Origin of the sequence: Thermosipho japonicus, assembly GCF_014201655.1 — a bacterium.
GTDB classification, from domain to species: Bacteria; Thermotogota; Thermotogae; order Thermotogales; family Fervidobacteriaceae; genus Thermosipho; species Thermosipho japonicus.
Genome location: NZ_JACHEX010000004.1, coordinates 1 through 196,548, shown reverse-complemented (window position 1 = coordinate 196,548; position 196,548 = coordinate 1). Strand labels below are relative to the sequence as shown.

The 196,548-nt window shown below is 28.6% G+C and carries 188 protein-coding genes, 1 tRNA gene, 6 pseudogenes and 1 riboswitch; of the genes and pseudogenes, 88 read left to right on the top strand and 107 right to left on the bottom strand.

Features of this window, described 5'->3' with window-relative positions:
- From HNP65_RS08000 to HNP65_RS07900, 21 genes and pseudogenes are all read right to left on the bottom strand, one after another.
- Positions 1–401: pseudogene (locus HNP65_RS08000) on the bottom strand (methyl-accepting chemotaxis protein); the annotation flags it as partial.
- Positions 398–1,882: a histidine ammonia-lyase gene (hutH, locus tag HNP65_RS07995; protein ID WP_184619735.1), complete on the bottom strand. Its 1,485-nt coding sequence runs from the start codon at positions 1,880–1,882 to the stop codon at positions 398–400. The pseudogene HNP65_RS08000 and the gene hutH, both read right to left, overlap by 4 nt.
- Before the next feature lie 18 nt (positions 1,883–1,900).
- Positions 1,901–2,419, bottom strand: a complete 519-nt coding sequence (locus HNP65_RS07990) for a cob(I)yrinic acid a,c-diamide adenosyltransferase (protein ID WP_184619734.1) — start codon at positions 2,417–2,419, stop codon at positions 1,901–1,903.
- Complete coding sequence (locus HNP65_RS07985; RefSeq protein WP_184619733.1) at positions 2,416–3,174, bottom strand: hypothetical protein; 759 nt, start codon at positions 3,172–3,174, stop codon at positions 2,416–2,418. Before HNP65_RS07985 ends, HNP65_RS07990 begins: the two co-directional genes overlap by 4 nt.
- A 2-nt stretch (positions 3,175–3,176) precedes the next feature.
- Positions 3,177–3,914, bottom strand: coding sequence for a hypothetical protein (locus HNP65_RS07980; RefSeq protein ID WP_184619732.1), 738 nt, complete (start codon positions 3,912–3,914; stop codon positions 3,177–3,179).
- Positions 3,911–4,429, bottom strand: coding sequence for a GNAT family N-acetyltransferase (locus HNP65_RS07975; RefSeq protein WP_184619731.1), 519 nt, complete (start codon positions 4,427–4,429; stop codon positions 3,911–3,913). The genes HNP65_RS07980 and HNP65_RS07975 overlap by 4 nt, the downstream gene beginning before the upstream one ends.
- A complete protein-coding gene (locus tag HNP65_RS07970; protein ID WP_184619730.1) occupies positions 4,416–5,267 on the bottom strand; it encodes a metallophosphoesterase family protein in 852 nt (283 codons plus the stop codon). Before HNP65_RS07970 ends, HNP65_RS07975 begins: the two co-directional genes overlap by 14 nt.
- Positions 5,268–5,513 (bottom strand): DUF4911 domain-containing protein, encoded by a 246-nt coding sequence (locus HNP65_RS07965; protein ID WP_232617999.1) that lies wholly within the window; start codon positions 5,511–5,513, stop codon positions 5,268–5,270.
- Positions 5,506–5,991: a metal-dependent transcriptional regulator gene (locus HNP65_RS07960; protein ID WP_184619729.1), complete on the bottom strand. Its 486-nt coding sequence runs from the start codon at positions 5,989–5,991 to the stop codon at positions 5,506–5,508. Before HNP65_RS07960 ends, HNP65_RS07965 begins: the two co-directional genes overlap by 8 nt.
- A gap of 54 nt (positions 5,992–6,045) precedes the next feature.
- Positions 6,046–7,077 carry a M42 family metallopeptidase gene (locus HNP65_RS07955; protein ID WP_184619728.1) on the bottom strand — a complete coding sequence of 344 codons (1,032 nt, stop codon included), beginning with the start codon at positions 7,075–7,077 and terminating at the stop codon, positions 6,046–6,048.
- Positions 7,078–7,731 carry a Na(+)/H(+) antiporter subunit B gene (locus HNP65_RS07950; protein WP_184619727.1) on the bottom strand — a complete coding sequence of 218 codons (654 nt, stop codon included), beginning with the start codon at positions 7,729–7,731 and terminating at the stop codon, positions 7,078–7,080. It lies immediately after the preceding gene.
- A complete protein-coding gene (locus HNP65_RS07945) occupies positions 7,728–7,985 on the bottom strand; it encodes a monovalent cation/H(+) antiporter subunit G (RefSeq protein WP_126993501.1) in 258 nt (85 codons plus the stop codon). Before HNP65_RS07945 ends, HNP65_RS07950 begins: the two co-directional genes overlap by 4 nt.
- Positions 7,982–8,221 carry a monovalent cation/H+ antiporter complex subunit F gene (locus tag HNP65_RS09970; RefSeq protein ID WP_184619726.1) on the bottom strand — a complete coding sequence of 80 codons (240 nt, stop codon included), beginning with the start codon at positions 8,219–8,221 and terminating at the stop codon, positions 7,982–7,984. The genes HNP65_RS07945 and HNP65_RS09970 overlap by 4 nt, the downstream gene beginning before the upstream one ends.
- Positions 8,222–8,225: 4 nt before the next feature.
- Positions 8,226–8,570 (bottom strand): hypothetical protein, encoded by a 345-nt coding sequence (locus tag HNP65_RS07935; protein WP_184619725.1) that lies wholly within the window; start codon positions 8,568–8,570, stop codon positions 8,226–8,228.
- Positions 8,558–9,526, bottom strand: coding sequence for an NAD(P)H-dependent glycerol-3-phosphate dehydrogenase (locus HNP65_RS07930; RefSeq protein WP_184619724.1), 969 nt, complete (start codon positions 9,524–9,526; stop codon positions 8,558–8,560). Before HNP65_RS07930 ends, HNP65_RS07935 begins: the two co-directional genes overlap by 13 nt.
- The gene (gene trmB, locus HNP65_RS07925; protein WP_184619723.1) at positions 9,523–10,452 is read right to left on the bottom strand and encodes a tRNA (guanosine(46)-N7)-methyltransferase TrmB; all 930 of its coding nucleotides are present in this window, start codon (positions 10,450–10,452) and stop codon (positions 9,523–9,525) included. The genes HNP65_RS07930 and trmB overlap by 4 nt, the downstream gene beginning before the upstream one ends.
- Positions 10,449–11,576 carry a tetratricopeptide repeat protein gene (locus HNP65_RS07920; protein ID WP_184619722.1) on the bottom strand — a complete coding sequence of 376 codons (1,128 nt, stop codon included), beginning with the start codon at positions 11,574–11,576 and terminating at the stop codon, positions 10,449–10,451. The genes trmB and HNP65_RS07920 overlap by 4 nt, the downstream gene beginning before the upstream one ends.
- A complete protein-coding gene (locus tag HNP65_RS07915; RefSeq protein ID WP_184619721.1) occupies positions 11,573–13,081 on the bottom strand; it encodes an NAD(P)H-hydrate dehydratase in 1,509 nt (502 codons plus the stop codon). Before HNP65_RS07915 ends, HNP65_RS07920 begins: the two co-directional genes overlap by 4 nt.
- Positions 13,062–13,550, bottom strand: a complete 489-nt coding sequence (locus HNP65_RS07910) for a lytic transglycosylase domain-containing protein (protein ID WP_343043474.1) — start codon at positions 13,548–13,550, stop codon at positions 13,062–13,064. The genes HNP65_RS07915 and HNP65_RS07910 overlap by 20 nt, the downstream gene beginning before the upstream one ends.
- Before the next feature lies 1 nt (position 13,551).
- On the bottom strand, positions 13,552–14,250 hold the full coding sequence (locus HNP65_RS07905) for a prepilin peptidase (protein ID WP_184619719.1): 699 nt from the start codon (positions 14,248–14,250) through the stop codon (positions 13,552–13,554).
- Complete coding sequence (locus HNP65_RS07900) at positions 14,235–15,299, bottom strand: tetratricopeptide repeat protein (RefSeq protein WP_184619718.1); 1,065 nt, start codon at positions 15,297–15,299, stop codon at positions 14,235–14,237. Before HNP65_RS07900 ends, HNP65_RS07905 begins: the two co-directional genes overlap by 16 nt.
- 166 nt (positions 15,300–15,465) lie before the next feature.
- Between HNP65_RS07900 and HNP65_RS07895 the strand changes: the two genes are divergently transcribed.
- From HNP65_RS07895 to HNP65_RS07885, 3 genes are all read left to right on the top strand, one after another.
- A complete protein-coding gene (locus HNP65_RS07895) occupies positions 15,466–16,827 on the top strand; it encodes a Do family serine endopeptidase (RefSeq protein WP_184619717.1) in 1,362 nt (453 codons plus the stop codon).
- 159 nt (positions 16,828–16,986) lie between these two features.
- Positions 16,987–19,479 (top strand): glycogen/starch/alpha-glucan phosphorylase, encoded by a 2,493-nt coding sequence (locus tag HNP65_RS07890; protein ID WP_184619716.1) that lies wholly within the window; start codon positions 16,987–16,989, stop codon positions 19,477–19,479.
- Between the two features lie 75 nt (positions 19,480–19,554).
- Positions 19,555–20,415, top strand: a complete 861-nt coding sequence (locus tag HNP65_RS07885; RefSeq protein ID WP_184619715.1) for a VIT1/CCC1 transporter family protein — start codon at positions 19,555–19,557, stop codon at positions 20,413–20,415.
- On the opposite strand, the gene HNP65_RS07880 is transcribed toward HNP65_RS07885, so the two are convergent.
- Together HNP65_RS07880 and HNP65_RS07875 are read right to left on the bottom strand one after the other, a co-directional pair.
- Positions 20,412–21,959: an ABC transporter permease gene (locus HNP65_RS07880; protein WP_184619714.1), complete on the bottom strand. Its 1,548-nt coding sequence runs from the start codon at positions 21,957–21,959 to the stop codon at positions 20,412–20,414. The two genes, HNP65_RS07885 and HNP65_RS07880, sit on opposite strands and share 4 nt — an antisense overlap.
- The gene (locus HNP65_RS07875; RefSeq protein WP_184619713.1) at positions 21,932–22,909 is read right to left on the bottom strand and encodes a thiamine ABC transporter substrate-binding protein; all 978 of its coding nucleotides are present in this window, start codon (positions 22,907–22,909) and stop codon (positions 21,932–21,934) included. Before HNP65_RS07875 ends, HNP65_RS07880 begins: the two co-directional genes overlap by 28 nt.
- Positions 22,910–22,950: 41 nt before the next feature.
- A riboswitch (TPP riboswitch) is annotated at positions 22,951–23,061 on the bottom strand.
- Between the two features lie 217 nt (positions 23,062–23,278).
- Here HNP65_RS07875 and ffh point away from each other — a divergent pair.
- The 8 genes from ffh to lepB are packed head-to-tail and all read left to right on the top strand — an operon-like array spanning position 23,279 to position 28,187.
- Entirely contained in the window at positions 23,279–24,586 is a 1,308-nt protein-coding gene (ffh, locus tag HNP65_RS07870) for a signal recognition particle protein (protein WP_184619750.1), read from the top strand.
- 23 nt (positions 24,587–24,609) lie between these two features.
- Positions 24,610–24,894, top strand: a complete 285-nt coding sequence (gene rpsP / locus HNP65_RS07865) for a 30S ribosomal protein S16 (protein ID WP_004103399.1) — start codon at positions 24,610–24,612, stop codon at positions 24,892–24,894.
- Positions 24,891–25,115 (top strand): KH domain-containing protein, encoded by a 225-nt coding sequence (locus HNP65_RS07860; protein WP_184619712.1) that lies wholly within the window; start codon positions 24,891–24,893, stop codon positions 25,113–25,115. The genes rpsP and HNP65_RS07860 overlap by 4 nt, the downstream gene beginning before the upstream one ends.
- Positions 25,112–25,648, top strand: coding sequence for a ribosome maturation factor RimM (gene rimM, locus HNP65_RS07855; protein WP_184619711.1), 537 nt, complete (start codon positions 25,112–25,114; stop codon positions 25,646–25,648). Before HNP65_RS07860 ends, rimM begins: the two co-directional genes overlap by 4 nt.
- Positions 25,645–26,385, top strand: a complete 741-nt coding sequence (gene trmD, locus HNP65_RS07850) for a tRNA (guanosine(37)-N1)-methyltransferase TrmD (protein ID WP_184619710.1) — start codon at positions 25,645–25,647, stop codon at positions 26,383–26,385. The genes rimM and trmD overlap by 4 nt, the downstream gene beginning before the upstream one ends.
- Positions 26,375–26,941 (top strand): RNA methyltransferase, encoded by a 567-nt coding sequence (locus HNP65_RS07845; RefSeq protein WP_184619709.1) that lies wholly within the window; start codon positions 26,375–26,377, stop codon positions 26,939–26,941. The genes trmD and HNP65_RS07845 overlap by 11 nt, the downstream gene beginning before the upstream one ends.
- 19 nt (positions 26,942–26,960) lie before the next feature.
- Positions 26,961–27,308, top strand: a complete 348-nt coding sequence (rplS, locus tag HNP65_RS07840) for a 50S ribosomal protein L19 (protein WP_126993483.1) — start codon at positions 26,961–26,963, stop codon at positions 27,306–27,308.
- Between the two features lie 6 nt (positions 27,309–27,314).
- Positions 27,315–28,187, top strand: coding sequence for a signal peptidase I (gene lepB, locus HNP65_RS07835; RefSeq protein WP_184619708.1), 873 nt, complete (start codon positions 27,315–27,317; stop codon positions 28,185–28,187).
- 93 nt (positions 28,188–28,280) lie between these two features.
- On the opposite strand, the gene HNP65_RS07830 is transcribed toward lepB, so the two are convergent.
- The 3 genes from HNP65_RS07830 to lpdA are packed head-to-tail and all read right to left on the bottom strand — an operon-like array spanning position 28,281 to position 31,047.
- Entirely contained in the window at positions 28,281–29,057 is a 777-nt protein-coding gene (locus HNP65_RS07830) for a Rossmann-like domain-containing protein (protein WP_184619749.1), read from the bottom strand.
- Between the two features lie 11 nt (positions 29,058–29,068).
- The gene (locus HNP65_RS07825) at positions 29,069–29,686 is read right to left on the bottom strand and encodes an N-glycosylase/DNA lyase (protein ID WP_184619707.1); all 618 of its coding nucleotides are present in this window, start codon (positions 29,684–29,686) and stop codon (positions 29,069–29,071) included.
- Positions 29,687–29,703: 17 nt separating this feature from the next.
- Positions 29,704–31,047: a dihydrolipoyl dehydrogenase gene (lpdA, locus tag HNP65_RS07820; RefSeq protein WP_184619706.1), complete on the bottom strand. Its 1,344-nt coding sequence runs from the start codon at positions 31,045–31,047 to the stop codon at positions 29,704–29,706.
- 157 nt (positions 31,048–31,204) lie between these two features.
- On the opposite strand from lpdA, the gene HNP65_RS07815 reads away from it, so the two are divergent.
- A complete protein-coding gene (locus tag HNP65_RS07815) occupies positions 31,205–31,969 on the top strand; it encodes a hypothetical protein (protein WP_184619705.1) in 765 nt (254 codons plus the stop codon).
- Between the two features lie 36 nt (positions 31,970–32,005).
- Here HNP65_RS07815 and HNP65_RS07810 read toward each other — a convergent pair whose 3' ends face one another.
- A complete protein-coding gene (locus HNP65_RS07810; protein WP_425506718.1) occupies positions 32,006–33,886 on the bottom strand; it encodes a transketolase in 1,881 nt (626 codons plus the stop codon).
- 95 nt (positions 33,887–33,981) lie between these two features.
- Between HNP65_RS07810 and HNP65_RS07805 the strand changes: the two genes are divergently transcribed.
- The 12 genes from HNP65_RS07805 to HNP65_RS07750 are packed head-to-tail and all read left to right on the top strand — an operon-like array spanning position 33,982 to position 44,931.
- A complete protein-coding gene (locus tag HNP65_RS07805) occupies positions 33,982–34,437 on the top strand; it encodes a flavin reductase family protein (RefSeq protein WP_184619703.1) in 456 nt (151 codons plus the stop codon).
- Positions 34,438–35,034 carry a class I SAM-dependent methyltransferase gene (locus HNP65_RS07800; RefSeq protein WP_184619702.1) on the top strand — a complete coding sequence of 199 codons (597 nt, stop codon included), beginning with the start codon at positions 34,438–34,440 and terminating at the stop codon, positions 35,032–35,034.
- Entirely contained in the window at positions 35,031–35,711 is a 681-nt protein-coding gene (locus HNP65_RS07795; RefSeq protein WP_184619701.1) for an ATP-binding cassette domain-containing protein, read from the top strand. The genes HNP65_RS07800 and HNP65_RS07795 overlap by 4 nt, the downstream gene beginning before the upstream one ends.
- Positions 35,708–36,904 (top strand): type II secretion system F family protein, encoded by a 1,197-nt coding sequence (locus HNP65_RS07790; RefSeq protein WP_184619700.1) that lies wholly within the window; start codon positions 35,708–35,710, stop codon positions 36,902–36,904. The genes HNP65_RS07795 and HNP65_RS07790 overlap by 4 nt, the downstream gene beginning before the upstream one ends.
- Before the next feature lies 1 nt (position 36,905).
- Positions 36,906–37,262 (top strand): type II secretion system protein, encoded by a 357-nt coding sequence (locus tag HNP65_RS07785; protein ID WP_184619699.1) that lies wholly within the window; start codon positions 36,906–36,908, stop codon positions 37,260–37,262.
- A gap of 14 nt (positions 37,263–37,276) precedes the next feature.
- Positions 37,277–38,218: a hypothetical protein gene (locus HNP65_RS07780; RefSeq protein WP_184619698.1), complete on the top strand. Its 942-nt coding sequence runs from the start codon at positions 37,277–37,279 to the stop codon at positions 38,216–38,218.
- A complete protein-coding gene (locus tag HNP65_RS07775; protein WP_184619697.1) occupies positions 38,190–38,747 on the top strand; it encodes a hypothetical protein in 558 nt (185 codons plus the stop codon). The genes HNP65_RS07780 and HNP65_RS07775 overlap by 29 nt, the downstream gene beginning before the upstream one ends.
- Entirely contained in the window at positions 38,744–39,184 is a 441-nt protein-coding gene (locus HNP65_RS07770; RefSeq protein ID WP_184619696.1) for a hypothetical protein, read from the top strand. Before HNP65_RS07775 ends, HNP65_RS07770 begins: the two co-directional genes overlap by 4 nt.
- Positions 39,171–39,635: a hypothetical protein gene (locus tag HNP65_RS07765; protein ID WP_184619695.1), complete on the top strand. Its 465-nt coding sequence runs from the start codon at positions 39,171–39,173 to the stop codon at positions 39,633–39,635. Before HNP65_RS07770 ends, HNP65_RS07765 begins: the two co-directional genes overlap by 14 nt.
- Entirely contained in the window at positions 39,625–43,581 is a 3,957-nt protein-coding gene (locus HNP65_RS07760; protein ID WP_184619694.1) for a type II and III secretion system protein, read from the top strand. Before HNP65_RS07765 ends, HNP65_RS07760 begins: the two co-directional genes overlap by 11 nt.
- Positions 43,581–44,369 (top strand): AmmeMemoRadiSam system protein B, encoded by a 789-nt coding sequence (gene amrB, locus HNP65_RS07755; protein ID WP_184619693.1) that lies wholly within the window; start codon positions 43,581–43,583, stop codon positions 44,367–44,369. The genes HNP65_RS07760 and amrB overlap by 1 nt, the downstream gene beginning before the upstream one ends.
- A complete protein-coding gene (locus tag HNP65_RS07750; RefSeq protein WP_246348238.1) occupies positions 44,347–44,931 on the top strand; it encodes a ComEA family DNA-binding protein in 585 nt (194 codons plus the stop codon). Before amrB ends, HNP65_RS07750 begins: the two co-directional genes overlap by 23 nt.
- Here HNP65_RS07750 and HNP65_RS07745 read toward each other — a convergent pair.
- Positions 44,920–45,306 carry a hypothetical protein gene (locus tag HNP65_RS07745; protein ID WP_184619692.1) on the bottom strand — a complete coding sequence of 129 codons (387 nt, stop codon included), beginning with the start codon at positions 45,304–45,306 and terminating at the stop codon, positions 44,920–44,922. The genes HNP65_RS07750 and HNP65_RS07745 overlap by 12 nt on opposite strands.
- Positions 45,307–45,417: 111 nt before the next feature.
- On the opposite strand from HNP65_RS07745, the gene HNP65_RS07740 reads away from it, so the two are divergent.
- Both HNP65_RS07740 and feoB read left to right on the top strand, forming a co-directional pair.
- Entirely contained in the window at positions 45,418–45,846 is a 429-nt protein-coding gene (locus HNP65_RS07740; RefSeq protein ID WP_184619691.1) for a FeoA family protein, read from the top strand.
- 1 nt (position 45,847) lies between these two features.
- Complete coding sequence (gene feoB, locus HNP65_RS07735) at positions 45,848–47,794, top strand: ferrous iron transport protein B (protein WP_184619690.1); 1,947 nt, start codon at positions 45,848–45,850, stop codon at positions 47,792–47,794.
- A 20-nt stretch (positions 47,795–47,814) separates the two neighbouring features.
- Here feoB and HNP65_RS07730 read toward each other — a convergent pair whose 3' ends face one another.
- Entirely contained in the window at positions 47,815–48,084 is a 270-nt protein-coding gene (locus HNP65_RS07730) for a thioredoxin domain-containing protein (RefSeq protein WP_184619689.1), read from the bottom strand.
- 199 nt (positions 48,085–48,283) lie between these two features.
- Here HNP65_RS07730 and gcvH point away from each other — a divergent pair, with 199 nt between their 5' ends.
- From gcvH to HNP65_RS07645, 17 genes are all read left to right on the top strand, one after another.
- Entirely contained in the window at positions 48,284–48,652 is a 369-nt protein-coding gene (gene gcvH, locus HNP65_RS07725) for a glycine cleavage system protein GcvH (protein ID WP_184619688.1), read from the top strand.
- On the top strand, positions 48,652–49,092 hold the full coding sequence (locus HNP65_RS07720; protein ID WP_184619687.1) for a hypothetical protein: 441 nt from the start codon (positions 48,652–48,654) through the stop codon (positions 49,090–49,092). Before gcvH ends, HNP65_RS07720 begins: the two co-directional genes overlap by 1 nt.
- Positions 49,093–49,154: 62 nt before the next feature.
- The gene (gene uvrC, locus HNP65_RS07715) at positions 49,155–50,810 is read left to right on the top strand and encodes an excinuclease ABC subunit UvrC (RefSeq protein ID WP_184619686.1); all 1,656 of its coding nucleotides are present in this window, start codon (positions 49,155–49,157) and stop codon (positions 50,808–50,810) included.
- A gap of 119 nt (positions 50,811–50,929) precedes the next feature.
- Positions 50,930–51,967, top strand: coding sequence for an ABC transporter permease (locus HNP65_RS07710; RefSeq protein WP_126993458.1), 1,038 nt, complete (start codon positions 50,930–50,932; stop codon positions 51,965–51,967).
- Between the two features lie 14 nt (positions 51,968–51,981).
- Entirely contained in the window at positions 51,982–52,896 is a 915-nt protein-coding gene (locus HNP65_RS07705) for an ABC transporter permease (RefSeq protein ID WP_126993457.1), read from the top strand.
- Between the two features lie 14 nt (positions 52,897–52,910).
- Complete coding sequence (locus HNP65_RS07700; RefSeq protein WP_184619685.1) at positions 52,911–53,927, top strand: ABC transporter ATP-binding protein; 1,017 nt, start codon at positions 52,911–52,913, stop codon at positions 53,925–53,927.
- A complete protein-coding gene (locus HNP65_RS07695; protein WP_184619684.1) occupies positions 53,924–55,066 on the top strand; it encodes an ABC transporter ATP-binding protein in 1,143 nt (380 codons plus the stop codon). The genes HNP65_RS07700 and HNP65_RS07695 overlap by 4 nt, the downstream gene beginning before the upstream one ends.
- Before the next feature lie 113 nt (positions 55,067–55,179).
- A complete protein-coding gene (locus tag HNP65_RS07690) occupies positions 55,180–56,346 on the top strand; it encodes a flagellin N-terminal helical domain-containing protein (protein WP_184619683.1) in 1,167 nt (388 codons plus the stop codon).
- A 113-nt stretch (positions 56,347–56,459) separates the two neighbouring features.
- Complete coding sequence (gene ade / locus HNP65_RS07685; RefSeq protein ID WP_184619682.1) at positions 56,460–58,184, top strand: adenine deaminase; 1,725 nt, start codon at positions 56,460–56,462, stop codon at positions 58,182–58,184.
- 3 nt (positions 58,185–58,187) lie between these two features.
- A complete protein-coding gene (locus HNP65_RS07680; RefSeq protein WP_184619681.1) occupies positions 58,188–60,470 on the top strand; it encodes a xanthine dehydrogenase family protein molybdopterin-binding subunit in 2,283 nt (760 codons plus the stop codon).
- Complete coding sequence (locus HNP65_RS07675; protein ID WP_184619680.1) at positions 60,467–61,885, top strand: PLP-dependent cysteine synthase family protein; 1,419 nt, start codon at positions 60,467–60,469, stop codon at positions 61,883–61,885. Before HNP65_RS07680 ends, HNP65_RS07675 begins: the two co-directional genes overlap by 4 nt.
- A 10-nt stretch (positions 61,886–61,895) precedes the next feature.
- On the top strand, positions 61,896–63,257 hold the full coding sequence (locus HNP65_RS07670) for an 8-oxoguanine deaminase (protein ID WP_184619679.1): 1,362 nt from the start codon (positions 61,896–61,898) through the stop codon (positions 63,255–63,257).
- Positions 63,258–63,425: 168 nt separating this feature from the next.
- Positions 63,426–64,301: a 16S rRNA (cytosine(1402)-N(4))-methyltransferase RsmH gene (gene rsmH, locus HNP65_RS07665; RefSeq protein ID WP_184619678.1), complete on the top strand. Its 876-nt coding sequence runs from the start codon at positions 63,426–63,428 to the stop codon at positions 64,299–64,301.
- Positions 64,302–64,317: 16 nt separating this feature from the next.
- On the top strand, positions 64,318–64,590 hold the full coding sequence (locus HNP65_RS07660; protein ID WP_184619677.1) for a hypothetical protein: 273 nt from the start codon (positions 64,318–64,320) through the stop codon (positions 64,588–64,590).
- Positions 64,591–64,618: 28 nt separating this feature from the next.
- On the top strand, positions 64,619–66,328 hold the full coding sequence (locus tag HNP65_RS07655) for a penicillin-binding transpeptidase domain-containing protein (protein ID WP_184619676.1): 1,710 nt from the start codon (positions 64,619–64,621) through the stop codon (positions 66,326–66,328).
- A gap of 63 nt (positions 66,329–66,391) precedes the next feature.
- On the top strand, positions 66,392–66,847 hold the full coding sequence (locus HNP65_RS07650; RefSeq protein WP_184619675.1) for a hypothetical protein: 456 nt from the start codon (positions 66,392–66,394) through the stop codon (positions 66,845–66,847).
- Positions 66,848–67,043: 196 nt separating this feature from the next.
- Positions 67,044–67,781, top strand: a complete 738-nt coding sequence (locus HNP65_RS07645) for a sulfite exporter TauE/SafE family protein (protein WP_184619674.1) — start codon at positions 67,044–67,046, stop codon at positions 67,779–67,781.
- On the opposite strand, the gene HNP65_RS07640 is transcribed toward HNP65_RS07645, so the two are convergent.
- Complete coding sequence (locus HNP65_RS07640) at positions 67,782–68,705, bottom strand: alpha/beta hydrolase family protein (RefSeq protein WP_184619673.1); 924 nt, start codon at positions 68,703–68,705, stop codon at positions 67,782–67,784.
- A gap of 157 nt (positions 68,706–68,862) precedes the next feature.
- Between HNP65_RS07640 and HNP65_RS07635 the strand changes: the two genes are divergently transcribed.
- Positions 68,863–69,726: an EamA family transporter gene (locus tag HNP65_RS07635; RefSeq protein WP_184619672.1), complete on the top strand. Its 864-nt coding sequence runs from the start codon at positions 68,863–68,865 to the stop codon at positions 69,724–69,726.
- A 75-nt stretch (positions 69,727–69,801) separates the two neighbouring features.
- On the opposite strand, the gene HNP65_RS07630 is transcribed toward HNP65_RS07635, so the two are convergent.
- Entirely contained in the window at positions 69,802–70,356 is a 555-nt protein-coding gene (locus HNP65_RS07630) for a hypothetical protein (RefSeq protein WP_184619671.1), read from the bottom strand.
- 303 nt (positions 70,357–70,659) lie between these two features.
- Here HNP65_RS07630 and HNP65_RS07625 point away from each other — a divergent pair, with 303 nt between their 5' ends.
- The 16 genes and pseudogenes from HNP65_RS07625 to HNP65_RS07550 all read left to right on the top strand — a co-directional run bounded on the left by HNP65_RS07625 (position 70,660) and on the right by HNP65_RS07550 (position 88,320).
- A complete protein-coding gene (locus HNP65_RS07625; RefSeq protein ID WP_184619670.1) occupies positions 70,660–70,833 on the top strand; it encodes a multidrug transporter in 174 nt (57 codons plus the stop codon).
- A gap of 68 nt (positions 70,834–70,901) precedes the next feature.
- Positions 70,902–72,041, top strand: coding sequence for a lysoplasmalogenase (locus HNP65_RS07620; protein ID WP_184619669.1), 1,140 nt, complete (start codon positions 70,902–70,904; stop codon positions 72,039–72,041).
- Positions 72,042–72,065: 24 nt separating this feature from the next.
- A complete protein-coding gene (locus HNP65_RS07615) occupies positions 72,066–73,196 on the top strand; it encodes a C69 family dipeptidase (RefSeq protein ID WP_184619668.1) in 1,131 nt (376 codons plus the stop codon).
- Positions 73,197–73,207: 11 nt separating this feature from the next.
- Positions 73,208–73,999 carry a peptidoglycan editing factor PgeF gene (gene pgeF, locus HNP65_RS07610; protein ID WP_184619667.1) on the top strand — a complete coding sequence of 264 codons (792 nt, stop codon included), beginning with the start codon at positions 73,208–73,210 and terminating at the stop codon, positions 73,997–73,999.
- A gap of 517 nt (positions 74,000–74,516) precedes the next feature.
- Complete coding sequence (locus HNP65_RS07605; protein WP_184619666.1) at positions 74,517–74,942, top strand: hypothetical protein; 426 nt, start codon at positions 74,517–74,519, stop codon at positions 74,940–74,942.
- Positions 74,943–74,978: 36 nt separating this feature from the next.
- Positions 74,979–75,068: pseudogene (locus HNP65_RS09995) on the top strand (Fic family protein); the annotation flags it as partial.
- A 162-nt stretch (positions 75,069–75,230) separates the two neighbouring features.
- Positions 75,231–75,482, top strand: coding sequence for a helix-turn-helix domain-containing protein (locus HNP65_RS09850; RefSeq protein WP_246348237.1), 252 nt, complete (start codon positions 75,231–75,233; stop codon positions 75,480–75,482).
- Positions 75,483–75,852: 370 nt separating this feature from the next.
- On the top strand, positions 75,853–77,946 hold the full coding sequence (locus HNP65_RS07590; protein ID WP_184619665.1) for a DEAD/DEAH box helicase family protein: 2,094 nt from the start codon (positions 75,853–75,855) through the stop codon (positions 77,944–77,946).
- Positions 77,947–77,963: 17 nt separating this feature from the next.
- Positions 77,964–78,167, top strand: coding sequence for a hypothetical protein (locus tag HNP65_RS07585; protein WP_184619664.1), 204 nt, complete (start codon positions 77,964–77,966; stop codon positions 78,165–78,167).
- A 5-nt stretch (positions 78,168–78,172) separates the two neighbouring features.
- Positions 78,173–80,104, top strand: a complete 1,932-nt coding sequence (locus tag HNP65_RS07580) for an AAA family ATPase (RefSeq protein WP_184619663.1) — start codon at positions 78,173–78,175, stop codon at positions 80,102–80,104.
- A complete protein-coding gene (locus HNP65_RS07575; protein WP_246348236.1) occupies positions 80,101–80,565 on the top strand; it encodes a hypothetical protein in 465 nt (154 codons plus the stop codon). The genes HNP65_RS07580 and HNP65_RS07575 overlap by 4 nt, the downstream gene beginning before the upstream one ends.
- The gene (locus tag HNP65_RS07570; protein ID WP_184619662.1) at positions 80,552–83,092 is read left to right on the top strand and encodes a DNA methyltransferase; all 2,541 of its coding nucleotides are present in this window, start codon (positions 80,552–80,554) and stop codon (positions 83,090–83,092) included. The genes HNP65_RS07575 and HNP65_RS07570 overlap by 14 nt, the downstream gene beginning before the upstream one ends.
- A gap of 5 nt (positions 83,093–83,097) precedes the next feature.
- Positions 83,098–86,031 (top strand): DEAD/DEAH box helicase family protein, encoded by a 2,934-nt coding sequence (locus tag HNP65_RS07565; protein WP_184619661.1) that lies wholly within the window; start codon positions 83,098–83,100, stop codon positions 86,029–86,031.
- Between the two features lie 312 nt (positions 86,032–86,343).
- On the top strand, positions 86,344–86,604 hold the full coding sequence (locus tag HNP65_RS07560) for a hypothetical protein (protein WP_184619660.1): 261 nt from the start codon (positions 86,344–86,346) through the stop codon (positions 86,602–86,604).
- Between the two features lie 8 nt (positions 86,605–86,612).
- Positions 86,613–86,828, top strand: a complete 216-nt coding sequence (locus tag HNP65_RS07555) for a hypothetical protein (protein ID WP_184619659.1) — start codon at positions 86,613–86,615, stop codon at positions 86,826–86,828.
- 211 nt (positions 86,829–87,039) lie between these two features.
- Positions 87,040–88,320: an ATP-binding protein gene (locus tag HNP65_RS07550; protein ID WP_184619658.1), complete on the top strand. Its 1,281-nt coding sequence runs from the start codon at positions 87,040–87,042 to the stop codon at positions 88,318–88,320.
- A gap of 1,188 nt (positions 88,321–89,508) precedes the next feature.
- Here the strand turns inward: HNP65_RS07550 and HNP65_RS07545 are convergent.
- From HNP65_RS07545 to HNP65_RS07535, 3 genes are all read right to left on the bottom strand, one after another.
- On the bottom strand, positions 89,509–90,333 hold the full coding sequence (locus HNP65_RS07545; RefSeq protein ID WP_246348235.1) for a hypothetical protein: 825 nt from the start codon (positions 90,331–90,333) through the stop codon (positions 89,509–89,511).
- Between the two features lie 297 nt (positions 90,334–90,630).
- On the bottom strand, positions 90,631–91,032 hold the full coding sequence (locus tag HNP65_RS07540; protein WP_246348234.1) for a hypothetical protein: 402 nt from the start codon (positions 91,030–91,032) through the stop codon (positions 90,631–90,633).
- Between the two features lie 509 nt (positions 91,033–91,541).
- Positions 91,542–92,477, bottom strand: coding sequence for a 5'-nucleotidase, lipoprotein e(P4) family (locus HNP65_RS07535; RefSeq protein WP_184619657.1), 936 nt, complete (start codon positions 92,475–92,477; stop codon positions 91,542–91,544).
- Between the two features lie 195 nt (positions 92,478–92,672).
- Between HNP65_RS07535 and HNP65_RS07530 the strand changes: the two genes are divergently transcribed.
- The gene (locus HNP65_RS07530; protein ID WP_221236887.1) at positions 92,673–93,887 is read left to right on the top strand and encodes an MFS transporter; all 1,215 of its coding nucleotides are present in this window, start codon (positions 92,673–92,675) and stop codon (positions 93,885–93,887) included.
- Positions 93,888–94,052: 165 nt separating this feature from the next.
- Here HNP65_RS07530 and HNP65_RS07525 read toward each other — a convergent pair whose 3' ends face one another.
- Genes HNP65_RS07525 through HNP65_RS07500 form a run of 6 tightly spaced genes read right to left on the bottom strand, consistent with a single transcriptional unit; the run spans position 94,053 to position 100,769 of the window.
- Positions 94,053–94,892 (bottom strand): MurR/RpiR family transcriptional regulator, encoded by an 840-nt coding sequence (locus HNP65_RS07525; protein WP_184619656.1) that lies wholly within the window; start codon positions 94,890–94,892, stop codon positions 94,053–94,055.
- Positions 94,893–94,921: 29 nt separating this feature from the next.
- Positions 94,922–96,229 carry a mannosylglucosylglycerate synthase gene (gene mggS, locus HNP65_RS07520; protein ID WP_184619655.1) on the bottom strand — a complete coding sequence of 436 codons (1,308 nt, stop codon included), beginning with the start codon at positions 96,227–96,229 and terminating at the stop codon, positions 94,922–94,924.
- Positions 96,229–97,326 (bottom strand): ABC transporter ATP-binding protein, encoded by a 1,098-nt coding sequence (locus HNP65_RS07515; protein WP_184619654.1) that lies wholly within the window; start codon positions 97,324–97,326, stop codon positions 96,229–96,231. The genes mggS and HNP65_RS07515 overlap by 1 nt, the downstream gene beginning before the upstream one ends.
- Positions 97,327–97,354: 28 nt before the next feature.
- A complete protein-coding gene (locus tag HNP65_RS07510) occupies positions 97,355–98,635 on the bottom strand; it encodes a carbohydrate ABC transporter permease (RefSeq protein ID WP_184619653.1) in 1,281 nt (426 codons plus the stop codon).
- A 1-nt stretch (position 98,636) separates the two neighbouring features.
- Positions 98,637–99,506: a carbohydrate ABC transporter permease gene (locus HNP65_RS07505; RefSeq protein ID WP_184619652.1), complete on the bottom strand. Its 870-nt coding sequence runs from the start codon at positions 99,504–99,506 to the stop codon at positions 98,637–98,639.
- A 54-nt stretch (positions 99,507–99,560) separates the two neighbouring features.
- Positions 99,561–100,769 (bottom strand): ABC transporter substrate-binding protein, encoded by a 1,209-nt coding sequence (locus tag HNP65_RS07500; RefSeq protein WP_184619651.1) that lies wholly within the window; start codon positions 100,767–100,769, stop codon positions 99,561–99,563.
- Between the two features lie 276 nt (positions 100,770–101,045).
- Here HNP65_RS07500 and HNP65_RS07495 point away from each other — a divergent pair, with 276 nt between their 5' ends.
- Positions 101,046–101,738 (top strand): hypothetical protein, encoded by a 693-nt coding sequence (locus HNP65_RS07495; RefSeq protein ID WP_184619650.1) that lies wholly within the window; start codon positions 101,046–101,048, stop codon positions 101,736–101,738.
- 294 nt (positions 101,739–102,032) lie between these two features.
- Here HNP65_RS07495 and HNP65_RS07490 read toward each other — a convergent pair whose 3' ends face one another.
- From HNP65_RS07490 to HNP65_RS07440, 11 genes and pseudogenes are all read right to left on the bottom strand, one after another.
- Complete coding sequence (locus HNP65_RS07490) at positions 102,033–102,812, bottom strand: metallophosphoesterase family protein (RefSeq protein ID WP_184619649.1); 780 nt, start codon at positions 102,810–102,812, stop codon at positions 102,033–102,035.
- 4 nt (positions 102,813–102,816) lie between these two features.
- Positions 102,817–103,164, bottom strand: a pseudogene (locus HNP65_RS07485) (arsenic resistance protein); the annotation flags it as partial.
- Between the two features lie 10 nt (positions 103,165–103,174).
- Positions 103,175–103,543 (bottom strand): ArsR/SmtB family transcription factor, encoded by a 369-nt coding sequence (locus tag HNP65_RS07480; protein ID WP_184619647.1) that lies wholly within the window; start codon positions 103,541–103,543, stop codon positions 103,175–103,177.
- A 114-nt stretch (positions 103,544–103,657) separates the two neighbouring features.
- Complete coding sequence (locus tag HNP65_RS07475) at positions 103,658–105,742, bottom strand: glycoside hydrolase family protein (RefSeq protein WP_184619646.1); 2,085 nt, start codon at positions 105,740–105,742, stop codon at positions 103,658–103,660.
- Between the two features lie 4 nt (positions 105,743–105,746).
- Complete coding sequence (gene aglA, locus HNP65_RS07470; protein WP_184619645.1) at positions 105,747–107,171, bottom strand: alpha-glucosidase AglA; 1,425 nt, start codon at positions 107,169–107,171, stop codon at positions 105,747–105,749.
- Between the two features lie 4 nt (positions 107,172–107,175).
- Positions 107,176–108,060 (bottom strand): glycoside hydrolase family 130 protein, encoded by an 885-nt coding sequence (locus HNP65_RS07465; RefSeq protein WP_184619644.1) that lies wholly within the window; start codon positions 108,058–108,060, stop codon positions 107,176–107,178.
- A gap of 22 nt (positions 108,061–108,082) precedes the next feature.
- The gene (locus HNP65_RS07460; protein ID WP_184619643.1) at positions 108,083–108,913 is read right to left on the bottom strand and encodes a carbohydrate ABC transporter permease; all 831 of its coding nucleotides are present in this window, start codon (positions 108,911–108,913) and stop codon (positions 108,083–108,085) included.
- Positions 108,910–109,788: a carbohydrate ABC transporter permease gene (locus tag HNP65_RS07455; RefSeq protein WP_184619642.1), complete on the bottom strand. Its 879-nt coding sequence runs from the start codon at positions 109,786–109,788 to the stop codon at positions 108,910–108,912. The genes HNP65_RS07460 and HNP65_RS07455 overlap by 4 nt, the downstream gene beginning before the upstream one ends.
- Positions 109,789–109,800: 12 nt before the next feature.
- On the bottom strand, positions 109,801–110,775 hold the full coding sequence (locus HNP65_RS07450; protein ID WP_184619641.1) for a LacI family DNA-binding transcriptional regulator: 975 nt from the start codon (positions 110,773–110,775) through the stop codon (positions 109,801–109,803).
- 56 nt (positions 110,776–110,831) lie between these two features.
- Positions 110,832–112,139, bottom strand: a complete 1,308-nt coding sequence (locus HNP65_RS07445) for a hypothetical protein (protein ID WP_184619640.1) — start codon at positions 112,137–112,139, stop codon at positions 110,832–110,834.
- Positions 112,140–112,154: 15 nt separating this feature from the next.
- A complete protein-coding gene (locus tag HNP65_RS07440; protein ID WP_184619639.1) occupies positions 112,155–113,408 on the bottom strand; it encodes an ABC transporter substrate-binding protein in 1,254 nt (417 codons plus the stop codon).
- Between the two features lie 285 nt (positions 113,409–113,693).
- Here HNP65_RS07440 and pcp point away from each other — a divergent pair, with 285 nt between their 5' ends.
- Genes pcp through HNP65_RS07420 form a run of 4 tightly spaced genes read left to right on the top strand, consistent with a single transcriptional unit; the run spans position 113,694 to position 117,403 of the window.
- Positions 113,694–114,308, top strand: a complete 615-nt coding sequence (gene pcp, locus HNP65_RS07435) for a pyroglutamyl-peptidase I (protein WP_184619638.1) — start codon at positions 113,694–113,696, stop codon at positions 114,306–114,308.
- A gap of 28 nt (positions 114,309–114,336) precedes the next feature.
- Complete coding sequence (locus HNP65_RS07430) at positions 114,337–115,017, top strand: Crp/Fnr family transcriptional regulator (RefSeq protein WP_184619637.1); 681 nt, start codon at positions 114,337–114,339, stop codon at positions 115,015–115,017.
- A 17-nt stretch (positions 115,018–115,034) separates the two neighbouring features.
- Positions 115,035–116,354, top strand: a complete 1,320-nt coding sequence (locus tag HNP65_RS07425) for a transglutaminase-like domain-containing protein (RefSeq protein WP_184619636.1) — start codon at positions 115,035–115,037, stop codon at positions 116,352–116,354.
- Between the two features lie 14 nt (positions 116,355–116,368).
- Complete coding sequence (locus tag HNP65_RS07420; RefSeq protein WP_184619635.1) at positions 116,369–117,403, top strand: L-Ala-D/L-Glu epimerase; 1,035 nt, start codon at positions 116,369–116,371, stop codon at positions 117,401–117,403.
- A gap of 566 nt (positions 117,404–117,969) precedes the next feature.
- Here the strand turns inward: HNP65_RS07420 and pepV are convergent.
- The 3 genes from pepV to HNP65_RS07405 form a co-directional block, all read right to left on the bottom strand.
- Positions 117,970–119,364, bottom strand: coding sequence for a dipeptidase PepV (gene pepV / locus HNP65_RS07415; protein ID WP_184619634.1), 1,395 nt, complete (start codon positions 119,362–119,364; stop codon positions 117,970–117,972).
- Positions 119,365–119,400: 36 nt separating this feature from the next.
- The gene (locus tag HNP65_RS07410) at positions 119,401–120,021 is read right to left on the bottom strand and encodes a hypothetical protein (protein ID WP_184619633.1); all 621 of its coding nucleotides are present in this window, start codon (positions 120,019–120,021) and stop codon (positions 119,401–119,403) included.
- Positions 120,022–120,085: 64 nt separating this feature from the next.
- The gene (locus HNP65_RS07405) at positions 120,086–120,850 is read right to left on the bottom strand and encodes a sulfite exporter TauE/SafE family protein (RefSeq protein ID WP_184619632.1); all 765 of its coding nucleotides are present in this window, start codon (positions 120,848–120,850) and stop codon (positions 120,086–120,088) included.
- Positions 120,851–121,069: 219 nt separating this feature from the next.
- Between HNP65_RS07405 and HNP65_RS07400 the strand changes: the two genes are divergently transcribed.
- From HNP65_RS07400 to HNP65_RS09990, 6 genes and pseudogenes are all read left to right on the top strand, one after another.
- Positions 121,070–122,386, top strand: a complete 1,317-nt coding sequence (locus HNP65_RS07400) for a GH1 family beta-glucosidase (RefSeq protein ID WP_184619631.1) — start codon at positions 121,070–121,072, stop codon at positions 122,384–122,386.
- 5 nt (positions 122,387–122,391) lie between these two features.
- Positions 122,392–122,607, top strand: coding sequence for a hypothetical protein (locus tag HNP65_RS07395; protein ID WP_184619630.1), 216 nt, complete (start codon positions 122,392–122,394; stop codon positions 122,605–122,607).
- Positions 122,561–123,295: a transporter substrate-binding domain-containing protein gene (locus HNP65_RS07390; RefSeq protein ID WP_184619629.1), complete on the top strand. Its 735-nt coding sequence runs from the start codon at positions 122,561–122,563 to the stop codon at positions 123,293–123,295. The genes HNP65_RS07395 and HNP65_RS07390 overlap by 47 nt, the downstream gene beginning before the upstream one ends.
- Entirely contained in the window at positions 123,292–123,933 is a 642-nt protein-coding gene (locus HNP65_RS07385; RefSeq protein WP_184619628.1) for a hypothetical protein, read from the top strand. Before HNP65_RS07390 ends, HNP65_RS07385 begins: the two co-directional genes overlap by 4 nt.
- Before the next feature lie 17 nt (positions 123,934–123,950).
- Positions 123,951–124,223, top strand: a complete 273-nt coding sequence (locus tag HNP65_RS09845; protein ID WP_246348233.1) for a hypothetical protein — start codon at positions 123,951–123,953, stop codon at positions 124,221–124,223.
- A gap of 54 nt (positions 124,224–124,277) precedes the next feature.
- A pseudogene (locus HNP65_RS09990) lies at positions 124,278–124,786 on the top strand (GGDEF domain-containing protein).
- Here the strand turns inward: HNP65_RS09990 and nadC are convergent.
- From nadC to hcp, 4 genes are all read right to left on the bottom strand, one after another.
- A complete protein-coding gene (gene nadC, locus HNP65_RS07370) occupies positions 124,776–125,591 on the bottom strand; it encodes a carboxylating nicotinate-nucleotide diphosphorylase (protein ID WP_184619627.1) in 816 nt (271 codons plus the stop codon). The pseudogene HNP65_RS09990 and the gene nadC overlap by 11 nt on opposite strands.
- Positions 125,592–125,594: 3 nt before the next feature.
- Positions 125,595–126,497 (bottom strand): quinolinate synthase NadA, encoded by a 903-nt coding sequence (gene nadA, locus HNP65_RS07365; protein ID WP_425506720.1) that lies wholly within the window; start codon positions 126,495–126,497, stop codon positions 125,595–125,597.
- A 12-nt stretch (positions 126,498–126,509) separates the two neighbouring features.
- Positions 126,510–127,244, bottom strand: coding sequence for an aspartate dehydrogenase (nadX, locus tag HNP65_RS07360; protein ID WP_184619625.1), 735 nt, complete (start codon positions 127,242–127,244; stop codon positions 126,510–126,512).
- Positions 127,245–127,351: 107 nt separating this feature from the next.
- Complete coding sequence (hcp, locus tag HNP65_RS07355) at positions 127,352–129,010, bottom strand: hydroxylamine reductase (protein ID WP_184619624.1); 1,659 nt, start codon at positions 129,008–129,010, stop codon at positions 127,352–127,354.
- 245 nt (positions 129,011–129,255) lie between these two features.
- Here hcp and HNP65_RS07350 point away from each other — a divergent pair, with 245 nt between their 5' ends.
- Both HNP65_RS07350 and HNP65_RS07345 read left to right on the top strand, forming a co-directional pair.
- Positions 129,256–130,533, top strand: coding sequence for an ArsB/NhaD family transporter (locus HNP65_RS07350; RefSeq protein ID WP_184619623.1), 1,278 nt, complete (start codon positions 129,256–129,258; stop codon positions 130,531–130,533).
- The gene (locus HNP65_RS07345) at positions 130,497–131,423 is read left to right on the top strand and encodes a DMT family transporter (protein WP_343043475.1); all 927 of its coding nucleotides are present in this window, start codon (positions 130,497–130,499) and stop codon (positions 131,421–131,423) included. The genes HNP65_RS07350 and HNP65_RS07345 overlap by 37 nt, the downstream gene beginning before the upstream one ends.
- On the opposite strand, the gene HNP65_RS07340 is transcribed toward HNP65_RS07345, so the two are convergent.
- The 14 genes and pseudogenes from HNP65_RS07340 to rsxC form a co-directional block, all read right to left on the bottom strand.
- Positions 131,396–132,100 (bottom strand): class I SAM-dependent DNA methyltransferase, encoded by a 705-nt coding sequence (locus HNP65_RS07340; protein ID WP_184619622.1) that lies wholly within the window; start codon positions 132,098–132,100, stop codon positions 131,396–131,398. The genes HNP65_RS07345 and HNP65_RS07340 overlap by 28 nt on opposite strands.
- A gap of 1 nt (position 132,101) precedes the next feature.
- Complete coding sequence (aglB, locus tag HNP65_RS07335) at positions 132,102–133,535, bottom strand: cyclomaltodextrinase (protein WP_184619621.1); 1,434 nt, start codon at positions 133,533–133,535, stop codon at positions 132,102–132,104.
- A 477-nt stretch (positions 133,536–134,012) separates the two neighbouring features.
- A complete protein-coding gene (locus HNP65_RS09835) occupies positions 134,013–134,246 on the bottom strand; it encodes a hypothetical protein (RefSeq protein WP_246348231.1) in 234 nt (77 codons plus the stop codon).
- Between the two features lie 123 nt (positions 134,247–134,369).
- A pseudogene (locus HNP65_RS07325) lies at positions 134,370–135,956 on the bottom strand (methyl-accepting chemotaxis protein); the annotation flags it as partial.
- A 396-nt stretch (positions 135,957–136,352) separates the two neighbouring features.
- A complete protein-coding gene (gene guaB, locus HNP65_RS07320) occupies positions 136,353–137,804 on the bottom strand; it encodes an IMP dehydrogenase (protein WP_184619619.1) in 1,452 nt (483 codons plus the stop codon).
- 29 nt (positions 137,805–137,833) lie between these two features.
- Positions 137,834–138,718: a hypothetical protein gene (locus tag HNP65_RS07315; protein ID WP_184619618.1), complete on the bottom strand. Its 885-nt coding sequence runs from the start codon at positions 138,716–138,718 to the stop codon at positions 137,834–137,836.
- Between the two features lie 30 nt (positions 138,719–138,748).
- Entirely contained in the window at positions 138,749–139,690 is a 942-nt protein-coding gene (locus HNP65_RS07310; protein ID WP_184619617.1) for a calcium/sodium antiporter, read from the bottom strand.
- Positions 139,691–139,709: 19 nt separating this feature from the next.
- Positions 139,710–140,978 carry an ArsB/NhaD family transporter gene (locus tag HNP65_RS07305; protein ID WP_184619616.1) on the bottom strand — a complete coding sequence of 423 codons (1,269 nt, stop codon included), beginning with the start codon at positions 140,976–140,978 and terminating at the stop codon, positions 139,710–139,712.
- Positions 140,979–141,031: 53 nt separating this feature from the next.
- A tRNA-Gly gene (locus HNP65_RS07300) sits at positions 141,032–141,107 on the bottom strand.
- A gap of 46 nt (positions 141,108–141,153) precedes the next feature.
- A complete protein-coding gene (rsxA, locus tag HNP65_RS07295; protein WP_184619615.1) occupies positions 141,154–141,729 on the bottom strand; it encodes an electron transport complex subunit RsxA in 576 nt (191 codons plus the stop codon).
- On the bottom strand, positions 141,726–142,340 hold the full coding sequence (gene rsxE / locus HNP65_RS07290; RefSeq protein ID WP_184619614.1) for an electron transport complex subunit RsxE: 615 nt from the start codon (positions 142,338–142,340) through the stop codon (positions 141,726–141,728). The genes rsxA and rsxE overlap by 4 nt, the downstream gene beginning before the upstream one ends.
- 3 nt (positions 142,341–142,343) lie before the next feature.
- Positions 142,344–143,012, bottom strand: a complete 669-nt coding sequence (locus HNP65_RS07285) for an RnfABCDGE type electron transport complex subunit G (protein ID WP_184619613.1) — start codon at positions 143,010–143,012, stop codon at positions 142,344–142,346.
- Positions 143,009–143,965: an RnfABCDGE type electron transport complex subunit D gene (locus HNP65_RS07280; protein WP_184619741.1), complete on the bottom strand. Its 957-nt coding sequence runs from the start codon at positions 143,963–143,965 to the stop codon at positions 143,009–143,011. Before HNP65_RS07280 ends, HNP65_RS07285 begins: the two co-directional genes overlap by 4 nt.
- Positions 143,965–145,281, bottom strand: coding sequence for an electron transport complex subunit RsxC (gene rsxC / locus HNP65_RS07275; protein ID WP_184619612.1), 1,317 nt, complete (start codon positions 145,279–145,281; stop codon positions 143,965–143,967). Before rsxC ends, HNP65_RS07280 begins: the two co-directional genes overlap by 1 nt.
- Positions 145,282–145,408: 127 nt before the next feature.
- Here rsxC and HNP65_RS07270 point away from each other — a divergent pair, with 127 nt between their 5' ends.
- From HNP65_RS07270 to nfi, 8 genes are read left to right on the top strand one after another with little or no spacing between them, the layout of a single operon-like run.
- Positions 145,409–145,825: a GGDEF domain-containing protein gene (locus HNP65_RS07270; RefSeq protein WP_184619611.1), complete on the top strand. Its 417-nt coding sequence runs from the start codon at positions 145,409–145,411 to the stop codon at positions 145,823–145,825.
- On the top strand, positions 145,818–148,412 hold the full coding sequence (locus tag HNP65_RS07265; protein WP_184619610.1) for a valine--tRNA ligase: 2,595 nt from the start codon (positions 145,818–145,820) through the stop codon (positions 148,410–148,412). The genes HNP65_RS07270 and HNP65_RS07265 overlap by 8 nt, the downstream gene beginning before the upstream one ends.
- 11 nt (positions 148,413–148,423) lie before the next feature.
- Positions 148,424–149,725 (top strand): bifunctional folylpolyglutamate synthase/dihydrofolate synthase, encoded by a 1,302-nt coding sequence (locus HNP65_RS07260; RefSeq protein ID WP_184619609.1) that lies wholly within the window; start codon positions 148,424–148,426, stop codon positions 149,723–149,725.
- Positions 149,726–149,729: 4 nt separating this feature from the next.
- Positions 149,730–150,065, top strand: coding sequence for a ribosome silencing factor (rsfS, locus tag HNP65_RS07255; RefSeq protein ID WP_184619608.1), 336 nt, complete (start codon positions 149,730–149,732; stop codon positions 150,063–150,065).
- The gene (locus HNP65_RS07250) at positions 150,065–151,306 is read left to right on the top strand and encodes an amidohydrolase (protein WP_184619607.1); all 1,242 of its coding nucleotides are present in this window, start codon (positions 150,065–150,067) and stop codon (positions 151,304–151,306) included. The genes rsfS and HNP65_RS07250 overlap by 1 nt, the downstream gene beginning before the upstream one ends.
- Positions 151,264–152,220 (top strand): tRNA modification radical SAM protein MnmL/YtqA, encoded by a 957-nt coding sequence (gene mnmL / locus HNP65_RS07245; RefSeq protein WP_184619740.1) that lies wholly within the window; start codon positions 151,264–151,266, stop codon positions 152,218–152,220. The genes HNP65_RS07250 and mnmL overlap by 43 nt, the downstream gene beginning before the upstream one ends.
- Positions 152,221–152,224: 4 nt before the next feature.
- Entirely contained in the window at positions 152,225–152,935 is a 711-nt protein-coding gene (locus tag HNP65_RS07240) for a hypothetical protein (RefSeq protein ID WP_184619606.1), read from the top strand.
- Between the two features lie 6 nt (positions 152,936–152,941).
- Entirely contained in the window at positions 152,942–153,607 is a 666-nt protein-coding gene (nfi, locus tag HNP65_RS07235) for an endonuclease V (RefSeq protein ID WP_184619605.1), read from the top strand.
- Here nfi and HNP65_RS07230 read toward each other — a convergent pair.
- The 24 genes from HNP65_RS07230 to ruvB form a co-directional block, all read right to left on the bottom strand.
- Positions 153,591–154,625 (bottom strand): LCP family protein, encoded by a 1,035-nt coding sequence (locus HNP65_RS07230; protein WP_246348230.1) that lies wholly within the window; start codon positions 154,623–154,625, stop codon positions 153,591–153,593. The genes nfi and HNP65_RS07230 overlap by 17 nt on opposite strands.
- Positions 154,626–154,761: 136 nt before the next feature.
- The gene (gene hpt, locus HNP65_RS07225; RefSeq protein ID WP_126993552.1) at positions 154,762–155,274 is read right to left on the bottom strand and encodes a hypoxanthine phosphoribosyltransferase; all 513 of its coding nucleotides are present in this window, start codon (positions 155,272–155,274) and stop codon (positions 154,762–154,764) included.
- A complete protein-coding gene (gene mnmA / locus HNP65_RS07220; RefSeq protein WP_184619739.1) occupies positions 155,271–156,329 on the bottom strand; it encodes a tRNA 2-thiouridine(34) synthase MnmA in 1,059 nt (352 codons plus the stop codon). Before mnmA ends, hpt begins: the two co-directional genes overlap by 4 nt.
- Entirely contained in the window at positions 156,326–156,772 is a 447-nt protein-coding gene (locus HNP65_RS07215) for an Rrf2 family transcriptional regulator (protein WP_184619602.1), read from the bottom strand. The genes mnmA and HNP65_RS07215 overlap by 4 nt, the downstream gene beginning before the upstream one ends.
- 3 nt (positions 156,773–156,775) lie before the next feature.
- Positions 156,776–158,371 (bottom strand): 3D domain-containing protein, encoded by a 1,596-nt coding sequence (locus HNP65_RS07210; protein WP_184619601.1) that lies wholly within the window; start codon positions 158,369–158,371, stop codon positions 156,776–156,778.
- Positions 158,350–159,015: a DUF2225 domain-containing protein gene (locus HNP65_RS07205; protein ID WP_184619600.1), complete on the bottom strand. Its 666-nt coding sequence runs from the start codon at positions 159,013–159,015 to the stop codon at positions 158,350–158,352. The genes HNP65_RS07210 and HNP65_RS07205 overlap by 22 nt, the downstream gene beginning before the upstream one ends.
- Before the next feature lie 5 nt (positions 159,016–159,020).
- Positions 159,021–159,905, bottom strand: a complete 885-nt coding sequence (ftsY, locus tag HNP65_RS07200) for a signal recognition particle-docking protein FtsY (protein WP_184619599.1) — start codon at positions 159,903–159,905, stop codon at positions 159,021–159,023.
- Between the two features lie 4 nt (positions 159,906–159,909).
- The gene (locus HNP65_RS07195) at positions 159,910–160,692 is read right to left on the bottom strand and encodes a class I SAM-dependent methyltransferase (RefSeq protein WP_126993546.1); all 783 of its coding nucleotides are present in this window, start codon (positions 160,690–160,692) and stop codon (positions 159,910–159,912) included.
- Positions 160,689–160,919 (bottom strand): hypothetical protein, encoded by a 231-nt coding sequence (locus HNP65_RS07190; RefSeq protein WP_184619598.1) that lies wholly within the window; start codon positions 160,917–160,919, stop codon positions 160,689–160,691. Before HNP65_RS07190 ends, HNP65_RS07195 begins: the two co-directional genes overlap by 4 nt.
- Before the next feature lie 22 nt (positions 160,920–160,941).
- On the bottom strand, positions 160,942–161,646 hold the full coding sequence (locus HNP65_RS07185) for a hypothetical protein (protein ID WP_246348229.1): 705 nt from the start codon (positions 161,644–161,646) through the stop codon (positions 160,942–160,944).
- On the bottom strand, positions 161,592–161,858 hold the full coding sequence (locus HNP65_RS07180; protein WP_126993544.1) for a trigger factor: 267 nt from the start codon (positions 161,856–161,858) through the stop codon (positions 161,592–161,594). The genes HNP65_RS07185 and HNP65_RS07180 overlap by 55 nt, the downstream gene beginning before the upstream one ends.
- A gap of 5 nt (positions 161,859–161,863) precedes the next feature.
- A complete protein-coding gene (minD, locus tag HNP65_RS07175) occupies positions 161,864–162,667 on the bottom strand; it encodes a septum site-determining protein MinD (protein WP_184619597.1) in 804 nt (267 codons plus the stop codon).
- Between the two features lie 11 nt (positions 162,668–162,678).
- Complete coding sequence (gene prfB / locus HNP65_RS07170; RefSeq protein WP_184619596.1) at positions 162,679–163,788, bottom strand: peptide chain release factor 2; 1,110 nt, start codon at positions 163,786–163,788, stop codon at positions 162,679–162,681.
- Between the two features lie 14 nt (positions 163,789–163,802).
- Positions 163,803–164,726, bottom strand: coding sequence for a PEGA domain-containing protein (locus HNP65_RS07165; RefSeq protein WP_184619595.1), 924 nt, complete (start codon positions 164,724–164,726; stop codon positions 163,803–163,805).
- A 5-nt stretch (positions 164,727–164,731) separates the two neighbouring features.
- Complete coding sequence (locus HNP65_RS07160; protein ID WP_184619594.1) at positions 164,732–165,004, bottom strand: EscU/YscU/HrcU family type III secretion system export apparatus switch protein; 273 nt, start codon at positions 165,002–165,004, stop codon at positions 164,732–164,734.
- Positions 164,973–165,584 carry a hypothetical protein gene (locus HNP65_RS07155; RefSeq protein WP_184619593.1) on the bottom strand — a complete coding sequence of 204 codons (612 nt, stop codon included), beginning with the start codon at positions 165,582–165,584 and terminating at the stop codon, positions 164,973–164,975. The genes HNP65_RS07160 and HNP65_RS07155 overlap by 32 nt, the downstream gene beginning before the upstream one ends.
- 4 nt (positions 165,585–165,588) lie before the next feature.
- Positions 165,589–166,194: an IMP cyclohydrolase gene (locus tag HNP65_RS07150; protein WP_184619592.1), complete on the bottom strand. Its 606-nt coding sequence runs from the start codon at positions 166,192–166,194 to the stop codon at positions 165,589–165,591.
- Positions 166,195–166,222: 28 nt separating this feature from the next.
- A complete protein-coding gene (gene rlmD / locus HNP65_RS07145; RefSeq protein WP_184619591.1) occupies positions 166,223–167,545 on the bottom strand; it encodes a 23S rRNA (uracil(1939)-C(5))-methyltransferase RlmD in 1,323 nt (440 codons plus the stop codon).
- A 14-nt stretch (positions 167,546–167,559) separates the two neighbouring features.
- Positions 167,560–170,892, bottom strand: coding sequence for a YjgP/YjgQ family permease (locus HNP65_RS07140; protein WP_184619590.1), 3,333 nt, complete (start codon positions 170,890–170,892; stop codon positions 167,560–167,562).
- Positions 170,889–171,590, bottom strand: a complete 702-nt coding sequence (locus HNP65_RS07135; protein ID WP_184619589.1) for a phosphate signaling complex PhoU family protein — start codon at positions 171,588–171,590, stop codon at positions 170,889–170,891. Before HNP65_RS07135 ends, HNP65_RS07140 begins: the two co-directional genes overlap by 4 nt.
- A gap of 13 nt (positions 171,591–171,603) precedes the next feature.
- Positions 171,604–172,371, bottom strand: a complete 768-nt coding sequence (locus HNP65_RS07130) for an NAD(+) kinase (RefSeq protein WP_184619588.1) — start codon at positions 172,369–172,371, stop codon at positions 171,604–171,606.
- Positions 172,368–172,667 (bottom strand): YggT family protein, encoded by a 300-nt coding sequence (locus tag HNP65_RS07125; RefSeq protein ID WP_126993533.1) that lies wholly within the window; start codon positions 172,665–172,667, stop codon positions 172,368–172,370. The genes HNP65_RS07130 and HNP65_RS07125 overlap by 4 nt, the downstream gene beginning before the upstream one ends.
- A 20-nt stretch (positions 172,668–172,687) precedes the next feature.
- Entirely contained in the window at positions 172,688–173,371 is a 684-nt protein-coding gene (locus HNP65_RS07120; RefSeq protein WP_184619737.1) for a YggS family pyridoxal phosphate-dependent enzyme, read from the bottom strand.
- Positions 173,364–174,374: a Holliday junction branch migration DNA helicase RuvB gene (gene ruvB, locus HNP65_RS07115; protein ID WP_425506717.1), complete on the bottom strand. Its 1,011-nt coding sequence runs from the start codon at positions 174,372–174,374 to the stop codon at positions 173,364–173,366. The genes HNP65_RS07120 and ruvB overlap by 8 nt, the downstream gene beginning before the upstream one ends.
- Before the next feature lie 133 nt (positions 174,375–174,507).
- On the opposite strand from ruvB, the gene acpP reads away from it, so the two are divergent.
- The gene (gene acpP / locus HNP65_RS07110) at positions 174,508–174,762 is read left to right on the top strand and encodes an acyl carrier protein (RefSeq protein ID WP_126993531.1); all 255 of its coding nucleotides are present in this window, start codon (positions 174,508–174,510) and stop codon (positions 174,760–174,762) included.
- A gap of 6 nt (positions 174,763–174,768) precedes the next feature.
- Positions 174,769–175,650 (top strand): damage-control phosphatase ARMT1 family protein, encoded by an 882-nt coding sequence (locus HNP65_RS07105; RefSeq protein WP_184619587.1) that lies wholly within the window; start codon positions 174,769–174,771, stop codon positions 175,648–175,650.
- Here the strand turns inward: HNP65_RS07105 and HNP65_RS07100 are convergent.
- Genes HNP65_RS07100 through HNP65_RS07055 form a run of 10 tightly spaced genes read right to left on the bottom strand, consistent with a single transcriptional unit; the run spans position 175,619 to position 188,946 of the window.
- Positions 175,619–176,407, bottom strand: a complete 789-nt coding sequence (locus HNP65_RS07100; RefSeq protein ID WP_184619586.1) for a type I phosphomannose isomerase catalytic subunit — start codon at positions 176,405–176,407, stop codon at positions 175,619–175,621. The two genes, HNP65_RS07105 and HNP65_RS07100, sit on opposite strands and share 32 nt — an antisense overlap.
- Positions 176,404–177,774 carry a flagellar assembly protein A gene (locus HNP65_RS07095; RefSeq protein ID WP_184619585.1) on the bottom strand — a complete coding sequence of 457 codons (1,371 nt, stop codon included), beginning with the start codon at positions 177,772–177,774 and terminating at the stop codon, positions 176,404–176,406. Before HNP65_RS07095 ends, HNP65_RS07100 begins: the two co-directional genes overlap by 4 nt.
- Positions 177,775–177,803: 29 nt before the next feature.
- A complete protein-coding gene (locus HNP65_RS07090; protein ID WP_184619584.1) occupies positions 177,804–179,072 on the bottom strand; it encodes an S-layer homology domain-containing protein in 1,269 nt (422 codons plus the stop codon).
- Positions 179,073–180,449, bottom strand: coding sequence for a PEGA domain-containing protein (locus HNP65_RS07085; RefSeq protein ID WP_184619583.1), 1,377 nt, complete (start codon positions 180,447–180,449; stop codon positions 179,073–179,075).
- Positions 180,450–180,454: 5 nt separating this feature from the next.
- A complete protein-coding gene (locus tag HNP65_RS07080; protein ID WP_184619582.1) occupies positions 180,455–180,877 on the bottom strand; it encodes a MarR family transcriptional regulator in 423 nt (140 codons plus the stop codon).
- A gap of 4 nt (positions 180,878–180,881) precedes the next feature.
- Positions 180,882–182,219, bottom strand: a complete 1,338-nt coding sequence (locus HNP65_RS07075) for an aminopeptidase (protein ID WP_184619581.1) — start codon at positions 182,217–182,219, stop codon at positions 180,882–180,884.
- Between the two features lie 12 nt (positions 182,220–182,231).
- On the bottom strand, positions 182,232–183,125 hold the full coding sequence (gene murB, locus HNP65_RS07070; protein WP_184619580.1) for a UDP-N-acetylmuramate dehydrogenase: 894 nt from the start codon (positions 183,123–183,125) through the stop codon (positions 182,232–182,234).
- Positions 183,115–187,131 carry a GGDEF domain-containing protein gene (locus HNP65_RS07065; protein WP_184619579.1) on the bottom strand — a complete coding sequence of 1,339 codons (4,017 nt, stop codon included), beginning with the start codon at positions 187,129–187,131 and terminating at the stop codon, positions 183,115–183,117. The genes murB and HNP65_RS07065 overlap by 11 nt, the downstream gene beginning before the upstream one ends.
- 26 nt (positions 187,132–187,157) lie before the next feature.
- A complete protein-coding gene (locus HNP65_RS07060) occupies positions 187,158–188,144 on the bottom strand; it encodes a DHH family phosphoesterase (RefSeq protein WP_184619578.1) in 987 nt (328 codons plus the stop codon).
- 1 nt (position 188,145) lies between these two features.
- Positions 188,146–188,946, bottom strand: coding sequence for a purine-nucleoside phosphorylase (locus HNP65_RS07055; protein ID WP_184619577.1), 801 nt, complete (start codon positions 188,944–188,946; stop codon positions 188,146–188,148).
- Between the two features lie 58 nt (positions 188,947–189,004).
- Here HNP65_RS07055 and rpe point away from each other — a divergent pair, with 58 nt between their 5' ends.
- The 3 genes from rpe (at position 189,005) to HNP65_RS07040 (ending at position 192,559) form a co-directional block, all read left to right on the top strand.
- Complete coding sequence (gene rpe, locus HNP65_RS07050; RefSeq protein ID WP_184619576.1) at positions 189,005–189,646, top strand: ribulose-phosphate 3-epimerase; 642 nt, start codon at positions 189,005–189,007, stop codon at positions 189,644–189,646.
- 95 nt (positions 189,647–189,741) lie between these two features.
- A complete protein-coding gene (locus HNP65_RS07045) occupies positions 189,742–192,126 on the top strand; it encodes a helix-hairpin-helix domain-containing protein (RefSeq protein WP_246348228.1) in 2,385 nt (794 codons plus the stop codon).
- Entirely contained in the window at positions 192,116–192,559 is a 444-nt protein-coding gene (locus HNP65_RS07040) for a hypothetical protein (RefSeq protein WP_184619574.1), read from the top strand. Before HNP65_RS07045 ends, HNP65_RS07040 begins: the two co-directional genes overlap by 11 nt.
- Positions 192,560–192,667: 108 nt before the next feature.
- On the opposite strand, the pseudogene HNP65_RS09985 reads toward HNP65_RS07040, so the two are convergent.
- Positions 192,668–193,766, bottom strand: a pseudogene (locus HNP65_RS09985) (IS110 family RNA-guided transposase).
- A 280-nt stretch (positions 193,767–194,046) separates the two neighbouring features.
- Between HNP65_RS09985 and HNP65_RS07030 the strand changes: the two are divergent.
- The gene (locus HNP65_RS07030; protein WP_184619573.1) at positions 194,047–196,092 is read left to right on the top strand and encodes an efflux RND transporter permease subunit; all 2,046 of its coding nucleotides are present in this window, start codon (positions 194,047–194,049) and stop codon (positions 196,090–196,092) included.
- Positions 196,093–196,548: the final 456 nt, after the last annotated feature.

Here is a 196,548-nt window from a genome sequence, read left to right as displayed (position 1 = left end):
TTGCTAAATTTATCACTAATATCAGGTGTAATTTCTCCTGTGTCATCAAAGGTTGTGCCATCGCTTAATATTAGGTATGTCCCTAGATAGCCTTCAGATTTAAGTGTAGCATTAGTGTTCATAAGTCCCCATTCAATTTGTTTTTTTCCTAATTCAGATTTTGTATCCATAAGGTATGGTGAAAGTGACCCCCCAGTAGCGTATTTATATAGGGGATCAATGATAGTTTTAAGGCCAGCTTGGATGTCTTTTGAGATAGAAGTTAAAACAAGGTGATTAATTTTTTGTGCACCTTGTGAGACATTTTTAAAAGAAAGGTAAGAAGATATTGTTACGCTAGTAACAGTTGCAAGAATTGAAACAAGAACAAGCGCTAGAATTAATTTTGCCTGTAATTTCATTGCAGCACCTCCTTAATAATAATATTTTTTACATTTACAAAATCATCACCAAAATACCTGTCTCCGTTTATTTTGATAAAGTCAAATTTTTGAAAAAATTCTTCAATACTTTTAGAAGATTTTAATGGTTTTCTAAATTCAAGTGCAACTTTTACAAGCATTGCTTCAATTGTAACTAAGTCAATTATATTGAAGAATATTTTTCTAAGTTTTCTTGCTGCAGTTGCCCCCATACTTACATGATCTTCTTGATAAGCAGATGTTGGTATAGTATCAGCAGAAGCTGGGTGCGATAAGACTTTGTTTTCATTGCATATTGCTGCTGCAGTATATTGCCAAATCATGTATCCAGAATTTAACCCTTCTTTCCCAGAAGCTAAAAATGGTGGTAGGTTTTGGTTTATTAATGGATTTACTAATCTATCAATTCTTCGTTCAATCATGTTTCCAAGATCGGTTAAGGCAATTGAAAGAAAATCTGATACTAATGCAACTGGCTCTCCATGGAAATTTCCACCACTAATAACATCATTGTCAAACACCAAAGGATTATCAGTTGCAGCATTTATTTCGTTTTCTGCAACTTTTTTTGCGTATATTAACGTATCATATACTGCTCCATATACTTGTGGAATTGCTCTTAATGTATAGGCATCTTGAACTTTGTTACAATTTTTGTGAGATTCTCTTATTTGACTGCCGTTTAAGTAATTTCTTAGTAAACTTGCAATGTATATTTGTCCATCATGATTTCTTGCTTTTTGTAATCTTTCATCATAAGCCACTGGAGTGCCAAGTAGAACGTCTACGCATGCTGCAGCTATTAATGTGGCTATATCTAGAAGTTTTAGTGCATCTCTGATTGTTAAGGCAAGAATCGAAGTAATGTATTGAGTTCCGTTTAAAAGACTTAATCCTTCCTTTTCTTTTAACTTTATTGGGTTAATATTTAATTCACTAAGCACCTTTTTCGTTGGTTCTTTCTTTCCGTTATAAATAACATATCCTTCTCCAATAAGTGCCATAGCAATATGAGATAAAGGTGCAAGATCGCCACTAGCACCGACACTACCTTTGTCAGGAACATATGGATAAACTTTTTTATTTAAAAATTCAATTAGTTTTTCTATTACTTCAACTCTTACTCCAGAAAAACCTTTGGCAAGAGAGTTAGCTCTTAGAAGCATCATAGCTCTAACAATATCTTCATCTAAAGGATCACCAATTCCAGCTGAATGCGATAATACTATATTTTTTTGTAGTTCATCTAATTCTTTTTCCGAGATTTTAACATTTACAAGTGCACCGAAACCTGTGTTAATACCGTAAACAGTTTTTCCACTCGATAAAATTTTTTCAATTGTATTTCTTGATTCAGTTATTTTATTTTTAGCAGATATATCTAAATCTACTTTTTCAAAATTGCGAGCAACATTATGGACATCATCTAATCTTAGATTATTACCGTCTATTTTAATCATTTTTTGCTTCCTCCTTTTTCATTTATGGGCAGAATAGGGGGTTATATTATCTTTTTCAATGTATCTTGCCATTATGTAGAGTAAATCAGAAATTCTGTTAATGTAAGCTATCAATTCTTTCCTTACATTTTCCCTTTTTGAAAGTGAAACGATTCTTCTTTCAGCACGTCTTGCAATGGTTCTACATATGTCTAGAATACTACTTTCTTTAGTTGTACCAGGCAATACAAAAGAATTTAGGTTTACCTTTTTTTCATATTCTTCAACTAGCTTTGTTATTTTTTCTTCATCTTCTTTCGAAATTAGGTTTATAAATTTTTCACCTTTGGCAAGTTCGGTTGCAACTCTAAAAAGATCTTTTTGAATATTTTCAATTATTTCTTTTTCTTTTTTGTTTAGAAAATGTTTTGCATAACCTAAATATGAATTAAGTTCATCAACTGTTCCATATGCCTCAACATGTAAATCATCTTTATATACTGTTTCGTTATTTGCGAGTTTTGTTTTTCCATTATCACCTTGCTTTGTAGAAATCATTGTTGCACCTCCTCTGATATAATGCTTTTTAATGTAGTTATTTCATTAAATAATTTGTTTATAAATAGTTCATCTTTTAATACTAGTTCTTTTAAAGTGTCTTGTGGCAAGAACGTGAAAATATTTTTAACGTTTTCACAAGTTTTCTTTGAAATCCTGTTTAAAAAAGTAGGAGTTAGTTTTGAATTCATTTTTACAAAATTATTCCAAAAATCCAAGAAAAGATTGAAATCAGGTTGATAGGTTATTTTATATATCATTGTTGAACCTTTTGATTCTAAGAGATAATTGTATTTTTTTGATAAATCAAGCAATTTAATAAAGATAAATAAGTCAAGTATTTTTTCAGAGTTTTTATAGGAAAAAATTTCAGGATTATCTATTAGAAAATTTGTGTTTAGAGAAATTATTAATTCAATTGAAGAAATTGAATTTTCATATCTTAAAAAATTATTATTTTCGTTAATTTTTAGTTCTAATGCTTTTTTTGCGATAAAGTTCCGTATAAAAAATATTTCAGAATTTTCTTTAGTTAATTTTTGAAAATTATCAAAATCAACCTCAGTGTCTATTTCATACACGTTCATATGTATATTTAATAATTTTTCATTTTTAACAAGATTAAAATTAGGGTTATATAGGGATATATAGTTATAAAAATCTACAAAAAAATTGTTGTTTGATCTTATTATGATTGGCACAACAAACTCAATTAATTCGTTTTTGGAAAACGTTGAATCAATAAATATTTCCAATTTTAATCCTCCTTAAGTATTTTCTTTAATTCTTTTATCTCTTCTTTTAAGGTTTCATTATGTTCACAATTTTTAATTATATTTTTGAGAATTTTTATAGATCTTGAGAATTTTTTGATATTTTTGTTCAAGCTTTTTTCCATTTCTCTGTTGTGAAAAAAGAAAAAGTAAAATATAAGTATTGAAATTGGTATGAATACAAAGTACAATGTTAAATATTTTTTTGGATATAAAACGTAAACAATTGAATAACAGCCATTTGATAATTTAATTTTTTTGAATAACACTTTTTTTCCATTAAAGTAAGTTACATTTTTTACAACTTCTGGGAATACTTCATGCAAATTTTTAAATTCATATCCTTCATTTATAATTTTTTCATTTGTAGAAATATAGAATAGAAAAGTTGAATTTATTCCAGGAACTTTATATAAATTATTTTTAGTTATATAAAAAAGCTCATCTTTATTATTTAAAGTAAGGATGTTAAATCCTTCATTAAGATTTTTGTATTCATACAAAGAACCTCCAAAATAAATTTTATTATCAACAACATATCCATCTGGTTTCTTAACGGAAATATATTCTTTAACCAGCTGATTATAGCTTTTAAATTCATTTTCAGCAATTTTCTTTGAAAAATTGAGTTCTTTAAGAGAGTTGAAATAGTCAATTTTAAATAAAAAATATGGAAACAATAAAAAAAATGTTGTAAGGAGTATTGCTACGAGTTTTTTCATTTAAAATCCCTCAACTTTGCCATTATAATAAGATCAACAAATGAATCATCAAAACGAACAGCCATTTTCTTTCTACCTTCTATTTTATATCCTAGTGAAATATAAAGATTTAAAGCAGCTCTATTATTTTCCATAACTTCTATTTGAATTCTTTTCACATTTTTATCAAAAGCCCATTTTTCAGCTGTTTGTATTAATTTTCTTCCAATACCATTACCGCGATATTCTTTCAAAACTGAAATACCAAATTCTGCAACATGTCTCATTCTTTTTTTATCGTGAATTAAAATTGTAATTTCACCAACTATAGTATTATCTTTTTTTGCTACAAATATATTTCGTAGATCGTTTTCAATGTAAAAATGAATATAATTTTTAAAAGAATTAAAATCCATTAAATCATCTAAGGTAGTTACTAAAAATGGTGTTTCAGACAATATGTTTTTCCTGTATTCATATAGGTTAAAAATATCACTTTTAGAAATTTCTTCAATTAATAATTCAGTATTGGACATTGAATTCCTCCAATAGTTCACCATTGTACTTATATGATTTTACAGTAATAAATTTGTTATTAAATTCAAGAATAATAAAATTGTGAACTTTTGAAAAAAAGGTTAAATTTTCATTGTTAAGTACTTTATTATAGGTGGCAGCTCCACCCCCACCAGTAATTATATAATGAAAATTATTAACAACAAAGTGCTGATAATTATGTTCATGAGCAGAAATTACCAGTTTAACATTTTTGTTTAAAAATATTTCGTGTAGAATTTTTAATTTTTTTACAATGGAGTCTTTATAATGTGGGCCAACCGTAAAGATGGGATAATGAAGGAATACTATAGATTTTTCGTTAGCATAATTTTTAATAAATTCTAAACATTCATTTATTCCAGATTCAGCATCTAAAAATATAAACCTATAACCAAAAAAATCTGAATAATAGTTTTTAACTCCAAAAATTTTATCAAAATAATCACTTGGATTTTCGTGATTGCCTTTTACTACTTGAAAGTATGAACATTTTCTTAAATCATAAGTTATTTCAAAAAATTTTTCCCAGTCATTTATATTATCACCTTTGTTTACCATATCGCCTAAATGGATAACAACGTGTGGATTAAATTTTAAAATTTGAGATACAATTTCGGAGTGAATCTTATCTCCCCATCTTGAATCTCCATATATTGCTACAACGGATGAATCATTCAACGAAAAGTTGAAATTTTCATCATAGTTTTTAACGATTATTTTATTATTAAAATTGAAATATAAAATTTTATTAGTTTCTGGAAAAATTAATATAGAAAAAGTAATTAGGAGAAGAATGACATATTTTTTAAAAGTCATTTATCCTGCACTTCCAGAATTTTCTTTTATTTCAATAATTTCAAACTTGATCTTTTCTTTTAAACTATTTAGAATTTTCATAACTTCATCTAATAGTGAAGAGGTGGTTATTATACGTAATATTTGATTTTCATATTTTCTAATATTTGCTAAATTGTCTTCTGATTCTAAAATATAGCTTAAAAGATGAACATCTTCCTTATCAATTTTTAATAAAACATCTAATTCTTTTTCCAATTTATTCACCTTCCTTATTAAGGAATGGACAATTATCGGTTATTTTTCCTTTGCTTAGATATTCTTTAAAGTGTTTAATAAAAAGTGGTTTTTCTTGTGGACATTCATTTATAAATTTTGCAAATAGTAAAAATTTTGAAGCAGCTTCTTCATCCATATCAAAATAAATTTTCAAGCATGAATTCCATGCTTTTTCTGGAGCTATTCCTAAAATTTCAACTAAGAATTTTTGAACAGCTCTAATGTTTTTATTTTCCATAATTGCAATTTTTTTCCCTTCATCAGTTAAAGTAATTGCTCCTCTTTTTTCATAATAAATCAGCCCTTTTTCAGCTAGGGAATCTAGTGCCTGCTTTGCTGAGGGCATTTTTACACCAGCAAAGTCAGCAATTTTTTTTAATCTTGTCCATCCCATTGAATTTAGAGTCAAAAAAACCATAAGAAGGTATTTTCTTTCTGCTTTTGTTAAATTATATTCTACTGACAAATTATCTACCTCCATAAGTTAACTTTCTACTATTCAATTATACCATATACTAAATTAGTCAATTTCAAGATACTTTTGTAAAAGCTTTAGTGTAGCTTCAATAGCCTCAATATGAGTTCTCTCATAACCATGTGAAGCATAAATTCCGGGACCAACAAGTCCATGTTTTATATCGTGTCCAGCCCTTAAAGCAGCACTAACATCAGAACTATAATAAGGATAAATATCAACTGTATAATTTACTTCAGCAAACTTTGCAGCTTTTATTAATTTTCCAACAATTTCATAATCATATGGGCCACTGGAATCTTTGGCACAAATTGATGCAGAGTAAACATTTGATTCAAGATCACTGCCAACTGCTCCCATGTCTACAGCTATAACCTCAGTAACATCTTCGGGAATATTTGCTGCTCCACCATGGCCAACTTCTTCATAACTTGTGAAAAGCATGTAAACTCTTCTCTTTGGTTCAATTACAAAATCGCGTATTGACTTTGCAAGTGCTATTAATATACCTGCGCTTGCTTTATCATCAAGATGCCTACTCTTAATAAAGCCTGTTTTTGTTACCACAGTTCTGGGATCAAAGGCTACAAAGTCTCCTGGCATAATTCCAAGTTCGATAACATCTTCTTTTGTATAAACTTTCTGATCTAAAACAATTTCCATATTTTCTTCATTTCTTTTTATTGTTCCACTATCCTCATACACATGAACTGATGGATGAATATTATAAATTGTACCGGTAAATTCTTTACCATCTCTTGTGAAAATAGTACAATTTTCATTTTCAATATGACTGAAAGGATAACCACCAATTCTTGTAATTTTAAGTGTCCCTTTATTTGTTATGGATCTTACCATTGCACCTAAAGTATCTACATGAGCAGTAAACATGATTGCATTACTATCACCATGTCCAAGGTCAACTAACAAGTTGTTTTTGTTAGTTAGGTAGTATTTAAAACCAAGATTTTTAAATTCCTCAATTAAGTATTTTATAGCTTTATAGGTGTAACCAGTAGGACTTGGTATATTGCAAAGTTCTACAATCTTGTTAACAGTTTCTTGAACGTATGTCATTCAAATCCCTCCTAATTTGTATTTTTTAAGTTTTTCATTTATATATTGAGAATTATAAAATGAAGAAAATTCTTCAAAGAGTGTTGTATCTTTGTCAGAGAATTTAAAATATAAAGAAGCGTTTTTTATTTTTTTTACTTTTGAATAATCTATGTTTGAAGATTTTGTTATTTCAAAATATGTAAATTCTCTATCTTTGTATTTATAAATAGGTATTTCTAGAATTTTAAAATCACCTTCATAAGAAATTGCAATGTCAACTTCTCCAGAAAAGAGTAATTTGTCGACTTTAGAAATAGATTCTTCACAAATGAATTCAATTTTATGGTTATATTTTTTAGCAAAATCTTTAAGTATTTCTGGGATCAAACCAACAGGTATATTTTGATGATTTTCACAGAGTATTGGTATTTCGACGATTACAACTTTTATTTTTGAATGGATTTTGAATGTTAAAAGGTATACAAAAGTTGATAAAAGAGCACCTAACATTGCTTCGGCTAGTGCTACATCTGGTGCAAGATATAATGTATAAATTGCAACCATTAAAACACTAAGAATTGTTCTATATAAAAAAGAGTTAAAAGTTTTATTTGAGAAAAATATAGAGATTGTTACAAAAATTGCAGTCATTCCAAAAATATACCTTATCATAGCTTTTTTTCCTTTCTTATAATGGAAATGGAAATAAAATAACTTGAAGCAGGGAGACCTACTATTAAAATTAAAATTGTAGATATTATTTTTGGTATTTCATAATTTTTTGTTAATAACCCAATCAATATTAAAATAGCTCCAGAAGTATCGCCGGCACCAATATAGTGGATTTTTTTAAGAATGTTTTTTTGAAAAAAAGCCAAAAAATTTCCAATAAGCATTATTAAAGTACCAAGGTATATAATTATCATAAATCACTCCTGGAAATGAAAGATGATATAACAAAGGTTCCACCGATGGAGAGCAAAAGATAAAAAATACCAATATCTATTAACATTGGCTGTTCTTTAATGTAAGAGTATAATATAATAAGAATTGATACTTTGGTTTGTATTGTAAGTAAAGGTACTAATTTATAATAAATATCTTTTTCTTTTAAAACAGAAATAATTGAAAAAATAATAGAAACAAATATTATATATATCACATTCTCACCTATCTAGTTTATGAATATATAAGAAGTTATTATCATGATCAAAAACAATTGTTTTAGGTGTAAGTGTAATTGTTAAAATTTTAATTAACATTTGAAAATCATCAGTGTACTTTTCCGACTCAATTAATTCCTTTTTTAAGATAGGAAGCATCATTGTTTCATATAAAGCTTTTGGAATGTTAATGCCTAGTTTATAAAAAACTTTTAGAAAATTAAATTTTCCAGGGTTAATAATGATATAAATAAGAATGCTTATAATAATTGAAATATGATAGTTTTCTAGACCAAAGAAAGTTGATAAAAATAAAAAACCAATTAATATATTTATTATATGAGCCATTCTTTTTTTAAAGGCCTCCTCATGAGTTCAACCATAGAATATTTAGGATTTTTGTTATTATATAATATTTCGTAAACTTCATTTGCAATTGGCATTTCAATGTTTTTTTTCTTTGCAATTTCAACAACGGCTTTTACTGTGTAAATTCCTTCGGCAATCATTTTGTTATTTTTTATTAGTTCGTTTAAAGTAGTTCCTTTTGCTATTAGTTCTCCAAACATTCTATTTCTACTGTGGCTACTATTACATGTTACCATTAAGTCACCAACGCCTGGGAGCCCAAAAAACGTTTTTTCATCTGCTCCAAATATTTTTCCAAATTTAATCATTTCATGAAGCGCTCTTGTCATTAAAGCAGCTTTGGAATTATCCCATCCACCTAGCCCGTCTAATATTCCTGCAGCAATAGCCATTACATTTTTAAGTGCACCTGCTATTTCAACTCCAGTTATATCTTCTGACGTATAAACTCTAAAATAATCATTACTAATTAGAGATTGAAAGAGTTTTGCATTACTTCCTGAAACTGTAACTGCCGTTGGTATTTTATTTGCTACTTCTTCAGCATGAGATGGCCCCGAAAGTATTGAATATGGGGTATTCGTGAACTCTTCAATAATTTCTGAAACTCTTTTCAAAGTTTTATTTTCAATCCCTTTTGAAAGATTTAAAATCCCTTTAATATTCCATACTTTAATGTTTTTAATCACGTCTCTAATAAATTGAACAGGAATAGCTATAACTAGAAACTCTGAAAACTCGATGATTTCATTTAAATCATTTGTTGCTTTAAAATTTAGTTTGACATTGGGTAAATAAGAATTCTTAGAGTAATTATTTATTTCATCTACAACTTCTTTTCTTCTAGCCCAAACAAGCACATCATGGCCATTTTCAACTAATAAATTTGCAAATGCACAACCCCAACTTCCAGCACCAAGTATTCCGAATTTCACTGAAGCACCCCCATAATTTTTTTTACAGACCATTTAACTGCAGGAGTTCTATATGGATTTGATTCACTATCTAGTTTTATTACCCAATTTTCATTATCTTTTTGATAGAGCACTAAGAAATAGTGTTGTGAAAAATCACCGTCAGAAGAAATAACTTTAAATATATGAGAGTTAGAATCTAATTCTTTATATATATTTTTTATCACAAAAACTTTATTATTTTCTTTGAATACTCTACCTTTAAGTAGTTTTATTTTTTCTTCGTTTATTTTTCCAGATGCATGTGGCATTTCGTTAACACCTCCGATTAATCTATTAACCTTTACGTCTTTTATTTTTTTAACTACAAGTTTGAATATATCTCTATTGAATTTTATCCATTTTTTTTCATAACGAGTTAAAAATTCACGTTTAGGATTTTTTTCAATGTCAAATACTTCAAAGCATCCTGAATTTTTTGCATTTTCAAAAGCTTCTTTTGCATACCATTCTTGGTCGGTTAAAAGTTCAAATTCTCCATTTTCAATCAGAACATCTGCTAAAGTTTCAAAAAAATCTTGAATTATAATTCGTCTATGTGCCTGTGAGTTTTTATACCATGGAACTGGAAAGTTCATAATAACCTTTTCTATTGAATTGGTATCAAAGAATTCTCTTAATCCAAATCTTGCATCACATAATATTAATTTTGCATTTGTTGCATTGTTTCTTTTTAATTTTCTTTGAGCCTTTACTATAGAAGTAATTGAAAGTTCAAATCCAATATAATTTATATTTTTATGTTTTTGAGTATAATATGCTGCAAATTCTCCATTGCCAAATCCAAGTTCAACATGAAGTGGGTTATTATTACCAAATATTTTTTTCCATTGTAATGGAAATTCTTCATAAAATTGAGGTTTTAACTCGTACTCAGGATAAATCATTTCAACCCTCCTAAGATCTTTATAAAATATTCTGCATGTTTTTTGTAAGTACTATTTGGGAATCTTTCAATAAAATCATTAAATAAAAGATAGGAATTTTCAAAATCTCCCATTTCATAGTAAATTAAAGCTCTATAATAATAAGCATCATCAATAAAATATAAATAATTAAGATTATTTGATAACGCTTTATCAATGATAGTTTCTAGGATATTTTTAGCCATAAGGTAGTTCTTTTGTTTATAGTATTGATATGCTATTAACCACATAAATCTTAAAGTTTCATTTGAATTAGGATCAAATTTTTCAAATAAGGTGATCTGGTTATTTTCATTTTTTAATGGAGAACTAGTCGATATTTTAGTGGACATATAATTTAGTTGTGCTTTTAGTTTTTCAATTTCGTTTTTTAGTTCTTCAAAGTAATTGTTAATGATTGAACTATTGTCTTTTTCTAGCATTTTTTGGTTACTTTCAACTAAAGAAGAAGTGTTCTTGAAAATCTCATTTGCTATATTATTTAGTTTTGAGAGTTCACTTTTAATATTGTAATAGTTTGATGTAATGTTTGATTCTATATTATTTATTGAATTTTTGATAGAAAAAAATACAGGATTAAATAATGAAATAATTGTAAAAATTAATGTTACTACCAAAAGGCTCATAAAAATAATACTAAAATTGGAAGAATTAGATTTTTCTTCTTTAAGAAAATAATTGTTTTTTTCAAATTTTGAAAGCAAATCTTTTAAATATTGCTCATTTGATTTATTTTTTTCTTTAGTGGCTTTTTCAAGTTCAAAAATTATGAGTTGAGATATTTCTGGGATTTCACTTTTTATTTCATCATAGTTAATATTATCATCGATTGATGAGTAAATTTTGTTTAACAATTCTTCTAAATTTAGATTTTCAAGATTTTCAATATTATAAAGTGATTTTAGATCTGAATGAGAAAGATTTTTAAAAATTTCGAGTGCTTCTTCAAAATTTTTAATAAATAGATTGTATTCGAATTTTAAGAAAGGGTATTCAGCTTCAATTATATCAATGATATTTTTAGCAAGTTCAAATTGCCTATCTTTAAGTAGTTTTCTTACAAATTTTATTAAGTTATAATTCATTCTTTCACCTCCGATATGGCCTTTGGGATATTATTTAAAATTTCGCTTATTAGGTTGTAACCTTCGTATTCATAAATCTCAGAAGCAATTCCAAGAATATAAACTGCTGCTAAACTACTTTCCAAAACATTACCGCTTTGCGCCAAAAAACCTCCAATTAGCCCACTAAGTATATCGCCACTTCCGCCTTTTGAAAGTGATGTGTTTCCCGTTACATTGAAAAATATTTTTTCTCCATCAGAAATAATTGTAGTAACATCTTTTAAAACTAGCAAAAGATTATATTTTTCAGCAGTTTCTTTGACAAGCTTATAATTGTATTTTACAGAATCTAAATCAAGTTCTAAAAATTTTGATAATTCACCAGGGTGTGGAGTAATAACTATATTCTTTTTTTCAGAAAGTATATTCTTATGCTTTCTTAATAAATATATTGCATCTGCATCAATAACAACAGGAGAATTTATATTTTTTAATAATTTTACAATAAATTCTTCCGTAGAAGGATTTCTACCTATACCAGGACCTATTACAACCGAAGTTTTTTCATCAATATATGGAAGAATTAAGTTAATATGAGATTTATCAAAATAATCTTTACTAATTGTTATAGGTATAATTCCAAGTTCGTGATTTAAAGCAACAGCAGCTGATTTTTCTGTAGAGAAAAGCATGATTTTTCCAGCACCTGATCTAATAGCTGCTATTGAGCTAAGAACAGGTGCGCCAATATAATCTTTTGAACCTCCGATAATAACAATTTTGCCATATGTTCCTTTATTACTTTCTTTTAATCTTTTTGGGATGTTGAAATGTTCTTTAGTTAGTAAAATTTTATCGCATGGGTTCAAATCTTGAAGTACTTTTGGTATGCCTATTTTAGCAACTTTAAGTTTTCCGGAAAATTCCCTTCCTGGAAATAAAATATGGCCAATTTTTGGAAATTCAAAAGTTACCGTTAGATCACTCCTAATTGCTGTACCTAAAATTTTACCTGTATCAGCTGAAATTCCTGAAGGAATGTCGACAGAGACGGTATAGTTTGAGTATAGGTTTATAAAATTAATAATTTCCGCATATATTCCTTCTACATTTTTCGAAAGTCCTACACCAAAAATGGCGTCTATAATAATGTCAGAACTTTTTATTATATCAACAACTTCTAGTATGTTATCATTCTTTAATTTAGTTACTTCTCCACCAAGGCTTTTAAATATATTTAAATTTGTTGTAGCCTCTGAAGTAAGTTTTTCAGAAATTAATATTACTTTAACTGCTTCTGTATAGTTTAATAATTCTCTTGCTATAACTAGACCATCTCCACCATTATTTCCGGGGCCACAAAATACAGCATAACTATATTTTTCGAGGTTTTTAAATTCATTCCACATTACTTCAATTGTTGAAATACCCGCTCGTTCCATTAAAATTAAACTATTTATTCCGAAGTCTTTTATTGCTCTCTCGTCTAACATTTTAATTTCATTACTTGTTACTAGTCTCATAAATATCACTCCTATATAGGAATTTGTATAAAAAATAAGCTTTCATTACTTTGTTGTAATAATTTGAACCAGCTGTTTTTACAATTTCATTTGAAGCATTAGGTCCGGTATTATAATAACTAATTGTTTTTTGTAAATCTTTAGTAATATTATAAAGATATTCCAAATATGTTATCCCTAATAAGATATTATCTTTTGGAACTTTTAAATTGTAATTTGTATTAAATTTATTGTTGATCCATTCAGCGGTCGAAGGTAGAACTTGCATTAATCCGTAGGCACCGACATTTGAAATAGCATTAGTTTTAAAACTACTTTCTACTTTAATAATACTCAAAATTAATAATTTATCGAAACTACTATTTGGTATTAGTTCAATATACTTTAAAGGGTATAACTCGTATAAATAGAATATACAAGTTATTATAAGAAGAGAAATTAATAAGATGAAAAATCTCAAATTATTCACCTCAGTAATATTTTAACATAAAAAAATATAGAAAATATCCTGAAATTGAAATAAAAGGCCCAAATGGAATGATTTTATTCTTTTTAATAATGGCATAAATTAAAGCTGAAATTGATGAAAATAGCAATAAATAGATACTTAAAGGAGGGATTAAGAGAAATGAAAATGGTGCAATTAGATATATATCTCCTTCCCCTAGGCCTTCTTTGTATATTTTTTTTATTACTAAAAAAATAATCATTATTGTAATTAAAGAAAGAGTTTTAAGATACCATAATTCATATCTTAGTAATAAGTCTATAATACTTACTGTCCATATTAAAATCCATGAAAAATCAGGTATCATCATTATTGAAAAATCAATGAATATGGCTGGAATTATAGCAAATACAATAATATTTAACAATATTGCTTCTGTATAATTAAAAAGAATACTATGAATTAGGAAAAGAACTCCAACAATGCATTCAACAAAAAAATACCTAAAAGGAATTTTTGAACCACAATATCTGCATTTTCCTCTAAGTAAAAGATAACTTAACAATGGAACATTATCATACCATTTTAATTGATGTTTGCAGATAGGGCAAAAAGAACGTGGAGGATCATAAATTTTAATACCCTCCACGCTTCTATAAATAATTACATTTAAAAAACTACCTAAAATTATTCCTAAGAGAAAATTTAAAAAATACCACAAAGTTCTTTCTCCTTTTTTGTTAGATATTTATCAAAGATTTCCTTTTTACCAAACAAATACCAAAAATCATTTTGTTTGAGTTCTTCATAATATTTTCTTGCCTCTTCTATTTTTCCCAATTTTATGTAAGGAACAACTAATAATGCTTTTAGATGAAGTGAATCAACTGTGTTATCAATCATTGGTTCAATTACTTCTACAATTTCATCATATTTATTATACTTCATCTTTATTTTAGCCCATATTTCAATTCCATTTGGATCAATTGGTTTTGCATTAAGTATTTCTTTTTCAACTGTTTCAGCTTCTTTAGTTTTGCCCATTTCTCTGTAAATTTGAGATAATTCATACATCGCAATAATGTTATTATTGTCAATTTCTAAAAGTTTATTTAGAATATTTGCAGCTTTTTCATAATTTTTCATTCTTGTATATGCATCTGCAATCATGAAATAAGTGAATATGTCATTTGGAGAATATTCAATTTCTTTAAGCCAATAGCTGATAGCTTTTTCATAATCTCCTTGGTTATAGTAAACTTCACCTAATGTTGAATATGATTGTACGAGCCAAGGATCTATTTCAACAGCCCTGTTAAGAAATTTTATTCCTTCTTCAATATTTCCTAATTCGATATGTATGCTTCCTAGAAAATCATAAGCCGGGGCAAAATTTTTGTCAACCTTAATAGCAAATTCTAAGATATTTTTAGCATCACCAAGTAGATCCTTATCAGCATATTCTATAGATAATTCATAAAGCCCATCAACAGTTGCATGCTGAAAAAGTTCAGGTGTTATGTTTTTTTCATTGAAGAAAGAAACAAGCTCAGACCAAATTATTGGTGAATAAAATGAATCATTCAAGATGGTTATGTTTTTCTCTATAAATTCTAGGTTTTCGATCTCGTTTAAAAATGCTTTGTCATTAAAATCTTTTTTCATATTATACCAATCTCCACCATAAAACAAATCTCTCAACATAATATACAATGGTGATTCATCGGTTATTGTAACAATTTTATCTTTTACCATCATTTCAACCTTCATAATTATCACCTCCGAATAATTGTTACCTTACATTTACATTATAACATAATATGTAAAAATTGAAAACAATATTTTAGAACTTAAAAGTGATATTTAAAGTCAAATAGTTCAGAAATTGTAAATAATCGTTGAAAAATCGATATTATAGAAAGTGGAGGTGATATTTGTGAAGAAGTTTTCTGTTATGCTTATTTTAGGTTTTTTTTCATTAATGATTTTTTCGTATGTAAATCCTGATTATGTCAGCCCAGTTACAAAGGTAGTTGAAGAAGCTGCACCGGCAGTTGTTAAAGTTGAGGCAACAGTTTATTCAACCTCATATATTGATCCATTTATTGAAGATTTCTTTAAAAGGTGGTTTGGCGATATTCCAAAACAATATCAACAAAAAGGAACAAGTCTAGGCTCGGGTTTTATATTTGATAAAGAAGGGTATATTTTAACGAATTTCCATGTTGTTGACGGTGCTGAGGAAATTAAAGTGAGTTTGTTGGATGGAACAGAATATAAAGCTGAATATATTGGTGGAGATAAAGAATTAGATATAGCTGTTTTAAAAATTGATCCCAAAGATAGGGATTTACCAGTTCTAGAATTTGGGGACTCTGATAAAATAAAAATTGGAGAATGGGCAATTGCTATAGGGAATCCATTAGGGTTTCAACATACAGTAACTTTGGGTGTAGTTTCAGCTGTTGGTAGAAAAATACCAAAGCCGGATAATTCAGGTTATTATACAAATTTAATCCAGACTGATGCTGCAATTAATCCTGGTAATAGTGGAGGTCCATTGTTGAATATACATGGTCAAGTAATAGGTATAAATACTGCAATTATTGCACCTTCTGAAGCGATGAATATAGGTTTTGCAATTCCAATTAATACAGCAAAAAGATTTATTGATAGCATTATAAAAACAGGTAAAGTTGAAAAAGCATATCTTGGTGTGTATATGCAAACAGTGACTGATGAATTAAAGAAGGCTTTAGGATTAAAAGTTAGTAAAGGTGTTTACATAGCACAAGTTGTTAAAAATTCTCCAGCAGAAAAAGCCGGTTTGAAAGAGGGAGATGTTATACTAGAAGTTGAGAATATGTCAGTATCTTCTGCAGGTGAACTTGCATCTATTATTCACAATTATACCCCGGGCTCAAAAATAAAAATAAAAATTGATAGAAGGGGCAAGGAAATTGAGCTTGAAGTCATTTTAGGTAGAGTCGAGGAAAGCTTTGAAGAAGAGGTAGAAGCCCAGGAATTTGCAGGGATTATTGTAAAAGATATTGACAGGGCTGATAGAGAAAAGTATCAGATACCCGAGGAAGTAAATGGTGTAATTGTAGTAAAAAGTAAAAATGGATTCATAAAAGAAGGATATGTAATTTACAAAATGGCTATAAGTGGAAAAACATACAAGATTGAAAATATAAATGACTGGAATAATACAATAAAAAATGTTAAAAAAGGAGATTATGTTGCTTTCTTCTATTATTATAAAGGAGCTACAGGTATCTTTTCATTCGGATACTAATTTTTTCAATAAACCGGCTTTTTAGCCGGTTTTTTTGTTTTATTTGAAAAATGTAATTAAAATCTTCTTTTTTCTTGACATTTTGTGATAATAATTATAAAATTGTAGTAGTTTTTGGTAAAAATATATTGGAAACGATTCCGAATGGAGGTATATAAGATGGACGTTTCAAAAAAATTAAAAGATGAGAAATACAGAACTTCAAAAAAGGTAAAGGATTTAAAAGAAAATTTTATTGATCATCTCAATTTAACTCTAGGGAAAGATTTTAAAAATGCAACGATGTGGGATAAGTTTTTTGCATTATCTTTGGTAGTCAAAGATAGGGTTTTGGAAAGATGGTTAAAAACTCAGAAAAAATATTATGAATCGAATGATGTTAAAAGGGTATATTATTTATCTATTGAATTCCTTATGGGACGTCTTTTATACAATAATATTTTAAATTTAAAAATTGATAAAGAAATAAAAAAAGCAATGGATGAAATTGGACTTAGTCTTGATGAGCTTTCTGAAATTGAGCCTGATGCAGGCCTTGGGAATGGTGGTCTTGGAAGATTAGCTGCTTGCTTTTTAGATTCAATTGCTACTTTATCATATCCAGGATACGGATATGGTATTAGATATGAATATGGTATCTTTAAGCAACTAATAAAGGATGGATTTCAAGTCGAGGTTCCTGATGACTGGCTAAAAAACGGAAATCCATGGGAGATAGAGAGAAAAGATAGAGCAGTTAAAGTAAAATTCTTTGGTAGAACTGAAAGTTATAAGGATAAAGAAGGAAATACTCGATTTAGATGGGTAGATACATATGATGTAATAGCTCTTCCGTATGATACTCCTGTTGTTGGATATGGTAATGACGTTGCAAATACATTAAGATTATGGTCTGCTAAGCCAATTACTGAGTTTGATTTTGATAATTTCCAAAAAGGAAATTACGTAAAAGCTGTTGAGTCTCAAGCAATAGCTGGTGCAATTTCAAAAGTGTTGTATCCTAATGATGCATTTTATGCAGGAAGAGAGTTGAGGTTAAAACAAGAATATTTCTTTGTTTCAGCTTCAATTCAAGATATCATTAGAAGATTTAAGGCTCAATTTGGCAATAATTTTGACATTTTCCCTGAAAAGAATGTAATCCAGCTTAATGATACCCACCCAGCATTGGCAATTCCAGAGTTAATGAGAATACTTGTAGATGAAGAATTCTTACCCTGGGAGAAAGCTTGGGAAATAACAACAAAAACTTTTGCTTATACCAATCATACTGTTATGCCTGAAGCATTGGAAAAATGGGAAGTTCATCTTTTAGAAAGATTGCTACCAAGACATTTGGAAATTATGTATGAAATTAATGCAAGATTTTTAGATAATGTTTCAAAGTATTATCCTGGAAATGTTGAGAAGATTAGAAATGTTTCAATTTTTGAAGAAGGTCATGTTAAACAAGCGAGAATGGCTAATTTGTCTGTAGTTGGATCATTTTCAGTAAATGGTGTTTCAAAACTTCATACTGATATATTAAAAGAACGTGTATTTAAAGATTTTTATGATATATGGCCAGAAAAGTTTAATAATAAAACTAACGGTATTACTCAAAGGCGTTGGCTATTACAAAGTAATCCTGAACTTTCAAGGTTGATTACTGATACGATTGGTGATGAATGGATTGTTAATTTAGATCATCTTAAAAATTTAGAGAAATATGCAGACGATAAAGTTTTTTTGAATGAATTTTATAAAGTTAAACAGAATAATAAAATTAGATTATCAAATTATATTAAGAAGGAATTGAATATTGATGTAGATCCTGACTCTATTTTTGATGTTCAAGTCAAAAGACTCCATGAATATAAAAGGCAATTATTGAATGTAATGCACATAATTTATTTATACCAAACGTTAAAAGAAAATCCTGAGCAAGATATATATCCACGAACGTTTATTTTTGGAGCAAAAGCAGCCCCAGGGTATAGAATGGCAAAATTAATTATAAAATTAATAAATAGTGTAGCAGATGTAATAAATAATGATAAAGAAATTGCAGATAAGATAAAAGTAGTCTTTGTGCCAAATTATAATGTATCTCTTGCAGAAATAATAATTCCAGCCGCAAATGTTAGTGAGCAAATTTCGACTGCTGGTAAAGAAGCTTCTGGAACTGGGAATATGAAGTTTGCATTGAATGGAGCGTTAACAATTGGGACTCTTGATGGAGCAAACATAGAAATAAAAGAGTGTGTTGGTGATGAAAATATATTCATTTTTGGATTGACTGCAGAACAAGTAGCTAAACTCAAGGAAAGTAGGTTGTATAATCCATATGAGATATATTTAAGAAACGAAAATATAAGAAAGATTTTAGATGCTATTAATAACGGTTATTTTAATAAAAAAGATCCGGATCTTTTTAAAGATATTTTCCAATCACTTTTGTTCGGTTTAAATGGAGCTCAAGCAGATGAATATATGCTACTTGCAGATTTTGATAGTTATAAAACGAGACATAAAGAGATTGATTTTATATACAGAGATAAGTATAGATGGAATAAAAAAGCGCTTCTGAATGTTGCAAGAGTTGGTATGTTCTCTAGTGATAGAACTATAAGAGAGTATGCTAAAGATATTTGGAAAGTTAAAAGTATATAAATATAAAATAATATTGTTGCCGAGCTATTTAGCTCGGCGTTTTTTATGCTAAAATAAATATTAGGAGGTGTTTAAATGTATAAAGAAAAGTACTTAATTCAGTTTCAGAAAAATGAGATTACAGAATATTATGTTTATAAAAAACTTGCTAGTTTTTCTAAAAATAAGAGAAATAAAAACGTTTTAATAAAAATAGCAGATGATGAATTAAAGCATTATTATTATTTTAAAAAATACACAAATAAAGAATTAAAACCAAATATTTTTAAAGTATGGTGGTATACATTCTTGTCATTTTTATTTGGCTTAACTTTTGCATTAAATGCAATGGAAAAAGGTGAAGAATCGGCACAAAAGAAGTATAAAGATTTAATTGGAAAAATAAATGAAATAAATGAAATAATTAACGATGAAAATATTCATGAAAAGGAGCTTTTATCACTAATTGATGAAGAAAAGATAAATTATATAAGCTCAATGGTATTAGGATTGAATGATGCACTTGTTGAACTTACTGGAACGCTTGCTGGATTGACTTTTGCTTTTCAAAATTCAAGAATGGTGGCATTATCTGGAATTATTACAGGAATTGCAGCATCACTTTCAATGTCAGCATCTGAATATTTATCTCAAAAAGCAGATAAGAATTCTCAAAATCCATTAAAAGCAGCTATATATACTGGAATTGCTTATATTTTAACGGTTATATTTCTTGTAATACCTTATCTTATTTTTTCAAATCCAATGATTTCTTTATCTTTTTTAATTGTAAATGCAATAGTTGTTATATTATTGTTTTCGTATTTTGTTTCTGTTGTTCAAGAAAAGACATTTAAACAATATTTTTTAGAAATGTTTTTAATTAGTTTTGGCGTAATGATTGTATCATTTATTATAGGTATTATTGCAAAGAAATTATTTAATATTGAAATTTAGTCATTTTTATTTTTGTTTCTCAAAATTTCAATTATTAAAAACAAAATTAACACTATTATAGAATAAATGGAGTTAAGAGCTCTTGCTTGAGGGATTTTCCTTGAACTAAGAAGTCTATATATTGAAATGGAGAAGGTAGAAACCGGTGGAGTAGATAATGTAATGGTTGCAGACATTTCTCCTAAAGAAAGCGTAAATGCATAAACAAAAGCGGTAAGTATATGATATTTCATTTGAGGAATTCTAATTTTGAAATTTAAAATAAATGAATTAGCTCCATCAATTAGTGCTGCTTCTTCTGAAAACTCATCTAATGTTTTCCAACCACTGGAAATAATCCCAAAAACAATAGGAAGACTTATAAGTGAGTAAATTATTGGTATTGCAATAAATTGACTTATTCCTATAGCAATATATGAAAATGCAAGTGTTACAGGTGAAATTGCTGCAGGTATTAACATTATATATTCTAGTTTTAATTTTTTTCTAATGTTATAATAAGAAGCGATGGTTGATATTAATATTGTAAGTAAAGATGCAGATATTGAAAATATTAGGGTAAAAATGATCATCGATTGAAAACTAGTTCCAATATAGCGTTTAAGATCTAAAGAAAATAGTAATTTAAAATTTTCAATCCCAAATCCACCGCCATATTTAATAAAACCAGAAAGCAGAGAGTAAATAAGAGGAATAAATATAAATATAGTTGTTAAAAATAGATAAAAATAACCCCAAATTGGGAATTTTTCTTTCAAAGATTTTCCTGATAAGAATGTGTGCTTTTCGAATGATAAAATATATGAAATGAGCGATATTGATATTATTTGGACTATCGATAAAGTAAGTGCACTTTTAAAATCAAACAAGATTTTTGTATACATATAAATAGCAACTTCGATTGTAGAATATTTTATGCCACCTAATATTAGTACAACTGAAAAGCTCGTAAATGTATATACATACGTCAAAAGAAAGGCCTTTAAAATTGATGAAAGAATTAATGGAAATTCAATTTTAAAAAAGATTAATAAATTATTTGCGCCATCTAATTTTGCAGATTCTATAATACTAGAATCTATTTTTTCCCAAGTTTCTCCAACTATGCGGATAAAAAGTGGAAAATTGTAAAAAACATGGCCGATAATTATAGCAGAAAAAGTATAAAGTAGTCGTTGGTTAAAACCAAATAACTTAAGAAATTTTGTGATTAATCCATTGTTTCCGAATGTCATTAAAAAACCTATGCTCATTGTTACTCCCGGTAAAATAAAAGGAATGGCTGACAGTATTCTAAAAGTGGATTTTAAATAATTATTCATTTTTGTTCTAGCAACGATATATGCTCCAGGAAGGCCTATAACGGTTGCTAATATAGATGAGATAAAAGCTTGATAAATAGTGAATTTGATAATATTAAAGTTATCAGAAATTGATTTGATATTTATACCACCTATCTTTATAAATAAAAAAGTAAATGGGAGGACAACTCCTCCCATTATAAATGTAATTGGAATTAGCCACCAATTACTTCTTTTGACCATTCTTTTAAAATCCTTTCTTGATTCTTATAAATATCATTTTTTATCTCAAGAACTTTTTTTATTTCAGGAACATATTTAAAAGCTTCAGGTAACTTTACATTTGTAACAGGAAGCATCCATTGATTTAAAGGAACTTTTTCTTGAAATTCATCTGAAAGTAGAAATTCTATGAATTTTTTTGCAAGTTCTACGTTTTTAGCATTTTTTACAAGTGAAGCATATTCAACTTGAACAAATGCACCTTCATCTAAAATTACTGGAACGTATTTGACGTTGCCATAGTAATAATAGCTGTATGCACCATCGGTTGCATAGCTAACCATGATATCAGCTTCGCCTGATTCTAACATTTCAAATGCTTCGTCCCATCCTGGTGTTATTGTCAGTAAATTGTCTTTAAATTTGGACCAAAAATCCAAATATTTTTCATTAAATGCCGCAATAGTCCATAGAAGAAAGCTAAGACCAGTGCTTGAAGTTCTAGGATCTTCAACAACGATTTTTCCTCTAAATTCATCTTTTAAAAGATCGTTAAAGCTTTTTGGTGGATTTTTAATTTTTTCCTTGTTATAAACAATAGCAATTGCACCAAAATCATATGGAGTGCCGTATTCATTATACAATTCTGGATATTTTAGCAAAGATAAATTTTCAGGTTTAAATTTTTGAACTAGATCATTTTCGATGGCTCTAATTAATAACGCTTGATCAAGACCAACTATTACATCAGCTTTAGGATTATTTTTTTCAAGCATAAGTCTTGAAAGCACAGTTCCAGCATCACCAAAAGATAAAAGTTCTACTTTACAACCATACTTTTTTTCAAAAATTGGAACAATTTCTTTACCAATACCAGATACAAAACTGTCATATGTATAAACGACAAGTTTTTCTACTGATAATGAAATTACTGAGATAGTTAATATTAAATAAATAAGTGCTTTTTTCATATAACCCCTCCTTTTAAAATAAAAAATTCCCTCCTTTTTGGAGGGATTTTGCATCCCATCCCTCCGCCGGTATTACCCGGTTCAGGTTCTAAGGGTCGAAGGTTTCCACCTTCCTCTCAGCCCCGGATTGTGGAGCTCCCCTTGGGATGCTTCTATTATACTATATCTTATAAAGTACATCAATAAAATATTTTCTATAATTTGTTACTATAAAGTTAACTAAAAACTATCAGTTAAGTTAAGCGACAAGTTTTGCTTAACATGATTGTTACATATAATTTTGGATAATTTTTCAATCGGCTACAAAAATTTAATTGAATTAGTAAAAAAGTATTATATACTAATGAAAGTGAAGGAAGGTGATTGGAGTTGTTTGAAGGTTTACAAGAAAAACTTTCTAAAGCTTTTAAGACGCTTTCGGGAAAAGGAAAAATCACTGAAAAAAATATAAAAGAAGCAATAAAAATGGTAAAGTTGTCATTGTTAGAAGCTGATGTAAATTACAAGGTAGTAAAGGAATTTATTGCAGAGGTAACTGAAAAAGCCACAGGTGAGGAAGTATTAAAGTCGTTAACCCCGGATCAGATGTTTATTAAAATTTTAAGAGATGAATTAATTAGGGTTATGGGAGAAAAATCCCAATTAAGTCTTGTACATTCTCCCTCTTACATTATGATGGTTGGACTTCAGGGAAGTGGTAAGACTACATCGGCGGCAAAACTTGCAAATTTGCTTAAGAAAAAAGGAAAAAAGCCATTTTTGGTTGCTGCTGATACATATAGACCTGCTGCGATAGACCAATTAATAACGTTAGGAAAGAAAATTGATGTGCCAGTTTTTTGTGGCGATCGAAAAAATCCAGTTAAAATAGTTCGTGAGGCTATAAAAGAAGTTAAAGATAGTGGATACAATGTTGTAATTTTTGATACTGCGGGGCGTTTGCATATTGATGATGAAATGATGAATGAATTGGAAGAAATAAAGGATATTCTTAATCCAGATGAAATATTGATGGTTGTGGATGCCATGGCTGGGCAAGATGCTGTAAATTCTGCAAAGATTTTTAATGAACGATTGGATGTTACAGGATATGTAGTTACAAAGATGGATGGAGATGCAAGAGGTGGCGTGATACTTTCGATAAGGTATATTACTAATAAACCAATAAAATTTATTGGAGTTGGAGAAAAGATAGAAGACTTAGAAGAGTTTCATCCTGAAAGGATTGCTAGTAGAATTTTAGGTCTTGGAGATGTTTTAAGTTTAATTGAGAAAGCTGAGCAAGAACTTGATAAAGATAAAATGCAAAGACTAGGTAAAAAGATGCTTAATGCAGAATTTACACTTGAAGATTTTCAAGAGCAATTAAAAGAGATAAAAAAGTTAGGTTCATTATCAAAAATTGTTGAGATGTTGCCAGGTAGTCCGAAAGTGGATATAAATCAGAGTGAAAAAGAATTAAAAGTAATTGAAGCAATAATTAATTCAATGACACCTGAAGAGAGAAGAAATCCAAAAATTTTAAATGCTAGCAGAAAAAAAAGAATAGCAAAAGGTAGCGGTACAAGCGTTCAAGAAGTGAATAAACTTCTTAAAAACTATGAGGAAATGAAAAAAATGATGAAGATATTTAAGAAAGGAAAATTACCATTCAATCTAAAAGGATTTAAAATTTAAAAAATTTGATGGAGGTGTTTAGAGTGGTAAGGATAAGATTAACTCGTATGGGAAAGAAAAAACAACCATTTTACAGAATTGTTGTTGTGGATCAAAGAAAGAGAAGAGACGGTGCATACATTGAAAGTTTAGGTTACTATGATCCGATTAAGGATCCATATATTTTGAATGTTGATGTTGATAAGGCTGTAGAATGGATTATGAAAGGAGCACAGCCAAGTGATACTGTAAGGAATTTATTAAGAAAAGCAGGAGTATTTAAAAAGGTTGATGAGCTTAAGAGAACAAAGAAGGAGGAAAATAAATGAAAGAACTCCTTGAGTATATGCTCAAGGGGATTGTAAAAAATCCCGATGAGGTTGTTGTATTGGAGTTTGAAGAAAATGGAAAAAAAGTGTTTGAAATATCCGTTAATCCTGAGGATGTCGGTCAAGTTATTGGAAAAGATGGGAGAACAATAAAGTCAATAAAAATTTTGTTATCTTCTATAACGGATGAGAATAATTTTATTTTGAAGGTGGTAAGATGATAAAAACTCTCCGGGAGCTTTTGAACGGAAAGGTTGCAGTTGCAATTTTAGGAAAAACACATGGGCTCAAAGGAGAGTTAAAATTGCATCCGTTTACTAATTTTCCAGAAATTATTGAGTCTTTGGAAGATATTTTTCTTTATAATGAAAATACAAAACAGTTTATGGTTGCAACTGTAGAAAATTTAAGATTAGCTGATGGTTACTACATTATTAAACTAAATGGTGTTGAAAATGTTGAAAATGCTAGAAAATTTGTAGGTTCAAAAGTTTATATTAATAAGGATGAATTACCAAATTTATCGGATGATGAATATTATTTCTTTGAAATAGTTGGAAGCCAAGTTATAGATGAGACGGGAAAAGTTTTAGGAATTGTTGATGAAGTTATACAAACAGGTAGTAATGATGTAATAGTAGTTAATAAAAATAAAGAAGATGAAATTTTGATACCTGTGATTTATGATTATATTTTAACTTTAGACAAGAAAAATAAAAAAATTGTTGTTAAAGTACCGGAGTGGTTGGATTGAAAATTAGTGTTTTGACAATTTTTCCAGAAATGGTTGAAGTAATAAAAAAATATGGAGTTATTTCACGAGCTGTTCAAGAGAATAAAATAGAGATTAGCATTTTTAATTTGAGAGATTTTACAAGTGATAAGCACAGAACTGTCGATGATTATCCTTTTGGTGGCGGTCCAGGAATGGTTATGAAGCCAGAGCCGTTCTTTAAGTTTTACGACTTTTATGTTAAAACTTTTGGAAAACCTCATACAATTTTAACTAGTCCACAAGGAAGAACTTTCAACAATGATCTTGTCAAAGAGTTAAGTTTAAAAGAGAATTTGTTAATAATTTGCGGTAGATACGAAGGAATTGATGAGAGAGTAATGGAAATAGTTGATGATGAAATTTCAATTGGAGATTATGTTTTAACTGGTGGAGAACTTCCAGCTATGGTAATGATTGATGCAATTTCGAGGTTTGTTCCTGGAATAATTTCTGAAGAATCTGTAATAGAAGAGTCTTTTAATACTGGATTATTAGATCATCCTCATTATACGCGTCCAAGAGAATTTAATGGTAAAAAAGTTCCAGAAGTATTATTGGAAGGCAACCATGAAAAAATTGAAATTTGGAGAAGGAAGATGTCTTTGAAAAAGACTATTCAAAGAAGGCCAGATTTATTTTTAAAGAAAGAATTTGATGAAGTTGATAAAAAGGCTTTGCTTGAACTTTTCAGGGAGTTGATTAATAATGTTAAGTAAGTTGTATATTGCTTTAATTCATTATCCTATATTAGGCAGAGATGGGAAAATTATATCAACAGCAGTGACGAATTTAGATATACATGATATTGCACGAACAAGCAGGACATATAAAATTAAAAGGTATTATTTAGTTAACAATCTGCCAGCACAGCAGGATATAGTAAAAAAGGTTTTAGAATATTGGAGAGAAGGATTTGGAAAAGAGTATAATCCAAATCGTTCTGAAGCACTTTCATTAGTTGAATTGAAAGCTTATTTTGAAGATGTATTAGAAGATATCGAACGGTTGGAAGGGCAAAAACCTATTATAATGTTTACTTCTGCTAAAATGCGAGAAAATACGATAAGTTTTGAAGAAGGAAGAAAAATGGTACTTGAATCAGAAAAACCTATTTTAATATTGTTTGGAACAGGTTGGGGAATGCCCGATGAGATATTGTCCAAATGCAATTATGCATTAGAACCAGTAAGAGCAAAAAGCGATTTTAACCATTTATCTGTTAGGGCAGCAGTTGCTATTATTCTTGATAGATTAATTGGAGAAAATGTATAGTATAAAGGGAGGGATTAACATGAGTATGGATAACCTTGTTAGAATTATTGAAAAAGATCAGATTAAGGATGTTCCAGAATTTAGACCTGGTGATACAGTAAAAGTTTATGTTAGATTTAAAGAAGGAAACAAAGAAAGAACACAAGCATTTGAAGGAATTGTAATTTCTATGAGAGGTTCTGGTATTAGCAAAACTTTTACAGTTAGAAGAATTGGTGCAAATGGTGTTGGTGTAGAAAGAATTTTCCCATTGTATGCTCCAATAATTGAAAAGATTGAAGTTGTTAGAAGAGGAAAGGTAAGAAGAGCAAAATTATACTATTTAAGAGAAGTACGCGGAAAGGTGAAAATTAAGGAGAGAAGGTAATTAACAATGAAAAAATCTCCTAAAGAAATTGCCAAAGAAGTTGTGATTACACTTTTGTATGCAATTGTTGCAGCAACTATTATTAGATTATTTGTTTTTGAAACTATGTTGGTCCCCACAGGATCTATGATCCCAACGATTAATATTGGGGACCGCCTTTTTATTGAAAAAATTACATATCAAGCACGTGAGCCAGAAATTGGTGAAATTGTGGTATTTTGGACTCCATTTAGAGATGAAAGAGCAGAGCAAATGTTAAGAGCATTTGACAAGTTTATGGATTTATTTGCTCCATCTAAATTTAAGGGACATGTAAAATATGTAAAAAGATTAGTTGCTAAAGAAGGGGACATAATTACTTTAAAGAATGTAGATGGTAATTGGAAATTATTTGTTAACGGCAAAATTCCAGAAAACTTAAAGAATGTTAATTATCAACCTGATGGTATTTTTAAATATCCTAATTTGTGGAAATATTTAGACCAAGCAAGTAGGTTAAGAGATAATAAAACTGAATATAGAAATTTTTTGTATAATATCGCACTTAATAATGGAACTGAACTTGCGAATACTATATTCAGCATAATTGGAGGAATGGATCCTGTCCCATATGGAATACCATATCATGAATATGTAGATGAATATTTAAAACCAAAGAATATAGATTTTGATGATTATGTCTGGACTGAAAATGGAGAGGTTTATATTAAAATTCCAAAAGGTTTTTACTTTTTCATGGGCGACAATTCAAAGGAAAGTTTAGACAGTAGATATTTTGGTTTTGTTCCAAAAGAAGCAGTGATTGGAAGACCTATATTGAGAATTTGGCCTTTCCAAAGTTTTGGACCAGTTCAGCCGTTGCCAAGATTAAGTGATTAAAATAATTTTGAGAAAATTTATGAGTCAACTAAATACCCCATCCAATTTATATTGGATGGGGTTATTTTAGTGATATTTTATGAAAAACAAATATTATTGAACTAACACGACTTTTTCAACTGCTTTTTCAGCAATGATTTTTTTAGTACCAGCTCCATGTGATATTAGTTTGAATAACTTATCTGAGTTTAAAACATTAATTCCTGCAAGTAATTTAACTGGAAAAACATTGGGGGCTAAAGAAGTAGAAGGCCCAACGATTGCAACATTATCAGTTTTTACATAATTTAGTATCCAATCTATAGAGCCATTTACAATCGCAGAACCTGATATAACAACAACTGAACATTTGGGAAGTAGATCAACTATAGCCCAATCAGGTAAAACTTCATCACTACCTTTTCTATTTCTATCGAATATTAATATATCCCAAGCTTTAGGTTTCCATGAGTTTATTAAAGGATCAATTCTACCTATAAATCCTATTGTGTCATCAAGGCCTACATTAATATATTGGCTTAGATCGCCTGGAGAATACATATTTTTAATTTCTGGAGTTGAAAATACGGCATTTAATGTTGCATAAGCAACAGATCTTATTAAAGGATCAGGAGAAAATAGACCAATATTTAGGATATCTTTTACTTTCATTCCTGGATTTATCTTGCTTACTGGGTTTCCAAAATCACCAGTACATTTGAAAAATTCTTCGCATTTTCCGAGAGTATCTTCACGTAATGTATAGCTTACACCACATCTTCCATCACTTAATATAGCTGCAGAGAGGCCAAGACCTATTACGTAATCTTCAAGTGTTTCATTGTTAATAAATTTAAGAGCTTCGTCGTATAATTTTTTAGAAAGTGTCAGAATAATCCCTCCTATTTTTCGACTTTCCCTTTAATATAATACCAAACATATAAATCAAATTTTCCAGGACATTCACCAAATTCATTTGAAATTTCATTAAAAATTTTTTCAATCTGAAGGTATCTTTTTTTACTCCATGATTTTGGAATTTCATCAATATAATTATATTTATACAGCATTCTTAAAATATGTTTATCCAAAATAGAAACTTCACAAAAACCTATATTTCTTAAAAAGTGTGAAGCTTCTTTCCATCCAATACCTTTTATGTTTTTTACAAGATATTCCCTTAAGGTATATACATCATAACTGTTAATAAGATCAATTAACTTTCCTACAATCCACCTGTTTTCATATATATATTTTGCGCGAGCTTTAGGGAAACGATGTCCAACTTTTTTTAAAGCTATTTCAAGATCAGAAAGTGAAAGAGTATAAAAACCTTCTCCAATTTCTTTTTGGGCTTTAATACCACCGGAAGCAGACCAGTTTGCAGTTAAAACACAAAAGGATAACTCGGAAAATAGTAAAAGTTCATCATTACTGTTTTTTAATTTTAAAAATTCATTCCAACGATTTTCAACAAGTTCTTTAGCATCAAAATAAATTTTTTTAATTTCTTCTATCATAGCATCACCGCTTTATTTCAAATATGAATAGCCCAATTACCTTCAAAAGCGCCAAGGAGTGTTTCGGTTAGTGTTGGATGTGGATGTATTGCCTCTGCTATTTTTTCTGTAACCATTTCATATTTTACTCCCAATACTCCCTCCATTATCATATCTGTTGCGTTTGCTGAGACTATCGTTACTCCCAAGACCTTCCCTGTTTCTTTTTCTTCTATCACTTTTGCAAATCCTAATCTTTCTTCCATTGTTCTTGCCCTTCCATTTGCTGATACCGGAAATTTATATATGTTTACTTTTTCTCTATCCACTTCTTTTTCTCTTTTTCCTACACTTGCTACTTCTGGATTTGAAAAGATTATTGATGGTACTGCTCTATAGTCCATTTCTATTTCTTCTCCTGCTATATTGTGCGCTGCTACTATCCCTTCATACATTGCAACATGTGCTAGCATTATCTGCCCTCTTATATCTCCTATTGCATATATGTTATCTATATTTGTTCTCATACGTTTGTCTGTTTTTACTCCTCTTTCTATTTCTATGCCAAGTCCTTTTATATCTTCACTTATATTCGGTCTTCTTCCTACTGCAAGTAATACTTTTTCAACTTCTATTTCTTTTCCTGCAACCTTTGCAATGTATTTTTCGCCTTTCTTTTCCACTCCTTCTACCTTTTCTCCTTCTATTATTTTTACTTTGTTCTTCTTTAATGCCTTTTTTATTTCTTCTGCTACATCACTATCTTCGTTTGGTAAGATATGCTCTGCAAGTTCTACTATCGTTACATCTATTCCAAAGCTTGAAAAGAATGTTGCAAACTCTACCCCTATTACCCCTCCGCCTATTATCAATATCGACTCTGGCATCTTTTCCATCTTAAATACATCATCACTCGTCCATATACCTTCTATCTGATCAAATGGTGGAAATACAACTGGTACAGAACCATGTGCTAAAATTATGTTTTCTCCTTCTATTTCTTGTCCACTCTTTTCAAGTAAAATAGTATTTTTGTCTTTCAATATTGCTTTGTCTTTAAATACTTCAATCTTATTCTTTTTCATCAAAAACTCTATACCTTTTCTAGACATAGTAACAGACTTTTGCATGTGTTTCATGATTAGTGATAGATCATATGAAACATTATCAACTAAAATACCAAATTTTTTAGCCTTTTCATTTATCTCAGTAAAAAGGTGTGAGGCTGTAAGCATAGCTTTAGTAGGAATACAACCTTTATTGGTACAAGTGCCACCAAATTCTTCTTTTTCAACAATTGCAACTTTCTTACCAAGCTGTGAAAGCCTTATCGCTGCAACATATCCTCCAGGCCCTCCACCTATTACTATCGCTTCATACATCGTTACTACCTCCTTTACTTGTTCTTATAACTTATGATATAATATAATCTTATTTTTGGCAACAGGATTAATTTTTGGAGAGAATGGAAAAAATTGGTAAATATGTTAAAATTTTTATATAAAATATGATAAAATATAAAATGTTGGGGGGGATTTAATGGAAATTAGACTGTTTGGAAAGGAATATGGTGTTTATTTTCAGTCAGAAAAAATTGTTTTAAAAAGTAAAAAGGCAGAGCATATTTTATATTATTTAATTTTGAATTATAAAAGAAAAGTATTTGTTAGTGAAATTCTTAACGTTTTTTTTGAAGGATATGATGAAAGTTATTCTCGGAAGAATCTTAATACACTTTTGTATATGTTGAGAAAAGGATTAAATTTAACAAAAGATTCTCTAAAAATTGATAGAAATGTTGTATATTTGGATGTTTCGAAGTTGAAGATTGATTATATTTTGTTTCAAAAGCTTATGGATAAAAATCCTTCAAAAAAAACAAGAGATGAAATTGCAAAGATTTATAAAGGTGAGCTTTTGGAAGGTTTAGATGAAGAGTGGGTCATTCCTTATCGCGAGTTGTGTGAAATGCAGATTTTAATGATCACTCAACAATTGAAGAAGAATGATTTGAATTTGTTGGAAAAACTTACTGAGTTACCTACTAAAAATGAAATACCAATGGATCTTGCTTTAAAACTAATAGTTTTGGATAAAAAAAGAAGAAATCCAATGTTTATTCCCTTACTTATAAAGTCACAGAGTGATATTAGTTCAAAAATTAGAAAAAGTGACTTTTACGTGAAAGTTTCCAAAAATACATATTTGATATTATTTGAATCTGGAAAATCTGACAGTGAAACTTTGGAAAATGTATTAAAGTTTAGATTTAATGATGATATTAAAATAATTGAAAAGCTTTAACTATTCAAAAAAGCCTGGCTGATGCCAGGCTTTTTATTAGTCTTCTAATATTTCTTTAACTTTATTTTTAATACTATCACTATCAAAACCATAAATTTTGAATAAGTAATTGCTATTACCAGATACTGGGAACCTGTCAATACCAATCTTAACAAATTTGTCAGGAATTATTTTTAGATTGAAGAGTTTGTTTTCTATTAATGTTCCAAGACCATTGTAAATATTATGATCTTCAATTACAATCACTTTGTTTCGTGCGTATCTTGTAAGAACTTCCTCGTCTAAATCAAGTGGACAAGATACATTAAGTAAACCTACTTTGATTCCTTCATTCCTTAATTCATCTACTGCTTTTAATGCTGAAGGAATTACTGAACCCATCGTAATAATTACAATATCTTCTCCATCTCTTAATATATCAATTTTTCCATATTTAAATTCGTAATTTTCATCAAAGAATATGCTTCCATCTTCTTTTTTTATAGGTTCTAATTTACTTCTACCCATAGCTATTACAAAATTTCCATATTCTGAAGCAACATATCTTACTGCTCTATCAGTTTGATTAGGATCTGCAGGAACAATGACTTTGAATCCAAACCATGATAGAGGTGCAGAAACATAATTTAACGCATGATGTGTTTTTCCATCTTCACCAACATCTGTTCCACAGTGTGTTACTACAACCTTAAGGTTTGTATTATTAATTGCGTTTAATCTATGTTGATTAAATGTTTCATCTATCCCAAATACTCCAAAATCTGCGAAAAATGTAATAAATCCTTCAACACTTAGTGCACCTGCTAATGCAGCAGCATTATGTTCTTGAACACCAATTTCAATTAGTCTATCCTTTCTTTCTTTGTCAAGAAAATCTAATTTTACAGAAGATTTGAGATCGCAATCAACAGCTACAACGTCATCATTTATTAATGCAAGATCAGCAATAGCTCTTCCCAACGCTGATCTATTATCAATTTTTTCTGTGTAAGTTCTAAATTTTCCAGTATTGATATTTACATCGTATTTTAAAAACAATTTTTTATGTTCTGAAATTGGCAGCTTTTTTCTATTTTCAATGTATTTATCTATATCAATATTTAATCCAAGTTCTTGAATAGCATTTTTAAATTCTTCAATTGATAATGGTTTACCGTGGTATTTTGGTGTATCTTCCATGAAGCTTACGCCTTTTCCTATAATAGTATGTGCAATTATTGCTGTTGGTTTTCCATCATTTTTAGCAATTTTTAGTGCCGAGAGTATTTGTTCGAAATCGTGTCCGTTTATTTCCAAAGTATTCCATCCTGCTGCTTCATATTCTTTTTTTAGATTCACATACATTATTTCACTTGCTCTTCCGCTGATTTGAATGTCGTTGTAGTCAATAATAACAGTTAAGTTATCAAGATTATATTTATTTGCAGTTCTTCTTGCTTCTGCTACTTGGCCTTTTGCACTTTCGCCGTCACTCATGACAACGTATACATGATAGCCTTTGTTTTTTAATTTTCCAGCTAAAGCCATCCCAACGCCTGCAGAAAGTCCTTGACCAAGATTTCCAGTTGTCCATTCGACACCAGGAATTCCTCTTGTGATATGTCCTTCAAAAATGCTTGATGGATGTCTAAAACCAGTTAAAACTTCTTCTCTATTAATAAATCCATACGCTGCAAGTGTACTATATACTGCAGGTGAAATGTGACCATGGCTAACTATGATTCTATCTCTATCTTCGTTCCAAGGATCATTTGGAAAAACTCGTGCAAAATAGTATAAACTAACTAAAATGTCAATTGATGACATAGAACCACCTGGATGTCCGGATTGAGCTACGGTGGTCATGGTCAAAATATCTCCTCTACATTTTTTTGAAATTTCTTCAAGATTTAAATTCAAAATATACACCTCCTTCATTTTACCTCAATATATTATACCAAATGAAAAACAAATTTTCAGTAAAAATATTGTTATAAAAATTACTATGTTATAATATATTCTGAGGTGATTTTATGGATGCTTCGTCCAAAATATATAACTCTGTAGCAGTTGTAACAATGAATTATAATGGTAATTTAAATGGAATTACTGTAGCTTGGATAATGAGGTCTTCAATAAATCCAAAAATTTTGGCAATTTCGATAGGTAAACAGCGATATAGCTATGAACTTTTGAAAAAAGTCAATTTTTTTGGTATAAATTTGCTTAGTGTCAATCAGATAAATATTGCAAAACATTTTGGAACTATTTCTGAAAGAAATTTTAACAAATTTGAAGGAATTAACTTTAAAATGAGTAAAAATAAAATTCCAATATTAAATGGTGTAGTAGCGTATTTAGAATGTGAAAAAATTGGAGATTTTGAAGCAGGAGATCATAATATATTTTTAGGCAAAGTTAATTTTGAAGAGATTATTAATAATGAAAAAGTTTTATTGTATGGAGAACATAAATTTTGGAGGGATTAAATGTTTGAGCATTACTATACTGAAAAACCAACAAGTATTTTAAAGGTAAAGATTGTTGAATTAAAATTAAAAAATGGACACGTATACAGATTTAAAAGTCCGAGTGGAGTCTATTCTTTTGGAAAGATTGATAGAGCAACAAAAATTTTGATTGAAAATAGTAGAATTAATTATGGAGATGTATTAGATATTGGTTGTGGATATGGAGTGATTGGAATAACTTTGAAGAAAGAAAATCCTGACATTAATCTTTATATGAGTGATATAAACCAACGTGCAGTTGAGTTTTCAAAAATTAATAGTAAAGATAACAATATTGAAGCTGATATCAGACATGGATATTTATATGAACCGTGGGATAATGTAAATTTTGATCATATTATATCTAATCCTCCAATAGTTGCTGGAAAACAAGTTTGGATGAAATTAATTGAGGGTGCATTTGAAAAGCTTAGAGATGGCGGTACATTAGAACTTGTTGCATATCATAATAAAGGTGGAAAAAGAATAAAAGAATATATGAGAACAATTTTTGGAAATGTTGAAGAATTGTGTAAAGAAGGAGGAATAAGGGTATATAGTTCTAAAAAATTATGACGCTTGAATTAAAAAATGTAAATTATATTTATAATTATAAAACAGTATTTCAAAAGCACGTTTTAAAAGACATAAACTTTAGAATAAATGATAATGAAATTATTTTCATAATTGGCAAATCGGGAAGTGGTAAAACTACTTTGTTATACTTATTGGATTTTCTTTTGAAACCTACTTTTGGAGAAATAGTTGTTGATGGCGAGGATCCTTATACTAACCCTCATAAATTTAGAAAAAAAATAGGTTTTGCCTTTCAGTTTCCAGAAAAGCAGTTTTTTTCTGAGACTGTAGAGGATGAAATTATGTTTTCAATTAAAAATTTTGAACTAGAAAATCCCAAAGAAAGATTGGATGAAATTAAGGAATTAATGAAATTAGAAGATGATTTATTGAAGAAATCTCCATTTCAGCTTTCTGGTGGTCAACAAAGAAAAGTCGCATTAGCTAGTGCAATTGCACATGATCCAGAACTCCTGATATTAGACGAGCCTACTGTAAGTTTGGATTATAAATCTGAAAAGTCATTGATTGAATTTTTGAAACTTTGGGTCAGTAAAAACGATAAATCTTTGATAATAGTAACACATGATCTTGAAAAATTTTCTGACTTTAAAGGTAAAATTTTTGAAATTGTAGATGGAAGGTTATTTCCTGTAAACAGGGGGGAATTATTTTGAAATTTGCTTATAAAGCCTACGATAAAGAAATGAAAAAGGTAAGAGGGGAAATTGAAGCATACAACCTTCAGGAAGCTTTATCAAAGTTAAAATCTAGTGGTTACATTGTTATAGATGTAAAAGAAGCAAGTAAAGTAAAGAAATTTAATATTAATATATTTAGTATAAGATTAAAAGATATAGTTTTTTTTACAAGGCAATTAGAAACTATGGTAAAAGCCGGATTAAGGTTAAGAGAGGCAATTTATATCTTGTCAAATCAAGAGATATTTTCAAAAAGGTTTAGAAGAATTTTAGTTAATATAGTTAGTGAATTAGATGTTGGAACGTCTCTTTCAGAAGCGTTTAAAAAGCAAAAAGTTTTCGATGACGTATTTATCAATATGATTAAAGCTGGGGAAGAAGGTGGGGTTTTAGAGGAAACTCTCGAAAAATTAGCTAGTTATTATGAGAATTTAAATAGAACAAATCAACAGGTAAAATCTGCTATGGTTTATCCTACATTTATTTTAGGATTTGCTGTTATAGTTGTTGTAGTAATCAGTGTTTTTATTCTTCCTAAGCTTTTCAATGTCTTTGGAACTATACCGACGGGGGGTATAATTTCTTTTTTAATTAGTGTCAATAAAATTGTGACAGGCAATCCATTTATGGTAGTTTTTGTTATAATTTCTTTATTAGTTGGAATGTTTTTATTTTTAAGGACTGAATCAGGCAAAAAAACAAAAGAATTTTTCGGAAGATTATTTCCACCAATTAGGAAATTACAGGAGAAAATTACATATGAAAGATTTTGTAGAACATTTGGAGTTTTAATTGCAAGTGGTGTTTCAATAATTGATTCGTTGGAAATGGCAGCAAAAGCTTCAAATAATTTAAAGTTTATTATGAAAATAAAAAATGTTTCTGAAAAAGTAAAAAGTGGAAGTACTTTAAAACAAGCTTTGAAAAGTGAAAAAGTTTTTCCTCAGATTATATATGAAATGATTGGTACTGGAGAGGAAACAGGTAAGTTAGACACGATTATGGAAAAAGTGGCGGACTTTTTTGACGAGCAGATTCAACAGGATACAAAAAAGCTTTTATCAATGCTTGAACCTTTAATGATTGCTTTTGTAGGTTTGTTTATTGCATTTTTAGCTTATGCAATGTATTCTACTATTTTTCAAATGCAATCTACTTTTGGTGGTTAATATGACATATGTTGAGGTTTTAATTGTTATTGTTATTTCGTTAATAGTTTTTTCTGTTTCAATTTTTTCTTTATTTTCGATTCTTGATAAAGTTGTGCTAGAAGAAGAATTATTTAAAACGATTGTATATTGTGGATTGTGGAAATCTAATGCTGATATGATTGAGTATAATGCTGACACTGTCAAGATTTATTACTCGTTATTTACAAAGAAAGAAATACTAATAAGGAAGAAGATATATTTTGGAGATTATTTTGAGGATAATAACTTGAGAATAATTCCAAGAAAAAGCGTTACTTCTGGGACTTTTGGAAATTTTAAGATTGAACCTATTTCATTTGATGTATCTGTAAAATAAAGGGGGGAAGTTTTTTGTCGAATCTTTTAAGTAGAAGATTGGTTGGATTTGATATAATTGGTAGTAATGTATATCAAGCGGTTGGAGAGTATTTTTTTGGAAAAATCAAAATTAACGAATTAAGAGAATATAATGGAGATTTTGAATTTGAAGTAGATGATTTGATTATAGTGAATATACCTTGGGATTTGATTTTAAATTTGAATCTTCAAATGCCAATGATAAAAAAAAGGAAAGATATTGAAAATTATATAGTTTTAGAAGTTTCACAAAATTTTAATTTAGAAAGAACTGAATTTAGCTTTGATTTTTTAAAAACTTCAAATGGCTTAGAAGTATTTATTGTAAGAAAAGCTGAGTTAAATGAGTATTTTCACAAATTAGAATCTATGAAGATACCGGAACCAGATGTTGTTTATCCAGATTTTTTTAAAGAATCGCTATTGCTTTCAAAATTTCCAGGTTATAATATTGAATTTTTCATAAATTCAGAATATTCAGGGCTTATAATTTTTAATGGAGATAATTTAGAATCAGTGAGGTATTCAGAATTAAGTTTAAAATACTTAAATGATTTGTGTAATGATGAATTTGGTTATAGTTTGTATGAAGTCGAAGATTTGGATGAAGAGGCCTTAAAAGAGGATGTTAGTAGATTTTTATATAATTTTCTAGGAGACATGTTTTCATTGATTGAACGTGAGATTTTTGTTAGTTTAAATTCTTCTCAAAAACAATTAACTATTGAAGATATACAATCTGGATTTGTATATACTGATTCAGAATTAGTGAATAAGTTAATTTTTGAACATTATACAGATTCTGAAATTTTTAAGAAAATTTTCACAGCTCGTAATTTTAAATATCCTGTTATGAAACCTAGGTATTTAGGAACTTTAGGGTTAATCACAAGGGGGGGATTTGAGTTTGGAAAATTTAAATTTATACAAAAATAAAGAAAAGAGAATTTCACTAAAGAGATTTTTAATATACTTAGTTATATCGTTTCTACCTTTCTTTTCATTGTATTATTTTTCTCAATATTTTTTATTTTCAAATATAGCTAATATAATTAGAAGTCATCCATTGGTGTTTAATGAAATTTCTTTTAATGAGTTAACAGAAATTCCTGACATTGTTGATTTAAAGATTTCAGAATATGATTCTAAAATAAATACTTTGATTAATAAAATTAGACATTTAAAAACTTCATTGAATAAATCTTTCTTTTCAAAGTATTTTCTTCAAGTTTTAGTAGATGAAATATCTAATATTAATGAATATTTTTTTATAAAAAATATTGAATTTGATGGTAAGAGTTTTTTGATAACTTTCTATGAATATTCGGAAAATCCTATTGTACCTAAAGCAATAAAAGAAAAATTAAGTAAATATTATAAAAATGTTGATCTTAAAGTTACTGATATTAAAAATGTATATGAGAATTTTAAGATGTATGAGTTTCAATTGGAGGGAGAGTTGTGAGTTTAAAATTAAAAATTGCTAATTTGATTTTAATTATAACCTTTTTGGTTGGTATTTTATTTGCATTGTATGATTTTTTATTTATTAAAATTGGGTTTTTAAAAAAGTTTAATCAAAAAACTATAATTTTAGATAGGAAAATTAGTGATTTTAAAATTTTATTAAATCAGTATAATAATGCAAAGTTGTTTTTAAAAAACGATAGTCATTTTAGTAGTGAGATAGCTAAGTATTTAGATGAAAACAAATGTTTATCTGATACACTTGAAAGGGAAGAATTTGAAAAGTTTTTCTATAATTTGCTTAACTCAAAATCTATAATTATTAATAAATTAAATGTTGATGTAAATGTTGATTTTCCAATAATATTTAATTCCAAAAGTAAAGCAAATATTTCGTTTGATTTAGAGGTTGGTGATATAATTGACGTTAAATAAGAAATATTTATTTATTTTTTTAGTGTTAATTTTAATTGTAGTAATTTTTTTCATTTCTATTTTAAATTTGAGGAAAAGTTTAGAAGTTGAAGTTTTAAGTTCTGTTAATGTTGTTAAAATAAAAGATTATTATTTCAACTTTATTAATGTAAAAAACGTAAGTTTTTTTGAGCCATATTACTTGAAAATTGATGGAAATTACTCGAAACTGGGTAATTTTTCGATTGTAGAAGATTTAGAATATTTAGGTTATTACGATGAGTCAGGTACTTCTGTTGTATATTTAAGAAATGAAAAGCAATTATTGAAATTTGATCCCAAACAGCTTCTATTAAATAGGTACTATATATTAAATATTTCGGGAAATAATCTTGTTGTATTAGACATTAAAGATGGAAGCATTAAATTAATAGTTTCAAAAAAGTTAGGGGGGATTAGTGATGAAAATTAAGTTTACAATTATTGTATTTTTAGCTATGTCTTTAAATTTGATTGCTAATTTAGTTAACGTTGATTATTACATAAATGGTAATAAGATGCAGTTGATAATAGAGAATGATAGGAATCTTCAACCCTCTGAAGTTGATTTTGGTTGGAATGATTCACTAAATGTTTATTATTTAACCTTGAAAAATATAATTTCTAAAAATTCTTTTTTACCGGTATCCAAAGGGCCTTTAGAGGGATTACAAATAGTAACTATTAATAATGATACCAATGTATTTTTGTTTTATCTTGTACCAGTTAAGGTTGATTGGATTGTTATGGGTAATAAAATAGTTCTTACAATGCCTGTAAGTGTTTCTGATAAGAAATATAGTTTTTCATTTTTGAATGCTCCATTAGATGTTGTTATTAGAGATTTTTCTGATGCAATTGGTGTTAATATTTCGTTATACGATGGAGTTAGAAATAAAAATGTTAATCTTGAAGTCAAAGATGTTTCTATTGAAGATGCTTTAAGGTTGCTGCTATTAAATAATCCTGATGTTTGTTATGCGTATGGACCGGATGGGACGCTTTATTTGGGATTAGAAAATGAAATTAAAAAGAATTTTGCATATTATTGGCAAATTTATGATGAAGAAGTTGATTCTGAAAAAATAAGATTGTTGCTTGGTGCTGGAACGTTTGCTAATTATATAAAGGATAAGAGCAAATTATTTGTATATGGAGGCATTAGGGAACACAGGTTAATAGCTGATGCTATATCTCAACAACCAAGTAAGTCATGGTATTACTTTAAATTTAATGTTAGTAAAGAGGTTTTAGAAGATTTTTTAACTAATATTTCGAATATATATGATTTTAAATATTCTATTTTGTATGGCTTAAGACAAGTTGCGATATATTCAGATAATGAATCTGCTAATACTATTGGTTACTTAATCTCAATTTTGAAAGATAGTTTTGACGATCCATTTTTTGATTATGTAACTGTTGAAGTCGGATATCCAGAAAGAATAAAAACTATTCTAAAAAGCTTAAATATTCCATTTAAATCTTTAGGTCAAAATATTAAAGTTCCAGAGAAGTTTAAAGATGTTGTAATTAGATTAAATAATGATAGAACAATAGGTAATCCTTACAGGATGGTTTTTGAAGATATAAATATTGATACAGTTAAAAGGGCTTTAGAGTATTTAAATATTTCTGAAGAAAACGGTAAGGTTTTAGAAGTTAATGGAAAAGTTTTCGTAACTCTTTTTGCAACTAAACAAGTTTATTCTAGATTTATGCAATTTTTAGAACTTGCAAGTAAAAAAACATTGAGGGTAAAAATTAATAAAGAAAATTTAAAACCGTACGATGTGGAAATTTTAAAAGAATTTTCAGATGGTAGTTTATTAATTAGGGGAAAAGAAAAAGTTATTGATGAAATAATTGCTGATAACACTTTAAATTCAAAATATGTTTTAGAAATAACTCCATTTGATCCACCAAAATCAGTATTTAAAGCACTTTTGGATGCTTTACCAGTCTACGAAACAGATAATTTGCTGGTTTTTAATAATGTAAATAATGATATGGAAAACAAGGTAAAGGAAATTAGAGAAAGTTACGGAGAAAAGATACAGTTTATTGAAAATATTTATCTTAACGAATCTCAATCAAAGATATTAAAAGATTTATATAACATTGATGTTATTAATACTGACAAAGGTGTTATTCTAAAGGGAAGGCAAATTTCCAAGGCTTTTGAGTTTATAAATAATTATTTTGGCAGTAGTGAAAATAAATATTATTTAGAGAAAATAAACCTTCAAAATTACGAAGAACTTCAAGAAGTAATATCACAGTTATTTAAAGTGAATATGGAATATTATCCAAAAAGTCAAATATTAATACTTAATGGAAGTAGTGAAAGCTTAGAAAAAGCAAAAGATTTTGTAAGAAAATATTCGCAAGGTAAGAGTATCAAGATTTTGAATAATGTTTATTTTGATGGAATTGATGAATTATTAAAAGAAGTGGGAGAATTAAAGGTATTTAAAATAAACAATAATCTATTGCTTTTTGGTAGTCAGTCCGAGATCGACGAAGCAGAAACTTTGCTTGAAAGTTTGACTAATGATTCGACAATAGTTTCCTTGGAAAGTGATTTAGATGAAGGAAAGATTGATGAGATATTAAATCTTTACTTTGGAAATAGCATAATTGCTAAAAAAATAGACGATAAGTTTTATTTGAAGGGTAATGAAAAATTAGTTTATAAAGCATTAGAATTATTAAAAGAATTTTCGAAAAGTGAAATAAGTTTCGAAAATGGTAAATTATATATAGATGTCAAAGATTATGATTTAAACAAACTAATTAAAAAAGTATTTTTATTAGCTTCTAAAAAGACGGTAATATTCGATGAAGTAGTGAATAGGAAAGTAGATATAAAATTGTCAAACGCATCTGTAGAAGATTTTGAGAAATTATTAAACGAATACGGTATTTTTGTTAGAGAAGAAAACGGATTTTTACATGTTGGAAGAAAATTAAAATCACAATTTGTAGAGGTTGTTGATAATAAAATTACTATTAATGCTACTAATATTTCAATAGAACAACTTGCTAGAGAAATTTATCCAAAATTTGGTTATTCGGTTTTGATTGATTCTGTAACCGATAATTTGAATATTGTTTTAGAAGATTCGAGTCTGGACGAATTTGAAAATATTATAAGTTCGAAAGTTGATATAACAAAAGAAGGAAGTATGGTATATATAAAACCAAAAGGGCAAGAAAATGTTCCAAATGTTAGTGGAAAAAATGTGAATATAAGTGAAGATGGTTTAATTACAATAAACGCAGAAAATGTCCCACTTAAAAATATAATTGAACAGGTTGTAAAGGGTTATAAATACTCTGCAGTTATTTCAAGAGAAATTAATTCAATCGCTAATATATATGTTCAAGATATTACTTTTGATGATTTTGAAACAATTTTAAGTAATTATAATGTAGCAATAAAAAAAGAAAACGGTATTTACATCTTTGATATGATAACAGGCAGTTCAACAAAGACAACAACAACATTTGTATTTTCAGTTTCTCAAAATGTAGATAAAGTAAAAGAATTAATAGAGTTTTATGGTGGTCAATCGTTTGTTGATACTTCGGCAGGAGTTGTTATTGCAACAGGAATTGATGCAAAAGTTGCTGAAGAGGTCAGAAGTTATATTAAGCAAAATTTAAATGCAAAGCTTGCATTGATAGAAGTTAAAGTAGTAGATGAAGAGTTATCAGATAATTTTGAGTATAATTTGGGGAAAATAACGTCAGATTTGGGAACTTTATCAAATGATGATTTTAACGTTAAATTATCATTGAGTGATTTGAGCATTGAAGGAATTATAAATAAGTTATTGTCTATTGGAAGTGATGGTAATAGTAATTTAAATATTGAGATAGGTAATGGAAATAATGTAACTAATAAAAATACAAATGTTTTAGCAAGTCCAAACGTAGTAGCAAAGAGTGGAGAAAAAGCAAGTATTTTAATAGGTGATAAGATTCCTATAGTTTTAACAACTACTGAAAATACTCAAGAAATTAAATACATTGAATCGGGAGTAACACTTGAAATTACTCCATATATTAATGCGGATAATACTATTGATTTGGAACTTAATATTAAAGTAAGTAGTTTTGATTGGGATTTAAAGAGCCAATATTCGCTCTCATTACCAGTTGAAAGAACAAGGGAATTTTCATCAAAGATATTATTGAAAGAAAATCAGACTTTAGTAATTGGAGGACTTTCTAGAGAGGAAAATAGCAAAACGATTTCAAAGATTCCAATTTTAGGTGATTTACCAATTATTGGAAGATTCTTTGTTTCTGAAAAATCTGATAAAGTTAAACGTAATATAGTTATATTTATTTCAGCGAAGGTTGTGAAATAATGGAAAGAGAAATGTACTATGCTGATAAATTTTATTCTAGAAATTCTGAATTATTAATAAAATTTTTTAACCAATTTTGCAAAGCAAAAGAAATTAAAAATACAAATACTAATTTTGGTTTAATTTTGCCTCATGCAGGATACGTTTATAGTGGTAAAACGGCTTTGTATGCAATATGTAAAGCTTTGGATTTTGGAAAGACTGAAAGAATAATTATCATTGGAACAAATCATACTGGAATTGCTGGAAATATTTGTTCATTATGGCCAAGAGGAAGATGGAATACTCCCTTTGGATATGTTGAGATTGACGAAGAATTAAATAATTATTTGTTAAAAAATGAAATTTTTGAAGAGAACTATAAAGCTCATATATTAGAGCATTCAATTGAAGTTTTATTGCCGATTTTAAAATATTATTTTGGTAGCTTTAAATTTGTACCGATTATTTATAATTATCAATCTTATGAAAACACAATAAAGATAGTTGAATTATTAAAAAAGATAGATTTAAAAAATACTCTTTTGGTTGCTTCATCTGATTTTAATCATTACGAGTCTCATGAAATCACTCTTAGAAAAGATGAAAAATTAATTGAAAAGATATTAGAAAGAGATATAGAAGGAATTTATTCACTGAGAGAATCAATTAGTGCTTGCGGAATAGGGCCAATGTCAGTTGTAACAATGTATTTTGATAATGTAAAGCTTGTATATCACACAACTAGTGCAGAATATTCAAAGGATTATTCCTTTACTGTAGGGTATGCAAGCTTTGTTTTATGGTGAGATTTTGAATAGCAAGATAAAATATTTTAAAGAATTTATAATTATATTCACACTTTTTATTATAATAAGTTCAGTTTTATTTCATGAAAAACAATATAATAATGTAACTAGTAAGGAAATTAAGAGGAACTATGAATCACAAAGAATAGATCTTAACAAGGCAGGTTTTGAGCAGTTAATGAGCCTTCCTGGGATTGGAGCAGTAAAAGCAAAAGAAATTATTTCCTACAGACAAGTGCATGGAAATTTTAATTCAATTGATGATTTAATAAATGTTACTGGAATTGGTCCATCAACACTTGAAAAAATAAGAGATTATCTGATTGTTTCTAAAACAAATGAGGTGCAAGTTAATGAGAATAATGAATTTAAAAAGATAAATATTAATGAAGCTAATGGAAAACAGCTTGAGAAATTACCAGGAATTGGCCCTACAAAAGCAAAAAGAATAATTGAGTATAGAGAAAAAAATGGTAAGTTTAAGTCTTTAGATGAACTTCTAAATGTTAATGGAATAGGTCCGAAAACACTCAAAAAGATTAAAAATTATTTAGCGTTTTGAAAATATAAAATATAGCAAAAATAAAGAAAAAAGGAATGCTATTAGTTGAAAAATATTGTAAAAAGATAATAATGAAACAAATAAAAAAAACATACCAAGAACAAGTGAAATTTCGTCGGTAATTTTATTATTAAATTTGCTAAATAATGTGGATAAAGTAAGAATTGCCAATGTATTGAATAAAAAGCTGAGAAAGAGTTTAGTATACAACTTTTCCATTCCAGGTATAAATTGTCCTCCAGAAATTCTTCCAGGAACTTTTAAAATCCAAGAATATTGAATTATTCCTTTTGAAAAAAGCGTAACCGTGATCATACTAACTATAGTAAAAGTCAGTGAAATTGCTATGACTAGCCATTTTAATTTGTCATTCATAAAATCTCCCCCTTTTTAGTCCTATATAAATTATATCACTACTTGACTTTAACTAAAACTTTTGATAAAATCTTGTTGAGAATTATTTTCAATAAGAAAGGGGGAGTAGATTTGACTTTAGATAAAATACCGGAATGTGTAAAAGTGAAAATTGTATCAATCAAAGATTCTAAAATTAAAAACAGACTTTTGGGTTTGGGATTAATTCCTGAAAGTATAATAGAAGTTGTTAGGGCCTCTCCTATGGGAGATCCAAGAATGTACAGAGTTTTTAATAAATTAATATCTATGAGAAATTCAGAGGCTTCTACTATTGAAGTTGAATTGTTAGATGATTTAATTCCATTATCTTTAGCAAATGATGGTGAATATGAAGTTGTTAAATTTTGTGGAGGAAGAAGATTTTTATATAAGGTTAGTAGATTGGGGATTTTGCAAGGAAAAATTATTCAAGTGAAAAATGGTGAAATTTTTTTGGATAATAGTAAAATTCATTTAGGTGAGGGGATGAAAAACAAAATAATATTAAGGAGGATCTGATATGGTTGTGACCGTAGCTTTAGTTGGAAATCCAAATGTTGGTAAAACAAGTATTTTTAATAGGCTTGTCGGTGCAAGGCAATATGTTGCAAATTGGCCCGGAGTTACTGTAAGTAAAATTGAGGGTGCAACCGAATGGAAAGGAAATACGTTACATTTTATAGATCTCCCTGGAACGTATTCATTGTCATCAAAATCGATTGATGAAAAGGTTACTCGAGATTTTTTATTTTTTTCACCTCCAAATGTGACTTTATTAATAGCTGATTCTTTAAATCCTGAACAAAGTTTTTATCTCTTAATAGAAACCTTGGAGATTACAAAAAGCGTAATCTTAGTTATGAATTCTTATGATGAAATTAAAAGGCAAAAGATAAAAATTGATAAGTATGAACTTCAAAAACATTTTGGAGTCCCTGTGGTTTTTACTTCCGCAAAAACTGGAGAAGGAATTAGTGAGTTAAAAGATATGATAGTTGATATAGCAAAAGGTAAAAAAATTAAAAATGTTATTTTTGATTATAAAGAATATGAAAAGATAATTGTAGATATTGAAGATCAAATTCCAGATGATTTATTTAAAAATAAAAGATATGCAGCTCTTAAATATTTAGAAGGAGATGAATATTTTGTTAGTAAACTTGAAAATATAGTAAAAATTGATAATACTATTAAAGAGAAGGCAATGAGCCAAATTCCAAAAATAAGATATGAATATGTAAAATATGTAATAAAGGAAGCCTATTCAGGAAACAAAATTGAGTATATAAAGACCTTAAATGATAAGATAGACCATATTTTAACACACAAAATATTTGGTATTCCAATTTTAGTAGCTATTATGTATATAATATTTAAATTTACTTTTGATGTTGTACAGCCATTGTCTGATATATTGGATTATTCTTTTAGTCAACTTGCAGATTATGTAAAATCTTTTGGTGATGGTTTATTCACTTCGTTAATTGCGGATGGTTTAATTGGTGGTGTTGGTGGCATTTTAGTATTTGTTCCTAATATTTTTGCATTGTTTTTTGCGTTAGGTATTTTAGAAGAGACAGGATATTTGCCCAGAGCAGCATTTGTATTGGATAGAATAATGTATAAAATGAAACTTTCTGGAAGATCATTTATGTCTTTACTGTTAGGTTTTGGGTGTAATGTTCCATCTATCATGACTGCAAGAGGATTACCAGATGAGAAAGAAAGATTGGGAACTATACTTTCTGCGCCATTTATTTCATGTAGTGCGAGATTACCAGTTTATATGATGATAATCAGTATATTTTTTCCAAGATATAAAGCTGAGGTTTTGTTTAGTATTTATGCTATAAGTATTTTGGTTACAGCTTTTACGGCTTTTTTTGTCAATAAAGTATTTTTCAAGGGTGAAAGTGTGCCATTAGTAATGGAATTGCCAAGGTATAGAATACCTACAATTAGAAATATAGCAATTTATATGTGGAATAAAGGAAGTCATTTTTTAAAGAAGGCAGGAACAATAATTCTAATTGCAAGCATTTTAGTTTGGGGACTTACATATTTTCCAAATAAAGGAGATGTTGAAACAAGTTATGCATCATATATTGGAAAAGCTCTAGAATATATTTTAAGACCTTTAGGCTTTGATTGGAAAATTGGAACAGCATTATTTTTTGGAGGTGTAGCTAAAGAAGTAATAGTTTCCACTATGTCTATGTTATATGGATTTGCAGAGGGAGATATGGTTAGTGCAAAAATTGCTCTTGGTGCGTCTTTAAATAGTGTAAATGCTTATGCGTTTTTAGTTTTTGTAATGTTATATATTCCTTGTTTTGCAACAATTGCGGCCATAAAAAGTGAAACTGGAAGTTGGAAGTGGGTTGCTTTTTCTGTAATATATAGTTTTTTGATAGCATATATATTGTCCTTTATCTTCTTAAATGTAGGAAAATTAATTATAGGCTAATAGGGATTTCCCTATTAGCCTTATTTTTTACTTATTTCTAGGTATCTTTCAATTGTATTTATTACCTCACTAATACTAAAATTTCTTGCAAATCGTTTAATTTCAAATTCTTCATCCAATATTATTACTGTTGGTACTGTAAATACTAGTTTTTGAGCTGGATAAGAAGGATTTTCTATAATGTCAATTACCTCAATATCAATATCAAAGTTTTTTGCTATAGTTTGGATTTTGGGAAGCATAGCTTTACATACATTGCATTTGTCGTTCTTAAAGTATTCTATCTTCATTAAATCACCTCCATGATTTAATTCTTCCAAACATTGTCCATTTTATCATTTGATTTATGACATTTCAATAATTTTATTAATACAGGAAAATTACAAATTTTCTATTGGAATTAAACTTATATACTTTCTTTAGATAGTTGAAATAGTTAGTTTATATGTTAGAATATTATTGAACAAATAAAATCAAGGAGGGGTTTTCATGAAAAAATTTACAAAAACTCATGAATGGGTAGATGAAAACGGGTATGTTGGAATAAGTTCGCATGCACAAGAAGAGCTTGGAGATATTGTTTATGTTGATTTGCCAGAAGTTGGTAAAGAAGTTAAAAAAGGTGATGTTTTGTTATCAATAGAAAGTGTTAAAGCAGCAAGTGATGTTTATGCACCAGTTAGCGGAAAAATTGTAGAAATAAATAGTGAGCTTGATGCAAGGCCAGAACTTGTTAATGAAGATGCTGAAGGTCAAGGATGGTTGGTAAAAATTGAAATTTCAAATCCTTCAGAGCTTGATGAATTGATGACAGAGGAAGAATATAAGGAATTTCTTAGCAGTGAAGGTGATAATTAATGCTAGGTGTTACCGCATATGCAGTTTTGGTTTTTATAATGAATATAGTGATTGGAATTGTATTATTGCTTGGTGTGATTCAACAAGCTAAATCGTCATTTGGCATTTCAAGTGTAGTTTCATGGGTATTTTTTGTTGTTTCTCTAGCATTTTTTGTATCTGGTGGTTTTGTAAATTTTTACTCGAAACTTGGATTGTCAATATCGCCAGTCGCATATTTGGTGATTGCTATTTACTCAATGCTAGCCGCAAGTGATATTTCAAAGTTGAATATTCGCAAGGCAATGAGAAAAGCTATACTATTTTCAATAATAATGATTGTCTTCTTGATAATTGATTTAATTTGGGTTAAAGATGCTGCATTTGTTGCTTTATTTTCTATCGGTTGGGCATATGTTATAACTTTGATTTTTGGTATTAAAAATCGAAATATAGAATAAGCAAAGTTTTGCTTATGAAAAATGTGGGGGGAATCCCCACATTTTTTGTATGGAGGGATCAAATGTTAGACAAAAGTGTTTTATATAACGTTAGTGAAAAACCTGGAGTGTATATCTTTAAGAATGGAAGTGAATATATTTATATTGGAAAAGCAAAAAATTTAAAAAGAAGGCTTAGTTCACATTTTTCATTTAAAGAAGAAAAGAGTAGGCTAATTATTGAGGAATCAAATAGTCTAGAAGTTATTGTTGTAAAAAATGAAAAAGAGGCATTATTATTAGAAGCTACCTTAATATTTAAACATAAACCAAAGTATAACATAATGCTAAAAGAAGGTGAACGATATCCATATATTAGGATATCAGATGATGAATATCCGTATGTTGAAGTTACAAGAAGTAGGAAAAGTTCAGGAATATTTTTTGGCCCTTTTACTAATATAACTTTTACAAGATTATTGTTAGAGATTTTACAAAAAATTTTTGGTTTTAGAACTTGCAAAAAAGATTTATCTAAAATTAAGAAACCTTGTATTGAATACCATTTAAAAACATGTTTAGCACCATGTAGATTTGAAAATAAAAATATTTATATGTCAGCAATAAATAATTTGAAAAAGGTTTTATCAGGAGATTTTGAATTTGTAAAAGACTACATTGAACAAAAGATGAATTATCATTCTAAAATGCTTGATTTTGAAAATGCTGCTAAATATAGAGATTTGTTATTATCATTTGAAAAACTGTTAAACACACAAGGTGTGATTTTAAAAGATAAAAGATGTGTTGACTATATTGCATATTCAAAAGGAGTTTTTTTAGTTTTAAAGGTTCGTGGTGGAGTTTTATTATCAAAGCTTTTTTATGAAGCAAATTTATCATTTGAAGAATTTTTATATCAATTTTACTATGGAATGAAAAGTGATTTACCAACAAAAATAGTTACATTCGAAAGTAATAATTTAAATAAAATAGAGTTTGATATACCTATAAATGTTTCTTTAGATGATAGTGATAGATATTTACTTGAAATAGCATATGAAAATTTAAAGGAACATTTCAAAGCAAAAAGGCTGAGAAAAGATACTTTAAAAAAGATTAAAGAAATATTAGGGTTGAAAAAGATTCCATATAGAATTGAAGGGACAGATATTTCTCACAGAAATGGAAAATTTACAGTTGCATCTTTGGTAGTATTTGAAAATGGAGTACCAAAGCCAGAAGAATATAGAAGGTATAAACTTGGTGATATTTTGGATGATTTTGAAAGTATCAGGATGTTTGTAAGGAAAAGATATACAAAACATGAAGTACCTGATCTTATTTTTGTAGATGGAGGAAGAGGACAGGTCAATGCTGCAATTGAAGCATTTAATGAATTGGGACTAAATGTTGATGTAATTGGTATTGCTAAAAAGGAAGAAATAATTGTTACAAAAAATAAAGAATTTAAATTGAAAGAAAATGATGAAGTTTTGCGTACTTTAATAGCAATACGTGATGAAACACATAGAGTGGCAAATAGTTTTAGTGGTAGCTTAAAGTTAAAAAATTATACATTAAGCAAGCTAGACGATATTCCAGGAATTGGACCAAAAAGGAAAAAATTACTGCTTAAAAAGTATAAAAGTATAGAAAATATAAAAATGGCACCTCTTGATGAACTTTCGAAGATAGTTGGTAAAAAGATAGCGTTACGTTTAAAGGAATATTTGTAAGTATTTATTAAAAATTACAAGATTTAAATTAAAATTAAGTTTAATTCAGACTTGAAACATTTTTTACTGCTGTTATAATAATATTGATGTAAACTTAAAAAATTCAGGAGGTGTTAAACTTGACGGCGTATATTATTCGGAGACTTTTGCTACTTCCACTGATTTTGTTTGGTGTTACTTTGATAATATTTAGTTTTACAGAGATCTTAGGCCCTGAAAAAATGATTTCAGCATACGTTAATCCAAATCTTTTTGATAAGCTATCAAATGAGGAAATTGATAAATTAATTGAAAAATATGGATTAAAAGATCCAATGTGGACAAGATATTTTAAATGGCTTGGTGGAGTTTTAAAAGGAGATCTAGGTTGGTCTGTTACGGCAAAACAACCAGTTGCTGATGCTATTAAAGAAAGAATTCCTTATACGATTGAGCTTGCACTATATGCATTTATACCGGTTATTGCTGTTGGTATTTGGTTAGGTGTTACTGCTGCGGTTAATAGAGACAAGTTTATAGATCATTTTATAAGGATTTTTGCAATAGTTGGATGGTCACTTCCAGATTTCGTATTCGGATTGATAATATTGATGATTTTCTATTCAGTTCTTGGATGGTTTCCACCAGGAACTTTGAGTGATTGGGCAGATTCAATTGTAAAATCAGATAGTTTTCATAAGATAACACATCTATTAACAATTGACTCATTATTAAATGGTAGGCTTGATATTTTCTGGGATGCATTGAGACACTTAATTGGACCTATTCTAACAATTTCTTGGCTTTGGTGGGCGTATTTGTTAAGAATTACAAGATCGAGTATGCTTGAAGTTCTTGGTAAAGAATATGTTAGAACGGCTAGGGCAAAAGGAGTTCCTGAAAAAGAAGTTATACACAAACATGCCAAAAAGAATGCGATGATTCCTGTTGTAACTGTAGCAGGAGCGATGGTTATTGGCTTGCTTGCAGGAACTGTTATTGTTGAAGTTATATTTAATAGAATCGGTATGGGAAGATTTACAGCTCAGGCAGCAACTCAGCTTGATTATGCAGCAATTTTAGGTAGTACTTTATTTTATTCAACATTGCTTGTGGTTGGAAATTTAATAATCGATATACTATACGCAATATTAGACCCAAGAATCAGACTAGGTTAAGGAGGTGGATGTTGATGAATACAGAGTTTAAAAGAACAATGAGAAAATTGTTTAGAAATCCTTCTGCAGTTCTAGGATTTTCATTGTTAATATTTTTTGCTTTGATTGCTGCATTTGCGCCATTGCTTGCACCGCCTGTTAATCCAATGTTTCCAGATGAAAATGGAAATCCAATGAAACTTGAAGATCCATACATAATGCCAATTCTTTCTTGGAATTCAGATCCAGTACCACCAAGTAAAGATCATCCCTTTGGTATGATTGCAGGTAGAGACATTTATTACGGAGTAATTTGGGGTACAAGAACTGCTTTTAAAATTGGTTTAACAGTTGTTACTTTATCAACAATAATTGGTTTAATAATAGGATCAATTGCTGGTTATTTTGGTGGTTGGATAGATGAAATTCTAATGAGGGTTACAGATATTTTCTTATCAATTCCATTTTTATTAGCTGCAATGGTATTAACAACAATATTAGGAAGTGGTTTAGATAAAGTTATGATTGCAATGACAGTTTTTGGTTGGATGGCTGTCGCAAGATTAATTAGGGCAAATATATTGCAAGTTAAAGAAGAACAATTCGTTCTAGCTGCAAAAGCTCTTGGAATAAAAAACTTTATTATAATTGTAAGACATGTGCTTCCAAACACAATCTTTCCAGTTTTAGTTCAAGCTACAATGAGATTAGGTTCTTTGGTTATTACAGCTGCTGCACTTTCATTTTTAGGACTTGGTGCTCCAATTGGTTATGCTGATTGGGGTTCAATGCTTAACTATACAAGAAACTATATATTAGGTGCTAGTGGTCAAGCACTAGCTTACTGGTATACGGTTTTTTATCCTGGCATGGCAATGGTTTTGTTTGTATTAGCATGGAATTTAGTAGGTGATGCTTTAAGAGATGTCTTTGATCCGAAATTGAAATAAAAGGAGTGATTGAGTTGGAAAAAAAACCATTATTAGAAGTAAAGAATTTAAAGACCTATTTTCATACAGAAGATGGAATTGTTAAAGCAGTTGACGGTGTGGATTTTGAAGTTTATCCCGGCGAGACACTTGGAATTGTTGGCGAATCCGGTAGTGGAAAAAGTGTTACCTCATTATCAATTTTAAGATTGTTGGATCCAAATGGTGAAATTTTAGAAGGAAGTCAAATAATTTTTGAAGGAAAGAATCTTTTAGAGCTATCAGAAGATGAGATGAGAAAAATTAGAGGTAATGATATTGCAATGATTTTTCAGGAACCAATGGTAGCTTTAAACCCAGTTTTTACAATTGGTGAGCAGATTATGGAAGCAATTTTGTTGCACCAAGATGTTGATAAAAAAGAAGCTAGAAGAATGGCAATTGACATGCTAAGAAAAGTTGGAATACCTGAACCAGAAAAACGTGTTGATGAATATCCACATGAATTATCTGGTGGTATGAGGCAAAGAGCAATGATTGCAATGGCACTTTCATGTAAGCCAAAATTATTAATTGCTGATGAACCAACAACCGCACTTGATGTTACTATTCAAGCGCAAATCCTTGATTTAATGAAGGAATTACAAAGAGAGTATGGAATGGCTATAATTTTAATTACGCATGATGTTGGTGTTATTGCAGAAAATGCCGATAGAGTTGTTGTAATGTATGGTGGAATGGTTATGGAAACAGCTGATGTAAAAGAATTATTTAAAGAAATGAGGCATCCATATACTTGGGGACTTTTGAATTCAATTCCAAGGTTAGATATTGAGCAGGATAAACTTTATAATATTCCTGGAATTGTTCCTGATCCATTGCATTTTCCACCAGGATGTAGATTTAATACTAGATGTGAGTTTGCAGATGAAAGATGTAAAAAGGAAATTCCACCGTTATATGAAGTTGGAAAAAATCATTATTCAAGATGTTTTTATTATAAAAAAATTGAAGAGGCTCAGAAACTCAAAAAGGCTGGTGAAAGTGCATGAGTGAAAAAAAAGTATTAGTTAAAGTTGATAATCTTGTAAAGTATTTTCCAATTCGTGCAGGAGTATTTAAAAGAGTTGTAGCATGGGTTAGAGCAGTAGATGACATCAGCTTTGAAATTTATGAGGGGGAGACTGTTGGGCTTGTTGGTGAATCAGGCTGTGGAAAAACTACTGCCGGAATGACGCTTTTAAGACTTTATGAACCTACATCTGGAAGAATTATAGTAGACGGAAAGGATACAACATATTATTTTATGCCACGTTATAAGGCAAAGAAATATTTAAAGAAAATGTATATAGAGAAATTTAAAAAAGAAGATCCATCAAAATTTACAGGAATTGATAAAGAATACTATGAAATATATGACGAACTAGGCGAAAGTGGTTTTTATAGCAAACTTTTAGATAATATTACTGAAAAGAGAAGAGATTTTAGAAGAACGATGCAAATAGTTTTTCAGGATCCATATAGTTCTCTTAATCCAAGAATTAGAGTTAAGACAATTGTTTCTGAAGGACCTGTATTGCATGGTCTGATAAAAAAATCTGAAGTAGTAGATAAGGTAAAAGAAGTTTTAGAAGAAGTTGGTATTCATGGAGAACATATGTATAGATTTCCTCACCAATTTTCAGGAGGGCAACGTCAAAGAATAGGAATAGCAAGGGCATTATTAATGAATCCAAAGTTAATAGTTGCCGATGAAGCAGTAGCAGCACTTGATGTTTCCATTAGATCTCAAGTTATTAACTTAATGCTTGAACTTCAAAAGAAACATAATTTAACTTATTTATTTATTTCACATGACCTATCAGTCATTAAATATATTTCTGATAGAGTTGTCGTTATGTATTTAGGAAAGATTGTTGAAAATGCTTCAAAGAAAGAATTATTTGATAATCCATTACATCCATATACAAAAGCATTAATGAGTGCTATACCGGTTCCAAACCCAGAATATAAGAAAAAGAGGATAATTTTAACAGGAGATGTTCCAAGTCCTGTTAATCCACCAAGTGGATGTAGATTTCATCCAAGATGTCCTGTAGCAAAAGAAATTTGTGCTAAAGAAGAGCCACAATTGAAAGAAGTATCACCTGGTCACTTTGTAGCTTGTCATTTCCCTGGATCGTTAAAATAATAAGAATTTCTTTAAAATAGCATCTCACCTTATGGTGAGATGCTATTTTTTTTTAGGAAAATAAATAATTAATAAAGAAAAATTTGTTAGAAAAAGAATAGGAGGTGTAAAAAGTGAGAATAAATCATAATTTAAGTGCTTTAAATGCTTGGAGGCAAATTTCATTAACTAATTCAAATATGACAAAAACTTTGGAAAAATTATCATCAGGATTAAGGATTAACAGAGCAGCTGATGATGCAGCTGGACTTGCAATAAGTGAAAAGATGAGAGGTCAAATTAAAGGACTTGATATGGCAAGAAAGAATGCACAAGATGCTATATCTTTAATTCAAACAGCAGAAGGTGCATTAAATGAAGTTCATTCAATACTTCAGAGAATGAGGGAACTTGCAGTTCAAGCAGCAAGTGATACAAATACTGATGTTGATAGAGAAAATATTCAAGCTGAAATAGAACAATTACGTCAAGAAATTGATAGAATAGCCCGTTCAACTGAATTTAATACAAAAAAGCTTTTGAATGGAAGTTTAGAAGGTTTTAGAGCAAATGCTGAAGCAGATATTGTAAATGGTGGAATAATAGATTTAACAATTAACACTTTAAATCAAAATGCTAAAGAAGGTACTTATTTGGTTGAGGTAGGACAATTTAGAGGTTCACCTACAAGTGCATTGGATGTAAGAATAACTTTAGTAACAAGTTCATCTGTTTATAGCACAATTGTTACTTCTTTTTCTCAAGGATATGTTGTAGTAGGTGGGGTTACTTTAAGATGGGATTCAACTGTCATATCAATTTCAAATTATAATGGATTACCAAGTGGTGAAGTTATTGATGCTGCGGTTGCAAGAATTGAAGGGAAATACACTGGTTCTGATTATTTGGTTTTCCAGATTGGTGCAAATGAGGGAGCAAATATGGTTGGTGGAATTGACGCTGTTGATTCAAAAAATTTGGGACTTATCACTAGTTTAATTGATGTTACCTCGCAAGATGGAGCAGAAAGGGTAATAAGTTTAATAGATGCTGCAATAGATAAAGTAAGTGGAATTCGCTCAAAATTAGGAGCAATGCAAAATAGATTGGAACATACAATTGCTAATTTAGGTGTTTCATCAGAAAATCTAACATCGTCAGAAAGTAGAATAAGAGATGCTGATATGGCTAAACAAATGATGTTCTTTACAAAACAGCAGATATTAATTCAATCAGGGATGGCAATGCTTGCTCAGGCAAATACACTTCCACAAAATATTTTACAATTACTGAGAGGTTAAAAAGGATAATATTTCATAATTTTTAGAATTTATTATTAAATAAGGTAAAAAATCACCCTTTTTTATAAGGGTGATTTTTTTATATAATCTTCCTAAAAAGAAGGAGGGATAAGATGAAAATATATGAAATTGTTCCTGTTGCTTTGGGAAAAAAAATGCCTGATGTATTAATAAAGAATGTTAATCTTGTGAATGTTTTTACAGGAAAAATTGAAAAAACTAATGTTGCTCTTTATAAAAAAAGAATTGCAGGAATTGGAGATGATTATAAAGTTGGAAAGGAAGTTATTGATGCAAAAGGCCTATTTGCAATTCCTGGACTTATTGATGCTCATGTTCATATTGAAAGTTCTATGCTTTCGCCTACTGAGTTTGCAAAATTAATCCTTCCTTTTGGTACGACAACAATTATTGCAGATCCACATGAAATTGCAAATGTTTTAGGTGTAGAAGGTATTGAATACATGATTAAGGCAACTGAAGGTATACCGTTAAATGTCTATTTCGCAATTCCATCTGCAGTGCCCGCAACAAATCTTGAAACATCAGGAGCAACACTTGGTGCTGAAGATATGGTGAGCTTAGTTGAAAAATATCCGTTTAGAATTATCGCTTTAGGAGAAGTTATGAATTATCCTGGTGTTTTAAATTGTGATAGAGAGCTCATTACAAAAATTGAGATATTAAGACATAAATATAAAAAGATTGATGGCCATGCACCAGGATTAACTGGAAAAGAGTTAAATGCATATATTGATGCTTTTGTTCGATCTGATCATGAATGTGAAACAAAGCAAGAAGCATTAGAAAAACTTTCAAAAGGAATGCAAATATTTATTAGAGAAGGGACAGCAGCCAGAAACCTGAATGCATTACTTCCAGCAGTAAATGAAATGAACCACTTTTTCTTCTCTTTTTGTACTGATGATAGAGACCCAAATGACATAATTGAGAGAGGTCATATAAATGGAATTATTAAAAGTGCAATTGATAATGGAATTGATCCAATAATTGCAATTAGGATGGCAACAATTAATACTGCTAAATATTTTAATTTGAGAAGTATGGGTGCAATTTCGCCTGGTTATAAAGCAGATATTGTTTTTGTAGATAGTTTAAAAGATTTTAATATAAGGTTTGTTATTAAAGATTCAAAGATTGTAGTTGAGGACAGAAGAATCAATATGAATGTTGAAAGTATAATTCGTAATATTCCAAATACTTTAGGAAAAATAAATATTGTAAAAAACTATTCTTTAAGTATTAAAAATAGGAATAGAAAAATACGTGTGATATCTGTAAAATCTGGGACTCTTTTAACAGATGAACTAATATTTGAGCCAAAGGTTGAAAAAGGTTACGTAGTTTCAGACATTGACAGAGATATTATAAAAATAGCAGTTTTTGATAGACATAAAGCAAGCGGTTATTCAATTGGCTTTGTTCACGGACTTTCAATCAAAAATGGGGCAATTGCAACTACAATTGGTCATGATTCTCATAATTTGACTGTTGTTGGAACAAATGACGAGGATATGAATTATGCAATAAGTAGGATAAAGGAGTTAAATGGAGGAATCGTTGTTGTAAAAAATAAAAAGCTTATAGCTTCTTTGTCACTTCCAATAGCGGGGTTAATGTCAGACAAAAACTATGGTTTTGTGGTTGAAGAATTGAGGAAATTAAAAAATTCTTTAGTAGAAATTGGGGTAAATAGTGATATCCTAATGCAAATACACTTTTTACAACTTGCTGTAATACCAAAATTAAAGATTACAGATAAAGGACTAATTGACGTTGAAAAACAGAAAATAGTTGATTTGTTTGTGGAGGTGTAATTTATGAATGTAATTGGAAAGAAAGTAGAGAGAATCGATGGATTAGAAAAAGCCTATGGAATTTCTAAATACGTAGCAGATTATTATTTTGAAAATATGTTATATGCAGGAGTAGTTTATGCTAATGTTCCACATGGAATATTGAAAAATATAGATATTTCGGAAGCAAAGAAAATTCCTGGAGTAGTATACATAGCGACATACAAAGATGTTCCAGGAGTTAATAAATTTGGTCATGTTATAGATGATATGAATTTTCTTGTTCCTGTAGGGGAAAAAATTAGATTTGAAGGAGATGTATTAGCACTGATTGCTGCTGAATCTAAGCATGCAATTGAAGAAGCTAGGAAATTAATAAAAGTAGAAATTGAGGAGTTACCACCTGTTTTATCGATAGATGAAGCGATAAAAGATAAAATAATTGTTAATGGAAAATCAAATATTGGTTTTCATAGAAAAATTAGAAGAGGAAATGTTGATGATGCTTTTTCAAAAGCGGATCTTATTATAGATGAAAAATTTGAAACAGGGTATCAAGAACATTCATATTTGGAAACACAAGGTGTTGTTGCAAATTATACTCCAAGAGGGGTAATGGAAATTTATGTTAGTGCGCAATGCCCATTTTATGTTCAAAAAGACGTAGCAAAAATATTGGGAATAGAATTAAATAGATTAAATGTAATACAGACTGAAACTGGAGGAGGATTTGGTGGAAAAGAAGATGTTCCATCCTACATAGCATCAAAGGCTGCTCTTTTATCATATATTACAAAAAGACCTGTTAAATTAATCTATACAAGAGAAATGGATATTAAAGAAACAAGTAAAAGACATCCTAGTAAGTCATATTACAAAGTTGCATTTTCAAAAGATGGAAAAATTTTGGGAATCAAGACAAAAGTTTATTTAGATATGGGTGCTTATTCAACTCTTTCCCCAATAGTTATGTATAGGACAATGGTACATGCAAGTGGAGCTTATTCAGTAAAAAATGTAAGTGTTGATGTATATGGAGTATATACAAATAAAGTGCCTTGTGGAGCTTTTAGAGGCTTTGGCTCGCCTCAAGTTTTAGTAGCGATTGAATCGATAATGGATCGTGCGGCAAAAAAGTTGAATATTGATCCGTATAAAATAAGAATGAGAAATGCACTTGATATGAATAAAGAAACGTCAACCGGACATGTGCTAACTCAATCAGTTGGGGCAAAAAAAACTTTGGAAAAAATTTATAAGGCATCAAATTATGAAATTTTAAAGAAAGAAGTTTTAGAATATAATAAAAACTCTAAATTAAAAAAACTAGGATTAGGTTGGTCCCATATTTTTTATGGTGTAAGTTTAGGAGCAGGTGGTCAACATCTTGATGGTGCTACTGCAACAATTAATGTTCAATCAGACGGTACTATTAATGTAATGATAGGTAATACCGAAATGGGGCAAGGTGCAAAAACAACAATGGCGATAATAGTATCGGAAATATTGGGACAAGATATTTCAAAGATTAGGGTTTTGCAACCTGAGACATTGTTTATTCAAGATAGTGGGCCGACTGTAGCTTCAAGGACTACATTCTTTAGTGGTAATGCTTTAAAAATAGCAACTGAGAAATTAAAAAAGAACATAGTTGAATTTCTAGTTTCTTATTTTGGTGTAGGTGAAAATGAAATTAGTTTTTTAGATGGAAAAGTTTTTATAAGAGAAAAAGTATTTTCTTTTGAGGAGATTGCAAAGTTATGTAACGACAATAACGTTAAGTTGTCTGAGGTTGGATGGTATAAATCTCCTAAATTACATTTTGATCACGAAAATGGAATTGGTGAGGCATATATAACATACAGTTTTGCAACGCAACTTTCTCTTGTTGAAGTTGATTTGTTAACTGGAAAAGTTGCATTGAAAGAAGCTTGGGTTTGTCATGATATTGGTAAAGTTATAAACTTAGAAGGTGCTGTTGGTCAGGTTCAAGGTGGGGTAATTCAAGGGATGGGATACGCTATTATGGAAGAAATAAAGCAAAATAGTGGAAAAATACTCACTACTAATTTCAATAATTATTTAATCCCAACTATCAAAGACATTCCTGAGAAAATACATGTGTATTTTGTGGAAGAGGAATTCTCAGAAGGACCATTCGGTGCAAAAGGATTGGGTGAACCATCGCTAATGACTTCACCACCTTCAGTTTTAAATGCAGTTTCAAATGCTATAGGTAGTTTTTTAAATAAGATACCTATTTCTTTAGAGGAAATAGTTAAAAATACTAAGGAGGGAAAATTATGATGAGAAAGGTTCCTGTTATTGGACCAACTTTTGAAGAAATGCTTAATCCAGAAAAGATTGATCCAAAAATTAGGAAAAGAGCTATTGAAATGAAAAAGAAAGATCCACTTCATCCAATTAACTTGTTTAATATCACATGGAAAGATGAAAATAATGAAATTTATTATTTTGAAGTTCCGAAAGATATTACAGGAGTTGATGCTAATATAATTGTTTTATATGCAAAAGAATTTCCATCAGGAAGTCATAAAGTTGGTGCAACATACTCAGTGTTGGCAGAAAAAACTGTTTACGGAGAAGTGGATCCATTGAAACATACATTAATTTGGCCATCAACCGGGAATTATGGAATTGGAGGAGCTTGGGTTTCATCTAGAATGAATTATAGATCTATTGTTTTACTTCCAGAACTTATGAGTAAAGAAAGATTTGAAATTATTAGAAAATATGGAGCTGAGGTTATTGCAACACCTGGGTGCGAATCAAATGTTAAAGAAATATACGATAAATCAAAAGAACTATATAATAAGGATCCTGAACATGTAAGAATATTAAACCAATTTGAAGAATTTGGCAATTATAGATTTCATTACTATGTTACAGGAAATACAATGATCGAATTAGTAAAAAATAAAAAAATTGGAAATTCTAGAATTTCGGCAGTTGTTTTAGGTGTAGGTTCTGCTGGAACAATAGCATCTGGTGATAGAGTAAAACAAGAATTTTCAGAAGCTAAAGTAGTTGCTGTTGAGCCATTACAATGTCCAACAATTTCTCTTAACGGATATGGTGGTCACGATATTCAAGGTATTGGTGATAAACATGTTACATGGATTCATAATGTTATGAATAATGACGCAGTTGTTTTAGTTGACGATATGGAATCAAAGAAAATGCTTCAAGTTTTAAGCGATCCAGTGGGAATTGAATTTTTGAAAGAATTTGCTCCAAAAGATATGGTTGATTTTATATCAGACAAATTTGGGATTTCGGGAGTTGCTAATTTGATTGGAGCAATAAAAGTAGCAAAGTATTATAACTTTACGTCTGATGATAATATTTTTATTGTTGCTACTGATTCAATTGAGAGATATTATTCAGTTATGAAAGATTTAGAGGAAAAGTTTGGAAAACTTGATAGAGCAGAAGCTAAAGCACGAACTGAAAGAATTTTATTATACAAAGAGCCTTCTTGGATCTTTGAAGGTGATAAATATTCTAGAGAAAGATGGCATAATTTAAAATATTATACCTGGGTTGAGCAGCAAGGAAAAACAGTAGAAGAGCTAAATGCGCAGAAGGATCAGAGTTATTGGATTAAGCAACAAGAAAAAGTTTATGAAGTAAATGAAAAAATACTTGAATATAGAAAAAAACATTATGATGAACTTATGAAAATATATTTTGAAGATTGAAGGTGGTAATGTGAGAAAATTGTTTAAAAATATTTCTTATGTTTATACATTTGATGAAAAAATTGGAGATATTGAGAATGGTTATATTTTAGTGGAAGATAATGTAATTAAAGAGGTTGGAAGAAATTGGGAAAATATTGAAGCAGATGAAATTTACGATTTAGATGGATATATGATTATCCCCGGTTTTGTAAATACACATCATCATATGTTTCAATCACTTACTAGAGGACTTGCTGCAGACAAAAAGCTTTTTGATTGGCTTGTTTTTCATTATGAAATATGGAAATTTATAGATGAAGAGGCAATTTATGTAAGTAGTTTAATAGCACTCTATGAAATGATTAAAACTGGAGTTACAACAACAACAGACCATCTTTATCTTTACCCATATGGAAATAACAAGCTTTTTGATGCTGAAATAGAAGCTGCAAAATTGATAGGTGTAAGGTTTCATCCTACAAGAGGGAGTATGTCGCTTAGTAAAAAAAACGGAGGTCTTCCTCCAGATAGTGTTGTTCAAACTGACGATGAAATATTGCAAGAAAGTGTTAGAGTTATAGAAAAATATCATGATCCAAGCAAATATTCTATGCTTAGAGTTGCGCTTGCTCCTTGTTCGCCGTTTTCGGTGACGCCATATTTGATGAAGGAGACTGTAAAAATTGCTAATAAATATGATGTTCTACTTCATACACACCTTGCTGAAACAAGAGATGAAGAAGAATATTGTCTTGAAAAGTTTGGAAAAAGGCCCGTAGACTATATGGAAGAACTTGGTTGGCTTAACAACAAAGTATGGTTTGCTCACATGGTCTGGTTGAGTAAAGAAGATATGGAAAAGCTTTCAAAAAATAATGTTGGAATGGCACATTGCCCTTCTTCAAATATGAGATTAGGATCTGGAATTGCTCCAGTAAGTGAGTTAAAGAATAAAATCAGAATAGGAATTGCTGTAGATGGTAGTGCAAGTAATGATACAAATAACATGATAATGGAAGCAAGAAATGCACTATTACTCCAGAGAGCAAAATATGGTGCCAATGCTTTAACTGTTAGGGAAGTTTTAAAAATGGCAACTATAGGTGGAGCAGGTGTTTTAAAAATGGATGATTATATTGGAAAAATAGCACCAGAAATGGCTGCAGATTTTATAGGTTTTAAGTTAGATAAGGTTGAATTTGCTGGAGGATTACATAATCCAATAAATTCAATATTGCTTTGTGATCCAAAGCAGGTTGATTTATCTGTAATTAATGGAGAAATAAAAATATTAAATAGTGAATTTACAAACTTTGAGATTTCTGATTTTTTAGAAAAACATAATATGATCTCAAAAAAATTGTTGAAAAAGGCAGGAATTTTATTGTAACTTTAATTGTAATATAAATGTATACTTTTGTTATTAAATTAGAAACGAGCAGCAAGGCTTATGAATAAAAGCTTAAAGGCTGCTCGTTTTTTTAATTTTAATTTTGAAATAGAATATTAAAATGTTATAGTAGAAAATGAGTTAATTTAGCGGAGCGGAGCGAGAAAAGTGAGAAGATATGAAGATAAGCATATTCCAGTAATGCCTAGAGAAGTTATTGAACATCTTATTTGGAAAAAAGATGGAGTATATGTTGACTGTACAGTTGGTGAAGGTGGTCATACTTTACTTATGGCCTCAGTTTCGCCTAATATTTTTGTTATTGGTTTAGATATTGACTCTGAAGTTTTGGCCATTGCAGAAAAAAATCTCTCCGGTTTTAGTAATGTTAAACTCTTCAAATCCTCCTATGTTGACCTTCCTGTTGTTTTAAAGGCCCTTAATATTGAAAAGGTTTCTGGAATTTTAATTGATCTTGGTATATCAACTTATCAGTTGAAAGCTGAAGGTAGAGGTTTTACATTTAATAGAGATGAGCCTCTTGATATGCGTATGAATTTAGAACAGAAAAAAACAGCATATGATGTTGTAAATTTTTATTCGGAAAAAGAACTTGCAGATATTATTTTTAAGTATGGTGAAGAAAGATTTTCTAGACGTATTGCAAGAAGTATTGTAAATAGTAGACCAATTAATTCTACCTTTGAATTAGTTGAAGCAATAAGAAAAGCTTTACCACCTCAAGAAATAAGGAAAAGAAAAAGACATTTTGCTACAAAAACTTTCCAAGCAATTCGGATAGAAGTTAACGGTGAACTAAATAATATTGAAAATTTTTTAAATAACGTTCCTGATTTATTAGAAATTGGTGGTAGACTTGCTGCAATTTCTTTTCATTCACTTGAGGATAGGCTTGTAAAACATTTTATTAAAAATTCAAACAAATTAAGACAAATAGTTGGTCCAATAATACCTAGTAAAGAAGAAATTGATGAAAATCCGAGAGCAAGAAGTGCAAAATTAAGAATAGCGGAGCGAATTTAAGGGGGGAGGAATTTTTATGGCAGTTAGTGTTCAAGCGAAGCGGAGCAGAGTAGAAAAGTTATCAAAGTTATCGTTATTAACTCTTTTGAAAAAGTTTTTTTTGGTATCTATTCCAGCGTTGATTATTTTTACGATGGTTTATGTTGTTATTCATTTTTCCACCCTTAATGTAGAAATCCAAACTCAAAAGGAGGCATATCAGAAAGAATTGGTTGAGTTAAATACTAAATTAATCAATCTCAACAAATCGATTGAATCTCTTACAATTGGACTTGAAAACATAAGATAATTATATGAAAAATCCGCGAGTAATATTCTTGTATTTTATATTTGTCATTTTAATTTTTATTGAGGTAATTAAACTTTTTGAGGTTAATAAAATTGAAGAAAATACTATAGTTTATGAAAAAATACCTTCATTGAGAGGTAAAATTTATGATTGTAATAATCAACTTCTTGCAACTAGCCTCCCATTATATGTTGCATATTTTGATGTTGATTTTTTAAAAAGATTGTACAATCCTTCTTATGATTTTGATATTAAGCTTCTTGAAAGTCGATTTAATGTGAAAATAGATTTTAATAAAAGATTTGTTAAATTAGGAGAATCTTTTGATATAAATGTAATAAAACAAAAAATACCTTTTGAATTAAGAAAGTTTGTTAATATTAGTATTAATGAAAAAAGGCTGAGATTAGAAAATTTTGGATTGGATCAAATAATAGGAATTGTTAGAGATGGAAAAGGTGTAAACGGTATAGAAAAGTTTTTTGATGACTTATTGTCAAAGAAACAAGATGGTGAAATTAATTTAAAAGTCTCAGGTGGTGTTACTAAAGAAGCATCAATAATTCAATATATTCCACCAATTAATGGTGAATCAATAGTTTTATCATTAGATACGGATATACAAAAAATATTGTATGAAATAGCATTTAATTCAAAAATTAATTATCATGCAGAAAATGTTGGAATAATTTTAATGGAAACAAAGACAGGTAAAATAAGAGCTTTAGTAACAACTAATAATTGGCCTGACTATTTTATGGGGTATATTGAGCCAGGTTCGGCGATGAAACCAATGTTTTATTCTGCAGCACTTGATCTTGGTGTGATTACAGAAGATTCGACATTTGTATGCAAAGGTTATATTTATCCAGATAGTGAGTTAGATATAAAAATTAGTGATATTCATCCCCATGGTTTGCTTGATTTAAAAGAAGCAATTTCAGAATCATGTAATGTAGCTGCGGTTTTAACTTCTAAAAGGATAGTAGAAGAATACAATAATGAAACTTTATATAATATTTTTAAAACTTTTGGTTTTGGTGAAAAAACTGGTATTGAGCTACCGAATGAAATTGAGGGAGTTTTAAATTCTCCAGATAAATGGTCAAAAATTGAATGGGCATATTTACCAATAGGATATTCAATTGGAGTAACCCCATTACAATTAATAACAGCATTTAATAGTATTTTTAATGATGGGATATTAATAAAACCAACTTTAATTGAAAATAGTACTCCTAAAAAATACCGAGTAATGTCTTCTAATACAGCTGATAAGATGAAAAAATTTTTGAAAGATGTTGTAGAACATGGTACGGGAATTTTTGCAAAAATTCCTGGAATGGATATTTATGGTAAGACCGGTACGAGTGAAATTCCAGGTAAAGAAGGAAGTTACATTATGACATTTGAAGGTAATTTTTCTTTAAATAGCATAGATTATACTGCTTTAGTTTGGGTTACAAATCCTGAAGGATATTCTCTTTCTAGTTATGTAGCAGCTCCTATATTTAAACAAGTAGTTTTAAAACTAAAGGAATATTATTCAGAAAATAATAGAATGATTTACGTAACACCTGGTTTAGTTCCTAATATTGTAGGATGGAATATTAGACAAGTATTTGTTTTAGAAAAATATTTTAAAATAAAAATTTTAGGAAAAGGATTATACGTAAAAAAACAGTTTCCAGACCCTGGAAGCTTTAGCGATGAAATTATTGTTTACTTAGGTGAATGAATGTGTTAATTAAAATGCAATATAAGTTACCTTATATTGCGTTGATAAAGAAGGAGTGAGAAATTGGTAGTAAAATCTAGATTTGTTATCGTTCCAATGCCAGTTATGCAATTTGTAATGAAAGCAAGGCCAGCAAATGCTGGTAGAGCGTATTTATATCTTTATTCTATGTCGATCGCAGTAGGGAAAAAGGTGACTCCGTGGATTTCATATAGAGATTTAGCAGATTATTTTGGTGTTAAATATGGAACCATAGAGCTTTCGATGAGACTTTTGCAAAGATTAAATGCAATTGTTCCAATTGCTAGAAAGAATAAGAGAGGATATGGGCAAAAATATATTGTAAATGTTCCTGAATATGTTAATGGTGAATTTATTTTTGTTGATTTGGAAGAATCATCAATATTTGATGATTTAGTACTGGATGAAAATTCAAAAACATTTGTATCTGTTATAAAAAGGTTTAAATCAAGAAAAGAAAAAGCTATGAAGGATCAATTAAAGCTGTTTGATGATTAAATAATTTTATCGACAGGAAAACCTGCCAAGCAAATGCTTGGCTTTTTTTGTTTTTATTAAGAAAGTTTTTGTAGATATATTTATATGTAAGATAAAAACATAAAAAAATATTATCACATATATTTGTTCAACAATATTTCATATCATACAAAAAACAGTGTATAATATATAAAAACAAAAAACAGGGGGCTGAAAAATGACAATACTGTTATACTTATTTCTTTTTTTTGCAGGAGTTGCAGCAGGTTTTATAAATGTTCTTGCTGGTGGTGGTTCAATGCTTACGCTACCTGTATTAACATTACTTGGGCTTGATATTTCTGTTGCAAATGGTACTAACAGGGTAGGCATTTTACTTCAAAACATAATTGCAACAAAAAATTTTAAAAAACATAGACTTTTTACATTAAAAGAGGGCTTTTTAATTGCTTTGCCTGCAACTATTGGTGCAATCTTTGGTACTTTTACTGTTTTAAATTTAAACAAAGAACTTCTTGAAAAGATTATAGGTACTATTTTTTTGATTATGAGTTTTTTTATATTGTATAAACCAAAACTATGGGAAGAGGGTAAAATAGTAAAAAGAAATTATCTAATTACTTTTATAGTATTTTTTGCAATAGGATTTTATGGCGGTTTTATTCAAGCTGGTGTAGGATTTTTTCTAATTCTTGGATTAGTTTTAGTTGAAGGAAATAATATTATTAAAACTAATGCCTTAAAAGTATTTGTTGTTTTAAATTATACTGTATTTTCATTTCTTATTTTTTTATTCAATGGGAAAGTTGATATATTAAAAGGTCTTGTTCTTGCTGCAGGGACAATGATAGGTGCTAATTCAGGTACAAAAACAGCACTAAAAACAGGTGCCAAATTCGTTAGAATATTTGTGTTTTTGATGATTGTAATCTCAGCTATAAAATACATATTATAACTATTTATACAATGAGTTTTTGAAAAAATGTAAGCTTTTTCTTGCAATCAATCTCCTAAAAAAGTAAGATGATTTATGACCAGAAGGGATTGTAACTTTTCTAGCATTTTGTAATCTATTGTATAGATTGTTGGATGCCTTTTTTGGCATTATCTTGTCAAACATTCCTTTGAAGAACAAAACAGGTTGATTTACAAATTTAGCGTATGAAATTGGATCGTAATGAAAACATCCAGGCTTTAAAGAAAAAATTTCATCTATATTTTTTAATTCATTTAGTTTGTTAAAACCTTCTTTTCTAAGTTTTACACATTTATCCTCGTCTTTACATCCCCATTCATTACTATATTTTTTGTATCCTTCCCTTACTGGTTCCAGATATGGTGAGTACCAATTTATCCATCGCCAATCACCACCTGTGAAACTTAAAACTCCGGCTTTTATTCTTTTATCTAAAGCCATACTTATGGTAGCTATCATTCCACCAAAGCTAAATCCCATTATACCAATAGGTAATTTATTTTCTATCTCTTCAATTAAATCAATTGTTCTTCTAGCATCTTTAACTGCCTGGTGAAATCTTACAACACAGTGAGCAGGTGAATGATGATAAAACGGCTCGCCACCTTCCCAATCAGGTTTTGCCCTCTTTTGATGGTATGGATGTATTAAAAAGTATGTTTCAAGACCCATTTTTGAAAACTTTTCAGCAAACCACATTAAATATGGTATATGACCATTTCCAATACCATGTAAAAATATTAATCTAGCCCATGGTTTTTTTGAATTATATTTATAGACATGGATTTTCTTTGATTCAGGTATGTCAGGCTCATATACTGTATCAAACTTAAGTAGAGAATAATTTTCATATTTTTCAATTTCAAGATTAAATGGAATTGTTTTATCGTATTCGTATATCATTTAATTCCCCCTTTAAATCTATGTCTAATAAAATAATATACCCAATTGTAAAATTTAGCAATTATAAATCTTGAAAAATTTGGGATTTATGTTATATATAGATGGTAAAATAAATTAGGATAAAATTAAAAAATTCTGAAATAGTGGAGGAATGATTATGCATTATATTACAGCAATAATGTCTGCTTTTTCATCATCAGTAACCTCTATTTTTGGTAAGTTATCATTAAATGTGGGAGCATCAGCGCTTCAGATATTGCTTTTAAGATTCTTTTTTTCACTTATTATTTCAGGAGTGTTTTTTGTATTATTAAAAAAGAAAGTTAACATTAAATATTTAATGTTTTTTGGAACTTTTGGAATTATTAATTATGGAATTGCAGCTTATCTTTTCTTTTATGGTTTAAAATTTTTGAATCCAGCATATGCTACAGTTTTGTTTTTCTCAAATCCAATATTTGTACTAATATTTCAAAAACTTATATATAAAGGTAATTTCAGTGTCTTTAATTTAATTGCAGTAGTTTTATCTTTTACTGGAATTATATTATCAAATTTAGCAGAAAAAAGAATTGGTGGATCCGAAAATTTGATATTTGGAAGCTTCTTAGTTATCCTTGCAGCAATTTTTAACGCATTATTTATTACATTAGTTGGGGATAAAATAAAAAAACTAAAATTAAACCCCTTTGAAAGCAGTTTTTATACTTTTTTGGGTGTAACAATTTTGTATTTTATAATCTCTATTGCGAATAAAGAATTATATACTTTAAAATTAGATTATTACATTTACGGCTTACTACTTGCAGTATTTTCTACATTAATTCCTTTAACTCTAAATTATTTTTCATTAAGAAAAATTAATTCTACAACTTTATCTTTAATAATGCCCCTTGAAATTGTATTTGCAAGTATTTTATCATTTATATTTTTTGATGAAATCTTCAATATTTTAAAGGTTTTAGGATTTTCATTTGTTGTTGCAGCTCCAATTTTAGAAAGAGTTAAGATAAAAAAGTGAGAATATATAGATTATTAACAAAGTAAAACCTCGCCATTTTTGGCGAGATTTTTTAGTAAAAGAGGGGATAAATTATTATCTATGTCTACAAGGTCTATTTTCGTATCCATCATGTCTTTGATTGCCTCTTTTTGACCTACCATTTTGATTTGGTCTACCTACGTTATTTCTTTGGGTTATGTTACCTCTTTTGTTATTACCTTTTTTTGCAAATGTTGGAAATCCATTTTTTCTAGCTACAAATTCATTTCCATTTATTACTGCCTTTTCTAGAACAATAAATATTTCATCTTGAAGTGTAACTAACTTTCCAGAAACTTCGATAGTTTTGCCAGTTTCTAAATAATCTTTGAAAAGCCAAATAGGTCCAGAATGAACTTTGTATACCTCATCATCAGCATCAATTAGAATTTCAGAGCCTTGACCAGGTACTAAGTTAATTTCTTTAACTACACCAGAAAAAGTAACGTCTGAAACCTTAGCACCTTCTGGTAAATTTTGAAAGAGAGGTGTAGAGAAATTCTGTGATGCGCTGTTTGATTGATTAGAATTATTCCAAGGCCCATATGCAAAGATACTTACTGATAAAACAAGTAATGATAATAATATAACACTAAACTTTTTTAACATAATAACACCTCCAAATAATTTGATTGACATTAATAATGATACTCTTAAATATTTAATAAGTACTTAAAGTTAGCTTAGAAATTGCTTAGAAATTTAAAATGAGATGGGTAGATATATATAAATAGAGTAATAAGTAGGAAAATATACAAATAAAACCATTTATTTGAAAATTATATGCATATATATTTGTTCAACAATTTTTAATATCATCCAAAAAACAAAACAACTAAAAAAATTGACTTATATTAAATTAATTTGCTATAATTTAACTGATTAACAAAAAAATTATTAAGGGGGATTGTTATGAAAAGGGGAGAAATTGTTGGAGCTACAACCTTATTAGGGTTAGGAATTGGATTTTTTACTGATTCACCTTTAAAATTTATTGGTTCATTATTAATCGGAACTGGCGTTGGACTTTTAATTGATTATATTACTTCTGTTTTTTCTGAAAGGAAAAAGCAATCTTCCTCCTAATTAGGAGGAATTTTTTTAAATTAATGCATTTGATATAATTAACGTACGGGGATAGGGGGGTTAAAAGAATGAAAAAGATCATTTTTATATTATTTGTTATAATTACCACAACCTTTTTCGCAAATCAATTTGAGATTAGATTACCAGCTTACGATAAAGAAAATGGTGTTTATCAAATTTACACATTTGAATATCCAGATAAACTTGAAGTAACTGTAGTTTTCTGGGATGAAGATCATCCCAGTTTATTTATTGATTTCATCTATGATATATATCGTTTTTTTAAATGGGGAAGATTTTATGACATTGAAACATTCTTTATTTTAGATGATAGAGTGATTTTTGAAGATGATTATTGCAATTCTCAATCATATTTTCAAACAGAAAATTTGCATAATTATAAGGAATTATCAACTGATGTTTTTGAAAATGATGGAGAAAAATTAGTAATATACGTTTCTACCTGGAATCATATGTTTTCAAATAAACCTCTTCCTAATACAAACTATATAACTTATTTCCCCACTAATCTTGTTGGAACTAGAAGAGATGTTGAACAATTTTTTAGTTGGCATAAAAATAAAAAGCTTATTACTACGTTTGTTCTCACCTTAATAGTTTTTCTTTTTTTTGTTTTAACAGTTTTTTTTAAGAAAAAATCAAAAAGTAAGGTTATTTTTAAAGTACTAACAACTTTTACGATATTTCTTATTTCACTATTGAACTCCTCAGGTGTTGAATTTCTAATTGTTGCTGGACTTTTTTTTGGAATGTTAGGAGACTTTCTTTTGGAATTTGAAGATAAATTTTTGCATGGAATGGTTTCATTTTTAATTGGTCATATCTTTTATTTACTATCCTTTTTAATGAAATTTGGCCTTCCAAATATTTTAGTATTTTTTATAATACTCTCTATTTTATTAATTCTCTATTTTGTTATATTATTTAAAAAGTCAAAAAACTTTAAAATTCCAATTTTAATCTACACAATTGCTATTGGCATAATGTTTTCCTTTACATTTTCCCCTGCATTTAAAGATATATATTATTTAAGATTTATGTTGCCACTGGCTGGTGGATTATTTGTTTTCTCCGATTTTTTAATTGCTATTGAAAAGTTTGTAAGAAAAATAAAATATTCTGAGATAATTATATTAGGAACGTATTTTTTAGCTCAACTTATAATAGCTCTATCTACTATCTTTTAAAATGAATAAATTGGAGGAATTTTTATGTGTGATACTATGGTTGCATTGCAAAATGCAACAGTTGATGGTTCAATAATCTTTGCAAAAAACAGTGATAGAGAACCAAATGAACCTCATATAGGAATTTATATTGAAAGGAAAAAACATCAAGAAAAAAAGGTAAAATGTACATATATAGAAATAGAACAAGTACCGGAAACTTATTCATGTATATTATTTAAACCTTCTTGGATTTGGGGAGCAGAAATGGGTGTAAACGAGTATGGAGTTGTTGTTGGCAATGAGGCTGTGTTTACTAAACTTATTTCTAAGGAAGAATCTTTAATAGGAATGGATTATGTTAGATTGGCACTTGAAAGATCAAAAACTGCAAAAGAAGCTGTTGATACAATTATCAAGCTTTTAGAAAAATATGGTCAAGGTGGGAAATGCGGATATTCCAAGAATTTATATTATGACAACTCATATCTAATTGCAGATTTTAATGAAGCTTACGTTCTTGAAACTGCTGGAAAAGAATGGGTATATAAAGAAATAAAAGATGTATACTCTATTTCTAATTCAATAACTTTAAAAGATAATTATGACAACTCCTCATTAAGTGAAAAAATAAATTTCAAAGAGACATTTGAAAAAAAGTTTTTATCCAAAATAGCATCTGGTGATTTTCGAAGAAATATAACTTATAACAAGTTAAAAAATTTATCTGGAAAAATTGATGTGAAAGATATGATAGAAATTTTAAGAATTCACACTGATTCAAAGAATTTTATAAACGGTTCATTAAAAAGTATATGTATGCATTCAGGAAGCTTGATTTCAAGCGAAACTACTGGAAGCTTTGTTGTTAAATTAAAAGATGGAGTAATAAAAATATATGCAACTTTGAGTTCAAGACCTTGTTCTTCTATCTTTAAACCACTTGCATTTAATAACTTTTTATACGCTGAAGATGAAGTTCAAAGTGCTGTAAATTATTGGTCTAAGAGAAAAAAACTTGTTGAAAAACTTTCTAAAAATTCAGAACTTAAAAAGAAATTTATCCAAGAAAGAGATAAACTAGAAAATGAAATCCTAAATACTGAATGGAATGAAAAATCATTAATAGAGCTTTGGGATAAAGAAGATATGCTAATTAATGAATTTTTACTTTAAGGGGGAATAACATGCAAATAGGAAATTATGTTTGCAAAGAAATAAATGGACTTTTTCTTTGTAGATCAAGCCTTTTATGCCAGTTTAATAAATTATTTCATATAGTTACAACACGAAAAGTAAGTGAAAATCAATTTAATATTGAGGAGCTTGACATGTCTTTTAATAATGAAAATTTTAAAGATCATTATATTTTACTTTCAGACAATTTAGGACTAGATTTAAACAAATTTATCTTTACAAATCAAGTTCATAAGAACAGAGTTGAATATGTAACTCGTAAAGACTTAAAAGGTGAATTTTATGAAAATGTAATTATTACAACAGATGGTCTTATTACAGATGAAAAGGGAATATTTTTAGTCACCAAATATGCAGATTGTATGCCAATAATTGCATATGATCCTATTAAAAATGTTTTAGGTGTTGCCCATTCAGGATGGCGTGGAACTTTGATTGATATGCCAAAACATCTTATTATCAAAATGATAGATGAATTTGGTAGTAATCCTGAAAATATTTTTGTAAGCATAGGCCCATCTATAGGGCCTGAAAGCTTTGAAGTGGGCAAAGATGTAGCAGAAAAGTTTGAAAAAAAATTTGGTGATATGTTTATCAAAGTACGTAATAATAAATACTTTGTTAATCTATGGAGAATAGCCGAAAATCAAATATATGAAATTGGAGTTAGAAATATTGAAATATCACTAATTGATACTTGCAGTAATACAGATTATTTTTATTCCTATAGGAAAGAGAATACGAAAAAAAGATTTGCTGCGATTGTTGGATTAATACCTTAAATATCAAAAATGACGGCATTTAGAGTCGATTTTTATTGAATTTATTTTAACTAGTATAGATTATGATATTTTATTTCAATCTATATCAATAGAATTTTCTATAGTACTTATTAAATAGGAAAAGTGAAAAACTCTTATTTAACATAGAAATATCAAAAAATATCTAAATTTATTTTCGATTAAAAAAAATAAATAGAATACTTAATTATGTAAAGAAAGTCGAGATGACATTTCCCTGTTGAATCTGTAAATCAAATGCTTAATTTTGGATTTTTTGATAATTGAGGGTATATTTTTGATTTGTTTATGCATTAAAATAAGCACTGGAAGAATCTTTTGAAAAGACAACAAATCCTAATTAAAATCAACTATTATATTAAGTCATTGTAAATATATATCCGATTTTATTGTTGAGATACGATTCCGGACAAGTAATTAAACTGTGATATTATATATATAAATTGATATTTACCAATATAAAATTAATTTTAATGACGGACTTAAAGGTGATGATATTATGTTACAAAACAAAACCGAATTATTAAAAAAGCGTCAAGAGATACTTAAACTGAATTTTATAGACATTTCTAACAAAGAATGGCTTTACATATTAGGTGAAGAAACCAGGAATTCAATAATGATAGAGGGTATTTTTGTAGATGAAGACGAACTTTTTGATGCACTTAATGGAAAATATCGTTCAGCATCTCATGTTGTAAATCATTTTCGGACAGCTAAGTTTTTATATAATTTTGCAATTGAGCTTTACAAAACAGGTGAAAATTATCCATGTCTTGCAGCAGTAAAAACAGCTCACAAAATGTTATTTGATGGGATTATCAAACCACAAAAACTTGGAATCTTTCGTATAGGAAAGATAAAAATAATTGGTGCAAAAATTGAACCGCCTGAATATGATATAAACGATTGGATTAGATTGTAGTGTAGTTATACTGAATATGCTTATTTACACCATCCAATTCATGAGGCAGCAGCAAGAATACATGTATTATTTGAATCAATTCATCCTTTTGAAGATGGCAACGGTAGAATTGGAAGAATTCTTCTCAATTTTTACCTTCTAAAAAATGGTTATATAAACATAACAATAAAAGGCATTGACCAAAGTGAGAGAGATGAATATATAACTGCGCTTGAAAAAGCTGAAGAGGGAATAAGGAATATATTCAAACATTCGCCTAAAGATTTTACACCAGAATATTTGGATAAAATGTTTACCAAAGAGCAAACTAAGGAACTATCTAACCTAATATTTGAACAACTTATTAGAGCAATAGACAATTATATTTGTTTAACTGAACAAACAATAGATGTTAATGAAGCATCTAAAGTGCTTGGAATAAAGCCTGATAGTGTTCTTAAGATGATAAAGCGAGGAAAATTGATAGCTGCCAAAAAAGGAAAAAAGTGGTGGATAGCTAAAAAATATATAAAATTGTTAATTTCTAAATATAAGGCCTAGTGGAAATAAAGGGAAAGAATTTATGAAAAACGAAACAAATAAGTTGATAAATAGTAAAAGATAGAAAATAGAATGGTATTTAGAAAAGCTGAAGCAGAGGATAAAGATGAGAGGAATGAATGAGAGAATGCTGAAAGCATAGATTATATATATGTTACTAATGTTATAAATAGACTTTCTGCACATCCTAAAATGATTAGATTAACTGACAAATAGTTTTTACTTTGGCCAATATTTTTTGATAAATATTAAAATTTATTATAGTAATTACAAACCAAAATCGAAATCTTTTATGAAAATTAAAAAAATACCGTAAAACAAATACTAAAGCCTCAAAATTTAATAATATTTTTTATTTAGAAGGTGATCTATGAGCTTTAAAAAATTGATTTTGAAAAGAACTTATTCTTCTGAAATTGATGACATTTTAAATGATTTTTACATACCAGTTTTAAAAGAATCAATAAGTTATTTTCGAATATCTGGATTTTTTACTTCGGAATCTTTAGCAATTGCTGCTGGAGGAATATTAGGTTTGATAAAGAATGAAGGAAAAATGAAATTAATTGTATCACCAAGATTAACTTTTGAAGATATAGAAACTATTAAAGAAGCAAATCAGGAACCTTCAAAATATATAGATTCTATTCTTGAAAAAAATATAGAATTTTTGGAAAATGAATTTGTTAGAGATCATTTATTTGCTTTAGGCTGGATGATCGCAAACAATAGATTAGACATAAAAATTGCACTATTATCTAACCAGGAAGGCATTATTATGCTTTCAGATAAAATAATTGATTCAGGTTTATTTCACCAAAAAATTGGAATATTTACTGACAAGGAAGGAAATATGATTTCTTTTAGTGGTTCTATAAATGAAACATTATTAGGTTGGCAAAGAAATGTTGAGGAATTTAAGGTATTTAGAAGTTGGATAGATGTTGAAAATGAATATGTAAAAGAAGATCTAAAAAAATTTGAAAAATATTGGAGTAATAATGCAACTAATTTAAAAGTTATTGAAATACCAGAGGCAATTAAGCAAAAATTAGTCAAAATAGTTCCCAAAGATTTTGATATTAACTCTCTTGAAAAATGGTATAAAAAAGATAGTGATAATAAAGTAAAAAAGATAACTCTTTTTGAACACCAGAATGAAGCAATAAATAACTGGGAATCTAATAATTTTAGGGGAATCATTTCAATGGCAACGGGTACAGGAAAAACTTATACAGCAATAGGAGCAATTGATAGAATTTTAAAGAATAATCAAAAACATTTTGTTGTAATATCTGTGCCTTATTCTCATTTAATTGAACAGTGGAATAATTCAATTAAAAAATTTGGCTTAAATGTTAATTTTATAGTAAAGTGTTTTTCTGAGAACAGAAAATGGCATTCTGATCTTAAAAGATATGTAAGAAAGCTTTTACTGGGGCAAATTAAAAACTTATTAATAATTTCTACACATGATACTTTAGTAAGTGACAAAATGAAAGATATATTATTAAATATTAAAACTGATATTGAAACAATTTTAGTTGCTGACGAAGTGCATAGCATTGGTTCTCTAAAAAGACGTGAGAATCTATCGAATATTTTTCGTTATAGGCTTGGACTTAGTGCAACACCAAAAAGAATGTACGATGATTTTGGTAATAGTTTTTTAAAAGAATATTTTGGTGAAATTGTATATGAATTTTCTCTTTGTGATGCTATTTATAAGGTTAATCCTTTAACTTATAATACATTTTTAACTCCATATTATTATTATCCATATTTGTGTACTTTAACTGATAGTGAAACAAAAAAGTATAATTACTTAACTTTAAAAATACTTAATTTAGTGAAAAATTCTTCAAATAATATTTTTGATGAAATTGATTCTGATGAAAAATTAAAAATGTTTTTAATAAAAAGAAGTAAGATTATTAAAGCTGCAAGAAACAAGATAAAAGTTTTAGAAAATATAATTAGTGACATTGAAAAGAATCATGGAGAAATTAGTCATACAATAATTTTTACAGATGATAAGTTAATAAATGAAACTATTGATTTATTAAAATCCAAAAATATATATGCAGTCAAATTCACTCAAGAATTGTCTAATAAACAAAGGATTGATGTATTGGAAAATTTTGGAAAAGGGATTATTCAGGTACTTATAGCGATGAAAATACTTGATGAAGGTGTTGATGTACCAGAATCTAAAATAGCAATTATAATGTCAAGCAGTACAAATCCTAGAGAATTCATACAAAGAATTGGAAGAATATTAAGAATTTCTGAAAATAAAAAATATTCTTATATTTACGATATATTCACAAAACCAAAGTATATAGAAGATACAGCTTTAAACTTAGAAGACTCTTTGTTTAAGGCTGAAAAAGAGAGAGTAAAAATTATCGCAAAGTGTGCTTTAAACTACAAAGAGGTAATGGACAAAGTGAATGAAATATAAAGAAAAGGAGTGAAAACATGCTTAAATCTTCTGCACCAAAATTGTATGAAAGTCTAGAAAAAATGACATATTCTAAATTTGGAGAAAAAGAAGGGGAAAAAGTATTTAATCTATTATGGGAAATTTTTTCGGAATATACTAATAGAACTGAAAGTGATGAAAATAAGTTTGTAGATTATGCAAAGAAATTAATTGATAATTACTTTGAAAATAGGAGATGATAATTTTGAGAATTGAGAGTATAAAGTTATCAAAATTCAAACAATTTAAAGATTTTAAAATTGAATTTACAAAAAATAATAATCAAGACAATGATTTTCATGTAATTGTTGCAAAAATGGGTGTGGGAAAAAGTAATTTACTTGAATCAATTAATTGGTGTTTATATGGAAAAGAAATTTTCGGAAAAATAACAAAACCCACTGATCCTGATGTTTTAAACAATAATTGTTTAAATGAAGACGGTGAACACATTGTAAAAGTAAATTTGAATTTATTAGATGAAAAAGTAAATTATTTAATCTTAAGAGAATCAAAGTTTAAAGTAAATAATAAAAAAGCTATTTCTTTGAACGAAAGTCATCTTTCTTTTAGCAATTATATTGGTATGATCTTAAAAGATCTTGATGCAAAAAAAGAGATAGAAAATCTTTTACCTGAAGATTTAAGAGATCAATTTTTCTTTAATGGAGAAAGGTTGGATAATTATTTTGATGAAATCCAGGGGGTAAAAATATCTTATGTAATTAAAAAGATGTCTGGGCTTGATATTTTAGAAAGTTTTAAAGATGCTTTAGAGAAAATTAAATCTAGATATTTGAGAGATATAAAAGTAAATGAAAATAATCTTAATAAAAAGAAAGATTTAGAAAAGAAGTTAGATCGTATAAAAGATAATAAAAAAGAAGCAGAAAAGTTACTTCAATCTCAAATCTTAGATCTTGAAAAAGCTAAAAAAAGGTTGCAAGATATCAACCACAAATTGGAAAAATTAAAAGAATATGAGATTTATAAAAAACAATTAGAAAGCATAAAAAATTTGATTCAAGAATTTGAAATTAAAAAACGCGAAATTTTAGAAAAGAAAGCACAAGTTGTTTTTGAGTTAAGCACAATAATATTTGGCTGGTCAGCTATTGAAAAAGTCTATAATGAAAATAAAGAAATTGAAGTTAACTATGATTATTTACCTACTGAAATTATAAAAGATGCTCTAAAGGAAAACAAATGCCCAATATGTGAAGCAACATTAGATGAAAAACATAGAAATATTTTAGAAAAATATCTTTCACTTGATAAAGATTTTATTATTAGTGTAAAAGATTATAATTATTTAACTAAGAAAATTTTAGAATTGGAAAGTGTAAGAAAGAATTTAAACAGTCAATTAGGTGAAGTTTTAACAAAAATAGAAGAATACAACAATAAGTTAAAAAGTGTGGAAAAAAACCTTTCGGAAATTCATGCCGAGGAACTTATTAAATTATATAATGAAAAAAAAGAACTTGAAAATCAAATTGAAATAATTAACCAAAAAATTGGAGGATTTAATAATCAAATTAAATTCTTTGAGAAAGAGGAAAAAGAAATTGAAAGTGAATTAGGAAAACTTGCTACAGGCGATTCAAATAAAATTTTTGAAAAAATAAAATTTGTTGAAAATTTACAACAAATAATACTTAATACTATAATAAATAGAAGAGATGAAATAAAAAAAGAGATACTAGATTATATAAAAGAAAATTTAGAAAAACTTATGTGGAAAAAAGATTTAATTAGTGATGTAGAATTTTCATCAAATTTTTCTTTGAATGTGTATGATAAATATAGAAACATGATTTTAAATCGTTTGTCAGGTGGTGAAAAATCGGTTTTAACTTTATCTTTTGCTCTAGCAATGCACAAGGCTTCAGGAGTAAATGCTCCTATAATTTTGGATAGACCTCTAGCAAATATATCTGGTGATTCGTATGATAAATTAATTGAAATGTTTTCAAAAATTTCCAAAGAAAAGCAAATAATAATAATGATTACTGATAAAGAATATCAACAATCTGTTAAATTGTTGAATGAACTTGCAACAACAATACATATTTTAGAAATGAATGAAAGTTCAGAAGTAAAAATTGCTGAAAAATACGTAAAAGAGGTGATATGATGGAATCGAGTGTGTTATTGCTAAGGTTAAATGAAGAAAATAATAATAAATTGAACGAAATTATGAATAAGTTAAAAGAAATAACAAATATAACAAAAGCAAAAATGTATTTTTTTGCAGGTGCATATGGCTATTTTTACGATAAAAGAGAAAAAATTCAAAACAATCCTATTGATGTAACACGCGTAGAATTTCTTAACAATCCTGAATATAAAGTGCAAAAAATATTATTAAATAGTATTTGTCAAAGTCAAAAAGAAAATTTAGATGAAAATATTAATAGATATAAACTTTTTGAAGAATATGCAAATGCAGGAGTTAGAAAGTTGTACGATATTTTTACAGAATCTAGTGACATCGAAGAATTTATTGAAAGCTTAGAATTAGAAGTAATAAGAATTATTGAAACACTAGGAATTTCTACAGAAGAAGAGGAGGAAGAAAAAAATGAACAGACATGAAAAAGAGTTTTACAAGGCGTTAAATGATTTATTTATAGGAGAAGAGATAGAAGGAAAGTCAGGATATGTAAATTTAATGAAGATAAAAAGCACATATTATACAAAAATAGTACAACCGGAATTAGAAGAATTGATTAATAAAGAATTAGAAATTAACGGTATAGAGGATTTTAGAGAAGAGTTATTTGAAAAACTATACACATTCTTTAAAAGATATTTTTCAGAAAGTGGTTCGATTTATTATACATACACACCATGGAGTGAAAGAATATATGAAAGAGTATATGACCCAGAAAAAGATGTAATACTTTTCTGGAAAACACATATGTTGTACTATGTCAAAACAGAAAAAAACTACAAAAGTGTTGAGATAAAGATAAAAGGGATAAACGGTGAAGAGATAAAGTTTTATTTTGATGTGTCAGAGTTAGAACATAAAAAAGCAAATGAGAGAAAAGATATAATGTTTGAATTCAAAGAAATAGACAAAGAAAAAAGGATAGTATTAAGATGTATATATTCAGAAAGAGTAAGAAAAACAAAAATAGATGAAATAGTAAAGCAAGCGAATAAAGAATATAAAGACATAACAACAGAAGATGTAGAAAAAGCGATAAGGATATTTAACAAGCAAAGTGAAGTAGATTACTTTATAAATAAAGATGCAGAGAAATTTTTAAAAGAACAATTAGATATGTATGTATATCAATATATGTTTGATTCAGAAAATGTTTGGAGTATAAAGAGGGTAAAAGAGATACAAGTATTCAAAAAAATAGCAAATAAGATAATAGAATTTATAGCACAGTTTGAGAACGAACTAGTAAAGATATGGAACAAACCAAAATTTGTATTTAACAGTAATTATGTAATAACAATAGATAGGATAGTAGAAAAAGAAGGGGGATATGAAGTACTTGAAAAGATATTAAATCATAAGAATATAGACCAACAAATAGAAGAGTGGAAAGAATTAGGAATAGTTGATGAAGGATTCAAGAAAGAAGAAATATATCAACAAGAACAAAGTAATTTATTTAGTGAAAGGTGGGAAATAAATGAGAAATATAAACATTTACCGATAGATACGAGATACTTTAAAGATATAGAGATAGAAATATCGGAATTATTTAACAATCTAGATGATGCGCTTGATGGATGGTTAATAAAGAGCGAGAACTATCAAGCATTGAATACGATATTACCAAAATTTAGAGAAAAGATTCAAACAATTTATATTGATCCACCGTTTAATTTAGATTCATCGGACCAATTTATGTATAGAACGAATTATAAAGACGCTAATTGGGCAACATTATTGGAGAATAGAATTAGACTTGCAAGAGAATGGTTGAATGAAAAAGGGAGTATATTTGTAAGATGTGATTATAATGGTAATTGGATTGTTAGACCTTTAATGGATGAAATTTTTGGTAATGAAAATTTTAGAAATGAAATTATTGTCAGCAGAATTAGCAAACAAGATCCAAAAGTAAAAAAATTTAATTCAGCTACAGATTCTATTTATTTTTTTTCTAAAACTGAAAATTTTTATTTTAAATTACTTTTTAAAAAATTAAAAAAAGCTAAAGGTGAACGATGGCATTCGATGGATTCTCAAGGTCAAGGTAAGCCTCTATACATTTTTGGTTATTTACTAGATCCTCCAAAAGGGAGACATTGGACGTATGGTCAGGAAAGGATAAAAACTTTGGAAAAAAAGAAAAAAATAAGAATCAGATGTAAAAATTGTGGTTATGAACATTATGAAGGTGTTTGGAATGGTTGCCCAAACTGTAAAAATAGTGTAGATGTTGTTGTAGAATATTTGTTACCTTCTACTGAAGAAAAACAAATTGATTCAAATTGGACGGACATTTCTGGTTATACCTCTAATTGGAATTTTTCTACTGAAAATTCTGAAATTCTTTTAAAACGCGTTATAGAATCCACATCGGAGGAAAAAGATTTAGTTATGGATTTCTTTTTAGGAAGCGGTACCACAACGGCTGTTGCACATAAGTTAAGGAGAAAATGGATTGGAATCGAATTAGGAGATCATTTTTATACTGTTATTTTACCACGAATGAAAAAAGTATTAGCATATGATAAATCAGGTATTTCAAAAGAGAAGGATGTTAAAGAATCATATAATGAAAAAAATGCTGGTGGTTTTTTCAAATACTATGAACTAGAGCAATATGAAGATGTATTGCGTAATGCAAAATATGAGCATGGAAATTTAAATTTACAACCATCACCAGGAAAAGATGTATTTAATGAATATATATTTATGAGATCAACGAAATTTGTAGAAACAGTATTAAAAAGGGAAGGGAATGAATACAAAGTTAATTTAACAAAACTATATCCTGAAATGAGAATAGACATAGTAGAAACATTGTCTAATGTATTAGGAAAGAAAATAAAGAAAATAAGTAAAGAAAGTTTTGAATTAGAAGACATAGGAGAAATAAGGTATGATAATATACCAGTAGAATATATTAAACCTCTAATATGGTGGTGAAAACAATGGCAAGTAAAACAAAAAGTTCGAACAATATAAATATTTATCCTCTTTTGATGAATTTTATAGATGAAAAAGCACCAATTTTTGAAGAATTGCCATATGATTGGAGAAATGTAGATTTAGAGTCATTTTCCGATATCAAAAAATTATGGGATTTTCAAATTGAAGCATTAAAATATGCTATACGAGCATTGTATTATTATTATGAAATTCTAAATGCAGATAAACAAAAATTTTGGAATGAATTGGAAGAATATTCCGTAGATTTAGATTTATCATCTATTATGAATATTAGAAATTCTGAAAGTGATGTCTGGAAAATTCTAAATAGATATTTTTATAATGAAGGGGATAAGATACCGTATAGTAATTTTATTAACCGAATGGGATTTTGGATGGCTACTGGAAGTGGAAAAACATTAGTAATTGTTAAGCTAATTGATACTTTAATAACATATATGGAAAGAGGTCTAATACCAAAAACAAATATCCTTTTCTTAACATATAGAGATGATTTAATTGAGCAATTTAAAATTCATTTTGAAGAATTTAATAAATCTCAAAGTGGAAAAATTCTAAAATTATATGAGTTAAAAGATTTTAATAGTGTGCTTAATTACAAAAGTTTTTTTGAATATCCAATTTTTTATTATCGTTCTGATAATATTTCAGATGTTCAAAAAGATAAAATAATTAATTATGAAAACTATGATAATGGTGGAAATTGGTATGTTATTTTAGATGAGGCTCACAAAGGTGACAAAGAGTCTAGTAAATCGCAACAGTATTTTTCTATTTTATCAAGAAATGGATTTTTATTTAATTTTTCTGCAACATTTACAGATGAAAGAGACATTTTAACTACAATTTTTGAATTCAACTTATCATCTTTTATTGAAAAGGGATATGGCAAAGAAATTAGAATTTTTGATGAAAAATTGAAAATAAAAGATAAAAGTATTAAGGATTTTGAAGAGAATAAAAAATACTTGATAATTTTGAAAACATTGATTTTACTTACATATTTAAAAAAGATATCAAAAGAATTAAGAAATAACAAAGAACTTAGTTTGGAATATCATTCACCACTAGCAGTATTCCTAGTTAATTCAGTTAATACAATTGATTCAGATTTGAAGTTATTATTTAAGCTTATAAAAGAAATAACATCAATAGAAGGTTATGAAAAAATATTAAATTCTCAAATTTTTAAAATAGCTATTGAAAGTTTTAATAACCCTATTAATCCTTTTGATGAAAGTAAAAGCTTTTCTGGAGCAAATATTGACAGAAATTTTCTATCAAACATTACTCCTTTAGATGTTCTAAAAGAAGTATTTAATTCAGAAACTCCTGGTGAAATTGAAATAGTAAAATCAAAATCTGAAAAAGAATTAGCACTTAAACTTATGACAAGTGAAAAACCATTTGCTTTAATTAAAGTAGGAGATGCTAACAAATTATTTAAATCTCTGGTTGAAGAATTCAAGTTAAAAGTTCAAGAAACTTTTGATGATGAAGATTATTTTTCAGATTTAGATGAGAAAGAACACATAAATATGCTATTGGGATCCAGAGCATTTTATGAAGGTTGGGATTCAAATAGACCTAATGTTATAGTTTTCATCAATATTGGAAAAGGCGAATCTACCAAAAAGTTTGTTTTGCAATCTATTGGAAGAGGTTTGAGAGTACAACCTGTTAAAAATGGTGATAGAAAGAGATTAGGAATAAATACAAAATTTAACATACACAAAAAGTTTATATTGCCAATTGAAACTCTATTTGTATGGGGAACAAAACCAAATGTAATAAAACAAGTTATTGAAAGCACTAGAGAAATAATTAAGAATTCTGGTATAAAAATTGAATTAAAGAAAAATATAGAAAGAATTAATGGAAATAAGTTGTTTGTTCCTTATTACAAAAAAGTAAAAAGAAGTATAAACATTGATGTATTAAAGAATGAAAACATACAAAAATATATTATTAATACTATTGATTTTAATGATGTAAAAAATTTACTTGAAAACATTTCTGATGAACTATTATATTTATTCTATTTAACTAAAGATGATAAACCAATAGAAAAAATAGAACTACTAAGAGAACTATTTGAAGATAAAAATAAAGATAAATTTTTTAAGATTAGAGATGATAAAAAAAGATTAGGCTGGCATGAATGCATTAAAGATATTATTAGGTATATAAACAATTTTGTTATTTCTGATACAATTTCTGCTGTTGAAGAAAGTGAGGAACCTATAATTCATTATAAAGGAATTAAGATAAGAATACCAAAAGAAGAAGAAGTCAACAAAGTAAAGGAAACAATAGAAAAGGTTTATAGTGAACATGATGAAAAAAGAATAAGTATAACAGGAAAAGATAGAGATGAAATAGAACTAGACTTTATTAAAGAACATTATTTTATTCCTGTTATAAAAGCTCTCGATAGGGAAGTTGTAAAAAACTTATTGGTCAACATTCTTAACGAAAGAAGCGAGATAGAGTTTATTAATGAATTAAAGAAAAAATCTAATTATTTTGAAATTTTTGATTGGTGGTTATTTAGTAAAATTGTTCAAAAAATTGACAACATCTACATACCATATACAAACAAAGAAGGAAATACAGAAAAATTTTATCCTGATTTTGTTTTTTGGTTTAAAAAAGCTAATAATTATTTTGTTGTTTTTGTTGATCCTAAATCAACTGAGTATGCAGATGGATATAGAAAAATTGATGGTTTTGTAAAACTATTTTATGAAAGTAAAAAAACTAAAATTTTTGAAAAAGATGGATCAAAAATTATTTTTGATTTATATTTATTTAATAAGAATTTTGGTAGTCCAGAAAAATATCAAGAATTTTGGGTAGGAAGTGTTGATGAATTTATAAATAGATTACTTAAAAGATTTGAAATTGATAAATAATATAAGTATAAAACTTCTTAAAATTATAATGTGATTAAACATAATACAATTTTGCAAAAAAATTCATGATTTTAATAAAATAAATAGTATAGAAAAATTAATAAGATAAAAAATCGACAAAATTATTGAAATAGCAAAAATCGATATAAGAAATATTCAAGCTTATATAGAAATACGATTATTAAAGAAGGTATTTTATTTTTATTCACTAAAAAAGGAATTCGGAAGATAACTGAAAATATAAAATTAGAAAGTCCAAATTTTTTACTTAAGAGAAAATTTAAAAACTTGATTTTGAAGGATGGTTTATACATGAAAAGATTAATAGATTTAATAATTGAAGCCTTAGAAAATATGAACAAAAATTTTTGTATACTTTCAAACCATTTAGGAAGAATTAAATATTTAGAGAGGCCTATAGCATATGAATTTTATCATCAATTTAGAAAGTTGATTGAAGAAGAGAAATTTGTTATACAAGGTGAAGTGGATAAAAGATATCAATATTATTTCAGCAAAGGAAAAGTACCAGATTTTATAATTCATATTCCGAATACGCAAAAAAATTTGTAGTAGTAGAAATGAAATTAGCAAATAATTTAAGAAATATTGAAAAGGATTTTCAAAAATTGAATGAGTTTAAAAAGTTGCATTATAAAAATCTTGTGGAAATCGTAATTGGAAATGATAATAATTTAGAAAGTGCTAAAAAGAAAATAAAAAATATTAACCACGAAGGTATTTCCGTAATATTCTTCTCTGTAAAAAGTTGGAAAGCTGAGTTAGAAAACAAGTAATTTAAAATATTCTAAACTAAATATAAGATAAAACAAATGAAAGGAGTCTTTAGACTCCTTTTTATTTTTTATTTGAATTCTACTATGCAATATAATAACTATTATATTGCATTTATTTTTGATAAATATTTCCTTCGAAAAAAGAAATAAAATAATAAAATTATCCTTTTTTAAAGGAAAATATGCTATAATTTTTTAGGGGTGAGTAATTATGGTATCATCAGAAATTTTAAAAGAAATTATTATTGAGAATGAAAATTTCATTTCTAAACTCGACTATATTTTTCCTAGAAACATAAATTTGCCTGATTTAAAATACTTAAAAAAGGCTGTAATTTTATACGGAGTTAGAAGAAGTGGAAAAAGTTATATTCTTCTTGACATATATAAAAAAAATTCTAATAATGCTTTATATATAGATTTTGAAGATGAGAGACTTAATGATCTTCAACCTGAAGATTTAGAAAAAATCAAAGAAGCATTCTTTGAATTAAAACCTAACTGTTTAAATAATGATAAAGTTATATTCTTATTCGATGAAATTCAAAATGTTCCTTCGTGGGAAAAATATGTTAGAAGATTAATAGAAAGAAATAATATTACAGTTTTTTGTGCAGGTTCTTCTTCAAAGATCACTCCTTATGAAATTCATACTTCTCTTAGAGGACGTTCTTGGAGTATTGAAATTTTACCTTTTTCATTCAAAGAGTTTGTGTCTTTAAAAACTAATAATCTTGATCCTTCGCAATTAGTTTATGGAGAAAACAAAATAATTATTAAAAAATTATTTATAGATTATCTCAAATTTGGAGGGTTACCTGAATTGTCTTTTTTAGAAAACGAATTTGATAAGAAGAAAATTTTAAAGGAATATATTAATTCAATGTATTTTAGAGATATAGTTGAAAGATATCAAATTAAAAATATTCAGTTACTTGATGCTCTCTGGGATAAGTTATTTTCATCATTTTCCACTAGATTTTCACTGCATAGTTTTTATAAACACTATAAAGAACTTATTCCATTTTCTAAAGATAGTTTATATGCTTATTATAAATATTTTCTTAATAGTATGCTTGTTTATGAAGTAAGAAAATTCTCTGAATCTTCATATAAGCGAGTAAGAAATCCTGTGAAAATTTACCTCGTTGACCATGGTCTTGCAAAAAAAGTAACTTCGGAAGATTATGGAAGAATTTTAGAAAATATTGTATATATTGAGTTAAAAAGAAAAGGTTTTGAAATATTTTATTTTTATGAGAAAAGTGAGTGTGATTTTATTGCTAAAAAAGACAATTTGCTAGTAGCATATCAAGTAACTTGGGAGTTAAACGAAAAAAATAAATCGAGAGAGATTAAAGGAATATTGTCGGCAGCTAAATATTTAAATATAGATAATTTAAATGTATTAACATATGAACAAGAAGATACATTAGAAATTGACGGTAAAAAAATTAAAGTTTTACCTATATGGAAGTGGCTTCTATCATAAAAAATTTCCTTTTATAAAGGAAATATATTCGAATAATTGTCCTTATTAAAAGGAAACAATTATGTGTTTATTTCCCAGAAGCAGAGGTATTTTAAACATAGCTAACATAATCATAATAATTCTACAATCACCAAAAAGAATATGGAAATATCATTATCTGATTTTATTTTGTTGCAATCTACGATCTATTAATTAATTTCTATTACCAGAGTCTTTCGTTAATTTTATAAATAAAACTATCTTCTTAAATAAGACTTTTACAAAAAATATAGGAGAAAGTTTTTATTATAGTATTGTCTACTTTTGCAATTGGTTTATAACAAATTTGCTGCCATTTTTTTCTTTATTTGATAAAAAATACCATAAAAGAATCCATTCTGAATATGTTAAAGAACAAATGCCTTTTAAAAATCCTATAAATTTTTCACTTGTAATTTTGATTTTAGTACTATTCTTCTATGCTAGCTATGAAATGAACTTTTCTTCATAGATTTCTGTGTTTTTACATGAAGTAAGAAGTTTTAGTGTTTCAAGATTAGCAATTTTCATTTAATTTTGTGCTTAAGTTTGTTTATCGGAAGATTTTTTTACAAAAATGCCAGAAAAATTTGGTTATAAGAAGTGGTTATTGTTTTTTAGCATCATCCATCACTTCTCTTTATTCAGGTGGAACTTTATATCTAATTGGACTTCTTGAACAATATTTTGAAATATTTTTTGACTTTTTACTTATACTTATTTCTAATATTTTAGAATTAATGATTATTTTAATTTTTAAAGAAAATTAGAATAGATAAGAATGTTTTTATAGATAGTTAGCATTCCGAAAGACCGTTTATATTTAAAAATAAGGCGTGTTTTTTAGGCTAATATGTAAATAGATATATATATTATCAAAAAACGTCTTTATTTTTGAAAATAAAGGCGTTTTTGTTAATTAGTATAAATAAAGGGATTATTGAACCTTTAATTTTATTTTGAAACATACAATAAATTAAAGCTATTAATTCAAAAGGGCTATAGCAAGATTTATTTAAAATACCAACAAATGAAACCCACAATATATAAGAATCTACAAAATTCCATTTATTTTAGAAACTTTATAAAATATTGTTGTATTTATTAAAATAGCAATCCACAACTAAGTATATTTGATGGGTTAAAGGAAGGTTCGTTTAAGAATCATACTTAGAATTTTGTAGAAAAACTAATGTAGTAATCTGTAGTTATAAATGGGATAAATATTTCTTGGCTGTTTTCAGTATATAAAGTGTAACTGATATAATTATAAATCCAGTCAGTTATAGTAAATCCTTGGATAAATCTCAAAGGACTTTCCTTTCCCCATAAAAATAACCTATATCCGACTTCGATTCCAGAATAATTATCATAATACCAAGAGACCCCAAATTTAAAGGTAGAATAAATTGATTCTTGCCTTAATTCCTGAATAAAATTATCCCAATTAATATCTTTAGTCCTAGATGATGTAATTAAATTAAGTATAACTCCACCTTCTAGCGAGCTAAAAATTTCTATTTTGTCTAAAACAAAATAACCAACATTGATAAATCCTCTAGGCACTATAGCAAAAACACAATCTGAAAAGTCTGTTATCCCTGGAAAAATCATTTCAAAATAAGATTTAATTGAAATTCTATCAAGAAGATAATAATTCGAAAAATAATAATTTCTCGTTGCGAAAATATAGGTAGGAGTACCTTCAATTGGTTCGTTCATGTATACTCTAGAAACGAAGAATGGATCTATGAAATAGTTCTGTGTTGAAAAAACTCCATTATTATTAACATAATATCTGTAATTTAAGTTAAAAATACCTAATATATCAAGTAGAGGCTGTGTCAAAATTTCCGAATTTTTAAAAGCATATCCTAGAGAAGTAAATTCAACAAAAGGGCCTTCCTCGTGTTTTGGTCTAATGTTTAAAAATGGTAATGAGAAAGCTTGAATTACTATGATTATTAAAAAGAAAATCACAATTCTTTTCTTCATAATGTCACCTCCTTATAATTTATTATATCACTTTTATATTAAATGATAACAAATAATTCATCAAAATTTATATTCTTACTGATTGAAAATAAAAAGCGGTTAAATGATCCAAAAAAGAAATTGCTTGTTATGGATTTGCCCCCCCTTCTTTAAATAAAAAACTCCATGAGTTGGACAACCCATGGAGTTTTTAATAACTAAATAGATTATGCACTATCTACAGATCATTTTTACCTTGTAAAGTTCTACTAAATTTCTTAAGAGTACGAAAAGTTCTTTAAGAAAAATATAACATTACTATTTCAACTTATGAGGAGAAGAATATAAAAGTTTATGCATGTCTTCACACCTTTTTATCCACCATTTTTTGTATTGATTATGTGAAATAACTTTTAAATGTGAAATGTTACTTATTTTTTCGTTTTTACACCAGTCTATGCAAATTAAATAAAGTTCCCAATCAAGTTCTTCTGTTTCCCATTCTACTTTAACTTTTTTAAACCCCATTTTCCAGAGGGCATATGCCCTTGTGTGACCATCTGTATAAAAAATAATATCATTAATTTTTTTAATAGGAACAGGGTCAAGGTTATTAAAACCTTTATTTTTTATATGTCTCATTACATTTTTGAGTTTTTCTTTTGAAATATAAAGTTGACTTGGCATTATTTTGTCGATATCAAAGTAAAAATAATTCATGTAAATACCTCCATGTACTTTACAGATTTTGTAGGAAAGATTCATTTATTTTTCATTATCTGTTAGATTATATAGCAATTTTTTTATTTTTCCAAATATGTTTGATTTTCTTACTTTTTTTAATATGCATTGTAACAGTTATTCAAGAACTTATGACATCCCGTATTTCAACGAAGTATATGATTATCAGTTAATTAATGTAAATAGATTTAAAAGTACGTAGGATGTACTAATATTGTTTAAAATTATTCAGACCATGGCTAATATAAAAATAGGTTAAATTAAAACATAAAAAAGGGATATACCTGCCAAAATTTTTTTATTATAGAACAATAAAACACATACAAGAAGGAATTGGAACTGCAATATAATGTTTCTTATATTGCATTTGTTTTGTTCAAAAAATTTTGTAATTGTATAATCATTTTATGCCATAGTATAAACAAAAACGGGCTTTGGTAGAATACCAAAGCCCTTTCATTATTAATATATTTTATCTTTTATTAAAATTATTTTTGAGGTCTCCATCTTATAAGATTCTCTTTTCTTACCTTACTCTTTTCTTCAGGAGACATTCCCCAATTATAGTTATATACTGCTCCTTCCCAATCTCCATAGATTGGATTCGGAAGTATTATAAATTTTGTCCCCCATTTATCTTTCATTTCGTCTACAAGTTCATTTCTTTCAGATGTTGTCTTATGCCTAAATACAGATGAAAAGTCGTTCAAATTATCACCAATAAGAAGAACTATTCTGTAATTTTCTGCTACCATTTTTCTCCTTGGCTCTTTGTCAGAAGTTGTAGATTTAGTTAATACATGCTTTTCATCCGCAAATGGAAAACCAAGATTTTTAAGGTTTTCAATAGTTGCTTTTTTCAAACTATCGCTTCTATTAGTTATGTAAAATACTTCTCCATTGTTTTTTGCTACATAATTTAGAAATTCTAATGCTCCTGGAATAGGTGTAGCAAGTTTTGCTTCACACCATTCATTCCAACCAATTGGATAAGCATTATTTGTATCAATTGTTCCAGCATCATATGGAGAATTATCAAGTACTGTCTCATCAACATCAACAATTACTGCCCGTTTTAAAGTCGACTCTTCTTTTAAATCCATATCATAAAGAATTTTTGCAAAATTATATGCTTGATATGCAATCGCTCGCGCTTCTCCTGCGTTTTGATACCATAGAGCAGCCATTACTAATTGTTCATTTAGATCTTTTTGCGTATATTGAGGAGTTAATCTTAATCTTTGACCTACTATTATCAAATCAGGATTTTTAAGATTATTATATTTTACCAACTCTTCAACTGTTAAACCAGTTTCTTTTGCAATTTTTGACAAAGTATCCCCTTTTTGAACAATGTAGTATTCACCAGCAAATAATAATGAAATAGATAGAAGAATAGCAAAAATCACTAATAACTTTTTCATAACTAACCCCTCCTCCCATACAGATGTGGTAATATCATAACATAACTATAGTTAAATATTTAAGAATAAAAAAAAGAAGATAAGTGCAAATAATAGAAGTTCAAAAGATTTTTTTAATTATAAATCCTAAATTGTAAAAATATTTCTTAAACTATATGATATAATTTTTTCATCAAAAATAGGAGGAGGAATTATATGAAAATAAATATTGAAAGAAAAAACTTCTTTGCTTTTATATGGCATGCTATATTTCTTGCTTTTGCTTCCTCTTTTATTGAAATAAATACAGTTGTTCCATCACTGATTTTAAAAGCCGGTGGTTCTGAATTTATTGTTGGACTTGTAACAGGTATAACAGTTGGAATTCCCCTTATAGCTCAACTTTTATTTGCTAGTTTATTAGTTTCAAAGCCTCTAAAAAAACCATATCTTTTAATTGGAATATATCTTAGAATTTCTTCACTTTTTCTAATTGCTCTTGTTCTTTCAGTACATTTTTCAAATAAATTTGTTTTACTTTTTACAATTCTTGGCCTTACAATTTTTTCTTTTAGTGGAGTTTTTGCAGGTGTCAGCTATACTGACTTACTTGGAAAATCAATTTCAAAAGAAAATCTAAGAAAATTTATGAGCACTAGACAAATACTAAGAAGTATTTTTGCCTTAACAGGAGCTTTTACCGCAAAAATTGTACTAAATGCCTTTGGATATCCTGTTAACTATGCTGTTATGTTTTATATTTCTTCTTTTTCACTTTTTATTGCTTCAATTGGTTTTTGGTTAATTGAAGAAGAAAAAATAGCATTTCATAAGAAATTCCCCTCATTTATTAATATCTTTAAAAATATCCCAAAATATATTTTAAATGATAAAAATTTACTAAATTATGTTATTTTCAATAATCTTACCGGTTTTGGGCTAATTATTATTCCGTTTTATGTCACTCTAGCAAAAAATTCATTCGCTTTAGATAATAAAATTGTTGGAAATTTTTTGTTTTTGCAAATGTTTGGAATTATTTTAGCTAGTTTCCTTTGGAAAAAATTATTGCATAACAAAGGATTTAAAAACGTTCTAAAATATTGTGTTATGATTGGAAGTATTACACCGATTCTTGCATTAATTTTAAGTAATTTTTCCTCAAAGATTTATTCTATTGTTTTTCTAATTTCAGGATTCACTTTAAGTGCTAGACAAATGTCATTTGAAGGGCTATTAATAGAAATAAGCAATAGTGAAAACCGTGCATTATACGTAGGTATTTCAGGAGCATTAAATATCGTAACAGCTACTCTACCATTAATTATTGGAATTATATTGAAAATTACCGGTTATGAAATAATATTTTTGTCAGTTTCAGTTTTTATACTTCTAAGTCTAGTATTTTTAAATAAAATAAAAACAAATTAAAAAAGATCCTAATTCTTAACTTAATAAAGCACCATTGCCTTTAATCGCTTTTTAATACTGAAAAGAACAACATCCAAGAACATATAGTTAAAGTTCTCCAGATGCTGCTATATTAGAAAGAGTTTAATTATAAAAAATAAAATTTAATTTTCTATTTTTCATTATTTAAATTTTTTCATTTTTACTTAAATATTTTTTCGTTTTTAAAGTTGTGTTAGCCTTTTTAATAATTTCTATAGCTTCTTTTTTCAAAGATAAAACTTCTTCAAAAATCATATGAAGAATTGAAATTTGAGAAACAATCGGAGAAATTTTTGGCATACCGCGTTCTAATCCAGCAGGAGGAATATAGAGAGTTTTATCCACAACTTCAGTAATTTTCGATTCATACCCTCCTGTTATAGCAACAGTAAATGCTTTTGAATCTTTTGCAACTTTCATAGATTTAACTGTATCTCTAATATTTCCACTTGAGGAAATCCCAAAAACTACTGTTTTATTATCCATCCCTGCTGCACTTATAACCTGCATATGAGGATCGTTATAATAATTTGCAAAGAATCCACTTCTTGTAAATAATAATGCTCCATATTCAGCTACTACTCCACTAGAACCTACACCAAAAAAGAATATTTTATTTGATTCAACTACTTTTTTTGCGATCTGTTCTATTTCATTTTCATTTATAATCTTTGATAATTTGTTCAATGATTCAATGACTTCTGAAATTACAGAATTAGTTTTAGTTTCTTCAAATGATATCGAAGAAAGTTCTTTTGCAAGTTCTATTTTTAATGCTTGAAACCCTTTATATCCAAGTTTTCGACTAATCCTGGAAATAGTTGCTTCTCCTACTTTTGCAAGTTCAGATAATTCGCTTATCGAATGATGTATTACATCATCTGGATAGTTGATAATATATCTTGCAATTTTTCTTTCAGCAGGTTTTAATTGGTCATAAATAGCTTTTAATTTTTCTATAATTCCTAATTTAACATCTTCCATATATTATCTATTCACCTTCCTTATCAAATTTATACTTTATCATTTAAAATACCTTGAATAATTTTTTGTAAACTCTCCAAGCTATAAAATTTCTTACCAATTTCAAAATTTTCATTTACAGTTTTTTCATACGATTCTTTATCAAACAAAATTTCAAACAATTTTTCAGCAGCTTTTATTTCAATTCCTTCATCGACATTAACCAAACCATCTTTTTTGAAATAACTATTTCCAAGGCTTATATATTTTAGTCCTGACATTTTTATGTCAGATTCAAAAACTTTGTATTCAAATAAAACTATAGGTTTTTTTACAATAATTGCTTCTAGCAATTGATTCCCCCAACCTTCAAGAATAGATGGATATGTAATAGCATCTGCAACACTATACAAATCCCAAAAAGTCCATATTTTATTCTCAACATTAGGATAAAGATCTATTGTACGAATACCATATTTAAATGCCAAATCTAATAATTTGTATTTATAATTTTCACTTTCACACATTCCAGAAAATGCTAAAGCTATTTCTCCGTTAAATATTTTCCCATTATATAATTTTTTACCAACATATTTTTTAGAAAGTTTTGACATCTGATTAACCAGTTCAATTGCCAATTCAATTGCTTTTCTTTCTGTTATTCTAGTAGCCTGAAGTAGAACAATCGAATTTTCAGATATATTATATGCATCTCTTATTTTTAAATTTACATCTTCATTTGTAAATAGAGGTTCGTTGAAATCCATTACATTTGGTACAATTGTAGATTCAACATTCTTTTTCAAATATAGAGCATTCCTAGCAAGTGAATTTATCACAACATGTTTTATATTATCACCAAGTGGAGGACAATACATTTCTAAAAGTTCTTTAATCTTTTCATCTGTATAATTCAAAAAATATTCTCTCTCCCACCAAAAATCGTGATGATGTCCTATGAATAATTTTTCTGAATGTTCTTTAGCAAATCTAAAGAGCGCAATCGCTGATGGCAAAAAAGCTCCTAAGGACCAAATATTATTTGGAATAATTACATCATACTTTTTAAGAACGTGAACAATGTCATTATAAACTTTATCACTTTCTTCAAAAATTATATTCAATAATCCATTTATATCAAAATCTTCAAGTCTTTCAAAAGCATTTTTATTTATTAATCTATATTTTGGATTTTCAAAACCAATCGATGTAACAACAACATCTACACCTTCTTTGTTATTCCCTGCTACTATATCAACTTCATGCCCCATTCTTTTTAATACCTTTTTCCATTTTTCCATTTCAAGTGATACTCCGTCCATTAAACCAGCTCTATAGTGAACCAGTGCAACTTTCATCAAATTCCCTCCAATCTACTTTCTGTATCAACGTCAAACAGCATCATTCTTTCATGGTCCAATGTTACCTTAATGATCTGATCAGCAGAATATTTTGGGAAAGCTGGTGCAACGATTTTTACAATTTGATCTCCCAATTCAACAGCAATAACTTGGTGAGAACCTTGAGGCTCAACAACTAAAATTTTCTCCCTAAAAATAGCATTTTTTTCATCATCAGTTATAAGCAAATTTTCAGGGCGTACTCCTACAATTATTTCGTTTTTATTGTATTCTTCAATTACATTTTTAATTTTTTCTGATACTTTAATGTCAATATAATTATTTTTCAAATGTATTTCTCCGTTATTTCTGACTATACTCATTTTAAAGAAATTTGTAGGAGGTGTTCCAATAAAACCAGCAACAAATACATTTGCACTGTAAAAATAAACATCATCTGGCGTTCCAACTTGTTCTATTTTACCATTCCTCATAACAACTATTCTATCTGCCATAGACATTGCTTCTGATTGATCATGTGTAACAAAAATGGTAGTAGCTCCTGTTCTATGGTGTATTGCTTTCAATTCTGTCCTCATTTTAACTCTTAATTTTGCATCTAAATTTGAAAGTGGTTCATCCATTAAAAATATTTTTGGTTTTACTGCAAGAGCTCTAGCAAGAGCAACTCTTTGTCTTTGTCCACCAGATAATTGGGATGGAAATCTTTTTAGAAGTTCTTCGATTTTTACCATTTCAGCAACTTCTTTGACAATTTTATCAATTTCATCCATAGGCATTTTTCTTAATCTTAATGGAAATGCAATATTATCATATACTGTCATATGAGGCCAAACCGCATAGCTTTGAAAAACCATACTAACTTCTCTTTTTCTTGGTTCTAAATATGTTACATCTTTACCATCAATAATCACTTTTCCTTCAGTAACTTCTTCAAGCCCTGCAATCATTCTTAAAGTAGTTGTCTTTCCACACCCAGAGGGTCCTAGAAAAACTATAAACTCTCCATTATTTACTTTAAGATTTACATTTTTTGCTCCCCAAACATTCTTCCCATATCTTTTTGAAAGATTTATAAGCTCAAGTGTAGCCATGTATCATCTCTCCTTTTTATTATTGTTTTTATACTTTTACTCCACCCCACATTTGCAAAATGTACCTTCTAATAATCAGGGTAAAAATAACAGCAGGAAGTGCAAGTGAAACACCCCCAGCAGCAGTCAAATTTATTAATCCTTTTGCACCTACAAGTGTTTGATAGACAACAACCGGAAAGGTAGGATTAAACTGAGTTAAAACAATTGCTTGAGCAGTCTCAGACCAACTACCTATGAAGGCATACATTGCACTTGCTGCCAATCCAGGAAGTGCCAGAGGTAATGTAACCTTAAAAAATGCTCCCCACCTTGTTGTTCCAAATATCATAGCAGCTTCTTCTAATTCTTTAGAAATTCCCATAAAAATACTTGCTGTTATCCATATTGTCATTCCAATTTGCCCAACAGAATAAACTAATGAAAGACCAATAGGCTTATCATAAAATCCCATATTTATAAGAATTATAACCATTGGCATTGCAATTGAAATTCCTGGAAACATTCTCACAAATAGAACACTCAACTTCAGCAAATTTTTCCCTTTAAAATTATATCTTGCAAATGCATAACCTGCCATTCCACCAATAGTTAAGGAAATAAGAACAGTTAAAATTGCTACTTGAATACTTCTAAATAGAGCTGGAAGAGCATCACTTGTTACTCTGAAAAAATTAACATAATTATCAAATAAATGCTTAGAAACTGAAAATTTTACAGAACCTATTTCATCAAGTCTTTCACTCAACTTTTTTATTTGTTTTTCATATTCTCTCTTTTCATTTTCAAATTCAATAATTTTCTCATTAATTATTGAAATTAAATTATTCATATTAGCTTTTTTTGCCTTTTCTAATTGAGTTTTATATCTTACTAGGTTAACCGTTACTGTATTTAATTTAGACTCTAAACTTGCAATTTGGTTTCTTAAATTGCTTATTTCTTCACTGTTTTTACTTATCAATTCATTCAGCTTTTTAACCTGAATATCAAATATTCCTTTCTTTATAGTTGAATTTGTTTTATTCCTTACAAATTTTTGCAATTCTTCAAAATCATTTGTTTTAATTAGTGTAGAATATTTTTTCTTTGCAGAACTATAAACGCTGATCAAAAATTTTCCGTCAACTATTTCAAGTTTATAATTATTAAAAAAAGAAGGTACTAATTGAGTAGGCCAATCGTAAGCTTCCTGGTCCGACATTAGTGAAATTACTACTAAAAAGTATATCGGAGTTAATATTACAAGAATAATTCCAGCAACAACAAGATAAAAAAGTGTTTGTTTTAAAATTTTATTTACTCTCATATCATTGCTCCTCCCTTTCAAAGGCACCAGAGACTTTCAAATAAATTATTGAAACAACAGAAACAATTGCAGCAACAATAACGGAATAGGCAAGAGCAACTCTATAGAAACCTAATAATTGCTCTTTATAAAATACTACTTCTTCTAGCAATACAGGAATTCTTCTATAACCATAAATCATTACTATTATTAACCACACTTGAATTGCGGATATTATTCTTAAAATTAAAGCAGTTTGAATACTTGGTTTAAGCATAGGCAAAGTAATTTTTCTTAAAACTGTAAATCTTGAACCACCAAAAATGTACCCTGCTTCTATTGCTTCTTTAGAAAGACCTTGAAGTCCAGCAAGAAGAATAACCATCATAAAAGGAATAACTTGCCACGCGTCAATAAGAATTATCAACATCAACGATTGAAAATCATTCCCAGCTAAAAATGCAATTTTACCATCTGCAGAAATCAATCCTAAATGGTATAATAAACTGTTAACCCATCCATATGTGGCAAAACCACTTGACCACATTGCGCCTACTGCAACAGCAGGAAGTGCCATAGGAATGAGCGCTATAGACAATAAGACTTGGGCACCTTTAAATTTTTTGTTAATTATCAATGCAAGCCCAAGAGCAACAACAAATTCAAGAGTTACCGATATAACTACAAAAATAGAAGTATTAATAACAGCTTTTTTGAAGTACTCATCTCTAAAAATTGTCAAATAATTATTAAGTGTAAAGACATTGTTGTCATCAAAAAAACTATAGTAAATTGCAGAAACAACTGGCCTTAACCAAAAAACTATGTAGTAGATTAACGTTGGGGCAATGAGAAAGTATGGAATCCATTTTTTCGAAAAAGTCTTTGGCAAAATTAATCACCTCTCACTTAATTAAGGGGGCATACAGCCCCCAAAAATTTATTTTTATTTTCTTTGTGCATCAATTTGAAGTTGATAAAGCTCAAGCATATCAACATCCAATTTTCCTTCTTCAAGTATCATCTTTTTGAAAAGTTCGTCATAGACAAGCTTTACTTGTCCCCAATCTTTCCAAATTGGAGCAATGTAAGAAAGAACTCCTTGATTCATAACTTTAATAGCATTTTTAATAACTTGGTCTTGTTCATCGTTACCTAAGTATTTAATTGCTTCATCAACTGGAGGTATGAATCCGCCAGTACCTTTATGTGATTTTACCATGATATCTGGTCTTGTCATGTATTCTAAGAATTTTAAAGCAATATCAAAATGTTTTGTTCCTTTTACAATTGCAAGTCCACTTGTGCCAGCAACAGAACCAATGCCCGCAGGTCCTTTTGGAGCTGGTGCAATAATAAATTGAGTTGGATTACTCTTGTAAACTTCACCAACACGTGCACAATGTGCAACAGTCATCCAAGTTTCTTCTCTCTTCATAGGAGGTCTCGTATCGTCATATGTTTTAACTGCAGGTGAAAAGGCATCTTTCATTTTATAAATCAAATACCATGCAGCAACTGCTCCAGGATTATCTAAATTTGGCCAATGGCCACCATATGATAAAGAAATTGCACCGATTTGGTAAATAAGAGATTTCATTGGAACACCAGTTACGGCAAACTTACCTTCTCCTTCACCTTGAGCAACAAGATTAGCCCATTCTGCCAGTTGTTCCCAAGTGAGATTTTGAATATCTACATTAGCTGGTTTATATTGCAACGCTTTTTTATTAATAAGAGTAAGGTAGACGTCTGCTCCAACAGGAAGGAAATATCTTTTACCATCAAATACTGTCATTGAATCAAAACCTTTAGAAAAATGTCTATCAGTCCATTTGTTAACATAAGGTGTAAGATCAACAACTAAATCGTTTTTAACCCATTCAGGCATTTTTGTTGCATATGCAATAATAACATCTGTGGTAATTTTTCCAGTTTCCATTTGCACTTTAACTTGTTTCAACATTGTTTCATCATCCATTGTTTGGAAAACAACCTTAACGTTATACATTTTCTCAAATGGCTTGATAATCTCATTTAAAATAAATTCCTTTTCTGTCGGAGGAGTCCAAAGTCTTGAACTAACAACCAACGTTTCAACACTAAAGGCCATAATAACTGAAATTACTAATAACAAAACAAATAATCTTTTCATAACCCCACCTCCTCATAAAATAAGTTTGAAATATACAATTAGTTAGAAAACAAATTATGTTGTCAAATATGTTAAAATAATTACAAGATTCTTTATAATCATCTAGTATTTTTCTGAAATATTGATGGATAGTTTTTTAATAAAGTCATGGTCGGTTTCAATTTGATAATACCATATTTAAATTTTGTAAAAAAATATTATTTATTTCAATTTTATGGAAATAATCTCCGTTATATCCTAAAATTTGAAAAAAACTTTCTTTTATGGAGGTGTGTTATGAAACCAAATCTTGATAAATTTATTGAAAAGTTAAAAGAATTGAAGGAAAAGTCATTGGTTAATTTACTAAAAGAATGGAATCCAAAAAATGAACTTTTTTTAAAAGTAGATGAAAAAGGCAACTATAAGAATTTCAAGGGGGATACAATTATTTTTTTCTTGGAAGAAGAAGATAGAAAAAAAGTTTTGAATATTCAAAAAAAATTATATTCTCTGTTAGGTGATTATTTAGCACGACCTTTATCAGAAAAATATTTTCATATGACATTACATGATCTTTGTAATTATAATATAACTAAAGAAATTGAAAATTGCTTGAAAAATAATAAAGAAAAAGCAAGAAAAATACTAAAAGAAGTAAAATCAATCAAAAAAATCAAGATGAAATCTTTAGGTCTCTACAATGGTGGTTCAGCTATTGGAATAATGTTTTCTCCAACAAATGAAGAGGAACTAAATTTGCTATTAGATACTAGGAAAAAATTTGATACCTTGATCAAACAAAATGATTTTTACATTCCACATGTAACACTAGGATATTATTTGCCAATTGAATATAATGACAAAGTTAGAAGAAAAATATACAATACGTTAGTTCAAATTAACGCTGATCTTGAAATAGTACTAAATTTTAAAAATTTAGAATATGTAATTTTTGAAAATATGGATATATATAAATTACAATATTAAAAATCCTTTTTTTGGCCTTACTCCCAGTAACATGTAAAACATGCAATATATGTATAACCTGAAAGTGGTAAACGAAACATCATGAATTAAAGCACAAAAACATGATTTTTATAAGTCATGGGTGTTTATTAATGTTTTCTATTTATATTCTCAATTTTCTGTCTACTTTTACTTTCTAAAATAAAACTTACACTTTTTAAGCAAGATGATAAAATTCCTTATCTAATCTTGGTGAACCACTTGCTATTTAACTTCACTTACTTTTTTGAAACTTTGGTATAATTTCACTTCAAATTAAACCTTAAAAACACCTAGATTATTTTTACTATTTTTTGAAGGTCCCATACTATATGCTGAACCAAGAGCTAAAACGGTTGCAAGTTCAATTGGAAGACCTACTTTAACTATTTTTTCAACTGTTTTTTTAACATCGTATTCAACAAATTTAAATCTATAACTAAATACACCTTCATCAATTTCAAGTATTAAATAAGTAGCTCCTGGTTTTCCATTCTTAGTTCTTCCAACACTTCCAGGATTCAAAATTGTTTTTCTATACAAATGCTTTGCCATAACCAAATGAGTATGACCATTTACTATGATATCCTCTTCAACTGATTTTGCAATTAATTTTAATCTTTCAGGATCGGTAGACGGTTTTACATATTCTAATAAGTGATTCAAAGGACTACCATGTACAAGTAAAATTTTGACACTTTCAATTTCTAATGAAAGTTTTTTTGGAAGACTTTTTAAAAATTCTTTGTTATCTTTACTTGTTACTTTAATCGTCCAAAATAATGATTCATCACCAACCTCAGTTTCTCTTCCAGGATTATAAGAACAACCGCAACTTGTTTTTTCAAATCCAACTGCATCATCATAATTTCCCATTACCGAAATAATATTTTCATTTTTTATTTTTTCTATAACCTCGTTTGGATTTGGACCATAACCTACAAGATCCCCAAGGCAAAATATTTTACTAACCTTTTCCTTTTTAATATCTTCTAAGACTCTTTCTAAAGCTTCCAAATTTGAGTGAATATCTGAAATAAATGCTATTTTCACCATCTTATCAACCTCCATTATTATTTATACCATTAATAGAAATTGTTGAAAACCTTAGAATAAACCTACTTTCAAGATAATCTTCTCCATTATTTTTAATTACATAATTCCTTGTAATTATTGCCGCAATTAAAGGAACAAAAACAAAAATAATTACTGAAAACATAAGTGTTTTGAAAGGTAATATAATATTTCCAACTTTCAACAAAAATGAAACAATAGGTGCAAAAGCAAATAATATAACAAGATCATTAATAGCTACCTGAACAAGAGTATATAAGGCATCACCATTTGTTAAATAACTCCATACAAAAACCATAGCTGTACAAGGTGCTGCGCCAAGCAAAACAGCTCCTGTTACATATTCAGATGAAAACTCCGTGCCAAACTTTACCTCCTTTCACATCTACCAGGATTTTTAAATACTCCTTTAATTCTTTTAAATCTTTTCTAAATGGTTCAATTTTACCTAATTCTTTTAATATCTCATTTATAAAGCTATATTTTTTTAAAATTTCCTTGTTTAAACTATAGTATATCCAATAAGAGCTTTTTCTTTTATTAACTAAATTCAAAAACTCAGCCTGTTTTAAATGTTTAGAAATATTAGATTGTGTTATATTAAGAACATTTTCAATATCACAATTGCATACTTCTATATTAGAAATTAAAAACAGTATCCTTGACCTGGTTTTGTTTGAAAATAACTTTATAATTTCTATAACCTCAATCATATAATCACCTCTTAATTATATGACCATATGAAGATATAATTATAATTTTTATTTCTATATATGTCAAAAAATTCCCGCACATATGTACGGGAATAAAAGTTTTTTACTTTTTAATTATTGTTCTCCTGTAATGGCAAACACGTGAACATTTATTTCGTTTGGAAGAATTATTTCATCTATCAAGTCGTTCATCTCAAATTTAATGACTTTTAAACCACATTTAATAAATTGTCTTTCTCCTGTTGAAATAAATCTATAATCTGAAATAATATCAATCTTTTCAGAACACCAATCAGGAACATTTACTTCAAAATCTTTATCATTAACTTTGAATGTTACATTATAATTTCCATGATTTGCAGCAACTAAAAGATATAAATTTTTCACAAATCTTCTCTTAAACCTTATAACTTGCCCATTACACCTTATATTGTCACTTCCATTTTTATAAATCTTAAATGGTGTTTTATAATTTTTTATCTTTTCAATTATTTCTTGTGGAAGATAACTTCCAAGAATTGAACCAAGGTTATCAAAATTTCCCTTTTCATTTATTGAATCAGCTATTCCGTTGTTGTTTAAAACATTTTCAAGATTAAACAAAATAAAACTGTCAGATTTTTCGAATGTCACAAAACTTTCCGTATTGTTTTCAACCTCTTTAATTTCTACTTTTTCTTTTTTGAGTGTTAACTTCCCGTTTTCGTATAAAACAGAAATATCTGATGTTGAAATTCCGATTTTTCCTGGAATTAAAACTACTTGATCAATAATCCCTGTACCTTTTAATACAATCCTAAATTGATCTAGTTCTAATTTTCCAAGATGAACATAACTTCCATTTAGAGTTCCAGTTACTTTACCATTACCATATACAACCGTACAATCGTATCCACCATTTCCGAGTATTACAACATCATAAATTCCAGGTGAAACATCAAACTTGAGTCTTAAGTTATCTTCAAATGAAAGGGCACTTGAACCACCAAATTTCCCATCGACTATAACTTTAACATCTGATAATCCCCAGTCGCCAGCTTCTGCTTCCAAAACTTGTAGAGGATATGATTTTAAAAGCTTTCCTTCAGATAATTTCTTTAATTTATCAGGCATCATTTCTAAAAATAACATAGTTCTAACTGCTGATATCGTTGATTCAGCACCAGCATTATAGTTTATATGAGCAAATTCCATTCCGTCATATCCTTCACCATTGGGACCATACATTGGTTTTCCAAGCTTATTTAACCCTTTGTACCATCCTGCCATTAGAGAAGCCAAAATACCAATTTCTTCATCTTTTGTTTCAAGATAGTATTTAATAGCTCCAACTGTAATACTTTCAACTGCATAAGAAAGTTCAGGAAATAGTTTTACTTTGTTTGAAATTTCATATATAAATCCTGTAGATAAGAAAATTGGTCCTTCAATTTCAAGAGCTTTTCTTGCGTATTTTAAATATTTTTTATCTTTTAAAACTCTGTAACTTTCTACAAGAGCTTCTACATACCTATTTCCCCATCCATGCCAAAGTATTTTATCTTGATAAGTTTTAAAAAATCCATACTTATAAAGTCCCAATATGGCATCTGCAGAATTCCTGATTTCATTTTTAACATCAATTCCCAAATCATATAGTGCACACAAGCCAAGAATGTAAACTGATGTTTGATCACCCACTCTATTTAATAATCCAGCATCAACATAGTTAAATAGTAAATCATAAGCCTTCTTAGCATATTCAAGGAATGTAGAATCATATTTCGAAATTTTTGATAAAGCCCAAAACGCTCTAACGGCCCACCATGAATGTTGTTTTGAACTTGTTGTACCAGTCTTGTTTATAGTACCATCAACATATGCAAAGTTATAAAAATCCCCATCATAATCTTGCATTTGAACAATAAATTTTGCTGCTTTTTTTGCAAAATCAAGATATTCACTATCTCGAGTAAATTCATACATTTCAACATATGTGACAACTACTCTTGCAACATCATCAACACATATATCGCCTTCACCCTTTGCAGGAATTTTCCTATAACCATCTGAAGTTTTGTCTGCATATACAAAATATCCCCTTACCATTTCTCCATTTAATATAAAATCTTCTCCTAAAAATTCCAAATGGTTTGTATTAATTTGCGAAAACAAAAGCATTTCAAAAAATAAGAATATATAAATTAAAATCTTTTTCACATAATCACCTCTTATAATGCATTCTCATCTTTTCGTTCTCTGGCAAATTCATTATTTCGTTTAAAACGCCTTCCACTTGCTCTTTAGATCTAGTTCTTGGATCCCTAAAAAGAATTTCTTCTAAAACCTTTATATCTCCCTTCATAAATGCCTCGAGCACCATTTCCATCCTCATTATTCTTGGCCTTAAGTAATATTTAATAACTCTTTCTGATAATTTTGGTTTTATCTCTTCAGGATGTATTCCAGAAGAATCTACCCATGCCGGAATTTCAACAGCTACATCGTTGTCTATTCCTTCTATTGTTCCGTTGTTTATTATGTTAACAACAAATCTTTGTTTTTTGTCATTAACTATTGAATCTATAAATGGAACGTGTTGTTCCCCACTAAATTTTTCTGGATTAATTATGCTTTCAATTTCTTCCTTGAAAATTTCAATATTCATATAATCTTTGTAAGTATTATAATCTAACAACTTGATATTTGGATTCATTGAAACATAATCTGCTAATTTATTAACCGTTTCAGTAATTCCTTTTATGTTATCCTGATACCATTTCCAGCCAATTTCTGAATCAGCACCACCAAATTTCCCATACCATTTTTTCTTTGTCTCAAGGTTATAATGATATTTCCAGGAAGAATTCCTCACAGTGTCTCCTATTGGCATTTGCCAGTAAAATCTATACATATCTATAGCAGCAAGAGAAAGCTGGTCATCAAAAGGATGTTTAGATTCATAAACATTATTTTTTATCCATTCATCCAACATCTTATATCCATCTCTACCATCATACAAAAATCTATTCAACCAGATACCATGATTTACACCTGCAACTTGCCAATCTACTTTTTTTATATCTAATCCTATAACTTCAGCTAAATGATGTACACCGTAATGTCCATGACAAAAACCAACCATATTTATTGGTACATTTCTTAAAATTAATGTGGTTCCTTCAAATACTGGGTTTGCCGCCTGTAAAAGCCATGCGTCTTTTTCCCCTTTTTCTTCAACCAATCTTGCAACTTTTAAAAATAAATCCAATTGATTGAAATTTGATATTGTGTAATAGTCCGAAACCATGTTGAATTCTTGAGAATCTATTCCTCTATAGTATCCCCATTTTTCTCCTATTTTCCTAACTTTTTCCAAATAACCATGTCCACCTGCCATAGCTGTATTAATTACAAACCGTGCACCATCAATTGCTTCTTCAAGATTGGTAGTAGTTTTAAATTTTAATTTTGCGCCCATTTCTTCATTTAATTTATTAGCTAGAATAAATGTTGAATTTAACCTTGTTTCATCAATATCCATCAAGCAAATTTCAACATCTTTAAATTCGGATATTTTAGTAAAATCACTAATAATTCTTAAAGAAAAAACGGCGCTTCCTGCGCCAACTATTGCAACCTTAAACATATATTTACCCCCTCATCCATTTTTCAACTTTTTCAACATCGATTGTTGCAAGTGCTATGTAATTATCAGCTCCTCCATAGTAAATATAATATTTATCTCTATATTTAACCATTGCATCGGAAAACACAACATTTGGAACTCCCCCAAATATTTCCCATTCTTCTTCTGGTTCTAAAATTGGTTCTTCAGAGCGTTTAATAACCTTTGTTGGATCATTAAGATCAAGTACAATAAATCCCAATCTGTATGTATATTTGGGACCTTCTTGAACGCCATGGTATAAAAGAAGCCAACCATATTCAGTTTTAATTGGAGGAGCTCCTGCACCAACTTTAACATTGTCCCAGTAGCCTTTTCTTGGAGAAACAATTTTTACATAATCTCCCCAGTGAATCAAATCATCTGAAAAAGCTAGCCAAATATCCGGTTCTATTCTGTGTATAAGAACATATTTTCCATTAATTTTCTCAGGAAATAAGGCAGCATCTTTATTTGGACTTTCAGGCAGTATAGAACCAAATCTTTCGTAAGTTATAAAATTTTTGGTCCGTGCCATTGCAACCTTAATTCCTGTAGGAGAATATGCCGTATAATTTATATAATAATATCCATCTAAATATGTAATTCTGGGATCTTCAACGCCATACAATTCCTCTTGAGTTGCTGGAGAAAAAACAGGTTTTTCAAATCTATTCCAAATTACCCCATCAATGCTTACAGCATAGCCTAACCGTGAAACCATATCTTCACCTTGTGCTCTGTATAGCATATGAAATAATTCTCCATCATATACTACCGCAGGATTGAAAACAAATCTACTTTCCCAAAGGTGATTTGGATTTGGTGCAAATAAAGGGTTTCTCGGATGCCGTTCGAGTTTAAGCTCCATAAAAAATCCTCCTCTCATTAATTTATTTTAAAGATACTGAAATTCCCTGCAAGAAATATTTTCTAAAAATCAAGAAAATCAAAACCATAGGTATTGTCTGAATCACTGAACCAGCAAGTATCGGGCCAACATAGCTACTATATTCATGGTTGAAACTTGCCAACAAAACAGACAATGGCATTTTGTTATAATCTTTCATAACAATTAATGGCCACATGAAATTATCCCATGCACCTATAAATGTAAATAAACCAACAATAGATGCTGTAGAACGTGCAAGAGGAAACATAACTCTTGTCACAATCCAAAAAGTGTTTGCCCCATCTATCTTAGCTGCTTCAATATAATCATCTGGAATTGATTTAAATGTTTGAGCAAACATAAAACTTCCCCATGCACTTATTATTGAGGGTAAAATTATTGCTGAATATGTATTTAACAATCCAAGAGTTTTAATTAAAACAAATAGCGGAACAATAAACATAAATCCAGGAAAAAGCATTTGAAAAAGAATAAAATTAAAAACGCTTTTTCTTCCTTTAAATCGAACTTTAGATAAGATATATCCAAAAAAAGCAGATGAAACAATTACAGAAAAGGTAATAGAAACTGAAATAAAAATGCTATTCAAAAGTGCTCTTAAAAAAGGTCTTTGAAGTTTATCTGACATCAAAAAAATAAATTTATAATGCTCTATTGTAAATTTGGTAGGCCAAAAACGTGTATAAATTTCACTTGTTGGTTTAAAAGATGAAAAAAGAAGCCAGAAATATGGATAAATCCATATTATCGATCCAATAAATAATAATGTGAAAGTAATGTAAGGAAACCTCTTTCTCTTAGCTCTTGTCATACAAGCGACACCTCTCTTTCAACTAAGAAGCGAACAAGTAAAACACATCCATAACTTAAAAGTCCAGTTATTACGGCCAAACTTGCTGCATATGAAGGATTCATTCTCTGAAAGGCTGTCGTATAAATGTGCATCATAAATGTAAGAGTTCTCCTCATCGGACCTCCACCAGTAATCATATAAGGTTCTGTAAATATTCCAAAAGTTAAATTAACTGCAAAAACAAGAACTGTAGTCAAAGCAGGATTAATCAATGGAAATGTTATTTTCCAGAATTTCTGCCAATTAGTAGCACCATCAAGTTCTGCAGCTTCATAAAGAGATTTAGGAATAGCATTCAAGCCCGCAAATAAAATTAATCCATAATAACCAACAAACTTCCACGTTACCATAATTGAAATTGAGAGAAGTGCAAGTTGTGGATCACTAAACCAAGGAATAGTAAAGCCAAAACTTTTATACAAAAAACTATTTATTGGACCACTTTCAGAAAAAAGATTGGAAAAAAGAATTGAATACGCTACACCGGATGAAACATTAGCCACTAAAAAACTCAAAGCAAAAAAAGTTCTAAATATACTTACTCTGTATAAAGCAAGTGCAAAAAGCATTGATAATGTAAGAACCATTGGAATAAAATAAACCATAAAATTAACTGTATTTAAAAAAATTCTCCAAAAAATTGGATCACTGAAAAGCCTTACAAAATTTTTAAATCCAACAAGACGTGGTGAACCAAAAAAATTCCATTTTGAAAATGAAAGGATTACTAGCCATACAAATGGATAACCCCAAAAAATCGCCGTGTATATTAAATAGATGGAAGAAAATCCCCATCCAAGATAATTTTCTCTTTTTCTTAATTTAGAAGCCAAATATATCCCCCCCTAAATAGAACTTTTTCTCTTAATAAATTTTGTGAATAGTGACATCATTACAGGATGCAAATCATGTCCCACCAAAAGTTCATAAATTCTTTTAGCAGCTAGGGATCCCATTTCATCTTTAAAAACTTTTAAAGTCGTCAAAGGTGGATCAAAACTTTCAGCACTTATAATATCATCAAAACCTATTACTGAAACTTCTTTTGGAACTTCAATGTTTCTATTCTTCAACTCCCTTATTACCCTCATCGCAGTTATATCATTTGATGCAAATATCGCTTCAGGCATTTCATTTTTTCTTAACATAAAGTCTATTACATCGGACATATTATCTTTAACATCGTCATATTCATAATATTTTGGAAGAATACCTGCTTCTTGCATTGCACTTGTGTATCCATCAAACCTTCCTTTAAATCCATATGAATTCAAAGGCCCATGTATATGATAAATTTTTCTTAATCCTTTTTTTATTAAATATTCTGTTGCAAAATACGCTCCATCATATCCATTTGTAACAATACAATCAACTTTTTCTCCAGGAATGTAATGGTCTAAAAGTAAAAAAGGTTTTTTTAGACTTTTATATTCTTTTATTAACTCTTTGGTTGTATCTCCACCAACCAAGATATAACCATCACACTCATTTGGATTAAACAAATCCATTTTGCAAAATCTAATTCCGTAAGCTTCACCTGTTTTTTCAAGTGCAGTAAGAATTACACTATAAAATTCTGGAACTACTTTTTCTTTTTCCATATCAATCAATCTCTTACTTTCACATATTCCAACTCTAAATTTTTCCTTGTGTCTTGCAAGAGCGGATGCAAGAATTTTAGGCTTGTAATTTAATTCTTCTATAGCATTCCATACTTTAAGTTTTGTTTTCTCAGAAACATTCTTTGCGTTATTTAGAACTCTAGATACTGTTGCAGTGGAAACTCCTGCTTTTTTTGCTACATCTTTAATTGTTGACAATTTTATTCCTCCTTCTTCATTTTTAAAGTTGCGGAGGAAAATTCCCCCGCAATACTCTATTTTACTATTTTTAAGCTTCTAAAAGAATCACTTTTAACTTCTAAGAAATTAATCCACTCTTCAAGACTATTTGATTTATTAATACTATACAATCTTTCAAATTTCACTTGTTGACCTGCAAAATATCTATTTGGCCATGAACTCATATCACTTGGATACGCACCTTTTGTTGCATCAAACGCCTCAAATTCTCCAGGAATCCACTTAAATACACCATCCCTAAATTCTTGTGACTCAAATACCCATGTATTTCCATTAATCCAATCTACAAAATTATCTTTTACCACAGGAATTTCTGGTAAAATTTCTGCAATTCCCAATTTAAATTTTTCAGAATAGTTTCCTCTCCATCTTTCTTCAGACGCAAAAATGTATGTTGCGCCCCACCATAACGGTTTCATTGAATCTTTTGCTGGAAATACAATATACGGCTTGTTATCCACCATCTTAATTGCATTTCTTTCAAGCCAGTATTCATATGGCGTTATATTGAGTTGATCTGCCCAAACCAATCTTCTAAATACAGGTAATACATGAACTGCATCTCCATCAATACTTGTAAGAACTCTTGTTACCATATGTTGTAACTTCATTAAATCAGCATAATTTCTGAAAGAAATATTGTTATTCACAAGTATATCTCCATTTTTAAATACATGGGTAATAACATATTGATCAAGTCCTGAAAAAGTGACTGATCTTAATTTTGTATAAACGCTGAAAGCAACAGGGCCAGGCACCACTTTAATTGATACGGGTTCAAAAGCATACGAAACTTCTTCGAAATGTTTTCCGAGTTCACCGTTAATATAATAAGTACTATTGGCAAATCCAGCAACTCTCAAAATTCCTATCTCATCCAGAAGTGTTCCCTCCACATTGGCATATTTCGTAACATGAACAATTCCATGTTCATCTACTTTGTAAGTTTCACCATTTTTTCCACTAATCATCCAGCTTTTTTCATTTTTACTCACTTTAAAATAACTTTCAAATTTTATTTTCCCCATTTCATTCTCAGGTATAATTATTTCACAACTTCCTTTTGCAAGGAACATTAAATAATCATTACCAGAAATTCTTCCATTACCATCTACATCATCAATTTGGAAAGGAACATAATTTCCTTCAACTTTTACTCTAATTGCATCCCAGTAAGGATCTACATCTTCTGGTAGATAATCAAGAAAGTCTGACATTTTCATAACAAATGGAACTTCTATTTTACCAGCCTCAACCTTTAAGGTAAAGGATAAAGCCAAAACAGACATAAAAAACATAATTAAAATTAAATACTTTTTCATTTTCTATCCCTCCCATTAATATAGTATTTTATTAATTTCCTTTACACATTTGTTGAGAACATCTTCTGGAGTACTCTTCAAGTACATTAAAGGTTCAATTAGGTAAACTGTCATTGCATCTTGAACATCAATCGTACTTGAGACTAAGGCTGGCGGAATAGCATTCCCAACTTCTTTAGCATAAGTTGAAAAATACGGATCTTCTTTCATAAATCTTTCAAATAAAGGATTTGTCGTCAAGTCTTCTCTTGCAGGTGGCATTTTTGTTATTTCAATCCATCTGACATCGTTGTCAGGATTTTCAAATACCCATTTAATAAATTCAAAAATTTCTTTTTTATACTTTGAGTGTCTAAATACAACTAATCCCTTTGTATCAGCAAATGTTTTTATTGACCCTCCACTATAGTTATCTGGAACAGGTGGTGAACTAATCCATAAATTTTTATAAACTTCTGGATAAGTTTTTTTTGCCCAATTTAGCGACCAGGGCCCTTGCAAAACTCCTAAGGCTTTTCCTGTTGATAATGAAAATTGATTTCCCATTTCAACTGCTGTCCATTTATTTTTAAACATCGTATAAATAAAATCAACAACAGCTTTCCCATATTCATCATTAAATGATGCTCTATAACGTTTTGTATCAATGTAGGATTTTCCAGAACTTGCAGCATAGTAATATGTTATGAAATCAAACCATCTATCCCACCAATTTCTACCTTGAACAACTTGCATTGCATATTTATCAGGTGGATTTGCATATTTTTCAGCAATTTTATAAATATCGGAATATGTTCTTGGAGGCTTATCAAAACCAAGTTCTTGGAGTTTATCTTTTCGCCACCACATTAAAATTGGATTAGAATAAATTGGAAAAACATAATAATGATTATTCAATTTCCAACCTTCAATAATACTTTCCATGTGTCTTACTTTTACCAAATTAAAAAATTCCTGGCCATACTCTTGATCTAACGCAATAATAATTCCTTGCTCAGCAAGTTGTGCTGCAAACCCACTAAAGATATTTGTACAGAAGTCTGGAGCACTTCCAGCAGCAACAGCTGTCAAAATTGCTTCCTCAGAACTTCCAGCAGCTGGAATAGTCTTCCAATCAATTTGTGCATTAGGATGACTATTATTCCATTCTTCAACTAAAGGTTTCCAGAATTCTTCTTGCAGTGGATTTGGTGCCGTCCAAAAAACAATCTTGCTAGAAAATACAACTAAACCTAGGAAAAATAAAAAAATAACCAAAAACTTTTTCATACTCCCACCTCCTTGCTTATTGTAAGCGTTTACATCTATCGATAGAAGATTATCATATTTCAAACAAAAATTCCAAATTTGTTCTCTTATAATTACAAATAATTAATTAAAATTATTATTAAAATTCTTAATTTCGCTTTAAATAACTAATTTTTTTGTAAACGATTACATAATTTGTTATGTGTTTTCTTTAAATTATTTTTTATTCTGTATCACAAGATACAAAATTTCTTTAAAAATTTGTATATAATTTAATTGAAAATATTACATTTGGAGGTAAGTTGTATGAAGATTTTAATTACTGGATTTGAACCCTTTGGTGGAGAAAAAATCAATCCTTCTTTTGAAGCAGTAAAAAAATTACCAAACAATATTGATAATGCACAAATAATTAAAACATCAATTCCAACTGTATTTAGAAAAAGCATTGAAGTTCTTGAACAATTAATTGTAAAAGAACAGCCAGATATTGTAATCTGTGTAGGTCAAGCAGCTGGAAGATATGAAATAACTGTAGAAAGAGTTGCAATAAATATTGATGATGCAAATATCCCGGACAATGAAGGAAACAATCCAAAAGATAAAGTTATTTTCGAAGATGGTGAAAATGCTTATTTTTCTAACTTACCAATAAAAAAAATGGTTGAAGAAATAAAAAATTGCAACATTCCAGCCTCGATTTCAAATTCTGCTGGTACTTTTGTATGTAATCACCTAATGTATGGGCTGCTTTATCTTATAAACAAAAAATACAAAAATATGAAAGGTGGGTTTATTCATGTTCCATATTTACCACAACAAGTAATTAATAAGAAAAATATCCCTAGTATGTCTCTAGATAACATTGTTACAGCTCTAACTTGTGCTATAAAATCAATAATTAGAGAAACAAATGTTTGATATACTAACTACTTCGGAGGATTTTAATATGCAGACTTTTTTATACAAATCAATATTCGATAAAGAAAAACAAAAAGAGCTAAGAAAAACTTTTATTTTATTAGCAAAAAGTGGGAAAATAGCGGATGTTAAAAAAAATAACGAAATAGAACTTCCTATTTTAACTATTGCTATAGTCATTGAAGGAAAAATCAAACAGTTTCTTACAAGCAAAGAAGGATTAGAAAAAATTTTATTTTATCTTCAACCTGGAGAAATATTTGGTGAAATTGATTATTTCGGTGAAAGTAAATTTAATATAATTACTACAGCAGTAGAAAATTCAAAAATTTCAATTCTTGGAAAAAATGTAATTGAAGAACATTTATCAAAAAATCCTATACTTTACAGATTTTTTATGAAAAGTATTATTAGAAAGCTAAGGATAATTGAACTTCAAATGTTAAATATGACTTTTAACGACTCAACTGGTAGAATTTCAAATACCATACTTAGACTAGCAGCTCAACAGGGAATAAAAAAAGGGAATGAAATTGTAATCAACTTTCCTCTAACCCAACAAGAATTAGCAAATATAATTGGATGTTCACGCATTACTGTATCAAGAACGTTAAATGAATTAATTTCAAAAGGAATAATTTCAATAGATCACAAAAAAATAATTATAAAAAATCTAAAAGAACTTGAAAAACTTGATAAATCATTTTAAAAATAGGAGGAAAAAACATGAAATTTTTGACAACACCCATACCAAAGGATATTGAAAAACTTATAAATCTTGGTATGCATAAGCAAGCTAAAGAAAATATTTTAAAGAGACTCAAAAAACCTATTCCAGAATCATTGAAAAAACGTTTGAAGTTTGAACTTTTTAGATTAGACCTTTTAGAAAAAACTTATCCATATAGTGAAAAAGAAGCTTTTGAACTTTTTAAAAAGAATTTTAAAAGTGCAAAAAAGCAAGAATTTGAAACTCTTCAAGAAATTGGATATATTGATTTTAGATTTATTAACGGGAAAAAAAGGTTTCAGGAAAGATTTCATTACAATATAGAGTTTACACTAAACGAATACAAAAAAAGACAGAAAGAAGATAAAAGTAGAAGCGATCTTAGAAAATTAACTAATGAAGCAATAGCAAGATTATTAAAAACCAAGCAAGAAAAAACTTACTCTGTTTCTGCTAAAATCTCAATTAGAAGAAAAAATCCCAAAAACGAAGATGTTTCTGTTTGGCTTCCTATACCATTTGAAAAATTTCAACAAACATCAGTAAAAATAACTAATGCAAGCCATGATTATATTTTGTCTTCTCCAAGAACTTTACAAAAAACAGTACACATGAAAGGAAAAGATACAGAAACTTTTTGGGTTGAATTTAGCTATAATATTTCAGAATGGATTGGAGAAAATTCAAAGTACAAATACAAACCTACAAAAGCTGATTTATCTGAAAAACCACCTCATGTTTTATTTACACCATATTTGAAAGAAGTTTTCCAAAAAATATTAAAAGGTGTAAAACCCAAGAATGATCATGAAATAGCAAAAAGCATATATGATTATCTCACCAAAAACGTTTGTTATTCCTATGTTCTTCCTTACGCTCTTTATGACAATATTCCTGAATACGTTACAACAGTATTTAGAGGAGATTGTGGATTTTATGCAATTACATTCATAACGTTATGTAGACTTGCTGGTATACCTGCAAAATGGCAATCAGGATGGTTCGCAACCCCTTCCGGTGCATCTCCTCATGATTGGGCATTAATATACCTTAAAGATTTTGGATGGATCCCAGTAGATTTATCTTTTGGAGGAAGCAGAAGAGATAACGAAGAAATGAGAATGTTCTATTTTGGAAATTTAGATGGATTTAGGATGTTTGCAAATCTTGATTTTCAGGCTGACTTTTATCCAAAGAAAAACTACTTCAGAAACGATCCATATGATAACCAGGTTGGCGAAATGGAAAGTAAAGATGGCTATATTATAGACACAGAATATAAAATTGAAATTTTAACATTCAAAGAAATTAAATAAAGGGGGAATAAAAAATGGGTAAAATAAAATCAGTAAAATTCAAATTAAATACTTTCGAATATGAAAAACCATTTCATATTACAAATAGTATCTCAACTAAAACAAGCAACATTGAGATATGTATCGAATTAGAAAACGGTATACTTGGTTTTGGAGAAGCATCTCCGTCTTTTAGAGTAAATGGAGAAAAAGTAGAAACTTTGCCTGCACTTGAATCCATTATAAATGACATGATAAAAGGGTATGATGTCAAAAATTACAGACAAATTTTCGATATTTTGGATAAATTTTTTGCCTTTCCAAGCATTAAAGCAGCAGTTCAATATGCCGTTTTAGATGCGTTATCTGAAGAAATAGGCTTACCAGTTTATAAATTATTAGGTGGTGCTAGAGAAAAGATTGAAACTGATAAAACAGTTTCAATTGGCAAAATAGATGACAGAGTAAATGATGCAGTGAAAATTTTCAAAGAAGGTTTTAGAATAATAAAAATAAAAGTTGGTGAAAATTTAAAAGAAGATATCGAAGCCCTTGAAAGAATTTATGAAAAAACAAAAGGTGCAAAATATATTGTCGATGCTAATATGGGATATACTCCAAAAGAAGCTATTATTTTTGTGAATGAATTATACAAAAAAGGAATAGATATAAATGTTTTTGAGCAACCAGTAAAAGCACATGATATAGAAGGATTAAAATTTGTTAGGTTCCATTCGCCATTTCCTGTTGGAGCTGATGAAAGCGCAAAAACAAAATATGACGTTATGAGGTTAATAAAAGAAGAAGCAGTTGACTATATAAACATTAAGCTCATGAAAAGTGGAATTTCTGATGCATTGGCTATAGTCGAAATTGTAAAAGCAGCAAATTTACATTTAATGATTGGATGCATGGGAGAATCAAGTTTAGGAATAAATCAAAGTGTTCATTTTGCACTTGGAATTGGTGCTTTTGAATTTCACGACCTTGACAGTGCATTAATGATAAAGGAAAAAAAATTTAGGGGAAAATACAAAACAGAAATTCCTTATTATATAGCAATACAGTAGTATGTAAAAAATTTTTGTAAATTAAACCATCACTATGTTTATCATATAAAAAAGGGTGATAATTTGGTCAGTTTTTTTAGTGTGTTTTTTTGTTTTTGAATGATATTAAAAAACGTTGAACAAATATATATATATACTATGTATTGTTTTCTATTTTTTACAATCTTACTTTCTTTTACATAATATATATCCACGTTTTAAGAAATTTTTTGTACATATAACAAAAATGAGAGAGGAAATGGAGAATAAAAAAGGTGTAGTATTTTCAGTTTTAAATTTTTTATCAATTGTTTTACTTGTCAGAAATTTAAACGTGGATAAACAGGTAAATTCTTCCCCATATGAAATACTCTATACAAGTGAGATAGAAGACATAATACCGGTGAGGTAAGAAGAGAAGTTAGCGAGAGTGGATTATTTAAAATTATTTAATCATGAGATTTTCCAGCATTTTACAACATTACACAATCAGAGCAAACTCATAATGTATAATCAACTTAAAATCACCTTTAACAAAAACTACCCCACTAAATTTAGTAGGGTAGTTTAATCAGCATAAAATAAATTTATTCAGATAACCACTTATAAATCAGTCTTGCATATATTCTAATAAATTTCTTATAAGATTCTAGTGACCAATGTTCATTAGGTTGATGCATACCTGTATCTTCTCCTGGAAATACTGCACCAAACGCTACTCCATAAGGCACAGATTTAGCATAAGTTCCTCCCCCCAATGCTATAGGTTCTGTTTCATCTTTAGTAACATCTCTGTACACCTTAAGTAACATCTTTACAAGTTCACTGTCTTTAGAAACATATAATGATTTACTGTGTGAAATTTGAATAACATCAAATTCTTTAAAAGCTTCTTTAATCTGATTAGTAATCATTTCTACATTCATAAATATTGGATACCTTATATTAATTTTGGCTTCTAAATATCCATTTTCAAGGTTAATTGTTCCTAAATTACAGGTAAGTTCTCCACTTGCAATATCTTTAGCATAAATACCAAGACCGATACCATTAATATCCAAACCAAGTTTTTCATTCAAAACTCTTATTACAAAATTATCCTTACCAAAATCAATGTTTGATAAAAGATTTAACATACATGCAATAGAATTTAAGCCAAGTTGTGGAGTTGAAGCATGTGCAGATTTTCCAATAGTTGTTATTGATATTCTATTTCCATTAACTTCATATTTTAATTTACACTTTGTACTAAAGTTTTCAACAAGATAAGCTATTTCATTTACCTTATCAGTTTCTATAACTACGTTACACTCTTCTGGAACAACATTAACTGCAGTCCCCGCTTTCATCTTTATTAATTTAGTATTATAATCATTACCAAGATAAGTACTTATTTTATAAGTTGTATTTCCTTTTTCTGCAAAAACAAGTGGAAATGTTCCATCAGGTGTTACTGCAACATCTGGATATGGTTCATTTTTGAAATAATATTTTAAACATTTTGAACCGTTTTCCTCATTTGTTCCAAAAATTAACCTAACAGTGTTTCTTGGAGTTTTTACTAGCTCAGATGCTATCTTTAAAGCATACAAAGCTCCAATAGTTGGACCTTTGTCATCTGAAACTCCTCTTCCAAACATTTTTCCATCTCTAATTACAAGTTTATAAGGATCTGTTTCCCATTTTTCTAGATCTCCTTCAGGAACTACATCTAAGTGTCCTAATATCCCGTAAAGTTTGCCTGTATTTCCAAAAGTGACATGCCCAGCATAAAAATCAATATTTTTAGTTTCAAAACCTAACTTTTTTGAAATCTTTAATGCTTCACTTAATGCCATTGCAGGCCCTACTCCAAATGGTGCATCTTGACTTGCCGGTCCCATCACCGACTTAATTTCAATTAGCTTTTCAAGATTTTCTAATATTTCATCAAAATACTTATCAACAAGTTTATCAATCGCATCTTCAACAATTTTTTCCATAGTCATCCCCCTTATTTTACAAATTCTTTTTAAAAACTAAAAAGTATAATATATTAAATCAATTTTTCTATTATTTTGAGAAATAAATCCAATTTCAAAAACTAGATAACCTTCATCATGTGTATCAATATAAACTGATGCTATTACATAGTCTATATCATAGTTTTTTGGAGAGTCATCATCAAACATTGAATTTAACAAACTAGATAGATAACTATAAATGGTTAACGCTTCAGAATTTATTGAATTATTTGAATCATAAGCAATTTTATTAAAAGCATTATAAAGCAAATTCAAATCCGAGTCAAATAAAGATACTGAATATAGATATAGATCACCCTGTACTTGATACTCAGATACAAAATCTAATGGTAATATATAATCAGAATTAACATCCCTATTAGAAAAATAACTTAAAAGTGTCAAAATATGATTTTTAAAATACTCATCGTATGGCGAATAAAGATATTCATAATTTTTTTTACTCAAACCATAATCTGTAAGAGAAATTTTAAAATCATAACTTTCTAAATTATTAATCAAACTTGTTATTTCAGAAACTAAAATATCACTTGGAACAACTAAAACATAATTTATTGTTGTTGAAAATAAAAATATAGTAAAAACAAGTAATAAAAAAACTATGATTTTTTTCATAATATCGCCTCCAAAAAATAAGTTACTAAAATTATATCATAACGGAGGCATTAAAATAAAATTATTAAATTAACTCTCTTAAAGATTTAAAAACTACCAAAAATAATATTACTAACACAATTGGTTTTATTATTTTATCTCCTTTCTTTATAGCTAATCCTGAACCAATCCAATTTCCTAAAATTCCAAAAAATGCTGCGGGAAGCCCTATATAAAAAAGTACCTTATCATTAATTAGAAAAGTAATAAGTGCACTAATGTTGGAAGATAAATTAACAATTTTTGCTGTGGCACTAGCACTTATTGAATCAAATGAAAGAAAGCTAGTATACATAATTATCAAAAATGTACCTGTTCCAGGCCCAAAAAAGCCATCATACATTCCAATTATAAAACCTATAGAACTTGAAATAAAAAATTTCTTTTTAAACGAAATTTCTGGCATTTTACTAATTACCTTTCTTCCTTTATTCAATAACATAAAAACACCAGCAATGACAATTAAAACAGAAATCATTACTTTTAAATAAGAGTCTGAAATTAAAAGAGCAAGTTTAGCACCAAGAAAAGAACCCAAAATTGAAAAAATAGCTGAAATAATACCAACATCAAATATAACATACTTTTCTTTAGAATACCTAAATGCGCTAAATATGCTCCCAATCGAAGATGAGAGTTTATTAGTTGCAAGTGCATTATGAGAAGGGATACCTAAAAATAAGTAAGCAGGAAGTGAGATAAGTCCTCCACCACCTGCTATAGAATCTACAAAACCTGCGAAAAATATCATGAAAAACAAAAATAAGTATTCAAAAATTGATAAATGCAATTTTGTCAACTCCTTTTTGTTTTTATTCCTAACTAATTATACTACTTTTTTCATTTTTTTGAACTGTTATGATATTAAAAAATTGTTGAACAAACACATATAATATTATTAATTGTAATCGTAATTTACTTCACATATAAATATATCTACATGTCGAAAAAATTTTTTAGTTATAGTGATATAATAGAATTAATAAACAAGAAGAAATGAGGTGAAAAAATGGAAAGAAACGATTTTCCAAAAGATTTTATTTTTGGTGTTGCAACAGCTTCATATCAAATAGAAGGTGCATATAATGAAGATGGAAAAGTCCCTTCAATATGGGATGTATTTTCACACACTCCAGGAAAAATTAAAAATAATGAAAACGGTGATGTTGCTTGTGACCATTATCATAGATACGAAGAAGATATAAAAATAATTAAGGATATAGGGTTTGATGCCTATAGATTTTCAATATCTTGGCCAAGGGTTATGAAAAATACAAAAGAAAAAAACGAAAAAGGCCTTGACTTTTATAACAAACTAATTGACAAATTACTTGAAAATAATATAACTCCGTTTATTACAATCTATCACTGGGATCTTCCGTTATTTTTATATGAAAAAGGCGGCTGGCTAAATGATGACATAGCACTTTATTTTCAAGACTATTCATCAATTTTATTTCAAAACTTTGGAGATAGAGTAAAACACTGGATTACATTAAATGAACCATGGTGTTCTTCATTTCTTGGGTATTTCTATGGAATTCATGCCCCAGGACATAAAAATCTGCAAGAAGCTATTAAAACTGACCATAATTTATTAAGAGCTCATGGTTATTCTGTAGAAGCATTTAGGGATCTAGTTAAAGATGGAAAAATAGGAATAACAAATGTTACAACTAAAGTAGAGCCTGCTGATGAAACAGAAGAAGATTTTTATGTCGCTCTTTTAGTTGACGAATTAACAAATGGATGGTTTTATGATCCAATAATTTTTGGAAGGTATCCAGAAAATGCAAGAGCAATTTTACAAAGAAATGGTATAGAAATTTTCGAAAATGATATGAATATTATTTCAAAAAAGATCGACTTTTTCGGAATAAATTATTACACTAGACAACTAGTCAAATATGCTCCTGAGGAACCGTTCATGTTTAGAACTATAGAAGGTGAATTAGAAAAAACAGAAATGGGTTGGGAAATTTATCCTGAAGGATTATACGATATGCTTTTAAAGATTTACAACAGATACAAAACCCCACTTTATATAACCGAAAATGGAATGGCTGGCCCAGACAAGATTGAAAATGGAAAAGTGCATGATACATACAGAATAAACTATCTAAAATCTCATTTTGAAAATGCTCTTAAAGCGATAAAAGATGGAGTAGATTTAAAAGGTTACTTTATCTGGACTTTAATGGATAATTTTGAATGGGCAGAAGGATATTCAAAAAGATTTGGAATAGTATACACTGATTATACTACTCAAAAAAGATATTTAAAAGATAGTGCTATATGGCTAAAAAAATTTTTAGAAGGGAAATAAATCTTGTGAAAATTTTTCATACCTTTACAGTTTTATTTATACTATTTAGTCTAATTGGATTTTCTCAACATCTCATGAAAATACTTGATACAGGAAATATGTCTATTGGAATTAGAAATATTCCAAGTGAAGTTGTCTATTTCCCTAGTAACAAAGAAAAAACTGGATTTTGCTATGAAATTGCCACAGAATTTGCAAAAATATCTTGGAGTAAACCCTGAATTTAAAATAGTTGATAAGTTTTCAAAATATTTTGAAAATACAATTTTTAATTCCATTGATATGATCGCTGATATTATTACTATAACTGAAGAAAGAAGTAAAACTTTAACTATGATCAAATTTGTTGAAATTGTTGAGATATTAATTGGCAGAAAAGGCGAAGAAATTACTAATATCAAAGATTTAGTTGGTAAAAAAATAATTACTTTTGAAAACTTTACTTATTTTAAAACTCTACAAAAAATATTAAATGAAAACAATATCGATTATGATATTAGTAATGTTACAATCAAGAATAATAAACTGGCTTATATTAATAAAAGTAAAGTTAGCAATGAGCAAGTTGAAATATTATTAATAAAAAGAAATATAAATTATTCACCATACTTTTTATATTTACAACTCATTGAAAATAAAGCAGATTTCACTATTATTGATTCTTTTTCTTTTGTTCAAAAATATTTTAATACTTTATTTATGAAACAAAATTTAAAACCTATATTTCCTTTGACAAAAGAAGTTGAATATCTTTCTTTTTGTTTCCCAAAAGATGCTACATTACTATCATCTCAATTTGAAAAGCCTTTAGATTATTACAAAAATAGTGGAAAGTTTGATAAGCTATTTAAAAAGTATTTCAATATAAGTTATTATGAATACTTAAGCATAATTGGACTGATAAAATGACTTTACAAAAAAAGATTTTTAGAGCACTTTTATTTTCAATTTTTATAACATCATCTATTATTTTAATTATTACATCAATATATGAAATCTCAAGAACAATAAAGCGAGAAAAAGAAGAATTAATTCTTTTAACCAAGAATTTTAACTCATACTTTAATAGCATTGAACAATACATAAAACAAAATAATAATAAAGTAATTTACAGTAACGATTTTGTATTTTTATTTGGGCAAAATAAAATACTAAAAAATTTTTCCATTATATCAATTAAAAAAAGCATCAATGAATTAATAAACAAAAATGAATTTATTAAAAATATTTTCATTAACGTTAATAATAAACCTAACTACATTTTTGGCAAAATCGATAACAATATTGATTTATCCAAAAATTACTATATAAATAAAAATGAAATTCATTACATCTTAAAAAATAAAATAGCAATAATTGAAAATGTTAACTATATAACGATAATAGATCTTGGCAATTTATACAAAAAGTTTTTAATATCAAATAATCTTCCACTAGATTCACAACTTATGATTAAAAAGAATGAAAACTATATTTGTTATAATCCAGAAAAAGATATTATAAAAAAAAAACTACAAATCTTGAATGTTTCGGAGTTTTTGATTTAAACGAAAAATTTTACATAGTGAAAGATAAATACTATTTACTAAGAATACTATTTTCATACGTTTTATATTATTTACTAATGTTTTTTGTTGCAATACTTATTTCATACTTTTTATCAAAAAAATTATCAAAAAACATCGGTTATTATTTAAATAAAATATCCAGTACTTTATCAAAATTTTCAGAAAAACACTTTGAAGCAGTTGAGCTTGAGGAAGGTATGGAAGAAGAAATTAAAGTTTTCGTAAATACTTTCAACAGCGTTAGCAATAAATTAAAATATACTCTTTAAAATAAGGAAAACATAATCTTTCAAAAAACAAATGAACTTAAAGAAAAAAACAAGATGTTAAGTGAACTTTCAATAAGAGATCCATTGACTAATTTGTACAACAGAAGAGAATTTAATCAAAAATTTCCAAAAGATTTTTCCTTATCAAAAAGAGAAAACATGTACCTCAATTTTGCAATTATAGATATTGATCACTTCAAAAAAATAAATGATTACTATGGGCATCTTGTAGGTGATACTTATCTGAAAAAATTTCAGAAATTTTCAAATTAAACTTTCAAAGAGTTTCAGATAACATTTTCAGATACGGTGGTGAAGAATTTGTAATATATTACCTTTCAAAGAACAAAGAAAACTTCTTTGAACTTCTTGAAAATCTTAGAAAGAAAGTAAAAGAAACACCAATACTAATTGATGAAAAAAGCATTCAACTTACAATTAGTATTGGTGCTGTAAGTAAAATTCCACAAGAAAAAGATTATAACAAAATTATTAAAAAAGCCGATGAAAATTTATACATAGCCAAAAATCTAGGAAGAAATAGAATAATTATTAATCAATGACTTCCATAGAAAAATCAACATATTGAACTTCACTGGTTAATTTCCCTATTGAAATAACATCAACACCCTTTATTAAATATTTATCAAGATTTTTCTCGTTTATTCCACCCGAAATTTCTATTATTATATCCTTCCTTTTTTCTTTAATAATTTTAATAGCTTCTTTTATATCTTCAGGCGAGAAATTATCAAGCATAATTATATTTACTTCTAGATCAAGACATTCTTTCAATTCTTCAAAATCCTCAACTTCTACTTCTATTTTTGATGTAAAGGACTTTATAACTTTTACGGCCTCTACAGCATTCTTTATACCTTTATATATTTTCTTATGATTATCTTTAATCATTACAGTATCAGAAAGATTCAATCTGTGAGTATTACCTCCGCCATGTAAAACTGCAATCTTTTGCAAATCTCCAACAAAAGGTATAGTTTTCCTTGTAGCAGCAATTATAATATTATATTCTTTTGCTTTTTTAGACAACTTAGCTACTTTTGTTGCAACACCACTCATAAGTGAAAGAAGATTTAGTACACTTCTCTCAATTACCAATAAGTTATAAGCATCTCCCCTTAATGTAAAAATTATACTATTTTCATTTACATACATTCCATCTTCATAACTTGTTTCAAATTCAATATTAAATTTTCTAAAAACTTCTTTTACAAGTTCAAGCCCTGACAAAACCGCAGAATCTTTTAAAATTATAATAGATTTTGCAACTTTTCCTTTTAAAGGATACGCTGAAAAATCAACAAGACCTTCATCTTTTCTTATCCATTCAATAATCTTTTCTACCATAAATTATGCCTCCATTAGCTCAAACATCTTTTTAATAGGCAAGACTGCCTTATCTGCAATTTCTTTATCAATTTCTATTTCAAATTCCTCATTTTCCAAAGCTTTTAAAACATTTTTAAGTGTATTTTTCTTCATGTTATTACAAATAGCTGTATATAATGGTATGAATTCTTTCTCTTTATACTTATTTTTTAATTTATTAACCATATCTTTTTCTGTAACAATTATGAATGTTTTATCTTCAACTTCTCCTGGAATTTTTTCCATTTGAGAAGTACTACCTATATAATCAGATATTTTTTGAATTTCTTCAGAAACCTCTGGATGCGAAATTACTTTGGCATCAGGATACTTCTGTTTTAATTTTAAAATATCATCAATCTTTATATAGTTATGCACATAACAGTAGCCAGTTTCTCCAGGCACAGAAATAACTTTTTTACCAGTTTTTCGGGCTACATAAGCCGCAAGATTTTTGTCAGGTCCAAAAAGAACTATATCGCTATTTAGTTTTTTAACTATCTCTACTGCATTAGCAGAAGTACATGCAACATCTGCATACATTTTTGATTTTATTGTACTATTTACATATATAACAAATGGTGCATTATATTTTTTCTTGGCTTCAATAATCATTTCCGGTTCCAATGAATTTGCCATAGGACAAGTTGCAGCTTTCACTGGAACTATAACCTTTTTCTCTGGATTTAACATTTTTATAGTTTCTGCCATAAAATCCACACCCAAAAATAAAATTTTTTCAGTATCAAGTTTAGTAGCAAGTCTTGCAAGTTGTAATGAATCGCCTAAGTAATCTGCAATTTCTTGTATTTCTTGCATTTGATAGTTATGTGCCAAAATTGTATAACCTTTTTCTTTTGCAAGCTGTCTGATCTTTTCCTGTATTTTCTCCATTTTTTATCCTCCTATCTTAACATTTTCAAAATTTTTCTTTATTAATGCTGCAAGAGATAATGGAGCCAGTAAACTTGTTTTTGGATTATTTGAAGGATTATTAGAAAAAATAAATTTATAATTTCCAACACTTGACACAACTTCAACCTCGTGAATATTCTTTTTTACGTTCGGATCAGAATAAATTTCAACATGAACTTTTCTAAAATCTCCCACAGAAAGAGCAAGGGTAACAGAAACATTTGTATTTTTTGGAAATTTCTTAATTGCCTCTATACTATCTCCACTAAAAATTAACACCTTTTCTTTATCGTCCCTTGAAAAAGCTTTAGGAGGTTTGCGAGTTCTTAAAACTACTTTTTCAATATATTTCTTTATTGCATTAATTACATCTATTCCACCTATAGCTCCAGAAGGAATATAAACCTTAGAAGTTGAATTTTCTAACAATCTAAAAAAAGCATTCCTAAAATTTTCATCAGCAAAAGCACCTGTACTCAAAATGTAAAAATCCTTATTTGCAATAATTATTTCCCTGTAATACTCTTTTACCGCTTCAACAGATGCACATTCAATTACAAATGAACAATCATTGGGAATAAAAAATCTGTCAAGTTTTTTTCCTTTAGAATTTGTGATATTTTTCTCATCAAAATAATAAAAATCCTGAATATAACCTTCCAGCTCTTTTAAAATAACATTTGCTGCATTTCCAAATCCTAAAAATAATGGCTTCATTCTCAACACCTCCATTGTTATTTTACACTTGTCAATTACATCTGTCAATACAATAAAAATAATAAAAGGCGCTCGAAAACGAGCGCCAATTTTAGAATAGAAAATTTTTATGCGAGCATTTGTTTCATATCTTCTTCAACTGTTGAAATTGTTGAAATATTGAATTTTTCTGCAACAACATTCAAAACATTTTTGGAAAGAAATGCTGGAAGTACTGGTCCAAGTTTTATCTTTCTAACTCCAAGATAAAGTAATGCAAGTAACACTGCTACAGCTTTTTGTTCATACCAAGCAATGTTATATTCTATCGGAAGGTCATTAATATCATCTACCTTTAATATTTCTTTAAGTTTTAATGCAGTAACCGCTAAAGAGTATGAGTCGTTACATTGTCCTGCATCCAAAACTCTAGGAATTCCATCAATATCTCCTAAATCAAGCATGTTATATCTATATTTTGCACATCCTGCTGTAAGAATGACTGTATCTTTTGGTAATTTAAGTGCAAATTCTGTGTAATATTCCCTTTCTTTAGCTCTTCCATCACAACCTGCCATTACAAAGAATTTTTTTATTTTTCCTTCGTTTACAGCTTTTAAAACTGAATCTAATACCTTTTCTACCTGATTTCTTGCAAAACCTATAACAATTTTCTTCCCTTTTCTTTCTGGTATTGGACCAAGTTCAAGAGCTTTTTTAATTACGGGTGTAAAATCTTTTGGTTTGCCATCAACCCTATTTGGAATATGAGTTACTCCATCAAAACCAACTAGTCCTGTTGTAAATACTCTGTCTTTATAACTATCTTTTGGTGGCACTAAACAATTTGTAGTCATTAAAATTGCCCCGCCAAACTCTTCAAATTCTTTTGTTTGTTTCCACCATGCACTACCAAAATTTCCTGCAAGGTGTTTATACTTTTTTAGCTTAGGATATGCATGTGCAGGAAGCATTTCTCCATGAGTGTAAATCATTATACCTGTTCCTTCAGTTTGTTTGAGTAATTCTTCAAGGTCAAGCAAATCGTGCCCACTAACTAAAATTGCAGGTGCATTATATGTTCCAGTATACACTTCGGTAATTTCAGGATGCCCGAAAGTTGAAGTATTTGCTTGATCAAGTAATGCCATAACTTCAACTGCATATTTTCCAGCTTCCAAAACAAGCGCTTGCAATTCATCTGCAGTAATATCCTTTCTTAATGTTTCTACAAGTCCCTTTTCAATGAAGTACAAAATCTCATCTTTAGTGTGTTTTAATATATAAGCATGATCTGCATATGCTGCTATACCTTTTAATCCATAGATTAAAAACTCTTTTAATGACCTTACATCCTCATTTTCTTCAGACAAAATACCAACTTGTTCCCCTTTTTTAAGATAAGCAACTTTTCCTCCATTTTCAAACCAAATAGCTGCTTCTGGAACTTCCTCATCAAATTTTTTTCCATATTTTTCTTCATATGTTTTTAAAAATTTCTCCCTAACTCTGTTTCTAAGCTCAATTGCCCTGTCAATAAATTTTGAAATTCTCTCTGCTGAAAAGTTCACATTAGTAATTGTTGCAAATAATGCTTCAGCAACAAATAGATTTGCTTCGTCATCTTTTATCCCTAAATCTTTAGCTTTAAGGCTCCAAAAAGAAAGCCCCTTAGTAACCCAAATTAACATATCTTGTAGTGTAGCGACTTCTGGTTTTTTGCCACATACACCAATTGTTGTACAACCTATACCCTTTGATGCTTCTGAACATTGAAAACAAAACATATCTTCCACCTCCATTTGCATTGTAGCGTTTTCAATTTAATTATACTAGACTAATTTACTAATGTCTGTAACATTAGTTACGGAAAAAGAAGTTTTTTAATTTTTTATCCGCTAAAAATAATAATGGTATAATAGTGGTATAGAAAATGGAGCAGAATATATGAGATGATAGTCAAAAAATTGCAACTACAATATACAGAATTATTTTTAATTACAAAACTTATTTTCCAAGAAGGTGTAAGGATATGATTCCTAAAATCATATCGTTAGTTATTTTCTTTTTGACATATTACTTAATTATTTTTGGAAAAGGTAACAAAGCAGTTATCGCCTTTAGCATGGGGCTTTTAATTTCCCTTGTTAAAGTTTCTGATACTTTGCGTGTATCTAATGTTGGAAGCTTTATAGATTTTAATACATTAGGCATTTTACTTGGAATGATGATAGTTGTTGGCATACTTAAAACGACTGGCTTATTTCAAGCAATAGCGATATATATAGTTAAAAAGTCAAACGGAAATATTGTGTATATATTTGTCTCTACATTATTAGCGGTTGCAATATTATCTAGTGTTTTAGATAACGTTACTACTTTATTGCTGTTTTCTCCAATTATCATATACATCTGTCAGGAAATTGAAATAAAACCAGAGACTTTTTTATTTCCAATGATCTTTGCAGCTAATATAGGTGGAACTGCTACTATGATAGGTGATCCACCAAATATCTTAGTAGGTAGCGCTTCTGGAACAAGTTTTTTAAAATTTCTACTTGTTATGATTGTTCCTTCATTAATTTCTCTTTTTCTAACAATTTTGTACTTTTTATACACTCATAAAGAACTCAAACTTGTAAAAAAAGATAAATTAAACAGAGTCATGGAATCAGATCCCAAAAAAGCCATAGTTGATTATAATTTATTAAAAAAAGGATTATTAATTTTTGTACTAGTTATAGTCGGATTTTTCATACATGAATACCTTGATTATGAGGCAGCTCTTATAGCCTTAACTGGTGGAGCAGTAATGTTAATGATATCAAAAAAAGACTTTGATGAAATTTCAAGTGAAATAGAATGGGATACACTTTTCTTCTTTGTTGGACTTTTTGCAATTGTAAAGGCTCTTGAAGATGTTCATGTTATTCAAGATATAACAAATTTAATATTTAATTTTACTTCACATCCCTATATTTTAATATTAATTGTACTTTGGGGAGCAGGTATATTAGCAGCTTTTATGGGAGCTGTACCTGTCGTAACTATTTTCATACCTATTGTAAAAGCACTAACCGGAACTTTTCCTAATAGTGATCTTCTATGGTGGGCCCTAGCTTTAGGGGCAAGCTTTGGTGGTAATGGTACTATTAGTGGTGCTGCATCAAATATGGTTATAGTTGGAATGATAGAAAACAATTTTAATAGAAAAATAAAATTTGCTAAATTTATGAAACTCGGTATGAAAATTGCAACATTAGGACTATTAGTATCATCACTTTATCTATATCTTTTGTTAAAATTATAAAATTACGACAAAAGGGGAGAGTTAATATAAAGGTTATAATATCGGGAATTGCGATGTCAGTAATTTTTGGACTTTCGTTTTTATTTACAAAAAATGCACTTGACTTTACAACTCCATATAACTTTTTATCAATAAGGTTTTTATTTGCATCTTTATCATTTTTAATATTATTCGCTTTAAAAATAATAAAGATTAAAAATGCTAAAAAATTATATAAATTACTTATCGTTGCGTTCTTTCAATCGATTCTATATTTTATTTTCGAAACGAATGGTTTAAAATTTGCTACTTCATCTGAAGCAGGAATTTTAATTGCTACAATACCAATTTTTATAACATTTTTATCACCGTTTATTTTGAAAGAAAAAGTTCCCAAAATAAATTACTTATTTGTATTTTTAAGCTTTTCTGGTGTACTACTAATAATGGGATTAAATGTTAATGAAGAATTTAAAGGAAAGATTTTAATCTTATTTGCAGTGCTTTCCGCTGTTTTTTACAATTTTGCTTCAAAATATTCTTCTAAAGAATTTACACCACAAGAAGTAACATTTGTTATGATGATAACTGGTTGGGTATTTTTCACAATTCTTGCTTTAATAAACAGAGAATTAGACTATAGTGTAATATCAAATAAAAACATTTTAAGTTCAGCTATATACCTGGGCATTTTTTCATCAACAATTGCATTTTTTTTAATTAATTATATGCTTTCAAAAGTCTCTCCTGTTCAATCATCAATATTTTCAAATTTAACTACTGTTGTCTCTGTTATCGCTGGATTTTTTATTAGAAACGAAAGAATAACTTTTAATCATATTATTGGAATGTCGCTAATTATATTAGGTGTTTGGGGAGTAAACTATTTTAAATATCGCAGCGAAAAATAAATATGTTCTCCAAGCACAATATTATATGACTTTTCAATTTCTTCTTCTAAATTATTCGAATAACCACAACCACGAATTTCTAAAACTTGGAAACCGTATTTTTCAAGATCTTTTATATCTTCTAATGTAAAGCATCTAGAATTAAAAACGCCGTATTGTGAACCAACAGTAGTTATATGATATTTTTCAAATATTTCCATTTCACGTCTACTTCCATATTTCTTCACTAACTTTCTCATATAGTAATAACTATCTACAGTCGCAAATAACAATCCATCTTTGTTAATAATATTAGAGAGTTTTTTCATAACTAAATCTAAGTCTTCAACATAACTTAGTACATCCCCCTGAATATTTAAAACATCAAATTTATCATAAGTATCAAAATTTTCTATAGTAGTATTGAAATATTTTACTTTATCTTTAAATTTTTCCTTTGCAAACTCTATCATTTTTGCAGATGGCTCAAGAGCATACACAGAAAAATCCTTATTTAAAAAATATTCAAGCCAATAACCTGTACCACTTCCAACATCAAGAACTTTAGCATTTTTCATATTTATAGTTTTATCCATATAGTGCTCTACAGCTTTTCGCAATGTTAACCATTTCTTGTTATTATACATTTCATCATACATATAAGCTATTCTGTCATAGTATTCATATGATTTCATCATACTATCTTATCCTTTTATATTGATCATAGTTTCGGACTATTTTATTATTTATCTTTAACACTCCAAAACTGCGACCTTTCATATATAATTTTAGTGTTCCACCAGAAACATGAAATTTTTCATCGGATAATAAATCAATAAACTCCGTTCCACTTAATATCCTTCCATCAGGAACATTTACTACCATTTCAATTTCTTTATCATTCTTATTTACATAAACAATAATATTATCTAAAACCATTTGAGATTTTCTCATAAATATTAACGGTTCATTTGATAAAAGCTCAAATCCACCATATCTTAGAGCCGGCTCTTTCTTTCTTAAATTAATCAATTTTTTATAGAATTCTCTTAGTTCATTATCCCATTTCTTTCTATCCCATTCCATTGTTTTTCTACATTCTGGATCATTCCCGCCATCAATACCTATTTCTGTTCCATAATAAACTACTGGAACACCAGGATATGTAAATTGCAATAAAATTGCAGCTTTTCTCTGAAATTTATCTCTTAAAACTGTAAAAAGTCTTTCGCTATCATGACTATCTAGCATATTCCAACATGCATGAATATTTTCAGTTTCGTTATATGTTTTTTCAAGATAAAATCCGCAATTTGGATTTTTATCATTTAAATATGAAATCACATTTTCTCTGAAATGATAGTTCATTATTCCATCAACCATACTCCAGTACGACGGATATGTCCATAGCTCACTTACAACATATTTTTCCGAAGAAAATTCTTTTACTTTCGCAGTTATAAATCTATTTATTTCAGGTCCTAAATCTTGCCCACAATCAAGGCGCCAACCATCAATACCAAGCTCTAAATATTTCCAAAGAATTTCTGAAATATAATCTTTAACAAATGTTTCCTCTAAAACAAGTTCTGGCAAACTTCTCGTTCCCCACCAGCCTCTGTAATGGTTCTCATAAAATACAAACATATTTCTATACTTTTTACTACCTTTTAGAGCTTTTCTAAACAAGACATGTTCTTTTCCAACATGATTGAAAACCCCATCAAGGATAAGCTTCATATCATTCTTATGTAAGTTATTTATTAAATTTTTTAATGCCTTTAAACCTCCAAATTGTGGATCAACTTTAAAATAATCCATCGTATCGTATTTATGATTTGACTGTGCCATAAATATCGGAGTTAAATAAATTGCATTTACCCCTAAATCTTTCAAATATTCTATTTTCTCAGAAATCCCCCATAAATCACCGCCATAAAATATTTTTACGTGAGAACCATCGTCTGATCTTTTTGGAGGAACTCCCCATTTTTCAATTTTACCTCCGCGTTTTTCGTACAAATGACGTTTATCCTCAACAGTTTTTCCTTTTCCTATAAAAAATCTATCTGGAAAAATTTGATAAATTACTGTATCATAAACCCAAGATGGTATTGGAAATAAATGCCTCATATTTAATACCTCCAAATTAAAAATTACATTAAAGAGTATAACATAGAAAAAAATTTTTTAAAGATTTAAGGAGGTAATTTCCATTGGAAAATAAAGCTGCTTTAATAACTGGTGGTGCAAGAAATATTGGAAAAAGCCTTACGATATGTTTTCTAAATAACGGCTACAAAGTGCTGTAATAGATTACAACAGAGAATTACTTGATAAATTATCGGAAAACAAAAATCTTTTAAAATTTTACAGTGATGTATCTAATAAAAAAAGGTTATAAAATTCATAAAATATACAGAAAAAAACTTTAAAAAATTAAATGTAATAATTAACAACACAGCAATCTTAAACTTTAAAAATTTTCTTGAAATTACATTGGAAAAATGGGAAAAGTAATTAAAGTAAACCTGACAGGGTATTTTCTAATTACAAAATACGGTGTACCCCTAATACTTAAAACCTCAGGAAAAGGTTCTATTATAAATATTACATAACAAGAGCTATTATGTCTGAAAAAGGTAATGAAGCATATAGCGCTTCAAAACCAGGAATCCTTGGAGTTACACTCGCGCTTTCAAATTCATTAGGCCCCAATACTAGAGTTAATGCAATTAATTCCAGGATGGATATTCCATGAAGGCGAGTAAATAAGTCAAAAAGAACATATGCAACACCTTGTTGGCAGAGCAGGTACATCAAATTATATTTTAGAACTTGCATTATTTCCTGCAGATAAAAAAAAAGGCGGGATTTATTACAGGGCAAAATATAGTTACTGATGGTGGAATGACTAAAAAAATGATATATATTTAAGGCCCCTTAGTTTAAGGGGCCTTAAACAAACTAAATTTTAAATTTCTTTATCACACTGTCCATCGAATTTACTACCTCTCCTAATTCCTCACTTAATGAGGCTATGTTTTGAACACCTTTTTCAAGACTATCAATCATCTGTTTACTTCTTTCAATTTCATTAACCTCTTCCATAAGAGTTCTTGTTGTGCTATCTACCGCGCTAGACATTTCTTCAGCAGCAGCACTTTGCTCTTGTGCAGATGCGGCAGTATTATTTATCATATTTGTAATATTAAATATTTCATTTTCAATGTTTTCTAACTGTACTTTAACATCTCTCGAAAAATCTGAGGCTTCTTTAATACTCTCAACTGTTTTTTTAGTATTAACGTTTACCTTTTCGGCATTATTCCTTATTCCTTCAAGAATTTTCCCTATATTTTCTGTTGCTGTTTTACTTTCTTCAGCAAGTTTCCTTATTTCATCAGCGACAACCGCAAATCCTTTTCCTGCTTCTCCTGCCCTTGCCGCCTCAATTGCTGCATTCAATGCAAGTAAATTTGTTTGCTCAGAAATTTGATTAATAGTTTCCAAAATTTCACTTATATTTGCAGCTGATATAGATAATTCAGATACCATATCTGCAGTGCTTAAAATTTCTGAATATCCTTTTTCGATTAATTCATATACTTTACCAACTGATTCAGTTCCTAATTGTACATTTTGGGATATTTCGTTTGATTTCTCTGAAAGATCCATGGAGGATTTTGAAACATTTTGAGCGCTTGCTGCAACTTCTTCAATACTTGAGTTGATTTCTTCAAGAGAAGCAGAGATATTTTGAGTTTCAGCTACGATTTTTTCAAATGTAGTTACAACATTCTGTGCAACTGTTTTTTGACTTTCTGAAAATTCTTGCAAATTTTTTGATGAAACTTCTATAGTATTTGAATTATTAATTAATTCATTAACAATTTTTCTCAATCCATCAATCATATTATTAAGCATTTGTGCAATTTTACCAATTTCATCTTTCCTTCTAATTTCCAACTTTTGAGTTAAATCCCCATTCGCAACATTTGAAGTTAGTTCAACAACCTTTTCAACATCTTTTTTTATCTTCTTTCCTATAAATAATACAATTACAAATATTACTATAATAATTATCACTGAAATTATAATATTTGGAATAATTATACTATTTAAAGACTTTTGAATATCATCAACATAAACACCTGCACCAATCATAAATTTATATGGTTCAAACCATCTTGCATAAGATATTTTTTCAACATTTTTATTAACAGATGGTTTATTCCAAACATAATTATATACAAAATCACCATTTTTTCTTGCACCATCAACCAAATCAATTAATACATATTTACCATTTGGATCTTTTATTTTATCTGATTTTTTACCTCCTAAAGTAGGATGAACAACACCTACATAGTTTTTATCAAATATAAATACATAATTGCTACCTTCAAATTTCATAGAACCTATGTACTTTTTAATCAATTTGATAGCTTCATCATGATTAACCCGCCCAGATTTTTCCATATTGTAAATACTTTCTACAATTCCGTAAGCGGTATCAACAACATTTTTTACTGCATCTACTTTTAAATTTGTTAGTTCATTCTTTGTAATCAAAAAATTAGTAATGAAAAAGGAAAAAGTCATTACTAAAACTGATACTAAAACAACAGTTAAAATTAGTTGAGTTAAGCTTCTAAAATTCATTCTAAAAACCTCCTTAATAAAGTAAGTTTTGTAATATTTAAAAAAATTTAATACTGATTACTATTATATCAAAAAACAATCATTTGAATTAACGCAAAGTTAACTTTTTTACAAACAGGTTACTATAATAAGTTAAACTTTAGATTAAAAAAGCAAAAATAATTATAAATTACCCTATATTAACTTAATTTATAAAAACTTCAATTAAAACTGTATTATTAATTAAACAAAATAAAACCAGCACCAAGTGCTGGTTTTAAAATATTATTTTTATTCAAATTTTGATTATATATTCTTTGACCAATAATTCGGTGGCTCTTTAGTAACAATTATGTCATGTGGATGGCTTTCTTTTACAGAGGCAGGTGTTATTTTTATAAATTGTGATTTTTCCTGAAGTTCTTTAATATTTGCAGCTCCAACATATCCCATACCTGATCTTAATCCGCCAATCAATTGATAGACAACATCTTTTACATTACCTTTAAAAGGAACCATTCCTTCTACACCTTCAGGTATAAATTTTTGATTTCCGCTTTGAAAATATCTATCCGCACTACCTCTGCTCATCGCTCCAAGAGACCCCATGCCTCTATATGATTTATACTTTCTTCCTTGATATAATATAGTCTCTCCCGGTGCTTCCTCGGTACCTGCAAATATACTTCCTAACATAACTGTTTCAGCACCTGCAGCTAATGCTTTTACAATATCACCAGAAAATCTAATGCCACCATCTGCTATAATTGGCACATTATATTTTCTAGCAACTTCTACACAATCCATTATTGCAGTAAGCTGTGGAACACCTATTCCCGCAACAATTCTTGTAGTACAAATTGAACCTGGGCCAATTCCAACCTTTACAGCGTCTGCACCATTTTTAATTAACTCTTCTGTTGCTTGAGCAGTTGCTACATTACCAGCAATCACCTGAAGCTCTGGAAATCCCCTCTTTACCATTTTCAAAGTTTCAATTACCTTTTTAGAATGGCCATGTGCAGTATCGATAACTATTACATCAACCCCGGCTTTTACTAATGCTTCAACTCTAATAAGTGTATCTTCACTTGTTCCAACTGCTGCACCAACTAATAATCTTCCTTTTGAATCTCTTGAAGCATTCGGATGTTCAACTACACTTTTAATGTCTTTTATAGTAATTAATCCTGCTAAGGTACCATCTTCATTAATAAGAGGAAGTTTTTCAATCTTATTTTCATGTAAAATATCTCTGGCCTCTTCTAGTGAAATTCCTTTTTTTGCAATTACTAATTTATCTTTTGGTGTCATTAATTCAAACACTTGTCTTTTTGGATTTCTTTCAAAACGTATATCTCTGTTTGTAATTAACCCCAAAAGTTTATTATTTTCATCTACAACAGGTAATCCTCCAATTTTATATTCTGCCATTATTTTATCAGCTTCTTCAACTGTTACGTTCGGTAATATAGTAACTGGATCATCTATTATTCCATTTTCTGTTCTTTTAACTATTTTAACTTGATGTGCTTGTTCTTCAATCGTCATATTCTTGTGTATTATACCAATTCCACCTTCTCTAGCTATTGCTTTTGCAAGTTCTGCCTCGGTTACAGTATCCATAGCCGCACTTAAAAGTGGTATTTTAAGCCTAATCCTTTTGGTTAGTCTAGTAGTTACATCTACTTGTGCTGGTAAAACTTCACTATAGCCTGGTACCAACAAAACATCATCAAATGTTAATGCTTCTCTCATAGATACACCCCCACTTTCAGTTATTATAATTAAAATTCTTCTAATGTTGCAACAAACGCTCTTGATAATGCATAAAGATAATCATTTGATAAGTTTTCTGCTATGTATGATTCTATTTCGTTCATATGTTGCCAAATCTTATCAAATGCCAAATTAAACATCTTGTTTACAGCATTTCTAGTCCAAATCTCCTCGGACCAATCTCCATCTTCAAAAATTTCAACCAAAATTTCTCCCACTTTTTCAGCAAAATTTTCCATGAAATAATTTGTATAAACTACTACGAGATCTCTATTAATCTCATATCTTTCTGAATCTAATTTTTCTAAAACTTCTTTTGTTTCTTTACTCAATTTTTCTTCATTGCCCCAAAATAAAGCATCTAATGATTCAAATTTAATTGATTCAATATCCCCAGAAAGTTCCTCTATTGTTTCTAACATTTCATCATCGTCTAATTGTTCAAACAAATAACTTTCATCATCTTCTTCATCAAAATCTTTATAATGACATTCCTCAACTATCTTATCTATATTTTCAAGCAGAAAATCTTTTATATCTTCATCACTCAAAACTTCATCATAGTTAAAATAAACTATTTCAGAATAAACTTCATTAAAGTTAATAATAAAATTACGTAAAAATCTTACATAATCATCATCCGACAAACTTTCTAAAAAATTCATAACACAATCTCCTGCATCACTTTCACAATCACTAAAATCTGCTTCTTCTAAACTTTCAATAATTTCATCCGGCGAATCATAAACAATATCTTCAATAGATGGAAATAAAGTCTCTTTTTGAGGCAAAACTCCAAAACTAATTCCTTTAATATCATCTTTTTCTGTCAATTCTAAATAATCACTCATTCTCTCATCGTTTGTAACATCATTAACTCTATAAATAGGCATTTTTACACCTCCAAAAAAGTGAAATGAAATTTATCTTCTTAAAATTATTTGGTAAAGATAATAAAAATACGTACTAAGAAATACTATTGCTTCAAATCTAAATATTCTTTTTCTAAAAATTGAAAAAACAAACAATAATACAGCCATTAAATTCATAACTATAAGATCAATTGTAAAATTATTAACATCAACAACTAAATTTCCAAACAATGAGCTAACACCTAGTATCAGTAAAATATTAAAAACATTACTTCCAACTATATTTCCAACTAAAATATCACTTTCACCTTTTACTGTTGAAATAATACTAACAACAATTTCTGGCAATGATGTTCCAATAGCAACTATAGTTAAACCCACAAAAGTTTCACTAAGATTAAAAAATTCAGCAATTTTTACAACGTTTTTAATAGTCATTTCACCGCCAACAGAAACTCCAACTACTCCTAAAACACTTAAAAATATAGAAAGCCATGTACTCTTAACTTCTTTTACCTCTTCTTCAAATTCTTCTTTAACAATTTCTTTTGCACTAGTTATAAGATAGTATATATAGATAATCATCAATAATAAAAACACTATTCCATAGTTCCAAACTAAATTGTAATCTTTCAAAAATAGCGCAGTGAAAGTAAAAGTTGAAATAAGCATAAAGGGCATTTCAGCACGTATGGTTTGATCTTTTATAGGAATTGAAACAAATAAAGCTGACAAGGCAAGAGCAAGCGAAATATTAGCAATATTACTTCCAACTACATTTGAAATTGAAACGCTGGAATAACCTTTAAAAACTGCAACTAACGAAGCGACAAGTTCTGGCAATGATGTTCCAAAAGCAACTACTGAAAGACCAACAACCATTTTTGAAACACCCAAATTTAAAGCTACAGATACCGCTCCATCTACAAGCCAATCTGCTCCTTTTATTAGCAAAATAATACCAATAATAAGTCCTAAAAAAGCCCAAAACATATTTTTTTAACACCTCACATTAAAAATATCTAAATTCAACGTACGCTATAGAAACTATTAAAGAAATTAAAGATGGTATTATGGAAAATTTCATATACTCTTTAAAAGAAACAGATCTTTTTGAATATTTTAATAGCATGGTAATAGCCACAATATTTGCAGATGCACCAATTTGTGTAAGATTTCCTCCAAAACATACACCAAGAGATAAAGCCCACCAATAAGGATTTAGATTAACAAAAGTAGAGTTAATTGAAGGAAGCATCTTAATTACAGGAATCATTGTCGCAGTAAATGGAATATTATCAAAAAATCCACTAACTAAAAATGACATAATAATCAAAAACATTCCAAATAATTTTGGGGTACTTCCAAAATTTTTGCTTAAAATCATTGCTAAATTTTTTAAAATTCCAGTATCTTCAAGTGCACCTGTTATAATAAACAAACCTATAAAGAAAAATATAGTTCCCCATTCAATTTCACCAAAATGTTTTTCAACATTTTTTGGGTCAATAACCAAAATCGATAAAAAACCCATTCCAAATGCTATGACTGAACTATGCACTCCTATTTTTTCTTGGACTGTAAATAAAATTATTACACTTATCAACAAAACTGTAGATTTAATTAAATTACTTTTTGTAATTTCAATAGCAGAAAATTCAAAACTTATATTTTTTTTCAAATATTTTTTATTTTTTAATACAAAATATAAAATAATAATTCCCCAAGTTATTAATGTAGCTGGAGAAGTATTCAATATAAAATCATTAAAAGTAAGCCTTGCTGCATTACCAATTAAAATATTCGGGGGATCACCTATTAAAGTTGCTGTACCTCCAATATTGGAACTAAAAACCTCTGAAAGAACAAAAAAGGTTGGATCAATACCCGCGGCATCCGCAACCGCAAGTGTTATTGGGATAAAGATCATTATTGTGGTTACATTATCTACAAAGGCAGAAAAAAACGCTACAAAAAAGTTTAAAAGAATAAAAATAGATAAAAATGAATTTTTAGAAAAATGAATTAATTTAAATGCTACATATTCAAAAAAACCAGTACTTTTTACAGCAGATACAAGGAGCATCATCCCAACCAATAAAAAAATTGTATCAAAATCAACATAATTTTTAAATAAATAATCAGGATCTTCAAATACTCCAAAAAAAGTTAAGATAAAAGCACCTAAAACTACAGAAATTGACCTATGAACTTTTTCAGAAATTATTAGATAATATACAACAACAAAAATAAATAAAGAGATAATTGCGTCTATAGTCAAGGTATTACCTCCCAATGTTGTCTATTAAAAAAAACAGGGCTTTTAAGCCCCGTTGGAGCGGGCGACGGGACTCGAACCCGCGGCCCTCAGCTTGGGAAGCTGATGCTCTACCACCTGAGCTACACCCGCTCAATTACATTTTTATTATATCAAATACCATTTATATTTTCAAGTTTTATAACTTTATCATACCCTGGAATCCCATAAATGCTAAAGACAACAAAGATGCTGTAATCAACGCAATTGGAAGTCCTTCAAATGGTTTTGGTAAATTATATAATTCCAATTTTTCACGAATTGCACTAAATATTATTAATGCTAAAAGAAAACCAAGACCTGCACCAAGAGAATTAAAAATTGTTTCTAAAAGATTGTAATTATTCATACTATTTATAAGAGCAACACCCAATATTATACAATTTGTAGTAATAAGTGGAAGAAATATTCCAAGTGCATCATACAAGTTTGGATTATTTTTCTTTAAAAACAATTCAACAAATTGAACAAATGATGCAATAACCAAAATAAATGCAATTGTTCTTAAAAATTCAAGGCCAAGTGATATTAAAAGTCTATCAACAAACCAAGAAATTGTAGAGGACATTACAAGAACAAATGTTGCTGCAAGACCCATTCCAACGGCTGTATCCATTTTTTTAGATACACCTAAAAACGGACAAATACCTAAAAACCTAATAAAAACATAATTGTTAACAAGCATTGCTGATAATAATATCAAAAAAATCTTCATTTAGTGTTCCCCCTTTCTTTTTTCTTCATACCTATATACGCAAATAGTGCGGCAAGTAAACCTAATGTCAAATAAGCACCAGGGGGAAGAATCATGATAAACACATTAAATGCTTTACCCCAAATTTTTACATCAAATAATGTACCACTTCCAAGCAATTCTCTAATTGCACCTAAAAGAGTTAAACTTGCTGTAAAGCCAAGTCCCATTCCAAGACCATCTAACATTGAATACCAAACATTATTTTTTGATGCAAATGACTCTGCTCTACCCATAATTACACAGTTAACAACAATAAGAGGGATAAATAATCCTAATGTTTTCCAAAGATCGTATACATAGGCATGCATCAAAAGATCAACAATTGTAACAAAAGATGCAATTATAGTTATAAATATTGGAATTCTTATTTTTTCAGGAACTGCTTTTCTTAAAAGAGAAACAACTATGTTTGACATAACTAAAACAGCAGTAGCAGCAAGCCCCATTCCAAGACCATTCTTCGCGCTTGTAGTAGTTGCAAGTGTTGGACACATTCCTAATGCTTGAACATAAGTAGGATTTTCTACAATAAAACCTTTACTGAATTCTTTCCATGATCTGCTCGCCATTGATTATTGCACCTCCTTTTGCAAATATTTAAACATTGTATCAATAGTTGATGCAACTGCTCGAGGTGTAATAGTTGCTCCTGTCATTACATCACTTATTTTTACAACTCCAATTTTTTTTGCTTCTTCAGGTGAAAGATTAGATTTCCCAGCATCTTTGTCAACTTTTACTCCATTTTTTAAACCTTCATATGGGATAGGATAAAACCTCTTTTGAGATGTCTCTTCAGCTATCTTTGCTCCAAGTCCAGGTGTTTCTTGTGAATATTCAATAACCCTTATTGATAAAAGATCAATTTTTTTATTATTTACTAAAAAGGATGCTATTGTAACAACTTTTCCACCATAGCCAATACCATACCCCTTTAAAACGTAAACCTTTCCTCTTTCAGTATGAAAATTTAAAACAGGGGTCAAAACAGCACTAGTTCCTTTTTTAAATATTTCTTTTTCTTCCTCTTTTGAACCTTCTAAAACGGCTTCTTTTATTACTTTCTCTTTTACTAATAAATTCCCATTTTCTGTAAGAACAAACTTAACCGCATCAATAGTATTTTTCAATTCAGCTTCTTTTATTGCAGCTTGGGTTGAAGTATAAATAAATCCTAAAATCAAACCTGCAACTAAAGTATATACCATCAAAATTAGACCTGTTTTTATCATATCTTTCATGATTTCACCTCACCAAAAATGCGGGGTTGTGTGTATCTATCAATAAGTGGAACAAATGCATTCATTAAAAGAATTGATAATGAAACACCTTCTGGATAACCCGCAAAATACCTTATTAGTAAAGTCATAACTCCTGCACCAATACCAAAGATAGCTTGACCTTTTATTGTCATAGGACTTGTAACCATATCAGTTGCCATAAACAGTGCACCTAACATCAAACCACCACTGAGAATATGGAATAAAGGTGTACCAAATGTTGGGTTTGCAAAATAGAAAAACGATGACATAACAAAAACAGTTCCTATATAAGAAATTGGAATCATTAATTTTATTCTTTTTCTAGCAACAAGATATGCAAAACCTATTAGTAACAATAAAACACTCGTTTCACCTATGGATCCTGCTCTATTTCCTATAAACAAATCCCAATAGCTTACATTTACACTTCCTGTTTCTTTTAAAACGGCAAGTGGTGTAGCAGTTGTTTGAACATCAACCCATTTAGAAAAAGAAAGTGTAGGTTTATACCATGTCGTCATTTGAACTGGAAATGAAACTAACAAAAATGCCCTCCCAGCAAGTGCAGGGTTAAATATGTTCATTCCAAGTCCACCAAAAGCATGTTTTGCAACACCTAACGCAAAAACTAATCCAAGTAAAAATACCCACCATGATGTTGCAGGACTAACATTCATAGCAAGAAGTATTCCTGTTACCGCAGCACTCCCATTTGGCACAAAATTTTTATCTTTTCTAAGTATCTTCATAATAAATAATTCAAATAATTCACCGACAACTGCACCTAAAATAGCAAGAAAAAATGCATAAAAACCAAAAAAATACCATGCGCCTATTAAAGCAGGTAGTAAAGCTATAATAACATCTAACATTACCCTTGAAGTTGTATCATTTGATCTTAAATGTGGAGCATTTCCTGTAATCAACTTCATCATTTCTTCCCTCCCCTCAGGGCCCTATACACTTTTTTAGCAAGTTTAATAGTCTTAACATGCTCAATTTTAGCAGGACAAATATACGTACACGAACCACATTCTATACAATCCATCAATCCTATACTTGCTGCTTCATCATATCTTTTTTTCTTTCCAAGCAAGTCTAATAAGTATGGCTGGAGTCCCATTGGACATACATTTACACAATAAGAACATCTAATACAAAAGGTGCTTTTCTGTTCATGTGGAACAATACTTGTAATTCCATTATTCCCCTTTACTATTGGAGTTTCTATATTGTTAATAGGTATTCCCATCATTGGTCCGCCCATTAAAATCTTTATTTCTTCAAGTCCTTCTTTAAAACCTTCGCCTAAATTATCCACAATCCATGAAATAGGAGTACCAACTCTTACCCACCAATTTCCTGGTTTTTTAATTGCTTCCCCAGTTAAGGTTAAGCCTCTTTCTATAAGAGGTTTACCATCAATTACTGCTTCCTTAATTGCATACATAGTACTTACATTTTGAACTACGACTCCAACATCCATTGGAAGGCCACCACGTGGAACACTTCTTTTTGTAACAGCATAAATTAATTGTTTTTCAGCACCTTGAGGATATTTTGTTTTTAATGGAACAACAGTAACTTTTCCTCTCCATTTATCATTTAAAAGGTTAATTGCATCAATTTTATTATCCTCAATTCCTATATATACATTTTCAACATTTAAAATTTTCTTTACAATTTCAATACCTAACAAAATCTCTTCATGTTTTTCTAACATCATTCTGTGATCAATTGTCAAGTATGGTTCACATTCTGCACCATTTATAATTAATGTATCAATTTTTTTATCTTTTGGAGGATTTAATTTTATATGTGTTGGGAACATTGCACCGCCAAGTCCTACAATACCTGCTTTTTGAATGATATCAAGAAGCTCTTCTTTTGAAAATTTCTCAAAATCACCATGAGGAAGAAGTTCCCAATCATCTTCGGATTCTCTTTCAATAATAACTGCGTCAACTGCTTTTCCAAAAATTATATTACTTATCTTTTTAACCTCAACAACTTTCCCAGTTACTGGTGAATGAACATATGCAGAAACGAACCCGGAAGGTTCACCAATAACTTGACCAGTTTTAACTTTATCTCCAACTTGCACTACAGGTTTTGCAGGAGCACCCGCATGCTGTTGCATAAATACTACAACCTTTTCTGGTAAAGGAGCTTTTTTAATTGGAATATCTTTACTCAATGACTTATTTTCGGGGGGATGTACTCCTCCCAAAAAGCTCGATAGCTTCAAGACACCACACCTCCCAAAAAATTAAAATTCACCATCCAATTTTACATTATAACATACTATTTCGAACTTTTCACAACCTTAAAGAATATGTTATAATAAAGAAGAAATTAATTAAGAGGTGATTAATATGGATTATCTATTAAAATTACTAAATGGTAATTTTGTTGATCAAGTTACAAGACTTCCAAATGAATCTTTTTTTAATACTGTATACTCCATGCTGAGTAATTCGAGTTCAACTTTTTTTGTAATAACACTGGACCTTGATTTTGATTCACTTGCAGAGGATGAAATAAATTTTGTGATTGCAAGAGCTGCATCTGTTATCAAACATAGTGTAAGGATTCCAAAAGATTTTGTATGCAGGAGCGGCCAAAAAAGATTCTCAATAATTTTACATGGAATTAATGAAATAACCGCCAAACAAATTGCAAATCGAATAAAAGAATCATTAGACTATTTGCTTTTAAATTATAAAGATAAAAACATAAAAATTGATACAAAAATAAAAATAGAAAAATTGGGAGGTGCAATTGGTGAATAATGAAATTGGTACAAGGTATGATCCAGCAAATATTGAAACAAAATGGTACAAATTTTGGCTAGAAAAAGGATATTTTACTCCTAAAAAAGACGGGCCAAAATATTCGATCGTTATTCCTCCTCCTAACATTACTGGAAAAATACACATGGGTCATGCTTTAAACATAACCCTTCAAGATATCCTAGTAAGATTTAAAAGAATGAATGGATTTAAAACTTTATGGGTACCAGGAGAAGATCATGCAGGAATTGCAACTCAAACAGCTGTAGAAAAAGCTATTGAAAAAGAAGGTAAAAAAAGAGAAGAACTTGGAAGAGAAAAATTTTTGGAAATTGTTTGGGATTGGGCTAACACATATCGTAATACTATTAAGAATCAAATAATGGCTATTGGTGCTTCAGTTGACTGGACAAGAGAACGTTTCACTTTAGATGAGGGACTTTCAAAAGCTGTAAAAAAAGTTTTTGTTTCTCTTTATAAAAAAGGACTAATTTATAAAGGCAAATATATAGTAAATTGGTGTCCTAGATGTAAAACTGTTCTTTCCGATGAAGAAGTCGAATATGAAGAACACGATGGCAAATTATATTACATAAAATATCATTTTGCTGATGGTAATGGCGAAATAATAATCGCAACAACACGTCCTGAAACCATGCTAGGAGACACTGCTATTGCTGTTTCGCCTTCGGATGAAAGATATAAAGAACTTATTGGAAAAGAAGTTATTGTTCCACTTGTTGGAAGGAAAATAAAGATAATAGCTGATATGCATGCAGATCCTGAATTTGGAACTGGTGCATTAAAAGTAACACCTGCACATGATCCTAATGACTACTTAATTGGTCAAAGACATAATCTTGAATTTATTAATATTTTCAACGATGATATGACAATTAATGAAAATGGAGGAAAATATAAAGGTCTTGATAGGTATCAAGCAAGAGAAAAAATAGTAGAAGATTTGAAAAAAGAAGGTTATTTAGTAAAAATTGAAGATATTAAACATTCTGTTGGTCATTGCTATAGATGCAATACAGTTATAGAACCTATGCTAATGGATCAATGGTTTGTTAAAATGAAGCCTCTTGCTGAAAAAGCTATTGAAGCTGTTGAAAAAGGAGAAGTAAAGTTTTATCCTGATAGATGGAAAAAAGTATATTTAAATTGGATGTACGAAATCAGAGATTGGTGTATTAGTAGACAACTTTGGTGGGGACATAGAATCCCAATTTGGTATTGCCAAGATTGCGGTCACATTAACGTTTCTGAAGAAGAAGTTAAAAAATGTGAAAAATGTGGTAGTACTAATCTAAAGCAAGAAGAAGATGTTCTAGATACTTGGTTTTCATCTGCACTTTGGCCCTTTAGTACACTTGGCTGGCCTGAAAATACATCCGATTTGAAAGAATTCTATCCAACAGATGTATTAGTCACAGGTTTTGATATAATCTTCTTCTGGGTTGCAAGAATGGTCATGATGGGCTATGAATTTATGGGCGAAAAGCCTTTTAGCGATGTTTACATCCATCAACTTGTGAGAGACAAATTCGGAAGAAAAATGAGTAAATCCTTGGGAAATGGTATAGATCCATTAGAGGTTATTCAAGAATATGGTGCAGATCCAATGAGGTTTACTTTAGCTCTACTTGCTGCCCAAGGAAGGGACATTAAACTTGATATTAAGAATATAGATACTAGTAAAAAATTTGCTAATAAAATCTGGAACGCAACAAGATTTATAATAATGAATTTGGAAGATTATAAAGAAGTTCCTCTTGAAAATCTTAATTTATCTGATAAATGGATCCTTTCAAGACTACAAAAAACTATAAATAACGTAACTAATGCAATTGAACAATATGAATTTAACCTTGCAGCAAGAGAGATATACAATTTCTTCTGGGATGAATTCTGTGACTGGTATATTGAAGTATCAAAACCAAGACTAAAAACTGAGGAAAAGCATCTTGTTCAAAACGTCTTAGTTGCCGTTCTAGACAATAGCTTAAAACTATTACATCCATTTATGCCATTTATAACTGAAGAATTATGGCAAAAACTTCCAACATCGAGAGAGTCAATTACGGTATCTGAATGGCCAAAAGTTAATGATGAATTAATAGACAATAGTAGTGAAGAACGCTTTTCATTATTAATGAATATCATAAAAGGTATTAGAAATGTGAAAGCGGAAATAAACATTCCTCAAAGTCAAAAAGTAAACATTACTTCTAATCATGACTTTACAGAAGAAGAAAAGTTATATATAAGAACTCTTGGAAATGTAGAAAACATAAAAATCAGTAATCAAAAGCCTGAAAAATCAGCAAATGCATTTGTAAATAATGAATTAGAAGTTTACGTCGAACTTGGTAATTTAATAGATATTGAAACTGAAATAAATAGACTTAACAAAAAAATTAAAAAACTTGAAAAAGATGCACAAAAATTTAGAAATAAACTTAATAACAAGAAATTTTTGGAAGGTGCTCCTGAAGAAATTGTGGAAGAGGCAAAAGAAAAGTTAACAAACATAGAAGAACAAGTCAAAAAAATTAAAAATATAATTACATCACTAAAATAAGAAGTGATAATATGGAGTATTTAGACGCCTTAAAATACTTATACTTTAAACGACCTTATGGAAAAATTAAAATAGGACTTTATAGAATAGAAGAATTATTAAAAAGACTCAATGATCCAGAGAAAAATTATAAATGTTTTCATATTACTGGATCAAATGGAAAAGGAAGTACTACAACATTTCTACATTATTTAGCAAAAAATCATGGGCATAAAGTGGGGGGATATCTATCTCCCCACTTATCTTCAATTCTTGAAAGATTTCCGATTAATGGAAAATACATATCAAAGGAGCGCTTTTTAAATGCCTTTAAGCTAGTTAAGAAACAGTCCGAAGAAATGGATAAAAAAGGTAAAGAATTTTCTCCAAGCTTTTTTGAATTTGCAACCGCTCTTGCATTTGAAATAGATAAAGAAGAAAACGTAGAAATTTCAACCATTGAAGTTGGTCTTGGAGGAAGATTCGACGCAACTAATGTAATTATTCCCGAAGTCTCAATAATTACTACGGTAAGTCTTGAGCATACAAAAATTCTTGGAAACTCTCTTGAAAAAATTGCGTATGAAAAAGCTGGAATTATAAAAGAAAATAGACCAGTAGTAATTGGTAATATTCCAAAAGAAGCTAAAAAGGTTATATACGGTATTGCTTCAGATAAGAATGCAAAAGTATATGAACTTGGAAAAAACTTCGATTATGAAGTTGTAAAATATCAATTTGGAAAAAATATAATAAACTATTACGGTGATACTACTATTAAAGGATTTGAGGTAAATTTAAATGGGACACATCAACCTATAAATGCAGCAATTGCTTTAAAAGCATACGAATTGTTTGAAAAAATTGATGTAAATAATACATTTGCAGCATTTAAAGAAGCATTTATACCTGGGAGATTTGAAATGTTCAATGGATTTCTTCTTGATGGCTCTCACAATCCACAAGCTGCTGAAAAATTTTTGGAAAATTTGAATATATATTTCAAAAACGCTAGTAAAATAGCATTATTTGGAATTTTAGATGATAAAGATAAAATTTCTGTTATCTCAAAACTTATTCCTGAATTTGAACATGTTATAGTTACTTGCCCTCCATCACATAGAGCTATAAATTGTTTAGAAACATATAATTTGGTCAAAGACTTTTCAAAATCTTGTGAATTTATAGATGATCCACTACAAGCAATTGAAAAACTTAAAGAAATGAAAGCTGATTTAAAAGTTGTTACTGGTTCATTTTATCTTGTTGGTTTCATAAGAAGCTATTTAGAAAATGGTTACATAGATGAAGAGTTGGAATTAATGAGGAGGTGATAATTTGGAAATTTTAGAATTAATTTGGAAAAAAATTTTAGAAAAAGAAGCAATTGAACCAGTTATTTTGGATATGTCAAATACTAATGTCCCCACAGATTACTTTATAATCCTTACTGCTAATAGCAATACTCATATGAATAGTTTAAGAGAAACAATTTTAGACTTATTATCTGAAATTGGAAAACAAATAATTTACTATGACAAAGAGGATAATCATGAATGGCTTATAATTGATGCATCTGACATTGTTATACATATTTTTACAAAAGAAGCAAGAGAATTTTATGACCTTGAAGGTTTATGGATAGATGCTAAAAAAATAAAGGGTGAAAAATAATGATTTTAAGAAATGCATATGTTTTAAGAAATTGGAATTCCAGCATTGAGAAAGTTGACATAAAAATTGATAACGGAAAAATAATGAAAATTGATAAAAATTTAAAAGATAATGAGGATGAAGAATTTGATCTAGATAATAAATTAATAATTCCAGGCCTAATAAACACACATACTCATGCAGCAATGTCTATTTTAAGAGGTATTGCAGAAGATTTACCTTTTAACCAATGGCTTTTTAAAAATATAATACCACTTGAAGAAAAATTAAACGAAGATATAGTTTATTTTGCATCGATGCTTTCGATGATGGAAATGTCTAAAAACGGTATCGTAGCTTTTTGTGATATGTATATGTTTGAAAATTCTGTTGCACAAGCTGTAAAAGATTTTGGAATGAAAGCACTTTTAACTAGAGGCCTTGTCTCAGAAGAAGACAAAATTGAAAAAAGCAGACTTAAAGAAGCACTTTCACTTTTTGAAAAGTGGCATGGTATTGATAATAGAATTTTCGTAGGGCTTGGTCCACATGCCCCTTATACTTGTTCTTTTGAAGCTTTAAAGGAAATTGGTAAACTCTCCAGAAAATTAAAAATTCCTGTTACAATGCATTTATTTGAAAATAAATGGGAGAAAGAGCAATTTTCACTTTCACAAATTCTTTCTTCTGGAATTGCTGATTATCATTTTCTTGCCGTTCACTGTGTTCATCTTGATGATAATGACATTAAAATGCTAAAAGATTTTAATGTATTTATTTCTCACAATCCTACCAGTAATTTAAAATTAGGAAATGGTATAGCACCTATTCAAAAAATGATCGAAAATGGCTTGACTGTAGCTCTTGGAACAGATGGACCTGCTAGTAACAATTCTCTTGACATACTATTTGAAGCTAGAATTGCTTCTCTATTACAAAAAAAGGACAATCCTCAAAATCTTGACATTAATCAAATGCTTAAAATGCTAACGATAAACGGTTATAGATCGTTAAATATAGAAGGTGGAGAAATAAAAGAAGGTTTCCCAGCTGATCTAACAATAATTAATTTGAAAAATCCAAGTTTCTATCCTATCGAAAATATGAAAAAACATATAATTCATTCAAAAGTTGATGTATTTGCTACGATGGTAAATGGAAAATTTACATATTATAATGGTACATTCCCAACTATTGATGAAAAGGAGGTATATAGAAAATTTTCGACTTTTTACAGGAAGGTTATAGGTACAGAAAACTAAGTGTTGAACTAAAGAAAAAATATGGTGAAAAAGTATATAGGTTACCAATAAATGTAGGGTTTAGCTGTCCAAACCGTGAAAATGGATTACCTGGTTGCTTGTTTTGTGATGAAACGGGTAGCGGTTTTACCACTTTTGGTGAGTTTGATATAAAAACTCAAATAAGAAAAATGAAGGAAAGATACATAAAAAAGGGTGCCAAAAAATTTATAGCATATTTTCAAAATTATTCAAACACTTACGCACCAATTGAAAAACTTAAAAAAGTTTATTTTAGCGCAATAGATGAAGATATAGTTCAAATTTCTATTTCCACTAGACCTGATTGTATTTCAGACGAAATTTTGGATTTACTAGAAGAATTAAGAGAAAAGATTGACGTATCAATAGAAATGGGACTTCAAACTTCAAATTATCATACTCTTGTAAAAATGAATCGTGGTCACACATTAGCTGAATACATTTATGCTGCAAAAAAAATTAAAGAAAGAAGTTTTGAACTTATTTCGCATGTGATCTTAAACTTTCCAACGGATGATATGCTTGATGTAATTGAAACAGCAAAAATTCTATCAGTTCTAGATATAGATGGTGTTAAAATACATTCACTATACGTTGTCGAAAACACAATTTTAGGAAAACTTTTTAAAGAAAATAAAATTCAAATTGGAACACTTGACAGCTATATTGAAAGAGTCATACAATTTTTAGAATTTCTCTCCCCAAAAATAACTATTCATCGATTGGTAGCAGATCCTCCAAATAATGGAACTATCTTTGGTAATTGGGGAATTCCAAAAATACAGATTATTAATATGATTGAAAAAAGATTAAAAGAAAAAGATACATATCAAGGAAAATACTTTTTTAAATGGTTTGAGCCAAAAACAAACAAATTTAGCGAAAGGAGTTAAAAATATGAAAAAGGTTATTCTTTCGATAATATTATTTATCTTTTCTATTTTTTCATATGCAAATGTAATAACCTCTACTAATACAGATATTGATAATGATGGGATACTTGAAAATATAACCTTAGAAGGTAATAAATTAAGTGAAATTTATTATGACACTTTTGTTCTGAAAATTAAAAATGAAAAGTTAGAAAAGAACATAAAATTGGATTTTGGAGGCTATTCACCAAAAATGGTAATTTATGATTTTGATGGTGACAGCATTAAAGATATCCTAATCATTAGCGATAGTGGTGGTAGTGGTAACTATAGTGAATATTTTATTTACTCCTTAAAGAAAGGGATTTTATTAAGTAATGATTTAAAACTAGACCTTAAAGCAAAGTTTTTTGATGGATTTAAAGCGCTAATAACATATAAAGACAAATATACTTTTTTAGATTTAAGTGAAAAAAAGGAACAATATATAAATGAAAAAATTTACAACAAATTTGGTCAATTTATTGGTGAAAACAAAGATTTATTCATTGGAGGAATATCAAATCTAGAAGCTTTTGACTTTGGAAAAGATGATATTTATGAATTGAAAGGAATTATCACTTTATCAGGTATATCTCATGCTGATAGAATTGGCTACATTCACTTTGTATACTCTATTAAAGAAGACAAATTTATATGGTTAGAAGTTTCTAAATTACTATATGAAGGTTTTTGAGAAATTATGATTCATAGGTGGAATGTTTCTCCAAAAGAAGCTATATCAATTCAAAAGTCTCTAAAAGATAAATTAATTTTCAAGCCCTTCAATAAAACTCCTACATATGTAGCTGGAGTTGATTTGTCTTACATTGATAATAAATCATTGGCTGTTATAGTAGTTATAGATAGCAAATTTAATGTTGTAGAAATCACTTATCACATTGACGAAATTAAATATCCATACATTCCAGGACTTCTTGCATTTAGGGAAGGCCCTGTGTTTTTAAAAGCATGGCAAAAAATTAAAACAAATGTAAATCTTGTTATGTTTGACGGTCATGGAATTGCACACCCTAGAAAGCTTGGAATTGCATCTCATATGGGATTATGGATCAAAAAGCCAACAATTGGTATAGCAAAAAAGAAATTAGTTGGAACGTATGATGAACCTTCGAATACTAAATTTTCATTTTCTTATCTTTGGCACAATGGAGAAAAAATCGGAATTGTTTTAAAAAGCAGAGAAAATACAAAACCAATTTTTATTTCTCCTGGACATTTAATAGATCTTGATAGCTCGCTAAACATAGTAAAAAAATACATAACTAAATATAAACTTCCAGAACCAACGCGTCTTGCACATATTTATACACAAAAACTTAAAAACGAAATTATTGAGAAAGAATAACTACAAAATCTACTGATAAATCTGGATAATTTCTATTTTTTGTTAATGTGTCAATTAAATTCAAATAATTCTCAAGCTCTTCTTTTGCAAGCAAAATTTTAAAATTTCTCTTTGGATGCACCATCTTAACAATTTTTTCTATTTCTTCTACACTTACTTCTTCATTTACAATATAAACTGTATCTGATGAAAAGTTTTTATTTTGCATAAAATAAATATCCTCTGGTATATATCCAGCCGCCTTCCACATATAATGTAAGTTTACGTTATATGTCCTATTTTGATTTTTTGTATTGTTAACTATATAAAATCTATAGCGTTCTTCTACATTATTTAAGCTTTTTGAAGAAAAAAATTCTTTTAATTTGCTTAAATCCCCAGGATAAATATTTCCATTAACGTCATATTTTATAGGAAAAGAATAGCTTTTTATTGAAAATCCATCTTTAAACTTTGTAGCTAAAAACACCAGTTCTGACGTTTTTATATTTGTATCCATAGATTCATAGACCTCTTTAAAAACTTTTGCAAGTGTAAAAACATCTTTTTTCAAGGCCGCTTTTATTAATTGGTTAATAATATACTTTTCTCGTTCAATTCTTCCGATATCCCCTAATGAATCCTTCCTAAATCTCATATAAGCCAATAACTGCTCCCCATATAAATAATGTATTCCTGGATCAAAATCAATAATAAGATTCTGAGAATAGTCAGTATATTTCATTGGCTTATCTACATAAACCTCAACAGGACCAATTCTATCACCTACTAGCCTTACAACGTCATAATCAACAATTGCATATTTATCAATCTTTTTACCAACAAAATTTTCAACCAATTCTTTTAAATAATCTAATCCTTCTTTTTGATAAATTGAATTTATCTTTGAATTATTTATTATTAAATCTCTTGGTATATTTGTAATTTTAATCTCTCTATTTTTCACATTAATGTTTAAAAACATTATTACATCAGTTCTTCGCGTATTCTGTATATCTTTATCAAGACCTAAAACCAAAAAATTAGTCTCCTCATTAAGAGGAGAGTAAATTACTGACAATAAAATATTTATCCAGGGTAAAAAAACAATACTCAATGAAAATAATGTTACAAAAATTGCGATTAATAATAAAATTACATTTCTTTTCATAATTCTATTCTAAATAACCAATATATGGAATATTTCTATACTTTTCATCAAAATCCAAACCATATCCTACTACAAATTTGTCTTCAATTTCAAAACCTACAAATTCTGCATCAACAATTGGATTTTTTGAAGTTTTTTTCAACAAAGTTGCAACCTTTAAATCAGCTGGATTATATCTTTTTAAATATCCTAGAATGTACGACAAAGTTTGACCCGTATCTAATATATCTTCAACAACCAAAACATGCCTTCCTTCAATAGGTTCATCAATCCAGCTTTTTACTCTAATTCTACCAGTAGATTCCATACCACTGTAACTTGAAACATGAATAAATGAATATTCAACATTTAAATCAATATTTTCAACAAGATCCGTAAAAAAATGAATAGCACCTTTTAAAACACATACAGCATGAATTGTATCTGTTTTTTCTTTGTAATACTCAGTAATTTCTTTACCAAGAGATTTTATACGTTCCTGAAGCTTTTGTTCACTTATTAATACATTCAAATTCAATTCCATCCCTCCTCTTCAATTATACCTGAAACTATAACTGAATCATCAAAATCGTATATTACTGCTATCTGTCCAGGTGTAATAGCAAAAATTGGCTCTTGCGTTTCAATATATAACCTTTCATTTTCAAAATGAACTTTACACCTAACTTCTTTGAATTTTTTTCTTACTTTAACATATCCTTCAAAATCTTTGGATACATTCTGTAAAAAATTTGGTTTCAAAACTGTAAATTTTGTACTAAAAGCTGAATCTTTATTACCAACAATTAAAATATTATTTTTAAAATCTTTTTTAATTACATAAAGTCTTCTTCCTGTTGCTACACCAATTTTTCTTTGACCAATTGTATAATTAGCAAGTCCTTTATGTGTTCCAATAATATTACCTTCAGTATCAATAATTAATCCTTCTTTAAATTCCATATTATGTTCTCTCAAAAATTCAGAAATATCTCCATCTGGTATAAAACATAAATCTTGTGAATCTACTTTGTTATGAACGTGAATTCCAATTTTCTCAGCAATCTCCCTAATTTGTTGCTTTGTATATTCCCCATTCGGCAAAATAATTTTTTCTAACTTATCTTTTTTTATAGAAGCCAGAAAATATGATTGATCTTTTTCATAGCTTTTAGCCTTATATAACTTTCCATTCCTTATTATTGCATAATGTCCTGAAGCAACATAATCCATACCATCTTCAAGCATTTTCTCCATTAAAACACCAAATTTTATCCAATCATTACAAAAAAAGCATGGATTTGGAGTTTTGCCACGCTTATATTCGTTAATAAAGTAATTAATAACGGTTTCTCTAAAATCATCTTCTAAATGCACTACTTTAAAGTCAACACCAAACTTTGCCGCAATCTTTTTAGCATCATATGTATCTGAAGGACTGCAACAAACCTTATGTGTAATTTTTTTTGTTAAATATATCTCATCAAACACTGTCTTCATATGATAGGCAGTCACCTCATATCCTTTTTGTAAGAGAAAATATAGAGCTACTGCACTATCAACACCGCCACTTAATGCAACACCTACTTTTATAATTTTTTCCTCCTTTCAAATTCTTCACATTTTTTTAAATACGATTCTTTTAAATCTTCTAAAGTAACAGATTTTAATGATTGTTTAAATCTTTTCATAACAATTTCCCAAACTTCATTTACAGAACAAATTTCAGGTGCTAAACTTATTTTATCAGGTGCAACAAAACAAGTTATCATTGAACTAATATCATCTACTGAAGTAACAATGTCATATACTGTAATATCTTTTGGATCTTTTACTAATTTATAACCTCCGAACTTACCTCTCGATGACTCCAAAATTCCGCTTGCTACAAGTTGGGAAAGAATTTTTTGTGCAAATTCATATGGAATACTTGTCTTACATTTTGAAATCAACTCTGATGTACTCATTCTCTTATTTTCAATAGATAATAAAAGTAATAATCTTAATGCATAATCACTTTTCATTGTAACAGCCACGTTTTAGCTCCCTCCAACCTCTAAAACATATACATCATATTTTTTAATACTATTTTTTCTCGCAAGAGAAACCTCTTCTACGTAGATATCAATTCTTCTTCCATTAACAGCGCTACCTGTATCTTCTGCAATAAAAACTTTTTTTAGTTGTGGAATATATACATAACTTCCAAGTGGAATTATACTTGAATCAACAGCTACAGTTTGCCACTCTTTGGCTATTTTTCCTATCCTTGTTAATCTAAAAGTTGGATGTTGAACAATTTTACCATCATCCCAAGGGGTATAAAATGTCACATCAAATTTTCCTTTATATTTAAAAAAAAATCTAAACGGATCTTTAGGTTCACCATCAACCCAAATCTCAAAATGAAAAATTCCATGGACCTTACCTATTGGTTTTTCAGGAAAAACCCAATTATTCTCCTTAAAGCCAGTTTCTATACCTTTATAAATTGCAAGAACTCCATTTCCATGATCTACGTATAAAACATCATTACCTTTTACAGTTACTCTTCCAGGTAAAATTGGGTATACTTCTTTTCCTTCAGCGCTTATATCTATTCCAAGATTAGTCGTACCACTTTTTATATCTCCAAAATAGCTTAATATATCTTCTGGTTTAATGTCAATAGGCACTCTAACATAATCATTTAAGTTATCTATAGGAATCTTTATTACTTGTCCTGGAATAATCCGGTTTGGATCTTCAATAGCATTAAATGTAATTAGTCTTTCTACACCATCCTTACCTAAATTGTACCTTTTACTTATTATATATAAAGTATCTCCAGGCCTGATAACATAATTTATATAACCTTGTCTCAGCTTCAAAATATCTTCTATATCTTCCATTTTAAACTCTTGCTTTAAAAAATTCAATTCAGAACTAATTTGTTTGATAGTAGCAAGTTCTCTTTCTAAATTTTCTTTCGAAGAAATACTATCTACTTTAAAACTTAAGTCATTTAATCTTTCTTCCAATTCCTGAATTTTTTCAAACTTTTGTAAAATCTGACTTACCGCAATTGAATCTTGAGTAACTCCTTCACCACTTATTGACTGTATTTCATCAACTGTTTCTTTCAACGAATCTATAGTTAAATTCATTTCATATAATCTATTTTCAATGTCTAGTATCTGTTTATATCCTGTTTCATATTTTTCGAGCGCCTGATTTAACAAATCATTCACTTTACTTAATTCTAAACGTTCGGCCATTCCTTCTAAATAATTTAACCTGTAAATAACTGTTTTAAGATTGTATGAAGTTATCTCTGAAGTAACTTTGTTCATTTGATTTTGCAAATCTGAAAGTTCAATTGCAATTTTTCGGGTAAAATTTTTTAAATATTCAATATCAGCCACATTATTTATTTCATTTAATTTATTATTTAAATCATTAATCTGAGTATCAACTCTTTGAGATAAATTATCAAATTTCTTTTCCAATGAAGATATTCTTATTTCATGTTCATTCACTATGTTTTCAATACTATAAATTCGTTCCTCCAAAAGTTTATAATGATCGTATGTAACATAATTACAAGAGAATAAAAAGAACATTAAAATCAGAATTACTCCCGCATACTTTGCCATCTATCTTTCCCTACCTTTGCATAATAAGAGGAACTGTTTTTATATTTTTGCATCAATTTTGAAAACCATTTTACCGCCTCACTTTTATTTCCAAAATGCCTATTTAACTCACCAAGGTAAAATAAAATTTTTTCTTCCATTCTCCCATCGGAAATTTCTGAATTCATATAACAATTTTCAAAATTCTTAAGAGCATGCGCAAGGGCTATTTCTTCTTGTTCTTTTTCGCCGCCTTTTTCACGCAAAAGCCAAGCAATCTTTAAATAAGAATCTGCAAGTTTACAATATTTTTTTAGTAATGTAGATAATATTACTACTATAGCATAAGCTTTAAGTGCTGTATCAATATCTCTTTCATCAGTAAATTTAACATTTGATAATTTCGATTTTAGCTTACCAAGTATACTTTTTATTTTTTCAACTTCTGTTATTTTTACGTCTTTTTCAAAAATGCTTTCGTACTCTGCATATAAACATTTTGGGCAAACAACTACTTCATATAAAAAAGGATTCACATCCAAATAATTTGGTTTTAAATCTTCATCATAACTAGCAACCTTTATAGAATCGATCCTTACTTTTTTACTATAAAATTCATTCCCACATACTGGACATTTATAACTTTTATCCCATAATGCATTCATACTAATCATCCCTCAAGTAAAGCATTAACAAAATCTTCAGCATCAAACGGTTTTAAATCGTCAGCACCTTCCCCTAAACCTACAAATTTTATAGGAATCCCTAATTCTTTTGCAATTGCAATTGCAATTCCACCTTTTGCCGTTCCATCCAACTTTGTTAATACAATTCCAGTAATATCCACAAATTCTTTAAAGATCTTTGCCTGTTGCAATCCATTTTGACCTGTTACAGCATCTATTACTAAAAAAACTTCGTGTGGTGCATCTTCTATTTTCTTTTTAATTACCCTATTAATTTTTCTTAATTCTTCCATTAAATTTTTCTTGGTATGTAATCTTCCAGCAGTATCTAAAATTACTATATCTTTCTTTTTAGATATAGCATGACTTACAGCATCAAATGCAACGGCGGCAGAATCTGCACCCTCTTGATGTGCAATAAGCGTAGAAGATGTTCTCTCCGCCCATACCTTTAGTTGATCAATTGCAGCAGCTCTAAAAGTATCACATGCAGCTAACACAACTGACTTTCCAGACTTTGAAAAATATTCTGCAAGTTTTCCAGCAGTAGTAGTTTTCCCTGAACCGTTAACACCAACCATACTGATTACAAAAGGTTTTTTTTCTATTTTTAATTCACTATTAAAATTAAGTATTTCCAATAATACTTTTTTCAATGATTCATATGCATCTTCTCCTTTTAACTCCTCAATTCTATTTAAAATATACTCAGTTGCTTCAAAGCCTACATCAGATAATATTAAAAGTTCTTCTATCTCTTCTTTTGTTTCATCATCAAGCTTTTTTCCTGATAGTATACTTTTCATTTTACCGAAAAAACTTTCTCTCGTTTTTTTCAATCCTTGCTTGAACTTCTCAAAAAATCCCATTAACTTACACCTCCGATTTATTAATAACACCATATACTATTCCACTTTTTCGTGAAATAAATTCCTTAGAAAAATAATTTTTAATTTTTTCATACAAACTATCCTTTTTTAGCGTTTTAATAACGACTCTTTTTCTTGATATTCTTATCATATGTTCAAGATCATCTAAACTTAAAGATTCATATACAGCAAAACCTCTCAATGGATTTAAAGAATTACTCTCATATATTGGATTTTCAAACATTGGATCACAATATACAATATCAAATGAATTATCAGGTTGATTTCTAACAAAATTTTTATAATTATCATGTATTAGCTCTATTTTTTTCATAGCATTATTTATCCATTCTTCATCAGAAATATATCTTTTTAATCCCCATTTAACAACTCTATAAATATGCTCAGACCCTTCAGTAGCAACTACCTTTTTTGCAAAATTAGCAATTAAAATAGCATCTGAAGCAAGTCCACAAGTAGCATCATATACTACGTCCGTTCTTTCTGGCTTCAATGATTCTATTAGGTAATCTCTTTCTCCATGCTTAATATTTTCCATCCTGATCTTTGCTATCCCTTGGTGAAAAAAGAATTCTCCATCTTTCCATTTTATTTTCAACATACCCTTTTTATCTACAACATAATAAAAGTCTATTTTTCCACTTTTTAAGTATTTTGAAACATGATTTCTGTTAATATACTTTACATTAAATTCCTCTGCGATATTTTTTGCTAACCTTACAATTTCTTTATTAGCGTTGTATGATGTAGTAACAATATACCTCATTTCCTTCCCTCTCTTAACATTTTTAATTTTTCATATATAATCAAATTCTTTTCATACTTTTCCTTTAACTCTTCATATTGCTTTTTAACCTGATTTAACTCATTTAAATTTACCTTATATCTTATAATCGAACTAGCGAGTATAACCACTAAAAAAAATACTAAAAGTAAAACAAAAAGAATATATATATATCTGAATAAATTCTTCCTTTTCTTTCTTCTTTTCAAATTAAACACCTACCTAATTTTTTTACTCAGAAGGATAAATATATACGTTACTAAAATCAGAATCTGCATCCACATATATTTCATTAACTTTGTCATTTTTCAAAATTGAATAAAAATCATTATTTGATTCAACATAATAAATTTTCCCATCTTCAACTATTCCTTCTTTAATTACTTTTTTATCTTCATATAAAATCTTAGGTTTTAAAGTAGGTGTACCACTTTCATCATGGATAAAAAATACTAAATTCAATTCCTGAAAGTCTAATAAATTTAAACCATCTATTAAACCTGTAGCTTTTAAGACCACTTCTGTACTATCAATTAAATCCTTTTTCAAAGTATAAGTTACCTTAATATCATATTTCACCATTGCATCTCTTGATTTTTCAATAACTATTGGTGGAGTAACATTATTGGTTTTTCCTTTAAGATTAAAAGTAAATATATCAGAATCATTAACTTTTAAATTCACAGTTATTTCATCTAAATCTGAAAGCACAAAACTTTTTTCAAGTTTTTCTTCAAAAAAATCTTTTAAACTTGTAGAATAAAAGGCTTCAAAATAAACATTGAAATTAATTGTTTGATTTGATTCTTTTTTTGGAATTATCTTATCCAATGTAAGTGCACAACCAGAGAATAAATAGATTAGCACGCCAATTATAAGAGCTATTTGAAATTTATATTTGTAACAATCACAACGTAGCCATCTTCTTCTTGACAATCTACTTTCACCCTTTCAACAGGCACATTAAATTTTCTTGAAACAATCTCTACTACTTCTTTTTTTATTTCTTCTGAATTCTTAGAAAACACCTCAACAGGGATCTTGTGTGTTATTTCCTTTCGCCTGCTAACAATACTTTCTAATCTTTCAAGTGCCTCATCTCTAGGTTTTCTTTTTTCACTTCTTTTAAAAACATCTAATAACCACATTTAACTCACCTCTTATTAAAAAAGGACAAAAATTTTCTAAAAAAATTCTCATTATTATCGATATCTTCTGCTAGAGAAATTTCTTCACCTTTTAATCTCTTTACAATATTTTCAAAATTCTTAGAAATTCCTTCATCTTTTTCCAAAACAATCGGTATTCCCTTATTAGTAGAAATTATAACCTCATTTGAATCGGGTAAAACACCTATAAGCTTAATTGCTAAAGCCTTTTCCACATCAGCTTCTGATAACATGTCACCTTTTTTGACCATTTGTGGTTTATACTTGTTTAAAATCAACATAATATTTTCTTCATTAAATCCATTATTTTCAAGTAATCCAATTACTCTATCAGCATCAGATATCGCAGGAAGTTCTGGAGTAGTTACAACAATAGCATATTCTGATGGAGCAATTGCATTCCTAAAACCTCTTTCAATCCCGGCAGGTGAGTCAATTATAATATAATCAAAATCTTCATCAAGTTCTTTTACCAGATTAATCATATCTTCTGGTGAAACCATTTCCTTTGTTGCAATCTGTGAAGCAGCAATTAGATATAAATTTTTTAAATTTTTGTGTCTTACAAGCGCTTCTTTAGCACTAACATTCCCTCTTATTACATCAATTAGTGTATAAATTATCCTATTTTCCAACCCTAAAACTACATCTAAATTTTTTAATCCAACATCTGCATCTATTACACAAACTTTATTACCATCTTTTGCCAAAGCACAACCTAAATTTGCTGAAATTGTAGTTTTCCCCACTCCACCTTTACCAGAAGTTACAACATAAACTTTTGCCATAATCCCCACCTCTATTGCTTATTTCTATTACCTGCAAAATGTATTAATTCACTCTCGATAAAAATATCAATTTCTCCATCCATAACAGCATCAATATTCCCTGTTTCAACATTAGTTCTATGATCCTTCACCATAGTATATGGTTGGAATACATATGACCTTATTTGATTTCCCCAAGATATATCTTTTAATTCACCTTGAATTTCTTCAAGTTGTTTTTGACGCTTTTCCATTTCGAGTTGATAAAGCCTTGCTTTTAAAACTTTTAATGCCGTTTCTTTATTTTGAAGTTGTGAACGTTCTGTTTGACATGTAACGACTATTCCTGTTGGAATATGCGTAATTCTAACCGCTGATTCTGTTTTATTAACATATTGGCCACCTGCACCAGATGCTCTATATGTATCTATACGTAAATCTTCTGGATTTATTTCTATATCTATATCATCATCTATTTCTGGTATAACGTTAACCGATGCAAAGGAAGTATGACGCCTTTTATTTGCGTCAAATGGAGAAATTCTCACAAGCCTGTGAACACCTCTTTCATATTTTAAATAGCCATATGCATAATCACCTTTTATATAAATCATTGCACTTTTAATCCCAGCTTCTTCTCCCGGTTGATAATCAACAATCTGAACATCAAATCCTTTTCTCTCAGCCCAGCGCATATACATTCTCAAAAGCATTGATGCCCAATCTTGAGATTCAGTTCCACCTGCGCCCGGGTGTATTGTTAAATATGCATTATTAGCATCAAATTTACCATTTAATATCAATTCAAGTTCGAATGTTTTTACTTTTTTCTCAATTTCTTCTACCATTTCTTTAATAGTTTCAACAAAACTTTGATCTTCGTCTGATAATTCTATTGCAGCATCTAAATCTTCAAATTTTGCTTCAATATCTTTCATGTCATCAATAATCTTTCTAATTCTTTGAGCTTTTTGAGAAATTTCTCTAGCTTTTCTTTGATCACTCCAAAAATCAGAATCTCCCATTTGTTTTTCCAACTTTTCAAGCTCTTTCCTCTTATCTTCTGGATGAAATACCTTAATTATATCCTCATATTTCTTCTTTGCCTCATCAATTTTTTGTTTTAGTTCAAAATCTATCAACTCAAATACCTCCTCTATTTTTTTATTACAAAATACAGTATTGTTCCAAACATCATAATAAGTGAAGTTATAGCTATCTCTTTTAAATACGTATATTTATCATCTAATAAAACTTTTGTTTCATTAATAATTTCGTCATTTCCATCAGTAGCAATTACTTTAACTAAATATTCACCAACTTCACTAGCCCCTGAACCGTCCCATGTAAATAAATTCAAGTTAGGCTTTCCAGAAAAAACTTTTTCAAATATTTTGATATCATCTTTTAATATATCTACTGTAACTGTTGCATAAGTAGAAAGATAAATTTCCAATTCCCATCTATCCATATACCAATCATTATTTGGAGAAAATTCACTCATCTTACTTCTAATGTTTAATTCTAATTTAAGTTTTTCAAAATTCAAATTAACTGCACTTTTTTCTTCAAATTTAATATATACCTTTTTAGTTATAGGATTATATCCTGGACTTTCAAATGTAACAAAATGCTCTCCCTCTGGTAATTTTATCTCTTCATCAATGCTTCTTATTGTTCCATAGTAATAACCATTAATATAAACATTAACTGGATAAGTGTTTGAAAATACAACCAGTTTTCCAGCTTCAACTAATGGAATCTTTAAATATTTACCAGTTTTATCTACAAAAACTAATACCGAAATGTTTAAATAATCTTCATCTTTGATAGTAATAGTATGGTAACCAGATGCGTCAAAATTCACTAATAGCTGCCCAAAAATATCTGTTTGACCAGCATAAACATCATCAATATAGACATCTGCAAAAGATACACCTGTATCAATTAAAATAGAATAATCAGGAATATTTTGTGGTGCTCCAAAATTTAAATTAATATTAATACTCCAATTTACAATTGAAAAAGAAGTCACTGAAAGAATTAACAATAGTAAAAAACCTAACCTTTTAAACGTCATAAAAATCACCTGCTTTCCAAAAATACAATAATTTCAGCAACGGCTAAGTACAACTTTTTTGGAATTTCTTCTAAAACTTTTAATTTATACAATTCATCTACAAGCTCTGGAGACTTTACGATAGGGATTCCACTTTTTTTAGCAATCTCTAAAATCTTCTTAGCAACCTCTTCTTTCCCTTTTGCAACAACAAAAGGCACAAAATCTACCTCAGGATCATACTTTAAAGCAACTGCTAATTTTTCTCTAAACGTAAATCCCTCCCTCAAAATTTTCATATTTTATATAAACATTAAAAAAATACTTCTTTAGTTTTTCCTTTAATTCTTCAATATTTTCTATTATCTTCTCGGTACTTAAAATTATATCATTACCTTCTACTTTTCCCTTAATAACATTATCTTTAAAATACACTACAAATTCTTCCGTTTTTCTGTCCATAAAAATTTTAATTAACCCTAAAGAGCGAAAACCATATCTTCCACTTAATAAATTCACATAATTTCCAAACACTTTATTATCCTCATCTACTTCGCCCGCTTCAAAATATCTTTTAAATTTGCCAAAAAAATTCCTATCAATCTTTACTCTTTTGGAAAGCTCTTCAAATAAAAATGATAGTTTTTCAACTAAATTTCTATCCTCAGTTATCATTGAAGAGTAATAAATAACATTCAACGAGGGCAAGACTTTAGAAGGCCCCATCAATATTTTCCCTTTATAATCACCTTGCCCTATATTTTTTATTTCAACTTTTAAACCTTTAGGCATTTTTTTATTTGATTTAATCACTACATCACCATTATTAGTCTTAAGCCTAACTATGTTTCTATAAAGATCAGAAACTATTCCATACATATTCTTACTCCTCAAAATTATTAGAAGCAAATAATTCAGATAAAACACTATGAATTTCTGCATCGTATTTCATCGTTCTATAAAAAGCCTTTAACGCAAGAATCCTTCTTTGATGAAGAATTACATCTCCACATTCTTCTAAACTCTTCAAAACTTTATCATAATCTTCAGGGTCTGAAATAACTATTACATCTCTATAATTTTTTGCAGCAGCTCTTAATAATGCAACCCCACCAATGTCAATATTCTCAATTAATTTTTCCTCATTGCGTGTTTCTTTTGCTACAAGCTCAAACGGATATAAATTAACTACAACCATATCTATTGGTTTGATATTATTATCCGATAAGTCCTTCATATGTTTACTATCGCCAAATTTTGCGAGAATTCCACCAAATATTTTTGGATGAAGAGTTTTCACTCTACCACCAAGAATTTCTGGAAAGCCTGTAACTTCAGATACACGATTAACTGGAATACCATTTTCCTCTAATAACTTTGCAGTATTTCCAGTACTTATTATTTCCACTCCCCATCCAGAAAGCTTTCTAGCAAATTCAACGATACCCTCCTTATTGTATACACTAATAAGAGCTCTTTTGACATTCATAGTTCCCACCCCTTTTATTTATATTTTATCACAGATTGTTTTTTCTACTTAAAATAGCTACAGATTCAATATGGTAAGTTTGTGGAAACATATCAAAAATTCTTATATCTTCTATTTCATACTTTTCAAGTAGTAATTTTAAATCCCTTGCAAAAGTTGTAGGATTACATGAAACATAGCCTATTTTCTGAGGAGATAGTTCTAATATTTTTTTTATAGCTTCAGGCCCAATCCCAGCCCTTGGTGGATCAAGAACAATTACATCAAATTTTTCCTTCACTTGGTTTAAATAATCTAATGCATCAGCTTCAATAAATTTAATATTCTTTAATCCATTTATATTTGCATTTGCCCTTCCTGCCTTTACTGATACATGACTGGATTCAACTGCAATAACAAATTTTGATAAAGCAGCAAGTCTTAAAGAAAATGTTCCAAGTCCACTAAATAAATCTAAAACAATCTCATTACCATTTAAATCTAATTTTTTTGTTAAAAATTCAACCATTTTTTCCGCAACATGAAAATTATTTTGAAAAAATGCAGTTGGAGGAACTTGAAATTTTTCCCAACTAAATTCATAATTAATTACTCCATCGCCACTTAATACCTTATAAGGGCCTCTTAAAACTATTTTATCATTGCTATTCATTACATGAACAATTGACTTTATAAAAGGAAATTCTTTTTTTATTAGACTTGCTATTTTTTTACCTTCCTTGAAATACTCCGACTTTGTAACAAAAATCAACATCACTTCTCCACTTGGCGAATATCTTAATATTACATGTTTTAAGAGTCCCTTTTTACGCTTAAAATTATAAATAGGTATCTTAAAATGTGAGAGCGTTAATGACAACTTTTCAAGTATTTTACCAAAAACTTTTGGAGCAATAATACAATTTTTTACACTTACAACTTTATGACTATTCTTCATTTTAAAACCAAAAGAATAATCATTCAATATTGAATATTCCATCTTTAACCTATATTCATATTCTTTAGGACTTTTTTCAATATATAAATCGTTCAATTTTAGTTCAGCGATTCTTTCAAGTTGATCCATAAAGACCATTTTCTTAAACTCTAATTGTTTTTCATACTTTAAATCTAAAAAATTACAACCACCACAATTTCTAAAATAAGGACACTTTGCTGTTCTTCTCTCAGGGATTTTCTCAACTATCTTTTCTAAATTTCCAATTGCATAATCACTTTTTTCACTTAGAACATCCACTTCAACCAATTCACCGGGGTAGGCCCCATCTACAAAAATAACTTTTCCACCAGGCAACTTCCCTATTCCACTGCCTCCATATGCCATTTTTTCAATATATACAATCTCTGACATATTAAACCTCCAATCTAAAACAAACCTATATTTGGTGAATTTTCTTTAAAGTCCCATCCTAAAAATTTATCATCAAATTCTTTAATATAAAACAAAACAGACAATTTTTTCACATCATCAAAATTAAATACTTGATCGTGATTAAATTCAAATTCGCTAGAAACTTCAAACATCCAATGATGTAAAGATTTACTTAATGTTGCTTTCAAATTATTAAACCTTTCATTCTTAATATCATAAGTCGTATAAAAGCTAATTCCAGGATCTATTGTCTTTAAGTTAAAACCAAAAGTTAATATTTTAGTCGAAGCCTTGTATGATAAATGAAGAGAATTTTCTTGATTTTTTAAAGAATACTTGCAATAAATTTCTGGAGTTGCTTCTTTTGAACTCTTATTATATGAAAGTTCTAAAGTATTTTTATAACTATTTATAGAAAATGTTCCATTTATATAAGCATTTTTTACATAATTATACTCTATAGATTGGACAAGTTTTCCTTTCAGCTTTTGAAAAGTAAAGATATGAGTTAACTCTTTTATAGGCTGTTGTTCACCTGGATAATATTTAGTATTCAGTCTATATATCAAAGAAAAAGGTTTATTAACATAAGATAACGAAATATCACAAGGAGATAGTTTTCTTTCTTCGTTGTCATAAGTTGCTTTTGATTCAAGTTCAATCTTACCGTTTAAAACAATAAAAGAAAACTTTGAAGAAATTTCATCATCCAACCTTTTTTCTTTTAAAAAATCCCACCCTTGTTTTAATGAAAAATTCAAATTAGGAGTATTAACATATACAATACTACTCAATCTATTATACGCAGTATTTGTTGATTCATCTCGAAAATTTTCTCTTAGCTCATATTTTGCTTCAATATCAAACACTTTAAATTTTAACTTCCCACTTAACTCATAAATATCATATAATCCTAAATTAAAATAATATTTGTCAACAATTGCATTATATAAATTTGCTCCAAATCCATATTTAGCATATACTTTAACAAGTTCATTCTCAAAGCTTAAAGGATAAGAAAAAATATGCTTAATATTACTTGAAAAAGTATCATTATACACTTTACCGTAGAATTTAGTACTAAAGTGTTTATTTTTAAATGAAAAAGAATAATTTCCATATTGATATAATGTCCATGTACTATCATCTGTGAAAAATTTTGATTTTTCTAATGAATTATTAAAACTCAAATTTTGAATGTTAAATTCTGCTATTGAAAGATCTTTTTTAACATTAAAAATAGAAAACGAATTATTAACTCTACTTATATTTCTATCCCAATAAAAATTGATATCTATCTTTCCTTTGCCATAAAGATCAAAATTTAACCCAAATTTCTTATAATAACTATCGCTATTTAGATATTCTTCAAAATAAAGAGGGGAATAGCTTACTTGAAAAAATGTTTTATTAGTAACCCAATTAGAATTGTATTTTAAATTTTTCAAATCTAAATATATGTAATTTTTCTCATAATCTATAGAAAACTTTGTTTTCTTATCATCTTTTTTGTAAATACTAAATTGAGGAATAGTTTCTTCATTTTCTGTAGTAATCTTAGTAGAAAGAAGGTAATCATTAACATAAAGGTTATACTCTTGATGTGTTACAAATCCACCATCTTCATCCCATGCCAGAGAAAACGAAAAAGGAGAAAACTCACTGTCAGTTAAATTTAAAAAATAAACAGGATATGGAAATAATGGAACATCAAGTAAAAATAAAATAGAATTCTCAGCAATTAAAAATTTGTTATCATAAACATAAACTCTTAATGCTTCAATTTTGTAATGTGGATTTTCAAGTTCACACGTTGTTACATAAGCTTCTTTCATTAACACTGTTTCAGAACTTTTTTGGATAAATTCAGAATTAAAATACAGATCTATACCTTTGCCTTTTTTTTTATACTTTTCAACACCTCTTACTTTAACTATATAAGTATCATCATTATCAAAAAAGTATTTCATATAATTTGAATAATACTCTTTATTTTCTCTTCTTAAAACTACATTTCCTGCTGCTTCCAAAACTTTTACTTTATTATCCACCAAAAATATGGTTGCTTCATCAGAAAATAAAACTACATCTTCCCAATTTATGTTAACATTTTGGCTTGCAAAAATATATGAAGTATTATACACAATGCTTGATGCATCCAATGTCAAATCCTTCGAATATAAATTTGAGCTTACAAAAAACACAAAAAATACCACTAAAAATTTTGTTATCAATTCTCTAATTCTATAGGCCACAGGTGTATCTAGCATAGCAAAAAGAATGAATCCTATAATCGCAAATAAAAGATCAGGATACCAAGCCGCAAGGACCGGATTAATTAAATTTTCTTTCCCCATTGCAGAAAGCCAAGCTCCAGAGCCTTGATATAAAACAACAATTACAAAAGTAAAAATAACACTCCAAGACTTACTTTTCAATCCAAATAATAGTGATAGAGGAACACCTAGTATTACTATTATAAAAGGCCCGACTGAATTAGCGTACCTTCCATGAAGCTCTACAATCCAAGGTGAAGGATCAACTCCTAACTTTTTAAATGTCTCTATTTTTTGTATTAATTCTTCACCTGTCATATCCCTTGGAGATCTGCCGACTCTCATTAAACTCTCCAAATCATCTTTCAAATCTAGCTTTATCTTTGAAAAGCTAAGGTCTAACTTCATAAATCCATCACTATCTGTTACATACATTTTCCCGTTTATTAAGTACCAACTATTTTGTTCTTTTTCGACTTTTTTAGCTGTAATTATTCTTTCTTCACCTTGCATATTTTGAAACAAAACAACATCATATAATATCCCTTGCAGTTGATCATACCTTTTTACAAAAAAGTATTGAGATTCATCTATCTTGGTTAACACATTTTCTTTGATAGTAACTTCCGGCTTTTTATAAACATATTTTGATATTGTTTCCATTGCCTTCTGATTAAATTTCGGAACTATTTGATCATTCAAATAAAATGAGACAGCTCCAAAAATTATAGCCAAAATTAAGAAAGGATACACCAATTTTCTTGATGGAATGCCATGGACTAAAAAAGCTGTAATCTCTTTTGAACTATATAATTGCGATAATACCCAAAAAATAGAAAATAAAATTCCTACAGGAATCCCCAATGATGCAAAATATGGTAAGTTATAATATATCAATTCAAATAATTTTAAGATACTCACCCTATGTCTTACAATAATATCCGATAGTTGATACAATAATTCAACACTTGCAAATACAATAAAAGCTCCAATTCCCATCAAAAATGGGCCTAATGAAAGTTTCAAAATATATTTAGTTAATACTTTCAACTAGCTCCCCCATCCTTTTCCAAACTATCAATTGTATGTAATTTGTCTTTAAAACATTTATATTGTTTTCCTGTAATTATATAAGAAGTAGTTTCCACTATTTTAGTTGCAAGGTCTGCAATTTCTTCTATCTTTTGAGAAATTTCCAATAAAATTAATGCTCTTTTTACATATTTTGGATCTTCCATCATATATACCATCAATTCTTTTCTAATTTCATCATAAAAATTATCTATATCAGCATCTTTTTCACAAATTGTTTCCGCCCCATATATATTATTATCTGCAAACATTCTCATACTTTCTCTTAGCATTTCCATAGATATTTTGGCCATTTCAGGAATAGTAATTAAAGGTTTTAATTGAGGTTCCTTTATCAATTCCAATACCATAGTAGCAATATCAGTAGTTTTTTCGGCTATTTCTTGAAAATATCCGGAAATTATAAAACTTCCTGTTACCATTCTTAAGTTCTTTGACATTGGCATCATAGTAGAAAGTATGATCAATGCTTTTTCTCTTATCTTTAGATCCATTAGGTTTATCTCGTTTTCTTTTTTTATTACCTCAATTGAAGCATTTTCATCCCTTTCTTTCAAAGCATTAATTACTTGATTAAACAAACTTTCTACAAGCCAACCTTCTTTTAAGACCATCTTTTTCAATTCCTCAACATTTTCACTCAATATCCAATCCATACGTATCACCTTTTTATAAAAATTTTTTCCCATAACCCAATTTTTCCTTTATAGATTTGGTAAAATCATAATCTATTGGCCTTAAAATTGAAATTTTTTTCTTTGATTTTAAAACTGTAACTTTGCTAAATTTACCAAAATTTGCACCATCAATTATTAAATTTACACTTTCATCAACTTCAATATTAACTTTTTCATTATCAGGTATAACAATGCTTCTTGAGGCTAAAAATTGTGGTGCAACCGGTGTAATAACAAAAGCTTTTGTATTTGGCAATAAAATAGGGCCACCTAAAGATAATGAATATCCTGTTGAACCAGTTGGAGTACCGAGCATTATCCCATCTGCATGAAAGAATAATTCACCATCTTGAAAAGAAATCTTTATATCCACCATTTTTTGGTCCGGATCCTTAATTAAAAGAACCTCATTTAAACAAAAAGCGTTTAGTTCACTAACCTTTAGAAAAGTCCTTTCATCTAATACAAAATTATCATTTTTTAAATCTTTTAAAAATTTGTCAAACTCTTCAATAGTATAGCTTGATAAAAATCCTAATCTTCCACCTTTAAAGCCAACTAACGGATTATTAACTAAATGAGATGCCTTTAAAAAAGTTCCATCCCCACCTAATACAATTGTTAAATCAACTTTATTGTTTTTTATCCTTTCACTTGATTCACAATAATCCACTGTGTAACCTTCATTTAAAAGCAAATTTTTTAAACTTAGTGCTTTGTTAAATAGCTCTGGCTTGTAAAATATACCTAAATACTTCATTTTATATAATACCCCAATTCAATTATACTTTGAATTAAAAATCTATCAAAAAAGACTAAAACAACTATTGCTATCATTGGTGATATATCTACAGGTCCAATTCTTGGAATAAGTTTTCTAATTGGTTTTTCAATAATGTCCGCAATCGACTGAAAATAATAATAAATACTTTGCACATTAGAATTATAACTAAACCAACTTAAAATAGCAGAAATTACAATAAAGAACATTTCGATATTTATTAAAACCCTTAATGAATATCCTAAACCAATTAAAAAATTACCTAATATAAACATTTTACAAGTTCCCTCCTTCTTTATTTTCTTGGACCAAAAATTTTACTACCAATTCTTAAAATAGTCGCTCCTTCTTCTAAAGCAATTAAATAATCATTAGACATTCCCATTGAGAGTTCTACAACATTAGGAAATTCTTTTGAAACACTATCTCTTAACAATCTTGTTTTCTTAAAAACATTCCTAATTATCTCCTCATTATCTGTAAAAGGTGCCATCGTCATTAAACCAATAACCTTTACATTTTCATAAGATTTAGACTTTTCAATTAAATCCATAAGATGCTCAGGCTTTACTCCAGATTTTGTTTCTTCGCCTGAAACATTGACTTGAATCAATATTTCTTGAATCTTTCCCAATTTTTTAGAAATTTTATCTATTTCTTTAATTTCTTCACTTCTTGATACAGAGTGTATCAAACTTGCTACAGGCACAACATATTTTAATTTATTAAGCTGAATTCTTCCTATAAAATGCCACTCAATGTTATAATCTCTTAATGCCTTTGATTTATCACGTAACTCTTGCGCATAATTTTCACCAAAAATATTTATCCCTGAATCATAGGCCTCTTTTAAAACTTCAACCGGAAATGTTTTACTAACAGCTACTAACTTAATTTTACTACAGTCTCTATCTATTTGTTTACATTTATTCTTTATTGAATTTACAACTTCCATATACCTTTTATAAATTTCACTCATCAAACAATCCACCCCCATTTTTATAACCAAGGTGTTTATACGCTTTACTAGTTACTATTCTTCCTCTATGAGTTCTTGCTAAAAATCCACTTTGTAAAAGATATGGTTCGTAAACTTCGGAAATACTATCCTCTGAAAGTCCTACTGAAGCCGCCAATGATTTTAAACCTACAGGGCCGCCTTGATAAACTTCAATGATTGTCGTTAATATTTTTCTGTCCACCTCATCTAATCCTTCATTATCAATTCCTAATAATTCCATTATTTCTTCTACCATCATTACATCAATTTTCTTTTTTTCTGTTACAGTGCTCATATCACGAACTCTTCTTAATAGTCTTAATGCAATTCTTGGAGTCCCTCGAGAACGTTTTGCAAGGAGTTGCGCAGCATCTTCATCAATTTCAACGTTTAAAACAGTTGATGCCCTCTTTATTATTAAACTTAATTCTTCAACCGTATAAAAATCTAACTCCATAATCAATCCAAATCTATTTCTTAAAGGTGAACTTAATAACCCACTTCTCGTAGTAGCTCCAACAAGTGTAAAAGGTTGCAAATCAATCCTAATTGATCTTGCTGAAGGACCTTTTCCAATTAAAATATCGATTTGAAAATCTTCCATTGCAGTATACAAAATTTCTTCCACTGATTTATTCATTCTATGTATTTCATCAATAAACAAAATATCTCCATATTCCAAATTACTCAATATCGCAGCAACATCACCTTGTTTTTCTAAAATGGGACCACTTGTAATATGAATATTTGTCCCCATTTCATTTGAGATTATATGTGCAAGTGTAGTTTTTCCAAGACCAGGTGGCCCTACTAATAAAACATGATCAAGTGCTTCCTTTCTTATTTTAGAAGCATTTATAGCTAATTTAAGCCTTTTCTTTATATTTTCTTGACCTATATATTCTTCTAACTTTTGTGGTCTTATCGTCAACACATCATTTGGTAATTTCTCAGGGTCAAATATTCTCTCCGAGATAATCACACCTCCCTAAATGAAATGATACCATAAAAATATTGATATACAAACATTAAAAAGTGCTATAATATTACTTGACAATTCTAAAAATTTATGTTTTATCTAATATGTATAAAATAAAAATTTGAGGAGGGAAAGAATGGAAAGAGCAGAATTATTTAGACAAGTAAGTAAAATATTAGCCGAAAAATTGAACATTCCAATTGAAGATATTGATGAAAGTTCCAATATTATTGATGATTTAGGAGCAGATTCATTGGATGTAGTAGATCTAGTAATGATACTTGAAGATGAATATGGAATTAGAATTGAAGACGATGAACTAGAAAATATATCTACTGTTGAAGATGTAATCAACATAATTGAATCAAAATTAAAGAATCAAGGAGAGTAAAAAAAAATGAAAGCTATCAGTAAATGCCTTACTTGTCATGTTAACCAGGCTCAGAGAATACTTGACAAATTTGTTATTTCAGAACATGAAAAATGGAATATACTTAAAAAAGTGCTCAATGATTTATCCCAACTAAATTATAATCTAAAACCTATCGATATTGCCGAGGTAATGTATGAAAAGCTTGAAAACTATTTAAACAAAAGTGATCTCTATTCTGAAGAAAAGAAAAAGTCCAACGATGCAGCTTTATCTTTATATAAAGATTTTAAAAGCAGAATCCTTGATTCGAGTGATCCACTATATGAGGCAGCAAAACTTTCGGTTGCTGGCAATTTAATTGATTTTGGAGCTAAAAAAGATTCAACCGAAGAATTATTTAAGCAGGTTATAGAAATATGGAACCAACCATTTTCTATCGATGACTTTGAAGAATTTAAAAAGCTACTTTTTTCATCAAAAAATCTATTATTTATTGCCGATAATGCAGGGGAAGTAGTTTTTGATATGCTCTTTATTGAAATAATTAAAGAAACCCTACAAGATATTGAAATTTTCGTGGCACTCAAAGGAAAACCTATTATAAATGATGCAACAGTTGACGATGGCAAGTACATAGGCATCGAAAAATTTGCAACAATAATTGATACAAAACTTAAAACTGCAGGGGCTTCTTTACCAAAATCTTCTGAAGAATTTAGAAGATTATTCTACGACTCAGATATCATAATAGCAAAAGGTCAAGGAAATTTCGAAGGTCTTTCTGAAGAGTCAAGGAATAATCTATTTTTTGCATTAGTTTCTAAATGCGAAGTTATTTCTGACTTTATAGGCGTTGAAAAAAATTCAAAATTATTTATGAATTCAAAAAGAATTCGCCAAGAGTAACTATTATAGAATCTTTAACAAATCCTTTGGAGCCTTTTGGTATTACAAAGGCTCCAAAATTTTTTTCGATCTTTTTAGGTACATCTACTGCAAATCCATCTACATAACCTTCAGATAATTCTTCCATATTAAAGTATTTACAAGAAATCTTTTCCATCAATAAATCTTCATATTTAGTATTTTTTGCTACCTGTAATGCTTTTTCAATATGTAATTCTCTTGGCCTTCCCCAATCGTAAATTCTATATGTTAAATCCGAAGATTGTTGAACTTCAATTATAGTCGAATTGGGGCCTAATGCATGAACAACTCCAGCAGGAATATAAACAAATGTTCCTTTTTTAACCTTGACTTTTTGAATTACCTTTTCCCAATTTCCGCTTTTTAAAGCTTGAGGAATTAAGGAAGGATCCTCACAAATTGCAATTTCTCCATCCTTCAAAAAATACCATGCTTCACTTTTTCCCCAAGGTTCTCCTTCAACTCTTTGAGCATATTCATCATCAGGATGGACTTGTAAAGAAAGCCACGCATTTGTTGATATTAACTTTATTAACAATGGAAATCTTTTAAATTTTTTTCCACATAACTCCTTTGCTGCTTCATTAATCGTTTTTCCATTAACATCCGTGGTATAAAGTGGATGACCAGAAAGTAGCCAAACTTCACCTATTGGATTACCTTTTATTCCAAATATTTTATTTAAATTTGAATCTCCCCATACCTGCTCTCTAAACTTTGGTTCAATTTTTATCATTCTTTATACCCTCCAACAATAATGTTATCATTCTCAATTCTCAATACTGCCTTAGTTAATGGTTTATTTATATAATACTTAAGTCCTTGCAACATAATTTCAACACCAGGATAAATAACTTTTCGAGCTACAACTTTAGCATCAACTTTAATCTTATTTATCATTTCCTCAATTTCATCCAATCTTTTTTTATTTTTTTCAAGTTGTTCTTTTATATTAAGAAGAGTTGTTGTAGCTTTAACAAACAATTGTTTCTTATCATTAGGTATATCAACTTTCTTCTCTTTTAGTAGTTTATATTGTTTAACTATCTTCATTAATTTCTCAGCATTCTGCTTATCAAGCATTATTTGCGTATGAAGAAGTTTTCTCTCTTCAAGTAAATGTGGTGGAATACCAACTTCAAGATGTGTAGGAATTCCCATTTCCGAGCCAATTTCTTCAGCCTCAATTTTTACTCCTGCTATATATTCTCCCCCAACAATAACTCCTCTTCCATTCTCTGCAATAATACTTTCAGAAACTTTTACATTACAATTATTCAAAAGATCTTTGAAAATTAAATTTTTTGCTTCCAAATTTGCATTTTCGGCAAATCTTACAATCAAATCTTTAGAACATTTTACTATTCCTTTATCTCTTCCTTTAATTCCACTAACAATTATATTACCCTCTAAAGATATTACAGTTGCTGCTTCAATTATTCCTTCAACCTTTATATCTTTCTTTGACCTTACTACAAACCCTGGCTTCACATCACCTGTAATGACCACTTCCCCTGGAAAATCAATATTTCCTATCGAATAATCTACATCCCCTTTTATCTCTAAAACTTCACCTATATCAATAAAGTTTTCATTAAGATTAACTATCAATATTCCATCAACTTTCGAGTATATACTGTTATCCTTTAACTCAACGTTGTTTCCCAACTTTATCTCTACTTTATTTCCAACTTTTCCTGGTATTTTCTCACCAAATACGTTTATTCCATCTTCCCCTTCTGTTGGTTCATAAACTGTTGCAATTTTTTGACCCTTTCTTACTATTATCCTTTTGTGAGTAGGAAATTCTCTAAAATCGATATTCTTTTTATCACTTTCCTTTTCTTTTTCAAAATTTACAAACTCAATGCGACCATCTTCACCATTTTTTGGTTCCTTACCCACAGCAACTTGCAAAGGTACAGAAAATTCAGGATTTTGGCAAATTCTATTTATTACGTTATAATCTATACCATATTTAACCCCTGCTTCATTCAGCGCATCAACTATTTCTTTCGGAGTAACTTTATCATCATCACTTGCTTTTTCGAGTATTATACTTGCACTCATTTTATTTTCTGGAACTTTAACTTTTACTATCATACTATCCCCCTTAATTTCTTTACTTTATATTATTTGGTAATGGTCAATATGAATGAAATTACTGATATTGAAGCTGAAACAATTGAAATAATTAAAATAGTTCTCATATTATTGTTAGTTTCCACTAATTTATCACTCATAATGTCAAGTGCTTTTTTTGAATCTTCTTTATACTTATTCAACTCTTCAACATCATTAGAAATTTTTTCTAAATTATCTAACATAATCTTCTTATTTTCAATATCTGAAATTTTTACATTTAATTCTTCTATCTTTTGATTCAAAAGTTCAATTTTTCCTACATTATTTTCTAGGTATTGTACTCTACTATCAATTTGCTGGTATCTATTCTCTAAAATCGAAAATTTATTTACAACATTTCTGACCGTTAATATATCAATCCCTTCAAGCCTTTTTCTTAAAGAATCTAAATCCATAGAAAATGCATTAAGATCTGTTAAAATTGAATACATTTGATTAACTTTATCTTCCAATTCACTCAAGTTTTCTAATTTATCCAAATCAGAGATTTTTATATTTGACAGCTTAGTATAAAGTTCTTCTATTGAAGAAACTTTATTAGACAGCTGAGCTACTGTAACATTTAGGTTTGTAACATTTGTTGGAATATTAGAAAGTTGTTTTTCAATATCCGAAAATTTAGCAATATTTTTTGCTTGTTCTTCCAAAAAGTTTGTTTTCAAATCCTCAAGTTGATTACTTACAATATTAATCTTCTTTTCAATCTCCGAAATTTTCTCAATATCATTTATTTTTTCCTCAAATTTTTTTGTTTGAGAATTATAAACTTGAGATATCAACGTAATCTGCGCTTTAAGAGAATCAAACTCTTCTTTTTTCACATAATTTTTTTCAATATTTGCAAAAAGTGTTTCCGATGACTGAGTCAAAAATGTATCAAAAGCTTCAATCTTTTGCGTTAATTCTTCTTGCTTTGTTTCAAGATTTACCAGCCTTTTATCAATCCCACTAACTAAACCTTTTGTAATTTTTATTTCGTCACTAATGCTAGCAAGAGATTTTTCAATGTCTGAAATCTTTGAAAGGTTATATTTTTGAATTACAGTATATAAAACTTTTGCAATATCTAATCTAGTTATTAAAAGTGACGGTTTAAAATTACCATTTACATCTAAGTCCATAATTTGGTTTTCAACCAAAAATTTTACTGCTGAATATTCAGGAACAATAGGAGAAAGATCCGTTATAACTGTTTCAACAGCAAATATAATCATCATTGAAAACATTATTAGAAAAATACTTAGCACTTTTCTCATCTAATCCCCTCCATATATTTCATTTAAAATTCCTTGTTTTATTTCAACATTTTTTTCATATATTGTAATTCCATTTTTCAAAAATTCTATCCTATATTCACCTTCAGGGAGTGATAATAAGTATATTGGAGTTCTACCTATAAATTTTCCATTAATTTTTACCTCAAAAGCCTGCTTTGAGTAAATATTTACACCACAACTTTTAGGATCATCCAATATTTTATTTTCTTTTACAATAATCGATTCTTCTTTCCCATTAGAGACTACTTTCACAGTATCATCGTAATTTACATTTAATATCACCGGAGAATTATATCTTACACCTTTATACTCAATATATCCATCTTTAGTAAATATTACGCTAAAACTTTTTGGAATTTCTTCAATTGAACCATCAGTAAAACCAAACCATTCTTTATTCTTACCAACTACTTTTGTAAAATATAATCTTTTGGGAACTAGGTTATCCTTTGAAATATAACCATCAAAAAAAACAGTTAATGAATTATTCACTGAGGAAATTAAATTTTTACTTAAATTATACATAAACGTATTACTTGAAGTTGTCACGTTAATTTTTTCCTTTAATGTCTTAAACCCATCACTTTCAATGATTATCTCGTATGATCCAGGAATAACCTTAAAAATTGCAGGAGAAGTCTTTGAAATATTATTCAAAATTACATTTGCATTCTCAGGATAACCATAAACATACAAATTCACATAAACCGTTTCATCGACATTATACTCATATTCTTCAACTGCCGGAACTTCTATTTCTTGAACAGTTTTAATATAATCTTTTCCATATAATTTTAGTACATGTTTTCCAGGAAGTACTTCAACTGTAGTAGGCAATTTTATATATTTTCCATCAATAGTTGCTTCAATTACATCGTTAGATATCAATTTTAATTTTACATTTTTAGTCAAAGTTACATGAATCTTTTTTATTTGGGATGGTAAAAGTACTATTTTAAACTTTTTTGAAATATAACCGTCTTTTTCAAACGTCAAAAAAAGTTCTCCAGAACTTACTTCAAACACATCTGGAGAAGTTCCTAAAAAATTACCATTCACAATAACATTTACATTTTCAGGATCAGATGTAACTTCGATATATGAAGGAAGAGAAAGCTTTACCTTCAACACTGTATCAGTTGAGACTAATGTTTCATAAGGCGCATAACCAGGTTTTACTATTTTCAAAGTACCTGGATAATCAAGATTTTCAAGTTCTAAAACACCATCTAATGGTACAACATCTATCAATACTCCATTCCAATACACCATTGCACTAGGCTCAGTTATAATAGTTAATTTTGCAAATAAAAACATTGAAATAAACAACATTACAAAAACCGTAAATTTTTTCATACTTATCACCTATATTTCTTTAGTGATTCATTAAATAAGCTTAAGAGTTCTTTTAATTTTTCTTTAGATGATTCATCAAAATCTTTTAAAGATTCTTCAACAAACTCTATCCTCTTTAATATTACTTTATCAATTACTTTTTCTCCTTTTTTTGTTAACTTTACAGTAATTACTCTTTTATCTTTTTCCCTTCTTTTCCTCTCAACAAATCCATCAATTTCAAGTCTACTCACAAGACCTGTTGTTGTACTTTTTGCAATTCCAAGAATTTTACTCAAATCGGTCATTGTCTGTTCACCATTAAAATATAATTTTTGCATTAAATCAAACTGAGCAGGCGTAATTGGGAATTCTTTTAAAACTTCTCTTCCTTTTACCTTTACTCTAAAGCATATTTCTCTTAAAAGATTTTCAATGCTTGTGGACACAATATCACCTCTTTGAGATTAACTCTTTATATGCTAAATATGTTTCATACAAGTCAACCTTTGAGACTAATTCGTATGGAGAATGCATACTCAAAAGACCAGGTCCCATATCAATAACATTAAATCCTTCTTCAGCTAAAAATTTTGCGACTGTTCCGCCACCACCAATTCCAATCTTTCCAAGAGTTCCAACTTGCCATTTTATATCCGCAGAATTTAAAACTTTTCTTACATGAGCAACAACTTCAGCATGTGCTTCACTAGCACCTGCTTTTCCTCTAGAACCAGTATATTTTACAAGTACAATTCCTTCACCGACTTTTGCAGCATTATATTTATCATGAACATCTTTATAAGTTGGATTTATTAACGATCCAACATCAGCAGATACTACAAAAGAATTTTCTATCAATTCGTCTAACGATGCTTCTGTATCATTAGAACCATTGATTTTTAAAATTTTCCTAAAAAATTTCTTATAAAATCTAGCTTTTGCACCTGCATTTCCTTCACTTCCAATTTCTTCCCTATCAAATAATATAACAGCAGCTGATTTTTCCAAATTTTCTGCATCTATTAATGCCCTAATTGCTTGATAAGCACAAATTCTATCATCATGACCATAAGCTGCTATCAAGCTTTTATCAAACCCAACTTCCCTTGATTTAAATGCAGGGACTAGCTCAATATCAGCACTCACAAAATCTTCTTCTTCAATGTTATACAAGTCTTTCAAAATTTTTAAAACATTCTTTTTTACCGCTTCTTTTTCTTCGCTATCTAATGGGATAGAACCAACTATAAGGTTCATCTTCTCACCTTGAAACTTTTCACTAATCTTTTCATCTTTTCTATCAAGATGTGGCAATAAATCAGCTATTACAAAAACTGGTTCATTTTCTTCAAAACCAATTTTTATATTAACTTTTGTTCCATCATCTTTGTATACAACTCCAACAAGTGCTAAAGGTATATTTAACCATTGATAAAGTTTTACTCCTCCATAATAATGAGTTTTCATAAGTGCAAACCCTTCGTCTTCGTACAAAGGATTAGGTTTCAAGTCAATTCTTGGAGCATCAATGTGAGCAGCAACTATATTGAATCCATCCTCTGGCTTGTTTACAATTCTTGCAGCAACTAACGACTTATTTGCATTCGTATAAAAAACTTTTTCTTCTTTTCCTGTATATCTATCTAATGGTATAAAACCATTTTCAATAAGGAGATTTTCAAAAAAATTAACAGCAAGCCTTTCGCTGACGGCTTCATCAATAAATTTTCTATAATCTTTACTAAATTTTTCAACTTCTTCTAAATTACGTTTTCTCCACAAACTCATCCAAATCCCTCCTCACCAAATTTCTATTTCTGTTTCTAAATTGACTTTATAATTTTCATAAATTTTTTCTTTTATGTATTTGATTAAATTTACAACATCATTATATGTAGCATTATTATAATTAATAATGAATCCTGCATGTTTTTCCGAAACTTTTGCACCGCCAATCTTAAAACCTTTCAAACCAGCTTTTTCAATTGCACTACCAACATAAAAATCTTTTCTAGGTCTTTTAAAAACACTTCCCGCACTTGGGAATTCTAATGGTTGCTTTTCAACCCTTTTTAAAATTATCTCACGCATTTTCTCCAATATTACATCAGGTTCATCATTAAACTTTTTAAAAACTACTCTTAAAATAATTAAATCTTTTTCTTCTTTAAATAAACTATTCCTATAAGAAAAATTTAATTCATTAACATTAAAACGAACTATTTTATTACCATCATATGCTTCTACATATAATACCAAATCAGCAATCTCACTACCATAAGCACCTGCATTCATATAAACAGCCCCACCAACGCTGCCAGGAATACCATATAAATTCTCAAAACCAGCAATCCCATTTTTTGCAGCTATATTACACAAACTCTTAAGATTTAATCCACTTTCACAAATAATTTTATCTTCTAAAATTTCAATTTTATTTAATCTATTTGTTGATAATATAAAAAAATCCATTTTTGAATCTTTAGGTAAAACATTAGTTCCATTTCCTAAAACTTTAACTTCTCTAATGTCCTTTAAAAATGAAAAAGTTTTAATAAATATTTCAATGGAAGGTGAAACAACAAAAGCACTTACAGAGCCTCCAATTCGAAAACTCACATGGCATTTCATTGGTTCATCAATATAAACATCATTACCAAATTTTAAAACTTCTTCAATAATCTTATCTCTCATTAAACACTACCACCTTATTCCTTCCAGTTTCTTTAGCTCTATACAATGCATCATCAGCATAATGTATTAATTCGTCAGAGCTGTTAACCTTAGTTTCTGGATAACTTGCTATACCAAAACTCATTGTTACTTTAAAAGGAAATTCATCTAACTTTTCTATTTTTTTTCTTATCCTTTCAGCAATCTCATATGCTTGTTTTGAAGAAGAATAAGGCAAAAATATTATAAATTCTTCTCCTCCATATCTTCCAATAACATCTGTCAGTCTTACGTTTTTTCTCAAAATTTGAGCAATTTTTTTCAAAACTTTATCACCTATCAAATGACCATACGTGTCATTTATCTTTTTAAAATGATCTAAGTCACACATAACAACTGAAAGTTTTTCATTAAATTTACTTGCTCTTCTAAACATCTGTGATAATTTTTCAATAAAATAATATCTTGTATATAATTTTGTAAGAGGATCAAGAAAACTTCTTAACTTTAAAATTGAAGATTTTAATGAAGTTACAAAACCGTATTCAATAATTTCAAGAAAATCTAAAATGTTATATAAATTTTCCTGTGTAACAGACAATAATGGATTTGAGACATAAATTTCATAATGTAAGTATTTATCAACTTTATCTGAAATTTTTATTTTTAAAGGATCTGAGAAAATCCCATCTTCTTTTAAGATATCATCTGTATTTGAAAATTTGTATTTCTTCTCAATTTGTCTATCCTCAACAAAAATATAAACATCAGTAACTGGTAAGTATTGAACTATTTTCCCTGCAAAATAGTTTAATAAACTTTGCGGATCCTCAATTTCCTCAATTGCTTTTAATTCTTCTAAAAGATTAATTGAAAGGTTTGCTTTTTCAAAGTAACTCTTCAAACTCTTAGAAATATTTTCGGAATCTATAAATTTAGAAATATTTAAAGATTTTTCAAAAAATGGCTTCAAAAAATCATTTCTCTTTTCAATCATTTTTAAGTAATTTGTAAATCCCATTTCTTTGTATAAAGAGTAAACCTTTGACATATATATTTGATGTTTATAACTCTTACCAATTACCTTATAATATTTTGCATATCCTTCATACAATAATGCAAGAGACAGTTTTAAACCTTGACTTGAATATTCTCTTTCCAAAAAATTTAGCTGTTCTAAAAAACCATCTGGATCAACTTTGGTAATTTTGTCACCTAATAGCGCATAAATTTCCTCACGCCACAGAAAAATCTCAGAATCTCTATATTCTTTCCAAACCCTTTCAAATTCATCCAAACTTTCTGCAAAAGCAAGCTTTAAAAAGTAATCAAATCCATATTGTCTAAAAATGCTCCCATCTTTAACATTTCTATACAATTTCTTTGCTTCCGAAAATCTTTCAGAAAATAAATAAAGCATTATTAAAGCTCTAAGAAATGTTCCTCTTATGCTAACATTATCAATTATCTTTTTAAAACTTTGAAGATCATTATATCCTTCTTCAAATTCTCTATTATAAATGTGGAACAAAACTTCAAGGCTATATGTTGAAGCAAGCTCTGGTTTTAAATTCTTAAGTTTGGCTATTTTTCTAATTTTATTTAATTCTATAAAAAATTTATCAATTTGTCCCATATATAACATTATTCTTATTTTATCCAACATCGACAAGATAGCAATGTTTGAAAGCCCTGCTTTTTCCGCATATTGAATTGATTTATCTAATAAATTATTTGATATTATCATATTTGATATGTTAGACGATAGATCTTTATAAACAATCGAAAGAAGATGATATATTCTATTCTTTTTTGCTATATTTTTTGCCCTTTCAAAATAAAAATCAGATAATATTCTATTTCTTTGTAAATAGAAATTACCAAGTAAACGTAAAGCTCCTATTTTCAAGCTGCAAACAAATGTAGTAGTACATGGAATATCACAAATTTTCTGCAATACTCCTAAATTTATTTTCTCATATTCTTCAAGTGTATATAAAGTTTGATAATATACCAACTTTCTCCTATAACTTCCTATAACTCCAAATCCATTTAATCTTTCCTCGTCTTCTTCAAAGTACTTTTTTAAAATATCATATTGTAAATTTATTTGCATTTTTAAAATTTTTAAAAATTCAAAAATCTTCTTATCAGGTATTTCAAAATCTACTTCTTTAAACGTTCTTTGATAAACTTCAAGTTTAAACCTAAGTAAAGTGTATAAAATTTTATTTTCAGGTATCAGTTTTTCTGTTTCATCTATAAGAAATAATAATAAATTAGGCGAATAATATTCCTCTAATCCTCTTCTGATCGACTTTATATAATATATGACAGCTTTATTTTCTTGATTTAACATTTTGTAATGCCAAGCAATTTTTTGATAAACACCAAAAAACGTCATTTTTGAATAATTTTCAATTAACTTTTTATGTAAATATTCCTTGTTTTCTATTTTCTCATAAAATTTTTCCCAATACTGTCTTAATGTAAATCTCCAGACATTATACTCTCTATATAAAAACCCCTTGCTCTCAAGTAATTTAACCAAATCTTGAAAAGAAATATCACATACGTTTTCAAGCAATTCTAACTCTTCATTTGTAAATTTTTGACCTAAAATTGCAATATTTTTAGCTTTAGAAAATAGATCTCTATCTAAATTTTTGATAATATCATACACTTGTTCAATGTTAGTATGCGATAATCTATCAAAATCGCATTCCCAAACTTTCTTTTCTATATTTTTTACCAATATCTTTTTCTCTACAAGCAATTTTAGCACTTCAACCAATATACCTGGATATCCAGAACTAATCTTAAACAAAAAATCAGTTAGAATATCTATACCATTTATTTTAACAAACGATTTTTCAAGAATTTTTTTTATATCATCTTTCGAAAATCTATCTACATTAATAATAAATTCAAATTCATCAAATACCTCAGTAGAAAACGCTATAATTTGATGTTTATTAACAAAATTAAGTGATATAAGTTCTTTCAAAAACGCTTTAAAATTATCAAATTTTTCATGATAATCATCAACTAAAATAAACAAATCTCCTATACTATCAATAACTTCTCCAACAAGAGGAACAATAACATCTATTTTTCCACCATTTTTTATCACGTAAAAAAGCTCTTCAAGAACCTCATCAGCTACTTTCCCTGCAGCAACTTGTAGTAATTGATTAACCAATTGAGTAATACTAGTCGGCCTTAAAACTATCTTTCCTTCCATTTGAAGTCTATCTTGTAGCATATTTAAAAGTGTGGTTTTTCCTAATCTTTGATCTCCAACAACTCCAATAAATTTATAACTCTTTTTATTTACTAACTCCAGTATTTTATACAACTCAGGCCTTTCAATTATTGGTATAACAAATTCGTCATTTACAAAACTCTGGTAGAGAGATGGTGCAACAAAATGTATTGTTCTCTCATTTAATTCTTCTTTTACCATATTTGGAATAATTGAACTAAAAAATTCGTTTTCCAAATCTAAACCTTCTAGAGCTTTACCAAACACATACACTACTGATCTATCATTAAATTTAAACTCTTTTTCAAACTCTGGTGCTATAAATGTTCTAGGGTTTTTTGGGGGAACAATATTTTTACTCAACCAAACAGGAGGCTGAATAATAACATCATTTTCGTTCAATAATATGTCATCATATGAAAAAACTGGAAATGAAAGATTTGGAATATGAAAAACTTGTTGAGCAATATTCAACATTTTGTAAGCAATTAGCTCTTTTGAATCTATAGAAAGTTTCTCAATATTTACTTCATTTTCTCCATAATATGGAAATACTACTGTATAAAAATCTTCTTCTACAAAAAATCTCTCAGGTTTTAAAAACTCATCCACATAAGAAATTAAATTCAAAAATATTGAAAAATCTCTAAAATTACTAACTATTTCCTTACTTATCTTCTTAATCCTTTTTAATTTACCATCTTCTTCAATTAAAAACTCGTCTCCGTTATAAGTTTTTCTAAAAAACTTTACTATTTTCATATGTTCCCCCCTAGGATTTCATAAACTCATGGTTTTTGATTTTTAATTTCAGATATAGTCAGTTCAACAACCTCATTCACTATATCCTCTATTTTTCCTTTAACTGAAGCTCCAGCAGCCCTAGGATGACCCCCTCCACCAATTAACAGCGCAACTTTACCTACATCAAACCATTCTTTCGACCTAAAACTGATATGGACTTCACCTTCAGTATACTCATAAAAAAATATTGCAACTTCAACACCTTTTATTGAACGTATCTCGCTTACAAATCCTCCACTATCTTCATCTGTACAATTTAACTCTTCATAATCTTCTTTACTTAAATAAGAATAAGCTAAAAGCCCTTCAGATTCTATTTTAAGTTTTTCTATCATTCTTGATAAAAGCTTAAATTGTTCTAACCTTTTATTTTCTAAAATCATTCTAGCAATCACATCTGGCTTTGCACCAAGAGAAATTAAAGCTGCCGCATCCTTAAAAACTCTTTCATCAGCATTAGAATACCTGAAAAAGCCAGTATCTGTCTCAATTCCAAGTAAATTTATCAAAGCAAGTCTTTCATCATAGTCTACTTCTAATTCTCTGTTTATTCTTAATATCATTTGAGCTGTAGCACCAAACGTTGGATCTACCCAATTAATATTTCCAAACAATGTATTAGTTGCATGATGATCTATTACTAAAACATTATAATCATTCAAATATTGTGAAAAACGCCCAACTCTGTCTGGACTTGACGCATCTACTATAGCAATAATATCCGGTGCAAAATTTTTTATATCTACTTCTTCAAAAGATCTTATAAGTGAAACTTCATCTATTTCACTAAGGTAAGATGGTATTTTCCAATCAATAGCTGGAATAACTTCTTTACCAAGCTTTTTCAAACCAAGCGTTAAAGATAATACTGAACTTATATCATCACCATCAGGCATAATATGACCTAAAACCAAAACTTTATTAGCTTGTTTCAAATTTGCAACTATATTTAAAAAATTATTTGCTACCAAATTAGAGCACCTCCAGAGTTTTTAAAATAATCTTTGAAAATGTATCTTTAACCCTATTTGCAACTTCAACAACCTCTTTATGAGATAAAGGTACATCCAAAATTCCAGCAGCCATATTAGTTACACATGAAAAAGACAATGTTTTAATACCACAATGCTTTGCAGCAATAATTTCAGGAACAGTTGACATCCCAACTAAATCCGCACCTAATCTTTTAAATGCTCTAATTTCGGCAGGAGTTTCATAGCTTGGACCTAAAACTGCCATATAGACACCTTCTTTTAAGTTAGGAAACTCTTTCTTGACCTTTTCATACCATTCAAAATCAACTACACTGGACATATCAGGAAATCTCGGTCCAAAATATTCATTATTTGGACCTCTTAAAGGATTTCTAAATTGAAAATTGATTATATCTTTTATTAATACAACATCTCCAGGCTCAAAATCTCTATTTATTCCACCTGCCGCATTAGTAATAAGTAATTTCTTAACACCCAATTCTCTTAATGTATAAATTACAAACTTTATTGTTTCAGGATTCCAACCTTCGTATAAATGAAATCTTCCTTTTAAAACTACAACATTTTTACCTGACAAATTACCAAATACTAATTTTCCTTCATGACCAGGAACGGTAGAATACGGGAAATTAGGGATGTCCTTATACGATATTTCTGAGGAATTTTCAATTTTATCAGCTAAAAATCCCAATCCTGAACCTAATATTAATCCAATATCAGGTAAAATTCTTATTTGATTTTTTATAAATTCAACAGTTTCTTTTATTTTTTCATTCAATTTTTGCACCTCCTTTGTTATAATAATTATAGCATAAAATTTTTGAGGAGGAAAAAGCATGGTTAAGTTAAGTGGGTCAATACTTGCTGCAAACTTATCAAATCTTGAAAGTGAAATTAAAAGAATTGAAAAATTCATTGACGAAATTCACTTTGACACTATGGATGGACATTTTGTTCCCAACTTAACATTTGGCTATCCCTTAATAGAAGCTGTTAAAAACTGCACCAATCTACCTATAGATGTTCATCTTATGGTAACAAACCCTGAATTTCATGTTGAGAAACTAAAAGAGTATGATATTCAAAGAATTACTGTTCATTTAGAAACTACATATCATATACACAGATTGATATCAAGAATTAAAGAATACGGTTTTGAAGCATTTGTTGCATTAAACCCCGGTACACCTTTATACTTGATTGAAGAAATTATACCTTTTTTAGACGGTGTGCTAGTAATGAGTGTAAACCCAGGATTTTCAGGTCAAAAATTTATTGCAAAGTCAATTGAAAAAATAAAAACACTAAAAAATTGGAAAGAAAAATATGGCTTAAACTTTTCAATTGCAGTTGACGGTGGGATTAATGAAACCAATGCTGATGTTGTTTCTTCAGCTGGTGCAGACATACTTGTAATGGGATATGGTATTTTTAAAAATAACAATTTAGAGCAGTTTAGTAAACTTTTGAAAAAATGATCACTGCAATAGTTAGTCCATATTCATTTTCAGGATCAATTTTAAAAATTGAAGACACAGTTAAATATGCGAGTATTAATGGAGCAAAATGCTTAATGCTTTGCGATACTAATTTTCATGCTACTATTAAATTTATTGAAATATGTAAAAGCTATGGTATAAAACCTATTATTTCATTTAAGCATAATAATAAAGTATTTTATGCAAAAAATACATATGAATTATACGAGCTGTTTGAAGCATATAACAAAAATGATTTTTCAAAAATAAACCTAAATTACATCCCTTTAGATGACATATATTTTGCTTATTATCTTCCAGGTCAAAGGTATTTATACGAGATTTTTTCAAAATTTTTAGGTTGTAATCCTGTAGAAAAAGGAGTTTTAAAAAAGATTTACTGTAACCTACAAGTATCAGATTACAACATAAAATCAGATCAAGTACTTCCGAAGGCAAACAAAAACTTTCTTGAATTTAGAAATGTTAAGAATCCCATCTACAAAAAAAGAATAGAAAAAGAAGTCTCAATAATAAAAGAAAAAAATTTTGTTGATTACTTTTATACAGTTTATAAAATTATTAATATAGCGAAAAAGAATAATATAAAAATTGGACCTGGACGTGGAAGTGCCGTTGGTTCATTAGTTTCATATTTTCTTAGAATAACAAGCATAGATCCCATTAAATATGATCTACTGTTTGAAAGGTTTTTAAATAAAGGTAGGAATGAACCACCTGATATTGATTTAGATGTGGAAGATACAAAAAGAAAGTTATTAATTGAAAAGATTAGGGAAGAATTTAAATATGTATATTACATTACAACATTTTCAAGTATTGGAGAAAAAACTTTAAAAAAAATTGCGTATGAGAATAAAATTTCATCGGACAAAATCAAATATCTTTTAAACCTTCCAATACATAAAAGTGTTCATGCTGCTGGAATAATCATCTCCAAAGAAAAGATTAATGCTCCTATAAAAGAACAAACAATAGAATGGGATATGGAATCACTTAATAAAATTGGATATATTAAATTTGATCTACTTGGTTTGAAAACTCTTACTATTTTATCAGAACTTGAGAAAAAATTTGGAGCTCCAAGGTTAAATGATCAAAAAACGTTCCATTTAATCTCAAAAGGTTTTACGAACGGTATATTCCAACTTGATAGCAATATAGGAAAAAAGGTTATTAGAACCATAAAACCTAGAAATATAAAAGAATTGTCTATAGCTTTGTCTTTAAATAGACCTGGTCCTTTAAAGGCTGGAATAGATAAAAAATATGCCAATTCAAAAATTGAAAATAGCTCACAGAAATTAGATGTTCTCAAAGATACTAATGGTGTACTAATATTCCAAGAACAAATAATGAAAATAGCTACTGATTATGCAGATTTTTCAGAAGAAGAAGCAGATGTTTTTAGAAAGGCGGTTTCCAAAAAAGACAAGCAAATTATGAAACCTCTCTTAAAAAAATTAAAAGAGGGACTGTTGAAAAAGCTTAATCCAAATACTGTAAATGAATTGATAGAGACTATAATAGAATTTTCAGAATATGCTTTTAACAAATCTCATGCAATTGCTTATGCTCATATAACATACTATCTATCATATTTTAAAACTCATTTTCCAAAACAGTTTTACAAAACAATTTTAAAATATGATTCTTCAAAATCTGAAAAATTGATTTTAGAACTTCATTCAAGGGGATTTAAAGTTATTCCACCAAACCTTACTCAAAACGAATTAGAAAATTTAGAAAATAATATTTTCGAAATTCCTATAACCTTAATTTCTGGAATTAATGAAAAAACTGGGTTGCAAATCATCAAAAACAAACCTTACGATTCATTACAAAATTTCTTGCACAAAAATTCGAACATCAATTATTCAGTTATAGAGTCGCTTATAAAAATTGGAAGCTTTGATTACCTATCAGATAGCAGACGAGCACTTCTTGTTCAGTTAAAAGAATTAAGAACCGGAATTAATACAAAAATGTTAGAAATATCTAGTTCACTCTTTGGGAAAAAGTTTTCCAACGAATACAAAACAGAAAAAAGATGGGAACGATGCGACATGGAATATACAACTGTAGGATTTTGTATTTCAAAACCTGTAGAAAAGTTCGAAAACAAATTGTCTCCTCTTTCTTTAGCATTATCTCGAAATCAAAAAATCGCATCCCATGTTTCAGTAATTGGCGGATATGCAACAGATGGAATTTCTACTATAAAATTAAACGTACCTGATGGTGAATATACGATTATACCCGAGAAAGATTTTTTAATCTTTCAAGGTCGAAGAAAAATTTTGTACGAAATTGAAAAACTAAATTCTAAAGAAGATATTGAAAAGGGCAATGAATTTGAATATGTTTCACTTAAAGAAAAAAGAATAAAAATAAAAAATGCAAGACCTGTTTTAGATGAATATATAATCTTCGTAGAAGGTGAAAAAAATGTTTATTAACGAAAAAATTTGTAAAAAATGTGGTGGTAAATGTTGTAAAAGTTATCCAGGAATTGCCCTCCCTAAAGATTTTGGAAATAACAAAGAAGAAATATTTCAAAAACTCACCCAAGCCCTAAAGTCTGGAAAATGGGCAATTGATTGGAATGACAGAAAAAAAGAAGAATATTTTGTAAGGCCTGCAGTTAAAGGAAAAGAAAACTTGATCTTTGATCATTCAATTTCTGGCGAATGCGTTTTTTTAACAAAAACAGGTTGTAAACTTAAATATAATGAACGACCAAGTGGCTGTCTTCTTTTAGAACCAAAATCTAATGAAAAATGTAAACAACATCTTTCAAAAAGACAGGCCATAGAAGAATGGAGTAAATATAAAGACATTATAATTGAGGCTGTAATAAATGCTGAAGAAATTGAGATTTCCGGTAAGTAGTCAAGTAAGAAATAGAGAGAAAAACAAAAATATTTAGTCATATAATATGGCTTTTGAGAATTAAATATTCTTATTTGTAAATAACATTCTTTCTTAAACTATTTACATCTATCTATTAGGTACATAAGGTACGTTGTTTTTGAGTAAGTAATACACCAAATTTACCAGCTTTCTTGCACTTAAAATAAGAGCTCTCATATGTTTGTGTGTAGTTGTTTGAACATATTTTCTTCGATAATAGTCTTTGAAAATTGGATCATATATTCTTAGTGAATTTGCTGCCCAAGGTATGTTCTAAGGTACTTATTTGCTTTTTTGGTTAGTTGAGTATTCTCTGATTTGTAGTTACCACTTTGTTTAATGTTCCATACAAGGCCGGCATACGAAGCTAAAGCTGAAGCATTTCTAAAACGATTGATATCACCTATTTCAGCAATTATACCAGCAGCAGTGATATCACCTATTCCTTTGACTGTAGTTAGAGTATTTGGAATTCTTTTAATTAATTTACTTATTTCTTTTTTTACTAAATTGATTTGCTTTTCATAATGTTGGATTAATTCGATAGTGGATACAATAGAAAGCCTTAAAGTATTAGAAGGATTAGGAGATAACCTCAAGGCATTTTTGGCAAGAGATTGAATCTTTTCAGCCAAATCTTTAGAAGAAACAATGTGTCTAGAAACTTTGGTTATATACTCAAATAATTCTTCAAGAGGCATAGTAGCAATTTCTTCAACTGTAAAATCTTTAAGCAATGATTCATATGTTTTGTTCAATTTAAAATCAAGTTTTGGGAAGTACAAAGAACCATATGAATAAAGTCTGAGTTTTAGTCTGGCAATATCTTCGTTAAGTTTTAAATAAAGTCTTGTAAGATTACGTAGCTCACTAATGATATATGAGTTATTAACAAAAGGGACTAAAGAATCAGGGAATTTAGAAGCAATATCAAAAATGAGTTTAGCATCAATTTTGTCAGTTTTAACCCAAAAGACAGGGATATGATTTTGAAAGAAATAATTTGCAACATCAAAAGAATAAACACCGTGGATTCAAGAACAAGAATAAAGTCAGAAGAAGCCTCAGGCCCTTTGTTAAACAAGTCAAAAATGCCTTGAGGAGAGTTATCAACAAAACCTTTGCCAATAAAGTTAGAGTAAAAAGACAGAGAGCTCTTTGAAACATCAATAGCTAAAATAGCCATAGAAATCACCTCGGTATTGAGTACACATTTTACAACCTCGCGGTATATAAGAATACGAGGAAAAACATTTTCCGGCAAGTAAAAAGATGCACTCTAGTTAGGCAATCTTATTTAAGAGACCTAAGTCTCAAGGAGGAGAAACCTAAAACTATTTTACCAGAGGTGTATGATAATAAACAAAATAGTTAAAATTAACTATTTGAAATTACATAACACTATTTACTTTTCAATGACCAATTTATACTTTTTACTAAACTTATTATACGAGGAGGGATTTAATATGAAAAAATTTATAATTTTTTTAGCATTTTTTATTATATCTCTTGTAATAATTTTTATAAAAGGTTCAATATACACTGGCCCTGATGTATTTTTACCGGGATTTAAGTATGGAAAATCATTAAATGAAATTGACAATGAAAGTGTTAAAAATTTTGCAAAGCTCTCAAAAGACTTTAACGATGGCAATTCACTATTTGTCATTATTTATTCGGATAATGGCTTCTTCAATAAAGAAAATACAAAAAAACTTTTAAATCTAACGAGTGAGTTATTAAATGAACCTTACATATCTACAATTATATCTCCTGCAAATTTTCCAAAAATTGTTGGTTTTTCTATAACAACCTACATAAAAGATAATGTTCTACAAAAAGAAATTTTAACTGATAAAAACGCAGGTAATTTAATCAGTAAAGATGGAAAATATTCAATTATAAATTTGACATTTAAACAAAATATAGATGCGAGAAAATACATCACTAAAATTGAAAACCATATAAAAAAATTCTTTGAAAATTATTATCTTTTTGGTGAGCCAGTAATTGATAGTGAGCTTTTTAAAGAATTGTTAAAGCAAATGTATATTTATCCAGTTATCATGTTATTACTAATATTGTTCTTTTTCTATTTTCAAACAAAATCACTTAAAGTTGCTTTTTTTTCAGTCTTTGCCCCCATAATTTCTTCTATTTTTACAGTTTCCATTATATTTTTATTTAATAGACCATTAAACACATTAACAGTTATGATATTTTCATTTTTATTAATTATTGGTTCAGGATATGGTCTTCATTACTATAATGCGTACTTTAGAATCAAAGATTTTGAAAAAACTAAAAAACATATTCAAATTCCTATTATATTTTCAATGCTAACAACTGTTGCAGGATTTTTATCATTTTTATTTGTAAATATAGAATCATTTAAGGAGCTAGGATTATTAGTATCTATAGGTCTTATAATAAACGTTTTATTAATATTCAGTTTTAGTAAAGAAATTTTTAAAAATACAAACCCAAAAAAAAGGCCAATAAATTTTGGTATAAAGTATTTTGGCGACAAAATTTCTTTTACCTTACTAATTATTTTTATAGTAATTGCAATCATATCACCATTATTAATTAAAAATATTTCAATAAAATCAGATATGATTTCTTATTTCTCAAAAGATTCAAAAATTGGAAAAGCCTATAATATAATGGAGCAATTTTTTAATTTTAGAGAACCCATATTTTTAGTTTTAGAAAAAAACTCACCATTTATTGCAAGCGACAATAAAAAAATTAAAAATATTTTAGAAACTTTAGAAAATACTGAATATGTCTCTAATACAAATTTTCCAATTGATATTCCAATACCAATTCTTTACAGTTTTTCAAAAAATAATCCATTGTTAAAGTATTACATATCTTCAAATTCAAAAATTAGAATTATAATTAACTTAACAAAAAAAGGATATGAAAATATAGATGAAATTTTAAATATACTAAAGGAAATAACACCTTACAAATATTACGTTGCTGGTTCTGCACTAATTTGGAATGATATAAATAAAAATATATTAAATGCACAAATTAAGTCAATCATTTTTGCAGGAATATTAATATTTGCTATGGTATTTATAATTTTTAAATCAATTAGAATCACATTAAGTGTAATAATTCCAATAGGATTTACATCACTATTTAATTTCATATTTATGACTATTTTTAAAATCAATCTTGATGTTTCAACATCAATAACATCGAGTATACTAATGGGACTTGTCATTGACTATTCCATTCATCTTGCAAATGATGAAAAAAATACAAAATCTCCAGAAAAATCTGTAATAAACGTAGGACCACCAATACTTGCAAATGGTATAGGTCTCATACTTGGTTTCTCCGTTTTATTATTCTCCTCTTTAAAGTTATTTAAATCAATTTCATTATTAATAATTTTCGGAATTTTAATAGGATTAAGTTTTACTCTTATTATTCAACCTTATATACTTAAGAAATTTACTCTAATTAACAATCCTTACAGAGGTTTCAAAAAATAAAATTCAAACTTTTTATGACAATTTATAAAATATAATAATATAAAAATTAGAGCAAGAAAAAAACAAAAGTTAATAACTACAGATAAAATATTAATATATTCAAACCTTTTTAAAGTTAGAACTAATGAAAGGGAATAAAAGTAAGTAAAGATAGTAGAATCAAAAAAAGAAGATGATTATCAGTAATTTCATACAGCATGTTTCAGAATAAAACGAATTAAAAGTAAAAAGTGAAAATTACAAACACAGATTCATTTTAATGAAGACATGTGGTATAAACATTGAAAAATAGAAAAATAAAACCAAATACATCTGAAAAAGAATAAAAAAATGACAAATAGTATCAAGTAAGTTTTAGAAAAAACAAAAAACCTCTCCGCAGATGGAGAGGTTCAAGTAAGAAGTATTAACATAACAAACCCCGGGCACTACCTACTCTCGCAAGGGGCGAACCCC

Coding starts and splice junctions, on each gene's coding strand:
- hutH (WP_184619735.1), bottom strand. CDS start 1,882: ATGATTAAAATAGACGGTAATAATCTAAGATTAGATGATGTCCATAAT.
- HNP65_RS07990 (WP_184619734.1), bottom strand. CDS start 2,419: ATGATTTCTACAAAGCAAGGTGATAATGGAAAAACAAAACTCGCAAAT.
- HNP65_RS07980 (WP_184619732.1), bottom strand. CDS start 3,914: ATGAAAAAACTCGTAGCAATACTCCTTACAACATTTTTTTTATTGTTT.
- HNP65_RS07975 (WP_184619731.1), bottom strand. CDS start 4,429: ATGTCCAATACTGAATTATTAATTGAAGAAATTTCTAAAAGTGATATT.
- HNP65_RS07970 (WP_184619730.1), bottom strand. CDS start 5,267: ATGACTTTTAAAAAATATGTCATTCTTCTCCTAATTACTTTTTCTATA.
- HNP65_RS07955 (WP_184619728.1), bottom strand. CDS start 7,077: ATGACATACGTTCAAGAAACTGTTAACAAGATTGTAGAACTTTGCAAT.
- HNP65_RS07950 (WP_184619727.1), bottom strand. CDS start 7,731: ATGATAAGGTATATTTTTGGAATGACTGCAATTTTTGTAACAATCTCT.
- HNP65_RS07945 (WP_126993501.1), bottom strand. CDS start 7,985: ATGATAATTATATACCTTGGTACTTTAATAATGCTTATTGGAAATTTT.
- HNP65_RS07935 (WP_184619725.1), bottom strand. CDS start 8,570: ATGGCTCATATAATAAATATATTAATTGGTTTTTTATTTTTATCAACT.
- trmB (WP_184619723.1), bottom strand. CDS start 10,452: ATGATTTATCCTGAGTACGAGTTAAAACCTCAATTTTATGAAGAATTT.
- HNP65_RS07920 (WP_184619722.1), bottom strand. CDS start 11,576: ATGAATTATAACTTAATAAAATTTGTAAGAAAACTACTTAAAGATAGG.
- HNP65_RS07915 (WP_184619721.1), bottom strand. CDS start 13,081: ATGAGACTAGTAACAAGTAATGAAATTAAAATGTTAGACGAGAGAGCA.
- HNP65_RS07900 (WP_184619718.1), bottom strand. CDS start 15,299: ATGAAGGTTGAAATGATGGTAAAAGATAAAATTGTTACAATAACCGAT.
- HNP65_RS07890 (WP_184619716.1), top strand. CDS start 16,987: ATGGACGTTTCAAAAAAATTAAAAGATGAGAAATACAGAACTTCAAAA.
- HNP65_RS07885 (WP_184619715.1), top strand. CDS start 19,555: ATGTATAAAGAAAAGTACTTAATTCAGTTTCAGAAAAATGAGATTACA.
- HNP65_RS07880 (WP_184619714.1), bottom strand. CDS start 21,959: ATGGTCAAAAGAAGTAATTGGTGGCTAATTCCAATTACATTTATAATG.
- HNP65_RS07875 (WP_184619713.1), bottom strand. CDS start 22,909: ATGAAAAAAGCACTTATTTATTTAATATTAACTATCTCAGTAATTTCA.
- HNP65_RS07860 (WP_184619712.1), top strand. CDS start 24,891: ATGAAAGAACTCCTTGAGTATATGCTCAAGGGGATTGTAAAAAATCCC.
- rimM (WP_184619711.1), top strand. CDS start 25,112: ATGATAAAAACTCTCCGGGAGCTTTTGAACGGAAAGGTTGCAGTTGCA.
- HNP65_RS07845 (WP_184619709.1), top strand. CDS start 26,375: ATGTTAAGTAAGTTGTATATTGCTTTAATTCATTATCCTATATTAGGC.
- rplS (WP_126993483.1), top strand. CDS start 26,961: ATGAGTATGGATAACCTTGTTAGAATTATTGAAAAAGATCAGATTAAG.
- lepB (WP_184619708.1), top strand. CDS start 27,315: ATGAAAAAATCTCCTAAAGAAATTGCCAAAGAAGTTGTGATTACACTT.
- HNP65_RS07825 (WP_184619707.1), bottom strand. CDS start 29,686: ATGATAGAAGAAATTAAAAAAATTTATTTTGATGCTAAAGAACTTGTT.
- lpdA (WP_184619706.1), bottom strand. CDS start 31,047: ATGTATGAAGCGATAGTAATAGGTGGAGGGCCTGGAGGATATGTTGCA.
- HNP65_RS07815 (WP_184619705.1), top strand. CDS start 31,205: ATGGAAATTAGACTGTTTGGAAAGGAATATGGTGTTTATTTTCAGTCA.
- HNP65_RS07810 (WP_425506718.1), bottom strand. CDS start 33,886: ATGAAGGAGGTGTATATTTTGAATTTAAATCTTGAAGAAATTTCAAAA.
- HNP65_RS07805 (WP_184619703.1), top strand. CDS start 33,982: ATGGATGCTTCGTCCAAAATATATAACTCTGTAGCAGTTGTAACAATG.
- HNP65_RS07800 (WP_184619702.1), top strand. CDS start 34,438: ATGTTTGAGCATTACTATACTGAAAAACCAACAAGTATTTTAAAGGTA.
- HNP65_RS07795 (WP_184619701.1), top strand. CDS start 35,031: ATGACGCTTGAATTAAAAAATGTAAATTATATTTATAATTATAAAACA.
- HNP65_RS07785 (WP_184619699.1), top strand. CDS start 36,906: ATGACATATGTTGAGGTTTTAATTGTTATTGTTATTTCGTTAATAGTT.
- HNP65_RS07760 (WP_184619694.1), top strand. CDS start 39,625: ATGAAAATTAAGTTTACAATTATTGTATTTTTAGCTATGTCTTTAAAT.
- amrB (WP_184619693.1), top strand. CDS start 43,581: ATGGAAAGAGAAATGTACTATGCTGATAAATTTTATTCTAGAAATTCT.
- HNP65_RS07750 (WP_246348238.1), top strand. CDS start 44,347: ATGCAAGCTTTGTTTTATGGTGAGATTTTGAATAGCAAGATAAAATAT.
- HNP65_RS07745 (WP_184619692.1), bottom strand. CDS start 45,306: ATGAATGACAAATTAAAATGGCTAGTCATAGCAATTTCACTGACTTTT.
- feoB (WP_184619690.1), top strand. CDS start 45,848: ATGGTTGTGACCGTAGCTTTAGTTGGAAATCCAAATGTTGGTAAAACA.
- HNP65_RS07730 (WP_184619689.1), bottom strand. CDS start 48,084: ATGAAGATAGAATACTTTAAGAACGACAAATGCAATGTATGTAAAGCT.
- gcvH (WP_184619688.1), top strand. CDS start 48,284: ATGAAAAAATTTACAAAAACTCATGAATGGGTAGATGAAAACGGGTAT.
- HNP65_RS07720 (WP_184619687.1), top strand. CDS start 48,652: ATGCTAGGTGTTACCGCATATGCAGTTTTGGTTTTTATAATGAATATA.
- uvrC (WP_184619686.1), top strand. CDS start 49,155: ATGTTAGACAAAAGTGTTTTATATAACGTTAGTGAAAAACCTGGAGTG.
- HNP65_RS07705 (WP_126993457.1), top strand. CDS start 51,982: ATGAATACAGAGTTTAAAAGAACAATGAGAAAATTGTTTAGAAATCCT.
- HNP65_RS07695 (WP_184619684.1), top strand. CDS start 53,924: ATGAGTGAAAAAAAAGTATTAGTTAAAGTTGATAATCTTGTAAAGTAT.
- ade (WP_184619682.1), top strand. CDS start 56,460: ATGAAAATATATGAAATTGTTCCTGTTGCTTTGGGAAAAAAAATGCCT.
- HNP65_RS07680 (WP_184619681.1), top strand. CDS start 58,188: ATGAATGTAATTGGAAAGAAAGTAGAGAGAATCGATGGATTAGAAAAA.
- HNP65_RS07675 (WP_184619680.1), top strand. CDS start 60,467: ATGATGAGAAAGGTTCCTGTTATTGGACCAACTTTTGAAGAAATGCTT.
- HNP65_RS07660 (WP_184619677.1), top strand. CDS start 64,318: ATGGCAGTTAGTGTTCAAGCGAAGCGGAGCAGAGTAGAAAAGTTATCA.
- HNP65_RS07645 (WP_184619674.1), top strand. CDS start 67,044: ATGACAATACTGTTATACTTATTTCTTTTTTTTGCAGGAGTTGCAGCA.
- HNP65_RS07640 (WP_184619673.1), bottom strand. CDS start 68,705: ATGATATACGAATACGATAAAACAATTCCATTTAATCTTGAAATTGAA.
- HNP65_RS07635 (WP_184619672.1), top strand. CDS start 68,863: ATGCATTATATTACAGCAATAATGTCTGCTTTTTCATCATCAGTAACC.
- HNP65_RS07630 (WP_184619671.1), bottom strand. CDS start 70,356: ATGTTAAAAAAGTTTAGTGTTATATTATTATCATTACTTGTTTTATCA.
- HNP65_RS07625 (WP_184619670.1), top strand. CDS start 70,660: ATGAAAAGGGGAGAAATTGTTGGAGCTACAACCTTATTAGGGTTAGGA.
- HNP65_RS07620 (WP_184619669.1), top strand. CDS start 70,902: ATGAAAAAGATCATTTTTATATTATTTGTTATAATTACCACAACCTTT.
- HNP65_RS07615 (WP_184619668.1), top strand. CDS start 72,066: ATGTGTGATACTATGGTTGCATTGCAAAATGCAACAGTTGATGGTTCA.
- pgeF (WP_184619667.1), top strand. CDS start 73,208: ATGCAAATAGGAAATTATGTTTGCAAAGAAATAAATGGACTTTTTCTT.
- HNP65_RS07605 (WP_184619666.1), top strand. CDS start 74,517: ATGTTACAAAACAAAACCGAATTATTAAAAAAGCGTCAAGAGATACTT.
- HNP65_RS09850 (WP_246348237.1), top strand. CDS start 75,231: ATGTTTACCAAAGAGCAAACTAAGGAACTATCTAACCTAATATTTGAA.
- HNP65_RS07590 (WP_184619665.1), top strand. CDS start 75,853: ATGAGCTTTAAAAAATTGATTTTGAAAAGAACTTATTCTTCTGAAATT.
- HNP65_RS07585 (WP_184619664.1), top strand. CDS start 77,964: ATGCTTAAATCTTCTGCACCAAAATTGTATGAAAGTCTAGAAAAAATG.
- HNP65_RS07575 (WP_246348236.1), top strand. CDS start 80,101: ATGATGGAATCGAGTGTGTTATTGCTAAGGTTAAATGAAGAAAATAAT.
- HNP65_RS07570 (WP_184619662.1), top strand. CDS start 80,552: ATGAACAGACATGAAAAAGAGTTTTACAAGGCGTTAAATGATTTATTT.
- HNP65_RS07565 (WP_184619661.1), top strand. CDS start 83,098: ATGGCAAGTAAAACAAAAAGTTCGAACAATATAAATATTTATCCTCTT.
- HNP65_RS07560 (WP_184619660.1), top strand. CDS start 86,344: ATGAAAAGATTAATAGATTTAATAATTGAAGCCTTAGAAAATATGAAC.
- HNP65_RS07555 (WP_184619659.1), top strand. CDS start 86,613: ATGAAATTAGCAAATAATTTAAGAAATATTGAAAAGGATTTTCAAAAA.
- HNP65_RS07550 (WP_184619658.1), top strand. CDS start 87,040: ATGGTATCATCAGAAATTTTAAAAGAAATTATTATTGAGAATGAAAAT.
- HNP65_RS07545 (WP_246348235.1), bottom strand. CDS start 90,333: ATGAAGAAAAGAATTGTGATTTTCTTTTTAATAATCATAGTAATTCAA.
- HNP65_RS07540 (WP_246348234.1), bottom strand. CDS start 91,032: ATGAATTATTTTTACTTTGATATCGACAAAATAATGCCAAGTCAACTT.
- HNP65_RS07535 (WP_184619657.1), bottom strand. CDS start 92,477: ATGAAAAAGTTATTAGTGATTTTTGCTATTCTTCTATCTATTTCATTA.
- HNP65_RS07530 (WP_221236887.1), top strand. CDS start 92,673: ATGAAAATAAATATTGAAAGAAAAAACTTCTTTGCTTTTATATGGCAT.
- HNP65_RS07525 (WP_184619656.1), bottom strand. CDS start 94,892: ATGGAAGATGTTAAATTAGGAATTATAGAAAAATTAAAAGCTATTTAT.
- mggS (WP_184619655.1), bottom strand. CDS start 96,229: ATGAAAGTTGCACTGGTTCACTATAGAGCTGGTTTAATGGACGGAGTA.
- HNP65_RS07515 (WP_184619654.1), bottom strand. CDS start 97,326: ATGGCTACACTTGAGCTTATAAATCTTTCAAAAAGATATGGGAAGAAT.
- HNP65_RS07510 (WP_184619653.1), bottom strand. CDS start 98,635: ATGAGAGTAAATAAAATTTTAAAACAAACACTTTTTTATCTTGTTGTT.
- HNP65_RS07500 (WP_184619651.1), bottom strand. CDS start 100,769: ATGAAAAGATTATTTGTTTTGTTATTAGTAATTTCAGTTATTATGGCC.
- HNP65_RS07495 (WP_184619650.1), top strand. CDS start 101,046: ATGAAACCAAATCTTGATAAATTTATTGAAAAGTTAAAAGAATTGAAG.
- HNP65_RS07490 (WP_184619649.1), bottom strand. CDS start 102,812: ATGGTGAAAATAGCATTTATTTCAGATATTCACTCAAATTTGGAAGCT.
- HNP65_RS07480 (WP_184619647.1), bottom strand. CDS start 103,543: ATGATTGAGGTTATAGAAATTATAAAGTTATTTTCAAACAAAACCAGG.
- aglA (WP_184619645.1), bottom strand. CDS start 107,171: ATGTTTAAGGTTGCAATAGTTGGCGCAGGAAGCGCCGTTTTTTCTTTA.
- HNP65_RS07465 (WP_184619644.1), bottom strand. CDS start 108,060: ATGGAGCTTAAACTCGAACGGCATCCGAGAAACCCTTTATTTGCACCA.
- HNP65_RS07460 (WP_184619643.1), bottom strand. CDS start 108,913: ATGACAAGAGCTAAGAGAAAGAGGTTTCCTTACATTACTTTCACATTA.
- HNP65_RS07445 (WP_184619640.1), bottom strand. CDS start 112,139: ATGAAAAAGTATTTAATTTTAATTATGTTTTTTATGTCTGTTTTGGCT.
- HNP65_RS07440 (WP_184619639.1), bottom strand. CDS start 113,408: ATGAAAAAGTTTTTGGTTATTTTTTTATTTTTCCTAGGTTTAGTTGTA.
- pcp (WP_184619638.1), top strand. CDS start 113,694: ATGAAGATTTTAATTACTGGATTTGAACCCTTTGGTGGAGAAAAAATC.
- HNP65_RS07430 (WP_184619637.1), top strand. CDS start 114,337: ATGCAGACTTTTTTATACAAATCAATATTCGATAAAGAAAAACAAAAA.
- HNP65_RS07425 (WP_184619636.1), top strand. CDS start 115,035: ATGAAATTTTTGACAACACCCATACCAAAGGATATTGAAAAACTTATA.
- HNP65_RS07420 (WP_184619635.1), top strand. CDS start 116,369: ATGGGTAAAATAAAATCAGTAAAATTCAAATTAAATACTTTCGAATAT.
- pepV (WP_184619634.1), bottom strand. CDS start 119,364: ATGGAAAAAATTGTTGAAGATGCGATTGATAAACTTGTTGATAAGTAT.
- HNP65_RS07410 (WP_184619633.1), bottom strand. CDS start 120,021: ATGAAAAAAATCATAGTTTTTTTATTACTTGTTTTTACTATATTTTTA.
- HNP65_RS07400 (WP_184619631.1), top strand. CDS start 121,070: ATGGAAAGAAACGATTTTCCAAAAGATTTTATTTTTGGTGTTGCAACA.
- HNP65_RS07390 (WP_184619629.1), top strand. CDS start 122,561: ATGAAATTGCCACAGAATTTGCAAAAATATCTTGGAGTAAACCCTGAA.
- HNP65_RS07385 (WP_184619628.1), top strand. CDS start 123,292: ATGACTTTACAAAAAAAGATTTTTAGAGCACTTTTATTTTCAATTTTT.
- nadC (WP_184619627.1), bottom strand. CDS start 125,591: ATGGTAGAAAAGATTATTGAATGGATAAGAAAAGATGAAGGTCTTGTT.
- nadX (WP_184619625.1), bottom strand. CDS start 127,244: ATGAAGCCATTATTTTTAGGATTTGGAAATGCAGCAAATGTTATTTTA.
- hcp (WP_184619624.1), bottom strand. CDS start 129,010: ATGTTTTGTTTTCAATGTTCAGAAGCATCAAAGGGTATAGGTTGTACA.
- HNP65_RS07350 (WP_184619623.1), top strand. CDS start 129,256: ATGATTCCTAAAATCATATCGTTAGTTATTTTCTTTTTGACATATTAC.
- HNP65_RS07340 (WP_184619622.1), bottom strand. CDS start 132,100: ATGATGAAATCATATGAATACTATGACAGAATAGCTTATATGTATGAT.
- aglB (WP_184619621.1), bottom strand. CDS start 133,535: ATGAGGCATTTATTTCCAATACCATCTTGGGTTTATGATACAGTAATT.
- HNP65_RS09835 (WP_246348231.1), bottom strand. CDS start 134,246: ATGCAAGTTCTAAAATATAATTTGATGTACCTGCTCTGCCAACAAGGT.
- guaB (WP_184619619.1), bottom strand. CDS start 137,804: ATGAGAGAAGCATTAACATTTGATGATGTTTTGTTGGTACCAGGCTAT.
- HNP65_RS07315 (WP_184619618.1), bottom strand. CDS start 138,718: ATGCCTATTTATAGAGTTAATGATGTTACAAACGATGAGAGAATGAGT.
- HNP65_RS07310 (WP_184619617.1), bottom strand. CDS start 139,690: ATGTTTTGGGCTTTTTTAGGACTTATTATTGGTATTATTTTGCTAATA.
- rsxA (WP_184619615.1), bottom strand. CDS start 141,729: ATGAAGATTTTTTTGATATTATTATCAGCAATGCTTGTTAACAATTAT.
- rsxE (WP_184619614.1), bottom strand. CDS start 142,340: ATGGCGAGCAGATCATGGAAAGAATTCAGTAAAGGTTTTATTGTAGAA.
- HNP65_RS07285 (WP_184619613.1), bottom strand. CDS start 143,012: ATGAAAGATATGATAAAAACAGGTCTAATTTTGATGGTATATACTTTA.
- HNP65_RS07280 (WP_184619741.1), bottom strand. CDS start 143,965: ATGAAGTTGATTACAGGAAATGCTCCACATTTAAGATCAAATGATACA.
- HNP65_RS07270 (WP_184619611.1), top strand. CDS start 145,409: ATGGATTATCTATTAAAATTACTAAATGGTAATTTTGTTGATCAAGTT.
- HNP65_RS07260 (WP_184619609.1), top strand. CDS start 148,424: ATGGAGTATTTAGACGCCTTAAAATACTTATACTTTAAACGACCTTAT.
- HNP65_RS07250 (WP_184619607.1), top strand. CDS start 150,065: ATGATTTTAAGAAATGCATATGTTTTAAGAAATTGGAATTCCAGCATT.
- HNP65_RS07240 (WP_184619606.1), top strand. CDS start 152,225: ATGAAAAAGGTTATTCTTTCGATAATATTATTTATCTTTTCTATTTTT.
- nfi (WP_184619605.1), top strand. CDS start 152,942: ATGATTCATAGGTGGAATGTTTCTCCAAAAGAAGCTATATCAATTCAA.
- HNP65_RS07210 (WP_184619601.1), bottom strand. CDS start 158,371: ATGGCAAAGTATGCGGGAGTAATTCTGATTTTAATGTTCTTTTTATTC.
- HNP65_RS07205 (WP_184619600.1), bottom strand. CDS start 159,015: ATGAATGCATTATGGGATAAAAGTTATAAATGTCCAGTATGTGGGAAT.
- ftsY (WP_184619599.1), bottom strand. CDS start 159,905: ATGGGATTTTTTGAGAAGTTCAAGCAAGGATTGAAAAAAACGAGAGAA.
- HNP65_RS07195 (WP_126993546.1), bottom strand. CDS start 160,692: ATGAGGTATATTGTTACTACATCATACAACGCTAATAAAGAAATTGTA.
- HNP65_RS07180 (WP_126993544.1), bottom strand. CDS start 161,858: ATGTGGTTATTAGATGTTTTTAAAAGAAGTGAAAAAAGAAAACCTAGA.
- minD (WP_184619597.1), bottom strand. CDS start 162,667: ATGGCAAAAGTTTATGTTGTAACTTCTGGTAAAGGTGGAGTGGGGAAA.
- HNP65_RS07165 (WP_184619595.1), bottom strand. CDS start 164,726: ATGACGTTTAAAAGGTTAGGTTTTTTACTATTGTTAATTCTTTCAGTG.
- HNP65_RS07160 (WP_184619594.1), bottom strand. CDS start 165,004: ATGAAAATTTTGAGGGAGGGATTTACGTTTAGAGAAAAATTAGCAGTT.
- HNP65_RS07155 (WP_184619593.1), bottom strand. CDS start 165,584: ATGTATGGAATAGTTTCTGATCTTTATAGAAACATAGTTAGGCTTAAG.
- HNP65_RS07150 (WP_184619592.1), bottom strand. CDS start 166,194: ATGAATGTCAAAAGAGCTCTTATTAGTGTATACAATAAGGAGGGTATC.
- rlmD (WP_184619591.1), bottom strand. CDS start 167,545: ATGTCAGAGATTGTATATATTGAAAAAATGGCATATGGAGGCAGTGGA.
- HNP65_RS07135 (WP_184619589.1), bottom strand. CDS start 171,590: ATGGATTGGATATTGAGTGAAAATGTTGAGGAATTGAAAAAGATGGTC.
- HNP65_RS07130 (WP_184619588.1), bottom strand. CDS start 172,371: ATGAAGTATTTAGGTATATTTTACAAGCCAGAGCTATTTAACAAAGCA.
- HNP65_RS07125 (WP_126993533.1), bottom strand. CDS start 172,667: ATGTTTATATTAGGTAATTTTTTAATTGGTTTAGGATATTCATTAAGG.
- HNP65_RS07120 (WP_184619737.1), bottom strand. CDS start 173,371: ATGAGTGAAATTTATAAAAGGTATATGGAAGTTGTAAATTCAATAAAG.
- acpP (WP_126993531.1), top strand. CDS start 174,508: ATGGAAAGAGCAGAATTATTTAGACAAGTAAGTAAAATATTAGCCGAA.
- HNP65_RS07105 (WP_184619587.1), top strand. CDS start 174,769: ATGAAAGCTATCAGTAAATGCCTTACTTGTCATGTTAACCAGGCTCAG.
- HNP65_RS07100 (WP_184619586.1), bottom strand. CDS start 176,407: ATGATAAAAATTGAACCAAAGTTTAGAGAGCAGGTATGGGGAGATTCA.
- HNP65_RS07095 (WP_184619585.1), bottom strand. CDS start 177,774: ATGATAGTAAAAGTTAAAGTTCCAGAAAATAAAATGAGTGCAAGTATA.
- HNP65_RS07090 (WP_184619584.1), bottom strand. CDS start 179,072: ATGAGAAAAGTGCTAAGTATTTTTCTAATAATGTTTTCAATGATGATT.
- HNP65_RS07085 (WP_184619583.1), bottom strand. CDS start 180,449: ATGAAAAAATTTACGGTTTTTGTAATGTTGTTTATTTCAATGTTTTTA.
- HNP65_RS07075 (WP_184619581.1), bottom strand. CDS start 182,219: ATGAGTTTGTGGAGAAAACGTAATTTAGAAGAAGTTGAAAAATTTAGT.
- murB (WP_184619580.1), bottom strand. CDS start 183,125: ATGAGAGATAAGATTATTGAAGAAGTTTTAAAATTTGGTAATGATGTT.
- HNP65_RS07065 (WP_184619579.1), bottom strand. CDS start 187,131: ATGAAAATAGTAAAGTTTTTTAGAAAAACTTATAACGGAGACGAGTTT.
- rpe (WP_184619576.1), top strand. CDS start 189,005: ATGGTTAAGTTAAGTGGGTCAATACTTGCTGCAAACTTATCAAATCTT.
- HNP65_RS07045 (WP_246348228.1), top strand. CDS start 189,742: ATGCTTTGCGATACTAATTTTCATGCTACTATTAAATTTATTGAAATA.
- HNP65_RS07040 (WP_184619574.1), top strand. CDS start 192,116: ATGTTTATTAACGAAAAAATTTGTAAAAAATGTGGTGGTAAATGTTGT.
- HNP65_RS07030 (WP_184619573.1), top strand. CDS start 194,047: ATGAAAAAATTTATAATTTTTTTAGCATTTTTTATTATATCTCTTGTA.